The organism is Pseudoxanthomonas yeongjuensis (genome assembly GCF_010093345.1).
GTDB classification, from domain to species: domain Bacteria; phylum Pseudomonadota; class Gammaproteobacteria; order Xanthomonadales; family Xanthomonadaceae; genus Pseudoxanthomonas_A; species Pseudoxanthomonas_A yeongjuensis.
On the sequence record NZ_PDWT01000002.1, the window covers coordinates 286,663 to 516,692 of the forward strand.

Annotated in this window: 199 protein-coding genes, 1 pseudogene and 1 riboswitch (2 of these 201 only partly in view); of the genes and pseudogenes, 108 read left to right on the forward strand and 92 right to left on the reverse strand. The window is 65.1% G+C overall.

All coding sequences use genetic code 11. The annotated features are described in order from the left end of the window. Nucleotides 1–302, reverse strand: the 5' end (the start) of a protein-coding gene (locus tag CSC74_RS08360; protein ID WP_162313987.1) for an MATE family efflux transporter. The gene continues 1,141 nt to the left of window position 1, outside the view; 302 of the gene's 1,443 nt are visible here — the first part of the coding sequence; its start codon is at nt 300–302; its stop codon lies off the left edge, out of view. A gap of 517 nt (nt 303–819) precedes the next feature. Between CSC74_RS08360 and CSC74_RS08365 the strand changes: the two genes are divergently transcribed. Continuing rightward, the gene (locus CSC74_RS08365) at nt 820–2,544 is read left to right on the forward strand and encodes an amidohydrolase (protein WP_211369590.1); all 1,725 of its coding nucleotides are present in this window, start codon (nt 820–822) and stop codon (nt 2,542–2,544) included. A gap of 130 nt (nt 2,545–2,674) precedes the next feature. Here the strand turns inward: CSC74_RS08365 and CSC74_RS08370 are convergent, their stop codons facing one another. The 5 genes from CSC74_RS08370 to CSC74_RS08390 all read right to left on the reverse strand — a co-directional run bounded on the left by CSC74_RS08370 (nt 2,675) and on the right by CSC74_RS08390 (nt 7,088). Then, nucleotides 2,675–3,052 carry a hypothetical protein gene (locus tag CSC74_RS08370; protein WP_162313988.1) on the reverse strand — a complete coding sequence of 126 codons (378 nt, stop codon included), beginning with the start codon at nt 3,050–3,052 and terminating at the stop codon, nt 2,675–2,677. Nucleotides 3,053–3,205: 153 nt separating this feature from the next. Then, a complete protein-coding gene (locus CSC74_RS08375) occupies nt 3,206–5,032 on the reverse strand; it encodes a sensor domain-containing diguanylate cyclase (protein ID WP_246193122.1) in 1,827 nt (608 codons plus the stop codon). Nucleotides 5,033–5,165: 133 nt separating this feature from the next. Then, nucleotides 5,166–6,260 carry a hypothetical protein gene (locus tag CSC74_RS08380; protein WP_162313990.1) on the reverse strand — a complete coding sequence of 365 codons (1,095 nt, stop codon included), beginning with the start codon at nt 6,258–6,260 and terminating at the stop codon, nt 5,166–5,168. Between the two features lie 126 nt (nt 6,261–6,386). Next, nucleotides 6,387–6,713 (reverse strand): ASCH domain-containing protein, encoded by a 327-nt coding sequence (locus tag CSC74_RS08385; protein ID WP_162313991.1) that lies wholly within the window; start codon nt 6,711–6,713, stop codon nt 6,387–6,389. A gap of 21 nt (nt 6,714–6,734) precedes the next feature. Then, a complete protein-coding gene (locus CSC74_RS08390) occupies nt 6,735–7,088 on the reverse strand; it encodes a YkgJ family cysteine cluster protein (RefSeq protein ID WP_211369591.1) in 354 nt (117 codons plus the stop codon). A gap of 280 nt (nt 7,089–7,368) precedes the next feature. Here CSC74_RS08390 and CSC74_RS08395 point away from each other — a divergent pair, with 280 nt between their 5' ends. Beyond that, on the forward strand, nt 7,369–9,456 hold the full coding sequence (locus CSC74_RS08395; RefSeq protein WP_162313993.1) for a gluconolaconase: 2,088 nt from the start codon (nt 7,369–7,371) through the stop codon (nt 9,454–9,456). A 32-nt stretch (nt 9,457–9,488) separates the two neighbouring features. Here the strand turns inward: CSC74_RS08395 and CSC74_RS08400 are convergent, their stop codons facing one another. Beyond that, entirely contained in the window at nt 9,489–10,601 is a 1,113-nt protein-coding gene (locus tag CSC74_RS08400; RefSeq protein ID WP_162313994.1) for an alpha/beta fold hydrolase, read from the reverse strand. Nucleotides 10,602–10,736: 135 nt separating this feature from the next. Here CSC74_RS08400 and CSC74_RS08405 point away from each other — a divergent pair, with 135 nt between their 5' ends. After that, nucleotides 10,737–11,828: a DNA glycosylase AlkZ-like family protein gene (locus CSC74_RS08405; protein WP_211369592.1), complete on the forward strand. Its 1,092-nt coding sequence runs from the start codon at nt 10,737–10,739 to the stop codon at nt 11,826–11,828. Between the two features lie 92 nt (nt 11,829–11,920). Here CSC74_RS08405 and CSC74_RS08410 read toward each other — a convergent pair whose 3' ends face one another. After that, nucleotides 11,921–12,676: a nuclear transport factor 2 family protein gene (locus CSC74_RS08410; protein ID WP_246193070.1), complete on the reverse strand. Its 756-nt coding sequence runs from the start codon at nt 12,674–12,676 to the stop codon at nt 11,921–11,923. Nucleotides 12,677–12,876: 200 nt separating this feature from the next. Between CSC74_RS08410 and CSC74_RS08415 the strand changes: the two genes are divergently transcribed. After that, nucleotides 12,877–13,218 carry a zinc ribbon domain-containing protein YjdM gene (locus tag CSC74_RS08415; protein ID WP_162313996.1) on the forward strand — a complete coding sequence of 114 codons (342 nt, stop codon included), beginning with the start codon at nt 12,877–12,879 and terminating at the stop codon, nt 13,216–13,218. 206 nt (nt 13,219–13,424) lie between these two features. Here the strand turns inward: CSC74_RS08415 and CSC74_RS08420 are convergent, their stop codons facing one another. The 3 genes from CSC74_RS08420 to CSC74_RS08430 all read right to left on the reverse strand — a co-directional run bounded on the left by CSC74_RS08420 (nt 13,425) and on the right by CSC74_RS08430 (nt 15,519). Then, nucleotides 13,425–13,634: a hypothetical protein gene (locus CSC74_RS08420; RefSeq protein ID WP_162313997.1), complete on the reverse strand. Its 210-nt coding sequence runs from the start codon at nt 13,632–13,634 to the stop codon at nt 13,425–13,427. A gap of 49 nt (nt 13,635–13,683) precedes the next feature. Next, nucleotides 13,684–14,154, reverse strand: coding sequence for a hypothetical protein (locus tag CSC74_RS08425; RefSeq protein WP_162313998.1), 471 nt, complete (start codon nt 14,152–14,154; stop codon nt 13,684–13,686). 231 nt (nt 14,155–14,385) lie between these two features. Then, nucleotides 14,386–15,519 (reverse strand): GGDEF domain-containing protein, encoded by a 1,134-nt coding sequence (locus CSC74_RS08430; RefSeq protein ID WP_162313999.1) that lies wholly within the window; start codon nt 15,517–15,519, stop codon nt 14,386–14,388. A gap of 292 nt (nt 15,520–15,811) precedes the next feature. On the opposite strand from CSC74_RS08430, the gene CSC74_RS08435 reads away from it, so the two are divergent. The 3 genes from CSC74_RS08435 (at nt 15,812) to CSC74_RS08445 (ending at nt 17,685) form a co-directional block, all read left to right on the forward strand. After that, nucleotides 15,812–16,081: a hypothetical protein gene (locus tag CSC74_RS08435; RefSeq protein ID WP_162314000.1), complete on the forward strand. Its 270-nt coding sequence runs from the start codon at nt 15,812–15,814 to the stop codon at nt 16,079–16,081. A 101-nt stretch (nt 16,082–16,182) separates the two neighbouring features. Beyond that, entirely contained in the window at nt 16,183–16,362 is a 180-nt protein-coding gene (locus CSC74_RS08440) for a hypothetical protein (RefSeq protein ID WP_162314001.1), read from the forward strand. A gap of 180 nt (nt 16,363–16,542) precedes the next feature. Beyond that, nucleotides 16,543–17,685, forward strand: coding sequence for a DUF3667 domain-containing protein (locus CSC74_RS08445; RefSeq protein WP_162314002.1), 1,143 nt, complete (start codon nt 16,543–16,545; stop codon nt 17,683–17,685). 87 nt (nt 17,686–17,772) lie between these two features. On the opposite strand, the gene CSC74_RS08450 is transcribed toward CSC74_RS08445, so the two are convergent. The 9 genes from CSC74_RS08450 to CSC74_RS08485 form a co-directional block, all read right to left on the reverse strand. Further along, nucleotides 17,773–18,150 carry a response regulator gene (locus CSC74_RS08450; protein ID WP_162314003.1) on the reverse strand — a complete coding sequence of 126 codons (378 nt, stop codon included), beginning with the start codon at nt 18,148–18,150 and terminating at the stop codon, nt 17,773–17,775. After that, nucleotides 18,147–19,286 carry a PAS domain-containing sensor histidine kinase gene (locus CSC74_RS08455; protein ID WP_162314004.1) on the reverse strand — a complete coding sequence of 380 codons (1,140 nt, stop codon included), beginning with the start codon at nt 19,284–19,286 and terminating at the stop codon, nt 18,147–18,149. The genes CSC74_RS08450 and CSC74_RS08455 overlap by 4 nt, the downstream gene beginning before the upstream one ends. A gap of 155 nt (nt 19,287–19,441) precedes the next feature. Then, nucleotides 19,442–20,440: a DUF2272 domain-containing protein gene (locus CSC74_RS08460; protein WP_162314005.1), complete on the reverse strand. Its 999-nt coding sequence runs from the start codon at nt 20,438–20,440 to the stop codon at nt 19,442–19,444. A 72-nt stretch (nt 20,441–20,512) separates the two neighbouring features. After that, nucleotides 20,513–21,550, reverse strand: a complete 1,038-nt coding sequence (locus CSC74_RS08465; protein WP_162314006.1) for a saccharopine dehydrogenase family protein — start codon at nt 21,548–21,550, stop codon at nt 20,513–20,515. Further along, nucleotides 21,538–22,548 carry an alpha/beta fold hydrolase gene (locus CSC74_RS08470; protein ID WP_246193072.1) on the reverse strand — a complete coding sequence of 337 codons (1,011 nt, stop codon included), beginning with the start codon at nt 22,546–22,548 and terminating at the stop codon, nt 21,538–21,540. The genes CSC74_RS08465 and CSC74_RS08470 overlap by 13 nt, the downstream gene beginning before the upstream one ends. A gap of 5 nt (nt 22,549–22,553) precedes the next feature. Continuing rightward, nucleotides 22,554–23,411: an alpha/beta fold hydrolase gene (locus tag CSC74_RS08475; protein WP_162314007.1), complete on the reverse strand. Its 858-nt coding sequence runs from the start codon at nt 23,409–23,411 to the stop codon at nt 22,554–22,556. Nucleotides 23,412–23,414: 3 nt separating this feature from the next. Further along, complete coding sequence (locus CSC74_RS17415; protein ID WP_170865784.1) at nt 23,415–23,576, reverse strand: hypothetical protein; 162 nt, start codon at nt 23,574–23,576, stop codon at nt 23,415–23,417. Between the two features lie 411 nt (nt 23,577–23,987). After that, a complete protein-coding gene (locus CSC74_RS08480) occupies nt 23,988–24,818 on the reverse strand; it encodes a helix-turn-helix domain-containing protein (RefSeq protein ID WP_162314008.1) in 831 nt (276 codons plus the stop codon). A gap of 224 nt (nt 24,819–25,042) precedes the next feature. Further along, on the reverse strand, nt 25,043–25,237 hold the full coding sequence (locus CSC74_RS08485; protein WP_162314009.1) for a DUF3606 domain-containing protein: 195 nt from the start codon (nt 25,235–25,237) through the stop codon (nt 25,043–25,045). A gap of 485 nt (nt 25,238–25,722) precedes the next feature. Here CSC74_RS08485 and CSC74_RS08490 point away from each other — a divergent pair, with 485 nt between their 5' ends. After that, nucleotides 25,723–26,034 (forward strand): hypothetical protein, encoded by a 312-nt coding sequence (locus tag CSC74_RS08490; RefSeq protein ID WP_162314010.1) that lies wholly within the window; start codon nt 25,723–25,725, stop codon nt 26,032–26,034. A gap of 198 nt (nt 26,035–26,232) precedes the next feature. Here CSC74_RS08490 and CSC74_RS08495 read toward each other — a convergent pair whose 3' ends face one another. Then, nucleotides 26,233–27,084, reverse strand: a complete 852-nt coding sequence (locus CSC74_RS08495; protein WP_162314011.1) for a dimethylarginine dimethylaminohydrolase family protein — start codon at nt 27,082–27,084, stop codon at nt 26,233–26,235. Nucleotides 27,085–27,411: 327 nt separating this feature from the next. Between CSC74_RS08495 and CSC74_RS08500 the strand changes: the two genes are divergently transcribed. Next, nucleotides 27,412–27,801, forward strand: coding sequence for a BlaI/MecI/CopY family transcriptional regulator (locus tag CSC74_RS08500; RefSeq protein ID WP_162314012.1), 390 nt, complete (start codon nt 27,412–27,414; stop codon nt 27,799–27,801). 3 nt (nt 27,802–27,804) lie between these two features. After that, a complete protein-coding gene (locus CSC74_RS08505; protein ID WP_162314013.1) occupies nt 27,805–29,718 on the forward strand; it encodes a M56 family metallopeptidase in 1,914 nt (637 codons plus the stop codon). A gap of 299 nt (nt 29,719–30,017) precedes the next feature. Here CSC74_RS08505 and CSC74_RS08510 read toward each other — a convergent pair whose 3' ends face one another. Further along, nucleotides 30,018–30,344 (reverse strand): hypothetical protein, encoded by a 327-nt coding sequence (locus CSC74_RS08510; RefSeq protein ID WP_162314014.1) that lies wholly within the window; start codon nt 30,342–30,344, stop codon nt 30,018–30,020. A 139-nt stretch (nt 30,345–30,483) separates the two neighbouring features. On the opposite strand from CSC74_RS08510, the gene CSC74_RS08515 reads away from it, so the two are divergent. After that, on the forward strand, nt 30,484–31,788 hold the full coding sequence (locus tag CSC74_RS08515; protein ID WP_162314015.1) for a metal-dependent hydrolase family protein: 1,305 nt from the start codon (nt 30,484–30,486) through the stop codon (nt 31,786–31,788). A 192-nt stretch (nt 31,789–31,980) separates the two neighbouring features. On the opposite strand, the gene CSC74_RS08520 is transcribed toward CSC74_RS08515, so the two are convergent. Both CSC74_RS08520 and CSC74_RS08525 read right to left on the reverse strand, forming a co-directional pair. Then, nucleotides 31,981–32,937, reverse strand: coding sequence for a helix-turn-helix transcriptional regulator (locus CSC74_RS08520; RefSeq protein ID WP_162314016.1), 957 nt, complete (start codon nt 32,935–32,937; stop codon nt 31,981–31,983). Between the two features lie 144 nt (nt 32,938–33,081). After that, nucleotides 33,082–33,609, reverse strand: coding sequence for a helix-turn-helix domain-containing protein (locus CSC74_RS08525; RefSeq protein WP_162314017.1), 528 nt, complete (start codon nt 33,607–33,609; stop codon nt 33,082–33,084). Between the two features lie 222 nt (nt 33,610–33,831). Between CSC74_RS08525 and CSC74_RS08530 the strand changes: the two genes are divergently transcribed. The 9 genes from CSC74_RS08530 to CSC74_RS08570 all read left to right on the forward strand — a co-directional run bounded on the left by CSC74_RS08530 (nt 33,832) and on the right by CSC74_RS08570 (nt 39,487). Further along, nucleotides 33,832–34,542 (forward strand): alpha/beta fold hydrolase, encoded by a 711-nt coding sequence (locus CSC74_RS08530; RefSeq protein WP_162314018.1) that lies wholly within the window; start codon nt 33,832–33,834, stop codon nt 34,540–34,542. A gap of 132 nt (nt 34,543–34,674) precedes the next feature. Further along, entirely contained in the window at nt 34,675–35,595 is a 921-nt protein-coding gene (locus CSC74_RS08535; protein WP_162314019.1) for an alpha/beta fold hydrolase, read from the forward strand. A gap of 15 nt (nt 35,596–35,610) precedes the next feature. After that, entirely contained in the window at nt 35,611–36,093 is a 483-nt protein-coding gene (locus tag CSC74_RS08540; protein ID WP_211369593.1) for a cupin domain-containing protein, read from the forward strand. 3 nt (nt 36,094–36,096) lie between these two features. Continuing rightward, nucleotides 36,097–36,708, forward strand: coding sequence for a hydrolase (locus tag CSC74_RS08545; RefSeq protein WP_162314020.1), 612 nt, complete (start codon nt 36,097–36,099; stop codon nt 36,706–36,708). A gap of 196 nt (nt 36,709–36,904) precedes the next feature. After that, nucleotides 36,905–37,555, forward strand: coding sequence for a glutathione S-transferase family protein (locus CSC74_RS08550; RefSeq protein ID WP_162314021.1), 651 nt, complete (start codon nt 36,905–36,907; stop codon nt 37,553–37,555). Nucleotides 37,556–37,765: 210 nt separating this feature from the next. Continuing rightward, entirely contained in the window at nt 37,766–38,221 is a 456-nt protein-coding gene (locus tag CSC74_RS08555) for an SRPBCC family protein (protein ID WP_162314022.1), read from the forward strand. Nucleotides 38,222–38,229: 8 nt separating this feature from the next. Continuing rightward, entirely contained in the window at nt 38,230–38,559 is a 330-nt protein-coding gene (locus CSC74_RS08560) for an ArsR/SmtB family transcription factor (protein WP_162314023.1), read from the forward strand. Continuing rightward, complete coding sequence (locus tag CSC74_RS08565) at nt 38,546–38,968, forward strand: GFA family protein (protein WP_162314024.1); 423 nt, start codon at nt 38,546–38,548, stop codon at nt 38,966–38,968. Before CSC74_RS08560 ends, CSC74_RS08565 begins: the two co-directional genes overlap by 14 nt. A 51-nt stretch (nt 38,969–39,019) precedes the next feature. Continuing rightward, nucleotides 39,020–39,487, forward strand: a complete 468-nt coding sequence (locus CSC74_RS08570) for an SRPBCC family protein (protein WP_162314025.1) — start codon at nt 39,020–39,022, stop codon at nt 39,485–39,487. 101 nt (nt 39,488–39,588) lie between these two features. Here CSC74_RS08570 and CSC74_RS08575 read toward each other — a convergent pair whose 3' ends face one another. From CSC74_RS08575 to CSC74_RS17655, 3 genes are all read right to left on the reverse strand, one after another. Then, nucleotides 39,589–39,930, reverse strand: a complete 342-nt coding sequence (locus CSC74_RS08575; RefSeq protein WP_162314026.1) for a hypothetical protein — start codon at nt 39,928–39,930, stop codon at nt 39,589–39,591. 248 nt (nt 39,931–40,178) lie between these two features. Further along, entirely contained in the window at nt 40,179–40,967 is a 789-nt protein-coding gene (gene mddA, locus CSC74_RS08580) for a methanethiol S-methyltransferase (protein ID WP_162314027.1), read from the reverse strand. A 378-nt stretch (nt 40,968–41,345) separates the two neighbouring features. Beyond that, nucleotides 41,346–42,395: an alpha/beta fold hydrolase gene (locus CSC74_RS17655; protein ID WP_211369595.1), complete on the reverse strand. Its 1,050-nt coding sequence runs from the start codon at nt 42,393–42,395 to the stop codon at nt 41,346–41,348. A 165-nt stretch (nt 42,396–42,560) separates the two neighbouring features. Here CSC74_RS17655 and CSC74_RS08590 point away from each other — a divergent pair, with 165 nt between their 5' ends. Together CSC74_RS08590 and CSC74_RS08595 are read left to right on the forward strand one after the other, a co-directional pair. After that, nucleotides 42,561–43,127: a hypothetical protein gene (locus tag CSC74_RS08590; protein ID WP_162314028.1), complete on the forward strand. Its 567-nt coding sequence runs from the start codon at nt 42,561–42,563 to the stop codon at nt 43,125–43,127. 111 nt (nt 43,128–43,238) lie between these two features. Then, nucleotides 43,239–44,444, forward strand: coding sequence for a GAF domain-containing sensor histidine kinase (locus CSC74_RS08595; protein WP_162314029.1), 1,206 nt, complete (start codon nt 43,239–43,241; stop codon nt 44,442–44,444). 192 nt (nt 44,445–44,636) lie between these two features. Here the strand turns inward: CSC74_RS08595 and CSC74_RS08600 are convergent, their stop codons facing one another. Continuing rightward, entirely contained in the window at nt 44,637–45,713 is a 1,077-nt protein-coding gene (locus tag CSC74_RS08600; RefSeq protein ID WP_162314030.1) for an MBL fold metallo-hydrolase, read from the reverse strand. A gap of 103 nt (nt 45,714–45,816) precedes the next feature. Here CSC74_RS08600 and CSC74_RS08605 point away from each other — a divergent pair, with 103 nt between their 5' ends. Then, entirely contained in the window at nt 45,817–46,425 is a 609-nt protein-coding gene (locus CSC74_RS08605) for a TetR/AcrR family transcriptional regulator (protein WP_162314031.1), read from the forward strand. Nucleotides 46,426–46,563: 138 nt separating this feature from the next. Here CSC74_RS08605 and CSC74_RS08610 read toward each other — a convergent pair whose 3' ends face one another. The 5 genes from CSC74_RS08610 to CSC74_RS08630 form a co-directional block, all read right to left on the reverse strand. Next, nucleotides 46,564–48,675 carry a M13 family metallopeptidase gene (locus CSC74_RS08610; RefSeq protein ID WP_162314032.1) on the reverse strand — a complete coding sequence of 704 codons (2,112 nt, stop codon included), beginning with the start codon at nt 48,673–48,675 and terminating at the stop codon, nt 46,564–46,566. A 293-nt stretch (nt 48,676–48,968) separates the two neighbouring features. Then, nucleotides 48,969–49,334, reverse strand: coding sequence for an RcnB family protein (locus tag CSC74_RS08615; protein WP_162314033.1), 366 nt, complete (start codon nt 49,332–49,334; stop codon nt 48,969–48,971). A gap of 242 nt (nt 49,335–49,576) precedes the next feature. Then, a complete protein-coding gene (locus CSC74_RS08620; RefSeq protein WP_425501445.1) occupies nt 49,577–50,080 on the reverse strand; it encodes an REP-associated tyrosine transposase in 504 nt (167 codons plus the stop codon). 163 nt (nt 50,081–50,243) lie between these two features. Next, nucleotides 50,244–51,902 (reverse strand): M28 family metallopeptidase, encoded by a 1,659-nt coding sequence (locus tag CSC74_RS08625; RefSeq protein WP_162314035.1) that lies wholly within the window; start codon nt 51,900–51,902, stop codon nt 50,244–50,246. A gap of 88 nt (nt 51,903–51,990) precedes the next feature. Then, nucleotides 51,991–52,581, reverse strand: a complete 591-nt coding sequence (locus CSC74_RS08630; RefSeq protein ID WP_162314036.1) for a hypothetical protein — start codon at nt 52,579–52,581, stop codon at nt 51,991–51,993. A 134-nt stretch (nt 52,582–52,715) separates the two neighbouring features. Between CSC74_RS08630 and CSC74_RS08635 the strand changes: the two genes are divergently transcribed. Next, complete coding sequence (locus CSC74_RS08635) at nt 52,716–53,192, forward strand: hypothetical protein (RefSeq protein WP_162314037.1); 477 nt, start codon at nt 52,716–52,718, stop codon at nt 53,190–53,192. Nucleotides 53,193–53,198: 6 nt separating this feature from the next. Here the strand turns inward: CSC74_RS08635 and CSC74_RS08640 are convergent, their stop codons facing one another. Continuing rightward, nucleotides 53,199–53,438, reverse strand: a complete 240-nt coding sequence (locus tag CSC74_RS08640; RefSeq protein ID WP_162314038.1) for a hypothetical protein — start codon at nt 53,436–53,438, stop codon at nt 53,199–53,201. A 409-nt stretch (nt 53,439–53,847) separates the two neighbouring features. Between CSC74_RS08640 and CSC74_RS08645 the strand changes: the two genes are divergently transcribed. After that, nucleotides 53,848–54,573: a hypothetical protein gene (locus CSC74_RS08645; protein ID WP_162314039.1), complete on the forward strand. Its 726-nt coding sequence runs from the start codon at nt 53,848–53,850 to the stop codon at nt 54,571–54,573. Nucleotides 54,574–54,747: 174 nt separating this feature from the next. On the opposite strand, the gene CSC74_RS08650 is transcribed toward CSC74_RS08645, so the two are convergent. Next, nucleotides 54,748–55,122, reverse strand: coding sequence for a YciI family protein (locus CSC74_RS08650; protein ID WP_162314040.1), 375 nt, complete (start codon nt 55,120–55,122; stop codon nt 54,748–54,750). 161 nt (nt 55,123–55,283) lie between these two features. Between CSC74_RS08650 and CSC74_RS08655 the strand changes: the two genes are divergently transcribed. The 4 genes from CSC74_RS08655 to CSC74_RS08670 all read left to right on the forward strand — a co-directional run bounded on the left by CSC74_RS08655 (nt 55,284) and on the right by CSC74_RS08670 (nt 60,651). After that, complete coding sequence (locus CSC74_RS08655) at nt 55,284–56,225, forward strand: ABC transporter ATP-binding protein (protein ID WP_162314041.1); 942 nt, start codon at nt 55,284–55,286, stop codon at nt 56,223–56,225. A 157-nt stretch (nt 56,226–56,382) separates the two neighbouring features. Next, a complete protein-coding gene (locus CSC74_RS08660) occupies nt 56,383–57,144 on the forward strand; it encodes an ABC transporter permease (protein ID WP_162314042.1) in 762 nt (253 codons plus the stop codon). 164 nt (nt 57,145–57,308) lie between these two features. After that, a complete protein-coding gene (locus tag CSC74_RS08665; RefSeq protein ID WP_246193126.1) occupies nt 57,309–58,412 on the forward strand; it encodes a GGDEF domain-containing protein in 1,104 nt (367 codons plus the stop codon). Between the two features lie 292 nt (nt 58,413–58,704). Continuing rightward, the gene (locus CSC74_RS08670; RefSeq protein ID WP_162314044.1) at nt 58,705–60,651 is read left to right on the forward strand and encodes an alpha/beta hydrolase family protein; all 1,947 of its coding nucleotides are present in this window, start codon (nt 58,705–58,707) and stop codon (nt 60,649–60,651) included. 22 nt (nt 60,652–60,673) lie between these two features. On the opposite strand, the gene CSC74_RS08675 is transcribed toward CSC74_RS08670, so the two are convergent. Further along, on the reverse strand, nt 60,674–60,916 hold the full coding sequence (locus CSC74_RS08675; protein ID WP_162314045.1) for a DUF3297 family protein: 243 nt from the start codon (nt 60,914–60,916) through the stop codon (nt 60,674–60,676). 66 nt (nt 60,917–60,982) lie between these two features. Between CSC74_RS08675 and CSC74_RS08680 the strand changes: the two genes are divergently transcribed. Next, on the forward strand, nt 60,983–62,215 hold the full coding sequence (locus CSC74_RS08680) for a DUF418 domain-containing protein (RefSeq protein ID WP_162314046.1): 1,233 nt from the start codon (nt 60,983–60,985) through the stop codon (nt 62,213–62,215). Nucleotides 62,216–62,223: 8 nt separating this feature from the next. Here the strand turns inward: CSC74_RS08680 and CSC74_RS08685 are convergent, their stop codons facing one another. After that, entirely contained in the window at nt 62,224–62,508 is a 285-nt protein-coding gene (locus CSC74_RS08685) for a DUF4031 domain-containing protein (RefSeq protein ID WP_162314047.1), read from the reverse strand. A gap of 140 nt (nt 62,509–62,648) precedes the next feature. Here CSC74_RS08685 and CSC74_RS08690 point away from each other — a divergent pair, with 140 nt between their 5' ends. Further along, nucleotides 62,649–63,200, forward strand: coding sequence for a DUF6630 family protein (locus CSC74_RS08690; RefSeq protein WP_162314048.1), 552 nt, complete (start codon nt 62,649–62,651; stop codon nt 63,198–63,200). A gap of 208 nt (nt 63,201–63,408) precedes the next feature. On the opposite strand, the gene CSC74_RS08695 is transcribed toward CSC74_RS08690, so the two are convergent. The 5 genes from CSC74_RS08695 to msrB all read right to left on the reverse strand — a co-directional run bounded on the left by CSC74_RS08695 (nt 63,409) and on the right by msrB (nt 66,488). Next, nucleotides 63,409–63,879 (reverse strand): hypothetical protein, encoded by a 471-nt coding sequence (locus CSC74_RS08695; RefSeq protein WP_162314049.1) that lies wholly within the window; start codon nt 63,877–63,879, stop codon nt 63,409–63,411. A gap of 158 nt (nt 63,880–64,037) precedes the next feature. After that, a complete protein-coding gene (locus CSC74_RS08700) occupies nt 64,038–64,457 on the reverse strand; it encodes a DUF3037 domain-containing protein (RefSeq protein ID WP_162314050.1) in 420 nt (139 codons plus the stop codon). Further along, complete coding sequence (locus CSC74_RS08705) at nt 64,444–65,211, reverse strand: HipA family kinase (RefSeq protein ID WP_162314272.1); 768 nt, start codon at nt 65,209–65,211, stop codon at nt 64,444–64,446. Before CSC74_RS08705 ends, CSC74_RS08700 begins: the two co-directional genes overlap by 14 nt. Nucleotides 65,212–65,299: 88 nt before the next feature. Next, nucleotides 65,300–65,884, reverse strand: coding sequence for a DUF3016 domain-containing protein (locus CSC74_RS08710; protein WP_162314051.1), 585 nt, complete (start codon nt 65,882–65,884; stop codon nt 65,300–65,302). A gap of 136 nt (nt 65,885–66,020) precedes the next feature. Beyond that, nucleotides 66,021–66,488: a peptide-methionine (R)-S-oxide reductase MsrB gene (gene msrB, locus CSC74_RS08715; protein ID WP_162314052.1), complete on the reverse strand. Its 468-nt coding sequence runs from the start codon at nt 66,486–66,488 to the stop codon at nt 66,021–66,023. 156 nt (nt 66,489–66,644) lie between these two features. Here msrB and CSC74_RS08720 point away from each other — a divergent pair, with 156 nt between their 5' ends. Then, nucleotides 66,645–67,046: a DUF3224 domain-containing protein gene (locus CSC74_RS08720; RefSeq protein ID WP_162314053.1), complete on the forward strand. Its 402-nt coding sequence runs from the start codon at nt 66,645–66,647 to the stop codon at nt 67,044–67,046. A 44-nt stretch (nt 67,047–67,090) separates the two neighbouring features. Here CSC74_RS08720 and CSC74_RS08725 read toward each other — a convergent pair whose 3' ends face one another. Then, the gene (locus CSC74_RS08725; RefSeq protein WP_162314054.1) at nt 67,091–68,140 is read right to left on the reverse strand and encodes a transporter; all 1,050 of its coding nucleotides are present in this window, start codon (nt 68,138–68,140) and stop codon (nt 67,091–67,093) included. A gap of 372 nt (nt 68,141–68,512) precedes the next feature. Between CSC74_RS08725 and CSC74_RS08730 the strand changes: the two genes are divergently transcribed. Beyond that, on the forward strand, nt 68,513–69,181 hold the full coding sequence (locus tag CSC74_RS08730) for a DsbA family oxidoreductase (RefSeq protein WP_162314055.1): 669 nt from the start codon (nt 68,513–68,515) through the stop codon (nt 69,179–69,181). Between the two features lie 50 nt (nt 69,182–69,231). Here CSC74_RS08730 and CSC74_RS08735 read toward each other — a convergent pair whose 3' ends face one another. The 4 genes from CSC74_RS08735 to CSC74_RS08750 all read right to left on the reverse strand — a co-directional run bounded on the left by CSC74_RS08735 (nt 69,232) and on the right by CSC74_RS08750 (nt 71,022). Further along, nucleotides 69,232–69,444 (reverse strand): hypothetical protein, encoded by a 213-nt coding sequence (locus CSC74_RS08735; protein ID WP_162314056.1) that lies wholly within the window; start codon nt 69,442–69,444, stop codon nt 69,232–69,234. Between the two features lie 134 nt (nt 69,445–69,578). Then, nucleotides 69,579–69,872, reverse strand: coding sequence for a putative quinol monooxygenase (locus CSC74_RS08740; RefSeq protein WP_162314057.1), 294 nt, complete (start codon nt 69,870–69,872; stop codon nt 69,579–69,581). Between the two features lie 128 nt (nt 69,873–70,000). Next, nucleotides 70,001–70,270: a hypothetical protein gene (locus CSC74_RS08745; protein WP_162314058.1), complete on the reverse strand. Its 270-nt coding sequence runs from the start codon at nt 70,268–70,270 to the stop codon at nt 70,001–70,003. A 131-nt stretch (nt 70,271–70,401) separates the two neighbouring features. Next, nucleotides 70,402–71,022 carry an arylesterase gene (locus CSC74_RS08750; RefSeq protein WP_162314059.1) on the reverse strand — a complete coding sequence of 207 codons (621 nt, stop codon included), beginning with the start codon at nt 71,020–71,022 and terminating at the stop codon, nt 70,402–70,404. Between the two features lie 91 nt (nt 71,023–71,113). On the opposite strand from CSC74_RS08750, the gene CSC74_RS08755 reads away from it, so the two are divergent. From CSC74_RS08755 to CSC74_RS08785, 7 genes are all read left to right on the forward strand, one after another. Continuing rightward, nucleotides 71,114–71,854, forward strand: coding sequence for an ABC transporter ATP-binding protein (locus CSC74_RS08755; protein WP_162314060.1), 741 nt, complete (start codon nt 71,114–71,116; stop codon nt 71,852–71,854). Further along, nucleotides 71,851–74,349, forward strand: a complete 2,499-nt coding sequence (locus CSC74_RS08760; protein WP_162314061.1) for an ABC transporter permease — start codon at nt 71,851–71,853, stop codon at nt 74,347–74,349. The genes CSC74_RS08755 and CSC74_RS08760 overlap by 4 nt, the downstream gene beginning before the upstream one ends. Nucleotides 74,350–74,563: 214 nt before the next feature. Further along, nucleotides 74,564–74,914, forward strand: a complete 351-nt coding sequence (locus CSC74_RS08765; RefSeq protein ID WP_162314062.1) for an endonuclease domain-containing protein — start codon at nt 74,564–74,566, stop codon at nt 74,912–74,914. Nucleotides 74,915–74,973: 59 nt separating this feature from the next. Next, a complete protein-coding gene (locus tag CSC74_RS08770; protein WP_246193077.1) occupies nt 74,974–76,068 on the forward strand; it encodes a class I SAM-dependent methyltransferase in 1,095 nt (364 codons plus the stop codon). Further along, nucleotides 76,065–76,766 carry a pseudouridine synthase gene (locus CSC74_RS08775; RefSeq protein ID WP_162314063.1) on the forward strand — a complete coding sequence of 234 codons (702 nt, stop codon included), beginning with the start codon at nt 76,065–76,067 and terminating at the stop codon, nt 76,764–76,766. Before CSC74_RS08770 ends, CSC74_RS08775 begins: the two co-directional genes overlap by 4 nt. Next, nucleotides 76,763–77,413, forward strand: coding sequence for an HAD family hydrolase (locus tag CSC74_RS08780; RefSeq protein WP_162314064.1), 651 nt, complete (start codon nt 76,763–76,765; stop codon nt 77,411–77,413). Before CSC74_RS08775 ends, CSC74_RS08780 begins: the two co-directional genes overlap by 4 nt. A 92-nt stretch (nt 77,414–77,505) precedes the next feature. Then, nucleotides 77,506–77,985 carry an REP-associated tyrosine transposase gene (locus CSC74_RS08785; protein WP_162314065.1) on the forward strand — a complete coding sequence of 160 codons (480 nt, stop codon included), beginning with the start codon at nt 77,506–77,508 and terminating at the stop codon, nt 77,983–77,985. A gap of 24 nt (nt 77,986–78,009) precedes the next feature. Here CSC74_RS08785 and CSC74_RS08790 read toward each other — a convergent pair whose 3' ends face one another. Genes CSC74_RS08790 through CSC74_RS08800 form a run of 3 tightly spaced genes read right to left on the reverse strand, consistent with a single transcriptional unit; the run spans nt 78,010 to nt 80,265 of the window. Beyond that, nucleotides 78,010–78,561, reverse strand: coding sequence for a DUF1415 domain-containing protein (locus CSC74_RS08790; RefSeq protein WP_211369611.1), 552 nt, complete (start codon nt 78,559–78,561; stop codon nt 78,010–78,012). A 7-nt stretch (nt 78,562–78,568) separates the two neighbouring features. Beyond that, nucleotides 78,569–79,051 (reverse strand): YajQ family cyclic di-GMP-binding protein, encoded by a 483-nt coding sequence (locus tag CSC74_RS08795; protein ID WP_162314066.1) that lies wholly within the window; start codon nt 79,049–79,051, stop codon nt 78,569–78,571. A 59-nt stretch (nt 79,052–79,110) separates the two neighbouring features. After that, nucleotides 79,111–80,265: a phage tail sheath family protein gene (locus tag CSC74_RS08800; protein WP_162314067.1), complete on the reverse strand. Its 1,155-nt coding sequence runs from the start codon at nt 80,263–80,265 to the stop codon at nt 79,111–79,113. A 109-nt stretch (nt 80,266–80,374) separates the two neighbouring features. Between CSC74_RS08800 and CSC74_RS08805 the strand changes: the two genes are divergently transcribed. Together CSC74_RS08805 and CSC74_RS08810 are read left to right on the forward strand one after the other, a co-directional pair. Beyond that, the gene (locus CSC74_RS08805) at nt 80,375–81,256 is read left to right on the forward strand and encodes a DMT family transporter (RefSeq protein ID WP_162314068.1); all 882 of its coding nucleotides are present in this window, start codon (nt 80,375–80,377) and stop codon (nt 81,254–81,256) included. Further along, the gene (locus CSC74_RS08810; RefSeq protein WP_162314069.1) at nt 81,256–81,789 is read left to right on the forward strand and encodes a DUF1453 domain-containing protein; all 534 of its coding nucleotides are present in this window, start codon (nt 81,256–81,258) and stop codon (nt 81,787–81,789) included. Before CSC74_RS08805 ends, CSC74_RS08810 begins: the two co-directional genes overlap by 1 nt. A gap of 147 nt (nt 81,790–81,936) precedes the next feature. Here the strand turns inward: CSC74_RS08810 and CSC74_RS08815 are convergent, their stop codons facing one another. The 5 genes from CSC74_RS08815 to otsB form a co-directional block, all read right to left on the reverse strand. Next, a complete protein-coding gene (locus CSC74_RS08815; protein ID WP_162314070.1) occupies nt 81,937–82,227 on the reverse strand; it encodes a hypothetical protein in 291 nt (96 codons plus the stop codon). Nucleotides 82,228–82,390: 163 nt separating this feature from the next. Beyond that, complete coding sequence (locus CSC74_RS08820; protein ID WP_162314071.1) at nt 82,391–83,065, reverse strand: OmpW/AlkL family protein; 675 nt, start codon at nt 83,063–83,065, stop codon at nt 82,391–82,393. Between the two features lie 398 nt (nt 83,066–83,463). Beyond that, the gene (otsA, locus tag CSC74_RS08825) at nt 83,464–84,831 is read right to left on the reverse strand and encodes an alpha,alpha-trehalose-phosphate synthase (UDP-forming) (protein WP_162314072.1); all 1,368 of its coding nucleotides are present in this window, start codon (nt 84,829–84,831) and stop codon (nt 83,464–83,466) included. Then, nucleotides 84,828–86,624 (reverse strand): glycoside hydrolase family 15 protein, encoded by a 1,797-nt coding sequence (locus tag CSC74_RS08830; protein WP_162314275.1) that lies wholly within the window; start codon nt 86,622–86,624, stop codon nt 84,828–84,830. Before CSC74_RS08830 ends, otsA begins: the two co-directional genes overlap by 4 nt. A gap of 26 nt (nt 86,625–86,650) precedes the next feature. After that, nucleotides 86,651–87,424: a trehalose-phosphatase gene (gene otsB / locus CSC74_RS08835; RefSeq protein ID WP_162314073.1), complete on the reverse strand. Its 774-nt coding sequence runs from the start codon at nt 87,422–87,424 to the stop codon at nt 86,651–86,653. A gap of 195 nt (nt 87,425–87,619) precedes the next feature. Here otsB and CSC74_RS08840 point away from each other — a divergent pair, with 195 nt between their 5' ends. The 3 genes from CSC74_RS08840 to lpdA all read left to right on the forward strand — a co-directional run bounded on the left by CSC74_RS08840 (nt 87,620) and on the right by lpdA (nt 91,846). Beyond that, the gene (locus tag CSC74_RS08840) at nt 87,620–88,369 is read left to right on the forward strand and encodes a DUF2884 family protein (protein WP_211369599.1); all 750 of its coding nucleotides are present in this window, start codon (nt 87,620–87,622) and stop codon (nt 88,367–88,369) included. 131 nt (nt 88,370–88,500) lie between these two features. Further along, complete coding sequence (locus CSC74_RS08845; protein WP_162314075.1) at nt 88,501–89,946, forward strand: dihydrolipoyllysine-residue acetyltransferase; 1,446 nt, start codon at nt 88,501–88,503, stop codon at nt 89,944–89,946. An 85-nt stretch (nt 89,947–90,031) separates the two neighbouring features. Then, entirely contained in the window at nt 90,032–91,846 is a 1,815-nt protein-coding gene (lpdA, locus tag CSC74_RS08850) for a dihydrolipoyl dehydrogenase (protein WP_162314076.1), read from the forward strand. A 139-nt stretch (nt 91,847–91,985) separates the two neighbouring features. Here lpdA and CSC74_RS08855 read toward each other — a convergent pair whose 3' ends face one another. Beyond that, nucleotides 91,986–92,174 carry a DUF2061 domain-containing protein gene (locus CSC74_RS08855; RefSeq protein WP_162314077.1) on the reverse strand — a complete coding sequence of 63 codons (189 nt, stop codon included), beginning with the start codon at nt 92,172–92,174 and terminating at the stop codon, nt 91,986–91,988. 486 nt (nt 92,175–92,660) lie between these two features. Here CSC74_RS08855 and CSC74_RS08860 point away from each other — a divergent pair, with 486 nt between their 5' ends. The 9 genes from CSC74_RS08860 (at nt 92,661) to CSC74_RS08900 (ending at nt 99,876) form a co-directional block, all read left to right on the forward strand. Beyond that, the gene (locus tag CSC74_RS08860) at nt 92,661–93,002 is read left to right on the forward strand and encodes an ATP synthase subunit I (protein WP_281349740.1); all 342 of its coding nucleotides are present in this window, start codon (nt 92,661–92,663) and stop codon (nt 93,000–93,002) included. Continuing rightward, the gene (gene atpB, locus CSC74_RS08865; protein ID WP_162314079.1) at nt 92,992–93,861 is read left to right on the forward strand and encodes a F0F1 ATP synthase subunit A; all 870 of its coding nucleotides are present in this window, start codon (nt 92,992–92,994) and stop codon (nt 93,859–93,861) included. The genes CSC74_RS08860 and atpB overlap by 11 nt, the downstream gene beginning before the upstream one ends. A 61-nt stretch (nt 93,862–93,922) precedes the next feature. Next, nucleotides 93,923–94,198, forward strand: a complete 276-nt coding sequence (gene atpE, locus CSC74_RS08870; protein ID WP_093285301.1) for a F0F1 ATP synthase subunit C — start codon at nt 93,923–93,925, stop codon at nt 94,196–94,198. A gap of 58 nt (nt 94,199–94,256) precedes the next feature. After that, nucleotides 94,257–94,727, forward strand: coding sequence for a F0F1 ATP synthase subunit B (locus CSC74_RS08875; RefSeq protein ID WP_162314080.1), 471 nt, complete (start codon nt 94,257–94,259; stop codon nt 94,725–94,727). A gap of 4 nt (nt 94,728–94,731) precedes the next feature. After that, on the forward strand, nt 94,732–95,259 hold the full coding sequence (locus tag CSC74_RS08880) for a F0F1 ATP synthase subunit delta (RefSeq protein ID WP_162314081.1): 528 nt from the start codon (nt 94,732–94,734) through the stop codon (nt 95,257–95,259). Between the two features lie 57 nt (nt 95,260–95,316). Then, nucleotides 95,317–96,864 (forward strand): F0F1 ATP synthase subunit alpha, encoded by a 1,548-nt coding sequence (gene atpA / locus CSC74_RS08885; RefSeq protein ID WP_162314082.1) that lies wholly within the window; start codon nt 95,317–95,319, stop codon nt 96,862–96,864. A 77-nt stretch (nt 96,865–96,941) separates the two neighbouring features. After that, complete coding sequence (atpG, locus tag CSC74_RS08890; protein WP_162314083.1) at nt 96,942–97,805, forward strand: F0F1 ATP synthase subunit gamma; 864 nt, start codon at nt 96,942–96,944, stop codon at nt 97,803–97,805. Between the two features lie 103 nt (nt 97,806–97,908). Beyond that, a complete protein-coding gene (atpD, locus tag CSC74_RS08895) occupies nt 97,909–99,339 on the forward strand; it encodes a F0F1 ATP synthase subunit beta (protein WP_162314084.1) in 1,431 nt (476 codons plus the stop codon). Nucleotides 99,340–99,450: 111 nt separating this feature from the next. Beyond that, entirely contained in the window at nt 99,451–99,876 is a 426-nt protein-coding gene (locus CSC74_RS08900; protein WP_162314085.1) for a F0F1 ATP synthase subunit epsilon, read from the forward strand. 160 nt (nt 99,877–100,036) lie between these two features. On the opposite strand, the gene CSC74_RS08905 is transcribed toward CSC74_RS08900, so the two are convergent. Together CSC74_RS08905 and CSC74_RS08910 are read right to left on the reverse strand one after the other, a co-directional pair. Continuing rightward, nucleotides 100,037–100,420 (reverse strand): GtrA family protein, encoded by a 384-nt coding sequence (locus tag CSC74_RS08905; protein WP_162314086.1) that lies wholly within the window; start codon nt 100,418–100,420, stop codon nt 100,037–100,039. Further along, complete coding sequence (locus CSC74_RS08910) at nt 100,417–102,486, reverse strand: hypothetical protein (RefSeq protein WP_162314087.1); 2,070 nt, start codon at nt 102,484–102,486, stop codon at nt 100,417–100,419. The genes CSC74_RS08905 and CSC74_RS08910 overlap by 4 nt, the downstream gene beginning before the upstream one ends. Nucleotides 102,487–102,561: 75 nt before the next feature. On the opposite strand from CSC74_RS08910, the gene glmU reads away from it, so the two are divergent. The 3 genes from glmU to CSC74_RS08925 are packed head-to-tail and all read left to right on the forward strand — an operon-like array spanning nt 102,562 to nt 104,972. Further along, a complete protein-coding gene (gene glmU / locus CSC74_RS08915) occupies nt 102,562–103,938 on the forward strand; it encodes a bifunctional UDP-N-acetylglucosamine diphosphorylase/glucosamine-1-phosphate N-acetyltransferase GlmU (RefSeq protein WP_162314088.1) in 1,377 nt (458 codons plus the stop codon). Continuing rightward, complete coding sequence (locus CSC74_RS08920) at nt 103,935–104,429, forward strand: DinB family protein (RefSeq protein WP_162314089.1); 495 nt, start codon at nt 103,935–103,937, stop codon at nt 104,427–104,429. The genes glmU and CSC74_RS08920 overlap by 4 nt, the downstream gene beginning before the upstream one ends. A gap of 6 nt (nt 104,430–104,435) precedes the next feature. Then, complete coding sequence (locus CSC74_RS08925) at nt 104,436–104,972, forward strand: GNAT family N-acetyltransferase (protein ID WP_246193079.1); 537 nt, start codon at nt 104,436–104,438, stop codon at nt 104,970–104,972. Between the two features lie 196 nt (nt 104,973–105,168). On the opposite strand, the gene CSC74_RS08930 is transcribed toward CSC74_RS08925, so the two are convergent. The 8 genes from CSC74_RS08930 to CSC74_RS08965 form a co-directional block, all read right to left on the reverse strand. After that, nucleotides 105,169–106,512 carry a sensor histidine kinase gene (locus CSC74_RS08930; RefSeq protein WP_162314090.1) on the reverse strand — a complete coding sequence of 448 codons (1,344 nt, stop codon included), beginning with the start codon at nt 106,510–106,512 and terminating at the stop codon, nt 105,169–105,171. Between the two features lie 10 nt (nt 106,513–106,522). Next, on the reverse strand, nt 106,523–107,863 hold the full coding sequence (locus CSC74_RS08935) for a sigma-54-dependent transcriptional regulator (protein ID WP_162314091.1): 1,341 nt from the start codon (nt 107,861–107,863) through the stop codon (nt 106,523–106,525). Between the two features lie 54 nt (nt 107,864–107,917). Beyond that, on the reverse strand, nt 107,918–108,412 hold the full coding sequence (locus CSC74_RS08940) for a nuclear transport factor 2 family protein (protein ID WP_162314092.1): 495 nt from the start codon (nt 108,410–108,412) through the stop codon (nt 107,918–107,920). 31 nt (nt 108,413–108,443) lie between these two features. Continuing rightward, a complete protein-coding gene (locus CSC74_RS08945; protein ID WP_162314093.1) occupies nt 108,444–108,818 on the reverse strand; it encodes a DUF3471 domain-containing protein in 375 nt (124 codons plus the stop codon). Nucleotides 108,819–108,972: 154 nt separating this feature from the next. Beyond that, nucleotides 108,973–110,205 (reverse strand): ABC transporter permease, encoded by a 1,233-nt coding sequence (locus CSC74_RS08950; protein WP_162314094.1) that lies wholly within the window; start codon nt 110,203–110,205, stop codon nt 108,973–108,975. Nucleotides 110,206–110,271: 66 nt separating this feature from the next. Continuing rightward, nucleotides 110,272–111,588 carry an ABC transporter permease gene (locus CSC74_RS08955; RefSeq protein WP_162314277.1) on the reverse strand — a complete coding sequence of 439 codons (1,317 nt, stop codon included), beginning with the start codon at nt 111,586–111,588 and terminating at the stop codon, nt 110,272–110,274. A 25-nt stretch (nt 111,589–111,613) separates the two neighbouring features. Further along, the gene (locus tag CSC74_RS08960) at nt 111,614–112,342 is read right to left on the reverse strand and encodes an ABC transporter ATP-binding protein (protein WP_162314095.1); all 729 of its coding nucleotides are present in this window, start codon (nt 112,340–112,342) and stop codon (nt 111,614–111,616) included. Nucleotides 112,343–112,562: 220 nt separating this feature from the next. Then, complete coding sequence (locus CSC74_RS08965) at nt 112,563–113,870, reverse strand: efflux RND transporter periplasmic adaptor subunit (RefSeq protein WP_162314096.1); 1,308 nt, start codon at nt 113,868–113,870, stop codon at nt 112,563–112,565. Nucleotides 113,871–114,095: 225 nt separating this feature from the next. Between CSC74_RS08965 and glmS the strand changes: the two genes are divergently transcribed. Next, a complete protein-coding gene (gene glmS / locus CSC74_RS08970; RefSeq protein WP_162314097.1) occupies nt 114,096–115,922 on the forward strand; it encodes a glutamine--fructose-6-phosphate transaminase (isomerizing) in 1,827 nt (608 codons plus the stop codon). Between the two features lie 211 nt (nt 115,923–116,133). Here glmS and CSC74_RS08975 read toward each other — a convergent pair whose 3' ends face one another. Beyond that, on the reverse strand, nt 116,134–116,721 hold the full coding sequence (locus CSC74_RS08975; RefSeq protein ID WP_162314098.1) for a cytochrome b: 588 nt from the start codon (nt 116,719–116,721) through the stop codon (nt 116,134–116,136). After that, the gene (locus CSC74_RS08980) at nt 116,718–117,821 is read right to left on the reverse strand and encodes a catalase family peroxidase (RefSeq protein WP_246193081.1); all 1,104 of its coding nucleotides are present in this window, start codon (nt 117,819–117,821) and stop codon (nt 116,718–116,720) included. Before CSC74_RS08980 ends, CSC74_RS08975 begins: the two co-directional genes overlap by 4 nt. Nucleotides 117,822–118,065: 244 nt before the next feature. On the opposite strand from CSC74_RS08980, the gene CSC74_RS08985 reads away from it, so the two are divergent. Further along, nucleotides 118,066–118,575, forward strand: a complete 510-nt coding sequence (locus CSC74_RS08985; RefSeq protein WP_162314100.1) for a sigma-70 family RNA polymerase sigma factor — start codon at nt 118,066–118,068, stop codon at nt 118,573–118,575. Beyond that, nucleotides 118,572–119,327 carry an anti-sigma factor family protein gene (locus CSC74_RS08990; RefSeq protein ID WP_162314101.1) on the forward strand — a complete coding sequence of 252 codons (756 nt, stop codon included), beginning with the start codon at nt 118,572–118,574 and terminating at the stop codon, nt 119,325–119,327. The genes CSC74_RS08985 and CSC74_RS08990 overlap by 4 nt, the downstream gene beginning before the upstream one ends. Nucleotides 119,328–119,368: 41 nt before the next feature. Here CSC74_RS08990 and CSC74_RS08995 read toward each other — a convergent pair whose 3' ends face one another. The 5 genes from CSC74_RS08995 to CSC74_RS09015 are packed head-to-tail and all read right to left on the reverse strand — an operon-like array spanning nt 119,369 to nt 125,810. Continuing rightward, nucleotides 119,369–120,322: an N-acetylglucosamine kinase gene (locus CSC74_RS08995; protein WP_162314102.1), complete on the reverse strand. Its 954-nt coding sequence runs from the start codon at nt 120,320–120,322 to the stop codon at nt 119,369–119,371. Further along, nucleotides 120,319–121,485 carry an SIS domain-containing protein gene (locus CSC74_RS09000; protein WP_246193083.1) on the reverse strand — a complete coding sequence of 389 codons (1,167 nt, stop codon included), beginning with the start codon at nt 121,483–121,485 and terminating at the stop codon, nt 120,319–120,321. The genes CSC74_RS08995 and CSC74_RS09000 overlap by 4 nt, the downstream gene beginning before the upstream one ends. Continuing rightward, nucleotides 121,466–122,758 carry a D-tagatose-bisphosphate aldolase, class II, non-catalytic subunit gene (locus CSC74_RS09005; protein ID WP_162314103.1) on the reverse strand — a complete coding sequence of 431 codons (1,293 nt, stop codon included), beginning with the start codon at nt 122,756–122,758 and terminating at the stop codon, nt 121,466–121,468. The genes CSC74_RS09000 and CSC74_RS09005 overlap by 20 nt, the downstream gene beginning before the upstream one ends. A gap of 14 nt (nt 122,759–122,772) precedes the next feature. Beyond that, nucleotides 122,773–123,714: a DMT family transporter gene (locus tag CSC74_RS09010; RefSeq protein ID WP_162314104.1), complete on the reverse strand. Its 942-nt coding sequence runs from the start codon at nt 123,712–123,714 to the stop codon at nt 122,773–122,775. Beyond that, the gene (locus tag CSC74_RS09015; protein WP_162314105.1) at nt 123,711–125,810 is read right to left on the reverse strand and encodes a glycoside hydrolase family 36 protein; all 2,100 of its coding nucleotides are present in this window, start codon (nt 125,808–125,810) and stop codon (nt 123,711–123,713) included. The genes CSC74_RS09010 and CSC74_RS09015 overlap by 4 nt, the downstream gene beginning before the upstream one ends. A gap of 113 nt (nt 125,811–125,923) precedes the next feature. On the opposite strand from CSC74_RS09015, the gene CSC74_RS09020 reads away from it, so the two are divergent. Beyond that, a complete protein-coding gene (locus tag CSC74_RS09020) occupies nt 125,924–127,057 on the forward strand; it encodes an amidohydrolase family protein (protein ID WP_162314106.1) in 1,134 nt (377 codons plus the stop codon). Between the two features lie 8 nt (nt 127,058–127,065). Here the strand turns inward: CSC74_RS09020 and CSC74_RS09025 are convergent, their stop codons facing one another. After that, on the reverse strand, nt 127,066–127,845 hold the full coding sequence (locus CSC74_RS09025) for a DeoR/GlpR family DNA-binding transcription regulator (RefSeq protein WP_162314107.1): 780 nt from the start codon (nt 127,843–127,845) through the stop codon (nt 127,066–127,068). Between the two features lie 134 nt (nt 127,846–127,979). On the opposite strand from CSC74_RS09025, the gene CSC74_RS09030 reads away from it, so the two are divergent. From CSC74_RS09030 to gph, 3 genes are all read left to right on the forward strand, one after another. Further along, nucleotides 127,980–130,883 carry a TonB-dependent receptor gene (locus CSC74_RS09030; protein ID WP_246193085.1) on the forward strand — a complete coding sequence of 968 codons (2,904 nt, stop codon included), beginning with the start codon at nt 127,980–127,982 and terminating at the stop codon, nt 130,881–130,883. Nucleotides 130,884–131,067: 184 nt separating this feature from the next. Then, nucleotides 131,068–132,168: a DNA polymerase IV gene (dinB, locus tag CSC74_RS09035; protein WP_162314108.1), complete on the forward strand. Its 1,101-nt coding sequence runs from the start codon at nt 131,068–131,070 to the stop codon at nt 132,166–132,168. 1 nt (nt 132,169) lies between these two features. Beyond that, on the forward strand, nt 132,170–132,850 hold the full coding sequence (gene gph, locus CSC74_RS09040; RefSeq protein ID WP_162314109.1) for a phosphoglycolate phosphatase: 681 nt from the start codon (nt 132,170–132,172) through the stop codon (nt 132,848–132,850). Nucleotides 132,851–132,901: 51 nt separating this feature from the next. Here the strand turns inward: gph and btuB are convergent, their stop codons facing one another. The 3 genes from btuB to CSC74_RS09055 all read right to left on the reverse strand — a co-directional run bounded on the left by btuB (nt 132,902) and on the right by CSC74_RS09055 (nt 136,157). Then, nucleotides 132,902–134,812: a TonB-dependent vitamin B12 receptor gene (gene btuB / locus CSC74_RS09045; protein WP_162314110.1), complete on the reverse strand. Its 1,911-nt coding sequence runs from the start codon at nt 134,810–134,812 to the stop codon at nt 132,902–132,904. 116 nt (nt 134,813–134,928) lie between these two features. After that, nucleotides 134,929–135,167, reverse strand: a riboswitch (cobalamin riboswitch). Between the two features lie 112 nt (nt 135,168–135,279). After that, on the reverse strand, nt 135,280–135,663 hold the full coding sequence (locus CSC74_RS09050; RefSeq protein WP_162314111.1) for a TfoX/Sxy family protein: 384 nt from the start codon (nt 135,661–135,663) through the stop codon (nt 135,280–135,282). Continuing rightward, nucleotides 135,660–136,157, reverse strand: coding sequence for a GAF domain-containing protein (locus CSC74_RS09055; RefSeq protein ID WP_162314112.1), 498 nt, complete (start codon nt 136,155–136,157; stop codon nt 135,660–135,662). Before CSC74_RS09055 ends, CSC74_RS09050 begins: the two co-directional genes overlap by 4 nt. A gap of 169 nt (nt 136,158–136,326) precedes the next feature. On the opposite strand from CSC74_RS09055, the gene bioD reads away from it, so the two are divergent. Next, nucleotides 136,327–136,998, forward strand: a complete 672-nt coding sequence (gene bioD / locus CSC74_RS09060; protein WP_162314113.1) for a dethiobiotin synthase — start codon at nt 136,327–136,329, stop codon at nt 136,996–136,998. A 190-nt stretch (nt 136,999–137,188) separates the two neighbouring features. On the opposite strand, the gene CSC74_RS09065 is transcribed toward bioD, so the two are convergent. The 5 genes from CSC74_RS09065 to cydD all read right to left on the reverse strand — a co-directional run bounded on the left by CSC74_RS09065 (nt 137,189) and on the right by cydD (nt 143,784). Next, the gene (locus CSC74_RS09065) at nt 137,189–137,581 is read right to left on the reverse strand and encodes a phasin family protein (RefSeq protein WP_162314114.1); all 393 of its coding nucleotides are present in this window, start codon (nt 137,579–137,581) and stop codon (nt 137,189–137,191) included. Nucleotides 137,582–137,835: 254 nt separating this feature from the next. Beyond that, nucleotides 137,836–138,189 (reverse strand): 6-carboxytetrahydropterin synthase QueD, encoded by a 354-nt coding sequence (queD, locus tag CSC74_RS09070; protein WP_162314115.1) that lies wholly within the window; start codon nt 138,187–138,189, stop codon nt 137,836–137,838. A gap of 153 nt (nt 138,190–138,342) precedes the next feature. After that, nucleotides 138,343–139,707, reverse strand: a complete 1,365-nt coding sequence (locus CSC74_RS09075) for a DEAD/DEAH box helicase (RefSeq protein WP_162314116.1) — start codon at nt 139,705–139,707, stop codon at nt 138,343–138,345. 583 nt (nt 139,708–140,290) lie between these two features. Next, nucleotides 140,291–141,949, reverse strand: a complete 1,659-nt coding sequence (gene cydC / locus CSC74_RS09080) for a thiol reductant ABC exporter subunit CydC (RefSeq protein WP_162314117.1) — start codon at nt 141,947–141,949, stop codon at nt 140,291–140,293. After that, nucleotides 141,946–143,784 carry a thiol reductant ABC exporter subunit CydD gene (gene cydD / locus CSC74_RS09085; protein ID WP_162314118.1) on the reverse strand — a complete coding sequence of 613 codons (1,839 nt, stop codon included), beginning with the start codon at nt 143,782–143,784 and terminating at the stop codon, nt 141,946–141,948. The genes cydC and cydD overlap by 4 nt, the downstream gene beginning before the upstream one ends. Nucleotides 143,785–143,904: 120 nt before the next feature. Here cydD and CSC74_RS09090 point away from each other — a divergent pair, with 120 nt between their 5' ends. From CSC74_RS09090 to cydX, 3 genes are read left to right on the forward strand one after another with little or no spacing between them, the layout of a single operon-like run. Beyond that, nucleotides 143,905–145,491, forward strand: a complete 1,587-nt coding sequence (locus tag CSC74_RS09090) for a cytochrome ubiquinol oxidase subunit I (RefSeq protein WP_162314119.1) — start codon at nt 143,905–143,907, stop codon at nt 145,489–145,491. 12 nt (nt 145,492–145,503) lie between these two features. Continuing rightward, nucleotides 145,504–146,652 carry a cytochrome d ubiquinol oxidase subunit II gene (cydB, locus tag CSC74_RS09095; RefSeq protein ID WP_162314120.1) on the forward strand — a complete coding sequence of 383 codons (1,149 nt, stop codon included), beginning with the start codon at nt 145,504–145,506 and terminating at the stop codon, nt 146,650–146,652. A 9-nt stretch (nt 146,653–146,661) separates the two neighbouring features. Further along, nucleotides 146,662–146,817 (forward strand): cytochrome bd-I oxidase subunit CydX, encoded by a 156-nt coding sequence (gene cydX, locus CSC74_RS09100; RefSeq protein ID WP_162314121.1) that lies wholly within the window; start codon nt 146,662–146,664, stop codon nt 146,815–146,817. Nucleotides 146,818–146,926: 109 nt separating this feature from the next. On the opposite strand, the gene CSC74_RS09105 is transcribed toward cydX, so the two are convergent. Both CSC74_RS09105 and CSC74_RS09110 read right to left on the reverse strand, forming a co-directional pair. Continuing rightward, the gene (locus CSC74_RS09105; RefSeq protein ID WP_162314122.1) at nt 146,927–148,189 is read right to left on the reverse strand and encodes a sensor histidine kinase; all 1,263 of its coding nucleotides are present in this window, start codon (nt 148,187–148,189) and stop codon (nt 146,927–146,929) included. Further along, complete coding sequence (locus tag CSC74_RS09110) at nt 148,179–148,874, reverse strand: response regulator transcription factor (protein WP_162314123.1); 696 nt, start codon at nt 148,872–148,874, stop codon at nt 148,179–148,181. The genes CSC74_RS09105 and CSC74_RS09110 overlap by 11 nt, the downstream gene beginning before the upstream one ends. Nucleotides 148,875–149,123: 249 nt before the next feature. Between CSC74_RS09110 and CSC74_RS09115 the strand changes: the two genes are divergently transcribed. The 5 genes from CSC74_RS09115 to CSC74_RS09135 all read left to right on the forward strand — a co-directional run bounded on the left by CSC74_RS09115 (nt 149,124) and on the right by CSC74_RS09135 (nt 154,556). Beyond that, on the forward strand, nt 149,124–149,864 hold the full coding sequence (locus CSC74_RS09115; RefSeq protein WP_162314124.1) for a glycosyltransferase family 2 protein: 741 nt from the start codon (nt 149,124–149,126) through the stop codon (nt 149,862–149,864). A gap of 16 nt (nt 149,865–149,880) precedes the next feature. Beyond that, nucleotides 149,881–150,207 carry a lipid-A-disaccharide synthase N-terminal domain-containing protein gene (locus CSC74_RS09120; RefSeq protein ID WP_425501446.1) on the forward strand — a complete coding sequence of 109 codons (327 nt, stop codon included), beginning with the start codon at nt 149,881–149,883 and terminating at the stop codon, nt 150,205–150,207. Nucleotides 150,208–150,276: 69 nt separating this feature from the next. Next, on the forward strand, nt 150,277–151,995 hold the full coding sequence (locus tag CSC74_RS09125) for an ArnT family glycosyltransferase (protein WP_162314126.1): 1,719 nt from the start codon (nt 150,277–150,279) through the stop codon (nt 151,993–151,995). A 219-nt stretch (nt 151,996–152,214) separates the two neighbouring features. Further along, on the forward strand, nt 152,215–152,886 hold the full coding sequence (locus tag CSC74_RS09130; protein ID WP_425501450.1) for a phosphatase PAP2 family protein: 672 nt from the start codon (nt 152,215–152,217) through the stop codon (nt 152,884–152,886). A gap of 23 nt (nt 152,887–152,909) precedes the next feature. Continuing rightward, on the forward strand, nt 152,910–154,556 hold the full coding sequence (locus CSC74_RS09135) for a phosphoethanolamine transferase (RefSeq protein WP_246193087.1): 1,647 nt from the start codon (nt 152,910–152,912) through the stop codon (nt 154,554–154,556). A gap of 62 nt (nt 154,557–154,618) precedes the next feature. On the opposite strand, the gene CSC74_RS09140 is transcribed toward CSC74_RS09135, so the two are convergent. The 6 genes from CSC74_RS09140 to CSC74_RS09165 form a co-directional block, all read right to left on the reverse strand. After that, entirely contained in the window at nt 154,619–155,860 is a 1,242-nt protein-coding gene (locus CSC74_RS09140; RefSeq protein ID WP_162314127.1) for a cation:proton antiporter, read from the reverse strand. 5 nt (nt 155,861–155,865) lie between these two features. After that, nucleotides 155,866–157,383: a tryptophan halogenase family protein gene (locus CSC74_RS09145; protein WP_162314128.1), complete on the reverse strand. Its 1,518-nt coding sequence runs from the start codon at nt 157,381–157,383 to the stop codon at nt 155,866–155,868. A gap of 12 nt (nt 157,384–157,395) precedes the next feature. After that, a complete protein-coding gene (locus CSC74_RS09150; RefSeq protein WP_162314129.1) occupies nt 157,396–158,412 on the reverse strand; it encodes a cupin-like domain-containing protein in 1,017 nt (338 codons plus the stop codon). After that, nucleotides 158,396–159,103, reverse strand: a complete 708-nt coding sequence (locus CSC74_RS09155; protein WP_162314130.1) for a SapC family protein — start codon at nt 159,101–159,103, stop codon at nt 158,396–158,398. The genes CSC74_RS09150 and CSC74_RS09155 overlap by 17 nt, the downstream gene beginning before the upstream one ends. A gap of 116 nt (nt 159,104–159,219) precedes the next feature. Continuing rightward, nucleotides 159,220–162,228, reverse strand: coding sequence for a TonB-dependent receptor (locus tag CSC74_RS09160; protein WP_162314131.1), 3,009 nt, complete (start codon nt 162,226–162,228; stop codon nt 159,220–159,222). A gap of 520 nt (nt 162,229–162,748) precedes the next feature. Further along, on the reverse strand, nt 162,749–163,756 hold the full coding sequence (locus CSC74_RS09165; RefSeq protein ID WP_162314132.1) for a LacI family DNA-binding transcriptional regulator: 1,008 nt from the start codon (nt 163,754–163,756) through the stop codon (nt 162,749–162,751). Nucleotides 163,757–164,463: 707 nt separating this feature from the next. On the opposite strand from CSC74_RS09165, the gene CSC74_RS09170 reads away from it, so the two are divergent. Both CSC74_RS09170 and CSC74_RS09175 read left to right on the forward strand, forming a co-directional pair. Beyond that, a complete protein-coding gene (locus CSC74_RS09170; RefSeq protein ID WP_246193089.1) occupies nt 164,464–166,869 on the forward strand; it encodes a glycoside hydrolase family 3 protein in 2,406 nt (801 codons plus the stop codon). A 35-nt stretch (nt 166,870–166,904) separates the two neighbouring features. Next, the gene (locus CSC74_RS09175; RefSeq protein WP_162314134.1) at nt 166,905–167,720 is read left to right on the forward strand and encodes a polysaccharide deacetylase family protein; all 816 of its coding nucleotides are present in this window, start codon (nt 166,905–166,907) and stop codon (nt 167,718–167,720) included. A gap of 198 nt (nt 167,721–167,918) precedes the next feature. Here the strand turns inward: CSC74_RS09175 and CSC74_RS09180 are convergent, their stop codons facing one another. Continuing rightward, nucleotides 167,919–170,045, reverse strand: coding sequence for a S9 family peptidase (locus CSC74_RS09180; protein ID WP_162314135.1), 2,127 nt, complete (start codon nt 170,043–170,045; stop codon nt 167,919–167,921). Nucleotides 170,046–170,342: 297 nt separating this feature from the next. Between CSC74_RS09180 and CSC74_RS09185 the strand changes: the two genes are divergently transcribed. From CSC74_RS09185 to CSC74_RS09240, 12 genes are all read left to right on the forward strand, one after another. Further along, nucleotides 170,343–173,474, forward strand: a complete 3,132-nt coding sequence (locus CSC74_RS09185) for a TonB-dependent receptor (protein ID WP_162314136.1) — start codon at nt 170,343–170,345, stop codon at nt 173,472–173,474. 257 nt (nt 173,475–173,731) lie between these two features. Continuing rightward, nucleotides 173,732–176,290 carry an alpha/beta hydrolase family protein gene (locus CSC74_RS09190; protein ID WP_162314137.1) on the forward strand — a complete coding sequence of 853 codons (2,559 nt, stop codon included), beginning with the start codon at nt 173,732–173,734 and terminating at the stop codon, nt 176,288–176,290. A gap of 199 nt (nt 176,291–176,489) precedes the next feature. Then, entirely contained in the window at nt 176,490–177,059 is a 570-nt protein-coding gene (locus CSC74_RS09195) for an RNA polymerase sigma factor (RefSeq protein ID WP_162314138.1), read from the forward strand. Then, on the forward strand, nt 177,056–178,123 hold the full coding sequence (locus CSC74_RS09200; RefSeq protein WP_162314139.1) for a FecR family protein: 1,068 nt from the start codon (nt 177,056–177,058) through the stop codon (nt 178,121–178,123). The genes CSC74_RS09195 and CSC74_RS09200 overlap by 4 nt, the downstream gene beginning before the upstream one ends. Before the next feature lie 206 nt (nt 178,124–178,329). Then, a complete protein-coding gene (locus CSC74_RS09205) occupies nt 178,330–178,908 on the forward strand; it encodes an RNA polymerase sigma factor (RefSeq protein ID WP_162314140.1) in 579 nt (192 codons plus the stop codon). Nucleotides 178,909–178,955: 47 nt separating this feature from the next. Further along, nucleotides 178,956–179,921: a FecR family protein gene (locus CSC74_RS09210; protein ID WP_162314141.1), complete on the forward strand. Its 966-nt coding sequence runs from the start codon at nt 178,956–178,958 to the stop codon at nt 179,919–179,921. Between the two features lie 274 nt (nt 179,922–180,195). Beyond that, nucleotides 180,196–183,264, forward strand: a complete 3,069-nt coding sequence (locus tag CSC74_RS09215) for a TonB-dependent receptor (protein WP_162314142.1) — start codon at nt 180,196–180,198, stop codon at nt 183,262–183,264. A 46-nt stretch (nt 183,265–183,310) separates the two neighbouring features. Next, on the forward strand, nt 183,311–186,574 hold the full coding sequence (locus CSC74_RS09220) for a S8 family serine peptidase (RefSeq protein WP_162314143.1): 3,264 nt from the start codon (nt 183,311–183,313) through the stop codon (nt 186,572–186,574). A 295-nt stretch (nt 186,575–186,869) separates the two neighbouring features. Next, nucleotides 186,870–187,367, forward strand: a complete 498-nt coding sequence (locus CSC74_RS09225; protein ID WP_162314144.1) for an RNA polymerase sigma factor — start codon at nt 186,870–186,872, stop codon at nt 187,365–187,367. 6 nt (nt 187,368–187,373) lie between these two features. Further along, nucleotides 187,374–188,429, forward strand: a complete 1,056-nt coding sequence (locus CSC74_RS09230; RefSeq protein WP_162314145.1) for a FecR family protein — start codon at nt 187,374–187,376, stop codon at nt 188,427–188,429. A gap of 196 nt (nt 188,430–188,625) precedes the next feature. Next, nucleotides 188,626–191,289 carry a TonB-dependent receptor gene (locus CSC74_RS09235; protein WP_246193091.1) on the forward strand — a complete coding sequence of 888 codons (2,664 nt, stop codon included), beginning with the start codon at nt 188,626–188,628 and terminating at the stop codon, nt 191,287–191,289. 243 nt (nt 191,290–191,532) lie between these two features. Then, nucleotides 191,533–193,713, forward strand: coding sequence for a prolyl oligopeptidase family serine peptidase (locus CSC74_RS09240; protein WP_162314146.1), 2,181 nt, complete (start codon nt 191,533–191,535; stop codon nt 193,711–193,713). 157 nt (nt 193,714–193,870) lie between these two features. Here the strand turns inward: CSC74_RS09240 and CSC74_RS17545 are convergent, their stop codons facing one another. Beyond that, nucleotides 193,871–194,236, reverse strand: a complete 366-nt coding sequence (locus CSC74_RS17545) for a hypothetical protein (RefSeq protein ID WP_246193093.1) — start codon at nt 194,234–194,236, stop codon at nt 193,871–193,873. 157 nt (nt 194,237–194,393) lie between these two features. Here CSC74_RS17545 and CSC74_RS09245 point away from each other — a divergent pair, with 157 nt between their 5' ends. From CSC74_RS09245 to CSC74_RS09335, 21 genes and pseudogenes are all read left to right on the forward strand, one after another. Next, the gene (locus CSC74_RS09245) at nt 194,394–196,316 is read left to right on the forward strand and encodes a S9 family peptidase (RefSeq protein WP_246193095.1); all 1,923 of its coding nucleotides are present in this window, start codon (nt 194,394–194,396) and stop codon (nt 196,314–196,316) included. Between the two features lie 227 nt (nt 196,317–196,543). Further along, nucleotides 196,544–197,053 (forward strand): GNAT family N-acetyltransferase, encoded by a 510-nt coding sequence (locus CSC74_RS09250; protein ID WP_162314148.1) that lies wholly within the window; start codon nt 196,544–196,546, stop codon nt 197,051–197,053. A 126-nt stretch (nt 197,054–197,179) separates the two neighbouring features. Continuing rightward, nucleotides 197,180–197,659 (forward strand): RNA polymerase sigma factor, encoded by a 480-nt coding sequence (locus tag CSC74_RS09255; RefSeq protein ID WP_162314149.1) that lies wholly within the window; start codon nt 197,180–197,182, stop codon nt 197,657–197,659. After that, on the forward strand, nt 197,659–198,606 hold the full coding sequence (locus CSC74_RS09260) for a FecR family protein (protein ID WP_162314150.1): 948 nt from the start codon (nt 197,659–197,661) through the stop codon (nt 198,604–198,606). The genes CSC74_RS09255 and CSC74_RS09260 overlap by 1 nt, the downstream gene beginning before the upstream one ends. Nucleotides 198,607–198,808: 202 nt before the next feature. Further along, nucleotides 198,809–201,442: a TonB-dependent receptor gene (locus CSC74_RS09265; protein WP_246193098.1), complete on the forward strand. Its 2,634-nt coding sequence runs from the start codon at nt 198,809–198,811 to the stop codon at nt 201,440–201,442. A gap of 165 nt (nt 201,443–201,607) precedes the next feature. Continuing rightward, nucleotides 201,608–203,677, forward strand: coding sequence for an alpha/beta hydrolase family protein (locus CSC74_RS09270; protein WP_162314152.1), 2,070 nt, complete (start codon nt 201,608–201,610; stop codon nt 203,675–203,677). A gap of 190 nt (nt 203,678–203,867) precedes the next feature. Then, on the forward strand, nt 203,868–206,252 hold the full coding sequence (locus CSC74_RS09275) for a S9 family peptidase (protein WP_162314153.1): 2,385 nt from the start codon (nt 203,868–203,870) through the stop codon (nt 206,250–206,252). A gap of 500 nt (nt 206,253–206,752) precedes the next feature. Continuing rightward, nucleotides 206,753–207,298, forward strand: a complete 546-nt coding sequence (locus CSC74_RS09280) for a sigma-70 family RNA polymerase sigma factor (protein ID WP_162314154.1) — start codon at nt 206,753–206,755, stop codon at nt 207,296–207,298. Beyond that, complete coding sequence (locus CSC74_RS09285; RefSeq protein ID WP_162314155.1) at nt 207,291–208,292, forward strand: FecR family protein; 1,002 nt, start codon at nt 207,291–207,293, stop codon at nt 208,290–208,292. Before CSC74_RS09280 ends, CSC74_RS09285 begins: the two co-directional genes overlap by 8 nt. Before the next feature lie 110 nt (nt 208,293–208,402). Continuing rightward, complete coding sequence (locus tag CSC74_RS09290) at nt 208,403–211,426, forward strand: TonB-dependent receptor (protein ID WP_162314156.1); 3,024 nt, start codon at nt 208,403–208,405, stop codon at nt 211,424–211,426. 134 nt (nt 211,427–211,560) lie between these two features. Then, nucleotides 211,561–214,335 (forward strand): S9 family peptidase, encoded by a 2,775-nt coding sequence (locus CSC74_RS09295; protein ID WP_162314157.1) that lies wholly within the window; start codon nt 211,561–211,563, stop codon nt 214,333–214,335. Nucleotides 214,336–214,659: 324 nt separating this feature from the next. Beyond that, entirely contained in the window at nt 214,660–215,256 is a 597-nt protein-coding gene (locus CSC74_RS09300; protein WP_162314158.1) for an RNA polymerase sigma factor, read from the forward strand. 6 nt (nt 215,257–215,262) lie between these two features. After that, a pseudogene (locus CSC74_RS17730) lies at nt 215,263–215,403 on the forward strand (FecR/PupR family sigma factor regulator); the annotation flags it as partial. 9 nt (nt 215,404–215,412) lie between these two features. Further along, entirely contained in the window at nt 215,413–216,297 is an 885-nt protein-coding gene (locus tag CSC74_RS09305; RefSeq protein ID WP_246193100.1) for a FecR family protein, read from the forward strand. An 88-nt stretch (nt 216,298–216,385) separates the two neighbouring features. Next, a complete protein-coding gene (locus CSC74_RS09310) occupies nt 216,386–219,316 on the forward strand; it encodes a TonB-dependent receptor (protein WP_162314160.1) in 2,931 nt (976 codons plus the stop codon). A gap of 119 nt (nt 219,317–219,435) precedes the next feature. After that, on the forward strand, nt 219,436–221,604 hold the full coding sequence (locus CSC74_RS09315; RefSeq protein WP_162314161.1) for a S9 family peptidase: 2,169 nt from the start codon (nt 219,436–219,438) through the stop codon (nt 221,602–221,604). A gap of 68 nt (nt 221,605–221,672) precedes the next feature. Then, a complete protein-coding gene (locus tag CSC74_RS09320) occupies nt 221,673–224,186 on the forward strand; it encodes a S9 family peptidase (protein ID WP_162314162.1) in 2,514 nt (837 codons plus the stop codon). 138 nt (nt 224,187–224,324) lie between these two features. Next, entirely contained in the window at nt 224,325–226,586 is a 2,262-nt protein-coding gene (locus CSC74_RS09325) for a hypothetical protein (RefSeq protein ID WP_246193103.1), read from the forward strand. A 35-nt stretch (nt 226,587–226,621) separates the two neighbouring features. Continuing rightward, nucleotides 226,622–229,009, forward strand: a complete 2,388-nt coding sequence (locus tag CSC74_RS09330; RefSeq protein ID WP_162314163.1) for a S9 family peptidase — start codon at nt 226,622–226,624, stop codon at nt 229,007–229,009. A gap of 199 nt (nt 229,010–229,208) precedes the next feature. Then, the gene (locus CSC74_RS17660) at nt 229,209–229,340 is read left to right on the forward strand and encodes a hypothetical protein (RefSeq protein WP_281349737.1); all 132 of its coding nucleotides are present in this window, start codon (nt 229,209–229,211) and stop codon (nt 229,338–229,340) included. 390 nt (nt 229,341–229,730) lie between these two features. Beyond that, nucleotides 229,731–230,030, forward strand: the 5' portion of a protein-coding gene (locus CSC74_RS09335; RefSeq protein ID WP_162314164.1) for a S8 family serine peptidase. It continues 2,895 nt past the right edge of the window; the window shows 300 of its 3,195 coding nt (coding positions 1–300); its start codon is at nt 229,731–229,733; the stop codon falls past the right edge of the window.

Below are 230,030 nucleotides of genomic sequence, written 5' to 3' on the forward strand. Positions count from 1 at the left end.
GCCAGGCCCATCGCGACCGCGTACAGCAGGAACAGGTAGCTCTCGGTCAGCCCCACCGTGGCCACGGCCGACGAGCCGAGCTTGGCGACGAAGAAGATGTCCACCACCGCGAACGTGGATTCCAGGACCAGCTCCAGCACCATGGGCACCGCAAGCAGGAACACCGCCTTGCGCAGCGGGATCCTGGTGTAGTCGGCGTTGGTGCCGCGAATCGCTTCGCGCAACCCGGCCCACAGCGAAGGGGGAGGCGGCAACACGGCCTCGGATCCGGGTTGCGGGTCGTTGTGCGGTTCGGTGTTCATCGGTGGGCATCCCTGGGGTGCGAGGGTTCGTCGCGAGATTCTAGGGGCAGTGGATCCTGGCCCGGTCATGCGCATTCAGGGGTGCGACGAAGCAGGATCCATGGAATCGACATCCCGACAGGCCAACGTCGTATCCGATCGAAGGCGTGCAATGCGATGGGGAGCGCCATGCCGGACCCGCGAGGCCACGAAAGCAGCCCGTCTCGGCAGGGAATGCCTGGCGTATGCTCCGGGGCAGGGGCGACAAGCCATGCGGAAGCGCAGGGAGTTCTTGATGGATGCAGCTGTCTTCCGGGTCGCTATGTTCCCGATGGGTTCGGTCGCAGCGCACGCCCTGCTCTCGCAGCGATTCCTCGATGGAAGCCGCCCGCGCGATGCTTGCGCGTGCGGCCTCGCGCCGACACCCTCCTATTGCCGAAGATCACGAGCCCGCATCGTGCATGTGCCGACCGGAAGGCATGCATCGCGACGACGCGCCATCACTTCCCCAAACCTTCCGGCCGCATGGAGAATCACCGTGAGAACCCTTGCCCTGGGAATCAGTTTCGCCTTCCTGGCGTTGGCGGGTTGCGCCAAGCCTGCTGAAAACGCAGCGATCGCATCGGCCAATGCCGCCGACGCGATCTACTTCGGCGGCGACATCGTGACCGTCAACGATGCGCAGCCGAGCGCGGAAGCTGTCGCGGTCAAGGACGGAAAGATCGTCGCCGTGGGCACGCTCGCCGAGCTTAGCGCCGCTTCCAGGGGAGCCGGCACCCGCATGATCGACCTGCAGGGCAAGACCCTGTTGCCCGGCTTCATCGATCCGCACAGCCATTTCATGAGCGGCATGGCGATGGAAGACCAGGCCAATGTCACCGCGCCGCCGGTCGGTCCGGCGAGCACCGCCGCCGAAATCGTCGCCGAGCTGCAGAAGTTCGCCAGGGCCAAGGCCAAGAAGCCCGGCGACCTCATCCTGGGCTATGGCTATGACGACAACATGCTGCCCGGCGACCATCCCCTGACCCGGGACGACCTGGATCCGGCTTTCCCAGACAACCCCGTGATCGTCCTGCACGTCTCGGCCCACGGCGCGGTGCTGAACTCGGCGGCGCTGAAGAAGTTCGGCATCTCGGCGGCCACCAAGACGCCGCCGGGCGGCGTGATCGCGCGCAAGCCGGGCAGCCAGGAGCCCACCGGACTGTTGATGGAAACCGCGTGGATCTCGCTGCACGAACAGATGCCGGCCTCCGCCCCGGAACTGGAAGCGGGGCAGATCAAGTTCGCCCAGGATCTTTATGCGGCCGCGGGCGTCACCACGGCGCAGGATGGCGCCTCGATGGCACCGCAGGTCGAGGTGCTGCAGCGTGCCGCCGATCGTGGTGAATTGTTCATCGACGTCATCTCCTATCCTTTCATCGGCGATCTCGACAAGATCCTGGCCGCGCACCCGGCTTCCTCGTTCGGCAAATACGACCATCGCCTGAAGCTGGGTGGCTGCAAGATCATGGCGGACGGTTCGCCGCAGGGCAGGACCGCCTTCTTCACCACGCCTTACCTCACTGGTGGCCCCGGGGGCGAGAAGGACTGGAAGGGCGAGCCGACTTTCCCGCAGGACGTGCTCAACGGCATGTTCAAGAAGTGCTACGACAACGGCCTGCAGGTCATCGCCCACGCCAACGGCGACGCCGCGATCGACGCGGTGCTGAAGGGCCACGAGACCGCGACCGCCGGCGCGGCCGACAAGGATCGTCGCACCGTGATCATCCATTCCCAGTTCGTGCGCAAGGACCAGCTGCAGAAATACGTCGATTACAGGATGATCCCGTCGTTCTACACCGAGCACACTTTCTTCTTCGGCGAGGCGCACATCAAGAACCGGGGTCTGGAGCAGGCGTCGTTCATCAGTCCGATGAGGACCGCCCTGGCGATGGGCCTGAAGCCCACCAACCACACCGACTTCAGCGTCGTGCCGATCGACCAGATGATGGTGGTCTGGTCCGCGGTGAACAGGAAGCTGCGCAGCGGAGAGGTGCTGGGACCGGATGAGCGGATCGGCCCGCTGGATGCGGTCAAGGCCATCACCATCAACGCCGCCTACCAGTACCACGAAGAGGGCAGCAAGGGTTCGATCGAACCGGGCAAGCTGGCCGACCTGGTGGTCCTGGACGGCAACCCGATGAAGGTCGAGCCGGATGCGATCAAGGACATCAAGGTGGTGGAGACGATCAAGGAAGGAAAAACCATCTATACCGCACCATGAAGCGGTGCCGGACACGCGACGGGAGCGACAAGGTCGAGTGCCCGGGTTCCGTAGAATGGATGAGCCTGCTTCGCCGTTGGAAACCTTTCGCCCCATCCAATCCGCGAATCAAGTCTCGCGTCCGCCGATTTCATTCCCTCTTGCGCAGCCGGTCCTCTGGCTGTCCGCACACCACCATTTCGTTCGGCGCAGTCGCCGTGCCGACGACCTGCACGCGGTCGCGTGGCTTCAGTGCCTGCACGTCGCCGAGGGGCTGGGCCTTGCACAGGTTCCAGCGCGCGGGCAGCTGCACGCTGACCGTGCCTGCTTCGATCGTGGAAAGCGTGACCACCGCGTTGCCGTCGTAGGCCCAGGGGTTGGTGTCCACGCTGACCACCTCGCCTTCGAGGGCGGCCTGTTGCCCGACGACCAATGCGCCCTGCTGCGTCGGCGCAGTGGCGCAAGCGGACAAGGCGAGCAGCGTCGCGAGCAGGAGGGGAAAGCGCAGGGCAGGGTTGTTCTGGATCATCGGTAGGGCTCCGGGCAAAGGGACGATGCTGGGGACGATGGGTGACGGCTCATCCTACTGATCCCGGATCCCGCAGGGTGGGCTCAAGCCCACCGCTGTCCGTCCTGGCGCCAATGCAATCGGGCGCATGGCGGTGGTGGGCCGGGGCCGGCCCTAGGCAGGGGGTGGATCGGGGCTCACCGGGTCGTCCGTCACCAGCAATTGCCAGGTGTTGCGGCCGGCTTTCTTGGCCGCGTACAGGGCCATGTCGGCGGCGGCGGCGAGGGTCTTGGACACGGCCGGGTGCATCGAGTAAGCGATGCCGATGCTGGTGGTGACGCGCAGCGTGGCTCCTTCCGCCGCGATGTCTTCGCCCATCGCCGCGATCAGCTTGCGGGCGATGCCTTCGGCGGTTTCCGGCGCGTCCAGGTCCTCGATCAACACCACGAACTCGTCGCCGCCCAGGCGCGCCACCAGGTCGCCGGAGCGCACGCACGCGCTGAGGCGCTGGCCGAAGACCCGCAGCACTTCGTCGCCCGCGGCATGGCCGAAGCTGTCGTTGACCTGCTTGAAATGATCGACGTCCATGTACATCAGCGCCACCGCCTGCCCGTGCCGCCGCGACCGGCCCAGGGCATGCGCCAGGCGTTCTTCGAACTGGCGGCGGTTGGCCAGGCCGGTGAGGGGATCCGCGCGCGCCAGCGCTTCCAGTTCATCGCGGCTCGCCTGCAACGCCTGTTCGGCGGCCACGCGCTTGGAGATGTCGCGGCCGGCGAAGATGAGGTCGGTCGCGTCGCCCTCGGTGCTGGGGATCGGCCGCGCCGCGGCTTCCATCCACACGTAATGCCCGTCCTTGTGGCGCAACCGGTAGATCGCGGTGACCGGCTGTCCCGACGCGAGCACGGCGGAGATCGCCTGCCGCTGTACCGCAAGGTCGTCGGGATGCACCAGGTGCTCGCTGGGTTGCAGCAGCTCCTCCGGTTCCCAGCCGAGGATGTCGCGCGCCGACGGCGACACATAGAGCCGGTGCCCATCCGCGCGCATCCGCACCACCACGTCGTGCGAGTAGTCGGCCAGCATCCGGTAGCGCAGCTCGCTCTCGCGCACGCGGGTCATCAGCCGGGTGCGTTCGGCCATGCCCAGCGCCACCGGGAAACCCATCAGGCAAGCGGTGCCGACGAACAGCTGCAACAGGATGGTGCGCTCGACATCGCTGCCGCCAACCGCCAGCGCCAGCGGGCCATGGCCCAGGGTGGTGGCGATGATGCCGATGATCCCGAGCAGGGAGATGCCGACGACCAGGCCGGCGAAGCGATGGCGGAACACCCCGAACAGCAACGGCGGATAGACCAGGAACAGCAAGGGATACGCGGACTGGTAGAACACCGCGCCGCCGACCACGGCGATCAGCAGCATGCAGCCGAGGAAATCCCAGCGCTGTCCGGGGATGTCGATCAGGCCGATGCCCTTGCGATGGGCGACCAGGGTCAGCGTGCCCACGGCCACCATGCCGACCACGTGCGCCGCGTACCAGGTCAGGAAATTGGCCGCGAAGCGGGCGTCGGAAACGACCTGCAACCAGGCGCTGGCGAGCAGCGCGGAGACTGCGCAGGCGACCAGGGTGCTGGCGGTGGCGATGCCGCCCAGCCCGAGCCAGTGCCTGGGGTTGCCCACGTCCGGCACCGAGCGACGGATGGCACCGGCGATGATCAGCACCTCGATCAGGTTGCACGCGCTGAGGGCGAGGGTGGTCGGCAGACCGTCGCCGGCCAGGTAGCGCGTGAGCAGCAGGCTGGCCAGGCCCGCGGCCAGGTAGCGCGGCCACGATGCGGTGCGCCGCGACAGCAGCCAGCCGGCCCAGATCCCGTTGCTTATCCAGACCGCCGCCACGCCGCCGGGGATGCGGGCGATGGCCAGCGAAACCCAGGCGGTGAGGCCGGTCAACGCCGCCATGACCAGCAGATCGAGCAGCAATCGGTTGCGGCGCGTTACCAGGGACATGTCGTTCAACTGAAGACAATCCTGTCTTGCGAGGTACCCCCGGAGCATACGAAACGCACAGGCGCAGGCCTGTGACGACCGTCAACCGGGGGTCGATTCATGGATCCGGGCTTGCCCGGATGCTCTTGCTGTTTCAGAGTTCCTGCAGGCAGGTCGCCGTAGCCGCCGACATCAAGGCGGGATCGTCCAGCGATGGCGCGAGGCCTGTCGATGGAAAAGCGGCCGCGATCGCCTTGGCGATGCGGTCGGGTATCGGCTTGAAATACCACTCGTCGCCGGTCGGCAACCTGCGTCCGCGTACGTCGTGCTCGAACCGGTACTGGCCCCAGTAGATCGCGAGCGGTTCCTCGAACGCATTGAGTGGATTGGACAATGCCGCAGCCTTCGCGCAACCCTGCAGGAACGCGGCCGACAGGCGCCGCCGCTGCGCCGGCGGCTGGCCGGCGGAGACGTAATGCGCGTACTCGTGCAACACGATCGGCGCCCAGTCCATCGGCGTGTCGCCGCCAGCGCCATCGGCCGGACCCTGCAGCAGAATGGTGCGGCCCCGCACCTTGGCCTGGGTGCGGTTGGAATCGGGCCACCATACGAAGCGCGCGGTGAACGCCGGTGCCGCGCCGACTCCATAGAACGCGCGGATTCTCTCCGCCAGCACCGGCACGCCTGGATGCGCGAGTTGCGAAGCCAGCGCTACGCGCTGGACATCGAAATGCGATTGCGCGGCGGCCAGGCGCACGGCGCGTGGGCCGAAGCGCGCGTAATAGGCGCGCAACATGGCGCGATCCTGAGGTGCCTGCACTGCGATGGCGATGGTCGCAGCGGTGCCGAAGTCGCTGGCTTCGAGGAAAGGTTGCGCAAAAGCATCGACATCGCGGGTGAGCGGCGGCGCGAACAGATCGGGCGCGGCGGCAGAATCGGGTGGCGCGGCCCTGGCGGCCGGCGCGGTACGCCGCCGGAACGCGGCATACGCGGCCAGCGCCGCGCGGTCCGCGTCGTCCAGGCCAAGGTGCGCTTCCCAATACTCGCCGTAGGCGGACGCGGTGTAACCCGGCAACCAATCGGAAAGATTGTCGAGGACGTTGAAGACATCGGTGGCCTGGTGGTACTCCACCCGCACCGGCAGGACGGCCTGCGGTTCCGCCGCTGGCGAAACCCCCGCGAACAGGCATGCCAACAGCAGCACTACCTGCAAGGCATCGCGGAAACCCGTTTCATTCTTCGAGCGCATTCCCGTATCCGATCGCAGGCGAGTCGCTGCATTCCAGCAAAGCCCGGCCACCAGGGCCAGATACTTTTGGCATGGGCGTGCTCCTGTTCGCGTGCATGGGCCTGGCCGGCAGGCTTCTGGCAGGAACTAGCGGCCGTCGCAATCGAAGTGGCAGAGGGTGACTTCTTCTTCGGCACTGAATCCCGGATACAGGCCTTGCAGCACCCGCAACAACCCGGCGACGGTCCGGCAGGCGGGGTCGTGCTCGAATCGGAGATCGGCGTCGGTGAGCGCGGAGAACCGCTTCAGTTCCGTGTGCAGCTCGATCGGCGGGGACAGGCTTCCGTCGCCCAGTTGCAGCCGGGCATGCGTCGCTACATGCCACTTGTGGCCGCGACGCACCGTCGTGTTGCGGCCGCGATCGAAGACGGGAGCGCGGAAGGAAAGCACCGGCGTATCCAGGGATCCAGGCACGTTCATTCCTGCGCCAACGCTTCAGACCAGCACTTGCCGCGTGCGCGCAAGGTACTGGTGGATCTCGTCTTCGGTGCGCCGGTCGATCATGTACACCGGGCGTTTGCCATTGGGGCACAGCAGGCTGGGCGTGGTCCCGAACAGGCGGCAGATCAGCGGGCGTTCGTCGTAGACCTCGCAACCGTGCGCGCCCAGGTGCGGGCAACTCAGCTCGGCCAGCGCGGCTTCGTGTTCGGCCTCGGTCTTTACCGGAAGCCTGGCCATTTCCTCCGACGACGCCGTCACCGGCCCGCAACAGTCGTGGCAGCCGACGATGCAGGTGAAGGTGGGAATGCGCTGGCGCAGCTCATCGAGTTTGCGGTTGTTGCGGTCCAAGATTCGCGGCCTTCCGGGGTCGGCTTTCGCCAATGGCATTGGGTGACAGGATATTCCAAGCCGATGCAAGAGAGGCCCTCCGTGAGTATCGGCTCGTCATCCCCGCGAAAGCGGCAACCCAGGGACTTTGCACTTCGCTGAAGGCAGCCTGGCTACTGCAGGGAAGACGCCGGGTTTCCGCCTTCGCGGGAATGACGAGCAAAAAGAGCAGGTGCTTTGCCCTTTCCCCATTCCCTGCGATTGACTATCTTGCGTGCTCGCATCCGATTTGCAGGACCGCATGAGCCGTAACGCCTGGTTGTGGGCCGCGGTGGCGCTGATCGCCACCGCGTTGGCCGCCACGTTCTTGTTCGCACCGAAAACCCACGATCCGCACGCAGGTCCCGCGCCCACGCCGTTCGGCTGGACCGCGCAGTTGTGGCTGGCCGCGGGCGACGGCGTGCGTGGGATGCGCAACGGGCCGGTCGCACGCACGCGCTTCGACGATCCTTATGGCCTGGCGATGGCCGCGGACGGCACCCTGTACGTGGCCGATGCCGGCGATAACAACCGCATCCGCAGGATCGGCAGCGACGGCACGGTCACCACCCTGGCCGGCTTCGACGAAGGATTCGCCGATGGCGATGGCACGGCGGCCAGATTCGATACGCCTTCCGGCCTGGCCGTGGACCGCGCCGGAAATCTGTATGTCGCCGATACCGGCAACCACGCCATCCGCAAGGTCACGCCGCTGGGCGTGGTCAGCACCGTGGCCGGCACCGGTGAAGCCGGGTTCCGCGATGGCATCGCGACGCAGGCGCAGTTCAACGGACCGATCGGGGTGGCGGTGGATGCGCATGGCAATGTCTATGTGGCCGACACCTACAACGACCGCATCCGCAGGATCGACACGCAGGGACAGGTCAGCACCTTGGCCGGCGGCGAACGTCCCGGCGATGCCGATGGCCTCGGCGCGCAGGCGCGTTTCGATACGCCGACCGCGCTGGCGGTGGATGCGGATGGAATCGTCTGGGTCGCCGACACCCGCAACAACGCCCTCCGCCGCATCGGGCCCGATGGCACGGTGACCACGCCTTACGCGGTGCAGGATGCGCTGCATCGGCCGATGAGCCTGGCCCTGACCCACGACGGTCTGCTCTACGTGGGCGAGATGTCGTGGGGGCGGGTGATCCAGATTTCCCGCGACGGCCAGCCGCTGGTATTGACCGGGGCCACGCAGGCGCAGCGCCTGTCGCGTCCCGCGGGCCTGGCCCTGGATGCGCGCGGCGGACTGTGGGTCAGCGATGCCGGCAGCCATCGCCTGCACCGCATCGTCCCCGTGGATGCGGCGATCGCTGCAGCCTCGCCAGTGAAGGGGGCGATCGGCCCTGCGCCGGACGATCCGTTGCCCGCCACCGCAGGGCGCTGGCCGCTGCGCCCGCAGGAGGGCTGGCACGAAGTGGTCGGCACGCTGGGCGAGGTGCGCGGCAACTTCAGCGGCGAAAGCCGCCACCATCTGCATGGCGGACTGGACATCCGCGGCGACGTGGGCGCGCAGGTGCTGGCGATCGCCGATGGCAAGGTCAGCAGCCCGTCCGCTGCCTGGGGACTGGACGAACAGGGCGAAGGCCTGGCGATCGACGGACTGAGCTACCTGCACATGCGGGTCGGACGCGATGCGCGCGATGGGGTGTCCGATCCGTCGCGCTTCCAGCTGCTGCGCGACGAAGCCGGGCAAACCGAACGCATGCGCGTTCGGCGCGGCACGCGCTTCCAGGCGGGCGACGTGCTGGGCACCATCAATCGCATGGCCCATGTGCATCTCAGCGTCGGCGCCAGCGGATTCGAACGCAACGCGGTGGCGCTGGGCTTCAATGGATACGCCGACCACTACCCTCCGCAGATCGATGGCATCGCACTGCTCGATGCCAGCGACACGCCATTGGCCCGGCGTGCGGATGGCCGCGTACCGGTGCCGCGCGGCATCGGCGTGCGGATCGTGGTCGATGCCTGGGACCAGGTCGACCACAACCTGCCGCGGCGGCGTCTGGGACTGCATGCGCTGGGTTATCAGATACTGCGTGCGGACGGCACGCCGCTGCCGGGTTTCGAGACGCCGCGCATGAGCATCGAATTCAACCGCATGCCCGCCGATGGCGATGCGGTGAAGGTGGCCTACGCGCCGGGCAGCGGCATCACCGTGCACGGCAGCGCGGCGACCCATTTCAAGTACCTGCTCACCAACACCGTGCGCGATGGCGAACTGGCCACCGGCACCTGGCAGGCGGACGGATTGCCCGCCGGCGATTACATCCTGCGCATCACCGCCCGCGACTACAGCGGCAACGTGGCCAGCAGCGGCCGCGACCTGGAGCTGTTGCTGGAATAGCGGGAGGATCCGGCGGACGCAGTGGAAGCCGGTCAGCGTCCGGCGTCGCCCTCCACCGCCAGCGGCCGCACCCGTTCCAGCAGACTGACCAGGGTCTTGCCGGGCTCTTCCCACGGCATCATGTGCGCGGAACGCTCGAACCACACGCCCTGCTTGTACGGCGCCTTCACCTGCCGCAGCCACTGCTCGGTAGGCGCGGACGGCGTGGTGTAGTCGTGGCGGCCCATGAACATCACCACCGGAATCGGGAACTCCTTCACCCCGGTGAAATCCACCTGCAGGAATTCATCGAGCAGCCGGCCCAGCGTGAACACGCTGCCGGCGTCGATGGCGCAACGGTCGCGATCGTCGTATTCGGGCGACAGGCGCGACGCGCGGAAGAAGTAGGCGGATTCCTCGCGGTAGGCGCTCAGGCCGCCGTAGAACTGCGGCCACTTGCGCGCGACGACGATGCGCTCGCGGGTGATGGGCACGTCCCCCGGATAGGGGGCGATGGCTTCCATCTCGCGGACGGCTTCGGTGTTGCCGTGCGCGCGGGCCTGCTCGAGCCCGTAATCGAAGCTGATGCGTTCGTTCTCGCGGGTATTGATCACCTGGCCGATCCCCACGTAGGCATGGAACAGGTCGGGCCGCTGCAACGCCGCGCGCATGCCCACCACGGTGCCCCAGCTGTGGCCCATCAGGACCAGCTTGCGCTTGCCGTAGCGCTTGCGCAGGTATTCCGCGATCTCGATCGCGTCGTCCACGTAGCGCTGGATGCGGATCGTGCCGGCGATGCTGTCCGGCGCCACGCTGTTGTAGGTCTTGCCCGCGCCGCGCTGGTCGTAGTTGACCATGGTGAAGTATTCCTCCAGCGGCCGCTGGAATTGCCATTGGCTGGGCGTGATGGGCGACGCCGGACCGCCATGCACGAACAGCACCATGGGATTGCCGCGATCCTGCCCGCGCACGTTGAGCCACTGGTCGATGCCGCCGATGCGCGTGGCATAGGACTCCTGCACGCCGTTGGGCGCGACGATCCTGCCCAGGTCGCGGATGATCTCGCGGGCCGGCTCGTAGGCGGAACGGTCCGGGCACTCTTGCTGGGCATGCGCGCGCGTCGATAGGACGGCGAGCAGGGCGAAAGCGAACAGTCGGAACTTCATGGGCGATTCCCGCAGGGCGTCGATCACGATTATCGCGCCCGCGCACCGCTTCGCATGTGCCTATCGTCGTATCTCCCTGTCGCGCGTGGTATCGGCGCAAGCAACGCGGCCCCGCGTGCTGGCATGATGGCCACCATGCCTCTCACCCTCGACCACCTGCGCCGTTACGCCATCGCCCGTTCGCTGTTCAAGCCGACCACGCTGATGCGGGCGATCGAAAAGCTCGGCTTCGTCCAGGCCGATCCGATCCGCGCGCCGGCGCGGGCCCAGGACCTGACCTTGCGCCATCGCGTCGTCGGCTATCGCGCCGGCGAGCTGGAGCGGCGCTATCCGCGGCTGGCGCTGGAGGAGGACTTCTTCGTCAACTACGGCTTCCTGCCGCGCGCGCGCCATGCCTTGATGCATCCGCGCGACGCGCGCCAGGCCTGGACGCCGGCGCGCTGGAAGCAGGCGCAGGCGGTGCGCGAATTCATCGCCGAACGCGGCACGGCGCATCCGCGCGAAGTCGACGCGCATTTCGCCCATGGCAAGACCACCAACTGGTTCGGCGGTTCGTCCAACGCCAGCACCCAGCTGCTCGACGGCATGCACTACCGCGGCCTGCTGCGGGTCGCGCGGCGCGACGGTGGCACCCGCGTCTATGCGGTGCGCGAAGACGCCGTGCCGGTGGACAAGACCGCCATCGATGCGCGCCTGGATGCCTTGATCGACCTGATCGTGGGCAAATACGCGCCGCTACCCGACGCCAGCCTCGGCCAGTTGGTGAGCTACCTGGGCAACGGCGTGCCGCAATGGAACGATGCGCGCAAGCCGGCGCTGCTGCGTGCGCGGCAACGCCTGCAGCGGGCGCGGGTGGAAGGCGTGGACTGGCTGTGGCCCGCGGACGAACGCGCGGACGGCCGTCGCTGGAAACCGGACGAACAGGCGCGCCTGCTGACGCCATTCGATCCGGTGGCCTGGGACCGCCGCCGCTTCGAACTGCTGTGGGGCTGGGCCTACCGCTTCGAGGCCTACACGCCGGCGCCCAAACGCAAACTCGGCTACTACGCGCTGCCCCTGCTGTGGCGCGACCGGGTGATCGGCTGGGGCAACCTGTCGGTCTCCACGGGTGCGCTGCACGCGCAATTGCATTACGTGGACGCAAAGCCGCCACGCGACGCGGCATTCAAATACGCCCTGGAAGCGGAACTGGCGCGGATGCGGGTGTTCCTGGGGTTGGACGAATAACGCATGGGGTGGGCTCAAGCCCACCGCCTTTCGTCCGGAGCATGCTGCAATCCGCAACATGGCGATGCTGGGCGGGGGCCCACTATGGATTCCTATTCGACCCTCATTGCCGTCTCCGCCACCGCGCCGTTTTCGTAGACGGTCAACGCCGGGACATCCTGCTTGCCGGCATCGGCGATGAACTCGAAGCGCAGGTCCTTCTCCAGGGCGAAGAACCGCGTCGGCGATTCGGCGTGCAGGTGGACGACCAACGTACCCGCAGTGAATTTCAGGCCGTCGCCATCGACGGCTACGGTGATGCCGCCGACATGGTCGCCACGATAACGGCCCGCGAAGGCCGCCAGTGCGGTGGCGGGCAGGGCCAGGTGCGAGGCCGGCGGGACGTAGGGCGCTGGGCCATGCGCATAACTGAAGACGCGGCGCATGCGCCACTGGCCATCGACGGATTGCCAGAGGTTGGTGAACTCCGCCTGCCCGTCCAGGTGCTCCGGCTTGCCCGCCTCGTTCACGTAGAAACGGTGCGTACCGGAAAGCAGGGCATAACCGCCCGCCAATGGATGGAAACGCAGGCTGCCTTCCACCGCTTCGCGCCGCAGCCGCATCCGCGGGTCCGCGCACGGACCCTTGCGCAGCGAATCGATCACCGCCGCCCTGGACGAAGTGAGGCCGGTCCTGTCGTGGTAGAACTCCACGTCGTCGGTGAACAGTCCATCCATCGCCGGAAAATCACAGGCATTGAATGCCTGCCAGTAGCGCGCATCGGCGTCGCGCACGGCTTGCTCGTCGCCGGCGAACGCGGGCGACGCGGCCAGCAGCAGGATAGTGGCGAGCATCATTCGTGGCGACATGACATGCATTTCCGTGGCGGAGGTTGCCATTACGACGGCCGGAAGCCTTCCTGTCGCGGCCCGTAAGTAACGCTTGCGATTGCGGGCCCGGGTGCGCGGAATGGAGGCATGGGCGCTCGCATCATTGCAACCTGCGGCGGATGACAGCACACGCGCCGCTTATAATCATCCACTTGTCCGATCACGAGTACGCAGAACCCATGAGCACCCTGGCGCCCTGCCCGAAATGCAGATCCGAATACACCTACCACGATGGCGTGCAACTGGTTTGCCCGGAATGCGGCCATGAGTGGCCCGCGGACGGCGAGGCAGAAGCTGCGGACGAACAACGGGTGATCAAGGATTCGGTCGGCAACCTGCTGCAGGACGGCGACACCGTCACCGTGATCAAGGACCTGAAGGTGAAAGGCTCGTCGCTGGTGGTGAAGGTCGGGACCAAGGTCAGGAACATCCGCCTGGTCGACGGCGATCACGACATCGACTGCAAGGTCGACGGCATCGGCGCGATGAAGCTGAAGTCGGAGTTTGTGCGCAAGGCCTGACGCGGGATCCGCGGCAGCCCAGTGGACGCGCGAAGGAATTATCCAGGGCTTTCTTGGACACGGATCAGGGCGGAAACCACGGATAAGGCAAACGCTTTATCTGTCTTTCGCTGTATCTGTCTTTTCCGCTCTGATCCGTGTCCAAAGGCCCCTGCCTTTCCTGCTTTGTGCGAGGGGCGCAAAAGAGGGAATCATTCAGAGGGCCCCTAGCGCGATTCGTCGTAGTAATCGCCGCCGATGATCGTGCAGATCTGCGCCTGGTTGAAACCATGGAAGCGGCGGCCGCCGGTGGTATGGCGCTGGGCGAACAGTTTGCCGCTGGCCGGGGTGCGCTCGCGCTGTTCCTGCAGCAGCCACTTGGCGTAGTCGTTGCTCAGGTTGCGCGCCCGGATCGGGTCGAGTCTGGGTTTGGGCATGGCCGGGGTCCTGGGTGGTGGCGGTGAAGGCGATGGAGCGGTGCGGGCTTCAGTAGCTTCTGCGGTAGTCGTTGCCGAATCCACCCAGTTCCACCAGCTCATCCAATACGATCTGGCCTTGTTGGAGCAACTGCACCGTGCGTTCCGGGTTATCCCAGTGGGTGTCGCCGTGCTTGCCGCCATGGAACAGGTTGTTGCGCACCAGCCGCAGCAGCAGCGTGACCTTCTGCAATTCGAATTCATTGGCCTCGAACTGCAATTCCTTCCAGGCCAGGCCCGCGTTCGCCGCGACCACCTGCTGCCGCGGTCTGGCCGCGATCAACGCGCGTGCGCCGGGACCGGGCGCATAACCGTTGCGATGCTTCTTCACGAACTTGTCCCAGTTCGGCTCGGCCTTCTTGCCCGCATCGGTCGACTTCAGGAATTGTTTTTCCTTCAGGCAGTACTCGAAGCGGGAGAACCCGAACAGGAAATCGAAGGCAGCGTCCTGCAGCGGCGGGGTGATCTCGGTTCGTTTCATGCGGTGCTGTCCTTGGATCGCTGCCGGGATCGTCGCGGGGGAAACTGGAGCGCCCGCAAAAAATGCGCGAACAGGATACCTGTTCCGTACTCATTGCAAGACGAACCGTGCAGGAGCGCCCATGGGCGCGAGCTCTTCCCTCACGTATCGACGATCCCAACAAAGGCTCGCGCCCATGGGCGCTGCCACGGGGGGATGCCGACGCCAACGCGGCGCCGACTATGCCTGCAATCAAACCCCGCTTTCCGCCAACTCCGCCACCGCTGCATCCCGGCAGACCCGGTTGCGGCCGGCGGCCTTGGCCCGGTACACGGCGCTGTCGGCGGCGTGGTACAGCGCGTCGTGGCCTTCATGGCGGGCGCGGGCGTACTCGGCGACGCCGACGCTGGCGGTCATGCACAAGCTGAGGCCGTCGATAGCGATGGGGTGTTCGACCAGATTGGCGCGGAAGCGCTCGGCGCGCTGCATGGCCGTCGCCAGGTCCTGGCCGTCCAGGATCACGGCGAATTCCTCGCCGCCGACCCGCGCCGCCAGGTCGCCTTCGCCATTGAAGGCGGTATGCAGCCTTCCGGCGATGGCCACCAGGCAGGCATCGCCGACCGCGTGGCCGTGGGTGTCGTTGATCTGCTTGAAGTGGTCGATGTCCAGCAGCAACAGGGTCAGCGGCTTGCCACCGATCCGCGCACGCACGCTGGCCTTGGCCAGCACGTCGGAGAACTGGCGGCGGTTGGCCAGTTCGGTCAGCGGGTCGATCCGGCTCTGGCGCGAAAACAGATCGCGCTGGGTGCGCAGTTCCTGGTCCAGGTCCAGGCGTTGTTGGTATTCGTTGTAGCTGCGCAGCAGCGAGATCACCACGTAGACCAGGTACACCGTGCACATCAGCGCGTTGGCGCGTTGCACGGGATCCAGCAACATCAGGGCCAGGCCGGGCAGGCACAGCAGGCCGGCGCCGGCGAAGGCGAAGCCGCGGCGCATGCTGAACGCGTGCGCGATCGCCGTGCACAGGCCCAGGGTGAACAACAGCGCGGTCACCCGCGCGTCGCCGAAGCGCGCGTCCAGGGTGACCCAGCAGAACAGCCCGCCCCACAGGGTCGTGGTCAGCAGCACGATGCCCCAGTGCAGCCGCAACCAGCGGACCAGGGCGGCCTCGTTGCCGTCGGCCAGCGGTTTGTGCACGAAACGTTGCGTGGCCAGGCCGAGGAAAGCCACCACCAGGCCTCCGCTCGCCAGCGGCGCGAAATCGAAGGCGCCACCGTACAGGCCGACCACCAACCAGGCGGCCGCATAGAAGAATCCACCGGTCAACGCGCGTTGATAGGTGTCTGCCATCTCCTGGGTCAGCCGGCGGGTGCGTACGAGGTTCATCTAAGGTCCAACAGGGAGGATTGCGCCCGGCGCAACCCTTCACGTGAGTATGGAAGCTGGGACACGCAAGTTAAGTGCCAACTTCGAAATCATTGAATCCGGACGTCACGAGCATCGATATTCAGGTTGCACAGGGCGATACGTCACTTTGTGACGCAGCCGCAGGCCCCGCAGGACAGGTTGAGGCGACTTTGTTGGCTCAAGGCGACCGCCAACACAGGCAAAGCGGACGGGCCCGCCTTCTGGTCTGATCCCTGGCCATTGCAAAGGAATAGTCCGGGAGAGGAGAGCGATGCGTCATGTCGACCAGGTCCTGTCGTTGGATTCCATGATTCAGAAGTACGGAATCCTGCTGGTGCCCATCGCGCTGTTGCTGGCCATGTTGTGTTTCGGATCCCTGAATTCCGAATGGCTGTTGTTCTACTGTGCCGGCTCCTTCGTCTTCTCGGCGGCCAGCTTCCGGGCGCTGAAGCGGGCCGATGGCATCGCCAGGCACTTCGCGCAGGTGATCCTGGGTGCGACCGCATGCCTGAGTGCCGGCGCGGCAATTCTTTTCGCTTGACCCGCCAGGCCCGATCGCCTGCACCGCCGCACTTCGCGTCACTGCGCCTGAACCCGCCTCGTGGAAAGCTGACCGCACAGCAGGATGCAGGAACCCTCGCCATGGTCGACCGCAAGCAGAAACAGAAGCCGGGTCCGGAAAGCGGATATCGGGAGCAGCACGATCCGCGGGGACAGCCCGGACAGGATCAAACCAGGGACGGCAAGCAGTTGCCCGAGGAGGCCGACAAGGCCAGGCCGAAACCGCGTGAGCCCGAGGAAAAGGGGCGCGGAGGCGACTGACCGGGCAAGAGGCCTGCGCCGTCCGCAGCGACGGTAGGCTTGCCTCGCCCCGGTTCTGGTTCAACCGCATTCGCGGGATTGTCGATCGTTGCAACCGATGGGGCAGTTACTGCGCCGCGCTGGCGCCGGGTTGCGTGGGTCCGTTATCTTGGCCGCCCCCGCGACCTCTCCGTCCATGACATGACTGCAGCCGAAAACGCAGCCGGCCACGATGCGCCGACCCATTGCGAGAACTGCCACGCAGCCCTGCAGGGCGAGTTCTGCCACCAGTGCGGCCAGTCCATCCATAACCCGGTGCGCCACGCCGGCCATGCGATCGAGGAAGTGTTCGAGTCGTTCTGGCACCTGGACGGACGCCTGTTCCGGACCCTGCGCGACCTGCTCGTGCCGGGCCGCACCGCCCTCGAATATCTCGCCGGCCACCGCCAGCGCTACCTGCCACCGTTGCGGCTGTTCGTGGTCATGAGCCTGCTGGCGTTCTTCGTCGGCAAGCTGACCATCCACGTGGACAGGGAACCGGTAGCGCTGGGCGTCGACACCAGCGCGATCACCGCCAGCCAGACCGTGGAAGAGGTGAAGCGCAACCGCGACCGGTTGCTGGCCGAAATAGAGAAAGCGCAAAACGCGGACAAGCGGGGCCTGCCCGGCGTGGCCCCGGCGCTGATCGCCGCGCAGGTACAGATCGAGGGCGAGGCGGCGAACCGGATCACCGAGCTGACCCCGGGAACCGCGCCGCCCACGCGCGCCAGGTCCAAGGGCGCGTTGTTCTCCAAGGACAATGAAGTCTGGGATCCGGCACGCAATCCGGTGAAGATCGACGGGTTGCCGGCGTTCGCCAACGAGTGGCTCACGGAGCAACTGGTCCATGGGAGGGAGAACATCGAACGCATGGACGGTCGGCCCGACCTTTTGTTCAAGGCGATCATGAGTTCATTGCCGTCCGCGCTGTTCCTGCTGGTGCCGGTATTCGCGCTGATGCTGAAGATCGCCTACGTGTTCAAGCGCCGGTTGTACCTGGAACACCTGGTGGTGGCGCTGTACAGCCATGTATTCCTGCTGATGGCGCTGACCGTGGCGTTCCTGTTGTTCCCCCTGGCCTGGCCGCCGCCGCCGCATGTCGGCTGGCTTGCCGTGTGCGCGAAGTTGGCCTTTGGCGCACTGCTGGCCTGGGTGCCGATCTACCTGCTGCTGACGCAGAAACGTGTGTACGGCCAGGGCTGGCCGATGACGCTGCTGAAATATTCGGTGATCGGCGTGGTCTATTTCTACCTGCTGGTATTCGCTGCCGTGGCGATGTTCTTCGTCACGTTGGTGAAGGGCTGAGGGCAGGGCGCGTCGGCAATGGCGCCGGAGTTGCGCGCGGGCAGGGCGCGCCCATCGGCGCCATGATCAATGCGCCGTTCGCGGCGCTTACCGTATCTCGGACAGACTGCTGCTCAGGTCCTTCAGCAGGCCCGTGAGCTGGGTGATGCGGTACGGCTTGGGCAGGAACGCCACGCCGGCGGGAAGCGGCGGCAACTGCGCCCTGGCGAAACCCGAAGTCAGGATGATCCGTGTCTCGGGCCGCAGCACCGCGGCGACGGCGGCCATGTCGATGCCCGACATCCCGTGTGGCATGGCAATATCGCTGAAGATGAAGTCGAACGGCCTGGTCCTCAGCGAGGCGATGGCCTCCTGTCCATCGCTGACGACGGTCACGTCGTAGCGCAAGTCCTGCAGGACACCGCCGACCAGATCGCGAAGGTCGTGTTCGTCCTCCACGAACAGGATCGAAGGCATGGCGCTCATCGGGCAAGCGCCGGCAGGCACAGGCTGACCACCGTGCCCGCGCCGACCTCGCTATCCAGGATCGCGAATCCCCCCGACTGCGCAGCGAAGCCGAAGACCTGGCTCAGGCCCAGGCCGCTGCCCTTGCCGATTTCCTTGGTGGTATAGAAGGGCTCGGACGCGCGCGCGCTGACGTCAGCGGACATGCCCTCCCCGTTGTCGGAGATGGAAATGCAGACGTAATCGCGCGATGGCGCTTCGGGCGCCTCGGGAGGCGCGCGGTGCACCAGCCGTGTGCCGAGGGCGATGGTGCCTCCCTTGGGCATCGCGTCGCGGCTGTTGGTCACCAGGTTGAGGATAGCGGCCTCGAATTGGCCAGTATCCACTTCGACCGCGGCAAGGCGCTCGTTCAAGGTTTCCTGGAACTCGATGGTCGGCCCGCAGGCGCGACGGTAGATCTCCATCGAGCGTCCCAGCAGGTCGTTGATGTCATGCCGTTCGGGGGCCAGGGTCTGGCCGCGGGCGAAGGCCAGCAACTGTCGCGTCAACAAGGCGCCGCGATCCGATGCCCGTGACGCCGCTTCGACCAGCTCCAGCGTGCGCAGGTCGGCGCAGGGTCGGACACTGATGAGATCCAGGCTGTTGATGATGACGGTCAGCAGGTTGTTGAAGTCGTGCGCCAGTCCGAAGGTCAGCTTTCCTATCGCTTCGATCTTCTGCGACTGGGCCAGCGCTTCCTGGGCCGCCTGCAAGCGCTGCTGCGTCTCATGGCGTTCGGTGATGTCGCGCGTGATCTTGGCGAAGCCCGTGAGCTTGCCTTCCTGCCGGATCGGATCGATGACCACGCTGGCCCAGAAGCGGGTGCCGTCCTTGCGCAGGCGCCAGCCCTCGGCCTCGTACCTGCCTTCGGCACGGGCCATGCGCAGACCACGGGCGGGTTCACCGCGGGCCACATCTTCGGGCGTGTAGAAACGGGAAAAATGCTGGCCGATGATCTGCTCGCTGGAGTAACCCTTGATGCGTTGGCCGCCTGGATTCCAACTCTGGATATACCCTTCGGCGTCCAGCATGTAGATCGCATAGTCGGTGACGCTCTGGATAAGCAGCGCCAACTGGCGTGTATCGTCTTCCAGTGCGCTTTGCGCTGTGCGGGACATCGACCCTTGATCAGCCAATGGTTTCATCGACACTCCGTGGATCGGATGATTCTAGGGGCGCCGTTGTTAATCGAGTGTGCCCTTGATCCGCGCCGCGGAGGTTTTCGCTCGCAGCTGCGCAATCGGAAGAAACAGCGGTGCGTCGGGTCGCTGCGCTAAGGAGTACCGGCTTGCGGACAGCGCGGCACGCCCGAGCCGACCACGCAGTTGATGCAGCAGGTCGGCGCTGAGGGCGCCTGGGGCATGACCGAAGTCGCGGGCGGCACGGCGCCGGGCAACTGCGCCAGTGCGGCCGGGGATTTCAGTTTCAACAACACCGCCCAGTCCTGGCGGTTGAAATTGCACGCCTCCGCGTTGTCCGGCGAACACGGCGCTCCGCTGTCCATGCGCTGCGGCAGGCTCCAGAATTCGCCGTTCCGGTTCAGCGGCAGCAGGCGCATGGCCACGCCCTGTTGCACATTGCCGCCGACCAGGTAGGCGGTGCTGTCGTTGCCCGGGTTGGCCGCGACCACGATTTCGCAGTGCATGTTGAGGCCGCCATCGCGCTGGACCACGCCCAGCAGGCCCGCATAGCCGAGCGCAGTCTGCGCTCCACGCACGTAACACAGCAGGTCGCCGGTCGCCGGCCGGGCATGGGTCGGATCGAGATACTGGTAGGCATTGGTCTCGGTGCGCTGGTAAGCCGCGCGTACGTAGTCGATGTGGCTGGCCGAGGCGCGGAACCCGGGCAGGCGGGCCCTGCCCATCACCCACGAGATGAAAGCCGCGGACCAGGCGTTGTCGATGATGAAGGCACGGCACCCGGCCGAGGGACGGAGGTCGCTGCCGGCGTAGGCGCATTCGCCCGCGCCGGCGGAGCCGCCCATCTGCCGCAGCAGGCCGCTTTCCTGCCAGTAGCCGGCGACGCGGCGCCAGGCCTGGCTGTAGCCGTCGCCGAGCAGGCTGGTTTCGGCTTCCATCACTCCGCCATTGGCGAGCCGCCCGTTGCGGTCGATGAAGGGCCGGTACCAGATCATGTATTCGTTGCAGGCGACGGCGGCCACGCGGGTGGCCGGATCGGCCGAGGACAGCTGGCTGCGCAGCGTGGGGCAGATGTCGGCGGCATGGGCCGTGCTTGTCGCCAGCAGCGCGAGCGCCAGGATCCAGATGCGCATCGGTGGACTCCATGAAGTGGCCGGACCGGCGCACGGGACCGATCATGCCATCCCGTGGGCGACATCGCGGCGTCAGTCGAGCTCGATGGCGATGTCTTCGGCCTTCAGCGACGCCAGGAAATCGCGCGCATCGAAGCCTTGGCCGGCGGAAGCGACTCCCGTCGTTTCGCACGACCCGGTCACCAGGCGCACCGCCGCTTCCACCACCAGCGGCGCGGTGACTGCGTAGATGTCGCGTCCATGGGCCACCGCGCGGCGCCGCTCGCCGCCCTTGCGCACCACCACATCGGCCAGGAATTTCTGCGAAGAGCGCCCGCTTGCGTCCACCGGTGTCGGCGGTGGTGTATCCGGATCGCGCAGGTCCTTGAGCGGTTCCAGGTTCATGTAGGCGTGGATCTCGGGCGAGCGCAGATGCCGCGATATCGTGATGATCTCGGACAGTGGCAGACCGACAACCTCCTGCGCTCCAAAGGGCGCCGGAAAATCCCAGCGGCGCATCGGCGGCGGATCGGCGATGGCTTGCAGGCGGTTGCCGGAAACCACCAGGCGCTTGGCGGTGTTGCGTGCGCCGGTCAGGCGCGTGCCCCGCGTAGGCAACCAGCTGTCCAGGGCGATGGCGATGCGTATTTCATCCGCTTCCGTCCAATCGCCCATCGCCGCGGTGGCCAGCAGGTCGCCGAGCCCGCCGTAGAAAGCCATCGCCGGGATCACCGCAATGCCGGCATCACGCGCGGCCGTGGAGAATCTTTCGAAAGTCGCGATCACGGCTCCCTGTTCCGCAGCCAGGTCCAGGTAGTGGATGCGCGCGCGCAACGCGGCTTCGATCAGCGCCGGCGCGGTGTCGAGGAACGGGCCCGCGCAATTGATCACCGCGGCCGCGCCGGCGAGCGCGCGGTCCAGCGCATCCGGGTCGTCGATCGAGGCAACCCGCAGCTGCAATCCCGGATGCGATGCGCCGAGAGTCGCGAGCTTCTCCGGATCGCGTCCGCACAGGATCGGCGTCGACCCGCGACGGCGCAATTCGGAAACCACGAACCGCCCGGTGTGGCCGTAGGCGCCGAAGACGGCGATGGGTTGGCCCGCAACGGAGTCCTGCTTCAGATGCGCCATAACTTCCGCGCCTCCTCGGCGATCAGGTCGGGGAATTCCTCGGGGAAGAACAATTTCGCGCCCTGCACACGCCGCACGCCGCGCGAATCGGCCAGGGTCCGCTCCAGGTAGATGGGACTTGCGGGAGAGAAAATCGTGTCGCCGGTGCCCCAGACGATGCGCGCCGGCACGTCGTTGCGGGCGAGCGCCGCTTCGACGCCGGCCAGGACGTTGCTGTCCAGCGCCACGGCGTAGGCGTGGGTCCGCACCGGATCGCGCACCAGCGGTCCCAGGTACATGTCGATGGTTTCGTCGGCGAGCTTCGCCGGGAAGGTGAAGGTCATTCCGCCGAGTCCCTGCGGCGAACGCGCCAGCGCCTTGTCGGCCAGCCAAGGGGCCAGCCACTGGGTCACGAACTGCCCGTCGCGGGCGAGCTCGATGACCGGCTTCAGCGCCGGGGGCGGGCAGTCGATCTCGGTGTCGCAGTTGGTCAGCAGCAGGCTGCGCACGCGCTGCGGATAACGCGCCAGGAACAACTGGGCGACCGCGCCGCCGCTGTCGTTGGCGACCAGGTCGGCGCGATCGATGGACAACTCATCCATCAGCGCCGCGAGCATCCCGACCTGTGCGGCCGGCGCCACGTCCTGGCCTGCGGCGACCTCGGTGTAGCCCAGTCCGAGGAAATCGGGAGCGATGCAGCGCCGGTGCGGCGACAGCCGCTCCAGCGCGCCGCGCCACTGGAAACCGTTCAATGGGAATCCATGCAGGAACAACGCGGCATCGCCCGTGCCGCGTTCGACCATCGCGATCCGGCCGAAAGGCGTCGCCACGAACTTGCGCGCAGCGTGGAAGGCGGCCGCATCCAGCGCTCCGCTTTCTGTCGTCGTAGTCGCCTCGATGGAGGCCCGCGCGATTCCCGGCAGGATGCCGGAAACCGCACCGAAGGCGGCCAGTCCGGCTGTCATGCGCATGAACTGCCGGCGATGCATCTTCGCTTCAGTACCAGAATGGAAGGTCATGCCGGTCATCCGCCGACCGCCAGCCAGTGCGTGCGAAGTTCCCGGTTGAATTCCGCGGCGCGTTCCTCGGGGAAGAAGATCCGCGCGCCCTCCAGTTCCACGCGCCGCCGCACGCCGGAGATCGCCTCGGCCAGCCAATGCGACCACTGCACGCCGAAGTAGATATCGTCCGTGCCCCAGACGATCAGCGTCGGCGCCTGCAATGCCCGAAGTTGCGGTTCGATCGCCAGAGTGTGGCTGCAGTCGAAGGCGCCGAGGAAACGCTGCAGGTCGCGTGTGCGCTGTTCGCTGCTCACGAGCGGGCGCAGGTAGGTCTCGATGGTCTCGTCCGCGAGCTGTTGCGGGTGTTCGTAAGCCGGTCCCAGCGCCTCGGCCGAGCGGTAGAAATCCTTGTCCGCCAGCATCGCCTCCAGCGCGCCGCGCAGGCCGCCGGCCGCGGCCATGGCGAGGAAGGGCTTGAACGCTTCCGGCGGCCAGTTGTCGTGGGTGTCGCAGTCGGTGAGGGTGAGGCTGCGCACGCGCCCGGGATTCGACGCCGCGAAGATCTGGGCGATGCCGCCGCCGCTGTCGTTGCCGACCAGGTCCACCTGGTCGATCCGCAATGCGTCGAGGAACTCCCGCAGCATCTGCGCATTCGCGGTCACCGATACATCCTGTCCGGGTGCGATTTCCGTATCGCCATGGGCGAGCAGATCCACGGCGATGCAGCGGCGCAGGTCGGAAAGTTCCGCCAACTGGTGCCGCCACAAATGTCCGTTGAGCAGCACGCCATGCACGAACAGGGCGGCCGGGCCGTCACCGGCCTCGGTATAGCTGATGCGGCCCGAGGGGGTGACGACGCTGTGTCGGGTGGTCGGACTCATCGCTCACGCCCTGCCGGGCTTGTCACCCGAAGTCGCGGCGTGGGCTTCACGCAGCGACTGCGCGCATTCCTCGCAGCACACTTCGACGGTCTTGCCGCCGATCTTCACCTGGATGGCATTGGCGTCCAGTTCGCAATCGCAAGCGGCGCAGGTTTTCTCGGTCATGATGGAATCTCCTGTGGGGCCCGACGTCCGGGCGAACACAGGAGAACATTCCGCAATCGCGGCCGCTGTCGGAATCTTTAGCGATCTGCAGGAAGCGGAAACCGGATCCGGAGTTGTTGCGATTGCCCCGGATCGCGTCCCTCTCCCCTTGCGGAGAGGGTGGCCGACAGGCCGGGAGAGGGGTCGCCGGAGCCAACTGGCGTTCCGATCTCATGACCGTGTCGAGTGCAGTTAACACAGGGGAAGCCGTACTCGATGCATTGCAGAATCCGGCAATTCATGGGCTCCGCCTTCCCCTCTCCCGCCCCCGACCAAAGCATTCGAGGGCAGGCTCTTCGGCACCCCCTCGCGCGAGGGGAGAGGGATGCGATCCGGAGCGTCCACACTGAAATCCGGATGACCTGAAAAACCTCAGCGTGGATTGACCGAGCGCCGGAATTCCGCCGGCGTGCGGCCATAGGCCTGGCGGAACGCGGAGCTGAAGTGGCTGTGGCTGGAAAAGCCCAGCTCCAGGCTCAATGCGGTGAGGTCGTCGTATTCGCCCAGCAGGTCCAGCGCATGCGCCAGGCGCAGGCGCAACTGATAGCGGTACAGCGGCATCGCTTCCACCTGCTGGAATACCTGGGTCAGGTACACCGGCGAGACCCCGACCTCCGCCGCGATCTCGGCCAGGGTCCAGCGCCGCGCCGGATCCGAAGACAGCACCAGCTTGGCCCGGTCCACCAGTTTCTGTCGCCCCGCGCTGGCGCCCGCCGCATGCGTGGTGCGCTCGCCGACCGCGCGCCGCACCAGGGTCAGCGCCAGGGTTTCCGCTTCCAGGGTTTCCGCGGTGCCGTTGTTGAGGCTGTGCCGCAGCATCGCCACCAGCGCCTGCGCGCGCGGGTCGATGCGCAGGCGTTGCCGGCGGAAGGCGAGCGCGCCGCCTTCGCGCACCTGCTCTTTCGGCGCCAGTTCGCGCAGCAGCGGCTCGCTGATCGCCAGCGACAGGCAGGCATCGCCGCCGCTCACCGGATGGCTGACGCTGTAGCTTTCCTCCGCGTTGAAGAACAGCACCTGGTTGGCTTCGGCCACCGCCTGTTCGCGGCCCAGGTGGCGCACGTAGACGCCGCGATAGGGGAATACCAGGTGGGTGGAACGCGAACATTCCTCGGCGCTCTTGTGCCGGCATGTGCCACGGCAGGCGACGTCGCGGAGGGCGATGGTCTGCGTTTCCAGGAGCAGTTGGACTGAGAGTTCCGACATGGGATTTTCGTGGTTCCCGAACCGGGCCTGCGACGTGGATTGGGAGGGTGGCGCTTGCGTCCGGAGCCTGCACGATACGCTATCGGAACATGCCATCGGAGCCGGGGACCGGGACGTCCAATATCAAGTTTTCGATCCATGCCGACCGGGCCCGTTCAAGCGATCCGCTTCGGCGGCACAGGCATGCACTGGCTGGGGAAACGCAGATCGCGCCTTTCGCTTCCTCAGGCAGTGACTTGCGCCTGGTATTTGACCCACGCCTCGACATGCACTGGAGAAGCGCCTACCGCGTCGATGGCCTGCCGCAGCTGGTTGAGGGAAATGCCCAGGTGCGTGGTCCAGTACTGCACTTCACGCGGTTCCCGCAATGAAATCCGACAGGCGTCCGGTGGAGGGGTGTCGTTGAAGCGGTCGTTCATGACGGCTCCGATGGTCGGCGGGGTGAAGGCCAGTCACGGAAAGGCTGGCAACCGGATCATCGGCAGGACTTCGTGAGGACAGTGTGCAGGAACGGGTCGGCGCGGGCCGCCGATGCGCTTCGGCCCTGGGTCGACTCCGCTGCCCGGTGGATTTCGTCACAGCGCCGTGCCTGCTCCGATGCGATCCTGCGCGCCTGCAGGCCCGTGTCCTGCCCGTTTCCAGGCCCGCGTTTGATAGGGCAAGACGGCCATGAACCGGGCCGTGCTGGCGGCAGGCGCGAAATGCGCAATTGCAGCGTGCCTTTCCGTGCTCGTGCAGGGAACGGTTCGGCATGGAATGAGGCAAGGGCCCCGGAAGGCGATCCACGAAGAATAGGAAATCGGTTGCGCAGGAAGCGCGTCGCCGGAACCGCCGGGAACAAGGGAACCTCGGCAAGCGCGGCTTGCGAGCCGCATCGCTGCCCCAAGGAAAAGCGGGTATCGCCATGAACATCGCCACGAACGACTTCAGCAGTTTCGCCGCCGGCGCGGAGCTCGCTCCGCTGACCGGCCTTTCGCTCCAGCACACCCGGCCGGGCGTGGCCCCGGCGGCGCCCAGCAACGAAGACCGCGCACGCGCCTTCCGCAATGCGCAGCCGGTGGCGCTGGCCAACCATTTCCACTGGCCGTTCCAACATTCCGCCGATGGACAAATCCCGGCGACCGGATCGGTTGCGATGGGCGACGAGGAGCCCGGTGCTTCGGTGCAGGAGAATAAGACAGGGAACCGCAGGCTCAGCCTGGTCCAGGCCGCCTAGGAAGGGTCTGTACAACCCGGGTTTTGTTGGTCATGACCCGACATTCGTCGGTTGAAAATCCCGCGCAAGCGGGAATCCAGCGCCTCTGGTTTTCAGAAAGGCGAAGTCACTGCGGTCGGCCTGCGACCGTTGAAGAACGATCCCTGCCCCCTCTACAGCATTCGAGGGCAGGCTCTTCGCGGGGATGACGGCGATTATTCAGGCCTTCCCTGGCGACCAGCTGGCCGCGTGCCGCCAGCGCAGCGACATGCACGACAGGCCGGCATCGATCCTGCCGATTTCCGTGGTTTCGACGGGGACGACCCGGTAACCAAGCCCGTCGAGCATCGCGATGGTTTTCGGGAAACCCGCGGCGACCAGGACCACGTCGTTGACCCGCAGCGCATTGGCGGCCGCTTCCTCGCCGTCGGGCACGAGGATCTGGCGGAAACCGTCGAACACGCCCGACCGCGCCAGGCGCCGGGTGCTGAGTACGCTGTCCTCGTCGAGCAGCGAACAATCGGTCTTGAAGTGCAGCACCCCGGCGGGCGTCTCGACGATCGTTCCCGTGCGTCCCAGTTGGCCGAGGCACGCGAGCAACGCTTCGGCACCGACGCGATCGGTGCGTGCGGACAGGCCGATCATCACGCCCTTCGGTGTCAGCAGCACGTCACCGCCTTCGGCGTGGGCGGCGGATGGCAGTTCGAGCACGGTGCCGAACATCTCGCGCAGGACCGGTGCGATTTCCGCCACTTCGCCGGCGCGCGGGGCGGCGCCGGGATGTAGCAGGATCGCGCCTTCGGCGAACACCAGCGCCGGGTCTTCCACGAACAGCGAATCGGGGAACGCCTCGAGCGGAGGCAACACCGTCACCTCGACCCCGGCGGCACGCAATGCGGCGACATAGGCGTCGTGTTCGCGAACCACTCCGTCGTAGGAAGGATCGCCGCGGTCATCGGCACGCAGGCCGTGGACCACCGAGCGGGCCGGGGTGCGGACCAGTGCCGAATCGAAGCGGAACACGCTTGATGGAAACGTACCCGGTGGCAGCGTGGCAGGAGGGACGGACATCCTTCACTTCCTTTGCGAGGAACAGATCCTGGAAGGCAGCTTAGGCAGGTTGGCGATCGCGCGCCATGGCCCGCAGCCAGGCTGCTGCGGGCATCTTCTCCACGGAGATGGTCATCGCCGTAGGAGCGTCCATGGGCGCGAGCCTTTCGTCACGCATCCAGGATCCCACCGAAGAGCTCGCGCCCATGGGCGCTCCTACGGGGAGCCCATTTGTTTCCAGCCTCCCGTCTCCTTGCCCCGGCCATGACTTCCGACCTGTTGACTACATCTGTAGTCATGTGCATGATGACTACAGGTGTAGTCACAGGCGATCACGAGGAGCGGGTTATGCGACGCAAGACCATAGGCGACCAGGAACTGGCCCTGCTGCAATACATCGCCGGGCAGGGCGACGCGTCGGTGGGCGAGGTCGCCGCCGCCTTCGGCGAAGCGCGCGGGCTGGCCCGTTCCACCGTGCTGACCATGATGGAGCGCCTGCGCGCCAAGGCCTACCTCAAGCGCAAGCAGGTCGATGGCGGCGTGTACCGCTACACCACCACCGCGCAGCAGGACGTCGTGGTCCGCAACGCGGTCGGCAGCTTCGTGGAAAAAACCCTGCAGGGCTCGGTGTCGCCGTTCGTGGCGTGGATGTCGCAGCGCACCGAGGTCAGCGACGGCGAACTGGCCGAACTCGAGGCCCTGGTCGCCACCCTGCAATCCAAGCGCAAGGAGAGTTGAGCCATGGCCTTCGAACTGGTTTCCGAAATCCTGCTGCCCCGGCTGCTCGCGGCCACGGTGCAATCGACGCTGTTCGTGGTCGTGGTCTGGGCGCTGTGCAAGTCGCTGCCGCGCCTGTCGGCGGCCGCGCGCGCCGGCCTGTGGTGGCTGGTGGCGTTGCAACTGGTGGTCGGCGTGGTCTGGTCCAGTCCGCTGGCGTTGCCGTTGCTTCCCGCCGAAGTAGTGCAACAGGTCCAGGCCGCGCCCGTGCACGTCACGGTGTTGGCTTCCACGACTACCGACACTTTCGCTTCGCCGCCGGCCGCGCTGGCGCAGCCGGCACTGCGATGGTCGTGGTCGACCGCGCTCGCGGTGCTGTGGCTGCTGGGCCTGGTCTTCATGATCGCGCGCACCTTGCGCGGCTACCTGGCCACGCGACGCCTGCTGGACGAATCGCAGCCGTGCAAGGATGCGGTGCTGCTGGGCGCGTTGCGGCTCGCCGCCGAAGCGCACGGCCTGCGCGAACCGCCGCGCTTGCGCCTGTCGTCGGCGATAGATTCGCCGCAGCTGATCGGCCCGTGGCATCCGGTATTGCTGTTGCCGGCGACGCCCTCGCATTCGATGCACGCCGACGAACTGGACATGGCCCTGACCCACGAACTGGTCCACCTGCAACGCCACGACCTGTGGTGGGGCCTGCTGCCGGCCGCGGCCCAGCACCTGTTCTTCTTCCATCCGCTCGCGCACCTGGCCGCGCACGAATACGCCCTGGCCCGCGAGGCCGCCTGCGACGCCGCGGTGATCGCCGGCAACCGCCATTGCGCGCACGACTACGGACGCCTGCTGGTCCGCCTGGGCGTCGCCCCCAGACCCAGCGCCGGCCTGGCCAGCGCTTCGCCCACCTTCCGCATCCTCAAGAGGAGACTGGTCATGTTGCAGAACACCGCTTCCACCCCACGCGTCGTCGCCGTGTTGCTCACCGTAGCCGTGGCCGCGCTGGGCGTCATGCCGTATCGCATCGTCGCCGCCACGCACGCGGGCACGGCCGCACCGGTGGCGCAACACGGCACGTCCACGCCCAAGGTCGGCGTGCCGGCCGAACTGGCGCCGCTGGCGGAAACCACCGAGCTGACCGCGCTTGCCGAACCGGGCGCGCCGGTAGCAGCGACGGCCCCGGTGGCCGCTGTTTCCCTTGGATCGTCCGCTTACGAAATGCCACCGCCGCCGCCGCCGCCGGCTCCCGCTGCGCCGAAGCCCGCACCCCCCGCAGCGCCCACGCGGAGCACCGTGCCCGCGCCGCCGGCACCCGCTGCGGCGCCCACGCCAAGCGCGGTGCCCGCCCCCCCGGCACCCCCCGCGCCAGTAGTCATGGGCATGACCACCCGCGGCACCCTCACTCTCGCTTCCAACAACGACCAGGCTTACGTGCTGTTGCAGAGAAACCACAGCCTGATGAACGGTTCGATGCTCGACATGGCCGAAGCGCGGCGCCAGCAGCGCAACGGCGAGGAGCTGTTGTGGTTCCGCAAGGGCAGGGCGAGTTACGTGGTCCGCGACCCGGCCGTGCTGGCACGCATGCACTCGGCCTTCGAGGAAACCAGCGCGCTCGCCGATGCCCAGGGCAAGCTCGGCGACCGCCAGGGCGAACTCGGCGAACAGCAGGGCAAGCTCGGCGAACGCCAGGGCGCCATCGGCATGCAGCAGGCCGAACTCGCCATCGGCAAGGCGCAGTCGGAACGCCAGGCCGCACTGGCCGCGCAACAACGCGGCATGGCCGAACAGGCGCAGTTCCTCGCCGAACGCCAGGCGGTGATGGCACGCGAACAGGCAAAGCTCGCCGCCAAGCAGGCCGCCGCCAGCGCCCGCACCGCCCGCGAAGTGAAGAAGCTGATCGAAGAAGCCCTGGCCAAGGGCATCGCCCAGCCCACCAAGAGCTAAGCGCAACGCAGGACCGACGTAGGAGCGACGTAAGTCGCGAAGGGTTTTGATCCAAAGCGTCAAGTCGCGACTCACGTCGCTCCTACGTGCAACTCACCTTCGCGCCTCACACCTGCTGCTTACCCCGCACGCCAATCGCCATCCGGATTCGTAGGAGCGACGCAAGTCGCGAAATCGAGGAGCCCTACCGCCCGCAATATCCGCTACTCCAGAATCCCCCGCGGATCCGTGCATCACGCGCCAGACGGCATGCGGCTTTCGCGACTTGCGTCGCTCCTGCAGCCCTTCCCCTACGCGCCTTACACCTGCTGCTTGCCGCCACACGCCATGCACTTCCGGTAGTCGCCTTTCGGACCATGATGCAACCGGCCCAGCGGGCCTTCGCAGCCGCGGCAACGCGCGGTCTTGCCGCTCTTCCAACGCCACAGGCGCAGGGTCGAGATCAGTCCGGCGACCAGCGCGGCCAGCAAGGCGAACGGCGGGATCCACTTGGCGTAGGGCACCAGCCCGTTGAGCGAGGCGCTGTGGTTGAACAGCGAGGTCCACAGCATCGCCAGCACCGCCAGCGCCAATGCGATCAGCGCGGGCAGGTAAGCGCGCACCACCATCCAGCCGTATCGATTCATCACACGTCGCCCTTGTGGATCCTGTTTCCCCGAGTGGTGCCAGCCTAGCGGTTCGCAAGGCCTACCGGATGGGCCACAGTTTCCCAGGCAAGCAATCGGCATACACTCCGCGCTCACGCCGAGCTTGGGGAAGACCTGCATGAACCTCCGTACCGCCGCGCTTGCGGCCGGCTTGTCGCTGGCCTTCCCCCCCCCCGCGCAGCCCCCCGCCGCCACGCCGGCACCCGCCACCACCGTGCTCAAGGCCGCGCACCTGTTCGACGGGCGCAGCGGCAACCTCAGCTCGCCGGGCCTGGTGGTGGTGCAGGGAAGCAAGATCATCGCGGTCGGCGCCAACGCCGCCATCCCCGCCGACGCCAGGGTCATCGACCTGGGCGACGCCACCCTGGTGCCGGGCTACATCGACGCGCACACGCATATCTCCTACGACCACGACGACGACTGGGCCCAGGGTTTCTACGAAGGCATGCTGCGTTTCCCGGTGGAGCAGTCGTTCCATGCCGGGCGCAACGCGGAGGTGACGTTGCTGTCCGGGGTGACCAGTGCGCGCGAAGTGGGCGCCGGCGATTTCGTCGACGTGGCCCTGCGCAACGCGATCAACGCCGGCCTCACCGAAGGCCCGCGCCTGCTGGTCGCCGGCCACGCGCTGGGTTCCACCGGCGGCCATTGCGACAGTTCACCGTTCCCGCCGGATCGGGTCGCCCCGTCCGGTCCGCTGCAAGGGGTGTGCAACGGACCGGAGGAATGCCGCCTGGCTGCGCGCCTGCAGATGAAGTACGGCGCCGACGTGATCAAGATCTGCGCCTCGGGCGGGGTGCTGTCGGAATCCGATCCGGTCGACGTGCCGCAGCTCACGCCGGCCGAACTCGCCGCGATCGTGTCCGAGGCGCACAACTGGAACCGCAAGGTCGCCGCGCACAGCCATGGCGACGTGGCGGCGAAGCAGGCGGTGGAAGCGGGGGTGGATTCGATCGAGCACGGCAGTTTCCTGACCACGTCGACGCTGCAGTTGATGAAGCAGAAGGGCGTGTACCTGGTACCGACGCGGCTGGCGCTGGTGTGGACGGTGGGCCACGCCGATGGCTATCCGCCGAAGATCGGGGCCAAGGCGCGCGCGGCCGGCGCTTCGCACGATGCGATGTTCAAGAACGCGTTGAAGATCGGGGTGCCGATCGCCTTCGGCACCGACGCGGCGGTGTCGCCGCACGGGATCAACGCGCAGGAATTCGGCGACATGGTCGACTTGGGCATGACGCCGTCGGCGGCCCTGCTGAGCAGCAGCCAGGGTTCGGCGAAGTTGCTGGGCATCGATGGCGAAACCGGGACGCTGGAAGCGGGCAAGTTCGCCGACATCGTGGCGGTGCCGGGGGATGTGCTGCAGGACATCCGGGCTACGGAGAAGCCGATGTTGGTGATGAAGCAAGGGGCGATCGTGAGACCCTGACTAGTTCTTCAGGATCGTAGGATGGGTCGAGCGCAGCGACACCCATCACGCGTGACACCCAACGTCGCCATGGACTTTGCGAAACAGGCGTATCGGCTTGAGGCTCTGTCGCTTCGAACAGGAAGAGCGATGGGTGTCGCTGCGCTCGACCCATCCTACGGGGCCCGATCAAAGGCGCCGGGGGTGGGGCGGCTAAACCGGCCTGCGTGCCTGGACCGGAGTGCGTCCACAAAGGCGTCGATAGACCCGGGCGAAATGGGAGGGGTCCGAGAAACCCGCGCGGCGGCCGATTTCACCGGTGGTCAGGCGACGGAACAACGGTGACTCCAGCATCCGCGTGGCCAGTTCCACCCGGGCCGTCATCAGCGAGGCACCGAAGGTCTGCTGGCAGGAGGCGAGTCCCCGATGCAGGGTCCGGGTGGAAATTCCCAATGCATCGGCCACGTCCTGTGCGCAGAGGGAAAACTCGGTACAGCGCTGGGTGATGACCTCCTCGATTCGATCACGAAGCGCCCGGCCCGCTGGCGTTGAGCTTCGGATGCCGGAAAATTCATTGGCATACAGGGCGAACAGGGCGCCCACGTGGTCGGCAATGACGCTGTGAGGCAAGGGCGCTGCGACCACGAAGTCGGGTGTCAGCTGGGAGACGAAGGCAGTCAGCGCCTTGCCCCACGCACCATCGAATGCAATGGGTCGTCCGACAACCACATCGGTATCGGGAATCCATCGCGTCAGCCATTCCTCCGGCAGCTTCAGGTGCACGTTCTCGAACGGATCGAGAAAATCGAGCCGATAGCCATATCTCGAGTCCAGCAGCACACCATCGCCCTTTCGCAGAGGCAGGCGTTCGCGGTGGTCGACGCGCCAGGCCGACCCGGTATTGATGATCAGGTGGAAATTGCGCCCCGTGCTCCGGGCGATGTCGCCCTTGTCGCGGATGCAATCGTGGGCCGCACCGCGCCCATGGATCAGCGAGATCGGGCCCAGCTCGGTCGATTCGATATCCGCCTCGAACGAACCCACGACCCGCTTGGTTATTCCCATCGGATCGACGGCCGAACTGAGCACGGACGCGTAGTAGTCCATCTGCTGCCTCTCGGGGACATCGCGCGTTGTCCAGTAGTGGATCTGCGGATGTTGGGCGTTCATGAGTCAGCACTCCTTCCCGCCCATCGCGGCATGCGAATGCGCGTGGACCATTTGCAGCCGGCAGCTTGGGGAGCAGACATGGGCACTCCGTTCGAAGTCGGAACTACGTACCAGGATCCCCCCTGCACTGTAGTCCTGCCGGTTTCAGGCCACAACGCCGGTTTGGGCTTTCCTGTCGTTTGGCTCGAAACTTTCCCGCCTCAGCTCGCGAGGGGTCTGTCCCGTGGCCCGCACGATCAGGCGACTGAAATGGCTCTGGTCGTGGAACCCGGCTTCCAGCGCGATTTGCGACAGCGACCGGTTTGTTCCCTGGATCAGCATCGTGGCCCGTTCGACCCGGCGATTCATCAGGTAGCGATGGGGCGGCATTCCGGTGCTTTGCTTGAAGGCCCGGGCGAAATGGCAGTCGGACAGGCCCGCCATCGAGGCCAGGTCGTGGAGCGAGATCGAATTCGAAAGCTCCCTTTCGATGTATTCGCTGATCCTGCGCAGCGTGCCTGCAGGAAGCCCCCCGCGGGTCCGGGGCACCCGCATTGCGGACGCCGCCGCCCACCACGGCCCTTGGCCGGAGACCAGATAGAGCCTGGCGCGGGTCCAGTCCGGAAGGAAATCAGGCAGCGCTTCGGCAAGCCGCTTCGTCACATCGGTCACGTTGCCGGAAGAGTTGTCCATTGCCGCTGTCCGTTGAACGCTCGCGAAGAGGATGGACAGCCCGGCGCAACGCGAATGGATCCGGCGCGCCATGGATATCGCGCGGTCCGGCCGCTGCGCGCCACGAGGCCTTGGCGGCGAAGATCCATGTCAAAGGCGGGCCAGTTGCCGCAAGCCCGTGCCATTTTTTCGCTGTCCGGTGCGGCAGGCTGATCGAACCCGCCTTGCTTCACCGGAGAACCCATGGCTACCCAGTCGCAAAAGGTACCGGTCGTCACCGTCATTCTGGTCCACGGCGCGTGGGCGGACGGGTCGTCCTGGAATGAGGTCATTGCGCGACTCCAGGCTGAAGGAATACCGGTGGTATCGGTACAGAATCCGTTGAGTTCGCTTGCCGACGATGTCGCCGCCGTGCAGCGCGCGATGGAACTGGTGGACGGGCCCGTGGTCCTGGTCGGCCACTCCTGGGGCGGCACGGTCATCACCCAGGCCGGCGCCTCCGGACGCGTTCGCGCCCTGGTCTACATAGCGGCGTTCGCGCCCGACCGGAACGAATCCACGAACTCGCTTCAGGCGCGCCATCCGGTTCCGGAATACGCCGCATTGCTGCGCGCGGACTCCGCGGGCTACCTGCATTTCCCCGCGGACGCGCTGCCGCATTACTTCGCGCAGGACCTGCCCGCGGCCAATGCCATGGTGCTGGCCGCTACCCAGGGGCCGATCCGTGCAAGCGCGTTCGACGATGCGGTGACGGAGGCCGCCTGGCACGAAATTCCCTCGTGGTACCTGGTGACCGACCATGACCGGATGATCTCGCCGCAGTTGCAGCGCGAGATGGCGCAACGGATCGGGGCACGCACCAGGGAAGTGCCGGCCAGCCATGTGCCATTCGCTTCGCGTCCCAAAGAGACCACGGCCATCATTCTCGAAGCAGTCGCCGAGGTCGCGCGATGAAGTCCATGGCTGCGTGCTGCGCGCAATGGACATCCGTTGCAACGTTGCCCGCTATTGCGTCCTTCCCTCCTTGACAGCGACGAAGCATTGCATCGCTGTGACAACACAGTCGTCCGACACCGGAGAAATCTCATGACCCGATTACTGATTGCCTGCCTGGCCCTGTTGCTGTCCGCTGCGCCGGCGGTTGCCCAGGTCCAGCCTTTCCCCAAGGATTTCCGCATCCAGGAAATCGACAGCAATGGAACCACGATCCACACGCGCATCGGCGGACATGGCCCGGCCGTGGTGCTGTTGCATGGCTACGGCGAGACCGGAGACATGTGGGCACCGCTTGCTGCGGCGCTGCAGAAGGATCACACGGTGATCGTTCCCGACCTGCGCGGCATGGGCCTGTCGGCGCGACCTGCGTCCGGTTATGAGAAGAAGGTGCAGGGCCAGGACATCGCCGGCGTGCTGGATGCGCTGAAGATCGATCGCACCGTGCTGGTCACCCACGACATCGGCAACATGGTGGGCTACGCCTTTGCCGCGCAGTACCCGCAACGGGTGACACGCTTCGTGCTTATGGATGCGCCACTGCCTGGCATCGGCCCCTGGGACGAGATCCTACGCAATCCGCTCCTCTGGCACTTCTCGTTCGGCGGCCCGGATGCCGAGCGCCTGGTCGCCGGTCGTGAACGCATCTACCTGGACCGGTTCTGGAACGAGTTTTCCGCCACCCCGAGCCGCTTCAGCGAAGCCTCGCGCCAGCACTATGCCGCGCTCTATGCCCAGCCTGGCGCCATGCATGCCGGGTTCGCCCAATTCGCCGCGTTCCGCCAGGACGCCGTGGACAACCAGGCGTTCCTGACGCAGGGCGGCAAACTGACGATGCCTGTGCTGGCTATCGGCGGCGAGAAGTCGTTCGGCTCGACCATGGCGACGGTCATGCGCTTCGCTGCGTCCGATGTGCACGAAGCGGTGATCGCGGACGCCGGGCATTGGCTGATGGAAGAACAGCCGGATGCCACCGTCGCCGTGGTGGTCGAGTTCATCGATCCACAATCCTGATCGCCGGAGGCAACCATGATTCGTTCGATTGCACTCCCGATTGTTGTGGTCCTGCTGTCGCTTGCCGCCGACTGCATGGCGGGCGATGCGTCGCAGCGCCGGCTGACTGCCGACGAAATATCGAAGCTTGAAGAAACCGGTGCCGGTCCAGGCACCTCCGGGATGACGGGAATACGCGCCACGGTCCTGTCCGGGGATCCAGCGAAGCCGGGTCTGTACACGATCCGCCTATTCGTGCCGGGCAACATGCGCATCGAAGCGCACGTCCACCGCGATGAACGCTCCGCCGTGGTCGTCTCCGGCCACTGGTCGATCGGCTACGGCGACCGCTTCGATGCCTCCGCATTGAAAGTCCTGCCGCCCGGGAGTTTTTACACCGAGCCCGGGGAAATGCCGCATTTCGCAAGCACAGGCGCCGAGCCCGTCGTGGTCTACATCAGCGGAGTCGGCCCGACCGACACCCGTTTCCAGCATCAATCGACAGGCAACCAGGAGTAAGCAATGGCGTCTTTCGCAACCGTTCGCGATCCACTTAACGATCACCTGCTCACGCCGCAGAATGCCGCGCTGGTGATCATCGACTTCCAGCCAGTGCAGGTTTCGTCGATTGCATCGCGACCGAAACGCGAGCTGGTCGCCAACATCATCGCGCTCGCCCGCATCGGCAAGCTCTACGGGTTGCCGGTCGTGCTCTCCACGGTCAACGTGGACACCGGCCGCAACCAGCCCACCATCCACCAGATCACAGAGGTGCTTGCCGGCGTCGAGCCGATCGATCGCACCTCGATCAATGCCTGGGAGGACGAGGATTTCGTGAGAGCCGTGAAAGCCACGGGCCGCGGGAAGCTGGTCATGGCCGCGCTGTGGACCGAGGTTTGCCTCGTGCATCCCGCGCTCGACGCGATCAGGGAGGGCTTCGAAGTGTATCCGGTGATCGATTGCGTCGGCGGCACCTCGCCCGAAGCGCATGAGCTTGGCGTGCAGCGTCTCGTCCAGGCGGGCGCCAAGCCGGTGGGCTGGGTGCAGCTCATCTGCGAATTGCAACGCGACTGGAACCGCGAGAAGACCACCGCTGGATTCGCGGACATCCTTTTCGCAGTCGAAGGCCACTGATCCGGCGTCGGCAAAACCCATGAGGCGGAATCCAGGGCGATTCCGCCTCATGTCCCATTGAGCTCAGGTTGGTTCCGCTGCGCGTAGTGTCGAATCGCGCCGCGGTCGTTCGTCGTTCGAGTGAAGGCAAGGCAACACGCCCTTGCGCAAACTCGGCGACGCGCGCTGGCGTCATCCCATCCCCTGGAGCCCTCCCATGATCCCCACCCTCACCGCCTTCGAAAGCTCGCCCGACAAGGGCAGGGGACTGGCGCGCGACATGCGCGTGCGCTGGGCGCTGGAGGAAACGGGCCAGGCTTACCACGTGCGCCTGCTGTCGTTCGCCGAAATGAAGCAACCCGCGCATCTTGCGCAGAATCCCTTCGGCCAGATCCCGACCTACCAGGAGGGCGACCTGGTCCTGTTCGAATCGGGCGCGATCCTCCTGCATCTCGCCGAGCGCCATGCGGGCCTGCTGCCGGACCAGGCCGATGCGCGGTCGCGCGCGATCGCCTGGATGTTCGCCGCGCTCAACACGGTGGAACCACCCATCGTCGAGCGTTCGATGATGACCCTGCTGGAGCGCGGCGAGACCTGGTACACGCAGCGCCTGGCTGCCGTCGACGAGCGCCTGCGCAAGCGGCTGGGCGAGCTTTCCAGGCGCCTCGGCGATGCCGACTGGCTCGACGGCGCATTCAGCGCGGGCGATCTGCTGATGGTGTCGGTACTGCTCAGGTCGAAGAGCTCGGGGATCCTCGACGAATATCCGAACCTCTGCGCCTATCTCGCCCGCGGCGAGGCGCGGCCCGCCTACCAACGTGCGTTCGCCGCCCAGCGGGCGGTTTTCACCGGTGCGGCGGCTGGCTGACAAGGCCGCCCTCGGCAGGCCTTGGTCGCGAGCGTTTTTGTAGGAGCGACGTAGGAGCGACGTAAGTCGCGAAGCAGAGTGGGCGTGCGGTTGAGTTGGGAAATCGCGACTTACGTCGCTCCTACGGGCAGGTGCCACTTGACATGCAAGTAAATGCTTGCATATCATTCGCCCCACGGTGATTCCGCTGCATCCGTGAGGAGAAGGGCAATGGCAGACATCCTGCATCGGGTCGGCATCAAGGCGTCCGCGGACGCGGTCTACCAGGCACTGGCCACCCGCGACGGCCTGGCCGGCTGGTGGACCGACGACACCCGCGGCGAAAGCAAGGTGGGCGGCACGCTCGTCTTCCGCTTCAGCAACGACGGCCAGGACATGGGCGGCTTCCAGATGAGGGTGCTGGAGCTGGATCCGGCCAGGCGCGTGCGCTGGCAGGTGGTCGATGGGCCCGAGGAATGGATCGACACCCGGGTCGGCTTCGAACTCAAGCAGGAAGACGACTATTGCATCGTCCTGTTCAAGCACCAGGACTGGAAGGAGCCGGTGGAATTCATGCACCACTGCAGCACCAAGTGGGCGATCTTCCTGATGAGCCTGAAGTCGCTGGTGGAAACCGGCAAGGGCGCGCCCAGCCCCGGCGACGTCAAGATCGACAACTGGAACTGAAGCCCGCCTTGGACGCCGACAAAGTCTTCAAGGCCCTGGCCGACCCGGGCCGCCGGCGCCTGCTCGACCTGCTGCACCAGGACAACGGACAAACGCTTTCCGCGCTGTGCCTGCACATGGACATGTCGCGCCAGGCCGTGACCCAGCACCTGCAACAACTCGAGGGAGCCGATCTGGTCGCCGTCGTCTGGCAAGGACGGGAAAAGCTCCACTACCTCAACCCGGTGCCGCTGCACGAGATCTACGCGCGCTGGATCGGAAAGTTCGAACGCGGCCGCCTCGATGCGCTGCACGACCTGAAGAAAAAACTGGAAGGTGACGACGATGGAAAAAAATAACGAGGCCTATACCGGCGGATGCGCCTGCGGCGCGATCCGTTATGAAATTCCTGCCGAACCGATCTTCATGAACCATTGCCAGTGCCGCGACTGCCAGCACAAGAGCGGCACCGGGCACGGCTCCTATCTGACCTTCCCGCGTGCAGGCATCAAGCTCACCGACCAAGCGGCGCACTGGGACCTGGTCGGCGACAGCGGCAACGTCAAGACCCGCGGCTTCTGCCCCACCTGCGGATCGCCGGTCACCCTGACCTTCGCGGCCATGCCCGAAGTTTTCACCGTGCACGCCGCGAGCCTGGACGATCCCGGCCGGTTCAAGCCGCAAGCGGTGACCTATGGCGTGCGTGGCCATGCCTGGGACCGCCTCGATCCCGCGTTGCCGAAATTCGAGACGATGCCGCCGGGTTGAGCCGCGGAAGCAACGAACGCAACCTCAAGAACAAACCGGAAGGAGATGGAGATGAAAAAGCCCGATTACGTCTATGTAACCTACATCGCGAGCACGCCGGAGAAAGTCTGGCAGGCGTTGCACGACGTGGACCTGATGCGCGAGTGGTGGGTCGATCCGAAGGCCGGCAGCGCCCGCGTCAACGTGTCGGACTGGAAGCCGGGTTCGCGCTGGGAGCACACCCGCGTCGACGGATCGAACATCGTCGACATCGTCGGCACGGTGGTCGAGAACACCCCGCCCAGCCGCCTGGTATTCACCTGGGCCCGGCCGACCGAGGCCGAGGACGAATCGAAACATTCGCGCGTCGCCTTCGACATAGAAGCGTATGCCGACGGACTCGTCCGCCTGACCGTCACCCATGACGATCTCGCCGGCGATCCGAAGATGCTCGAAGGCATTTCCGGCGGCTGGCCGACGGTGCTTTCGAACCTCAAGACCTTCCTCGAGACCGGCCGCCCGTTGCCGCACACGGCATGACGTAGGGTGGGCCTTGGCCCACCACGCCCTGGATTCGCGATCATTCCGGACAAAGGCCGGTGGGCCGGGGCCCACCCTACAAGTTCATCGGGGCGATGGGCTCAATGGTGAGTGGATCTGCGGTCGCCGGCGTCCGGATCGGGGCATTCCGCGCCGATCGGATCGCTGGCATGCCGGGTCAGCTGGTAGCGTTCTTCCAGGCCGGCGTCTTCCAGGGTCTTGTTGATGAAATCCTGGAAATAGAGCCTGTCCTGGTCATCGCGGGCGTGGCGGAACAGGCTTTCCGCCTCGCCGCAGAACCAGCGCCAGAATTCGCTGCGCTCCCGATTCTCCCGCAGCATCCGCGGAACGTGCAGCTGCATCTCGTGGACCATGCGTTCCATCCAGGCGTGGTCCGCTTCGATGGTCGCCTCGTCGTTGAATTCCCTGCCGAAGATCTTCATGCCTCGATCATCGGCGCGGCCGGGTTACAGCGGCGTGGCGGCGATGCGCGATTCGATGCACGTCGCGGCAATGAATCCTTCACATCGCCATCAGGTGGTCAGATGGTCAGATGGCGATCGTAGGAGCGACGTCAGTCACGAAACCGGGCCTGTGGGATCGCGGCTGACGTCGCTCGCACAACTCCATTTCCTGGCATCTCCACCGACTCATTCTCTGTTTCGCGACCGACGTCGCTCCTGCGACGGAATCAACCGGGTTTGATCGCGTCCACCCGCTTCCTCGTAACCGTTTCCGATTCCACCGCCCGGCGCTTAGTCCATGGCAGCAGCATCGGCACCCGGCGCTGGTAGTCGCGATAGGTGTCGCCGTACAGCGCGACGAGGTCGCGTTCCTCCAGGAACTTCACCGCGACCACGATGTAGCCGGTGGTCATCAGCGCGAACAGCAGGTGGCCCAGGCTCATCGTCGGCGTGGCCCAGAACGCGATCAGGAAACCCAGCATCAGCGGATGGCGCACGATCCGGTAGAAGGCGCGGGTGACGAAGGGCTCGTCCATGGCCTGGCGCCGGCGCGCATGGAACCAGACCTGGCGCAGGCCGAACAGGTCGAAATGGTTGATCAGGAAGGTGCTCGACAACAGCAGCAACCAGCCCAGCGCCGACAGGCCATGCAACGCGGCGCGCGCGATTCCGTTTTCCACATTCCAGACCAGCGGCGATAACGGACGCCATTGCCAGAGCAGCAGGGCCAGAGCGAGGCTGCTGACCAGCACGTAGGTGCTGCGCTCGATCGGTTGCGGCACGAACTTCGTCCACCAGCGCTTGAACGCGGGGCGGGCCATGCCGCTGTGCTGGATCGCGAACAGGCCCAGCAATGCGAGATCGATGCCGAGCGCAACGGGGAAAGGCGCGGTCGCGCCATTGTCGATGTGCTTGGGTACGCCGGTGCCGGCGACGAAGGCGATGGCGTACAGGAACGTCGCCAGGAAAATCGAATAGCAGGCGACGCCGTAAAGCAGGGCAAGAATGCGGGACATGGTGCGGACCTCGAATGGCGGGGGCTACGGAGGAATCTCGACGAGCCGATTCTGCGCAGCCGGTCACGCCCAAGCCATGGGAACCTTGTCCCGGTTGCATCCGTTGCACGGCTTGCTGTGGGACAAATGTCCCGGGTCGGCTGGTTGTCGCTAATGCCCGCCGCTTTAAGGAATCTCCGAACAATTCGCTCTTGCTCGTCATGACCAGCCATTCGGCTGTTGAAAACCCCGCGAAGGCGGAAGTGCTTTTCAACGGCGCAAGCCGGTCAATCCAGTGATTTTGCTTGCAATGGCTTGAAGTCACTGGGTCCCCGCCCCCGACTACCGCATTCGAGGGCAGGCTCTTCGCGGGGATGACGATAGTTGTCCAGACCTTCCCTAACGCTGTCGCTGCGCCAGGACGATGGCTTCGGCGCGGCTGCGCACGCCCAGCTTGCGGTAAAGGTTGGAGAAATGGTTGCGCACGGTCTTCTCGGCGATGCCCAGGCGCCAGGCGATCCGCGCGTTATTGTGTCCTTCGCACAGCAGGCCCAGCAGCAGGCGTTCGCGCGCGGTCAGCGTGTCGGCGATCGCGCCTTCGACCGGTGCCTGTTGCCCGGTGAACTCCAGCACCGCCTGCTGGAACTGCTGCCAGGCCGGTTCGTGTTCCAGCAACACGTGGTTGTGCGAATCGAGTTCGACGAACGCCGCGCCCGGGATCCGCGCCGCCAGCAGCTTGCCCTGCGACAACGGCGCGACCTGGTCGTGGCTGGCATGCAGCACCAGCGTCGGCGTGCGTACCCGCGGCAGGTACTCGCGCACGTCGATGTCGCCGCGCGCGGCGAGCAGCGCGCTCGCGTTCTCGACCGAAGTCGTGCGCCGGCACAGTTCGTTGAACCAGTCCAATTGCGCCTGGGTGCCCTGCGGGGCGAAGCGCGAAGTGAACAGCTGGCGGAAGGCCGGGTTGTCGCTGCCCCAACCCAGGCGCACCACTTCCATCACCGCCTGGTACATCTCGCGCCGCGCCGGGTTGTCGCTCTTGTTGCCGCCGACCGCATAGCCGCCATAGAGGATCAGGTGCGACACGCGTTCGGGATGGCGCACGGCGTACATGATCGCGGTGGCCGCGCCCTGGCTGATGCCGAGCAGGGCGAAGGGCCGGTCGATGCCCGCGGCTTCGACCACGCATTCCAGGTCGTCGACCCATTGCGGCAGCGCCAGGCCTTCGACCTTCCAGCCGGACATGCCGCAGCCGCGTTCGTCATGGCGGACGTAGTGGAAATGTTCGCCGAAGAAACGGATCCAGTGCGCCCAGATCGGGCTCTCCAGGTCGTATTGCAGGTGGGTCAGCCAGGTCGCCGCCTTGACCAGCGGCATGCCGCGGCCGATCCCGGTCCAGGCCAGGTTGACCTGGTCGGAGGTGGCGACGTAGCGGATGCTTTGCTTCATCACGCGCTCTGCGGGGGATGCGCTCGAGGGGCGGCGGCTCGGCGGCAGGATAACGCGTCCGCCGGAGGGCTGAACGGAGGATCGCAGGCATCCCTGTTGCGCTTGCTTGCGTTGCAACGGGCTGCGCTTCTAGAGTCGGCCAATCCGCAACGGCAGGGGATGCCCGTGAAGATTCCAGTCGCCTTGATCGCCGCGCTGCTGTCCGGCGCGACGCCCGCTTTCGCCCAGGGATGGCACGACCGCCAGGGCAATCCCATCCCCGATACCTCATCCACCAAGTCCGTGGAAGGTTTCGCCGGCATGCTGATGGTGACGCCGGATGCGGACTGGCAGGAAAAGTGGAACACGCCGAGGGAGGTCATCCCGCACTTCAACGAAGCCAGCGAGGTCCGGGTGGGAGGGAAACTGCAGATCCTGATCTTCTTTTCCAATCCGCAGCTGGATGCCGGCCGGCTCGCCGACGTCACCTGCGACCTGGAAGTCATCCGCCCCGATGGCAGCAAGGGGGTGAACGAGCAGGACGTCGAGTGCTACCAGGGTCCGATATCCGGTGAAGCAGCAAGCCTCTACATGGCCAGGCCGTCGCTGCAGTTCGTCGCCGAGGTGGGCGACCTGCCGGGGGTGTGGACCATGCGCGTGACCTTGCGCGACAACCACCGGGGCGTCGGCATGATCCTGGAGAAAAAGGTCGCCCTGGTGGCCGGTGAAATCACCCCGGAAACCACCGGATAAAGATCCGGCGGATATCGCGCGTGACCTGCTGGCACGCTTGATGCTTGGCGCTTCACCCGGCTCAATCCGCCCTCGGCGAATCCAAGTATGCTGCCTCGGTAGGAGGGAACAATGGGAGACGGGGACGTGCAGGCGGTCAGCGAGGAATCGATTGTGCGCGACATCGCGGCGATCAACCGCATCGAAGCCGTGCCCACCATCCTGAAGGCGGTGACCCACACCACCGGCATGCGCTTCGCTGCAGTGGCCCGGGTCACCGACTCGCACTGGATCGCCTGCGCGGTCCATGACGGTATCGATTTCGGCCTGCGGCCCGGTGGCGAACTGGATCTGCAGACAACGATCTGCAACGAGATCCGCCAGACCGGAAAACCGGTCGTGTTCAGCCAGGCCAGCGCCCACCCGGTATTCGCCGGCCATCCCACGCCCGCGCGTTACGGCTTCGAAAGCTATGTCTCGGTGCCGATCGTGTATCGCGACGGCCGCTTCTTCGGCACCTTGTGCGCACTCGATCCGCTGCCGGCGAAGCTGGACGATCCGCATGTGCTGCAGACCCTCGAACTGTTCGCGCAACTGATCGCCACGCAACTGGATGCCGACGACCGGCTGGTCCGCAGCGATGCGGAACTGAGTGCATCGCACGACCTCGCGAAGTTGCGCGAACAATTCATCGCCGTGCTCGGCCACGACCTGCGCAATCCGCTGCAGGCGATCAGCATGGCCGCCGAGATGCTGCTGCTGGAACCGCTGCCGCCGACCGCGCAGCGCAACGTGCGGCGCATCCAGGGCAGCGTCGATCGCATGTCCGACCTGGTCCACGACATCCTCGATTTCGCCCGTGGCCGGCTTGGCGGCGGGATCCCGGTCGCCCTGCATCCGCACGACGACCTGGCCGCGGAACTGCAGGAAGTGGTGACCGAGAACCGCAGCGCCCACCCGGATCGCATGATCCAGGCGCAGTTCGATTTCGACACCGCGGTGGTCTGCGATTGCAGCCGCCTGGCGCAGTTGCTGGACAACCTCCTGGCCAACGCGCTGCGCCATGGTGCGACGGACCAGCCGGTGCGGGTGGTCGCGCGCTGCGTAGGCGGCGGCTTCGAACTGTCGGTGCACAACGGCGGCCCGGCGATTACCGTGGACAAGCTGGGGCGTCTGTTCCAGCCGTTCTCGCACACTCTGTCCGACGAACCCGCCCCCGGCTTGGGCCTGGGCCTGTTCATCGCCGCGGAGATCGCCAAGGCCCACCTCGGCACGCTGACGGTCACCTCCAGCGAAGCCGAAGGCACGCGCTTCACCTTCCTCATGCCGGTGGCCTGAAGGCCGCCGTTGTAGGAGCGGCGCAAGTCGCGAGGTCCTGGAAAATCGCCGCTCCTGGCGTCCTGCACGCCGATGGCTGTTCACGGGATCGATCGGTATCGATCCGACGGCTCCGTAACTTCGCGACTTGCGTCGCTCCTACAGGCAGGCTCGGGCGATCAGCTCACCCAGACTTGAACCGTACGCCGGCGCTCATTCGTCTTTTTCGAGCCACCACGCCGATCCGGCGTGCGGCGCGGCGATGGCCACTGCTTCGCCCATGCGTGGCGTGGTGATCGCGACATTCTTTTCGGCCGCCAGCGCGGTGATGCGGTCGAACGGCTGGTGCCAGCTGTGCAGGGCCAGGTCGAAGGTGCCGTTGTGGATCGGCAGCAACCACTTGCCGCGCAGGTCGAGGTGCGCCTGCAGGGTCTGTTCCGGTTGCATGTGCACGTCCGGCCATTGCCGATCGTAGGCGCCGGTTTCCATCAGGGTCAGGTCGAACGGGCCGTACTTGTCGCCGATGGTCTTGAAGCCGTCGAAGTAGCCGGAGTCGCCGCTGAAGAACACACGCAGGTCGTCGTCCAGGATCGTCCACGACGCCCACAAAGTCTTGTTGCCGTCGCCGAGGCCGCGCCCGGAGAAATGCTGCGACGGCGTGGCCACGAAACGGATGCCATCGACGGTCGTCGATTGCCACCAGTCCAGCTGCTGCACCTTGTCCGCCTCCACGCCCCAGGCGATCAGCTGGTCGCCGACGCCCAGCGGGGCGAGGAAGTGTGCGGTCTTGCCGGTCAGCTGCAGGATCGCGGCGTGGTCCAGGTGGTCGTAATGGTTGTGCGACAGGATCACGCCCTTGATCGGCGGCAGTTCGTCGATGCCGATCGGCGGGGCGTGGAAGCGCTTCGGCCCGGCCCACTGCACGGGCGAGGCGCGTTCGGAAAACACCGGATCGGTCAGCCAGAACTCGCCACGCAGTTTCAGCAGCACGGTCGAATGGCCCAGCCGAAACACGCTGCGGTCCGGCGCCGCCAGCAACTGGGCGCGGCTCAGCGCCAGCACCGGCACCGGCCGGTCGGGCACGGTGTCGGCGGGCTTGTCGAAGAAGAACACCCAGGCCAGCTTCAGGGTCTTCCACAGGCCCGGCTGCGGGGTCGGCGCCGGGTTGCGGAACTTGCCGCCGCGCTGCTGCGGCGAGTCGGGGAAGGTGGGGGCGGTAGCGGAGATGCAGGCGGTATGGGCCGTCACGGCGAGGATTCCAAGCAGGAGGACAAGGAGAAGGCGTTTCATGGGAGGCGCCCGATTGATTACACTGCACAGTGTAGTTCCATAGTTTCTAGAAAGTAAACCCATGAGTGTAAAATGTGACGTCCCTCCGCAAACCGCCCTGTCCATGACCCAGCCGCAACGCCTCACCGACCGCAAGCGCGAGGACATCCTCCGCGCCGCCATCGAGGAATTCCGCGGCAGCGGCTACGAGGCGACCAGCATGGATCGCATCGCCGCCAGCGCGGGCGTGTCCAAGCGCACGGTCTACAACCACTTCCCCAGCAAGGAAGTGCTGTTCGCCGAGATCATGCTGCAGCTGTGGGAGCGATCCATGGCCCAGGTCGACCTGGCCTATCGCGCCGACAAACCACTGCGCGATCAGTTGCGGCAGTTGCTGCAGCAGAAGCTGACGATGCTCGCCGACGCCAGCTTCATCGACCTGGCCCGGGTGGCCATCGCCGAAACCATCCACTCGCCGGAACGCGCGCGCGACATGGTCGCCAAGCTCGGCGACAAGGAAGAAGGCGTGACCGTGTGGCTGCGCGCGGCGCTCGCCGACGGCAAGCTCAAGGACGTGGATCCGGTGTTCGCCGCGCACCAGCTGCAGGGACTGGTGAAGAGCTTCGCCTTCTGGCCGCAGGTCACCCTGGGCGCGCCGCCGTTGACCCAGGCGATGCAGCAGCAGGTGCTGGAGTCGGCGGTGGAGATGTTCCTGGGCGTTTACGCGCGGTAAGCGTTCGCGAGAGCAACTTGCAGGAGCGACCTGTAGGAGCGACGCAAGTCGCGAAGCCTTTTCTCCAGGCCATCGCGACTTGCGTCGCTCCTACATCGCCTCACAAGGCTCCCTCGCGCCTTCTAGAAAAAACCTTCCTCACCACACCTTGACCCGCTTCTCCGGCGCCAGATACAGCTTCTGTCCGTCCTTCACCTCGAATGCGGGATACCACGCCTCGAGGTTGCGCACGGTCAGCGTGCGGTACTGGCCGGGGGCGTGCACATTGGTCAGCACGCTGTTGCGCAGCGCCTGTTCGCGGGCCTTGCTGCGCCAGGCCTGCGCCCAACCGAGGAAGAAACGCTGATCCGGAGTGAAGCCTTCCAGGGTCTGCTCCGGCTTGCCCTGGCGCGACAGCGTGTAGGCGTCGTAGGCGGTGGCCAGTCCGGCGACGTCGGCGATGTTCTCGCCCAGGGTCAGCTCGCCGTTGACGTGCAGGTCGGGGAACGGGAAGTAGCTGTCGTACTGCGCGGCCAGCGCGGCGCCGGCGGCCTGGAAATTCTTCAGGTCCTGCGGCGTCCACCAGTTGCGCAGCTTGCCGCTGGCGTCGAACAGCGCGCCGCTGTTGTCGAAGCTGTGGCTGATCTCGTGGCCGATCACCCCGCCGATGGCGCCGTAGTTCATCGCATCGTCGGCGGCGCCGTCGAAGAACGGTGGCTGCAGGATCGCGGCGGGGAAGATCAGCCGGTTCTCCAGCGGCACGTTCAGCGCGTTGACTTGCTGCGGCAGCAGGAACCATTCGTCGTAGTCGACCGGCTTGCCCAGCTTGGCCAGGTTGCGCTGGTATTCGAACAGGCTCGCGCGCTGCGCATTGCCCAGCGCGTCATCGCGCTTGATCTCCAGCGCGGAGTAATCGCGCCACTTGGCCGGGTAACCCATGCTCACCTTCAGACCGGCGAGCTTGGCCTTGGCCTGGGTCTTGGTTTCCGGCGACATCCACTCCACCGCGTCGATGCGCTTGCCGAAGGCGGTGACGATGTCGGCCACCATCCTGTCGGCGCGGGCCTTGGTCGCGGGGCTGAAGTGTTTGTCTACATAAACCTTGCCGACCGCCTCGCCGAGGTCGTGGTCGGCGGCGTCGACCGCGCGCTTCCAGCGTTCCTTCTGCTGCGGCGTGCCGGACAGCGCGGTGCCGTGGAAGGCGAAGTGTTCGTCGGCGAAGGCCTTGGGCAGGTAGTCCGAGGCGCGATCCAGTGCGTGGAAGGCCAGGTAGTCCTTCCAGGTTTCCAGCGGCTGCGATTTCACCAGCGCGGACAGGCCGCTGATCGCCTTGGGTTGCCAGACCACGAAATCCTGTTGCGCGCTCAAACCGGCGCCGTCGAGGAAGGCATTCCAGTCCAGGCCCGGTGCGCGGGTGGCGAAGTCGGCCTGCTTCCAGGCGTTGGCGCCTTTCTCCACGTCGTTGGTTTCCAGCTGGGTGGCGTGGACGCGGGCGATGGACGTTTCCAGGGCGAGGATGCGCGCGGCCTTGCTGTCGGCATCGGCGATCCCAGCGAGAGTCAGTACCTTGGCGATGTGCGCCTGGTACTGCTTGCGCAGCTCGGCCATGCGCCCGCCTTCCAGGTAGAAGTCGCGGTCGGGCATGCCCAGGCCGCCTTGCACCAGGTAGGGCGCGGTGCGGTCGGGCTGGTTGATGTCCTGCGAGACCCACAGGCCGAACAGACGGTCGGTGTAGTAGTTGGTGGCGTTGAGCAGGTCGACGTCGGCACGCAGTTGCTGGCCGAAGGTGCGCGACAGGCTGGCGGTGTCGGTCAGCGCGGCGATGCTTTCCAGTTCGGCCTTGACCGGGGTGAGGCCGCGCGACTCGATGCCGGCCTCGTCCATGAACGCGGCGTAGTAAGCACCGATCTTCTGCCGGTCGCCGCTGGCAGCGGTGTCGCCGGCGGCGTCCTCGAGGATGGCCCGGGTATCGGCCTGCGCCTTCTCGGTGATCATGCTGAAGCTGCTGTAGCTGGAACGGTCGGCGGGGATCTCGGTGTTCTTCACCCAGTTGCCGTTGGCGAAGTCGAAGAAGTTGTCGCCAGCGGCAACACCCTTGTCCATGCCCGCGGCATCGAAACCGAAACTGCCGAGCGCGGGTTTGGCCGGCGCAGGCGCGGTCGCGGCCGCCGGGGTTTGCGCAGTTTGTTCGGAAGCCGGGCGATCGCAGCCTGCCAGCGTGGTGGCGAGGATGCCGGCGATCAGCAAGGGAAGTACGGCGGGCTTGTTCATGAGGCGGCTCGGCGATTGGTGATCCGCCGAGGGTAGGCGTTGCGGGGCCGCCACGCAAAGCGCGGAAGTCATGGTGGGCCGGCACGCTAGCGCAGTTTCGTGCGCAGCCCCAGTCAGGCGATGTGCGGAGTTTGGCGTGTCGTAGGAGCGACGTGAGTCGCGACTACTCGATGCTCGGATCAAAACCCTTCGCGACTCACGTCGCTCCTACGACATTGGGTGCAATTCCATGCAACCCAAAAGAAAAGCCCCGCATGAGCGGGGCTTCCCTGATCCTTCCGGCATCGCTGGGCTCAGTAACCGAGCGCCTGCGAGATCACCCCGGTCGCGATCTCGACCAGCAGATAACGGTCGTCCTGCGGCCGGACCCAACGGTAGCCGCGCGGCGGCGGAGCCAGGCGATAGCTGCGGTAGTCGTTCACGTAGTAACGCGGTTCCCAGTACACCACCGGCACGTAGTCGCCGCGGCGATAAGCCTTCTTGACCTGGCCGTAGTGGTGGCCGTTGTCGTGCTTGTCCTTGTGCTTGTGGCCATCGTAGTAACCATGGCGATCACGGTCGTGCTTGCCCTTGTCATCGTGGCCATCGCGGGCGAAGGCCGCAGCCGAAGACAGCAGCAGGGTGGCGGCGAGCGAAGTGGTCAGCAGCAATCGTTTCATGGCGAGGCTCCTTTGCCTTGGTACGGGCCGATGCTAGAGGTCCCTGTCTGAACGCAATACCGGCCGTGCGGCATCTTCATCGGCTCCATTCAGGTTTCATGGAACCATGCGACGCCTGTGTGGGAGCGGTGTAAGCCGCGAAGCTTTTGATTTGAATGCTGCCTGTGCCATGTCAAAAGCTTCGCGGCTTACGCCGCTCCCACAACTCCCGCATTGATCATGTCCCTCAAGCTCGCATTTCTTCAGATCCAGTCGGCGTTCCAGTAGGGATAATCGCCGACTCTTCTGGCCAGGCCAGCGCGGATCGGGTTGAGGACGAGGTAACGGGCGGCGGCGTACATGGCCTCTTCTTTCCTCAGCGCATGGTCCTGGAATCCTTTTTCCCAGATGGTTGCCAGCCCGGGATGCACCAGACGGATGCGGCGCGCGGTGTTTGATTTCAAGTTCCGCACCACGGCGGACAAGTCATGCATCGCGCCCAGTTCGATCAGACCGTGCCAGTGGTCGGGCATCAACACCCAGGCGTGCAGGCGCGCGTCCTGCCACAGGCGTGGATCGCTGAGGGTGCGTGAGGCAATGCGGGCGGATTCGTGGTCAGCGAACAGGGGGTGCCGATTGCAGGTGATGAAGGTCACCAGGTAGATCTGACCGGCAAGAGAACATCGCCCTTTGCGCAGGGCGGCATAGCCTGGTTTCGATGTGCCGGAGGCGTGTCGCATGCCAGCAGTTTTATGCGGAGGCCGCATCGGCACTATCAGCGAAGGTAGTGCCGCTTTGTGGGGATTATCCGAGTTGCGGTTGTGGAAGCGGCGTAAGCCGCGATGCTTTTGAAGGATCAGGTTTCATTCGGTCCAAAAGCATCGCGGCTTACGCCGCTCCCACAACTCCCATAACCCCCGCAATTTTTGTTTACTTGCGGTCGGCTGCGGTTGCGTCGCGGGCGGCGCGGAATTCGGAATCCTGGCTCCAGTTCGGCCAGCGGTCGGAGTTGGCCAGATCGCTGCCGACGGTGTAGAGCAGCTGCAGGTCGCGGGCCATGCCGGTGAAGGTCCAGTCCGCTTCCCACTGGTCGGCGGGCTGGTGGTAGCGGTCCTTCACGTAGGCTTCCTCGATCGCCTTGCCCGCGGCCACGCCGCCGTCGACCAGGTCGTCGCCGGAACCGAACGACACGGCAGGCACGCCGCGCTTGGCGAAGGGGAAATGATCGGAGCGGAAGAAATGGCCGGCTTCGGGCTTGGGATCGGTGCTGTAGGCCAAGTCGAATTTCTTCGCCGTGTCGATCAACTCATCCAGCAGCTCGACCTTAGCGCTGCCCGAGGTGGTGAAATTCCTGGCCGGACCATGCGGATCCAGCGCATCCATGTTCAATACCGCCACGGTCTTGCCCAGCGGATACAGCGGCGCGGAGGAGTAGTACTCCGAGCCGAGCAGGCCTTTTTCCTCGGCGGTGACGTTGAGGAACAGGATCGAGCGCTCCGGTTTGGTTTTCGCGAACGCTTCGGCGAGTTCGATCAGCGCCGCGGTGCCGGTGCCGTTGTCGACCGCGCCGTTGTAGATGCGGTCGCCCTGGGCGTCGGGTTCGCCCACGCCCAGGTGGTCCCAATGCGCGCTGTAGACCACGGTTTCACCGGGACGCTTGCTGCCCTCGATGCGGCCGGCGATGTTCTGCGAGGTGATGACCTTGGAATCGACCGCGTATTTGGCCGAGAAGGTTTCGCCCTCCAGCTCCACCGGCTTGAAGTCGCGGGTCTGCGCCTGTTTCTTCAACGCATCGAAATCCAGACCGGCGTTCTTGAGCAACGCGACCGCTTCGTCGCGCTGGATCCAGCCTTCCAGTTGCGGATGGGTGTCCTTGGGTTTTTCGCGGACGATGTCGAACATGGTGTTGGTGTTGGAATTCTTCACCGTGGCCCAGCCGTACGACGCCGGATCGGTTTCGTGCACCACCAGCACGCCGGCCGCGCCCTGGCGCGCGCCTTCTTCGTACTTGTAGGTCCAGCGGCCGTAATAGGTCATCGCCTTGCCGCCGAAATCGCCCTGGCCGGTTTCGAAATCCGGATCGTTGATCAGCACGACCATGATCTTGCCCTTCAGGTCGACGCCCTTGAAGTCGTCCCAGTCGCGCTCCGGCGCCTTGACTCCGTAGCCGACGAACACGAGCGGCGCGTTGGCGATGTCCACCGAAGTGGAACCGTCCATCGCCGCGCGCACCGCGATCTGCTCGCCCTGGGTCAGCGCCTGCGACTTGCCGCCGGAGGCAATGGAGAGCTCCGGCGTGCCGGTGATTTCGGTGCGCAGCAGCGGCACCGCCTGGGTCCAGGCGCGCTTGCCGTCCTTCAGGTCGCCGCCAGGCTGCAGGCCCGCGGCCTTCATCTGTTCGACCACGTAGGCGACGGTTTTGGTCTCGCCTGCGGTGGCGGGGCCACGGCCTTCGAATTCGTCCGAGGACAAGGTCTTGACGATGGCGGACAGGCGTTGCGGATCGAACGTGGGCGCATCGGCCGCATGCGTGGCGGGCAAGGCCATCGCGATAGCGACGGAAAGCAGAGAGGCGGTGAGCAGTTTCATGCGGTACCTGTCGGAAAGCCGGGTGGAACACCCATGTTAGCAGCGCTCCTCATTCCAGCCATGTGACCACCGGCTACCGCGGGTGGCGCTAGTACTCCAGCGCCACCGACATCATCCGCAGGCCGCCAGCGAAGGTGCCGGCACGGACCAGGTCGAAATACCACCAGGTCCCGTTCGCGCTGAAGCCGTTGCCCGGAGTGATCACCACCGACTGCTGCAGCAATGTGCCGAGGTTTTCCGGCGCCGCGATCAGGTTGGTGCTGACCGCGCCATAGGTCTCGTAGTTGTTGCCGCTGTTGAAGGTCATCGGGGTGACGTTGAACTTCAGGTCGCCGGCACTGTCGTCCAGGATCTGGTGGAAGAAGGTGAGCCTGATCCTGCCGCCGGTGTAGTCGGCGGGCCGATGCACGGTGAAGCTCATCATGCCGTTCTTCTCCACCCAGTTGACCCCGCGCTGATGGAGCACGAAGGACGCGGTGTTGCTGTAGGACAACGCATGCGCCGGATAGGTCAGCAGGTGCCTGTACTTGACCAGGCAGCCGCGCGTGCCGGGGTGGCAGGGCGCCGCTTGTCTGGCCAGGCTTTCAGAAGCGCCTCCAGGGGCAGCTGTCTGCTGGGCGAAGGCGGCCGGGACCAGGGCCAGGAACAGGACAGGCATCCACACGACACGCAGGTTCATCGCAATTCTCCAGGTAGCAAGGCACGGCGATCCTGTCCGCCGTCGCCTATCAATACGCAGAAAACGTCGTCCGACCGGACAGGCCGTCGCCAGAAGAATTACCCGATGCATTCTTCATCGGCGGTGGCGCCGGATTGACGCTGCTGGCCTCGACGCTGGCCAACCAGCCGCTGGATCCATTCAGCATCGCGATCATGTTCTGTTTCGCATGCGTGTATGCGCTGGGAATCGCCGCGGGGTTGTGGATGCTGGAAGGGCATCGCCATGCCGTCGCGCTGAATCTGGTGTTCTGGGCGCTGCAGGTTCCGCAGTTGCATTCGCCGGTGGCCAGTTACCTGTTCTGGGCGCCGGCCAAACTCGGGATCTGGTGGAACGTGACCGCGTCCAAAGTCGGCCTTTCCTGCCAGGTCGGCAGCTCTTTCCAGTTCAGCATGTTCAGCGCGGGCATGGATTTCATCCTGGCGCTCAACTTGTTCGCGCTGGCCTGCAGCCTTTACCTGTACGTGCTGTATCGCCGGCAGTATCCGGCCACGCGGATAGCTGCAGAGGAAAGTCGGAGGGAAACGGAGACCGGGCGCGATCCGGCGGAGACCACGGATCGCGTCTGGTAACGCTCGCTAGCGCGAGCGCGGACGCACCGAAGGTGCGGACTTGGGTACTTCGCCGCTCTGGGCGGGGGCCACGGTCTGCAGGACGCGGGTCACGCCCAGCTTCTCGACCTTGCCGCCGGATTTCTCGTAATCGGCGATATCGTTGGCGATGCGCTCGCTTTCCAGGCGCTTGTGCGGATTGCCGTCGCTACCGGCGGGTGGTCCCTTCGGGGCCGGGCTCTTGCCGCTGGTCTTCTTCGCTTTCATCAATTCCCTCCTGCAGGGCGGCGGATGCACTGCGCATCCGGTAGGGAGGGCGCAAAACGCGACATCCGCCGCCACTATGCGCCAATACGGAGCAGAAGGGCGTGATTGCGACGGAAACGCCGCAAAACGCAGTGTTTCGACCCGGAAAACAGGATTTCCAAGCTGGAAACCTCCGACCGGCGATCCTGCCGCAAGCCGCGACCGTTGTCGCCGCTGCGATCCGGCCGCGAGCGAATCGCGGACTCGCCACGCCCTGCGGCCGACCGCGCGGGTACGGTCGGATGCGACCTTGCAGTGTTTGGCGGAATCGTACGGATGGCTTCGTAAAGGGTCCGCACGCGCGCGGCAAGTGCGTTAATCCAGGTTCGACAGGCGTTCCCTTGTCCGATCCCTTCTTCTGGAGCAATCGATGTCGCGTATCTCCGTTTCCATGTTTGCCATGGCCGTGATGCTGGTATTCGCCGGTGCATGCCGCGCCCAGTCCGCGGACATCGATCCGGCGGCCATGGCGCAGATGTATTCCTCCATGGGCGACCCGGGCAGCGCGGCGCGGATGTCCGATTCCGATGCGAGCTGCGAACAGTTGTACGCGGAATCCAATTACCTGGATGCGCGTGTGGCCGCGATGCCCAAGGCAATGGATCCGATGGAAGTGAGTGCGAAGATGCAGGAAGACATGATGGCCGCGCAGAAGAAGGCGATGGGTGGCATGCGCGCCAAGGGCATGGCCAGCAGTTTGCTGAGCATGATTCCCGGAGTCGGCGGCATCGCCGGAGGCCTGGCTTCCAGCGCCTTGTCGCGCAGTAGTGGCGGCATGGAAGCGGCGGGCGAGGCGACCCGCAAGGCGATGAAGGAGATGCAGGACAACAACCAGGCGATGATGGCCGGCGCACAGTTGCAGATGCGCAAGGGCCACGTCACCCGGTTGTTCCTGGCGCGCGATTGCAAGGTTTCCACGCTGGATCGGTCGTTGGTGGCCAGCGCGCGCGGCAGCCTCGAGGCGAGCAAGGGCGAGAGTGCGGCGATGGCGATTCCGCAAGCCGCGGTCCCGCCAATGCAAGCGCAGGCAGTGGAGGCGTCATCGGTGGGGCAACCGTCGACCGAAGCGCAGGCGCCGGTCGGTGCAAGCGAATGAGCCTGACCAGGCTCGGGCGCGAGATCGAAGCCGCGCTCAGGCGCCTGTTCTTCGGCGGATCGGATCGTTTGCGAGCGAAGCCACGGCGCCGCGATCACGATTGAATCGCGGGACCGGACCGGCGTGGCGACGGGTTATCGCTTCATCCCCGACCGTTCCGGCATGACCGGCGCATCAAGCACCCACGCGCCTGCGCACGGCTTCGAAGTCGCGTATGGGCCTGACTTCCACGCTGCCGGTTTTCGTCCACGGAAATTCGCCGGCGATGCGCACCGCTTCGTCCATGTCCGCGGCTTCGATCAGGTTGAAACCGCCAAGCATTTCCTTGGTTTCGGCGAACGGTCCGTCGACGACCGTGGTGCGGCCGTTGCGGATGCGCACGGTTTTCGCGGTGGCGGGCGCTTCGAGCTGCTGCGATTCCAGCAGCTTGCCATCGGCGCGCAGTTCGTCGGCGTGGACGATGCAATCCTTCATGGTGCGGTCGAACTCGCCGGCCGGCATCGCTTCCAGCAGCGAGCCATCGTTGTAGATCAGCAGCAGGAATTGCATCGCGGGCGTCCAGGCAGGGGCAAGGTGGCAACAAGTACCGGCGAATGCGGGCGGGGTCAAGGACCGGGCCGACAGGGATTCATATTCCCGGGGACGGGACACTGGCGCGACGGGAGTTCCGGTACGATCCGTCGTCAACATCCGCCAGTCCCGGGATCCGCGTGTCCTCGATCGTCTCCATCAGCAAGCTCAGCAAGACCTACGCCTCCGGGTTCCAGGCGTTGAAGTCCGTGGACCTGGAGATCCGCAAGGGCGAGATCCTGGCCCTGCTCGGGCCCAATGGCGCGGGCAAGACCACCCTGATCAGCATCGTCTGCGGCATCGTCAACCCCAGCAGCGGCACGGTGCTCGCCGACGGCCACGACATCGTGCGCGACTACCGCGCCGCGCGCGGCAAGATCGGACTGGTGCCGCAGGAACTGTCCACCGACGCGTTCGAGACGGTGTGGGCGACGGTCAAGTTCAGCCGCGGCCTGTTCGGCAAGCCGCCGGACGCGAAGTACCTGGAAAAGATCCTGCGCGACCTGTCGCTGTGGGACAAGAAGGACAGCAAGATCATGACCCTGTCCGGCGGCATGAAACGCCGCGTGCTGATCGCCAAGGCGCTCTCGCACGAGCCGAGCATCCTGTTCCTGGACGAACCCACCGCGGGCGTCGACGTCGAGCTGCGCCGCGACATGTGGCAGATGGTCCGCAACCTGCGCGCGAGCGGCGTCACCATCATCCTGACCACGCACTACATCGAGGAGGCCGAGGAAATGGCCGACCGCATCGGCGTGATCAGCAAGGGCGAGCTGATCCTGGTCGAGGACAAGCAGGTGCTGATGCGCAAGCTGGGCAAGAAGCAGTTGACCCTGCAGTTGCAGAATCCGCTGGGCGCGATTCCGGCGGAACTGTCCTCGCTGCCGCTGGAGTTGGCCGATGAAGGCCACGCCCTGGTCTATACCTTCGACGCGCAGAAGGAGGAAACCGGCATCGCCGCGCTGCTCAAGCGTCTGGGCGAGCTGGGCATCGACTTCAAGGACCTGCATTCCAGCGAGAGCTCGCTGGAGGAGATTTTCGTGAGCCTGGTGCATGGTGGAAAAAATGGGGCAGGAGCATGAGCCGTTTTGCATTTGCTCGTCATCCCCGCGCAGGCGGGGACCCAGCGACTTTGCTCTTAGAAAGCGACAAGACACTGGATGACCAGCGCTGCGCGCCGTTGTGGAGCGATCCCCGCCTGCGCGGGGATGACGATCTAATTTTCCTTGCGAGGTCCGCATGAACTGGCACGCGATCCGCGCGATCTACCGCTTCGAGATGGCGCGTACGTTCCGCACCATCACCCAGTCCATCGCCTCACCGGTGCTGTCCACGTCGCTGTATTTCGTGGTCTTCGGCGCGGCGATAGGCTCGCGCATGGGCGCCATCGACGGGATCAGCTACGGCGCCTTCATCATCCCCGGGCTGATCATGCTGTCGCTGTTGAACGAGAGCATCTCCAACGCCTCGTTCGGCATCTACATGCCGAAGTGGGCGGGCACCATCTACGAGTTGCTGTCGGCGCCGGTGTCGTACATCGAAGTGGTGCTCGGCTATGTCGGCGCGGCGGCGACCAAGTCGCTGATCCTGGGCGTGCTGATCCTGGCCACCGCGCGCCTCTTCGTGCCTTACGAGATCGCGCACCCGTTGTGGATGCTGTGCTTCCTGCTGCTGACCGCGGTCACCTTCAGCCTGTTCGGTTTCATCATCGGCCTGTGGGCCGACGACTTCCAGAAACTGCAGGTGATCCCGCTGATGATCGTGACCCCGCTGACCTTCCTGGGCGGCGCGTTCTATTCGATCAACATGCTGTCGCCGGTGTGGCAGAAGATCACCCTGTTCAATCCGGTGGTGTACCTGATCAGCGGTTTTCGCTGGAGTTTCTACGGCGTGGCCGACGTCAACGTCGGCATCAGCCTGGCCGCGATCCTCGGCTTCCTGGTGCTGTGCCTGGGGGTGGTCTGGTGGATCTTCCGCACCGGCTGGAAGCTCAAGGTCTGAGCCTGGCCGTGGCCGCCAGGGTCGGCTGGCCATCCGTTTTCGCCCCGTTTGGGTTGTAATAGGCGCTGGCCAGGCGGGTGCAGGGCCGTCGATACGGGGTCCGGCCAGGCATGAAACCAAGCGATCCAAAGCACAGGCGAGCGTCCTCGAGCTTCCTGGTGCAGATGCTGCCGCGCGCCTGGGTCGGGCGTTCCCTGCAGGGAATGAGCCCGGTCGAACGCCGCCAGTTGGTCGAACTGCAGGTCGTGGTGACCCGGCCGATCATCGGCGGCGTGGTTTTCAGCGGCGCCGTGATCCTGATGATGGCCGGCCTGTTCGAGTGGTCCGGACTTGCCCCGGGGATCGGCTACCCGTGGTGGATGACCTTGCTGGCCGCACTCGGCACCGGTGTCTGCGCCTTCGCCATCGGCCAGGCCGAAGACTGGCGCATGCAATTGGCCCTGAGCCTGGTGGGCACGCTGCTGGTGGGGGTGTTCCTGTCCCTGCCGACGCCGGGGGAGACCGGCCAGCTGGCGATCCGCAACAGCCTGTTCCAGTTGCTGCCGATCGCGCTGCTGGCGCTGTTGGCGCGACGGCCGGGGGCGTTGTGCGTGATCGCGGTCATGGTGGGACTGGCCGCGGCGCGGGTGTTGATGCACGGCGCGCCAGCGACCGGTTCGGCGCTGTACTGGCTGTACACAGCCACCACGATCTGTTTCGGCCTGATGTTGAAGGGCTATCGCATGGATTTCGCCATCGCCGCGTTCCAGATGCGCAACCGGTTGCGCCTGCAGGCGGTCACCGACGGGCTGACCGGGTTGATCAACCGCGAAGGCTGGAACCGGGAGGCCGCCGCGACCTACATGTCGGCCCACGAATCCGCGCGGGCGTTGAGCTTCGCGTTCTTCGACATCGATCATTTCAAGGTGGTCAACGACACCCACGGCCACGACGCCGGCGACCAAGTGCTGCAGGCGCTGGGCAGGATCCTGCGCGCGCGCACGGACCGCGAATGCATCAGCGCGCGTCTGGGCGGCGAGGAATTCGTGGTCCTGTTCGCCGGACGCACGCCGGTGCAGGTCGAAGAGCTGGTGCGGGAGGTGCGCGGTGAATTCGAACGGGAAGTGGCCGCGTTCAAGGTCACGGTCAGCGCCGGCGTCGCCCACCGGCAGCCCGCCGAGCCCATGGACCAGCACCTGCGCCGCACCGATATCGCACTGTACGAAGCCAAGCGCGCCGGCCGCGACCGGCTGGTGGTCAGCGACCTGCCGGCGCCCGCAACGGCCTAGGGCGGTGTCCCACAGCTTTTCTTGGACACGGATCAGAGCGGAACCCACGGATAAAGCAAATGCCGTATCGGTCTTTTCCGCTCTGATCCGTGCCTAAAGGCCTCTGCTTTTCCTGCTTTGTGCAATGAGCGAAAAGGGAGGATTATCCAGAGGCTCCCTGGCGAGCCGGGGAAGAAATCGAACTGGGGAAGAAATGCTGCCCTGTGAGGCGGTGGATTTCCAGCGTCGGCATGAAATTCAGAAGCTGATGGTTTCCCGTACTCTGTAGCGCAGCAATCCTGGGGAGGAAGGCATGCGGATATCGAAAGCAATGATCCTGTTGCTGGCCTGCGGCGTTTGTGCGCCGGCGCTCGCCCAGGTGGACCTGGACGCCTACCTGAAGCGCGATACCTACGAGCGGATCAAGATCTCGCCGACCGGCGAATACCTGGCGGTGACCATCCCGCTCGAGGACCGCACCGTGCTGGCGATCATGCGCCGCGCGGACAAGACCGTCACCGCCAAGGCCATGGGCGGCGAGCATTCGCTGGTGGACGATTTCTGGTGGGCCAACGACGAACGCGTGGTGGTGTCGATGGCGCAGCGCCTGGGCACGCAGGACGCGCCGTTCGCCACCGGCGAACTGCACGCGGTCAACGTCGACGGCAGCAAGGGAATGCTGCTGGCCAGCCCCAACGGCGTCAATGACACGGTCAATGTCGGCACCATCCGCATGGTCGCGGACCCGGCGGTGTTCATGATCGATCCGCTGGCCGGCGACGAACGCAACATCCTGGTGTCGGCGATGCGCCTGACGACCGACCCGCAGACCTACGTCGACAAGATGGATATCTACAACCGGCGCCGGACCACGGTGGCCACCGCGCCGGTGCGCAATGCTTCCTTCGCCGTCGACAGCGCGGGAGAAGTGCGATTCGCCCGCGGCTCCGGTTACGACAATGTCAGCAAGCTGTATTACCGCGAAGCCCGCGGACAGGACTGGCGCCTGGTAAATGACCAGGCCAAGACCGACGTGGTGGTCAACGCATTGGGCTTTTCCCAGGATGGCAGGACGGCTTACCTGTTGGCTGAAATGCCCGGTGGGCCGGATGCGATCTTCGCCTACGACCCCGCGACCGATACGCGCACCCAGCTCATCCGCGATCCCATCGCCGACCCGTGGGCGGTGATCGAACGCCTGGATTCGCACGAACCGGCGGGTGCGTGGTTCATGAGCGACGGGGTCCGCAGCCGCTTCTTCGATGAAGCTTCGCCGACCGCGCGCCTGTACCGCAGCCTGGAGAAAGCCTTTCCCGGCCAGGCGGTGGCGGTGACCTCGACCACCCGCGACGGACGCCTTGCCTTGCTGCAGGTCTGGAGCGATCGCAACAACGGCGACTTCTACCTGTTCGATACGGTCAGGAACAGCGCGGACCTGCTGTACAGCCGCCGCGAGTGGTTCGACCCGGCCAAGGTGCCGGCATCGCGCGCGATCGAGGTGACCGCGCGCGACGGCATGAAGCTGCATGGTTACCTGACCCTGCCGATGGGCAAGGAGAAACAGTTGCCGCTGGTGGTCCTGGCGCATGGCGGCCCATTCGGGGTCTTCGACGAATGGGGATTCGACGACGACAGCCAGATGCTCGCCGATGCCGGCTATGCCGTGCTGCGGCTGAACTTCCGCGGCTCGGGCAACTACGGCCGCGATTACATGAACGCCGGCGCGCGGCAATGGGGCAGGACCATGCAGGACGACCTGACCGACGCCACCCGCTGGGCGATCAAGGAGCAGATCGCCGACCCGGCGCGGATCTGCATCTACGGCGCCAGCTATGGGGGCTATGCCGCGGTGATGGGCGTTGCGAAAGAATCTTCCCTGTATGCCTGCGCAGTCGGCTACGTGGGCGTGTACGACCTGGAGAAGATGCACAAGGACGACGCCTCGCACAGCCGTTCCTGGAGAACCTGGACCAGTGAGTGGCTGGGCGATCGCGCTGCCCTGGCCGACGTCTCACCAGTGAACCTGGCCGGCCGCATCGAAGCGCCGGTGTTCCTCGCCGCCGGTGGCCAGGACGAGCGGGCGCCGGTGGAGCACACCCGCAGGATGGAGAAGGCGCTGAAGGAAGCTGGCGTTCCGGTCGAATCGCTGTACTTCAAGAGCGAAGGCCACGGCTTCTTCACCGAACCGCATCGGCGCGAGTACTACACGCGCCTGCTGGCCTTCCTTTCCGTGCACCTCGGCGGCGCCAGGGCGAAATGAGGCGCGCGCGTGGCGCCCGGTTTCAGGTGGGATCGCGGTAATAGGCCACCACTTCGCCCTTGACCTTGATCGTCATCGGGTTGCCGCGGCGATCCTTGGATTTGCCGACCTGCACCCGGATCCAGCCTTCGCTGACGCTGTATTCCTCGACGTTGTCGCGCTCCACGCCGTTGAAGCGCACGCCCACGCCGCGGTCGATGGCGGAGGCGTCATGGAACGGGCTGGCGGGATTGATGGCGAGATGGTCGGGAGGAGTGTCGGACATGGCGGTTCTGCGGAAGGAGGGACAGGGACGGGAGGATAAACGCCCTCGCTGGTTTAGTCTTGCCGGATGATCGATTCCGCCCGCGCTCCCAACCCCGCCGCCCCCGTCCACGAACGCCACGACCTGATCGACGCCCTGCGCGGTTTTGCGTTGGGCGGCGTGCTCATGGTCAACCTGGCCTCGTTCACCCTGTATGAATTCCTGCCCGATCCGGCACGCGCTGCGCTGCCTTCCGCGCGCTTCGATGCGCTGGCGCTGCAGGCCATGGAGCTGTTGGTGAACATCAAGTTCATCACCCTGTTCTCGCTGCTGTTCGGACTGGGTTTTTCGCTGCAGATGGAGCGTGCCCAGGCCAGTGGCGGGCTGGCGCGATTCGTTCGGCGCCTGTTGATCCTGCTGCTGATCGGGCTGCTGCACAGCTGGTTCGTGTGGTGGGGCGACATCCTGCTGACTTACGCGGTGGTCGGACTGCTGTTGGCATGCTTCCGCCACGTCCCGGACCGGATGCTGCTGGCCTGCGGTCTGGCGTTCGCATTGGTAGTGCCGCCCCTGCTTTCGCCGTACATGCGGGAAGTGCTGTCGGATTGGCCGAAGCAGGCTGAAGCCTATGCCGGCGCCCTGCAGGCCTTTTCGTCGCCATCGCCATCGACCGCCTTGCGCGGCAACCTGAACATGGCCAGCTGGGCGCGGGTCTCCAACTGGGCGCTGCTGTGCTTCGTGCTCGGTCGCTTCCTGCTTGGCTACTGGGCCGGGCGGCGCGGCTTGTTGCAGCAACCACTGCAGCACCGGGCATTGATCGCGCGGCTGTTCTGGGGAGGCCTGACGGTGGGCGTTGCGATGACGGTATTGCAGTTCACCCAGGCGGGCCTGCGCGAACAGATCGCGTGGCTCGACAGCGAACCGAGCAAGCTCGTGATCCGCATGCTGCTGCGCGCCGGGCCGCTTGCGCTGGGCATCGCCTATGCGGCCGGATTCGCCTTGCTGTTCCTGCAACCCGCCTGGCAAGCGCGGATGCGCGTGCTCGTGCCGATGGGGCGCATGGCGCTCACCCATTACCTGATGCAGAGCGTGCTGGGCATTGTTCTCTTCTATGGGCTGGGGCTGGGCATCGGGCCGCGCTGGGGCGTGGCGGGTTGGCTACTGGCGTGGCTCGCGATCTACGGACTGCAGATACTGGCCAGCCACTGGTGGCTGGCGCGTTTCCGCTTCGGGCCTATGGAGTGGGTGTGGCGCTGCCTGACCTATGGCCAGCGGCAACCACTGCGCCGGCTGATCCCCAGCCAGGCGCTTGGCGCCTAGGACGCCGCTCAGTCTTCGCGAGGGGTAGCCTGCGCGCGCGCGTTGCGGATCACCGCGCGCATCCGTTCGCGATCGGCATGGCGCGAGATGGCGGTGGCGCCCAGCTGCAACGCCTGTTCGCGCAATTCGATAGTGACATCGTAGTGCGCGCCGCTGGGCTTGTCCTGGAACGCGCGCCGCGGCATTCCCAGTTGCGCGGCCATCGCATGCAATTCTTCGAGCGTGTCGGCCATCAGGTGCGCCCAGCGCTGGCCGCGCCACCAGGTCACCGCATCATCGACGTAAACGGTCATGCGCCGAGTTTTCCACAATTGCCGGAGATCCGCGACCGGAGCCGCCGGGATTCACGAGCGACCGGATGAGGAAACGCTTTCCAAGCCGCCCGCAAGGCGCCACTATCGGCACCCGGACCATTCCCGCATACCGCACGACCATGCCCGACAACGAAGCCGACTACGGCGACCACGAAGCCGATCCCGAGGATATCGAGGATATCGAGGATGCCGACGAACTGACCACCGAGGCGCTGGCCTGGCAACTCCTGCTGCTGGTCAATCCCGGCGACGAGGAAACCGCGTTGCGCCAGTTCTCGCACTACCGCGAGGCCATGGCCGAAGCGGGCGGGGACGTCGAACCGGTGTGGCTGCTGAAGGACGCGATCGACTGGACCTCCGGCTTCTTCGTCGACTGGAAGGATGCCGAATCCTTCATCGACAGCGTGGCCGAACTGGTGCGGCGCTGGAACCTGGACATCGACTGGGGCGGCGATCCTTCCGACGAGGAGTTCCACGACAACACCGACATCCCGGCATTGATGGCCACCGCCTACGACCGCCTGCGCGAACGCGGTTACACCCTGTGGACCTGGGATACCGGCAGCGACAACTTCGGCGGCTGGATCACCTCGAGCCGCGACGACGAGGCGATGCGCCTGGTGGCGCTGGCGCTGAACATCGAACTGCGCCCGGGCAGCGATTCGTTCTGAGCCGTAGGAGCGGGCCTTGCCCGCGATGCTCTTCGTCGGGATCGTGGATGCGAGCCGAAGGGCATCGCGCCCAAGGGGCGCTCCTACAACATCCCGCCCGAGCTTGCTTGGATGCTTTTCCCGAAGATCAAGAGCATCCGGGCAAGCTCGGACCTGCAGGCCATCGCGGGCAAGGCCCGCTCCTACGGAATTCTGCGTAATGGCGCGGTCAGCTCCTGCGCAGGCGCGGCTTGAATTTGCCCGCACAGCGGATGTGCGATTCGATATGCATGCGCGCCAGTTCGATGTAGTTGGCCCTGGGGCCGCTGCCGTTGCCATGCACTTCGCCCAGGTATTCGCCGTCGGCCCACACCTTGCCCACCCATTCGGCTTCCTTCTCGCCGATGGTCAGGGCGATGGTGTAGCGCATGTCCTTGTCCTCCAGGTTCCTGCAGGCGTAGACCATCGGGAACTGCGCGGTGAACACCGTGTCCTCGGACAGGCGGAGCAGGTGCTGACGGGTGTGCTCGGCGATCTTCCTGCGGCCATGTTCCACCACCGTACCGATGGCGTTGAGCACGTATTCGGATTTCTCCATGAAATGGTCGATCGCCTCGCCGGGGTTGTAGGCGTTCTTCCTTATCCAGTCGATAAAAGCGGCTTCCAGCTCCGCCGAGCCGGACTTGAGCTTCTGGTTCATGCTGCGGCTCCCTCGTGCTTGCGCGCCGAAACCCCAGAAGCGTGGTTCCGGCTGACGCATTGAAGTGAGCGGCGATTGTGTGAAAGGAATCGTTAAAGACATGCGAGTGCGTGGCTGAACCGATTGAGCGCCACGCGGGCAGCGTCTTGGGCGTGCGATCAGCGCGCGATCCGCACCATCCGCTGCAACAGATGCTCCATGGTCGCGGGCATGTCGCCGCACTTGCCGGTATGCACGGGCGAGGTCTGGATGATGGAGCTGCGCTTGGCGGTGAGCCAGTGGAACCGCGCGCGCTGCGGCAGCAGGCCGATGGGGCCGGCATCGGCGCCACCGCGGCAGATGGCAGGAAGGGTCTGCAGGTGCCGACGCAGCGATTCCATGTCCAGGTCGGGGGCCAGCGCCAGCACGCGACCCTCATCCAGCTCGATCCGGGCTTCGAGGTAGCGCGACGCTTCGCACGACAGGATGACGCCGACGTTGACGAATTCCTCGCGCTCCACCCGCGGCACCACCCGGATCACCGCGTAGTCGTAGTGGTTCGCATGCGGGACGAGGGAGGCGGAGTCATTGGCGTGCATCGATCGCCTCCTGCACGAAGGCCTGGCGCTGTTCGAGGCGTCGCACCAGGTAGTCGGTGTAGGCCGCGCGCATCGTCGCCGGATCGGCGAAGGCATCGGCGGCCTGCAGCCAGCTGTCCGGGACCTGGGCCACGATGCCCTCCAGGAGGCTGCGATCGAGCTTCTCCGACAGCGCCCGGTCGGCCTCGGGCAGCGCATCGGCCCAAGGCAGCAGCACGTGGTCCTTGATTCGGGCGAACGGATTGCCCGCGTTGGCGTTGCCGCCGTCCCAGCCATGCTGGAAATACAGCGCCGCGCCATGGTCGATCAGATACAGACGGCGATGCCACATCAGCAGGTTGGTGTTGCGGGCAGTGCGATCGACATTGCTGACGTAGGCGTCGAACCAGACGATGCGGGAGGCGAGTTCCCCGTCCGGCCGTTCGGCGACCGGATCGAAATTGACCGCGCCCGGCAGATAGTCCAGGGCCAGGTTGAGGCCTTCGCTGGCGCGTATCAGGTGCTGGATTTCCGGGTCGGGCTCGGTGCGCGCCAGCTCCGGATCCAGTTCCATCAGCACGATCTCGGGAATCGGCAATCCCAGCGCCTGTGCGATCCCGCCCGCGACCAGTTCGGCGACCAGCGCCTTGGCGCCCTGGCCGGCGCCGCGGAACTTGAGCACGTACATGCCGTCATCGTCGGCTTCGACCACCGCGGGCATCGAGCCGCCTTCGCGCAGCGGGGTGACGTAGCGGGTGGCGGAAACGGTGCGCAGGGACATCTATGAAGGATAGCCGCTCCGCTCCCGGATCGCAGCGGGAATGCGATGGCGGACTACTGCCGCCCCCTGCCCGCAACGATCCTCAACGCGCGCTCAGCGAGGCGTCCGGCTTGAATTCGCGCTTGAGCCAGTCGTCGAGCATGCTCTTCTCGTAACGCAGCGGATCGCTGTCGCCGAAGCGGGTCGAGCCGGTGAGGAAGGCGGTGTCGCTGAGCTTGCGCTCGCCCTGTTCGATCACCTCGCCCCGCGCATCGAGCCGCTTGAAGGTCAGGGTCATGCGCGGCGGATACAGGTCGCGGATGATGCGGGTGTCGCGCAGGTTGGCTCCGTGCCAGGGCTCGTAGCTGCCCGCACGCTTGATGTCGGTGATGGTCACCTGCAGGCTTTCGCCCTGCGGCAGTTGCTTCAGCGCGCTTTTCTGCAGGTATTGGGCCAGCTGCTCGACCCAGTTGCCGCGCTCGGCTTCCCAGCGGTTGCCGCTGTAGCGGATGTCGGTGAACTGCGCCGGGTCGGTCCAGTCGACGCTGACCGGGCCTTCGGCGGGAAGGCTGCGCGGCGCATCGGCATCGGTGACATTGCGCGGCTTGGCGGCGACCGGGCCAGCGACCAGCAGGGCCAGCACGATGCCTGCGAACACGGTGCCTGAGAGCGGGGGAGCGAGTTTCATGACGGGTCTCCGGTGGGGGCGGGAACATGTGAGGGCGGGAGCCTGATTCTGCTCCCGCGAACCTGCATTACGCGGCAAGCGGCGGGATCGTCGCATTCCCGGTTGCTGGGTATTCATGAGGCCGGCACTGCGATCTTCAATCGGCTACGCCCGCTTCCGCGCCGCCCCGCTGCAGCGGATCCGGCAGCGGTTGGCCCTGCTCCACGAAACCCAGCGACACCGAGTTGAGGCAATGGCGTTCGCCGGTCGGGGGCGGGCCGTCCGGGAACACATGGCCCAGGTGGCTGTCGCAACGCGCGCATACGATCTCGGTGCGGATCATGCCGTAGCTGGTGTCGCGGATCGTCTTCACGTGCGAGTCGTCGTAAGGCTGGAAGAAGCTCGGCCAGCCGGTGCCGGAATCGAACTTGGCGCTGGAACGGAACAACGGCAACCCGCATAGGCGGCAGGTGTAGACGCCCTCCAGCTTGTTGTCGAGGAATACGCCGCAGAACGCGGCTTCGGTGCCGTGTTCCAGCAGCACGCGGCGCTCATCGTCGCCGAGGCCGTCGATCAGCGGCTGGCGTTGGGCGGGGCTGGGCGGGGTCAGGTCGAAAGCGCTCATGGCGGGGCTCCGGTGGCGGAAGGTCGATAGTGTGTGCGACGGCGCATTCGCCGGGTGCGAACACGGGCGCCTGTCCGTTGACCTCAGATGGGGGCGCGAGGACCATGTTTCCATGCCTTCATTCCCATGCCCATTTCCATGCCGTCGAGAACTGCCATGACCCGACACGCCACCGGTACCTTCGAAGTGACAATGCAGCCGCAGGGCGAGGGCGACGTTGCCGAAGGCTCCAGCCTGGGCCGGATGTCGCTGGACAAGCGTTTCAGCGGCGACCTGGAAGCCAGCGGCAGGGGCGAGATGCTGGCCGCGCGCAGCGATGTGCCGACATCCGCAGCCTATGTCGCCATCGAGCGCGTCAGCGGAAGCCTGCATGGGCGCGGAGGCAGTTTCGCGCTGGTGCACAAGGGCGTGATGACGAAGGAGGCGCAAAGCCTGGTGATCGAGGTGGTGCCCGATACTGGCACCGGCCAGCTCAAGGGCCTCGCCGGTACGCTCGGCATCCGCATCGAGGATGGCCGGCACTATTACGACTTCGAGTACAGCCTGCCCGGAGAATGAATACGCAAGCCGGGTAAGCATGCTGGGTAAAGCGCTTCATCCGTTTACTCGCGACCGACGCCGAACCTGCGCAGCAACAGGTACACGATGACGCTCGAGGCCAGGCATAGCCCGACAGCGATGCCGAAGCCGTGCGGGCTGTGCATCAACGGCAGGTTGCCCATGTTCATGCCGAATGCGCCGACGATCAGGGTGGGCGGCAACAGCAACGCGGTGACTACCGACAGCACGAACAGGTGGCGGTTGGTCTGTTCGGCCAGTTTGGCCGCCACTTCGTCCTGCAACAGGCGCGCGCGTTCGTGCAGGGTGGCCACGTCGCTGTCCAGTTCATCGAAGCGTTGCGAAAGCCGCGACGCGGCGGGCAGCAAGGCATGGTTGGCTTGCATGGCGTAGCGCTGCTCGAACTGCCTCAACACCCGCCGCAACGCGCTTAATGGCCGGTGCATGTGCACGGCCTGGCGCCGTAGCAGGGCCAGGTCGCGGCGTTCCTCGCCGATCCGGTCGGCGAGCACGCGGTCCTCGATATGGTCCAGTTCCTCGCCCAGTTCCAGGGTGGCATGGGCCACCGAGGCGGCGAACTGCTCGACGATCGCCTCAAGGACTTCGGCAGCCGAATCGAAACGCACGCCGGCGCACAGGTGCTGGCGGACCTGTTCCACCGAGCGCAGGGCCTGGCGCCGGGAAGTGACGACCAGGCCGTCGTCCAGGGCGAAATGCAGCCAGCCCACCTGCTTGTCGCTGCGCGCGAACGATTGCCGGCTATGGTCGCTGCCGCGCTCGTGGCGCCAGTCCACGAACACGCCGAAAGCCGTCTCGCCTTCCAGTTGCAGGCTGACGTGGGTGTCGTGCGACAACAATGCTTCGCCCGCGGCTTCGGGCAGGCCGAGCTGGGCGATGGCCTGGGTGGTGCGCGCATCGCTGCTGTTGAAATGCAGCCATAGCCAGGCATGGTCACGGCGCGCTTCGGCCAGTTCCCCGGCATCGAGCTTTTCCACGTCCAGGCCGTGGGCGCTGCCGTCCGCCGAAAAGGCAAAGGCCCAGACCAGACATTGCAGGGAGTTGAAGGAAGGGGTCTCGGTGACGGGAAACAGCATGCGGAACCGGGATCCGGCCTTCAAGTCGGTCTGGTGACAATGAAGTTACGCAGGCGGCATGCCAGTTTCATGACAGCGATCGTCTCGCGTATGGCCCACGGGACACGGGCGCATATGAAAAAGGAGGGGCGGCCTGGACCGCCCCTCCCGGTGTGATGCGCAAGCGACGACGAGGACGCTTGTGGCATCGGGGCATCGCCTGCCAGGCAGGACACGCCATCGTCCTGATAAACGCAGGCCGTGGCGGCAGCGGCCACCAGGTCCTTGACCGTATTCAGCCGAGCCCGCAGTCGGGCCGCGATTGATCCGTGCGTTTCGGCCCCAATGTAGAGGCTGTCGCGGCAATGCCGCCAGATTCCGGGTGCTGTTTCCATGTCCGTTCCGATCAAGATCGATTTCGTTTCCGATGTCGCCTGCCCCTGGTGCGCGGTGGGATTGAAGTCACTGGAAGAGGCGATGTCGCGTGTCGGCGAAGAGCTGCAGGTCGAATTGCATTTCCAACCGTTCGAGCTGAACCCGCAGATGCCGGCCGAAGGCGAGGACGCGGTCGAGCACCTGACCCGCAAATACGGGATCAGCGCCGAACAGGCGGCGCAGAACGGCGAAGCGATCCGCGCACGCGGCGCGGCCCTGGGCTTCGAGTTCCGCATGGACCGGCGCCGCCACGTCTACAACACCTTCGACGCGCACCGCCTGCTGCACTGGGCCGGTCTGGAAGGGCAGGAACGCCAGCTCGCGCTCAAGCATGCGTTGCTGCGCGCTTATTTCACCGAAGGCGAGGATGTTTCTTCCGCGGACACACTGGCGCAGCTGGCCGCCGAAGCGGGCCTGGATGGCACGCGTGCGCGGCAGATACTCGCAACCGACGAATTTGCCGAAGCGGTACGCCAGCAGGAAAGTTTCTACGCCAGCCAGGGCATCACCGCGGTGCCCTCGGTGATCTTCAACGATCGCCACCTGATCCAGGGTGGGCAACCGGTGGAGCTGTTCGAACAGGCGTTGCGGCAGCTCGCGGGCATTCCCTTGCCGGACCGGGCCTGATCGACTGCGCGGATAACGCGTCCCCGCCTCACTATCGCGGTGCGCGACGCTTACCCGCAGGACAGCACCATCACCGGATCGCTTCCCGGTACCTCGAGGATGACGGCGGTGGGAATGCCGTGGTGCGCGTGCAGGGTCGAGGCCATGATTCCGGCGGCTTCCAGGGCCTCGTCGTGGCGGGCGAACCGGAAGCGCTCGTGACCGCCTTCATGCAGCAGCCATCCGCTGGTGGTGGATACGAGAGTGAGCAGGTGACGCTGCATGGCACGCTCCGCCAGGCAGGTCGAGCCCGGGATGGAAGTAGCGTGACTGTTGGAGTCCGCGAGCGCACTCGGCGGAAACCGCGTTGCCGGGTAAGGAAAATCCTACCCCGGGAGGAATGCTCCAGCGGACCGGCTCAATTGTTCAACGGGCGCAGCTCGGTCTGCTCGAAACCCGCGGCCAGCGCCTGACACTGGTTCATCAGTTCGAACAGGCCGGGCAGGGCGAACACGGTGCGATGCGCGTCATGGCTGAGCCAGTACTCGGTGATGAAGATCGCGTCGTCATCGTCGGGAACGATGCTGACCACATGGCTCAGGCAGCCATCGCCGTGGAGCACCAGGCGCGATATCTCCAGCAGCACTTCGACCAGGTTTTCGCGTTGCCCGGGAAGGGCATTGACCTTGCTGGCCAGGCCGTATGGATTCATGGATGCTGTCCGCGTCGGTGCGAATGCCTATGGTAGTGCGCATGCCGTCGATTGCGGGTCGATCAGGGTCCTGACTCCCGCCACTTGCGCAAGACGGAACGATATGCGGTGGGGACGCGATCCGCGCGTCAGTGCATGCGCATTGCAGGCGTCGGCGCGGCTTCGAAGCGTCTTGCGTAACCACGTTCATCGGCCACGCGTTGCACTTCCTGGTCGGCCAGGTCGGGCGCGCCGTAGACCGCATAGGCGATGCTGCCGTCGTCGCGTTGCCCGACCAGGTGCAGGCGATAGCGAGGCCGGCCACTGCCGCTGTTTTCCGGGTAATGCACCGGCGGCTGGTTGCCGTCCAGGTCCATTTCACTGTTGTCGACCACGCCGCCGATGAACAAGGCACGCATTTTTTTCTCCTGGGGGGAAGAGGCATCAAACGCTGTGGAGCATGGCAAACACGTTGTTGTGGTTGTATGAAACTAGCGTTGCGATGACAGCAAGCATGCGTGAAGATCGCGGATCGTTGCCGATGGAATCCTCATTCCAGCAACGGGGCCAGCGACTTCCACACATGGTCGCGCAACTTCGGCTGCGCGCTGGCAACGGGGTGCAGGTTGTCCGCCTGGAAATTGGCGCGGTCCAGTGCGATGGGTTCCAGCAGGAACGGCAGGAACGTGGTCCTGTTCGACTTCGCCAGTTCGCTGAAATTCCGCTCGAACCCTTGCGTATAGTCGCGGCCCAGGTTCGGCGGCATGCGCATGCCGATCAGCATTACCTTCGCCCCGGAGGCCTGCGACAGCTTGACCATGCGTTCCAGGTTGGCGCGGGTCTGGGCCAGCGGCAGCCCGCGCAGCCCGTCGTTGGCGCCCAGTTCGATCACCACCACGGCAGGATGCGTGCGCTTCAATTCGGCCGCGATCCGCGACACGCCGCCCGCGGTGGTTTCCCCGCTGATGCTGGCATTGACCACGCGCCAGCCCGGCCGGGTCCTGGCGATGCGGTCCGCGGTCAGCGCGACCCAGCCCTGCGATGCGCTGAGGCCATAGGCGGCGGAGAGCGAATCGCCCATCACCAGGATGGTGCGTTGGGGCTCCGTGGCCGTGGCTTTCGCCGCCGCGGTCTGGGCCGATACCGACGGCGCCAGCAGCGCCAAGGCCATGAGCACAAGACCAATGGCACATTGAACCCGGCCCCGCCAGCCCGCATAAGCTAATGACATCCCACGTCTCCGATGCAATCCAAGGACCATCATGGCCGATACCACCGAACTGCGCGCTGAAGTCGCGCAGCCGAAACTGCGACCCGCATTGCAGGTCGACACGCTGGGCAAGCGGGTGTCGCTGCCTTCCGGCGAGCTGACCATCCTCGAGGGGGTCGGCTTCGAAATCGGCCATGGCGACACGGTCGCCATCGTCGGCGCGTCCGGTTCCGGCAAGAGCACGTTGCTGTCGCTGCTCGCCGGCCTGGACACGCCCAGCGACGGCAGCGTGGTGCTGGATGGCGAAACTCTGTCCGCACTGGACGAGGACGGACGCGCCCGCGTGCGCGGCGAGAAGGTCGGCTTCGTGTTCCAGAGTTTCCAGTTGCTGCCTTCGCTGACCGCGTTGGAGAACGTGATGCTGCCGCTGGAATTGCGCGGCGATGCCGATGCGGAAACACCGGCGCGGCAGATTCTTGAAAAAGTCGGCCTGGCCGAACGCCTCGGCCACTATCCGCGACAGCTTTCCGGCGGCGAGCAGCAGCGCGTGGCCCTGGCGCGCGCATTCGTGACCCGGCCATCGCTGCTGTTCGCCGATGAACCCACCGGCAACCTCGACACGCACACCGGCCAGGCGATCATCGAACTGCTGTTCGCCTTGAATGCGGAAGCCGGCACCACGCTGGTGCTGGTCACCCACGACGAACACCTGGCCGAACGCTGCGGCCGCCTGCTGCGCCTGGACAGCGGCAGGCTGGTTGGGGAAGGCCGCGGCGAAGGCGCGGTTGCATGAAGACGCTGCGCATGGCGTGGCGGCAACTGCTGCGCGACGTGGCCGCGGGCGACATCCGCATCCTGTTCGCCGCGTTGGTGCTGGCGGTGGTCGCGGTCACCGCGGTCGGCTTCGTCACCGACCGCGCCGAGCGCGCACTGGCCATCGAGGCCAACCGCCTGCTCGGCGGCGACGTGGTGGTGCGCGGCGATGCGCCGATCACCGGCGCCATCCGCGAGGCGGCTAATGCCGAGGGACTGCGCCGCGCGGAGACCCTGAGCCTGGACAGCATGATCCGCGCCGGCGAGCAGCTTCGCCTCGGCGACCTGCGCGCGCTGGGTGAAGGCTTTCCGTTGCGCGGCGCTTTCCGCCTCATCGACCGGCCGGGTAGCGTTGAACATGACGCCCGGGGCATTCCCGCGCCCGGCACGTTATGGATGACCCAGGCTGGTGCCGAAACCCTGGATGCCAAGGTCGGCGACATGATCGGCATCGGCGATTCGAAGCTGCGCCTGGTCGCCCTGGTGGTGCAGGAGCCGGATGCGTCACTGGACTATTTCAACGTCGCGCCCAAGGCGTTCCTCAATCTCGGCGACCTGCCTGCGACCGGACTGGTGCAGGAAGGCAGCCGCCTCGGCTATCGCCTGATCGTGGCCGGCGATGCCGCCGCGGTGGAGCGTTTCACCGCCGCCGCACGCCCCGCGCTCGCACGCGGACAAAGGCTGGAGACGATCCAGGACGCGCGCCCGGAGATACGTTCTTCGCTGGACCGTGCCGGTCGCTTCCTCGGCCTCGCCGCGCTGGTCTCGGTCGTGCTCGCCGCGGTGGCGGTGGCCATGGCCGCGCGCCGCCACAGCGAGCGGCACCTTTCCGGCACCGCAGTGATGCGTTGCCTCGGCGCCAGCCAGCGCACGCTGGTCGGCATCCATGTCGGTGAACTGGTGTTGCTGGGCCTGATCGCGTGCACGGTCGGCGTATCGATCGCTTTCGGCCTGCAGTGGGCGATCGGCAGCTGGTTGCAGGCGGAAATGAAGATCTCCATTCCACCGGCGGGTTGGTTGCCGGCGTTGCAGGGCTATGGCGTCGGCATGATCGTACTGCTCGCCTTCGGCGCGCCGCCGGTGCTGGCGTTGCGTCGCGTGCCCGCCTTGCGCGTGCTGCGCCGCGACCTGGATCCCACCGAGCCCAGCGCGTGGCTGGTCGCGTTGACCGGATTCGTCGGGCTTGGCGCCTTGCTGTGGTGGAAGGCGGGCTCTGCGGCTTTGGGCACGGCCATGCTGCTCGGAATCCTGGCCACGCTGGGCGTGCTGGCGTTGCTGGCGTGGCTGATGATCCTGCTGGTGCGCCGCCTGCGTTCGCGCCTGCGCGGCAGCCTGCGCTACGGACTGGCCAACGTCAGTCGTCGCGCCGGTACCAGCGTGGCCCAGGTGTCGGCGCTGGGCCTTGGGCTGATGGCGCTGCTGTTGCTCACCTTCGTGCGCACCGACCTGCTCGATCGCTGGCAGTTGTCGTTGGCCGAGAACGCGCCCAACCGTTTCATCATCAACGTGCAGGAAGACCAGCAGGCCGATGTCAACGCGTTCATGGCCGAACAGAAGATCGCTGCGCCCACGCTGTTCCCGATGATTCGTGGGCGGCTGGTGTCGCTCAACGGCAAGCCGACCAGCGGCGCCGATTATGCGAACGACGAACAAGCCAAACGCCGCGCCGAGCGCGAGTTCAACCTGTCCACTGCAGCGACATTGCGGGACGACAACAAGGTCACCGCCGGCAAGTTCTGGAACGGGCGCACGCCGGCCACGCCGGAACTGTCGGTCGAAGAACGCTTCGCCGAGCAACTGGGCTGGAAGATCGGCGACCGCGTCGCCTTCGATATCGCCGGTCAACCCTTCGAGGGAAAAATAACCAGCTTGCGCAGCGTCGATTGGGAAAGCTTCCGCCCGAACTTCTTCGTCATCGCCTCGCCTGGCTCGATGGACGGCTATCCGGCCAGCTACATCACTGCGGTCAGCGTGCCGCCGGAGCAGCGGCGTTTCACTGCGCAGCTGGTCGAACGTTTCCCCAACCTGTCGGTGATCGATGTCGATGCGGTGCTCAAGCAGGTGCGCAGCACCGCCGACCAGGTCTCGACGGTGGTGCAGGTGGTTTTCTGGTTCTCGCTCGCCGCCGGCGTGCTGGTCCTGCTCGCAGCGGTCAGCGCCAGCCAGGACGAACGCCTGCTGGAAGGCGGGGTGATGCGCGTGCTCGGCGGCAGCCGCCGTCAATTGCGCCTGGCGCAGGCATCGGAATTCGCGGCCATCGGCCTGCTGTCCGGCCTGGTCGCGGCGATCGCCGCTTCGGTGTTGTCCGGGGTGATCGCCGAGCAGGTGTTCGACCTGCCATGGAAGCCGAACTGGTCGCTGGCCGCCATCGGCGGCGGACTCGGCATGCTGGCCGCGCTGGTAGCGGGACTGTACGCCACGCGGCGGGTGCTGGATGCGCCGCCGTCGGTGACGCTGCGCGAGTTGCAAGGCTGACCTGCCCGTAGGAGCGACGTCAGTCGCGAAACAAAAGAAATGCCTTCGCGACTTGCGTCGCTCCTACGGACAAACGATGCAGCCCCACTGCGGGGGGGTAGGTGGCCAGCAGACTGGGTGAGGGGTATGCACCTACAGTCGCGCGCGAGTTTTCCCGATAGCCGACCTTAATCCGGTGGCCTAGCCTTGCCAACATCGGCCAAGGAGAGCAGTCATGCGCGGAAAACAGGACCACAGCACGGAAAGGGCGTTGCATCGCCAGCAGACGGATGCGGAATTATTGATCTGGCAGTGCCTCAGGGGCCGCCGGCTGCACGAATGCAAGTTCCGTCGGCAGCACAGGGTCGGACCGTTCTATCTGGATTTCGTGTGTCTCGAAATCGGTCTGATCATCGAGCTGGACGGCAGCCAACGCCTTGAACCACAACAACAGCATGCCGACGAGTTGCGCACCTTGTATCTGGAGAAATTGGGGTATCGGGTTCTCCGATTCTGGGACGATGAGGTGTTGCGCGACACCGATGCGGTTCTGGAGGAGATCGCAAGAGAGGTACGGGCCGGGTGAGGGGCCGGAAGCGCGGCGACAGGTAGAATCCCTCTCTGCCCCCTTATTCGTGACATCTCTTGGCCGCCAGCAACTCCGATCCCGCGCTCGACTCCCTGTTCCTTCCGCTTTCCAGCCATGCCTTGCGATGGCCCGAAGGATCGGTGCTGTTCCTGCGCGCGCGCGAAGGTGCGGCGATGCGCCAATTCCCGGTGGCGCAACTGGTGTGCGAACAGAGCTACAAGCCATTCGCCGACGAGCTGGAGCGCGGCGGTTTGCAGGTGATCGCGGACGCATCGGCGTCCGGCGCCCGCTATCCGCTGGTGCTGGTCCTGCCGCCGCGGCAGCGCGAAGAAGCGCGCGCCTTGTTCGCGCGGGCCCTGTCGCTGTGCGCCCCCGGCGGCGTGATCGTGGCCAGCATCACCAACAACGAAGGCGCGAAATCCGGCGAAGCCGACCTCAAGCAGCTCGCCGGCCTGGGCGGCAGCCTGGCCAAGAACCACTGCCGCGTGTTCTGGAGCAGGCCGTTCGATGGCGCGCACGATGCCGCGCTGCTGGCGCAATGGTCGAAGCTGGATGCGCCGCGACCGATCCTCGATGGACGCTTCACCAGCCGTCCCGGCGTGTTCGCCTGGGACCGGATCGATCCGGCTTCCGCACTGCTGGTCGAGCACCTGCCAATGGATCTCGCCGGGAAGGGTGCCGACCTGGGCGCGGGTTACGGCTATCTTTCGGCCGAAATCCTTTCGCACAGCGACAAGGTCGTATCGCTCGACCTGTATGAAGCCGAAGCGCGCGCGCTGGACCTGGCGAAGCGCAACCTGGTTGCATTCGAAGGAAAAGCCACGCTCGGCTACCGCTGGCACGATGTCACCACCGGCCTGCCGGAACAGTACGATTTCATCGTCAGCAATCCGCCCTTCCACACTCAGAGCCGCGCCGATCGTCCCGATGTCGGTCGCCGTTTCATCGCCGTCGCCGCCGAATCGTTGAAGCCTGGGGGAAGGCTGTTCCTGGTCGCGAACCGTCATCTGCCTTACGAAGCGGTGTTGAACGCCAGTTTCGGCCAGGTGCGCGTGGCGGGCGAGGGCGATGGCTTCAAGGTGATCGAGGCGATCAAGGCGATGCCGTCGGCCCGGTCGGGGTCGACAAGATCGGGCAAGTCGCCGCGATGAAACTGGTCAAGTACCTCGCCAATCTCGGCTACGGCAGCCGCAAGCAGGTCGCGCTGATGTTCCGCGAAGGCCGCATCACCGATGCTCAGGGCGAAGTGCTGTACGCCGACGATCCGCTCGACCACGACGACCTCCGCGTCGATGGCGAGCCACTGGATCCGGCGCCCGGCCTGCTGGTCATGCTGCACAAGCCGGCCGGTTACACCTGCTCGACCAAGGACCGCGGCCGCCTCGTCTACGACCTGTTGCCGCCGCGTTTCCGCCTGCGCTCGCCGCTGCTGTCCACGGTGGGGCGGCTGGATCGCGATACCAGCGGCCTGTTGCTGCTGACCGACGACGGCGTGCTGCTGCACCGGATCGTGTCGCCGAAATCGAAATTGTCCAAGGTCTATGAAGCGACCCTCGCCAACGACCTGCGCGGCGACGAGGCGGAAATATTCGCCAGCGGCGAACTGATGCTGGAATCGGAGAAGATGCCGTTGCTGCCTGCAGGCCTGGAGGCCATCGACCCGCGTCATGCGCGCCTGACCCTGCACGAGGGCCGCTACCACCAGGTGCGACGCATGTTCGCGGCGGTCGGCAATCATGTCGAGGCGCTGCATCGCAGCCGGATCGGCGGCCTTGGTCTGGCCGGGTTGCCGTCGGGCGAGTGGTGGATTCTCGGCGATGGCGACCGGGCGGAACTGTTCAAGGCATGAGTGTCCGTGCGGTGATTTTCGACATGGACGGCCTGCTGATCGACAGCGAGCGCGTCATCCTCGACTGCTGGCGCAGCGTCGCCGCAGAGCACGCACTGCCGCTGGACGACGGACTCTGGCTATCGATGGTGGGCATGCACGACGCGGCCTGCACCGAATTGCTGGTCCGATTATTGGGTTCCGGGAAGGCGGAACGCCTGAGCGTCGACTGCAAGGACCGCTACGACCTGCTGGTGGAACAGGGCTTGCCGCTGAAGGACGGGGCGATCGAATTGCTGCGGGACCTGTCCGCGCGCGGCGTGCCGCTCGCCGTCGCCACCTCGACCCGGCGCGAGCGCGCCCTGGTCAAGCTGGCGCGTAGCGGGATCGATCATTACTTCAGCGCGTTGGCGACCAGCAGCGATGTGGAGCATCCCAAGCCCGCGGCGGATATCTACCTGCTTGCCGCGAAGCGGTTGGGCGTGCCGCCGGAAAATTGCGTGGCTCTCGAGGACTCGGAAATGGGCGTGCGTGCGGCCAGCGCGGCCGGGATGGCGGTGATCCAGGTGCCTGACCTGGTGCCCGCGTCGGAGCTGACCCGGTCGTTGGCGCAAATAGTGACTTCCCTGGGGGAGGTGCGCCCGCTGTTGCGACCTCACCTGTGGTAGGAGCGACGTAAGTCGCGAATACCAGAGAATCCGGACAGCTATCCAGGAGATTCCCGATACCGTCCGGATTATCGGCAACAAATACTCCAGCCATGGGCACCAACTTCCATGGCGAACGTGCTTCAGGACATCGCGCCTTGCGATGCGCCCGGGTGTCGATTCCCGGGCAAACTTACCTGGTGGCCTTCACCACTCATCAACGCGTGGATATTTTCAGCGATGCGGGGAATGCGACTTGCATGGCCAAGTCGCTGCATGGTCTGCGCCTCTGGAAAGACGCTCAATTGCTGGCTTGGGTGGTGATGCCCGATCATCTGCATCTATTGATCGCGCTTGGTACGGAAGAAAGCCTGTCGGGCGTCGTGCAAAAGACGAAATCCAATGCCGCCCGCGAGTTGAAAGCCTGCAACCCACGGGTCGGACAGGTCTGGGCGCCGGCCTTCCATGATCGGGCGTTGCGAAGGGACGAAGATCTTCGTGGCGTCGCCCGGTACCTGGTGCTGAATCCGGTGCGTGCGGGGTTGGTGAGGCGGGTTGGCGACTATCCGTTCTGGGATGCGGTGTGGATTTGATTTCGGTCGCGACTCACGTCGCTCCTACGCCGATTCGGGAGCACTGTCTGCGAACAGCTTGCGCCATCCCTCCACGCCCAGCCGGTCCAGGGTTTCCACATTGCGGTCGACGATGGAATCCGCGTCCGGGAATGCCTCGACCGCGCGGCCGACGCTGTCTTCGCGCAACAGGTGCAGGGTCGGGTAGGGCGAGCGGTTGCTGTAGTTGCCGATGTCGTCCGGCGCGGTGCCGGCGAACTGGTAGGCCGGATGGAAGCTGGCGACCTGCAGCACGCCTTCCAGGTCCAGCGCCTCGACCGCGGCGTCGGCGTTGTCGAGGAAGTCGTTGTAGTCGAGGAAATCCTGCAGCACGTCGGGATGCACGATCAGGGTGGTGTCGATTTCCTCGGCGGGCGTGTCGCGCAACAGCAGCAGCTCTTCGGCCAACTGTTCCAGCAAGGCCTCGGGCGTGCTCGCATCGCTGAGCACGAAGCGCACCTGCTGCTTCGCGTAGACCGCTTTGGCGAACGGACACAGGTTCAGGCCGATCACCGCGCGCTCCAGCCAGCGACGGGTAGCGGCGATCGGGTCGTCCATGGGAACTTCAATCACGGAAATTATCGAACTGCAGCGGCAATTCGAAGTCGCCCTTGCGCAGCAGCGCCATCGTGTCCTGCAGGTCGTCGCGCTTCTTGCCGTTGACCCGCAGCTTGTCGCCGTTGATCTGGGTGTCGACCTTGAGCTTGGCTTCCTTGATCGCTGCGGCGATCTTCTTGGCCAGTTTCTGCTCGATGCCCTGCTTGACCGTGACTTTCTGGCGAGCGCCGGCCAGGTTGGTTTCCACCTCGCCTTCCTCCAGGCAGCGCACGTCGATGCCGCGCGCGACCAGGCGCGCGCGCAGGATGTCGGACATCTGCTTGAGCTGGAAATCGCTGGGCGCGGACTGGCTGATGACGTTGTCGTCGAGCACGAACTTGGCATCCACGCCCTTGAAGTCGAAGCGGGTGGTGAGTTCGCGATTGGCCTGGTCGACCGCGTTGGTGAGTTCGTGGCTGTTGACTTCGGAAATGACGTCGAAAGAGGGCATGTCGGCGGGAAAGTGGCGATGGGGTGCGCTAGGTTAACGCAAGCCGGGACGCAGCTGCCTCATCCGGCGGTGTCGGCCGTCGGTTGCGAGAGGCGGAAGATCGCGAATTCGGCCGGCTTCAGGAGCGCGACCCCGACCAGGCAGACCAGCCGGCCCTGGTCGATATCTTCCTGGGTCATGGTGCTGCGGTCGCAGCTGACGAACCACGCCTGCTCCGGCTTGCTGCCCAGCAGGGCACCGTTCCTCCACTCGTCGTGAAGGAAGTCCTGGATGACCGCGCGCAAGTTGCTCCAAAGGGTTTCGTCGTTCCGCTCGAACGCCGCCCAACGCGTACCGCGCTCCAGCGATCGCTGCAGGTAGTCGGAATAGCGCCGGATGTTGATGTACTTCCATTCCGGATCGGAACCCATCGTGCGTGCGCCCCACACCCGCAGGCCGCGTCCGTCGAACGCACGCAGGCAATTGATGCCTTCCGGGTTGAGCACGTCCTGTTGCAACTCGCTCAATCGGGTCTCGAAATCCAGCGCGCCACGGATCGCGCTGTTCGCGGGGGGCTTGTGGATGCCTTGCTCGATGGCGGTGCGAACATGGATCCCGCACAGGAAGCCACCGGGCGGCAGCGTGATCGAAGCGGCTCCGGTCGTCGCCAGGACGTCATTCGCGACGATCCATGGGTAATACAGCGCGGCATGCGAGGTATCGAGGCGCGCACGTTGGGCACGCACCTGCGCAAGATCCTGCGCGGCCGGCGGGTCCAGGACCAGGAATCTTCCGGGCTCGTGCCCGGCGTGCGCCACCAGCACATCCTCGATGGGCTCGCGCTGCGCCCACGTCGACGCGCCCGGCGCATGCACCAGGGAGATGTCGGCCAACCCCAGGCTCGATGCCAATGCCGCCGCGTAGTCGCTTGCCTGTGGCTCTCCACCCATGCCGCCGACCGGCACCACGCACAACTTCCTGCCGCCATTCTGGAAGTAGGCGTGGGCGGCGTAGGCCAGGTAATTGGGTGATGTGACGCCTGCAAGGTCGATACGCGATGAGCTGCCCCAGGCATCGACGAACTCCTGCCATCCGGTCACCACGCGGGGTGCAGGGTCGGGATCGCCCGGCAGCGCACCCACGAACAGGGTCAGGTCGGTGGATGACGCCTCGATGCTGCGTGCGCGGTAGGCGATTTCCTCCGCATATACGCCAGGACTCGGGTATTCAGGCATGGGGACTCCGGATTCGGCCGGTTCGGCAGACAGATTCGACAGGAACAACGCGACAAGCGGCCCACTCAGGCCCCGCTGTCGAAAGCATGCCGGAAAGGGATAATGCGGCATGGACTCCCGCCCTTCCCACCTGCCTGCGATCACCCTGATGCTGGTTGCCGTCGCGCTGTTCGCGCTGATGGACGCCGGCTTGAAGCTGCTTTCGCCGCATTACCCGCCGTTGCAGGTGGCGACCCTGCGCGGGCTGTCGTCGCTGCCGCTGGTGCTGGTGTGGGTGCTGTGCACGGTCAGGCCGCAGGCGCTGCTGCGCGTGCACTGGCCGTTGCACCTGCTGCGCGGGGCATTGGGCATCGGCATGATGTTCGGTTTCGTCTACGGTTTGCGGACCATGCCGCTTTCCACCGCTTACGCGATCACCTTCATCGCGCCGATGCTGGTCACCGCCATGGCCGTGCCGTTCCTCGGCGAAAAAGTGGGCCCGCGGCGCTGGACCGCGATCGTGATCGGACTGGTCGGCGTGCTGGTGGTGCTGCGCCCGACCGGACAGGGCATGGCGACCCTGGGCGGCCTGGCCATCCTCATTGCCGCGGTCTGCTATGCGGCCAGCGCGATCACCGTGCGCCTGCTGGCGCAGCGCGACAGCAGCCAGTCGATGGTGTTCTGGTTCCTGATCCTGCTGTCGCTGGGCGCCGGAGCGATGGCCGCACCGGATTGGCGGCCGTTGCAGTCCGGCGACCTGTGGGTGATCGCCGGGGTCGGCGTGTCCGGCTCGCTGGCCCAGGTGGCGCTGACCGAAGCTTTCCGTCGTGGCGAGGCCTCGCTGATCGCGCCGCTCGAATACAGCGCGCTGGTCTGGGGCGTATGCCTGGACCTGGCGCTGTGGCATGTCTTGCCCGATGGCGTGACCTGGATCGGCGCGGGCATCATCGTCGCCAGCGGCCTGTACCTGCTGCGTCGCGAAAAGGTACACGCGGAAGCCGAACACCCCTGATGCCGCTGCTCATTGTCCCGCTGGTGATCCTGGTCCTGCTGGTCTTGTGGCTGCTGTTGCTGCCGCTGTCGCTATGGCAGCGCTACCGCCTGGGCAAGGCGCGGCGCAGGGCGTGGCCGTGGATGGTGAATTTGAATTCGTGGCTGCTGCTGCTTTCTGCGGGCGTGTTCCTGGCCAGCATGGCCCTGACCGATCTCTGGTGGCCCGGGGCGCTGGGCTACGCGTCGGCGGGGCTGGGCATCGGCCTGGTTACCGGCGTCCTAGGTCTGTGGCTGAGCCGTTTCGAGAGCACTGCGCAGGGCCTGTTCTACACCCCGAATCCCTGGCTCGCATTGGGCCTGACGCTGCTGGTCGCGGCACGGATCGCGATGGGCTTCGTGGAGATGTGGCGCTACTGGCAAGGCCGCGAAGCGCTGTCGATCATCCCGGTACTGGACCACGCCAGCCTTTTCGCCGTGGCCGGCCTGCTGATCGGCCATTACCTCGGCTACACGTGGGGTCTGCGGCGCAGGTTGCGGCGAACTGCAGTTTAGGGAATCGGTGAATGATTCCAGCGCGTGGCTCGACGCTCAGGTTGTGGGAGGGGCGTCAGCCCCGATGCTCTCGGATGGAAAGCTTCGGGGCTGACGCCCCTCCCACGCCCCGAAGGAAGTCCCCTGGGGGGGCAGGCCCACCATTCCTTAAAAATCCTCGACGATCTCGATCGCGCTTTCGGTGCGCTCGGCCAGCGCTTCCACCACTGCATGGATGCGGCGCACGGCTTCGTCGTTGGGCGCCTCGATCTCGATTTCGTGCAGGCCGGGAGACTCGTCGTCGGGCAAGCCGGCGGAACTGGAGTCTTCGTCGTCCATGTGCGGCATCAGGTCGGCCACTTCCTCGACACGCTCAATGCCCTCGATCGCTTCCAGCGCGTGCATCAGTTCGGAGGCGGCGTATTCGTTGCCGGTGACGCGAAGTCTGACGGTGGGCATGGCGGTTCCTCTCGCCGGATCATCCGGCGCTGGGTCCAACGCTAACTTTCCTTCCGCTAAAAGCGGGTGAGCAGATGAGTCTCGGCGGGCATGCATGAAAACGGCAGGCCCGTTGCCGAGCCTGCCGCGTTGTCGTTACGTGATACGTGATGCGTAGTTCCGATCAGAAGCGCGCGCCGATACCGATACCCAGCGTCAACGGATTCAGCTTCAGGTTCTCGCCTGTCGACTCGCCCGCAACCTTCACATCGGAATCGCCCTTCATGTAACGCAGGTCGGTGCGCGCGAACCAGCGGCTGTTGATGTTGAAGTCCATGCCGGCGGTGGCGATGGCGCCCTTGGCGGTATCCAGGCCGACATGCAGGCCGTCACCGGAGATGTCCTCGTTGCTGAAGTTGGACTCGTAGTAGCCCAGGCCCACGAACGGGCGCATGACCGCGTCCGCGGCGCGGAAATGGTACTGGCCGCTCAGCGCGATCGGCTGCTGTTCCACCGTGCCGATCTTGCCTTCGGGGCCGCGCACGCGGTGGTTGAACTTGTCGGCGGCGCCCCACAGCTCGATCGCCATGTTGTCGTTGAAGTACCAGCTGGCGCTCAACGTCGGCGCGCTGCCGCCGTCGATGTCCAGGCCGGTGGCCGGGTCGGAGTCGGGTTTCAGGATAGCGCCGCCACCGACGATCGCGATGCGCTTGCCGGAAACGGTGCCATTGCTGTCGGTGGTGGTGACGGCAGCGGTATCGGTCGTCGTATCGGTGCTTGCGGCGTCCTGCGCGAACGCGGAGGGCGCGATGGCGATGGCGGAAAGCAGGGCGATGCTCAGGGGTTTAAGTGAAGACATTTGGTTCTCCTCATGTTCTTGTGGATGCGCCCGGGGAGAGGGCAGCGCACACCGTAGCCAGTCGCGCATGAATGCATGCCGGCATGAGGGGTTTATTCGTCATGTATTTTCATCGGCGCTTCATCGTGTTGACGGATGGGTCGCGATATCGATATTCAGCGTCGTGATATCCGATTCATGTTCCATGCGCGAATGGATTCATGAAGGAACGAACTCGCGTGACATTAGCAAGCGCACGGGATTGCATCGGCGGAGACCGGTGACTTCAAGCCATTGATCGAAAGCCAGGGCGCTTGGTTGACCGGCTTGCGCCGTTGAAAAGCACTTCCGCCTTCGCCGGGGGTTCAGCAGCCGGATGGCTGGTCATGACGAGCAAGAGAGGATTGTTCGGAGATTGGCTACGCCGCTTCCAGCGCCTGCAGGTAACGCCTGCGCCACGCGCCTATGTCGTTCTCCTGCAACTGGTCCATCAGCGCGCGCCATCTTTCCACGCGCTCGGAAAGGGGCATGCCGGATGCGGTGGCGATGGCGTCGGCCACGCCGTCCAGGTCGTGCGGGTTGACGATCAATGCTTCCTTCATTTCGTCCGCGGCACCGGCCAGGATCGACAACACCAGCACACCGGGGTCGGATCCGTCCTGTGCGGCGACGAATTCCTTGGCCACCAGGTTCATGCCGTCGCGCAGCGGCGTGACCAGACCGAGGCGGGCCATGCGATAGAAGCCGGTCAGCGTAGCGTGGGCGAAATTCTTGTTGACGTAGCGCAGCGGCGTCCAGTCGGGCTGGGCATGGTTGCCGTTGATGTGCCCGGCGATCTGTTCCAGCTCGTTGCGCAGCAACTTGTATTCCGACACTTCGCCCCGCGACACCGGCGCGATCTGCAGGTAGGTCAACAGTCCTTTCTGCTTGGGGTGCCGCTGCAGGTAACGCTCGAAGCCGTGGAAGCGTTCCGGCAATCCCTTCGAGTAGTCCAGCCGGTCCACGCCGATGGCCAGTTGCCTTGGCTCCAGGCTCTTGCGCAGGTCGCGCACGGCAGGCTTGTTCACCGCCTCCCTGGCCTGCTGCGCGATCAGTCCGGTGTCGATGCCGATCGGAAAGGCGCCGGCACGGAAGCGATGGCCGTCCGGCGCCTGCAGCTCTCCGTCGCCGATCACCTTGCCCTCGCCGAACAGGCGCACATAGGCCTGGAAGCGTTCGACGTCGCGCTGGGTCTGGAAACCCACCAGGTCGTAGGCATACAGGCTGGACATCAGGCGCAGATGCTCGGGCAACGCCTGCACCAGGTCGGCGGAAGGCATCGGCACGTGCAGGAAGAAGCCGATCTTGCAGCCGATCCCGCGCTCGCGCAGCATCGAGGCCAGTGGGATCAGGTGGTAGTCGTGGATCCACACGGTGTCGCTGTCGCGCAACAGCGGCGCAAGCTTCTCGGCGAACAGCGCATTGACCCGGCGATAGCCCTCGCGCTTGCCGCGATCGTAGTCGACCAGGTCCAGGCGGAAATGCAGCAGCGGCCACAGCGTGCGATTGGCGAAGCCGTTGTAGTAATCGTCGTGGTCCTTGCGGTCCAGATCCATGGTCACGAAGCGGATGTCGCCATCGGTCTGTTCGTACAGGCTGCCGCTGGGCTCGCGGGTGACTTTCCCGCTCCAGCCGAACCACAGGCCGCCACGCTCCTTCAGCGCCGCCAGCAAGCCCACGGCAAGTCCGCCAGCACGGCTTTCGCCCGGCACCGCGACGCGATTGGAGACGACCACCAGCCGGCTCACGAGGCTTCCTGCCACGAACGCGACAGGCGCATCGCGGCGATGATCAGGCCGACATGGGAATAGGTCTGCGGAAAATTCCCCCAGGCCTCGCCGCCGTCGAAGGCCAGGTCCTCGGATAGCAAACCAAGCGGATTGCGCCGCGCCAGGATCCGCTCGAACAATTCGCGCGCCTCGTCCTTGCGCCCGATCGCCGCCAGCGCGTCGATGTACCAGAAGGTGCAGATGGTGAAGCTGGTTTCCGGCGAACCGAAATCGTCCGGCGCCACGTAGCGGAACAGCGCGTCGCCGCGCTTGAGGTCGCGACCGATCGCCTCGACCGTGCCGATGAAGCGCGGGTCGTCGGGCTGCACGAAGCCCAGGTCGGCCAGCAGCAGCAGCGAAGCATCCAGGCGCTCGCCGCCGAAGGTATCGGTGAAATGGCCGAGCGTTCCGCTCCACGACTGCTCGATCACGCGCGCATGGATCGCTTCGGCCCGGTCGCGCCAGTAGGTTTGGCGGGATTCCAGTTCCAGTTTGCCCGCGATCTTCGCCAGCCGGTCGCAGGCGGCCCAGCACATCACGCTGGTGTAGGTGTGGACTTCGGCGCGGCCGCGGAACTCCCACAACCCGGCGTCGGGAACATCGTGCAGGGCGAAGGCGCGTTCGCCCAGCGGTTCGAGCCGGGCGAAGGCATCGATGTCGCCCGGATCGGCCAGCCGCTGGTCGAAGAACAGCTGGGTGGATGCCAGGACCACGCTGCCGTACACGTCGTGCTGTTTCTGCACCCAGGCCAGGTTGCCGCGCCGCACCGGCCCCATGCCGCGGTAGCCGGCCAGGCTTTCCACTTCGTATTCGTGCAGCTGTTCCTCGAAATTGATCCCGTATAGCGGTTGCAGGCTGCCGTCGCTGGTGGCGATGTTGAAGATGTAGCGCAGGAACTCCTCCATGCTGCGGGTCGCGCCCAGCCGGTTCAGCGCACGCACCACGAACGCGGCGTCGCGCAGCCAGCAATAGCGATAGTCCCAGTTGCGCGGTGTGTCCGGCGCTTCGGGAATGGAGGTGGTCATCGCCGCGATGATCGCGCCGCTGTCTTCGTACTGGCACAGCTTCAAGGTGATCGCGCTGCGGATCACCGCCTCCTGCCAGTCCAGCGGGATGGACAGGTAACGCACCCATTCGCACCAGTAGCTGGTGGTGCGTTGCTGCGCCTCGTGCACGAATCCGGCCACGCCACGCGCCAGCGATTCGTCCGCGCCCAGAACAAGATGCACCGGATGCGCGAGCACGAACGGAGTTTCCTCGCGCACGAAACGCACCGGCACGTCGGTAGTCAGGCGCAGGGTGAAATCGGGAAGCAGCCAGCGCACGTGGTTGCTGCCCCAAGTGGATTCCGGCAACCGCGCGCCCCAATCCGCCAGCGGGCGCGCACGCACGCGGATCCGCGGGTTGCCGCTGAGCGGCGTGACCCGGCGCACCAGCATCACCGGCCGGTAGAAGCGCTCGTGCTCGCGCCAGCGCGGGGCGAAATCGATGATTTCCACCGCGCCGCCCTGGCGGTCGTGCAGGACCGTGCGCAGGATCGCGGTGTTGTGCAGGTAGGCCTGCTCGCTGTGCGAGAAATCCTCCAGTTCGATGGCGTAGTCGCCGCCGTCGTGCTCGCGCGGCGAGAGCAGCGCGCAGAACGCCGGATCGCCATCGAAGGCAGGCAGGCAACTCCACACCACCCGTGCCCGAGCATCGACCAGCGCGCCGAAGCTGCCGTTGCCGATCACGCCGAGATCGAGGTTTGCGGCTGTCGTGTGGGCAGCTGCCATACGGGTAGCGGTCGTGCGGGCAGTTGTCATCGTGGTTTCTCTGCGGCGCCCACAGGCACGGCATTGCGGCGAAGCCAGGCATGCACGGCGGTCGGATCGGCGAGCCTGTATCGCGCCTGGGTGGGCTCGCGCGCGCCGACCTGCACGCTCCAGCCCCCAGCCGCATGGGCGGCGGCGAAACCGAACTCGTCGGTCAGGTCGTCGCCGACGAACACCGGCGTGCGCCCCGCGAAAGGCGCCTCGGCCATCAGCGTGTGCAGCGCGCGGCCCTTGTCGACATCGGCGGGAACCAGTTCGATCACGTGATCGCCTGGCTGCAGGCGATAGCCGGGCAGCCGCGACAGGTGCGATTCGGCCAGTTGCGTCACCGCGGCGGCGGCGTGCGGCGCGGTGCGCCAGTGCAAGGCCAGGTTCGCGCCCTTGTCCTCGACCAGTACGCCGGGATGGCGTTCGGCGAACAGTCCCGCTTCCAGGCGCAGGGCCGACAGCGCATCGCCGCTGCGCACGGGTTGCGGGGCGACCACGCCGCGGAACTGCTGGCCGTGCAGGCCCGCCGCGGGAAACCGCTGCGGCGAGAACAGGCGGTCCAGTTCGGAAAGCGGCCTGCCGCTGACCAGCGCCAGCGCGCCACCGAGGCGATCGCTGACGCGGCCGATGATGTCCAGTGCGCCTAGCGGCAAGCCGACGAGGTCCGGATGGATCTCGAATTCGAGCAGGGTGCCGTCCACGTCGAGGAACAATGCGCAGGCATCGTCCAGCACGGGAGGTGGCGGGCGGCGAAGTGGAGTCGCGTCGGCCATGCAGGCATTGTTGCAGTGCGGGGGTGAACAGTTCGTTCAAGCCTGCGCATGGTGGTGTTCGGCCCAATGGCTGCCGGTTGTCGCGGGACCGTTCCGGTGCGACAGGCACCCGCAACGTCATCCATGCCGAAAGGCACGTTGGCAACGGTCGCCGGACTGGCATGCTGGCGGCGTCCAAGCACCCGGGAGATGCACATGCGCCGCGCCCTCTGTTTCCTGGCCCTGCTCGCGCTGGCCGCCGGCGCCCGCGCCGGCGATGTCGAATGCAACATCGAAAGCGACTACGACCTCAGCATCAACCCGCAGAGCGTGATCCTGACCCGCGACAGCGGCACCCCCAAGTGGATCGTGATCCGCGGCGACAAGCTGTTCGTGGATGATCGTTGGGTCGCGCTCGGCCACGAAGACCGCAAGCGCATCGCCGATTTCGACCGCGGCACCCGCGAAATCATGCCGCTGGCCGCGCAGATAGGACGCGACGCCGCCGACATCGCCTTTACCGCATTGGGCGAGGTCGCCGCCGGTTTCAGCAACGACCCGGCCACGACCCGGGCCAAGCTGGAGCAGGCGCGCGGCAAGATCGATGCGCGCCTGGCGCGTTCGATCAGCGCCAACCGCTTCGATTCCAGCGACCTGGGCAAGGGCATCGGCGACGCCGTTTCCGAAGTCGTGCCGCTGGTCATCGGCGACATCGTCGGCGGCGCGGTGCGCGCCGCGCTGAGTGGCGACACCAGGCGCCTGGAAGCCATGGACGGCCTGGACAAGCAGATCGAGGCGCGGGTGCAGCCGCGGGCCAAGGCGCTGGAAAAGCGCGCGCAACAGCTGTGCACGAAGATGGAAGAGTTGGATCGACTGGACAGTGCGCTGGCGTATCGATTGCCGGGCGGCGCCAGCCTCGACCTGCTGCGGATCAAGCCCGACCGGGACGCGGAGGCTTCGGAATAGGGCGTTACCGCTCCTGTCCGGGAGGACAAACGCGCCGTAAGCCGCCATTGATTCCGTCCAGAGGTTGGCGCATCGCACGCAGATGGCCACAATAGGGGTCCCCACTCGAACCGGATCACTGGAGTCTTCATATGGCCGAACTCAAGGAAGCACGCGTTCCCGATATCGGCGACTACAGCGATGTGCCGGTGATCGAGGTGCTGGTCGCGGTCGGCGACACGGTGGTCAAGGACCAGAGCCTGATCACGCTTGAATCGGACAAGGCCACGCTGGAAGTGCCGGCGCCGTTCGCCGGCGTGATCAAGGAACTCAAGGTCAAGCTGGGCGACACGCTGTCGGAAGGCTCGGTCGTGGCCATGATCGAAGCGGCCGAGGGCGCCGCTGAAAAACCTGCGCCGACGCCCGCGCCTGCTCCTGCCGCCCCGAAGGCGGAGGTGCCCGCTTCCGAAACCGGCGCAAAAGTCGAACCGGTGGCCGTGGCCGCGCAACCCGACAAGCTGGCCCAGCGCGAGATCGCGCAGGAGCAGTCCGCATCGACCCCGGCAGCCGTGGCGCAGGTGCTCGACAATAAGCCCGGGGTCGATCCCGAAGCTTCGCCGCCGCACAGCCCGCCGGTCGAATTCAACGCCGACGCGGTATTGCCGCAGAAAGTCGCCCACGCCAGCCCGTCGGTGCGCCTGTTCGCGCGCGAACTCGGCGTCGACCTGCTCCAGGTCAAGGGCAGCGAGCGCGCCGGCCGCATCAGCAAGGAAGACGTGCAGCGCTACGTCAAGTCGGCCTTGGCGGGTGGAGCGTCTGTGGGAGGGGCGTCAGCCCCGACGGTTGCCGGTGGCAACGGCCTCAATCTCCTCCCCTGGCCCAAGGTCGACTTCGCCAAGTTCGGCGAGATCGAAGTCAAGCCGCTGTCGCGGATCAAGAAGATCTCCGGCGCCAACCTGGCGCGCAACTGGGCGATGATCCCGCATGTCACCCAGCACGACCAGGCCGACATCACCGGCCTGGAAGAACTGCGCGTGCAGTTGAACAAGGAAAATGAAAAGGCCGGCATCAAGCTGACCATGCTCGTCTTCATCATGAAGGCGGTGGTCGCGGGCCTGAAGAAGTATCCCGACTTCAACGCCTCGCTCGACGCCAGCGGCGAGAACCTCACCCTGAAGAAGTATTTCCACATCGGTTTCGCCGCCGACACGCCCAATGGCCTGGTCGTGCCGGTGATCCGCGACGTGGACAAGAAGGGCCTGGCCGAACTGGCGAAGGAAATGGGCGAACTCGCCGGCAAGGCGCGCGAAGGCAAGCTGGGTCCGGCGGAAATGTCCGGCGGCTGCTTTTCCATCAGCTCGCTCGGCGGCATCGGCGGCACCGCGTTCACGCCGATCGTCAACGCGCCGGAAGTCGCCATCCTCGGCGTCTCCAAGTCTTCGATCCAGCCGGTCTGGGACGGCAAGGCCTTCCAGCCGCGCCTGCAGTTGCCGTTGTCGCTGAGCTACGACCATCGCGTCATCGACGGCGCCTCGGCCGCGCGCTTCACCGCCTATCTGGCGCAACTGCTCGGCGACATGCGCCGCGTGCTGCTGTAGGGCGGGCCCCGGCCCGCCATCCGCATCCCATATCGCGCAAGCAGGCGGGCCAAGACCCGCTGCACGTATTAAGGAATCAGTCCGCATGGCAAACATCGAAATCAAGGTTCCCGACATCGGCGATTACACCGACGTCCCGGTCATCGAGATCCTGGTCGCCGTAGGCGACACGGTGGTCAAGGACCAGGGCCTGGTCACGCTGGAATCGGACAAGGCCACGCTGGAAGTGCCTTCGAGCGCCGCCGGCGTGGTCAAGGAACTGAAAGTGAAACTCGGCGACACGCTTTCCGAAGGCAGCGTGGTGGCGGTCCTCGAAACCGCGGACGCGGCCGCAACGCCGGCCGCACCCAAGGAAGAGGCGCCCAAGGCCGCCGAAGTCCCGGCTTCGAAGCCGCCGGTCGCGCCCTCGCATCGCGCCCCCGCCGAACCGCCCGCGCCGAAGCCGGCGCTGGGCACCGGCAAGCCGGCCGACATCGAATGCCGCATGGTCGTGCTCGGCTCCGGCCCGGGCGGCTACACCGCCGCGTTCCGCGCTGCCGATCTCGGCCTGGATACGGTGATGATCGAGCGTTATTCCAGCCTGGGCGGGGTCTGCCTCAACGTCGGCTGCATTCCGTCCAAGGCGCTGTTGCACGCCGCCGCGCTGATCGAGGAAGCCGCGCATTCGGCCGATATCGGCGTCGAGTTCGGCAAACCGAAGATCGACCTGGACAAGCTGCGCGGCTTCAAGCAGGACAAGGTCGTCGGCCAGTTCACCAAGGGCCTGGCCGGGATGGCCAAGCAGCGCAAGGTGCGCACCGTGCAGGGCGTGGCCAGTTTCGTATCGCCCAATGAGCTCGAGATCGTCGCCGACGACGGCAAGAAGCAGCTGCTGCGTTTCGAGCAGTGCATCATCGCCGCCGGTTCGCAGGCGGTGAAGTTGCCCACGTTCCCGTGGGACGACGAACGGGTCATGGATTCCACCGATGCGTTGCAGATCGCCGACGTGCCGAAGCAGCTGCTGGTGGTCGGCGGCGGCATCATCGGCCTGGAAATGGCGACGGTGTACCGCGCGCTGGGCAGCCAGGTGACGGTGGTGGAATTCATGGACCAGCTGATGCCGGGCGCCGACAAGGATCTGGTCAAACCGCTGGCCGACCGCCTGAAGAAGCAGGGCGTGGCGATCCATCTCAAGACCAAGGCGACCAAGGTCGAAGCCTCGAAGAAAGGCATCAGCGTCGCCTTCGAAAGCGCCACCGAAGGCCAGCCAGCGGAACTGCAGACCACGATTTACGACCGGGTACTGGTCGCCGTGGGCCGCTCGCCCAACGGCAACAAGATCGGTGCGGACAAGGCCGGCGTAACGGTCACCGACCGCGGTTTCATTCCCGTGGATCGGCAGATGCGCAGCAACGTGCCGCACATCTTCGCCATCGGCGACATCGTCGGTAACCCGATGCTGGCGCACAAGGCCACCCACGAAGGCAAGCTCGCCGCCGAAGTCGCGGCCGGCGAAAAGAAGGAATGGGTCGCGCGGGTGATTCCGTCGGTGGCCTATACCGACCCGGAAATCGCCTGGGTCGGGGTCACCGAAACCGAAGCGAAAGCCAAGGGCCTCAAGGTCGGCGTGGGCAAGTTCCCCTGGGTCGCTTCCGCGCGCGCGGTCGGCATCGGCCGCGGCGAAGGTTTCACCAAGCTGGTCTTCGACGAGGAAACCCATCGCATCATCGGCGGCGCCATCGTCGGTGTGCATGCGGGCGACCTGATCACCGAGATCTCGCTGGCCATCGAAATGGGCGCCGACGCGGCCGACATCGGCCACACCATCCATCCGCATCCCACCCTGAGCGAATCGGTGGGCATGGCGGCGGAAGTGTTCGACGGCACCATCACCGACCTCTATATCCCCAAGAAGAAATAGCGGCGGCGTTTCTGCGTAGAGCCGAGCTTGCTCGGCCGCTTTTGATTCTGCGCCAGGAGCATCCTTCCTTCGGTGCGTAGAGCCGAGCTTGCTCGGCTGCTCTTCGCTCAAGATCGAAAGCAGCCGAGCAAGCTCGGCTCTACGTCCGCAACACACGACGCTGCTCGATCCGCCTCCAGACCTTTTCGTGGAAATGGAACACGACCGTGTTGCAGGCTGGCTCTATCAGGGCCAGCGCTCCGCCCACCAGCACACTGCCGGTGAGCAGCCAGCCCAGCAGGAAGGCGACGGTGAAATGCAGGCCGGCGAAGCTCAGGGTCTTGCCCATGACGGGCTCCAAATGAGAATTGATCTCATTATGGAGGTGGATGGCCACTAGTCCAATGCGTCTTTTAGCTAGGTTCGATAGTCGAGAGCTATCAAAAATGCCTTCCCGTCATGCGTCCCTCCAGAAAAAGAAGAAGCCCCGGCAGCGGCCGGGGCTTCGTGGAGGGTCTGCGGCGGAGCATCGACGAGGAAGTGAGCGCAGACCGTGCAAGGACTGACCGGTCCGTCTGGGGAAAGTTCCAGAATTTAAAACTGAACAGGCAAATCGGCTGAAATCGTTTAACGCTCCACCTGAGGGCTGCTTTTTGTGGCAGCGGTCCGGGTTGCAAGTCATCGAACCGGCTTCCGGCGGTTGCCGCTGAAATTAGCCGCCTGCTATACTTTTGCGGCTTGGCGGGGCGCCTCAGTGGCCCCGCTCTTTCCATCCCACCGGGTTTCGCTTGTGCTGAATTCCGCCGCAGCGGGCCGGCGACTGGCATTGCGGGCGGTGGCATACCAAATGGCCGCCGTAGTGCTGGTGGCGCTGGTCTTCCTGATCCAGGGCTTGTCCGCGATGTTCGCGGCGCTTCTGGGCGGGGCCAGCGTGGTGTCGGGAAGTGCCCTGGCCGCGAATATCGCGCTGGGCGGCGGGGTGGTCACGGCACGGTCCGCGTTCCTGCGGTTGGTGCTGGGAACCGGCCTGAAATGGGCGGTGGTGATAACGGTATTCGCAATGGCATCGGGTGTTGGGCGCATGGCGCCGCTCCCGTTGCTGGCAGGGCTCGCGGTCGCTTTGATCGCGTACCCACTGGTTTTGAACTTTAGTGTCAGGGTAGAACGTGAGCGCTGAATCGGCTTCCGGTGGCGGGTCCACCGAATACATCCAGCACCACTTGCACCATCTCCAGTGGCAGGTCGGAGAGGGCAAGTTCATGGCCATCAACATCGACAGCGTGCTGTACGGGTTGGCCTTGTCGGGGCTGTTCCTGTTCTTCTTCCTGCGCAGCGCGCGCAGGGCGACGGCGGGCGTGCCGGGCAAGTTCCAGACCGTGGTCGAGATGGTCGTCGGTTTCGTCGACAGCCAGGTCCGCGAGACCTTCCACGGCCGCAGCAAGCTGATCGCGCCGCTGTCGCTGACCATCTTCTGCCTGGTGTTCCTGATGAACTTCATGGACATGCTGCCGGTGGACTGGTTGCCGGCGCTGTGGGGCAAGGCCAATGAAGTGGCCGGCCACGACCCCGCGCACGCCTACATGCGCGTCGTGCCCACCGCCGACCTCAACGTCACCTTCGGCCTGTCGCTGATGGTGTTCCTGCTGATCCAGGTGTTCGGCATCAGCCACAAGGGCATCGGCAAGTTCACCGCCGAGGCCTTCACCGCGCCGTTCCACGCCGAAGGCACGGTCATGAAGATCCTGCTGGCCCCCGCCAACCTGCTGCTGCGGGTGATCGAGGAGCTGGTGCGCCCGCTGTCGCTGACCCTGCGGTTGTTCGGCAACATGTACGCCGGCGAGCTGATCTTCATCCTGATCGCACTGATGACCTGGAACGCCGCGGCTTCCAGCGGCATGACCTACGTGATGGCGCCGCTGCAGTTCATTTCCGGCTTCGTCTGGACCGCGTTCCACATCCTCATCATCACCCTGCAGGCCTTCATCTTCATGATGCTGACCATCGTGTACCTGAGCATGGCGGCGGAAAGCCACTGATTTCGCTTCACCCTTTCGATCCATTCCTTTTTCAAACCTGACGAGCAGTACGGAGAACACCATGGAAAATGTCGCCCTCTACGCAGAAATCGCGAAGTTCACGGTCATCGCGGCCGGCCTGTTGATCGGTCTCGGCGCCCTCGGCACCGCGATCGGTTTCGCCATCCTTGGCGGCAAGTTCCTGGAAGGTTCGGCCCGCCAGCCGGAACTGACCCCGATGCTGCAGACCAAGATGTTCATCGTCGCCGGCTTGCTGGACGCGGTGCCGATCATCGGCGTCGCCATCGCCCTGCTGCTGATCTTCGCCAACCCGTTCCTGTCCGCGATCGCGGGCTGATCAGGCAACCGGTCTTGGCTAGCGTCGGCGCTTCGCGCGCCGGCGTCAGGAGTACGTCATGGATATCAACCTAACTTTCATCGTCCAGGGCATCGTGTTCTTCGCGGTGGCGTGGATGGTGATGAAGTTCGGCTGGCCGCACATCAATGCGGCCATCGAAGAACGCCAGCAGAAGATCGCCGAAGGACTGGCCGCGGCCGACCGCAGCCAGAAGGATCTCGCGCAGGCGCAGGAAAAGGTCAACGACGCGTTGAAAGAAGCGCGCACGAAGGCCAACGAAATCATCGACCAGGCGCACCAGCGTGCCAACCAGATCGTTGAAGCCGCCAAGAACGACGCGATCGCCGAAGCCAACCGGCAGAAGGCGCTGGGCCTGGCCGAGATCGACGCCGCCAGCACCCGCGCCAAGGAAGAGCTGCGCAAGCAGGTCTCGGTCCTGGCCGTGAGCGGCGCCGAGAAGCTGCTCAAGCGCGAGATCGACGCCAACGCCCACAAGGCGCTGCTCGACGAGCTGGCGGCAGAGATCTGATCCGATGAGCCAGGCCCTCACCCTCGCCCGTCCGTACGCCCGCGCCGCGTTTTCCATGGCGCAGGACGAAAACGGCCTCGCCGGCTGGTCCAGCGCGCTCGGTTTCGCCGCGCAGGTGGCCGCCGACCCGCGCGCCGCATCGTTGCTGCTCAATCCACAGCTGAGCCATGCCGAAGCGGTGTCGCTGCTGTCGATCGATGGCGCTGGCGAATCGTTCTCGCGCTTCCTGGCTCTGCTGGCGGAAAACCGCCGGCTGGCGCAGCTGCCGGAAATCGCCGGTTTGTACGAAGAGCTGAAGGCCGAGGCCGAACGCGTGGTCAAGGCCACCGTCACTTCCGCCACGGAACTGCCGGCCGGCGAACTCGACACGATCCGGGCGGCGTTGAAGAAGCGCTTCGGCCGCGAAGTCGAACTCGGCACCGCGATCGACGCGTCGCTGATCGGCGGCGCGGTGATCGACGCGGGCGACGTGGTGATCGATGGCTCGCTGAAAGGCAAGCTGTCGCGGCTGCAGGCCGCACTCGCCCAATAACACCTACGCGAAATTCTTTTGAACCGCCGGCTTCACTCCGGCACATAGGACTTACCCATGGCAACCACGCTCAACCCGTCCGAAATCAGCGAACTGATCAAGACCCGCATCGAGAAGGTCAAGCTGGCCGCCGAGGCCCGCAACGAAGGCACCGTGACCAGCGTGTCCGACGGCATCGTGCGCATCTTCGGCCTGGCCGACGTGATGCAGGGCGAAATGATCGAACTGCCGAACGACACCTTCGCCCTCGCCCTGAACCTGGAACGCGACTCGGTCGGCGCCGTGGTCCTGGGCGACTACGAGAACCTGCGCGAAGGCGATGTGGCCAAGACCACCGGCCGCATCCTCGAAGTGCCGGTCGGCACCGAGTTGCTGGGCCGCGTGGTCAACGCGCTGGGCGAGCCGATCGACGGCAAGGGCCCGATCGACGCCAAGATGACCGCACCGGTGGAGCGCGTGGCCCCGGGCGTGATCTGGCGCAAGTCGGTGTCGCAGCCGGTGCAGACCGGTTACAAGACCGTCGATGCGATGATCCCGATCGGCCGTGGCCAGCGCGAACTGGTGATCGGCGACCGCCAGACCGGCAAGACCGCGCTGGCCATCGACGCGATCATCAACCAGAAGGGCACCGGCATTAAATGCGTGTATGTGGCGATCGGCCAGAAGGCCTCGTCCATCGCCAACGTCGTGCGCAAGCTGGAAGAGAACGGCGCCCTGGCCCACACCATCATCGTGGCCGCCACCGCGTCCGAATCGGCCGCGATGCAGTACATCAGCGCCTACTCCGGCTGCACCATGGGCGAATACTTCATGGATCGCGGCGAAGACGCCCTGATCGTGTACGACGACCTGTCCAAGCAGGCCGTGGCCTACCGCCAGATCTCGCTGCTGCTGAAGCGTCCGCCGGGCCGCGAAGCCTACCCGGGCGACGTGTTCTACCTGCACAGCCGCCTGCTGGAGCGCGCCGCGCGCGTGTCCGAGGACTACGTGGAGAAGTTCACCAACGGCGCGGTCAAGGGCAAGACCGGTTCGCTGACCGCATTGCCGGTCATCGAGACCCAGGCCGGCGACGTGTCCGCGTTCGTGCCGACCAACGTGATCTCGATCACCGACGGCCAGATCTTCCTGGAAACCGACCTGTTCAACGCCGGCATCCGCCCGGCGGTGAACGCGGGCATCTCGGTGTCGCGCGTCGGCGGCGCCGCCCAGACCAAGATCATCAAGAAGCTGTCCGGCGGCATCCGCATCTCGCTGGCCCAGTACCGCGAGCTGGCTGCGTTCGCGCAGTTCGCCTCGGACCTGGACGAAGCCACCCGCAAGCAGCTCGAGCGCGGCCAGCGCGTCACCGAACTGATGAAGCAGAAGCAGTACCAGCCGATGTCCATCGCCAACCAGGCGCTGTCGATCTACGCGGTCAACGAGGGCTACCTGGACGACGTGCCGGTGAACAAGCTGCTGGCGCTGGAAGAAGGCCTGCACGCCCATTTCGCCAACACCAAGGGCGACCTGATCGACAAGATCAACGCCAGCGGCGACTGGAACGACGAGATCGAAGCCGCGTTCAAGGCCGGCATCTCCGAATTCAAGACGACGGGTAGCTGGTAACAAAGGCTGTGTAGAGCGGAGCTTGCTCCGCTGGGCTGGAAGGCAGCGGAGCAAGCTCCGCTCTACGGGAAGAAGAAATGGCAAGCGGTCGTGAAATCAAAACCAAGATCAAGAGCGTGCAGAACACCCGCAAGGTGACGCGCGCGCTGGAAATGGTCTCGGCCTCGAAAATCCGCAAGGCGCAGGAACGCATGAAGGCGTCGCGTCCCTACGCGCGCGCCATGAAGCAGGTCATCGGCCACCTGGCACAGGCCAATTCCGAGTACCAGCATCCGTTCCTGGTCGAGCGCAAGGAAATCAAGCGCGTCGGCTACATCATCGTCTCGTCCGACCGCGGCCTGGCCGGCGGCCTCAACAACAACCTGTTCCGCAAGACCCTGGGCGAAGTGCGCCAGTGGCAGGACAAGGGCGCCGGGATCGATGTGGTCACCATCGGCCAGAAGGCTTCGGCTTTCTTCCGCCGGATCAAGGTCGACATGCTGGCCAGCGTCACCCACCTCGGCGACCGTCCGCAGCTGGAACAGCTGGTGGGCGTGGTCAAGGTGATGCTGGATGCGTATTCGTCCGGCAAGGTCGACCGCGTGTACCTGGTGTACAACGACTTCGTCAACACCATGACCCAGCGCGCGGCCTTCGACCAGCTGCTGCCGTTGCCGGCTTCGGACACTCCGATCACCCAGCACGACTGGGACTATATCTACGAACCCGATGCCGCGACCGTGCTCGAGCACGTGCTGACGCGCTATGTGGAATCGCTGGTGTACCAGGCGGTGTTGGAGAACGTGGCCTCGGAACACGCCGCGCGCATGGTCGCGATGAAGTCGGCCAGCGACAACGCGACCAAGCTGATCGGCGATTTGCAACTGGTCTACAACAAGGCCCGCCAGGCGGCGATCACGCAAGAGATCTCGGAAATCGTGGGCGGCGCCGCAGCCGTTTGACGAATTCCCGTAGGAGCGGCGCAAGCCGCGAACCTGCAACCGAACAAGACGGTCGCGGCTTACGCCGCTCCTACAACAACTTGAAAGTTACGGAGTCAGCACCATGAGCAACCAAGGCAAGATCGTCCAGATCATCGGCGCCGTCGTCGACGTCGAATTCGCACGCACCGACGTGCCGAAGATTTACGACGCATTGAAGGTCGATGGCACCGCCATCACCCTGGAAGTGCAGCAGCAGCTGGGCGACGGCATCGTGCGCACCATCGCGCTCGGTTCCACCGACGGCCTGAAGCGCAACCTGGTCGCCACCAACACCGGCAAGGCCGTGTCGGTGCCGGTCGGCGTGGGCACCCTGGGCCGGATCATGAACGTGCTCGGTGAGCCGATCGACGAGGCCGGTCCGGTCGAAGCCAGCGAGCATTGGGAAATCCACCGCGCGGCACCGGCCTACGCCGACCAGTCCTCGGGCAACGACCTACTGGAAACCGGGATCAAGGTCATCGACCTGATGTGCCCGTTCGCCAAGGGCGGCAAGGTCGGCCTGTTCGGCGGCGCCGGCGTCGGCAAGACCGTGAACATGCTCGAGCTGATCAACAACATCGCCACCGAGCACGCGGGTCTTTCCGTGTTCGCCGGCGTGGGCGAGCGCACCCGCGAAGGCAACGACTTCTACCACGAGATGGCCGAAGCCGGCGTCATCAAGCTGGAGAACATGAAAGAGTCGAAGGTCGCGATGGTCTACGGCCAGATGAACGAGCCGCCGGGCAACCGCCTGCGCGTCGCCCTGACCGGCCTGACCATGGCCGAATACTTCCGCGACGAGAAGGACGCCGACGGCAAGGGCCGCGACGTGCTGTTCTTCGTCGACAACATCTACCGCTACACCCTGGCCGGCACCGAAGTGTCCGCGCTGCTCGGCCGCATGCCGTCGGCGGTGGGTTACCAGCCGACCCTGGCCGAGGAAATGGGCGTGCTGCAGGAGCGCATCACCTCGACCAAGACCGGTTCGATCACCTCGATCCAGGCCGTGTACGTACCCGCGGACGACCTGACCGATCCGTCGCCGGCGACCACCTTCGCCCACCTGGACGCCACCGTGGTGTTGTCGCGAAACATCGCTTCGCTGGGCATCTACCCGGCGGTCGATCCGCTCGACTCCACCAGCCGCCAGCTCGACCCGAACGTGATCGGGCACGAGCACTACGATACCGCCCGCCGCGTGCAGTCCACCTTGCAGAAGTACAAGGAACTGAAGGACATCATCGCCATCCTGGGCATGGACGAGCTGTCGGAAGAAGACAAGCAGGCCGTCGGCCGCGCGCGCAAGATCGAGCGCTTCTTCAGCCAGCCGTTCCACGTGGCCGAAGTGTTCACCGGCTCGCCCGGCAAGTACGTGTCGCTGAAGGACACCATCCGCGGCTTCAAGGCGATCTGCGATGGCGAGTACGACCACCTGCCGGAGCAGGCGTTCTACATGGTCGGCGGCATCGAGGAAGCGGTCGAGAAGGCCAAGAAGCTGGCCGAGAAGGCGTAAGGGCAGTGGTGAGGGGAGAGGAGTGAGGAGTCAGTAAAAGCTGCTCCCTCGTTTCTCACTTCTCACCTCTCACTTCTCACCTTCCCAAGCCGAACAAAGCGAGACAAACCCATGGCATCCACCATCCGTTGCGACATCGTCAGCGCCGAGCAGGAAATCTTCCACGGTGAAGCCACCCTGGTCGTGGCCACCGGCGAGCAGGGCGAGCTGGGCATCGCTCCGCGCCATGCTCCGCTGATCACCCGCCTGAAACCCGGCAAGGTCGTGGTGACCCTGCCCGGCGGCGAGCAGCTGGATTTCGCCATCGGCGGCGGCATCCTCGAGGTGCAGCCGCAGGTCGTGACCGTGCTGGCCGACACCGCGATCCGCGCGACCGACATCGATGAAGCGGCGGTGCGCGCGGCCAAGGAAGAAGCCGAACGGATACTGGCCAATCGTGGCGAAGCGATGGACGTGGCCGAAGCCCAGCAGAAGCTGGTCGAAGCCACCGTGCAGCTTCAAGCGCTGGAGCGTCTACGCAAGAACCTCAAGCACTGAGGTTTCGCCCCGCACGCATGTCGAAGCGCCGGCCTCGTGCCGGCGTTTTTTTGATCAAGGGTTTGCGGGCGGAGCGGTTGTAGGAGCGCCCCTTGGGCGCGATGCTCTTCGATCAGATCGTGCAAGAGCATCGCGGGCAAGGCCCGCTCCTACGAGGCGATTAGTGCCGGTACACCCAATGCCGCGACAACAGGAAGCCGACTACTCCCAGCGCCACTTCCAGTGCCGGCTTGGCGATCCAGGCCCAACGCAGGCCGAATACGTCATCGATGGCCCCCAGCGACCAGGTGCTGATCGCGGTGGTCGCCAGCCACATCGCCAGGAAACGTGCGAACTGCCTGCGGCCCATGCGGTGTTCGTCGCCGGAAAAAGTGATGCGCCCGTTCAACCAGAAGCCGAGCATCGCCCCGCTGATCCGCCCCACCACGTTCGCGGGCTCGACCGGCAGGCCGCCGTGGCTCAGCGCGACCATCACTCCCCAGTCCAGCAGCCATTGCAGGATGCCGATCAGCAGGTAATAGCGGCTTTGCCGCAGGACGCTCATGGCCGGGCCTCCTGCGGCTCGACGCTCCACCATTGCGCCTCTCCGAGTTCGGCACGCAAGGTCGCGTTCGCCCGGCGCAAGCCGTTGCGCTGGGCTTCGGTCAAGGTCTTTTTCCTCAGCAGAACTTCAGTGATGTTCTCTTTTTGAAACAGCGATCGCCAGGCGTCGCCGCTGGCATCGGGATCGGCGGCAGTCGCCGCCGCGGCCAACGACGGATCGTAGCGGGAAGTGGTGCGGGCCCGCGCGCCCATCTCCGCCACCCAGGCGCTGTCCGGATCCATGGCGAGCACATTGCCGGCGCTGGCGGGTGAGCCACGCAGTTGGGCAAGCAGGATGCGTTCCGGCGCGTAGTGCCGGAACGAGGCGTGGTCGTCGCCCAGCGCCAGGATGGTTTCCTTCACCGCGCCGGTCCGCAGCATCCAGTGGCCATTGGCCTGGAAGGCGAAATTGAGCAGGCATACGCTGCCCAGCAACCAGGCGGCATGCCGCGGATCGGCGCGCAAGGCGGTCGTCGCCAGCAATGGCAGCAACAGCACGCATGCGGGAAACGCGTAGCGCAGGTATTGCATCGGGATCAGCGGAAGGGCGATCGAAACAGCCATCATCATCGCGATCAGAGAAGTGCGACGCTGCATCAGCGCCAGCACCCAGCCACCCGACAGGGCGACTAGCACGAAGCCGCCGCCGCCGGCGAAGGCTTCCAGGTAGCGGCTCGTATCGAAGGTCAGGCGCCACGGCAGCAGTGCGTTGAAGCCCGCATGCCAGCGCACGTCGTCGAAGTCGGCGGCCTGGAAATAAGGCGAGTGGAAGTAAGTGTTGAACAACGGCAGGAATGGATTGCCGGCGATGATCCAGGCATAGGCATAGCTGCTGGCGCCAAGGGCCAAAGCCATCGCCGCAGCGGCAAGGGCCGGCAGCAGGCGCAGTGAATTCCGGTGCCGCCACATCGCCCAGGGCAGCAGTACGAGCGCGGCCGCAGCGGCGGCCAATTTCAGAGCCAGCAGGCCACCCACCAGCACGGCGCCGCAAAGGAGTCCGCGCCCCCGCACTTCGGTCGCTTGCACGATCAGCACGACCAGCCAGACCAGCAGCGCGGCCGTCGGCGTTTCCGTCTGCATGCTGCCCGCGAGCGATGCCGTCAACGGCAGGCTCGCATACAAGGCCATGGCGGCCCAGTTGGCGCGCGCATCGCCGCCCAGCGCCTTGCCCAGCCGCCAGACGCCGGAAGCGGTGAGCAGCATCCACAGCGCATTGACCGGACCGCGCGCTTCTTCGCCGGCGATGACCTGCGGGAACGCCTGCAGCACGTCGCCCAGCCACGGGGCCAGGGCCCAGACGTGGGTTTCCGGATCCATCGCATAGCGGCCCTGTTCCAGCAATTCCCAGGGCAGCCGCAGGTGATAACCCAGATCGTCCACCTGCAGGGTCGGCAGCCAGCTTCCGGTGCTGGCCAGGCCCAGGGCGAGCACGGCGATGCCGGCGATGCGCGGCGCCGCGGCCACCGACTGCATCCAGTCCTCGCGCAGGCTGCGCGCGCATTCCAGCAGTTGTTTTCGCCGGAGTCCCGCAAGCAGCAGGCCCAGGCCCAGATAGCTCCAGCGGAAATGCACGGGCAGCGGCAACAGCCATCCCAGCAGCGCTCCCAGCAGCGCCAGGCCGCATGTGATCTGCAGGGCGGGCGGCATGCGAGGCGAGCTGCGTGCGTCGAGCAAGCCGCCCAGGGCCAGCGCGGTAGTCGCCAGTGCCAATGTCGCCATTACCGGCACTACTCCCGCGAACAACAGCAGCGCGAGGCACCACGGCAATGCCAGTGCCGTGGCCCAGGACCAGCGTGCGAATTTACGCAGTGGCCAGGCCAGGCCCCAGGCCAGCAGGGAAAGGAGCAGCAATTCGCCGAAGCGGCCCGAATGCCATTGCTCCCACAGCCTGTAGTGGAAGATCCCGAACGCGCACAACGGCAAGCCCAGCCAAAGCAGGGCAACCTGCCGGCGCTCGGCGGGAGCGGCGGCGGGCAGCGGAGGCGCAAGCGCAGGCGGGATCGAAGTCGAAGCAGGAGGCGGAATCATCGCGCGCATGCTAACAGCGGAGCGATTTAGAATGGATCATTAGAATAGTTCGCGACACCCATCACTGGAGCGCACATGGCCGCACCCCTGCACGTCATCATCCTCGCCGCCGGCGAAGGCAAGCGCATGCGTTCGGCCAGGCCCAAGGTGCTGCAGCCGATCGCCGGGCAACCGATGCTGGCCCAGGTCATCGCCGCGGCGCGCGCGCTGGATCCGTCGGGCATCCATGTGGTGTACGGACATGGTGGGGAACAGGTGCGACAAGCCTTCGCCGACCAGCCCGACCTGCACTGGGCCGAACAGGCAAAACAACTGGGCACCGGCCATGCGGTCGAACAGGCGATGCCGCAGGTGCCGGATGCGGCCACCGTGCTGGTCCTCTATGGCGACGTGCCGCTGATCCGCAGCGAGACCCTGCAGCGCCTGCTTGCCGCACCGGGCCGGCTCGCCGTGCTGGTCGCCGAAGTCGCCGACCCGACCGGATATGGCCGCATCGTGCGCGATGCCGAGGGCCGCGTCGCCGCGATCGTCGAGCAGAAGGACGCGGACGAGGAACAACGCCGCATCCGTGTGATCAACACCGGCATCATCGCTGCAGAATCGACTGCGCTGAAGCGCTGGCTGGCTCACCTGTCCAACGACAATGCGCAGGGCGAGTACTACCTGACCGATGTGTTCGCCGCCGCCGCCGGCGAATTCAGTGCCGCGGAAATGGTCCTGGTCGGTGAGGCCATCGAAGCCGAAGGCGCCAATGATCCCTGGCAACTGGCGCAACTCGAGCGCGCCTTCCAGCTGCGACAGGCGCGCGCGCTGTGCGCGCAGGGAGCGCGCCTGCTGGATCCGGCACGCTACGACCAGCGCGGTACGGTCAGCGTGGGCCGCGACGTGGAGATCGACGTGGACGTGGTCCTGGAAGGCACGGTCGAGCTCGGCGATGGCGTGACCATCGGTCCGTTCACGCGGCTGAAGGACGTGAAACTGGGCGCCGGCACCCTGGTGCGCGCGCATTGCGATCTCGATGGCGTGGTCAGCGAAGGCGCGGCGCAGATCGGCCCGTATTCGCGCCTGCGCCCGGGCACGGTGCTCGCCGATGGCGTGCATGTCGGCAATTTCGTCGAAACCAAGAAAGCCGTGCTCGGCACGGGCAGCAAGGCCAACCACCTGACCTATCTCGGCGATGCGGTGATCGGCAGCGGCGTCAACGTCGGCGCCGGCACCATCACCTGCAACTACGACGGCATCAACAAGTTCGTCACCACCATCGAGGATGGCGCCTTCATCGGCTCCAATTCGGCGCTGGTGGCGCCGGTCACGATCGGAAAGAACGCGACCATCGGCGCCGGCTCGGTGATCAGCAAGGACGCGCCGGCCGACATGCTGACCGTGTCGCGGGTGCGGCAGCAGGCGATCGAAGGCTGGCAGCGGCCGAAGAAATCGAGTCAGAGCGAATGAATCGGGTCACCCTGGACGCGCTGGAAAGCTTCCCGCAGCAGTTGCAGGAATTTTTTTCTGCGGTACCCACCGGCTTCGAAAACTGGAAGCCAGATAGCTGGGAAGGCATCCCCAGCGAGCCTTTCAGTGCGATCGAGCAGATCTGCCACGTGCGCGACATCGAAATCGATGGCTACCACGCGCGCTTCCGGCGCGGCTTGTGCGAAACCGATCCCGTGCTCGACAACGTCGATGGCGAAACGCTGGCCGTGGAACGCGACTACGCCTCGGCTGACGCCGCTGGCGTCTTCGCCGCATTCCGCGCCGCCCGCGCGAAGACGCTTGAAACCATTTCCAGCCTGACCGAAGCGCAGTTCGAGCGCACTGCCGTGTTCGATGGCGCACCGATCAGCGTCCGTGGACTGGTGCACATGCTGTGCAGCCACGACCAGCAGCACCTGGCAGGGTTGCAGTGGTTGCTGGCCCGGATCGATGCCTCGCGTCGGCGCTGAATCGCCGTGACCCGGCCGCTGATACGTCCGGGCCACGAATCGGATATCGCCGCATTGCTGGAAGTCGAGCGTCGCGCTGCTGCGCTGCTGCTGGGCCATGGCGCCCATGACCTGTTCGCCATGCACAGCTTGTCGCCGGCCGATCTGCAGCAAGGCATCCGCAGCGGAATCCTGCGGGTCGCCGAAGTGGAGGGACAAGCCGTGGGCTTCGCCCTGTGCGGGGAGGTTGACGGACACGCGCATCTGTTCGAGATGGACGTGGTGCCGGAACACGGACGATGCGGCATCGGCAGCGCGTTGCTGGAAGCGGTTTGCGGTGAAGCCGCCACGCGCGGGTATGCAGCGATGACATTGACGACGCTGCGCGATGTGCCATGGAATGCGCCGTTCTACGCGAAGCGCGGATTCTCGGAGTTGGCTGGAACAGAGTGGGGCCAGGGACTCCGCGAGATCGTGGCCCGGGAGCGGATGCTGGGTTTCCCGATGCGGTTGCGCGTGGTGATGCGGCGTGAGTTGGCGGTACAGGGGCTCGAAATGCCTTGAGTTCTCCCCTCTCCCCTTGTGGGAGAGGATGCCCGAAGGGCAGGAGAGGGGGCGCGAGCGTAGCGACGCGTGCTTTGGCTCTTCTGCACTCGACGCACTATCGCCATTCACTGCCATTAGCTCCGGCACCCCTCTCCCGGCCTCCGGCCACCCTCTCCCGCAAGGGGAGAGGGAGAGCAGGTATCCAAGATACTTCTCAGGTGTTATCCGGCAACTGTATCGCCACGCACAACCCACCACCCTCGCGGTTGTGCATGGACAATCTGCCGCCATGCGCTTCCACGATCTCGCGGGTCAGGGCCAGGCCCAGGCCGGTGCCGTTGCGCTTGGTCGAATAGAAGGGCACCAGCGCGTTCTGCAGGACCGAATCGTTCATGCCGGCGCCGCGATCCAACACTTCGATGCGCAGCCATTCCGGCAGCCGCACCAGGCGCACGCTGACCCCGGTTTCTTCGCCGCCGGCTTCGTGCGCGTTCTTCAGCAGGTTCAGCAGCGCCTGCTCCATCTGCGCCTGGTCGATGCGGCTGCTGATCCCGTCGGCCGGCGTTTCCAGATCGAAGCCGATCTGTCGCTGCAGCCCAGCCAGGAAATGGGTCCAGTCCACCGTGTTCAACAAGGGTTGCGGCAGCTTGGCGAAGCGTGCGTAGCCGCGGATGAAACCTTCCAGATGACGCGCGCGCTCTTCGATGGTGGCGAAGATTTCCTCCAGCCGTTCGTGGCGCCCGCGCCGCACCAGTTCGGCGCCGGAATGCGCCAGCGACGCGACCGGCGCCAGCGAGTTGTTCAATTCGTGGCTGATCACGCGGATGACCTTTTTCCAGGTCTGCACTTCCTGGCGGCGCAGTTCATTGGTCAGCAGGCGCAGCAGCAGCAGTTCATGCTTGCGGCCGTTGAGGCGGAAGTTGCGCCGGGCCAGGTGGTAGACCTGCTCTTCCTGGAACCCCTCGTCGCCTTCTTCCTCGCTGCCGATCGCGAACAGGCCGTCGCCGCCGCGCTGCATCGCCTCGCGCATTTCCACCGGCGCAGCAGCAAGCAGGTCGTCGAAGCGCTGGCCTTCCAGTTTCCAGCCGCTGTGCAGCAGTTTGCGCGCGGCCAGGTTGGCGAACACCACCCGGCGTTCGCCATCGCCGCCGGCGGCGACCAGCAGCATCGCCACCGGTGTGTTCTGGACCATCGTGTCCAGCAACAGCTCGCGTTCCACCAGGCCCTGGCGCTGGGTGCGCAGCACGTCGCCCAGTTCCGCATGCGCGTGCACCAGGTCGCCGAGGTCGTCGCGCCCGCGCCAGTGGATGCCGAAGTTGTACTCGCCATCGCGATAGGTGCTGACGCTGCCCGCCAGCGCGCGGAACAACGAGTTGAGGGGCGCCAGCGCGCGCCGTACAACCCACACCGCCAGCGGCACGATCACCAGCGCGGAGAGCATGCCGACCAGCTTCGGATCATCCAGCCATCGCAGCAGCAACAGCGGCAAGGCGATCGCTACGCCGAACAGCGGCAGCAACCAGAACAGCAGGCGGCCGGCGACGGAACGACGAATCATTCGTGCCTGCTCACGGAAGCTTGATGCCGAAGCGGTCCATGCGCCGGTACAGCGCCTGCCGGCTCAGGCCGAGGTCCGCCGCCGCCTGCGCGATCACCCCGCCGGCGCGGGCGAGCGCGGCCTCGATGCCGGCGCGGTCGGGTTCGGCCGACACGCTCTGTTTCGGCGCGCCGCTGGGCTTGGGCAGGTTGAGGTCCGCGGCCTGGATCCGGTCGCCGGTCGCCAGCAAGCCGGCGCGCTGGACCACGTTGCGCAGTTCGCGCACGTTGCCTGGCCACGGATGACGCAGCAGCGCGGCGCGCGCGCTGTCGCCGATGGGTTTGTCGGCCGGGCGGAAGCTCTCGGCCAGCGGCAGGATGTCGCCGGGGCGTTCGGACAGCGGCGGCAACGCCAGTTCGATGGCGTTGAGCCGGTAGTACAGGTCCTCGCGGAAACTTCCCTCGCGGATCAACGCGGGCAGGTCGGCATTGGTCGCGCTGATCACGCGCACGCTGACCTGGCGTTCGCGATTGGAGCCGAGACGCTCGAAGCGCCCGGTTTCCAGCACGCGCAGCAGCTTCATTTGTCCGGCCAGCGGCAGGTTGCCGATTTCATCCAGGAACAGGGTGCCGCCATCGGCCGCCTCGAACTTGCCTTCGCGCGCCTTGTTGGCGCCGGTGTAGGCGCCGGCGTCGGCGCCGAACAGTTCGGCCTCGATCAGTTCCGACGGCAACGCGCCGCAGTTCAAGGTCACGAATGCGCCGTTGCGGACCGAGGAATTGGCCTGCACGATCTCGGCGATCTTTTCCTTGCCGCTGCCGTTGGGCCCGGTGATCAGCACCGGCAGCTCCGAACGCGCGACCTGGCAGGCCAGCGCGATCACCCGTTCGCTGGCCGGATCGTCGAAGACCACGTCGCGCAGGTCGTACTTGTCCGCCAGTTGCGCCTGGCGGGCGCGCTCGCGGCTGCGGCGCCGGTCCAGTTCGCTGCGCGCTTCGGCCAGTTCCAGCAGGTTGTTGACCGTGGCCAGCAGCTTGCGGTCGTCCCACGGCTTGGCCACGTAGTCGGCGGCGCCGGCCTTGATCAGTTCCACCGCGCTGCTCAGGTGGGTCCATGCGGTCAGCAGGATCACTGGTAGATCGGGGTGCTGTGCGCGGATTTGCGCGAACAGCGCCACGCCTTCGTCTCCCGAGGTGGTGTCTTCGGTGAAATTCATGTCCTGGATCACTAGGTCCACCGATTCGCCCTGCAGCATCGCCAGTCCGGCTTCGGGCGTCTGCGCGTGCAGGGTGGCGATGTCGTGCAGCGAGAACAGCACTTCCAGCGCGGTGGCCACCGCGGGGTTGTCGTCGATGATCAGCAGGTTGGGCATGCTTGAATTATCAGTCTGGTCGATGTGGTCGGTCCGTGGCGCGCATCGTAGCGTCTATTGCGCATCGGCCGCCGCCCGGTGGCCGTAGCTGAGCACGCGGGTGATCCGCCACTCGCCGTCCTGCTTGCGCCAGACGATGGTGAAGTCGGCGAGGCCTTCGCACTTGCCACCGTCGATCTGGCAGAAGCGGTGCGCGCCTTGCGATACGGCGCCGAAATCCTTGATCGGATAGACCTTCATGCTGCCCGGAACCAGTTCGCGGGTGAAGTGGCCGCACACGTACTTGCCGGTGTTGGCGATCATCGCATCGCGGGTCCAGGTGACGCCGCCGGTGTCGTGGTAGAACTCGACATCCGTGGCGAAGTAGCCGGCGTGTTCCTGCAGCCGCGCCGGATCGCTGCAATGGTTGAACGCATCGAACACGGCGCTATCGAGTGCGGAGATCTCGCGGGTGAGCTGATCCTGCGCCTCCGGCGATGCGGAGGCGGCGCTCGCCGCCGGTGCCACGAGCGCGAACAGGAGACTGCACAGGAAATTCGTTTTCTTCATGATCACCGCGGCTCCGTTGCACTGAGGGGGCTTATCTTCGTATTGCCTTGGTCTCGCGACCGTCCATGAGCAGGACCAGTTGATCCACGTCGCCTGCCGCATTGGTGCCGAAGGTGACCTTGGCGTCCATCGCCTGCACCCGGAACACGGTTTCCGAGAGACCCTGCAATGGCCATGCGGCCTGCCCGGTCGCCTGCAGCATCAGCTGTTCGCCTTCCCGCCATACCCTTAGTTCGAAGCCGGGCGAAATGACGTAAGTCCCGACATAAGTGTCTAGCGTTCCTTCGGAAACGAACACTCCGCTGTCGGGCGCCGCCGGCTTTTCCTGCGCCTGCGAGGCGGCGCACGGCAGCAGGACGGCGAGGGCGAGGGCGAGCGCCAGCGGCAGAAGGCGGAACCTGTTCATGGCATGGCTGCTCCGGATCGGGGAGGGGTGACTATAAGCAGCGAAGCATGAACCCCGAAAAATCCAAGAATAGAGAATGCGGGAGGGACTTTGCCCCCAAGGCCTTGAGTCCTTGGGTGGTCGGGCGCAGTTCCTCCCGCGATGAAGTTTCGGCTCAGGCGCTGCGCGTAGCCACCGCCGGTGGCACCGACGCGGCCTTTCGCGCCGGTCCGTACACCGCGACCTGGCCCAGCAGCCACAGCAGCGCCGCGCCGACCGGCAGGTAGAACAACGGCAGACGCGGCAATTCGTACTTGCCCATCAGCAACTGGTTGATGGCGTAGGCGAGCAGCATGCCCAGCACGATGCCGATCGTGGCCAGCAGGAAGTTCTCGGTCTGGAAGTAGCGCAGGATCTGGCCGCGGGTGGCGCCCAGCGCGCGACGCACGCCGATCTGCTTGGTCCGCTGCTGCACCCAGAAGCTGGCCAGGCCGACGATGCCCAGCGCGGTCACCACCAGCAGGGCGACGATCACCGCGACCAGCATCCAGACCATGGCCCGGTCCTGGCGGTAGTACTGCGCGCGCAGGTCCTCCACGGACTTGGTGTTTTCCTCCAGGATGATGCGGTTGGGGCTGTTCTTTTCCAGTACGGCCACTGCAGCTTTCAGCACTTCGTCGCGGCGTGCCGGATCGGTGCGCAGCAGGTAGTTGCCGCCCATCGAAAAGGGAACGTGGATCGGGAAGATCATCGAATATTCGTGCGCCACCGCGCCGCCTTGCTCGCTGGGGCGTACCAGGTGATCGACTACGCCGACCACGCGGATGGCGTTTTCACCCCAACTGTAGAAGCTCTTGCCGATGGCGCTTTGCCCGGGGAACAGCTTGTCGGCCAGGCTCTGGGTAATGATCACTGCAGGAATCGAAAGCTTGCTGCCGGGAGCATCCAGCGCCGACCATTCGATGAACTCGTCGGAGGCGAAGTCGCGGCCCGCGACCAGCTTCGGGCCGAGCGCCGCGAGGAACTGCTCGTCGCCCATGTAGGTGGTGGCGTTAAGGGTCGGCTGCTTCTGGTCCTTGACCATGGTGACGCCGGTATTCCAGGAAGAATTGACGAACGGGACCTGGTTGGTCACGGTCGCAGCCGTGACCCCCGGCAACCCGCGCAACAGGGCCAGGTCGCTCCTGGTCAGGGCTTCGGCGTTGTCGTCCTCGCCGATGCCGGTCAGTTGCACGCGCACGACTTCTTTCTCGGCGACCCCACTGACCAGGTTGAGCCGCTCGACGCGGTTGCCGATCAGGAACAGGGCGTTGCAGATGATCGCGCAGCTCAGCGCGATCTCAAGCACGATCAGCGCAGCGGCGGTCTTGTGCCGCAGCAGGGTGGACAGGATGGGACGCAGTTCCATGGAAGTTCTCCGTTAGTTCGGGCGTTGTCCTTCCTTTCGCCGCAGGCGAAGGGGAGGGGAGAAGCGTTATTGGGACTTGAGCTGCATGGCCGGAGTGACCTGCATCGCCTGCCAGGCCGGGATCAGTCCCGCCACCAGGCTGGCGACCAAGGCGAGCACCACCGTCGTGAGCAGCATCATCGGGTCGAGATGGGCCAGTTCAGCGTAGCTGGCCGGCTGTTGCCGGACTGCCCACAATCCAAGCCACGCGAGCACCAAGCCGGCGGCGCCGCCAGCCAGGCCGATCGTTCCGGCTTCCACCAGGCATTGCACGAAGATCTGCCGACGCGAAGCGCCCAGGGCCCGACGCACGCCGACCTCGCTGCTGCGGCGCAGGAACTTGGCCAGCAACAGGCCAACGGTATTGAGCAGGCAGACCAGCAGGAAGCCGAACGCCAACCAGACCTGCAGGCGCACGTCGCCGGGGACGACCTTGTTGAAGTCCAGCCACTCCATCACGTTGCGCAGGCGAACATTGGTCGGCCGTTCGAAACGGCCCGCGCTGCGTTGCTGGTCCGAATAGTTGATCAGGTACTGCTTGTAGGCCGAGGCCTTGGCCGCGCTGTCCAGTTGCACCCAGTACTGGATCCAGACGCAGGGCGCGTTGACGCCGGTGGAGCCTTCCGGATCGCTGCTTTCGTTGCTGTCGTCCCAGCAGTCCATGCTGCCGTTGCGGCCCATCTTCAGGTCGCGCGAAGTGGAGAACGGCAGGAATACCTGTTCCAGCTCGCCGAACCGGTCGCTGTTCATGTCGTAGAAGCGCGGCGTCGGCCGCCATTCGTCGAGTACGCCGACGATGGTGAAATCGACCTTGTCCATGCGTACGGTCTTGCCCACGCTGTTGGCGCCGCCGAACAACTTGTCGTTCAGGGCCTTGGCGATCACCGCCACGCGGCCACGGCGTTCGTCTTCGCTCGCGCTCCAGCCGGCGCCGAACAGGAACGGCATGTCGAACATCGGGAAAATGTCGGAAGAGGCGTAGCGCGCGTCCACCTGGAACGGCATCAGGCCCTGCTTGTCGGGAGTGATCGCGGCGCCGCCACCGGTCATCATCGACTGGCGATCGCCACGCTTCTCGCGCAAGAGTTTTTCCGCATCGAAACGGGTGACCTGCTCGGCCGGTTCTTCGCCCGGGGTGAAACCGTTCATGCTTTCCGGCGCCATCTGCACGTAGTACAGACTGTCGCTGCGCGTGGGCACCGGATCGCCCGACAGCACGTAGAACACGGTCAGCGTGGTCATGCTGGCGCCGATGCCCAGGGCGATGGCGAGCACCATCAGCGCGGTCAGGACCTTGTTGCGCCTGAAGCTGCGCAGGGCCAGGTTGAAGTAATAGGCGAACATGCTGTTGCCGAGCATGGCGTTCTCCTTAGACCGAAGTGCTGGCGGAGGCGCCGGCCGCCTGGGCGGCGCGGATCAGCGCCGGTTCCACCGACAGGTCGGTGGCCATGCCATCGACGATGTGCACGTTGCGCTGCGCGCGTGCGGCCAGTTCCGGGTCGTGGGTGACCATGATGATGGTCGTGCCCTGCGAGTTGATGTCTTCCAGCAATTCCAGCACCCCGCGCGCCATCTGCGAGTCCAGGTTGCCGGTGGGTTCGTCGGCCAGCAGCAGGCGCGGGCTGCCGGCCAGCGCGCGGGCGATGGCCACGCGTTGTTGCTGGCCGCCGGAAAGCTCCGCCGGGAAATGCTTCATCCGCGAACCCAGTCCGACCAGGCCCAGCGAATCCTCGATGCGCAGCTTGCGGTCCTTGGCCGACATGCCGCGGTAGCGCAACGGCACGTCGACGTTGTCGAACAGGTTGAGGTCGGGGATCAGGTTGAAGCCCTGGAAGATGAAGCCGATCTTCTGGTTGCGCAGGCGGCTGCGCGCGTCATCGGAAAGGCCCTTCACGTTCTCGCCATCCAGGGTGAATTCGCCGCCGGTGAAATCCTCGAGCAGGCCGGCGATGTTGAGGAAGGTGGTCTTGCCGGAACCCGAAGGCCCGGTGACGGCGACGAATTCGCCTTCCTTCACGTGCAGGTCGAGCGCGCGCAGCGCGTGCGTTTCGACCATGGCGGTGCGGTAGACCTTGGTGACCTGGCGCATGTCGAGCATTGGGGCGTTCCTTTGGGTCGGGTACTGGTGGGGAATTCGTGGTTAGTGGTTTGCAGCTGGTGGTTCGTTGCAATGCGACGTCGGGTTCTTGCTCGTCATCCCAGCGTTCGCTGGGATCCATCTTGCTTTTGCGGTTGCTTCCGGGGAGGGTCGAAGACAACGTCGAAATGGGTCCCAGCGTTCGCTGGGATGACGACGAAAAGGATGGCAGCGAAAGGATTCATCGATTGATCCGCACGTTTTCCGCATCGCCGAACTGGTCGCTGCCGGAGACCACGATCTTTTCGCCGGGCTGCAGGCCGGAAATTATTTCCACCGCGCCCAGGCTGCTGGCGCCGGTCTGGATCGGGCGGCGCTGCGCGCGGCTGCCATCGACGACATAGGCGAAGCGGCCGCCGTCCTGTTCCAGGAACGCGCCGCGCTCGACCATCAGCACGTTGCGCCGCGTGTCCAGGACGATGCGCGCGGACAGGCGCTGGTTCTGGCGCAGGCCGGGCGGCTGCTTGCCTTCGGCGAAGCGCAGGCGCGCGTTGACCTCGCCGTTGACCACTTCCGGCGACACCGCCGAGACCTGCGCGGGGTACTGCGCGTTGTTGCTGCTGATCTGCGCCGGGATGCCGATGGCCAGGTCGCGGGCGAAACTTTCCGGGACCTTGATCTCCACTTCGAACACGCTCAGGTCGACCACGCTCAGGATCGGCGCGTTGGTGGCGACATTGGTGCCTTGCGGGATCTGTACCTGGCCGATCTGGCCGTCGAAGGGCGCGCGCAGGGTCAGCGCATCGACCTGGCGTTGCAGTTCGACCACCACCGCGCGCTGGCGATCGGCGAGCAGGCGCTTGTTGCGCGAATCCAGGCCGGCACCCTGGCCCTGCAGGCCGGCATCCTTCTGCGCCGCGGCCAGGCCGATGTCGGCCTTCTTCAGTTCGTCCTGGGCCTTGGCGTATTCGTTCTGCGAGACCGCACCGCCTTCGTAGGCGCGCTGGTAGCGCTCCAGGTCGCGCTGCGCCGCGGTGCGCTCGATCTGCGCCTGGTCCACGGTCTTGCCGGCGGCTGCGCGCGCGATCTGCGCGTCCAGGATCGCGCGGCTGGCCTCGGCTTCCATGCTGGCCAGGGTGGAACCTTCCTGGGCCAGCTTGCTGCGCAGCTCGGGGCTGTCGATCTCGGCCAGCGCCTGACCTTTCTTGACCACGTCGCCGGCCACCACCTTGAGCGCGACCGTGCCGCCGGCGATGGCGTACAGGGTCGGGCTGTTGGCCGCGATCACCCGGCCGTCGGCGGAGAGATCGCGGACGAGGTCGCCGCGGGTGACCTCGGCGATGCGCAGCCGCGAAGCGTCGAACGACCTGCCGCCGCCCAGCCAGCCCATCACCACCCATGCGGTCAGTGCCAGTACCGCAGCACCGGCGATGCCGCCGATCAGCCACGGCTTCGGAATGCGTCGTCGCGCCGCGCTCGCGGGGGCAGGTGCGATCACCTGGTCCTGGGCGGAGGTGTCGCGGATACGGAAGCGGTCGCGGGTTTCCATGGGGCGGTCGGGTGTCCGTTGGCTGTGCGGGGATTGGATGCGGAAATCCAACCTGGGGTTGGACACCAGGTTCATAGCAATCGGCGTGCCAACTGCAAGCTACTGAATGGAAAGGGAATCGATGCTTGTAAAAGTGTCCGCGCGGACACTCGCGGCGTCCGCGCGGACGGTCCGGCACGGTTTCGGCGTTTACACTGGACACCCGGCTTTCTGGAGCATTCCTACATGTGCGGCATTGTTGGTGCGATCGCGGATCGCGATGTGGTTCCGGTACTCATCGAAGGACTGAAGCGGCTGGAATACCGCGGTTACGATTCGGCCGGCATCGCCGTGGTCGACGGCAACGAGGTCAACCGCGTGCGCCGCACCGGCCGGGTCGTGGAAATGGAAGGGGCGGCGCTGGCCGAAGGCTTCCACGCGCACCTGGGCATCGGCCACACCCGCTGGGCCACCCATGGCGGCGTGACCGAGGCCAATGCGCACCCGCACATCAGCCACGGCGTGGCCCTGGTCCACAACGGCATCATCGAGAACCACGAGGAGCAGCGCGCGCGCCTGCAGGCGCTGGGCTACGCGTTCGAATCGCAGACCGATACCGAAGTCATCGCCCATCTGATCCATCATTACCTGAGCCAGGGCGACGATCTGCTTGCGGCGGTCCAACGCACGGTCAAGGAACTCCACGGCGCCTATGCGCTGGCCGTGGTCAGCCGCAAGGAACCCGAGCGCATGATCTGCGCGCGCATGGGCTGTCCGTTGCTGGTCGGCCTGGGCGAAGGCGAGAACTTCATCGCCTCCGACGTCTCGGCGATCATCCAGGCCACGCGCCGGGTGATCTTCCTGGAGGAAGGCGACACCGCCGAAGTCAGCCGCGAAGGCGTGCGCGTGTTCGATGGCGACAACAATGAAATCCAACGCGAAGTGCATGTCTCCGACGTGTCGCTGGCCTCGCTGGAGCTGGGTCCGTACCGGCACTTCATGCAGAAGGAAATCCACGAGCAGCCGCGCGCCATCGCCGACACCATCGAGGCGGTGATCGACGGCGGCTTTTCGCCGGAGCTGTTCGGCAAGGACGCCGAAGCCGTGCTGCGCGACGTCGAAGGCGTTCAGATCCTGGCCTGCGGCACCAGCTATTACGCCGGCATGACCGCGCGCTACTGGATCGAGGCGATTTCCGGCCTGCCGTGTTCGGTGGAGATCGCCAGCGAATACCGCTACCGCGCCGCCCATGCCAATCCGAAACACCTGATCGTCACCATTTCCCAGTCCGGCGAAACCCTGGACACCATGGAGGCGCTGAAATACGCCAAGTCGCTGGGCCACCTGCACACGCTGTCGATCTGCAACGTGCCCGAGAGCGCGATCCCGCGCGCCAGCGAACTGGTCTGCTACACCCGCGCCGGCGCCGAGATCGGCGTGGCCTCGACCAAGGCCTTCACCACCCAGCTCGCCGCGCTGTTCCAGCTGTGCGTGGTGCTGGGCAAGCTGCACGGCAAGGTCAGTGCCGCCGACGAAGCCGATTACCTCGAGCAACTGCGCTTCCTGCCCGGCAGCGTGCAGCATGCGCTCAATCTGGAGCCGCAGATCGCGGTCTGGGCCGAGCGTTTCGCGCAGAAGGAAAACGCGCTGTTCCTCGGTCGCGGCCTGCACTATCCGATCGCCCTGGAAGGCGCGTTGAAGCTCAAGGAGATTTCCTACATCCACGCCGAGGCCTATCCGGCCGGCGAACTCAAGCACGGCCCGCTGGCGCTGGTCGATGCGGAAATGCCGGTGGTGGTGATCGCCCCCAACGACAAGCTGCTGGAGAAGGTGAAGTCGAACATGCAGGAAGTGCGCGCGCGCGGCGGCGAGCTGTTCGTGTTCGCCGACCAGGACAGCAACTTCAGCGAATCCGAAGGCGTGCACGTGATCCGCACCCCGCGCCACGCCGGCGTGCTCAGCCCCATCGTCCACACCATTCCCGTGCAATTGCTGGCCTATCACACGGCACTGGCACGCGGTACCGACGTGGACAAGCCGCGCAACCTGGCCAAGAGCGTCACGGTGGAATAAACATGCTGCGCCCCCTCCCTTTCGCATAGCGAAGGGGAGCTCGAAGCCGCGTCAAGCGGCTGAGGAGGGAGGGCCGCTCTTGAGCTTGCTGTCGCCGGTATGCGAAGTGAAGAGACTAGGTCAGCCAGAGGTCCCGTTTCCGGCCCCGTCAATCCTGTAGTCATGCTTCTGCATGACACACGGAAATGCAACACATCTGGATTCGGCCGGTTTATTCCGGCGGCATGCCGGCATCCCGCTGGGAATCGATGGATGCTCCACGCGACGACCACGGCAGCATGCTTGGCAGCACGTTGTCGCGACGGATCAATGCATGGAACAGCGCCGCCGCCAGGTGCAGCAGGAACGTGGCGAACAGCAGCAACGCAAGGTAGCGGTGCGCGCCACGCAGGAACGCGAACAGCTGCGGATCGAGTGGAACCAGTGCCGGCAGCAGCAGCCCGTCGAGCAGGGCGACCGGATAGCCGCCCGCCGACAGCATCGCCCAGCCGATCAGCGGCATCAGCAGCATCAATGCGTACAACAACCAGTGCGACAGCATGGCGGCGTGCCGCTGCCAGGCCGGCAGGTCGCTCGGCAGCGGCGGTGGCTTGTGGGTGAACCGCACGCCCAGCCGGATCAGCACCAGGACCAGGATCGCCGCGCCCAGTGGCTTGTGGATCGCGACCAGCTGCGCATAGGCCTGCGTGGTCGTCGACACCATGCCGACACCGATGAACAGCATGGCGATGATCATCACTGCCATCAGCCAATGCAGCAGGCGCGCATAAGGGTTGAACCGGGCGACTGGTGCGCTCATCGACGTGGCTCCATTGGCGTAGGGACGGCACCATCGCGGGCCAGCGCACTGGGTTGCGGCGGCTCGCCGGAGCGGCGTCGCAGGGAGACGGCATAGGCCGCCGAACGCGCGCTCAGCAGCGGATCGTCCGAGGCCGCGATGCCGGCGGGCAGAACCAGGGGATCGAAGGTGACGTCACGACAGGGGCCGTTTTCCTCCAGCGCCGCCCGGTCGATCACCAGCGTGCCGACATCGACCTGCGTGCGCGTGGCCGGCCATTGCACGGTGGCGTTGTCGCTGCGGTCGCCGGGCTCGGCCAGGGTGATCAGCAGGTGCCAGCGTTGTGGGCCCGCTTGCAGGCGCGTGAGCAGATCGTTGAACAGGAAGTCCGGATCCTGCGCGTTCAATGCGCCGAAGCGGCTCCGGTCGAGCGCGGCGAACGCGGCCTCCGGCGCCAGCGACCAGCGCACTACTTGCGACCTTCCCCCGGCATCGACGAAGCGGAAGGCATTGATGCTGTAGTAGCTGCCATTGGCGAAACTGGAAGGCGTCGGCGTGCTCTTCATCAACGCACCGAACGCGCGCGCTTCCGGATGCGCCGCCATGAAGGCGGCGAGCCTGGCCGGATCGGGCTTGCCGGTGTCCGGTATCGGCGCCGTCGCCTGTTGCAGGGCCACGAAGTCCCGCACCGTGCCCACCGGGAACAGCGGCACGTGGTTCATCGCCATGCGCCACACGTCGCCATCGGCCTGGGTTAAGTTCAATGCCAGGCTGCGCGGGGCGGGTACGCCATCGGGCGAGTACGGCGTGCCCACGGCCAGCGCGAAACGGCCGAAGACCGGCGTCCGGCCGGGCACGAACACGCCCGCCTTCGACAAGGCCTGCCCCTGGCCATTGCTGTCGAAGTGGCCGACCACGCACACCCCTTTCTGGTGCGCACGGCGGAAGCCGGGGTGCGCGCCGTTGTGCTGTTCCAGGGCGTCGACCACGTCGGCGCCGGAAAGGCGCGAAGGCGTCAACCAGCCGGCGGTGGCGGCGAAGGCGACGACGACGCCAGCGATGATCACGCCGATCAAGGCGAAACCCGCTGGCTGGCGGTAGCGCCCGAATCGATCCCGCAACGAGGGTCCGGAAGGGGGTAAGGGATGCATCATGACTCCTGTGCCGGCCGCGGCCGTGGGGACTGGATGCAGCTGTGACGCCCGCAGGCCCTGGTTTATTCCCTAGCTGCCGACGCCTGTTGCGATGGCCCTGGATGCGCGGAAATGAACGCAAGCAGAGAGGCGGGGGAATAAATGCGACGGCCACGCGTCACACTGCATCCGGGCCGACCAGCCCCTCTCTTTGATGAGGACACCACTGACCATGGGCGCGATCGATGACGACGAGCTGCGGGCTTTACTGCCCTCGCTGCGGCGCTTTGCGTTGTGGCTCGCGCGCGATCCCAGCGACGCCGACGACCTGGTGCAGGCCTGTCTGGAGCGCGCGCTGTCGCGCTGGTCGACGCGGCGCGCGGACGCCAGCCTGAAGGCATGGCTGTTCGCGATCCTGCATCGGCAGTTCATCGACAGCCGGCGCAGCGCCGGCCGCTTGCGCCGCTTGTTGACCACGTTCACCGACGAACGCGAGGCTGCGCCATCGGCCGAGGACACGTTCGTGGCGCGCACCTCGCTGGAGGCATTCGCCAGGCTCGGCGCCGACCAACGCGCGGTGCTGCTGCTGGTGGTGGTCGAAGGATTGAGTTACCAGGACACCGCGCAAGCGCTCGATCTCCCGATCGGCACGGTGATGTCGCGGTTGTCGCGCGCGCGCATCGCGTATCGGAAACTGATCGGCGGCGATGTCCCGGTGACGGCATTGAGGAGCGTGAAATGAATTCTGGCCTGCCCGGTGATGACGAACTGCACGCCTATGTCGACGACCAGCTGGCGCCGCAACGCCGTCGCGAAATCGAAACCTGGCTGGCGACGCAACCGGAGGTGGCCGCGCGCGTGGCGCAATGGCAGCGCGATGCCGGACAACTGCGCGCCGCGCTTGCCGGCACCCTGGCGGAAGCGCCGGCACCACGGCTCGATCCGGTCGCCGTCCGCCATGCGCGTCGCCAGCGCGTGCGGCGTCGCCTGGCGTTGTGCGCATCGTTGCTGCTGGCGTTGGGTGTCGGCGGCATCGGTGGATGGCAGGCCAGCACGTGGCGCGTGGCCGCCGCCAATCCACCGATGAAGGACGCCGTCGAGGCTTATCGAATCTTCGCCACCGATCGCCTGCATCCGGTCGAGATGGATGCCGATGAATCGGTGCGCCTGCAATCGTGGATGTCTTCGCGGCTGGGGCGTCCGCTGGCGCTGCCCGACCTGCAAGCCTACGGCTTCGCCTTGCTCGGTGGACGCATGTTGTCGACGGCCGATGGCCCGGCGGCGATGTTGATGTACCAGGATCCGCACGGCCAGCGCCTCACCTTCTACGTGCGCCCCAGTTCGCGCTTCGCCGGTGGACTCAGCGGCACCCGCGGCGATGATGGCCTGACCCTGAAATACTGGTACCGCAACGGCTATGGCTTCGCCGTGGTCGGCCGCAGCGGCGACCCGCGCACGCAGGAAGTGCAGCAGGCGATCCCCCTGGCGTCGTGATCGCTGTCGATGTGCTTTCTGTGGCCGGCTCCGGCTCACGACTATCGGCTCTTCCCGGACCTTCGGAACAGCTTGGCGGCGTACATCGCCGCGCCGTAATGGGGTTCGTGCAGCGGCGCGCGCAGTTCGAAGTCCGGCGATGCGCTGCGCAGCGATTCCTTGAAGGGGATCAACAGCAGGTCGCCGGCGCTGAATGCCCCGCCCGAATAGGAGAGCGGAACGATCTCCCCGTCGGTGAATCCCAGTGATCGGCGCAGCGCATCGGCGATCAGGGCGAGCTCGTTTCCCGCTTGCGAGTAGATGCGCCCGGCAACGGCGTCTCCGAGCCGGGCCGCTTTGGCGACCAGCAACGAAAGCTTTGCGAAATCGCCGCGGCTGTAGGCCTGCTCTCCATAGACCCGTGCGCAGATATCCAGGTCCTGCTCCAGCGCGAGCTCTGCGTTGAACACCGCATGCAGCGTACCCCTGGGCAGTCGTCCGTCGCTCATGCGCGAGTAGGCGTTCAGGCCCTGCGCGGCGATCCAGTACGCGGATCCTTCATCCGAGAACGCCTCGCCCCATCCACCCGCACGTGCCGCGGCTCCCTGGCGCTGGCCGTAGCCCATGGATCCCGTGCCCGCGATGATGTTGATGCCATCCGAGCAGGCCAGCGATCCCGCCCATCCGCAAACCATGTCGTTGTCGCAGGCATAGCGGTCATGGCCAAGAACGGCGTGCGGAATGGCCTGCAACAGCGACGTGGCATGGCGATCCTCGCCGTATGCGGGAAGACCGAAGAACGCATAACGGATCGTGGCACCGGGCAAGCCGGCTTCCTGCAATACCTGGCGCACGCCCGCGGTCAGGATTTCACGTACGGCCTCGAATCCCACCTGCGGGTGATAGGTGGTTCCGTGTTGTGCCTGGGCAAGAACGCGGCCTTCCGCATCGATCAGCGCGAAGCGCGTCTTGGTTCCGCCGCCGTCCACGCCAAGGAAGCAATCGGATGCGGTCATGGCGCGGCCGAATGGATCCTGACGCCCTGCACGACACGATTCACCGTGCCCTGCTTGTTGGGGTTGTCGGGCGACAGTCCCAGCGCGCGCGAGGCGTTGAATGCGTAGATCTGCGCGATGGCGACATAAGGCCACAACAGGTCGATGTCGGCCGCTTCGGCCATGCCCGGCACCAGCAGCGTGTCGGGATCCTGCTGCTGACGTTGCTGTGCGGCGACCTCGATGATCCGTGCCGCGCAGCCATCCTGCCGCAACTCGTCGATCAGGTCGTGGTCGTAGCGGCGCGTCAGTGGATCGTTGGAGACGAAGACCATCACCAGGGTCCGGTCGGTGATGAAGGTCTTGGGGCCATGGCGGAATCCCAGCGGCGAGTCGAAGCAGGTCGCGACCGAGCCGTTGGTCAGCTCGCCGAGCTTCAACGCCGCTTCGCGGGCCAGGCCCTGGAACAGGCCGCTTCCCAGGTAGACGACGCGATCGAAGCCATGCAGCGCGAGTTCCTGCAGCGAAAGGCGCGCTCCGTCGATCACGCGCGCCGTCGCATGCGCGATCGGTCCGATCCTGGCGTCCATGGCCTGCGTATCGCCGAGCGCCAGCAGCGTTGCGTACAACATGCAGCTGAAGCTGGAAGTCATGGCGAAACTGGTGTCGTGGGTTTCCTCCGGCAGCAGCAGGGCCATCATCCGCCGCGCGGGGACCGTGTTGAGCGCGCCTTCGGCATTGCAGGTCACCACCAGGTGGCGCACGTCCTTCACCAGCGATTCGGCCAGCGCCACCGCCGCCAGGCTTTCCGGGCTGTTGCCCGAGCGGCCGAACGACACCAGCAACAGCGGCTGGGCGGGATCCAGGTAGAGATATGGCGCGCTGACCAGGTCGGTGGTCGGCACCGAATCGACGCGCGCAGCCAGGTTTCGGTCCAGCAGCGGCGCAAGGCATTGGCCGATGTAGGACGAGCTGCCCGCGCCGGTGAGGATGATGCGGGCGTTGGCGTCCCCCGCGACGGGCGCGACGAAGGCTTCGACCTGTTCGCGCAAGCCCGAGAGCAGGGCATGGGTCTGTTCCAGCATGCGCGGCTGCTGCTCTATCTCGCGCGCGGTCCAGATCGCCCCGGAGGCGAGCAGGTCCGGCTCCGGGATACCCAGGTGTTCAACGGTCTTGTTGGTCATGGCATGCATGGTAGTAGTCATCGAGGACGGCACTGATGTGGGCCATGGCCAGGGACAGCGGCTCGTGGGTCGCGGTCCCGTTGCGCAGCGCGTGCAGTGCGTGGGGAAGGTATTGGCTGATCAGCGGGATCGGCGGCGGGTCGGCCTGCAGGTTGTCGAACAACCGTTGGCGCGCCTGTTCGATGGCCGGGTCGGGCCAGTAGTAGCGGATGCGGTCGCTGAGGCTGTACTGCAGGTCGACGGACAGCGCTTCGCCTTCGCTGTGGTAGTACTTGCGCCAGTGGCCGGGATGTTCGCGCATGCGTCCGATCGCCACTTCGCGCAAACGCGCGCGCTGCGGCGCATCGATCCATTCGCGTTCGATCGCATCCAGCGCCCACAGCGCCTCGCGCAGGGCGAAGGTCAGGCCGGGGCCGACCTTGAGGATGGCGAAATGATCGCGCACCAGCGCGCGCAGCGCGTCGCGGGTCTGGTAATCGGTGGAATGCGCTTCGAAGACCATGCCGGGTACTGCCTCGATGGCCTGGCTAAGGCTGCGCGCGGCGTCTGGGTCATAGTCGATCACGCTGTGATGGTCGAACTCCACGCCCGGTTGCACTACCGAAGCGATCACACGCTGCCATGCCGCCTCCAGTCCGGCCGCGGCGAATGCCTTGCGATGCGCATCGATGGTGGCCAGCGCCGCTTGTGGCGTAGTGACGGCCAAACCTTCTATCGATTCAGTCGCCCCGCCCGGCACCGGCACCTCGGTGCCGATGACATAGACCGGTGCTTCGCCGCCGGCCTGCGCATAAGCGGTTTCGGCGGCCTGGCACAGGCGTACCGCGCGGCGCACGATTTCAGCTTCGGGCAAAGGTTCCGGATCGCCGCTGCAGGCCATCGAGCAATCCAGGTGGATCTTGCGGAAGCCGGCGGCGACATACGCGGCCACCATCGTTTCGGCCTTGTCCATCGCGGTGGCGGCGTCGAGTCCGGTCCAGGGATTGGGACCCAGGTGATCGCCGCCCAAGGCGATGCGCGTGCGATCGAAACCGACGCGGTCGGCGATACCGTGCACGAAGCGCACGAAGTCGGCGGGAGTCATGCCGGTATAGCCGCCGTCCTGGTTGACCTGGTTGCAGGTCGCTTCGAACAGCACCAGGTCCTGGCCGGTGCGCTGGGCGTGGCGCAGGCTCGCTTCGATGACGATGGGATGCGCCGAGCACAACGAAGTCACGCCATTGGCGTGTCCTTGTTGTTTATGGCGGGCGATGAGGTCGAGCAGCACTTGCATGGGGGAAGGTCCGATCAGGAAAGAGGTGTGGCCGGATCGCGCTCCGGCTCCACGCGCTCGGGCTCCAGCACCAGCAGCAACGAGGCGATCAGGGCCAGGACCAGGCCGACGATCTTCAGCGGGCCCGGCACGACGCTGGCGAAGATCAGCGACAGCACCGCGGTCACCAGCGGTGCGCCGGCGTTGGTCAGCGGCGCTACTACTATCGCCTTGCCATGGCGGAAGGCGTAGACCAGGGTCAGCGCGCCGATGGCGTTGAGCAACTGGATCGCGGCCGTCATCCACGGGCCGTCGATTCCCAGGTTGATCGGCTGGGTGAAGTCGGTCATCGCCCACGCCACCGGCGCCAGCAGCAACGCGCCCACGGCCATGTAGAAGAAGATGCTTTCGGCGCTCACCGTGTGGTTGGCCAGGCGCATGAAATAGGCCTGCACGCCCCACGCCAGCATGATCAGCAGCGACTGCAGGAACCAGCCGAGTCCTTCGGTCGCGCCGCGTCCGAACGACAGGTCCAGCAGCGGCAATGCCACCAGCGCCAGCACGATGCCCAGCGTGCCGATCCATCCGGTGCGCTCGCGCAGCAACAGGAACGAGAGCGCGATGGTCACCACCGGCGACAGCGAGATGATCGGGAACACGAAGTACGCCGGTCCTATCGTCAGCGTGTGGAACAGCAGCATCTGCCCGCCCGCGCCGAGCAGGCCGATGGTCATTCCGTAAGCCACCGCGCGCGGCGAACGCTCCAGTTTCCAGCCATTGCGCCACAGGATGTACAACGCGGGCGGAATCATGGTCAGCGCCCAGACGCAGTAGACCAGCGTGTCGGGGAAGCCATGCTCGGCCGACAATCCGGCCAGCGCGCCCCACACGCCCCACAAGGCGACGGTGGCCAGTGCGAAGGCCAGCCACGGGCGCCGACGCGGTGCGATCGCGTTGCCGATCGGGGAAGCGCTCACGCGCCCGCCTCCAGCGGTGTCGCCTGCAGCAGCACGAACCGCTTGAACGCCAACTTGAGCGAGTTGCTGTCTGCGTCCACTTCGCCCAGGTCGACTTCGTTGAACAGGTCGCGCACGCGATAGCGGCCTCCGCCCAGTCCGCGCAGTTGCACGGGACCGTTCCAGTCGGCGGCGTAGAAGCTGTAGTACATCGCGCCCTCCTTGCGGATGGCATGCGCCTCGGGTTTGTCGAAACCGATGTCGTACAGCGCGCCCAGGTACTCGCCCTTGGGCAGCATGTGCCGCTTGTACAGCCCCACCCACTTGCGCCACAGCGCTTCCTTCTCCGGGTTCAGCACGAAACCGCCGGGTGGAAGCTTGTCGACCGGATGCTCGGTATCGCGCGGCCAGGTGAACTTCGACGAGATCACCGCGCCGATGCCGACGCTGGAGGCGAAATCGTCGCCGCCGTCGGACAGTTCGACATGATCGCCCGCATAGCTGCTGCGCGCGCCCATCAGCGCCTTGATCGACTTGCCCTTGCTGCGCACCTGCCATGACGACAGCGGATCGGACGCCGGGTACTGGTCGGTGGCCGGCAGGTTGTGGAAGGCGAATGCGGTGCCGCAGGGGCATAGTTCGACCACCGCTTCCGGGTTGGCTTCGTGCGCCGCCTTGTGGATCGCATTCCAGAACGTGGCCAGGCCCTCGACCGAATCGGTCGGATGCGCGTGCTTGTGCGCCGGGTTGTAGCAGGGCGCCACTGCATTCAGATGCTGGCCGTCGAGCTTGAGGCCTTCGAAGCCCCAGTCGCCGATGATCTTCTTCACCAGCGCCACGTAGAAATCGATGGTCGGCTGGTATGCCGGGCACTGGGTCAGCGCATTCCACCAGGTCACGGTCTGGAAGGCGCCGTACTGGTCCAACAGCAACATGTCCACGTGCTCGTGCAGCACGTCGCTACCCGGGTCGGCCGCCAGCGGCGCCAGCCACAAACGCGGACGCATGCCTTGCGCACGGATCTTTTGCACGAAGTCGCGCATGTCGGCGTCGCCGCGCGGGAACTTGCGCTTGTCGAGGCGCCAGTCGCCCTCGTTGGTCTGCCAGCCATCGTCCAGCACCGCCCATTCGAAGCCCAGTTCGCGGACCTTGGGCAGGGTGGCGAGGACCTGCTCGACGGTGAAGTCGCGTTCGTAACCCCAGGCGCACCAGATCGGCGCGAAGGCCGATTCGGGCGCCTGCGGTCCCTCGATGCCTTCGGCCTGCATGAACTGCCGGTATTGCTGCAGCGGGGCGAAATGGTCGCCGCTGTGCACGGCGAGCACGGTGCGCTCGGTGACCAGGGTCTGGCCCGGCGCCAGCACGGAGGCTTGCGCCGATTCGACCGCGATGCTGGCGCCGCCGCCGGTCTTGCGCACCGGCAGGTCCAGCAGGCGCGCCACCGGTTCGACATGGCCCACGGCCAGGCCGACATCGCGACGCCACAGGTTGGCCATCGGCGTGCCGCCGCCGTAGTCGGAGGAATCCATGGACAAGGTGTTGCGCTGGTCGAAATCCGCGGTCAGCGGCTGCACCCAGTCGCGGCGGTCGGTGTGGGTGGCGCCGGAGAAACTCCAGAACCCGCCCGGCGCGTCGGCCAATTCGTGGGCGACGTTGCGCCAGCCGGTGACCTCCAGCGCGGCGCTCCCGTCATTGCGGTAGCGCGTCTGCAGCACGGCCAGGCCGGGCAGGGCGTCGAAGAAGGTCACCGCGACCTGCTTCTCGATGCCGCGATCCGAGCGACCGGTGACGATGAGCTGGTGCCCGGCGCCGTGGCGCGCGTCATCGACCGCCAGTTCCTGCTGCCCGGAGAAGGCGAAGTCCCCGAGCTCGCTGTCGGCCAGGAGCAGGCTTTCGCTGGGTTGGTAGGAGGCAAGGACCTTGCCTTTGGAGGCGATCGCGGTATGCAGGCGAGAGTCGAAGGTGATCGTGAGGGCCGAATCCTGGACCACCGCCATGGCCTCCTTGCTTCCGCGTCGGGTCGCAGACAGTGCCCATGGCAGGGTGGCGAGGGCAGCGGTGCCGGCCACGCTGCCGGCGACGAGCTTCAAGACGGTGCGGCGTCCAATGGGGGGCATGGCGGCAGTCCGGTTGGGATGGCCTGATTCTCCGTCATCCGTTCCGGTTGATGCAAGCGTTTTGTTGCGATATGGTATTAGTAAGTTTCGTTATATTACCTGAGGCGATAGCAATGGCCCTGTTCCTTCGCACTGTGGCGGCGTCCCTGGCGGCCGGTTTTCTCTCCCTCACGATCGCGGTCGCGGCTCCACCTGCAATGCCTCCCGTGGATCAGGCGAACGGATCGGACGCCTATTCGATGGACGACTTCGCCCGCGTACGCAAATACGATGCGCACGTCCACGCCAACACCCGGGACGACGCGTTCCTCGAGCAGGCGCGTGCGGATGGTTTCGAACTGCTGTCGATCAACGTCGACTATCCGGCCTTCCCCAGCGTGGCCCTGCAGCACGAAGCCGCCGTGGCCCTGGCGAAGCAGGATCCGGCGCGCTTCCACTGGGCGACCACTTTCACGATGAAAGGCTTCGGCACCGCGGGCTGGACCGAACGGGTCGATGCCGGCCTGGCGCAGGACGTGGCGCAGGGCGCGCGCGCGGTGAAGGTCTGGAAGAACGTCGGCATGGTCGAGAAGGACGCCGACGGCAAGCTGATCATGCTCGACAACCCCGGCCTGGCGGCGGTGGCCGAGCAGGTGCGTGCGCTGGGCGTGCCCCTGATCGCGCACCAGGGCGAGCCGTACAACTGCTGGTTGCCGCTGGACCAGATGACCACCGACAACGATCGCGAGTACTTCCAGCACCATCCCGAATACCACATGTACCTGCATCCGGAGATGCCCGGGTACGAGGACCTGATGGGCGCACGCGATCGTTTCGTGGCCGCGCACCCGCAGCTGCGTGTCGTCGGCGCGCACCTGGCCAGTCTGGAATACGACGTGGACCGCATCGCCGCGTTCCTCGATCGTTTCCCCAACGCCAGCGTCGACCTGGCCGCACGCATGAGCCAGGTGCAATACCAGTCGGTGCGGGACCGCGAGAAGGTGCGGAACTTCTTCATCCGCTACCAGGACCGGCTGCTGTACGGCACCGACCTGACCTACGGCCCGGACGCCGAACCCGAGGACTTCAAGCGCGAGGCGCACGCGGTGTGGAGCGCGGACTGGCGTTACCTGGCGACCGGCCAGTCGCAGCGCGTGGACGTGCTCCACGTCGACGTACCCGGCCTGGCCCTGCCGCGCGCGGTGATCGACAAGATCTATTACGCCAACGCGGTGCGCGAGTTCGTGCCCGCGAAACCGGGCAGCTGACCGGTGGCTCAGGCCAGCAGCAGTTCGAAGCCGAGCTGATGGCTGGCCTGGCGCACGTCTTCCGGCGCATTGATGTCGGTGATCAGCGTGTTGAGATCGCTGACGGGGATGATCCGGTGCAGGCAGACCTTGCCGAACTTGGAACTGTCGGAGATGGCGACCACCATGCGCGCGGCTTCGACCATCTTCCGGTTGAGCATGGCTTCGGGTTCGTAATGAGTGGTGATGCCGCGCTCCAGGTCGAACCCGTCGACGCCGAGGAACAGCATGTCCACGTGCAGCGCGCCCAGCGCTTCCTCGGCCAGGCCGCCGTAGAAGGCCATGTTCTTGCGCCGCAACTCGCCGCCGAGCATGACGATGTTGATGTTGCTCTTGGCCGTCAATACGGTAAGCACGCCGAAGTCGTTGCTGACCACGGTCACCTCGATGTTGGGCAGCGCCTCCGCGAGCTGGATGGCGGTGGTGCCCGAATCGATGGCGATGGTGTCGCCGGCCTTGACCATGGCCGCCGCGCGCTGGCCGATGCGGCGCTTCTCATCCAGGAAAGCCGTCCGCTTGGCCTCGTAGGGAGGCTCCGACAGCGCCCCGCCGACCACGCCGCTGTCGATGGCGCCGCCGTAGGCGCGCGCCATGACCCCGCGCTCGGTCAGATAGCGCAAGTCCTTGCGCACGGTCTGCATGCTGACGCCGAAACGCTGGGCCAGCGCAGTCACCTGCACGCTGCCATGCTGGCGCACGAGTTCGCTGATCTGCAGGCGTCGTTGACTGGTGTCGCGGGTGGCGACCATGGGTACTCCTTGTGATGGGACCAAAGTATCGGTCATTTCGTTAAATTTCGCTATTGATACGAAACGAAATGTGTTATAGCCTTGGTTTCGTTTTGTTGCGTATGCTTGTCACCGCTAATCCTGAGGAGATCCCAGTGAAGTCCATCCAGCCGCATCGGAACACGCTCTTTCATGGCATCGCGCTCGCGCTGCTGATCCCTCAATTGGGTCTTGCCCAGGAGACCGGCGCCGCTGCCACGGATCCGGCCCCGGAAGCGCGCGCGAGTACGTCATCGACCCAGGAGCCTGCCGTCGGCGAACAAGCTGTCGACCTGGAGACCGTGGTGGTCACCGGTGTGCGCGGCAGCCTGGCGCGCTCGGTCGAGCTCAAGCGCGAAGCCGGCACCGTCCAGGATTCGATCACCGCGCTGGAACTGGGCAAGTTTCCCGACGACAACGTGGCCGATTCGCTCAGCCACATCACTGGCGTGGCCATTTCGCGCACCGCCGGTGGCGAGGGCCAGAAGGTCAGCGTCCGCGGCCTGGGACCGGAATACACCTTGACCACGTTCAACGGACGCATCCTCGCCACCGATGGCGCAGGCCGTGATTTTGCCTACGACGTGTTGCCGGCGGATGTCATCAGCGGCGCCGATGTGATCAAGGGCGCGCAGGCCTCGCTCACCGAAGGCGGTGTCGGCGGCCTGGTCAACCTGCGCTCGGCCAGCCCCTTCGACGATCCCGGACAGCACGCGATCGTGCGCCTGGAAGGCGACCGCAACCAGATGTCCGAACTCGACGGCCAGAAGTTCTCGGCCGCCTACAGCAACACCTTCGCCGACAACACCTTCGGGGTGCTGCTGGGCGTGGTCTACGGCGAACGCAAGGACCGCACCGATGTCGCCGGCAACGACGGCGGCTGGACCCGCAACCCGGATCCGAACGACGAGAGCTGGCTGTGGGGCAACGCCTGGGGCGGCAATATCGACCTCAACGGCAACGGCGACCTGGATCCCGAGGAATACGGCCTGATCGCGCCGGGCCAGTTCCGGGTCGGCTCGATCCTCGAAGAGAAGAAGCGCAAGGCCTTCTCCGGCAAGATCGAATGGCGCCCCAGCGACAGCGTCAGGATCGTGGTGGACGGATTGAAGACCCGCCTGGATTCGCCGCAGGTGTCCTACCAGCAGTCCTACTATCCGCTGTTCGCGCCGGGCCGCTGGTCCGACATCGAAGTGCAGAACGGCATCGTCACCGGCTTCACCATGGACAATGCCGATCCGGAACTGCGGCTCAACCCGGAGCTGCTCAACCAGACCGAACATCGCGTGGTCGATACCGACCTGTACGGCGTCAACGGCGAATGGAAGGCGACCGACGATTTCACCCTTACCGCCGATCTTTATCGCTCCACCTCCAAGCGCTATTCCGGCGGCCAGGACACCTACGTGGTCCTGCGCATGAACCAGCCCAACATCGCCCGCATCACCCTGGGCCCGAGCGCGGTGCCCAATGTCGCGGTCACGTTCGACGATGGCCGCGACCTGATCACCGGCCTGGCCAATGGCGAGTTCACCGGTTCGGATTTCAACACGCACTACATGGAACTGCGTGGCGACAACATCGTCGACAAGATCACCGGCGGCACCGTGGCCGGCAAGCTGTTCGTGGGCAAGTGGGGTCTGGACGACCTGCACTTCGGCGTGACCCGCACCGAACGGACCAAGTCGCGCGACCTGATCAACAACACCCTCAACGGCGGCGCCGACTACTACTCGGGCGACAACGCCATCAACGTGGGCGACCTGGAGGGTTCGGTGATCTCCAGCGTGCTGAACTTCCCGCACTTCATGGATGGCGTCGGCAGCAGCTTCCCGCGCAGCTTCCTGGGCTTCGACGTGCCCAACTACCTGGCCATGCTCGAGGCCTACAACGGCAACCTGCGTCCCGACGGCACGCCCTACGATTTCTCGATGGCCGCGCCGGCATGGAACCCGCTGCAGAGCTATCGCGTCAGCGAGAAGACCAATGCCTTCTACGTGCAGGCCGACTTCTCCGGCGAACGCTGGAACGGCGATGTGGGCGTGCGCCTGGTCAAGACCAGCACCCGCGCCCAGGCCTGGGACGCGGAGATCCTCAGCATCACCGAGAACGGCGCGTTCAACTACACCGCCGATTACGCGGAACCGACGCCGATTCTGCAGGACGCCGACTACCCCTTCGCCTTGCCTTCGGCCAACTTCCCCTGGCGTTTCACCGACGAGTTGCAGCTGCGCCTCGGCGCCGCCAAGACCATGGCCCGCCCGCCGGTGGACAAGCTGGCCCCGACCAACACCACCGAGAGCGTGTCGTGGGGGGAATTCACCCAGGTCTATGGCGGCAATGCGAACCTGAAGCCCTACAGCGCACGCCAGGGCGATGTGTCGCTGGAGTGGTATTTCTCCGAGCAGTCCATCATCAATATCGCCGCGTTCTACAAGCGCATCGAGAACCAGATCACCACCAGCTGGGAGCCGGGTCAGGACATCGGCGTCGGCCCGATCCTCGATACCGACGGCAATCCCATCACCTCCGGCCCGACCCTGTTCAACGTGATGCGCCCGATCAACGGCGACTACGCCAAGGTGCATGGCCTGGAGTTCGGCCTGCAGCACTTCTGGGAAAACGGCTTCGGCGTGCGCGCCCAATACACCCGCAACTGGTCCAACAGCTGGGTGGGCGACGAAAAGCGCCCGCTGGAAGGCATCGCTCCGGCCACTTATTCGCTGGGCCTGATGTACGAGAAGGGCAAGTGGTCCATGGGCGCGAATGCCGACCACACCGACGGCTTCGTCACTGCGATCAACGTGCTGGGCGCCGGCTACAACGAGGAAGCCGACGACATCACCTGGCTCACCGCGCACGTGTCCTACAAGTTCAACGACATGTTCAGCATCAGCCTGGAAGGGCAGAACCTGCTGGACGACGAGCAGACCTACAGCATCAACGGCAACCCGCTGCTTTCGCAGGGTTATTACCGCTATGGCCGTTCGGTCAACCTCGGCCTGAGCTTCAGGTTCTAGTACAAAATCCCCGAGCTCGCGGGGACAGCAAAGAGAGCTTCTTGAACGACGTGGAACCTGCAAGCCGCCTCCGGGCGGCTTGTTTCATGGGGTTGCGAACCCTTCGGGAATCCTTTTCGACCCTCGGGGATTCGCTCCCACACGCTCCCACGCTGGTCGTGCCTGCACGGGCGATAATGCCGGCATGCGCAAGATCCTCCACATCGACATGGATGCGTTCTACGCCTCGGTCGAGCAACGCGACGATCCGGGGTTGCGCGGCAAGCCGGTGGTGGTGGCCTGGCGCGGCGCGCGGTCGGTGGTGTGCGCGGCCTCGTACGAGGCGCGGGTATTCGGCGTGCGCTCGGCGATGCCGGCGGTGCGCGCCGAACGCCTGTGCCCGCAGGCGATTTTCGTGCCGCCGGATTTCGTCCGCTACAAGGCGGCATCGAAGGCGATCCGGGACATCTTCCTGCGCCACACCGACCTGGTCGAACCGCTGTCGCTGGACGAGGCCTACCTCGACGTCACCGAGCCGAAGACCGATTTCCCCAGCGCCACCGCCATCGCCGAGGAGATCCGCCGGCAGATCCGCGAGGAGACCTCGCTGACCGCGTCGGCCGGGATCGCGCCGAACAAGTTCCTGGCCAAGATCGCCTCGGACTGGCGCAAGCCCGATGGCCAGTTCGTGATCCGCCCGCAGCAGGTGGAAGCCTTCCTCGCGCCGTTGCCGGTCGCCAAGATCCCGGGCGTGGGCAAGGTGATGCAGGGCAAGCTTTCCGCATTGGGAATAGAACTGGTCGGCGACCTGCGCGAATATCCGATGGACGAACTGCAGCGCCACTTCGGCAGCTTCGGCGCCGCGTTGTACCGGCGCGCGCGCGGCATCGACGAACGACCGGTGCAGCCCGACCAGCCGGTGCAGTCGATCTCGGCCGAGGACACCTTCGAACACGATGTGCCCTTGTCCGAAATCGCACCGACGGTCCGGCGACTTGCGATGAAGACCTGGGAAGCTTCGCGCAAGACCGAGCGCGTGGGCCGCACCGTGGTGCTGAAGCTGAAGACCTCGCAGTTCCGCATCCTGACCCGCAGCTTCACTCCGGAAAGCCCGCCGCATTCGCTGGAAGTGCTCACCGACATCGCCCTGTCGCTGTGCGACCGCGTCGAACAGCCGGCCGGAACGCTGTACCGGCTGGTCGGCGTGGGACTGGGCGGGTTCCGCGAACGCGAGGAGACGGTTTCGCAAGGCACGCTTTTCGACGGCTACGAACAAGCCGCAACCCCACCCCCCATGGAGCATTGATTTGAACTTTTCCTATTCGCTGGTTGTGTTCGACCTGGACGGCACGCTGGTCGACAGTGCCTCCGACATCGCCGAAGCCGTCAACCGCACGTTGGTGGACTGGTCATTGCCGCGGCAGGAGGAAACCGTGATCCGCGGCTGGATCGGTGATGGTGCACGCGCGTTGGTGGCCAGCGCGTTCGCCCATGCCGGAAAGGCCATCGACCTGGACAAGGTGATGCCCGGTTTCATGGTCCATTACGCCGACTGCCTACTGCTGTATCCGACCGTGTATCCGGGCGTGGTCGAGACCCTGCAGGCGTTGCGCGAAAGGAAAGTTGCCGTGGCAATCTGCACCAACAAGCCGCAACGCTTCGTGCGTCCGTTGCTGGATGCGTTGCGGCTGGGTGAATACTTCGAGTGCATTGTCGGTGGCGATACCTTGCCAGAACGCAAGCCGAGTGCGGCGCCCCTGCTGCACTTGGTCGATCACTTCGGCCTGCAGCCTTCGCAATGCCTGATGGTAGGCGACTCGGCCACCGACCTGCTGACTGCGCAGGCGGCGGACGTGCCGATGGCATTGGTCACTTACGGTTACCTGCGCGGTTTCGATCCGCATTCGGTGCCGGGCGTTGCCGTGATCGACGATATGCGCGAACTGCTCGGCCCCCAGGTAGAGCCGAGCTTGCTCGGCTGTTCCTGATTCCGGGAAGAGCAGCCGAGCGAGCTCGGCTCTACGGTGGGGTTGTCCGGCTCAGCGTGCCGGCTGGTAGCGCAAACTCAATCCGTACTCGCGGCCGGGCTGGTTGTACCAGGCGATGGTTTCGTAATCGCGGTCGAACACGTTGGTCGCGCGCGCCTGCAGGCTCCAGTCGGCGTTGACCGCGTACTCCACGCGCAGGTCGACGGTGCCGTAGCCGCCCAGGCGCATGTTGTTGGCGGCGTCGTCGTAGCGCGCGCTGGCGCCGCTGACCGTGGTGCCGAAGCGGAATGCGCCGAAGCTGCGGTCGATGTCGATGCGGCCGCTGCGCGGCGAACGGCGCGGCAGCAGGTTGCCGTAGTTCGGATTGTCGGCGCCTTCCGCGGTCAGGCGCGCGTCGGCGCGCGGGTCGACATAGCTCAGTTGCGTGGACAGATCCCAGCCGGCGATCGAGGTCGCGAAAGTCAACTCGGCGCCGCGGATACGCGCTTCGTCCACCTGCACCAGGTTGAAGAAGCTGTCGTAACCGGTCAGCGCATCGATGCGGGTCTCGTACACGTTGAAGGTCCAGTTCCACGCGCTGGCGTACTGGCCGATGCCCACGTTGAGGCTCTTCGATTCCTCGGGCTCCAGGTCCGGATTGCCGCCGAACGGGTAATACAGGTCGTTGAAGGTCGGCGCCTTGAAGCCGGTTCCGTAAGTGGCGTTGAGCTTGAAATCATTGCCCAGGCTCATGCCCCAGCCGATGCTGCCGGTGCTGTGGTTGCCGAACTGTTCGTTGTCGTCGTTGCGCACGCTGGCCTGCAGCTGGTGCGCGCCGAACTTGCCCTGGTATTCGACGAAGGCGGCGGTATTGTCGCGGCTGGTCACGGTGAACCCGGTGTGGCTGGTCACTTCATCGCGTTGCCAGTCGCCGCCCGCGCTGAGCAACTGGCCGTCGGCGATGGCGATGTCCGCCTGTACCGAGGCGGTATCGCGCCGGGTGTCGAAATTGTCCACGAAACGGCGCGTTCCGGCCTCGCGGAAATACGCATGGTACTTGTCGATGGCGCGGCCCGCCTGCGCGGTGACCTTGACCCGCGTGCCCGGCGACCATGCCAGCTTGCCGCCGAGCACGCGCTGCGTGTTCGAGGTTTCGTTGCCGCCGAAGCGGCTGCCGTCGAACTCGTTGTCGTTATCGGCATTGAGGAAGTGGCCTTCCACGGCCAGCGTATCGCCGATCTCGACGCCGCCGCGCAACGACAAGGAGAGATTGCGGTAGCCATCGAGGTCGGGTTCGTCGGCGAAGCAGCCCTGGAACAAGGCCTCCGAACCGCGACAGGCATTGATGCCGTCGGTTTCCTGATAGGCGCCTTCGGCGCTGATCCAGCCTCGTTCGCCGCGGTTGCTGAAGCCGGCGCTGGCTTCGCGCAGGTTGTGGCTGCCGGCGCCGATGCGCAAATGCGGCTCGAAACCCGTGCCGCCCCTGCGGGTGAAGATCTGGATCACGCCGCCAATGGCTTCCGAACCGTACAGGCTGGAGCGCGGACCGCGGATGATCTCGATGCGCTCGATCTGGTCGACCGGCAAGTCCTGGAACATGGACAGTCCGGAAGTGGCCGAGCCGACGCGGATGCCGTCGACGAGGACCAGCACGTGATCGGATTCGGCGCCGCGCAGGAACAAGGTCGTGAGCTTGCCCGCGCCGCCCTGGTTGGTGAAATTCACGCCGGCGCGGCCCTTCAGCAGGTCCTGCAGCGAACGCGCCTGGCTGCGTTCTATTTCCTCGCGATCGATCACCTGCGCGGGTACCAGGCTGTCCTCGAGGGCGACCTCGGTGCGGGTGCCGGTGACCACGATTTCATCGAAGTCGGTGGCGTCGGCGGCGACTTCCGCCATGGCCACGGAAGGAAGCGCCAGGGCGATGCCCAGGGCGAGTGCGTGGAGCGGGATGGCGCGCGAGTACGAGGAAATGTTTTTTTGCATGACGGCTCTCCACCGCGCACGACCCGTACGCGGAATGGTTCGAGGGAGTCGCAAGCACGGGGGAGAACGCACGGAAGGCCGCAGAGCGGACCGCCGCCGCAATGCCCGCCGCATCGCAACCAGTGAGCTCCAGGGCCGGTCTCCGGGCTTGCGAATGAACGTCGGGGACGTTCGACCGTGGCGCCTTCCCATGCTGAGCACAGTGGCGGATGCCGCGGTTGTCTTCGCTTACCGTTGCGGGGGCAGCGCCGGACTCGTCATGCACGACCTGGGTCGGATGGACTCACCGGCTTCCCGTTTCAACCCGAAGGCGGCATGTCGCCGCCGTCGGGTCACCTTGAAGCGCGCGCAGTGTACCCGATCGGCGAAGCTCCCACGCCTTGCGGATCCGAGCTTGCTCGGATGCCTTTGACCTCGTATGAAGAGCATCCGGGCAAGCTCGGATCCACAAACACGGTTGCAGCGACTCACTCGCGCTCGTCGTCGCCCACAGGTTCATCGAGGAAATCGGAAGCGGGCGCTTCGTCTTCCTGCATCTGCGTGGTGGTCACCGGACCCGCCGCCGGACGACCGCGCGGCGCCGGCAACAACGCCACCGCCGCTTCGTATTCGGCAATCAGGACCTGGCGCCTGGCCTCGGGGACTTCCTGCCAGTGGCAGTCGGCGAGTGCGCCTTCCAGCGCATACAGCAGGTTGAGACTGGGCCGGAAACCGGCGCGCTTGACCCGCATGAAGGCATCCACGGGGCCGGCCGCGGCGATGTCCTCGTGGGTGCGCAGACCGACCTGACGCAACCAGGCCGAGGACTTGGGGCCGATGTTGCGCATCTTGATGGTGCTTGCTTGGGTCATGGCAGCGACTCCAGGAGCGACTCCAGAAATATACGGGCGATGGCCTCCAGGCCTTGCTGATCCTCCTCGTCGAAACGGCCGGGGTTGGGGCTGTCGAGATCGAATACCCCCACCAATGCATCGCCGTGCACCAGCGGCACCACCAATTCGGAACGCGATGCCGAATCGCAGGCGATATGCCCGGGGAATGCATCCACGTCGGCCACGCGCTGGGTCTGGCGGGTGCGCGCCGCGGCGCCGCACACGCCCTTGTCCAGGGCGATGCGCACGCAGGCGGGCAGGCCCTGGAACGGACCGACCACCAGTTCGTTGCCGTCGTAGAAATAGAAACCGACCCAGTTGAGGCCGGGCAGGGCGTGATAGACCAGTGCCGCGAGGTTGGCGGCGTTGGCGATACGGTCGGGTTCGCCGTGCACCAGGGCGCGCGCCTGCGCGGCGAGCTGCGCGTATTGTTCCGGCTTGCTGCCAGAAAGGGTGGAAGCGGTGAAGGACATCGCTCGATTCTATCCGTTTGGCGTGAGCGGCGTTCCAGGTGGATTCCGCGGGTTGTCTTGCGTTGGGGTGCGGCATGCTGCACCTTGGTCCGGGCGCGGCATTCGCGATAATTGTCCCCATGCGATTGAAACGGAATGTAGCGGTCGATAACGGCCACTAGCCCCTGAAATGAACCATTACTACGTCACCGGTACCGATACCGGCATCGGCAAGACCCTGGCGTCCACCGCGCTGCTGCATGCATTGCGTCATCGCGGGCTGCGCGCGGTCGGCATGAAGCCGGTGGCCAGCGGCTGCGTGGACAGCGGCGATGGCCCGCGCAACGAGGATGCGTTGGCGTTGCTGGCGGCCAGCGATCCACGCCCGGATTATGCCGACCTCAATCCGTATGCGCTGCCGCAGCCGTTGGCGCCGGAGATCGCGGCGCACGAAGCCGGTGTCGAGGTCGGGCTGGAAAAAATCGTCGCCGCCTTCCGGCGCCTGCAGGCCTCGGCCGATGCGGTGGTGGTGGAAGGCGTGGGCGGCTGGGCCGCGCCGCTGGCGACCACGCTGGACCAGGCGGATCTGGTGCGCGCCTTGCGCCTGCCGGTGATCCTGGTGGTCGGCATGCGCCTGGGCTGCCTCAACCATGCGCGACTGACGGCGCGGGCGATCCTCGACGATGGCTGCGAACTGGCGGGATGGATCGCCAACCATGTGGATGCGGGCATGGAGCGGCAGGACGAGAACTTCGAACTGTTGACGGCGCGCATGCAGGCGCCGTGCTGGGGAAGGATTCCCTTCAGTCCCGGATCGGCTCCCGAAGTGCTGTCGAAGCGGTTGCAGATGGAAGACCGTTAGCGCGTAGGAGCGACGCAAGTCGCGACTTGACGCTCACACCAAAACCCTTCGCGACTTACGTCGCTCCTACGCGCTCTTTTGTTCCCCGTTGCCGTCCGGGCAATAAAAAACCCGGCAGCGTGGGGCTGCCGGGTCGGTTGCGCGGAGGGAGGGGAGCCGCGCAATAAACGACGAGGTGTTGCGGTATTGCTTACTTGCCCTTGGCGGCCTTGGTCGCCTTGGCCACGGTCGCCTGCGCGGTTTCGCTGGCGGCTTCGAACTGGTTCTTGGCCAGCTGGCCGAGGGCTTCGTTGGTCTTCAGGGTCAGGCCGATCACTTCCTGGCCGGCAGCGGCGACGCGCTCGGCATTTTCCTTGGCGATCTGCAGGCCCTTCGGCCACACGGTCTTGTAGGCTTCGACGTCGCGGATTTCGGACAGCTCGCCGAAGAACGCGGTGGTGGCTTCGATGTTCTTCTCGAAGGTCTTCAGCTGCACGCCGAAGATGGTTTCGGCATTTTCCAGGGCCAGGCGATTGGCGCGCGCAGCGGCAGCGGCGAACTGGTGGGTGAAGGTGGTGAACTGCTCGTTGATCTGTGCGGACATGGTGTGTCTCCGGAGTTGAGAGGGTCTTGCGACCTTGTTGCAGTGCAATATACAGATCGATATGTTGCAACGCAACAACAGGCGTATGGAATCCGACGAACGGTCAGGACCTGTTTAGAATCAAGCGCTTGTATGAGGCCGTGTAGGAGCGGGCCTTGCCCGCGATGCTCTTCGATCCGTGTCCAGAAGCACAAAGCATCGCGGGCAAGGCCCGCTCCTACAGGAAAGCATCAGGCATCGGGCAAGGCCCGCTCCTACCCGCGGTAGCGGCAGCCGGAGGTGCAGGTCTCGTGGATCACGATCTCGCTCAGCGCCGGTAATGCCGGCTTGAGCCGCTCCCAGACCCAGATCGCCAGCCGTTCGCTGGTCGGGTTGTCCAGGCCTTCGATGTCGTTGAGGTAGTGGTGGTCCAACTGGTCGTAGATCGGCTGGAATGCCGCCTTGATATCGCCGAAGTCCATGATCCAGCCGGTCTCGGCGCCGGGCTCGCCGCCCACCCTTATTTCGATGCGGAACGAATGCCCATGCAGGCGCGCGCATTTGTGCCCCGGCGGCACGTTGGGAAGCCGGTGCGCGGCTTCCAGGGTGAAGATCTTGAAGATGTCCATGGGCGGCATTGTAGAGGAGGGGGTGGATCACTGATTTTGTGGGAGGGGCTTCAGCCCCGACGCTCTTTGCGGCAAGCCTCGGGGCTGAAGCCCCTCCCACAAAAGCAAAAGGCCGACCCGAAGATCGGCCTTTCATTCTTTCGCTACCGGCAATCAACGTGCCGGACGCGCACCCTGGCGATACGGGTTCGGGCTACGCGCACCATCGCGCTGGCCGCCAGCGGGGGCTCCGCCGCCACCGGTACGCTGCTTCGGACCCGCATGCGCGTGACGCGGCGCATCGGAATGCGGGCGACGCGCGGTGTTGGCGCGGCGCGGGGCGTTGTTGCCGCCCGGACGCTCGTTGGGCGGGTTGTCGTTGCCCCAGCGGATCGGACGCATCGGCTCGAAGCCGGGCACGTCGCGGATTTCCACGTCGCGCTTCAGCATGCGGGTGATCGCACGCAGCAGCTTGGCTTCGTCCTGCGCCACCAGCGAGATAGCCTCGCCCTGCGAACCGTTGCGACCGGTGCGGCCGATGCGGTGCACGTAGTCCTCGGCGACCATCGGCAGGTCGAAGTTGATCACCGTCGGCAGCTGGTCGATATCGATGCCGCGCGCGGCGATGTCGGTGGCGACCAGCACGTTGATGCGGCCGGCCTTGAAGTCCTTCAGCGCACGCAGGCGCGCGCCCTGGCTCTTGTTGCCGTGGATCGCGGCGACTTTGATCCCGGACTGCTCCAGGAACTTGGCCAGCTTGTCGCAGCCGTGCTTGGTGCGGCCGAATACGAGGGCCTGCTTGCGCGAATCGGCGGCCAGGATATGCAGCAGTAGGTCGCGCTTGCGGGGGCCATCGACCGGGTGCACGCGGTGGCTGATGGTGTCGGCCACGGTGTTGCTGGGGGTGACCTGGATCTGCTTCGGATCGTGCATGAACTGCATCGCCAGCTGCCGGATGCTGTCGACGAAAGTCGCCGAGAACAGCAGGGTCTGCCGGTTCTGCTTGGGCAGCTTGGTCAGGATGCGCTGGATCGCCGGCAGGAAGCCCATGTCGAGCATGCGGTCGGCTTCGTCCAGGACCAGGATTTCGATGCCCGACAGGTCGACGTTGCGGCGGTCCATGTGGTCGATCAAACGACCGGGGGTCGCCACGATCAGATCCACGCCACGACGCAGCGCATCCTGCTGCGGGCCCATGCCGGCGCCGCCATAGATGGTCGTGCTGGGGATGCGCAGGTACTTGCTGTAGTCGCGCAGGCTGTCGTGCACCTGTACCGCCAGTTCGCGGGTCGGTGCCAGGATCAGCGCACGCGGCTTGCGCACGCCGTTCACTGCCTGCGGCGAAGTGCCCAGGTGCTGCAGCAGCGGCAGGCCGAACGCGGCGGTCTTGCCGGTACCGGTCTGCGCACCGGCCATCAGGTCGTGGCCGGCCAGGGCCAGCGGAATGGCCTGGGTCTGGATCGGGGTGGGGGTGTCGTAACCCTGTTCTTTCAGGGCGCGCAGCAGGAAGGGCGAAAGCCCGAGGTTTTCAAAAGACATTCGGTGGAACTCCAGTATTTCGATCAAGACGGCCACAAGCGCCCACGCAAGGCGCGGACGGCGAAAGACCAGCAGTGGATCGAGGTATTGCCCGAAGCGTTCCCGATGAACCGCGCTGCGAGAAATGAATGCGGCCGACGCCAAAGCGGCGGGGCCGTATCTGCAAGGCGAATGGCGTCGGAGTGGGGGCGGGCGCATCGGTCCGCTTGAGGGACCTGAGGCGCCGGCGATCCCGAAGGGAAACGGACGGCCGCTTGCAAACGGGGCGCACTGTAACCGATCCGGGGCGGAAAAGCCCGTGTTGCCGGGGTTTCTTGTTCAGGAAGGAGCGGAAAGCAGGGTCCGCGCGGATATTGCGGGCAGGCGTCGAGTCAATGGCGCTGTTGTCGCAGTGGCACCCATCGGCCGTCATTTGCCGACAGTCATGACCCGGCATTCGTCGATTGAAAACCCCGCGAAGGCGGGAATCGCTCTTGGCACGGATCGCGTCGGGCTATCCGAAGAGCAGGAGCGATTCCCGCCTTCGCGGGAATGACGATCTGCTTTTCCGAGGTTTTCCGAGGTTTATCGAGGTCCCCACAGATCATGGGAGGTTGCCGGGATCCGGCAGCAACCTGCCTTCACTCAAGCGATAACGCGCATGCACCGCACCCACCGGCAGCTCGTCGTGGCTGATCATCAACACGCTGCGCGAACCGCTGGCGGCGGCCAGGTCGCGCAGCAATTCGTGGGCCGTGTCGACATCCAGTCCTTCGGTCGGCTCATCCAGGAGCAATAGCGGCGTTCTCCGCAGCAATGCGCGTGCCAGGGCGATGCGTCGCGACTGGCCCACCGACAAGGTCGCACCGTGCTCGCCGATCCACGCGTCCAGGCCTTCCGGCAGCGCGTGGATCGCGGTTTCCATCTTCACCTGCGACAACGCTTCCCACAGCTGCGCATCGCCGGCATCCGGCGCGCCCATGCGCAGGTTGTCGCGCACGCTGCCGGCGAAGACCGGCGCGTCCTGCGGCAGCCATGCGATGCGATCGTGCCAGTCGGCTTGCCCGAACTCGCGGAGGTCGATGCCGCCATAACGCACCGTGCCGGCTTGCGGATCGCACAGGCGCAAGGCCAGCGCCAGCAACGAACTCTTGCCCGCGCCGCTATCGCCGTACAGGGCGATGCGCTGGCCGGGCTCGATCCGCAGATCCACATGTTGCAGGACGCGGCGCGTTTCTCCGGGCCAGCGGAAAGCGACGCCGCGGAATTCCAGTTCCGCAGTGGCGGGAACCGGTTGCGGAGCGACGGGTTCGCGCACCAGCGGCGTTTGCGTCGTCACCTGACGCAAGCGGCGCTGCGAGGCCAATGCGGCCTGCAACGATTGCCAGGCCAGGCCCACGCCGGCGGCGGCTTCGTAAACCGCCACGGTCATGAAGAACAAGCCTCCCGCCACCGCAGGCGACAGGCGGCCATCGTGCGCGGCGTCCAGCAGCAGCCACAACATGGCCGGCAGCGACACCGCCACGACGGTCGCATGCAGGGCAATGGCGAGCGCGAGGCGGTCCTTGCGTTCGCGTTCGCAGCATGCGGCTTCGCCGCTCGCGCCATCGATGCGCGCGATCCAGTCGGTGGTGGCTTCGAGTGCGGCCAGGTCCGTTGCGCCTTCCAGCCCTTCCAGCACCCTGGTGCGCAACTCCGCGCGCGCCTGCGCCCGGCGTTGTTCGATCCGGTCCGTGCTGGCGCTGATGGCGACGGGAATAACCAGCGACAACAGCAGCAGGACCGCGGCCAGCAACGCGCCCGCGGCCGGCAAGGCCATCGCCGCCACCAGCACAGCGACCAGACCCAGGCCGGCGAAGGCCAGCAGCGGTCCGATCGCCCGCACCAGCAGGCCGTCGACGTTTTCGATATCGGCCAGCAGTCGCGCCAGCAGGTCGCCCACCCGATGCCTTCCCAATCCCAGCGGCGCCAATGGCAAGGTACTGCGGAAGAAGTCCACGCGCAGGTCGCGGGCCAGGCGCAGGGTCACGTCATGGCCGACGAGTTTCTCCGCATAGCGCGAGAGGATGCGGACGAAGGTCAGTCCGCGGATCCCGGCCGAGGGCGCGAAGAAATTGAATCCCAATGCGCCGACGCCGGCCAGTGCGGCCGCGGTCAGGAAATGCCCGGCCACGCCGAGCAGGGCGGTGCCCGCGAGCAAGGTCAGCAGCAACAGCCCGATCGCCAGGGCGATGGATCGGGCATGCGGGCGGAAGACGTTCACGCCGCGTCCCCCGTTTCCACGACGACGCCTGCGGGCAGCCGCAGCGCTTTTCCGGCCATGCGCATCGCAGCGGGACTGTGGGTCGCCAGCACCAGCGTGCGTCCACGTGCGAATCCGGCCAGTGCGGCCAGCAGCGACGCTTCGGTTTCCGGGTCGAGGAAAGCGGTGGGTTCGTCCAGCAACAAGAGTTGCGGATCGCGCAGGAACACGCGGGCCAGGGCGATGCGCCGTGCTTCGCCGCCGGACAGGCCGAAGCCGCGTTCGCCGATCGTCGTTTCGAGTCCTTGCGGCAGGCGCTGCGCGAAACGCATCACTTGCGCGGCTTCGGCGGCGGCGTGAAGTTGTTCGTCGCTGGCCTGCGGATCGGCCAAGCGCAGGTTGTCGGCGATGCTGCCGTGGAACAGGTAGGGGCGCTGCGGGGCGTAGCCGATGCGGATTCCTCGCGGAACGATCAACTGTCCCGCCGCAGCCGGAAGCCAGCCCGCCAGGGCATCGAGCAGGGTGCTCTTGCCGCAACCGCTGGGACCGGCGAGTGCGAGGTGTTCGCCGGCGTGGAGCTCGAAAGAGAGGTTGGTCAGAACGTCGCGATGCGCGTCGAGTGGCCGCAGGGAGACTCCGTCCGCACGAATCAAATCCTCACCCGTCCCCCGAGGAGACTTCCTTCGGGGCGTAGGAGCGGGCCTTGCCCGCGATGCTCTTGCCTCATCGTCGCAAAAAGCATCGCGGGCAAGGGCCGCTCCTACAAAGGCGGCGTCGATCTCGTCCAGCGCGGCCAGCGCATTGGCGCGGTCGTGATAGTGGGTGGCCAGGCGGCGCAGGGGCGCGTAGTACTCCGGCGCCAGCAGCAGGCAGAACACGCCCGCGCCCAGGCTCAACGGGGTGCTGCGCAGATCCAGCATGCCCAGATAGGTCAGGCCCAGGTAGACCGCCACCATGGCCACGCTCAACGAAGCGAAGAATTCCAGCACCGCCGACGACAGGAAGGCGATCCGCAGCACCTTGAGGCTGCGCACGCGCACGTCTTCGGCCGCGGCGCCGATGTTCGCCAGTTCGGCTTCGCCGCGCCCGTACAGGCGGATCACGCCGAGGCCGCGCAGGCGATCGGCGAAATACCCGCCCATCCGCGCCAGCGCCCGCAACTGCCGCCGGCTGGCCGCTTCGGCGCCCCAGCCGACCAGCATCATGAACATCGGAACCAGCGGCAGCGTCAGCAGCAGGATCGTGCCGACCACGCGATCCACGCAGAACGCCGCGACCAGCAGCGCCAGCGGCACCGCGGCCACTTCCGCGCGCGCCAGCAGGTAGCCGCCGAAATAACCCTCCATCGCCTCGGCATGGGTGCCCATCAATTCGGCCAGTTCGCCACTGCGGCGCTGGCGCAGCCACAACGGGCCGCGTTCCAACAGCCGGCGGATCAGCTGCGCGCGCAGCCCCAGGCGGATGGTTTCCACCGCCGTGTCGGCCAAGTGGCGCGACAGCCAGGTCAACGCCGCGCGCAGCAAACCGCATGTCAACAGCAACGCCAGCGCGATGAAGGTGGAACGCGCGTGCGCGTGCGCGTGCGCCACCAGCACCTGTTGCACGGCCCAGGCGATGGCGGCGGCCTGCGCGACCAGCAGCCAACCGGACAGCGCCACGCAAGCGCTGGCCGCGCGCAGGCGTTTGCGCGCGGCATGGCCCAACGCATCCAGGCGCCGGACCCGTTCGCGGCGCAGCGCCGGCGTCTGCGCCGCGGCCGCGGTCACGGCGCCTCTGCGCGTTGCATGGGGGGGAGAAGCGGTGCGCTCAAGGAGAATCCAGATGTTCGCGGAGGGTGAAGCCGCGGGCGCGGGCATTGTAACTATGCGATGCAACGATGCCTGTTCGCGCTGCCCGTGGATGCGGTTCGCACGGCGCCGTGCAATGCGCGGTGGACAGGCGCAAAATACGCGCTATCCCCCCAAGCGATCGACGCCATGCCGGACATGACCGTAGTCGAGTTGTCGCGCTTCCAGTTCGCGCTGACCGCGATGTACCACTTCCTGTTCGTGCCGCTCACCCTGGGCCTGTCCTTCATGATCGCGATCATGGAGAGCGTCTACGTGATGACCGGGCGCGACATCTGGCGGCGCATGACCGTGTTCTGGGGCACGCTGTTCGGGATCAACTTCGCCATGGGCGTGGCCACCGGCATCGTCATGGAATTCCAGTTCGGCATGAACTGGTCGTACTACAGCCACTATGTCGGCGACATCTTCGGCGCGCCGCTGGCCATCGAAGGGCTGATGGCGTTCTTCCTGGAAGCGACGTTCGTCGGCCTGTTCTTCTTCGGCTGGGACAAGCTGTCCCGGGTCAAACACCTGATGGTGACCTGGCTGGTCGCGCTGGGCACCAATTTCTCGGCCTTGTGGATCCTGATCGCCAATGGCTGGATGCAGTATCCGGTCGGCGCGGAATTCAATCCGGCCACCATGCGCATGGAAGTCACCGACTTCATGGCGGTGCTGTTCAATCCGGTCGCCCAGGCCAAGTTCGTGCATACGGTCAGCGCCGGCTACGTGCTGGGCGCGGTGTTCGTGATGTCGATCAGTGCGTTCTACCTGCTGCGCGGCAGGCATGCGGACCTGGCCAAGCGCTCCATGGCGGTGGCCGCGAGCTTCGGCCTGGCCGCGGCGCTGTCGGTGGTGGTGCTGGGCGACGAGAGCGGCTATGTCGCTGGCGAGAACCAGAAGATGAAACTGGCCGCGATCGAGGCGATGTGGGAAACCGAAGCCGCGCCGGCGGGCTTCAACGTCTTCGCCATCCCCGACCAGGCAACCCGCACCAATGGCTACGTCGTGCACGTGCCGTGGGTGATGGGGCTGATCGGCACGCGTTCGTTCAATACGCAGATCCCGGGCATCAACGAGCTGGTCGAGCGTGCCAAGGAACGGATCCGCAACGGCCAGTTCGCCTACGCGGCCCTGCAGCAGTTGCGCGCCGACCGCAGCGACCTGCATGCCAAGGCGATGTTCGACCTGCACTGGCGCGACATGGGTTACGCACTGCTGCTCAAGCGCTACCGCGAGGACATAGGCAACGCGACCGAGCAGGAAATCGCCAAGGCCGCCGCCGATACCATCCCGCGCGTGGCGCCGCTGTTCTGGAGTTTCCGGCTGATGGCCGGGGTGGGCTTCTATTTCATCGCTTTCTTCGCCCTGGCGTTCTGGTTGGCGACGGTGCAGAAGCTGGACAAGTACCGCTGGTTCCTCAAGACCGCGTTGTGGAGCCTGCCGCTGCCGTGGCTGGCGATCGAGGCGGGCTGGCTGATCGCCGAGTACGGACGACAGCCGTGGAGCATCGACGGCGTGCTGCCGACTTTCCTCGCGGCATCGGGCTTGCAGTTGCACCAGGTGATCATTTCGCTGGCCGGGTTCGTGGTGGTCTACACCACGCTGGCGGTGGTGGATGCGTACCTGCTGCGCAAGGTGATCCTGAAGGGGCCCGATGACGTGCCCGGCGGCGAGCGACACCCCGACCAGCAAGGCGCGCCGCTCGCGGCTGCTTCCACGACCATCGCCTGACCGGAGAGCGACATGGATACGATTCCCCTCGACTACGCGACCCTGCGCCTGATCTGGTGGCTGCTGCTGGGCCTGCTGCTGATCGGCTTCGCGGTGATGGACGGCTTCGACCTGGGCGTGGGCACGTTGCTGCCGGCGGTGGCGCGCACCGATTCCGAACGCCGTCTGGTGCTGAACGTGATCGGTCCGGTGTGGGAAGGCAACCAGGTCTGGCTGATCGTGGGTGGGGGTGTGATCTTCGCCGCGTTCCCGGCCTTGTATGCGGTGAGCTTTTCCGGCTTCTACCTGGCGATGTGCCTGATCCTGCTGGCGCTGATCCTGCGTCCGGTGGGTTTCAAGTTCCGCAGCAAGGTCGAGGACAAGCGCTGGCGCGCGGTCTGGGACTGGGCGCTGTTCGTCGGTGGTTTCGTACCGGCGCTGGTGTTCGGCGTGGCCATGGGCAACGTGCTGCTGGGCGCGCCCTTCCACTTCGACGAAACCCTGCGGATCTTCTACACGGGCGGTTTCTTCGCGCTGTTGTCGCCGTTCGCGGTGTTGTGCGGACTGGTCAGCGTGAGCATGCTGGTGATGCATGGCGCGGCCATGCTGGCGATGAAGACCGAAGGCGATGTCGCCACGCGCGCGCGGCGCTACGGTTCGCTGGCGGCGCTGGCCACGGCGGTGTTGTTCGTGCTCGCGGGCGTTTGGGTGGCCAATGGCCTCGCCGGCTACAGCATCGTCGGCGCGATCGATGCGGCGAGCGCCTCCAATCCGCTGGCCAAGCAGGTGATCGCCGCGCCCGGCGCATGGATGGCGAACTATCGCGCCATGCCGTGGACCTGGGTCTTCCCGCTGCTGGGCGTGATCGGCGCGTTGCTCAGTGCGGCGATGCTGCGGATCCGGCGCCCGGGTTCGGCGTTCCTGTGTTCGGCCCTGGCCATCGCCTGCATCATCCTCACCGAAGGCGTGGCGATGTTCCCGTTCCTGCTGCCGTCGTCCACCGATCCCGGTTCCAGCCTGACGGTCTGGGATTCGACTTCCAGCCATCTCACCCTGTTCGTCATGTTGCTGGTCACCTGCCTGTTCCTGCCCCTGGTCATGCTCTACACCAGCTGGGTGTACCGCGTGCTGCGCGGCAAGGTGAGCGCGGAAAGCATCGAACAGAACCATCACTCCTACTGAGGCAAGAGCATGTGGTATTTCTCCTGGATACTCGGCGCCTGCCTGGCCGCGAGCTTCGCGATCCTCAACGGCATGTGGTACGAAATGCGCGAGAACGACCGCACCGCGCGTGAGGCGCGGGAGCAGGAAGCGGAGCGTCTTGCGGAAGCGGGGCGCGGCGATTGACTTGTAGGAGCGGCATCAGCCGCGAGCTTTTGCCCTTATTGCCCTCGCGATTCGAGCAAGAGCTCGCGGCTTACGCCGCTCCCACAATCCCATATTGCCCGCAGCGCCTTCAGCCCAGGCGCAAGGTGGTGCGCGTACCGCGCCCGGGCACCGAGGAAAATTCCAGGCGCCAGCCCAGGTGCTCGCATAGCCGTGAAATAAGATCCAGGCCGATGCCACCGCCATCGCGCCCGCCGCGTGCGACCCGCGCATACAGTTCGCTGATCTCTTCCGGCGACATGCCGTGGCCGGGATCCTCGATCACCAAGGTGGCATCGGCCTGCAGGCGGATGCGGATTTCGCCGCGGTCGCTGTTCTCGATGGCGTTGCGCAGCAGGTTGCCGATCGCCGCCTGGACGATGGCTTCCGGCGCCACGATCTCGCAGGACGGCATCGGCTCCAGGACCAGGGTCAGGCCCTTGTCCTGGGTCAGGTGGCGATGGTCCTCGACGATGCCGGGCAGCAGCTGGTCCAGGGCGACGCGTTCGCTGGCCGCGCCCAGTCGCGATGGATCCTTGACCAGGACCAGCAGCAGCGAGATCAGTTGTTCGACGTTGCGCGCGGTGCGGTGGATGCGCAGCACCTGGTTGCGGGTGGCGGTCGGCATGTCCGGCTGCCCGAGCGCCAGCTCGGCCGCACCGGCGATCACCGCGATGGGGGTGCGCAATTCATGGCTCGAGGTCGCGATGAAGGCGTGCTCGCGCTCCACGAAATTCTCGTTGCGCTTCAAATAGTCGTTGAAGGCGTCGGCGATGACCAACATTTCCGAACTCGCCCTGGCGTCGACGAAGACGCTTTGGCCCGCCTTGTCCGGCTGCAAGCCGGCGATCTGCCGGGCCATCAGGGCCAACGGCTCGATCACCCGTCCCAATCCCCACATCACCAGCAAGGCAAGCACCACGATCACACCGACGATGATGACGACCGCGCTTCCGGTGATCTTTTCTTCCACGCCTTCGAATTCGGTCAGGTCCAGCGCAAGCGCCACCTGCTTGCCGTCTATCTGGTCCACCAGCACGGCGCTCTGCTTGCCGTCGATGAGCACGTCGTCGTGCAGACCGGGTTTGCGCCTGGCGATGAAGGCGGGCACCGGCGGCGCGCCGCCGGCACCGAACAGGCGCAGGGTATCGGTGTCGTTCCAGAGGGAGTCCGGTTGGGATTCGTTGCGCTGACGGAAATAATCCAGTTCCGAATGCAGCAACGACTTCCAGGCCAGGTGCTCCACGTGTTCGTGGATCGATGCGCCGGCGATGGTGACCACGGCCGACAGCAGCACCGCATAGAGCATCAGCCAGTAGAGGATGCGGCGCTTGAGTCCGGTGTTACGGCGCATGGTCCCCGTCCTTGATCGCAGCCAGCCGATAGCCGACGCGCGGCAGGGTGTGGATGAGTTTGACCGGGAACGGGCCGTCGACGCTGCGCCGCAACTCGTAGACGTGCGAACGCAGCATGTCGCCATCCGGCGGGTCGTCGCCCCAGAGGACGTGTTCGAGCCGTTGCCGGGGCACGGCCGCGGGGCTGGCCTGCATCAGGGTTTCCAGCAGTTTGCGGCAGGCCGGATACAGGTGCAGGAGTTGTCCGCCGCGGCTGGCCTCCAGCGTGGACAGGTCCAGGCGCAGGTCCTCGACTTCCAGGACCCGGCTGCGGCTCCTGCCGCCCGCGCGGGCCAGCAACGCCTCGATGCGGACTTCCAGTTCCGGCAGGGCGAACGGCTTGGTCAGGTAGTCGTCGGCGCCGGCGCGGAAGCCGGCGATCTTGTCGGGCAGTTCGTCGCGGGCGGTCAGCATGATCACCGGCACGCCGGAGTCCTGTTTCTCGCGCAGTCGGCGCAGCACTTCCTGGCCATCCATCCGCGGCAGCATCCAGTCCAGCACGACCACGTCGTAGGACTGGGTGGCGGCCAGGTGCAGGCCGGTGATTCCATCGGGCGCGGCGTCCAGGGTGTGGCCACGCGCCTCGAAATATTCGAAGAGGTTGGCGACCAGGTTCTGGTTGTCTTCGATCACTAAAAGCCGCATGGGGGATGTTTTCCGGTGGGTGTGAGGGTGCCGACGGTGCCTTTGGACCGGGGTGGATCGTCGCATGATTGGAGGTGCCCGGCAGTACTGGATTCCGGTCTTCATCCAGTGGTAACTTCGTTTCGACATTCTTGCGACGTCCTCGCCACGAGGATCGACCACGACCCGTCGGATGCAGGAAACCGGAGTTGCATCCGCGGTCGAAGATCTCCACGACAGGCCGTTCGCGACCCAGACTTCCTGATCCCCATGACCGAAGCCCAGAGACCCCTGTCGCCGGAAATTTCCGTCGTCGTCCCGGTGTTCAACGAAGAAGGCAACATCGCTCCGATGGTTCGGGAAATCGCCGCCGTCCTGCGCGGACGGATCGCCTTCGAGATCGTGTACGTCGACGACGCTTCCGTGGACGGAAGCCTGCGCGCGCTGACTGCGCTCAAGGCCGGGTTCCCCGAGCTGCGCGTGTTGCGGCACTCCCGGCGCAGCGGCCAGAGCACGGCCATCCATAGCGGGGTCGAAGCGGCGCGCGCGGGCTGGATCGCGACCCTGGATGGAGACGGGCAGAACGACCCGGCCGATATCCCCGGATTGCTGGAGGCGCGGTCCGTGGCGGCACCGGATACGAAACTGTTCGCCGGTTGGCGCGTGGATCGCAAGGACGACGCGGGCAAGCGCTGGGCCTCGCGCGCGGCCAATGCGATCCGGTCGCGGCTGTTGCGCGACGATACCCCCGACACCGGCTGCGGGATCAAGCTGTTCGAGCGCAAGGCGTTCCTGGCCTTGCCTTATTTCGACCACATGCATCGCTACCTGCCCGCGTTGATGCAGCGTGCCGGCTGGAGGACGGTCAGCATCCCGGTCCACCACCGCGCGCGTTCGTCCGGCGTTTCGAAGTACAACAACCTGCACCGCGCCTGGGTCGGGTTGCGCGACCTGCGCGGCGTCGCCTGGCTGATCAGCCGGAGCAAGCTCACCGGCGTGGAAGAACTGTGAGGCCCACATGCATCCGATGAACCAGGAAATTCTGTGGCTGGGCTGGACCGGCGTGCACATGACCCCGTGGAAGCTGATCGGCTTGCTGGGCGCGTTGATGTTCGGGGCCCGGTGGTTCGTGCAGTTCTTCGCTTCGCGCCGCGCGCGCAAGCCGGTGATCCCGCGGATGTTCTGGTACATGAGCATCGTCGGCAGCCTGATGACCCTCAGCTACTTCATGTTCTCGGCCAAGCAGGATTCCGTCGGCGTGGTGCAGAACCTGTTCCCCGCGTTCACCGCGCTCTACAGCCTTTACCTGGACATCCAGCATCGGGGCTGGCGCCGCGACCGTGGAGCGGACTGAAGCCATGCGTGCGCCATCGCTCGCGCTCCATGTCTGCCCGCATTGCGGATCGAAGGACTGCACGCGACCATGACCCCGTCTCCACGTTTCCGCGCCGATTCCACCCTGTGCGCCTTGCTGGCCGCGCTGATCGTCTTCAGCCTGCTCGCCGGCCTGGGGATGCGCGAACCCTCGCCGCCGGACGAGCCGCGGTTCGCACTGGCGGCCAGGGACATGGTCGCCACCGGCCAGTGGATGTTCCCGCATCGTGGCGTGGAGTTCTATGCCGAGAAACCCGCGGTCTTCATGTGGATGCAGGCGGCGGCCTACGAAGCGGCCGGCAACTGGCGGGTCGCCTTCCTGTTGCCCTCGCTGCTGGCCGGACTGGCGACGCTGTGGCTGACCTGGGACCTGGCGCGGCGGTTGTGGAACCGGCGCATCGCCGGTTACGCGGTGCTGGCGCTGTTCGTCTGCCTGCAGTTCGGGCTGCAGGCCAAGCGTGGGCAGATCGACATGGTCCTGGTGGCCATGACCACGCTGTCGTTGTGGGGAATGTTGCGGCACCTGCTGCTGGGGCCGGACCGGAAGATGCTGTGGCTGGGCATGTTCGCCGCGGGCCTGGGGACGGTTACCAAGGGCGTGGGTTTCCTGCCGCTGCTGATACTGCTGCCATGGGCCGCGTGGCGATGGAAGACCGGATCGCGCACCGGCGACGGTTCCGCGACCGGCGTCGGGAACTGGTTGCTCGGCGTGCTGTGCTTCATCGCCGGCGCCGGCGTCTGGTTGTTGCCGATGCTGCTGGCGGTCTACGCGCGCCACGATCCTGCGGCGCAGGCCTATGCCGACGAAATCCTTTTCCGGCAGACCGGCACCCGTTACGCCAATGCCTGGCATCACGTGCAGCCGGCCTGGTATTACCTGCAGGTCATGTTCACGCTGTGGCTGCCGGGGTCGCTGTTGTTGCCCTGGCTGTTGCCTGCGTGGTGGCGCCGGATTCGCCGCGGCGATCCGCGTTTCTGGCTGCTGCTCGGCTGGGTCGCGCTGGTTTTGATTTTCTTCACCGCAAGTCCGGGCAAGCGCGAGGTCTACATCTTCCCGGCCCTGCCTGCCTTGTGCATCGCCGCGGCGCCGATGTTGCGGGGACTGCTGCGGCGCAGTGGCGTGCGCTGGACCTTGTTCGCCTATCTGGCCGGTCTGGCGCTGCTGGCCTGCGGCGCCTCGCTGTCGGGCTTGCTGGGCGCGAGCCCTTGGGCCGAGCACCAGGCGGCGCGGCGCGGCATGGAAGCGCAGACCGTGCAGGCCCTGTTGTCGTGGACGCTGGCCTTCGGCGCGGCCGTCCTTGGTTTGCTGTTCTGGTTGCGGCCGCGCCGCATCGGCCTGGCGCTGGTGCTCGCCACCGCCAGCCTGTGGCTGGTCTATGGCATCGGCCTGGCGCCCGCGCTCGACGCCGACAGTTCGTCGAGCAGGCTGATGCGGGCCGTGGGCAAGCGCATAGGGCCCGATGCGCAACTCGGTATGGTGGCCTGGCGCGAACAGAATCTGTTGCAGAGCGATCGTCCGACGATCGATTTCGGATTCAAGCAGCCCTGGGATGCGCAGTGGAACGAGGCGGGAAAGTGGCTGTCCCGTGATCCGGGACGCAGGTGGATATTCGTCCTCGACCAGGCCTTGAGTCCGTGCGTGGAAGCCTCCGGCGTCATCGATATCGGTCAGTCCAACCGCAACCGATGGCTGCTGGTGCCGGGCACGGCGTGGAAACCCGGGTGCACGACGCCTGTGTTCAGCAAGCAGGACGACAATCCGGATTGAACCGCTCGTGACCGGCCGAGTGCCGGCAGGCCGCTTTAACGGGCAGCGAACGGCGCTCCGACGTGTCTCCGACAGCGCGGCAACAATCATCGCGGCACCGGATTCCAGTGCGTGCGAATGCAATTCATCCCCGACCCTCCAGGCCCGTCCTTGCCGAACGACGGCCTCTCCTCCTGGGTTTCCCGGCTGGAATCGCGCTTCTATCGCTGGCATCTGTGGATGCCGCTGGGCGCTTTCGTAGTCGCGTCCCTGGTGCTGATGGTCTTGCATGGCGACCAGTGGCTGGCCGACCGCCTGTATGCGATGGAAGGGCACCAGTGGGCCTTGCAGAACGCCTATGTCGCCCAGGACCTTCTGCATGCCGCGGGGCGCCAGGCCAGCAAGGACGCATGGTTCGCGCTGGTGCCGGTGCTGGCGATTTCCCTGTGCGTGCCGAGGATGCGCCAATGGCGGCGACCGCTGGTCTATCTGTTGCTGGCATCGCTGCTTTCCACCGCGGTGGTCGCCCTGCTGAAGCGCTGGACCGACATGGACTGCCCGTGGGACCTGCTGCGCTACGGTGGCGACAAGGTCTACCACGGCCTGCTCATGCATCGTCCTTCGGGAATGGCGCACGGCACCTGTTTTCCCGCCGGCCATGCCAGCGCCGGCTATGGCTGGATCGCGTTGTATTTCTTCTTCCTCGCCACGCGTCCTGCGTGGCGCTGGTGGGGCCTGGGTTTCGCGCTGGGCGTTGGCCTGGTCTTCGGCATCACCCAGCAATTGCGCGGCGCGCATTTCCTTTCCCATGACGTGTGGGCGTTGATGATCTGCTGGTCGACCGCCTTGCTGCTTTACCGGCTGATGCTTGCGCGGCATGCCAACGATCAAACCCGGGGTGCGCTGGCATGAGTGCTCCGGCGATGGCGGGCGCAATGCCTGCGAAAGCGGCCGCCGCCACCACGACTTGGTGGCAGTGGCGTCCGCAGATCAGCGGCGAAAGCCTGGTGCTGTTGTCCGCCCTGTATTTCTCCTTGTTCAGCAATGGCGCGTTCTGGCATGCGGCCATCGCCCATCCGTTGGCGCAATGGCGATTCGTGCTGTCGCTGTTCCTGGTGGTGACCGCGCTGCATGCCCTGTTGCTGGGACTGGTGACCAATCGCTGGATCGCCAAGCCACTGCTGACGGCGCTGCTGCTGGCGACCGCGGTCGCCAGCCATTACATGAGCGCGTACGGGGTGTACCTGGATGCGGACATGCTGCGCAACGTGCTGCACACCGACAGCAAGGAGTCGGGCGAACTGCTGTCCCCGAGGCTGCTGATCCCGCTGGCCTGGAGCCTGCTGCCGATCGTGCTGCTCTGGCGGGTCCGCCTGCGCCGCCGCCGCTGGCCGCGTGCCCTGGCCGCGCGCGCGGGTTTCCTGCTGGCGATGGCCCTGGTCGCGGCTTGCGGGGTGATGCTGTCTTCGCAGGACTTCTCCACCCTGTTCCGCAGCCAGCGCGAAGTGCGTTACCTGGTCGCCCCGGCCAACTACGTGGTCTCGCTGTCCAATGTGTTGCTGTCCTCGCCGCCGGGTCCGAAAAAAGCGCTGTTGCCGATAGGGCTGGATGCGCGGCAGGCGCATGAAACCGGCAAGCCGCGCCTGCTGCTGCTGGTGGTGGGTGAAACCGCGCGCGCCCGGAATTGGGGCCTGAACGGTTACGCCCGCCAGACCACGCCGGAACTCGCGCGGATCCCGGGACTGATCAACTTCCCGCAGGTGACCGCCTGCGGCAGCAGCACCGAAGTGTCGCTGCCGTGCATGTTCTCGCCGTATGGCCGCCGCGACTACGATGAAGGTAGGATCCGCGACCATCAATCGCTGCTGCACGTGCTGGACCATGCCGGCATCGCCACCCTGTGGCGCGACAACCAGTCCGGTTGCAAGGGCGTATGCGACAAGCTTCCGATCGAGCGCCTGGACGACGCCAGGGATACGGAGCTGTGCAACGGCAAGCGCTGCCTGGATGGGATCCTGCTCAAGGGCCTGCAGGCGCAGCTGTCGCCGGTGAAAGGCGATCGTGTGGTGGTGCTGCATCAACTGGGCAACCACGGCCCCAATTATTTCGAACGCTATCCACCGGCGTTCAAGCGCTTCACGCCCACCTGCGACAATCCGGAACTGGGCCGGTGCGAGCGCGAGCACATCGTCAACGCCTATGACAACGCGCTGCTGTACACCGACCACGTGCTGGCCCAGGCCATCGGCTTCCTGCGGCAGCAGACCGCATACGACACCGCGTTGATCTATGTTTCCGACCATGGCGAGTCGCTGGGCGAGAAAGGCCTGTTCCTGCACGGAGTGCCTTACGCCATCGCACCCCAGGAACAGACCCGCGTGCCGATGGTGATGTGGTTCTCGCCGGGTTTCATCGGCGATTCGGGATTGGATCTGGACTGCCTGCGTCGACGGGCCGCGCAGCCCGCGAGCCACGACAACCTGTTCCCCTCGGTGCTGGGTCTGTTGCAGGTGCGCACCGAGGTTTATCGACCTGCCGACGACCTGTTCGCGGCCTGTCGGGCGCCAGCCTGGACCGGGTGATGCCGCAAGCATGAAAGCCCCCGCATGTGGGGGCTTTCATGCGCGTTGCGAAGCATCGCCGGTTACACCGGCTGGCTTTCCGACTGCGGCTGGTCGAGCGGGCGCCTGAGCAGGAAACGGAAGAACGGCCCGGTGAGCAGCGTGGATAGCACGGCAAGCGTGACCAGGGCGGCGAAAGCGTGTTCGGACAGCAGCCCCTTGTCGCGCAGGATGGCGGCGGCCACGATTTCCATCAGTCCCTTGCATTGCAGCAGCGCGCCTATCGACAGGGCTTCGCGCCTGGACAAGTTGGACGTCGGCGGACAGATCAGCACCGCCGCGAGCTTGGCGACGACCGATACCGCCAGCAATGCAAGCGACGCCTGCAGCGATGCCCAGCCGAGTACGTCGCCATCGATCTTCAGGCCGCTGTGGCCGAAGAACAGCGGGGCCAGGCCGAGCAAGGCGAAGCGGCCGATGCGTTCGACCGGCAACTGCCGGGTCCATGTCGGCGGCAGCATCGCCCCGGCGAAATAGGCGCCGAGCAGGGCATGCAGCCCGAGTCGCGAGCTGGCCCAGGAACCGGCGACCAGATAGACCGGCAGCGCCAACCAGATCGCCCAGCGTGGCGGCACCAGGTTCCTGCGACGGCTTGTCGCGCCCACTGCGACCAGCGCCACCGGCACGGCCAGGGCCAGCATTTGCAGCGGCGATCCGCTGGACAGAGTGGCATCGCCGCTGGCGAACAGCAGCAAGGCCAACCCGATCCACAGCACCGCATCGTCGAACACGGCGATGCGCACGGCCATCTGGGTCAGCGGACGATGCAAGGGACCCAGCTCGCGCACGATGCCGATCAATACCGGCAAGGCGCTGACCGCGATGCACAGGCCGAGGGCGATCGCGCCCAGCGCACGGTCGCCGTTCGGCGCGGTCCAGTCCGGCAGCATCGAAAAATAATGATAGGCCGCCAGGGCGCCAACGACGAACGGCAGCAATAGCGCAAGCGCCGCGCTGGCGACGAACTGGAATACCGCGCCACGCGATGCGACCGGCAAGCCGGAGGACGAGCGGATGTGCGCGGACTGGCGCGTTTCCAGGCCGGCGGCGAAAGCCAGCAGCAGCACGCCGGCCCAGCCGATGCCATCGCCGATGACCGAAGGCACGCCCAGCGAGGCCGGCAACCAACCGGTGGCCGCCAGCACCAGGCCGATGATGATCGGTATCACCGCGATGGGGATGGAACGGCCCAGCAGGCGCCACAGGCCCCAGGCCAGCAGGAGGAAGATCAGCGCGTCGGCGGTGGTGGCGAGGAGCGTATGCATGCGGGTCAGCGCGAGGGCGCTGGGGCAGGGCAATAGCTTCGCAGGTAATCCATGTGCGCCGGCAACTGGCGCACGGTGCTGTCGACGTTGCTGCGGATATCAGCGAGGAATCGGGCAAGTTCCGTCTCGCTCATCACGTCGGCGACCGGATGGTGCCGCTGGGGCATGATTCCCTGCCCCAGCAGGACTTCGATCCAGGAATTCTCGGCGAACAGTTCCAGCGGCACATGGAACACGCTGCCGGTCTCGCGGAACAGCTCGATGCGATGCCGCAGCGAGGGCGGGATGTCCATGCCGCCGACGGTGCGCCAGTAGGGCGTATCCCTGCGGTTGGTCAGGTGGTAGTGCATGACCACGAAATCCCGCACGTGCTGGATCTCGGAGTCCAGCCTGGCGTTGTATTCGTCGATGCCGGACTGGGTGATGACTTCCGGGAAGGTTTGCAGCAGGCGGGTGATGCCGCGTTGGATCAAGTGGATGGTGGTCGATTCCAGCGGCTCGATGAAACTGCCGGCGAGGCCCAGGGCGATGCAGTTCTTGCTCCAGCACTGGAGCCTCTGTCCCGGACGGAAACGGACCGGCCACGGATCCTTGATCACCTCGCCTTCGAGGCTGGACAGGAATTCCTGCTTGGCCTCGTCGTCGCTGGTGTAGCGGCTCGAATAGACGATGCCGTTGCCGACCCGATGCTGCAGCGGGATGCGCCATTGCCAGCCGGCCTTGCCCGCGATCGCGCGAGTGTAGGGCACCGCGTCGCGGACCGCGGTGGTCTGGGCGGCGATGGCGCTGTCGTTGAGCAGCCAGTGCGACCAGTCGGCGAAACCGACGTTGAGGGTCTTGCCGATCAGCAATGCGCGGAAGCCGGTGCAGTCGATGAACAGGTCGCCTTCGATCACGTCGCCACTTTCGAGCTTCAGCGAGGTGATGTAACCGGATTCGTGGTCGGTGACTACTTCGGCGATCTTGCCCTCGATGCGCTGCGCGCCATAGCCCTCGCTGAATCTGCGCAGGAACTTCGCATACAGGCTGGCGTCCATGTGGTACGCGTAGTTCATGCCGCTGCGTGGCAGGTGCGCGAACTTGTGCTCGTGCGCGGCCCGGTGTTCGACGCAATAGTCGCCGTAGTCGCCCTCGATGCCGAGTGCGCGCCCCCTGAGCCAGAAATGCTGGAACCCCGCCATCCAGTGGTCCTTGCCGCTGGCTCCGAACGGATGGATGTAACGATGGCCGATATCGAGCCAGTTCTCGAAGGAGATGCCGAGCTTGATCGTGGCCTGCGCTGCGGCCATGAATTCCTGCTCGTTGATTTCCAGCAGACGATGGAAGGTCACCAGTGTCGGGATGGTCGCCTCGCCGACACCGACCGTGCCGATCTCTTCGGATTCGACCAGCTTGATGTCGAGCACCTTGCCGAGCATCCGCGACAGCGCGGCCGCGGCCATCCAGCCCGCGGTGCCGCCGCCGGCGATGACCACGCGCTTGATGGGCCTTTGCTTGATGTCGGGCGGATCGTTGTTCGGCACGGAATCTCTCCTTCAGCGGTTCAATCGTTGCAGCAATCGTGCGCGCAACTCCCGCGCCCTGGTTTCTTCGAGTGGCGAGAGCACGCGGCGTGCGCTTTCGGGGATGTGGCCGGCGGTGGCCTCGTCGGCTTCGAAGACGTAATGGCGGAATACGTCCTGCCAGATCGCGCGTTGGTCCGGTGGCAGGTCGCGCACGGTCATGATCGCGAGCATCAGCGCATTCATCGGCGTATCCATCCACGCCGGGCTCTGCCGCCACCAGTAATTGACCAGCACGTTGAAACCTTCCAGCGCCTCGATGTGGTGCCACCACATGCTCGGGATGAATACCGCATCGCCGGGCTCGAGTTCCGCGACCTGCGCATACCGCATCGCCTCGGCGAAGTCCGGGAACCTGTCGGGATCGGGCGCGGAGAAATCGACCAGGCTGATGGCCTGGCCGGCGGGGGTGAAATCGAGCGGACCGATGTAGAGATTGGCCAGTTGGTCGGGCGGGAACAGGGTGACGCGGCGACGGCCGGCGACTACGCAGGCGAGGTTGTCGGGGACATCCTGGTGCGCGGCGATGCGCGTGCGGTTGCCGATCCAGATACTGGCCAGCGGATTCTTCCCGTCGAGGGCGAGATCGTTCTCCGCACGGAAGCCGGGCAGCCAGGTGTCGAGGGTGGTGGAGCCGATATAGATCGCCGGCGGCGCCTCGTCGGACAGGTATTTCAACAGCGTGTCCAGCGCCACGCCGAGCGGGATCTGTTCCTGGCGGAAATTGAATCCGCTCAGGTCGTCGTTGTAGAAGAAGCGGCCGTCGATCTCGGGAGGGCCGACCGTGGCGATCACCGGCGCGCGCTGCGCGTCGAAGCGTCGCAGGTAGGCGACGGCATCGGTTGCCGTCGCCCGTCCGGCCTGTACGGCGGGCCAGTGCCCGACCAGGTCCCGGAGTACCACGGGTTGCGTCGACCGCAGCAACTCGTCGGGCAGGGCCTGCGGATGCAGGCCGGCGATTTCCTTGATTGGCCTAGCGACCGGCGGCATGGGCCCGGTTCATCCGCTCGATCAGGTCGCGGAAATGCGACAGCGAGGCGATCGCCATGTAGATCGGCTCCAGGTATCCGGCGCGATGCAGTTGCTCGAGTGTGGTGCCGTCGAGCGCGCGCAGGCGATCCTCATGGATGGTGTGGAACCCGGCCAGTCGGTTCTGCGAACCATCGTCGAGCTGGATGTCAAGCACGAACGATTCCAGCAGTTCGTGCCGCCGCAGCGCATCGATGAACGCAGGCGTGTCCTCCAGCCCCTGATGGAGCGCGAGCAGGACCGAGTTGATGCGCTCGAGATAATCCGTGGTGCCGCCATGCTCGCGGAATACCGGCTCGCCGGTATCCGTGCGGGCCCTGGGGTCGTCGAGGTCGACATGGACCAGCAACTCGTCGCCGGAAACACCGATCAGGAAGGGACGCCGCTCGATAGCCAGCGGCAGGTAGGCCGCATCCCAACGCCCGTTCTCCAGGAACAGGTTGGATCCTTCGCGAAGACCGAACAACACGACCGGCTGGAACCCGCCTTCGGCCGTTTTGCGGAAGACGATGGGGTAGTGCGCCTGCGCATTGCGGAACTCTGCCGGGAACGTCGGCGCGAACATCACGGCGTCGCCCAGCGCGGCGTTGCGGCCGGTATCTATCCGCAGGTCCTTGTGGTCGATGTTGTTCAGCAGGACGTGGTTTGGCATGCAGCGGTGGGCCTTGAGCTCCGGATACGGACATGGTGCCAAAAAGAAGAAGCCGCTGTCGCCAGCGGCCTTTGCTGCCGCGCGACCCGTGGGTCGCGCGGCCATGCTGCCGTCGATCAGAACTTGTAGCGGAGTCCGAACATGTAGCGCGGCCCGTTCTGGGTCGCGAACAGCACCTGGTTCTGGTGTCGCCCGTGGACGCGCTGGGTCTCGTCGGTCAGATTGATGCCTTCCACCTGCAGCGTCAGCCGTTCGGTGACCTCGTAGCTGACATTCATGTCCAACTGGCCATAGGCCTCGACGTAGTTCGGGTTTGGCCCCTGTCCATCGAACCGGCTCGAGAGGAACTCGTCGCGCCAGTTGTACGCGGCGCGGACCTGCCAGCGGCCCTTGTCGTAGAACGCCACCAGGTTCGCCGAGTCGCTCAGGCCCTCAAGCGCGAACTGTTCGCCCAGGTTGTAATTGTCGTAGCCCAGGCTCGAGTCGACGATGGTGTAGTTGGCGGCCAGACCGAAGCCGCTTTCGCCGAACACGTGCTGGACGTTGAACTCCCAGCCATCCAGCGACGCCGACTGCTGGTTGGCGGGCACGGTGATGGCGAACGACGCGATCGGATCGCCGGGCAGGCCTTCGATCGTGCCGGTCTGCTCGCCGTTCGCGTTGGTGCCCGTCGAGGTGACCCCGGGATCGCCGGCATGGTTGATGAGGATGAAGTTGCGGATGCAGACCATGTCGGAGACCGCGCAGCCGCTCCCCAATGCCTCGTTCCAGTAGGCGCCGCCCACCGGGGTGTGCAGGTCGAACGGGGTGTCCTCGATCTGCGTCACGCCGATGTAGTTGTCGATGTTCTTGCGGAAGTAGCCGACCGACAGGTAGCTCGATTCGCCGTAGTACCACTCGAACGACAGGTCGAAGTTGTGCGACAGCAGCGGCTCCAGGGCCGGGTTGCCCTGGTTGCCGTCGCCGCCATCGACGCGCAGCAGCTGGGCTATGGTTTGCCCGCCCTGGATGTCCTGCCAGCCGGGACGGCCGATGGTTTCGCCGTAGGAGCCGCGCAGCTTGATCGTGTCGGTGAGGTCGAGGGCCAGGTCGAGGTTCGGCAGCAGGTAGTCGTACTTTCCTTTCAGCGTGGTGAAGCCGGCTTCGCCGAAGATCACGTTCAACTCGTTGGCCGAGCCCCATGAGATCCCGGTACCGATCGGCACCAGTGCCGACGAGGTGACTTCGGTCTCCTCGTAGCGCACGCCCGCGGCCACGTGCAGCGGCATCGACCAATCGAACGTCGTGGTCCACTGCAGGTAGGCGCTCTTCGATTTCTCGGTAGTGCGCAGGTCGCGGGTGAATTCCGTCGGCGCGCGATAGAACGAATCGTCGCCGGCGACCAGCGCCGCCTGGTCGCGCAACCGGTTGAAGTCGAACACCAGGAACTGGCTGCTGAAGTTCGGGTCGTTGGAACCGGAGAAGCTGTCGAAGTAGCGCGACATGTCGTCGACGTACCAGATGCCATCCTCGTAATCGGCCGGCGTCCCCACGCCGCCCCAGGTGTCGCGCTGCATGTAACCGTAGGCGGTGCGGTTGTTCACTTCGGTCGAGGCGACCCCGAAGTCCAGCCCGGAATAGTCGCCGAACTTGAAGGTGCCGCTCAGTTGGCCCTGCTCGACTTCGGAGCGGCTGTAGGCGTTCTGGAACACCGAGCCCGTTACCAGCGCCTGCGAGGGATCGACGCCGGCGACGCCGGGCGGCAGCTGGATGTTGACGATCGGGAAATCGCCGCTGAAGTCGGCCGTGGTGGTGCCGCGGATGAACGCCGCGGCACCGAGCACGCCCGCCGAGCCATACGGGCTGTCAGGCCTCGTCTCGGCGCTGGAGTCGTGGTAATCGAACTCCAGGTTCAGCGAGTCGTTTACTTCCCACTCGACATTGAAACCTAGTGATTCGTTCGTGTTCTTGTTCGCGAGCTGCATGCCGCCCATGGCGATGTCGGCGTTGGCGGCGGTGATCGTTTCCGAATAGATGATCGGCGCGGAAACCGGGCCGTCGGTCCATGAGCTCGCGCCCGGACCGTAGTTGAACCATACCGACAGCTCGTTGCGCTGTTGCTGGATCTTGTTTTCCGAATAGGTGTAGTCGAGGGTCGTCGTCACCCGGTCGGTTGGCGCGTACTGCAAGGTCAGCTGGCCGTTGGTGCGCTGGCGTTGCACGCCGTTGACGCTATAGCCCAGGTTCTGGGGACGCGAATAGATGTCGTCCGGACCCGGACGGTTGGTGATAAGGTCGTAGCCTGGGTCTCCGGGTTGCGGGAGCCTGTTCCAACTGGTTGTGTCGTCGCCGCGGAATCTGGCCCAACCATTGGCGACAGCCGCCTGGCTGAAACCGAAATCCCGTTCCTGATAGCTGGCGGTCAAGGCGATGCCGAATTTTCCGTCGGCGGAAGTATTGCTGAAGATGCCGGACACTTCCGGCGTGACCGAATCCCCTTCGAACGAGCGCGGCAGGTTGTTCACGGAAGTATCGTGGACGCCCTTGATGCCCACATTGGCGAGGAAACCGGGATTGTCGAGCGGACGTGCGGTCTTGATGTTGATCGTGGCGCCGATGCCGCCGGCAGGCGTGCTTGCACGGCTGGTCTTGTAGACCTCGACCGCGGAGATGGCCTCCGATGCGAGATTGGCGAAATCGAATGCTCTCGAATTGGATACGCCGGCGCCTCCCGCATTGCTGGATGCCGGCATCTGCCGACCGTTCAACAGCACCAGATTGAAATCGGGTCCGACGCCGCGCACGGTGACCTTGGAGCCTTCGCCGAGCGAACGGTCGATGGACACGCCGCTGATGCGCTGCAGCGATTCCGCCAGGTTGGTGTCGGGGAATTTGCCGATGTCCTCGGCGACGATGCCGTCGATGATGCCCTGCGCATCGCGCTTGAGGTTCATCGAGGAGGTCAGACTGCCGCGGATGCCGGTGACTACGACCGTGTCGAGCGTGGTGGCGTCGGTTTCGGTCGTACTGGCGGCAGGACTGTCCACTTTCTCTGCGGCTTCCTGCGCCCAGGCGGTGTTGGCCAGTGCGAGCAGCAATGCGGACGTAAGGATTCTCTTCTTCGGAACGACATGCAGCTCTTTCATGGATTTCCTCCCCGGAATGTCACGAAAAATTTTGTGTGTCTCTGTGCGGCAAATACCAGGCCCCTATGAGCGCCGCTGCATTGGACGCCCAATTGACAGCGTTGTCAACCGGGGCATCCGTGACCGCGGAAAGGCCTGAAAAGCAGGGTTTTCCGCATGAATTCATGCTGCACCGCAACGAACTTGACTGTCATTGCCCGGCGCCCTGTTCGCGCTCGCAAGATCGTTCGTAGGTCGCGTCGGGAATGGTGGTTAGGGATGCCGGGGAAGGCTGTCGCGCGAGAAAGTGCAGCATGAATCCTGCGACTTGGACTTCAGCGCAGCCGATGCCTCGCGTCATCCGCGCGTGCGGGTGGGCGGATCAGCGATCTTCTACTGTGCGGCCCCGGGTTTCCATCGGCGATGTGCCGATCAATTCCCACTCACCGATTTCCACTCGATGCCACGCATCGCCAGGAAGCCGCGGAACGGCAGGCATCGCATTACGCATCACTGCGTCGAATGGCGTGCTGCCCGGAGCTCAGCGTTTCTTCGGCGGACGCGTCGATTCGCGGAACAGCAGCGTGTGTTCTACATGGACCATGCGTCCGGCGTCCGGGGTGCGGATGCGGTCGAACAGCTCCAGCGTCGCCAGGCGACCCATCTCCGAAGTCGGCTGGCGTACCGTGGTCAGGGCGGGATAGATGTGCCGCGCGATGGGCGTGTCGTCGAAGCCGCAGACCGAGAGATCCCGCGGCACGGCCAGGCCGCGCTCGCCCGCGGCGCGTATCACGCCCGCCGCCATGTCGTCGTTGGCCGCGAAAATCGCCGTCGGCGGTTGAGTCAGATCGAGCAGCACGTTGGCGCCGCTCATGCCCGATTCGAACGAGAATTCGCCCTGTGTCACCAGGTCCGCGTCATAGGCGATTCCGGCCTTGCGCAGCGCCTCGCGATAGCCCGCATAACGCCATTGGCAGGCGCCGTGCGCGCGGGGTCCCTTGATGTGGCCGATGCGCCTGTGGCCGAGTTCGATCAGTCCGGCCATCAATTCCAGGACCGCGGCGGTTTCTTCCATCATCACGCCGATGCGGTCGCGCGGGTTGCGCGGCGCGATGCAGGCGAATGGCACCTCATGTTCTTCCAGGTAGGACAACACGACGTTGTCGTCGGTCAGCGGCGGGATCAGCACCACGCCATCGGGACCGAAGTTCTCGAAGAGTCCCTTGATGTCGTCCGCCGTGCGCTTGCCGGATCCCACCGGCGCCAGGATCAGGTTGTAGTGATGGGCACGGCAGGCCTCGAGCATGCCGCCCTGGATTTCCATCAGATAGTTGCGCGAGGGATTGTTGTAGACCAGGGCCACTATGTAGGAGCGCTGGCCCGCGAGGCTGCGTGCGGACAGGTTGGGCTTGTACTTCAGCTGCTCGACGGTGCGCATCACCCGGTTGCGGGTTTCCTCGCGCACGTTGGGCTCGTTGTTGAGCACACGCGACACGGTTTTCATGGACACGCCTGCAGCGGTCGCCACATCCTCGATACGACTACGCATAGCCACGTTCCCGCTCCAGATTGGGCCCGCCTTGCGGCAGCCGGCCAGGTAATGAGGATTTTGACAGTGCCGCACCGGATTGTGTATCCACGCGCGCCGCCGCCGGGCGATCGCCAGTCAGCCGTCCTTTCGCCTCGGCGCCCCTGCGCATGGGTGCGAATGGAGCCAAGCATCGACTGCGGGTGCATGGGCTGGCATTCGCCGTTCCGCGATCTCGTCCGCGATCTTGCGCCATTGCTTCATCACTGCCGGGCCGCATGTGCGCTGGCGCGTGCTGCAAGGCAACAAGATGCGTTGTCGCCAAATGGGTGGATGGGTGTTGTGTTCGACTTTGCATGGCAAATCCGCACGTCACGCGAGTTATTAATTGACTTCGCTTCGGGTTGATTATATGACAGCGCTGTCAGATGTGTGCGGCCGACAGGCAATCCGCTCCGGTTCGCGCCTCGCCTGCGGGTCCGTGGTTGCTGGATTTCTCGGCGGCGGCGGTCGCCATCGTTCACGTTTGACAGGAGGGACCACAAGGCCCTCGACGAACGCTTCCAAACTTGTTGGAGAGACATGTGAAAGCTCTGTGCGTGACTTTTCTTTGCACCTGCCTTGGCGCAGGCCTGGCCCTGGCAGCCGACGCCAGCGCAAGCGACGCGAGCCCGAAGCCGTTGCAGGATTGGCCGCGCATCGAAAGCGCGATCGGGAAGGATGCGGCTGTGGAAGCACGCGTCCGCAAGATAGTGGCCGAGATGACGCTCGCCCAGAAGATCGGACAGATGACCCAGCCGGAAATCTCGTCGGTCACTCCCGCGGAGGTGCGCCAGTACTACCTCGGTTCGGTCTTGAACGGTGGTGGTTCGTGGCCCGGGAAGGACAAGCACGCCTCGGTGGGCGACTGGCTGCGCCTGGCGGAGCAGTACCACCAGGCATCGATCAGCACCGACGCGACCACGCCCATCCCGGTCATCTGGGGCACCGATGCCGTGCACGGCCACAACAATGTTTACGGGGCGACGCTGTTCCCGCACAACATCGGCCTGGGCGCGGCGCATGACCCGGAGTTGATCGAACGCATAGGCGAAGCGACCGGACAGTCCACGCGCGCGACGGGCATCGGCTGGGTATTCGGGCCGACCCTGGCGGTGGCGCAGGACGCCCGCTGGGGACGCACCTATGAAAGTTTCTCGGCCGATGGTGCGCTGGTCCGGGAATACGCCGCCGCTTACATCAAGGGTATCCAGGGCGACCTGGGTGGCGACGGCAACGTGGTGGCCACGGCCAAGCACTACATCGGCGATGGCGCCACCGATCACGGCAAGGATCAGGGCAATGCCGTGATCGGCAAGGCCGAGATGATCAACGTACACGGTCAGGGTTATTACGGCGCGCTCGCCGCGGGCGTGCAGACGGTGATGGCTTCGTTCAACAGCTGGAACGATGCGGCAGCGGGCGTGGACTACGGGAAGATGCACGGCAACCATGCGCTGCTGACCGAAACGTTGAAGGACAAGATGGGCTTCGACGGATTCGTGGTCACCGACTGGAACGGCATTTCCCAGGTGAAGGGCTGCAGCAACTCCAGTTGCGCACAGGCGATCAACGCCGGTATCGACATGGTCATGGTGCCCGAGGACTGGAAGGCCTTCATCGCCAGCACCATGGCCCAGGTGCGGGCCGGTGAAATCCCCATGGCGCGTATCGACGATGCGGTGACGCGCATCCTGCGGGTCAAGCTGCGCGCCGGATTGTTCGAGCGCAAGCCTTCGGACGGCCGCTACGCCAGCGACGAAAAAGCGTTGCAGCATCGTGAACTCGCGCGCCGTGCGGTGCGCGAGTCGCTGGTCCTGCTGAAGAACGAAGACAAGCTGCTTCCATTGCGGCGAGACCAGCGCGTGCTGGTGGTCGGCAAGAGCGCCGACAGCCTGTCCAACCAGGTCGGAGGCTGGTCGCTGACCTGGCAGGGCACCGGGAACACCAACCAGGATTATCCGAACGCCGACACGTTGCTGGCCGCGATCCGCGCCATCGTGGGCCAGGACAAAGTGGTGTTCAGTGAAACCGGCAAGGACGTGGATCCTTCGCGCTTCGATGTGGTCGTGGCCGCGATCGGCGAAACGCCGTATGCGGAAACCAATGGAGACATCGTGGCTTCCGACACGCTGGCCCATAGCCGTCGCCACCCCGAGGACCTGGCCGTGTTGCAGACCGCGTCGGCCATGGGCAAGCCGGTGGTCACGGTGTTTTTCTCCGGGCGCCCGCTCTATGCCAACGACCTGATCAACCTGTCGCGGGCCTTCGTCGCCGCCTGGTTGCCGGGTACGGAAGGCAAGGGCGTGACCGATGTGCTGTTCGCAAGCGAAGGCGATGAACCGGCGCCGGATTTCCGCGGCCGGCTGACGTTCCCCTGGCCCGGCGATCCATGCCCAGCGCCTGCGGATCGCGCGGACGCGGCACATCCCGCGTTGTTCGAGCCTGGCTATGGCTTGAGCTATGCGCGGCCGGTTTCCACGGCAGCGTTGCCGGTCGCGACCACGACCAGCTGCGGTGAGGCCGTCGCGCTGCCGATCTTCAATCTGGGCGACGCGCCGAACTTCGCCTTGCACGTGGCTACCGATGCCGTGGAGCGCGCACTCGGTGCCGACCTCAACGCGACTTTGCGTTGGCCGGATTCCGCGCCGGCATTGCAGGTGCGGACCGTGCAGGTCAACACGCAGCAGGACGCCAAGGAAGTCATCTGGCTGGCGCCTGCGCGCTTCTTCTCGCGCAATCCTGCACGCGACAATCTCAATGCCCTGGCCAATGCCAAGGCCGCGTTGCAGTTCGACCTGCTGCTGGTGCATGCGCCAGCGTCGGCAGTGATGCTGTCGATGGGTTGTGGTGGCGATTGCGGCGGTGGTATCGACATCGCGCCTGCGCTCGCCACCCTGCCGACGGGTCGGAAGCACACCTTCAAGATCCCGCTGCCCTGTTTCGCGCAGCGCGGCGTGGACCTCGGCGCAGTCGAAGTACCCTTCAGTGTCGCGGCCGACGCGCCGTTCGCCGCGGCCTTCACCAATATCCGCGTGGTCGCGGGGGCGGGCGCCGACGCGGATGCTTTCGATTGCGCGACGATCAAGCCTTGATCGTTACAGGGCGCAGGAAAGGACGGAAACGCACCATGAAGTCCCTTTCGGTCACGTTGGCGCTCATTGCATTCGCCTGGCCGCACTCGGTGCTGGCCGTGGAGACCGGTGTTTTCGCCTGGCCGGATGGCAGGAAGGCCGCGGTCAGCCTGGCTTACGACGATGCGCTGGATTCCCAGCTCGACAACGCGATCCCCGCACTGGATCGATATGGTTTGAAGGGGAGTTTCTACCTGCAGCTGTCGCGCGATCCCGTGCGCTTGCGGCTAGAGGAGTGGCGCGCCGCCGCCAGGAACGGACACGAGCTGGGCAACCACACCTTGTTCCACCAGTGCTCCGGTTCGCTGCAGGATCGCGACTGGGTCGAGCCGCAACGGGACCTGGACAGGACTTCGGCGGCGGCGATGAAGGATCAGGTGCTGCTGGCCAATGTCATGCTCACCGCGATCGACGGCCGCACGGAGCGCACCATGACCGTGCCGTGCGGCGACGTGATGGCCACGGGCGTCAACTACATCGACGCGGTGCGGCAGGAGTTCGTTGCGATCAAGCTCGGCGACGGCGCGGTCACGCCCGGCATGTGGAAACTCGACCCCTACGCGGTCACCGTCGAGACGCCAATTGGTATCACCGGCGAACAGCTCATCGCCCGGGTCGAGGAGGCGGCGCGCAAGGGCACCATGGTCAACTTCACCTTCCACGGCGTCGGCGGTGACTACCTGTCGGTCTCGAAGCAGGCCCATGAAGAACTGCTGCAGCACCTCTCGACCCACCGGGACATCTATTGGGTGGACACCTTCATCAACCTGATGGCGTACGTCAGGCAGCAACAATCCCTGGCAGGGCAGTAACGCCGCCAGGCTGCGGATGCGCCTTGCCGGAGACCGTCCGCTGTTCAGCGGCTTCGCGTCCAATGGGCATTCAAGCCTCTATTGCGAGGCGAATTGTCCGGCTCTCATTCCGAGGAGCGCGGTCGTCGGCCCGCGGCGCATGAGCCGCGAGGCATGCCATTTCCTCGAGATCGATGTCCAGCACCAACTCGCCCGGACTCAAGGGTGGCAAGTGTGCGGCTTGTACGGAAGCCCGCCCTTTCCTAGCAGCCAGTAGTCAAACCACGCCAGGTCGCGATCGACATAATCCCGCAGTGTCTCGCCGTCGCCTATGCCGTGCCCTTCCTCAGGATGCATGATCATTTCCACCGGCTTGCAATGCGCGTGCAGGTAGGTGAAGTACTCCAGGCCAGAGACGAAAAACATGCTGGGCATCGGCGGCTGTTCCTTCAAGCCGAATCGCAACAGGATGGGCGTATTGACCTTGCGTGGATCCGAGGTGGGGAACGGCGCATCGAGCAGGTGGTTGTCGACGAAGCCGGCATGCAACCAGTAGTTGCCCAGCAGATTGCCGCGATAGGCCACCGCACTGGAGATTCCGGTGTCGATGACCGGGTCATGCGCCGACGCCGCCTTGAACATGTCGGTCTGGGTCACCGCGAACGCCGTCACCCAGCCACCATAGCTGGCCCCTGCAATGCCGAGGCGCTCCGGATCGGCATAGCCTCGGCGGACCATTTCCTGCACGCCGGGAATAAGATCGTAATTGGTCGGGAACTCCCACCCTTCCAGAATGGCCTCCTGGTGTTGCCGGCCGTAGCCCGGATCGCCACGCGGGTTGGCCATCAGCACCATGTAACCGCGCGCGAGATAAAGTTCGGGGGGCACCTGGTGGGCGCCTTCGAAGTGCATCGCGTCGAAACTGTTGCGGAAAGCGACGCCCGGGCCGCCGTGGACCAGCAGAATCAGCGGATAGCGCTTGCCCGGCTGGTAGTCCGCCGGCTTGAGCAACCAGCCGTCGATGTCGAAGCGATCGTCCTTGCTGCGCCAACGTACGGTTTCCACGTCGGACACCTGGAACAGGTCGCGCACGGCATCGCCAAACCGCGTCAATCGCGACGGAGACGTGGAGGGCTGTTTCAGGTCGAGCAGGTAGACGTCGTTGGGCGTGTTGGCATCGCCCGTCACCAGCGCCATGGTGCGGCCGTCGGCACTCAGGCTGAACGCAATGACGTTCTTGCCCGCCGGCGTCAGGTCCTGCCAGCGTTCCTGGCCGGTCCGATCCGCGTGGAAAGCCTTGATCCGGTTCGAACCCCGGTCGAACCACTGGAAGTAAAGCGTTCCGTTCCCCGCGCCATCGCCACCGGCGCGCGACCAGAGGAAAGGGGCGGATCGACCGACATAGATTTCCAGCGATGCAAGAGGGTCTTGCCCTTGTTTTCCGTTACTGAACTCGAAGAGTTGCAGCGGCTCCAATTCCCACGTCTTTCGGAATTGGCTGGGGTCGGGAGAGGCCACGGTGCCTGCAACGGGAACGATAAAGCCAGCATCGGGACCGGTCAGCAAGGGCATGCGTTCGGTATCGACGGTTCCCGCCAGCGTGTCGAGCCGACGCTGGCGCACGTCGTAGCGATGCAAGGTGCGGCCCGACACGAACGCCATGCCACCGAACGGATTTGCCGGCGTACCGACGATCCACAGGGTTTCCGCCTCCCGCCATTGCAGGGCGCCAGGCTCGTCCAGCAGGTATTGGCTGTTGAACGCTTCCACGCGCTTCTTGCCCGTCAGGTCCATCACCACGGCCCTGCGCTCGGGCGACCAGCGCTTGGCCAGAGAGTCGTCGTACAAGCGCGAACGCGTCGCCACGATGGCCTTCGACTCGAGTCCTCCTTTCTCTTCCTTCTTTTCCTCGACGGATGCCGTCAGGGGATTCGCGCCGTTGCAGATGGCCGCGATCCGGCTGGCGTCCGGCGACCAGATCGCGACACCCACCGTTTCCTTGGTGCCGCAAGGTTGCAGGACTCGCGACTGGTTGCTGCCAAGATCCCGCACGACGAGTTCATTGACCTTGTCGCGCGCGACCCGGTACAGGATTTTCCGGCTGTCCGGAGACCAGACCGGGTTGTCGAGCGACGAGCCGGCGTCCGCGGCAGGTACGCGCTCGGGTTTGCCGCCGGCACGGGGCACCAGCCAAATCGTCCGCTGGCGCGAATAGTAGGTTTCCGGTTTGGGTCGCTCCGTGACCACGGCCACCCGGGAGCCGTCGGGAGAAATCTGGGCCTCCACGACCTGGTCGATCCGGAAAAGGTGTTCGTAGCGAAATGCATCCGTCGGCGCCGCCTGCAATCCGCCGGAAGCCAGTGCCGCCCACGCGCAGATCCAGCCGCAATGCGGGAAGGCGCGAACACTCGGGAGTTTCCACTGCATCGTTTGATTCCTTGTTCAGCATCGTTTGCTGGGTCAGGAAAGTGCAGACGTCGCAGTGGGGCCGCACCCTACCGGAAGCGCGGAGCGAAAAGGGTCGGCACCAATCGGGTGCGAAGACGGAGTGGCTAGCATATCCGTGTTGCAGGTAGGGTATTCGTGTGCCGCATCGCCATCCACAGCAAGCAGCGCCGCTGTGACTCCTGGGGATACACGAGAATGAAATTCCATCGATCTTTTGCCGGCCGTCGTACGCTGCTCGCGTTGGCGGTCGGTTGTTGCATGCAATGGGCGGTCGCCCAAAGCCTGGATACGCAACGTCAATACGATCTGCCCGCCGGAAGGCTGGTCGATGCGCTCAACGTGCTGAGCGAGCAGAGCGGCCTGCAGATCGTGTACGACGACAAGATCCTTTCGGGAAAGACCGCCGAGCCGGTGCGGGGGGTGATGACCGCGGAGCAGGCGCTGAAATCGTTATTGCAGAAGAAAGGGTTGGAGTTCCAGCACGTCAGCGAGCGCACGGTGCGGGTGAGGGTGGCCGCGCCGCCGTCACGCGGTGAATCCACGGCCGAGCCGCAAGCAAAGAAGATGTCAGCCCCGGGAGCAGAACCGGTCAACATGGCGGAAGTGCTGGTGAAGGGGAGCCGGTCGCTCAACGCAGACATCCAACGCAGCATCAATGACCCGCAGCCCTATGTGGTATTCAACCGGACGGATATCGAACGGGCGGGGGCGATCAACCTCAACGACTTTCTGCTGAAGCGATTGAGCGCCAATACCAACGCGACCACGACGAGCCAATCGGGCGAAATACTGGGTGACCGCAGTTCGATCAACCTGCGCGGGCTTGGGGAGGGTCAAACCCTTATTCTGGTCGACGGTCGCAGGTTGTCGAACGTCAGCGCAGGATTTAGCCCGGGACAACCGAATCTCAACGGGATTCCGCTTTCCGCGGTGGAGCGAATCGAAATTCTGCCCACGACCGCCTCTGCCATCTACGGTGGGTCGGCGACCGGTGGCGTCATCAACATCATATTGCGCCGGGGTTATGAAGGCGGCGAAGTGGCAATCAGCTACGACAACAGTTTCGACACGGATTCCTCCATCAAACGTATCGACTTCTCCTATGGCTTCTCGCTGGGACAGGGCCGAACCAGTGTGATGCTCAACGGCAGTTTGACTGAGGCCAACACGGTGTTGAATCGCGATCGCGACTTCATCGCTCGGGGGCTGGAACACGTCCTCGCCAACAATCCCGATTTCTCGGGATTGGCTTACCGACGCAGCATGACCCCGAATATCCGGAGCGTTACCGGCGTGGACCTCGTCTTGGATGACGGCACTCCATTGGAATCGCCCATCACTTTTTTGCCTACGGGTTATCTGGGTCCCGGGTCCGATGGTGGCGCCGCGCTGCTTGCCAACGCCGGGCGTCTGAATACCGAACCAAGCCCCGATGCCTACATAACAGGTGGTGCCGGGGCGTTTGGAGCCGCGCCGCGGACCAAGAGTTTCAGTGCCTCGATCCGACAGAGTTTCACCGACCGACTTGATGGTTTTTTGGATATCTCGCAAAACGAAACCCACTCGCGCGATCCTCGCGGTGCAGCCGCCTTTTTCACTCTGTCCGCTGATGATCCACGGAATCCATTCCAGCAGGCCATCCAGACTGGCGTCGTGACAGACGCGTACAACACTTACTCGGATAGTTCGAATCGTACAGATCGAGCCAGCGCCGGCTTGATCGCGCGTCTGCCCAAAGATTGGGCTGCATCCATGGATTTCACATGGTCGAAGTCGACGATCGGATACACGCTGCGACCTGGCCTGGTGGATTCTGCAGGATTGCTCGCGTCCGGCTTCGATCCCCTGATCGACCACTACAACCTCGGCACGCTGGACTTCGGAGCATACGCGCCAGCGGAGATCAGCAGTATTGGCGTCCCCGTGGTTACCTACAGCTACAACCCGACCCTGCGATTGGCCGGCCCTATTTGGCAACTCCCGGGCGGAGCCGTGACGGCGTCGTTCCTGATCGAGCAGCAGAAGAGCAACTTCGGAAGTGGCGCGCAGTGGAATGATCCCGGCGGTCCGACCGAACTCATGGCGGTATTCCCACCGCGTTCGCAGGACGTGCGAAGTGCATACATGGAGTTCGGCATCCCATTGTTCAGCAAAGCCAATGCGCGGCCCGGCCTGCAGGGCCTGGACCTGCAGTTGGCAGTGCGATATGACGATTACCGCAGCGTCAGCGGAAACTATTCCCTCTGGTTTCCCAGCCAGACGCCGGAACCGCCGCCTTTCGAACTCGTGAAAAATTCATCCGCGGAGACCACGGGCCTGTTCGGTCTGAAGTACACGCCTGTCCAGGGATTGAGCATTCGCGCCAGCCACGGCACCGGATTCGTGCCGCCGGACGTGACCCAACTCGGAGCGCCCTCGCGGCAGGAAGAGTATTTCTCGAGCACGCCGGACCCGCGCCGAGGAAACACGACCTCGCCTCTACCGATGGTCTACGTCTCCGGCAGCAACCCGAACCTGGAGCCGGAGAAATCCGAGACGACGTCGGTCGGCGTCATCTTCGAACCCACCTTCCTGCCCGGGTTCCGCGCTTCGCTGGACTACACCAAGCTGAAGAAGACCAACAACATCACCTCGATCAGCGAAGCCCAGCTTCTCCAATATGAGGCGATATTTCCGGAGCGGATCCAGCGCGGCGCGGCGCTGCCCGATGACCAGCCCGGCTGGGCCGGTCCCATCACCTACATCGACACGAGCCGGATCAATGCCGCCACTGCGCGCCTGGACAACATCGATATGCAGTTGAAGTACGGATTCGATCTGGACAACGGAGCGCACGTGGAATTCTGGGGTAACGGCACCTGGACATTGAAGGCGGAGCGCCAGATTCTGCCCGGCCTTGAGCCGATCCAGCTGAGGGGGATATCCGCATCGTACGGGCAATCGATTCCGCTCAATTTCCGCGGTTTTTATGGGGTCGATCTGGAGAAGGATGGCTGGGGTTTTGGATGGACGGTGCGCCACTACAGCTCATACCTGGTGGCGGACCCGGGCCTGGCGAACAGCGCACCGATACTGGCGGCGCAGGGAAATGGCGGGCGGGTGCCGCGACAGATGCTGCATGATCTTTCGTTGCGCTGGCGGTCGCTTTCGTCTTCGGACGACAGCGTGTGGCGCAGCATCCTGAGCAACGTGGAGGTCAATGCGGGCATTCGCAATGTCTTCAACAAGGAACCGGAAGTCGATGTGTCCAGCGATTACACGTTCTACAGCTACCTGGTGGATGCGCGGCTGCGCACTTACTACCTGCAGCTGAAGTACATGTTCTAAGCTGGCAAGGCGTAGCGAGCCCGAGCTTCAATCGTTCGTTCTGCCAGACGAGTTCCACGCACACAGCCGGCCCCGACCTTGTCGTGGGCCGGTTTTTCTTCGCGGGGCGCATCACCGCGATTTTCCGCCCAGGCAGAGTCCTCTTGCGCAGTAGATATCGGCGCGAGGGCCGTTGCCCCCTGTCGTAAGTCATGGTGGGGGCCGGGTGCCGCCGGACGCCTTAGTCATTACTTCGATTCCCATAAGGGCTGTCCGGCATGAAAGCGAGTTCCGTCATCCGCTTGTTCGTTCCACTGATACTGGTCGCCGGCTCGTTGCATGCGGCGGAATCGAAGCCGTTCACGCCCGAACTCATGCTGCAGAACGAAGACGTCGGCGAAGTCCGGTTCTCCGCGGACGGCAGCCAGGTCTACCTGGATAAATACCTGCCTTATCGCGACAAACAGCATTTCGACCGCGAGCGCGACTGGGGGCGCGGCCTCTCCGTCCTCTCCATCGTCGATGCCGCGACGGGAAAGGACAGCGCGCTGCGCAAGTCCCCGCAGGATCGCACTTGGTACATCGGAAGTTCGCCCGGCGGCGATCACGTGGCGTTCGGCTGGTTCGACGGCGATACCCAACGCATCGGCCTGCTGGACCCGAAGAGCGGCAAGGAACAGAGACTCGCGCTGGCTGCGACGACTTCGCCGCTTCCGCTCCTCTGGCTGTCGGCGCATGAGCTCGTGATCGCCTCCATGGACGCGGGCCAGCAGGACAAGATGATGGCGTCCGACAGTTACTCGCTGCGCAAGATCGGGGAGATGTCGCGCAAGAGTTGGCAAGGCCTGGCTTCGGTAAAGGTCGCGGGCAGTGGCCGCTATCGTTCCAAGCCCAACGACCAGCCGGTATCGCTGGCGCTGGTCGACGCGCGCAGCGGACAGGTTCGGCAGATCGATGCCGGCACCCTGGCCATGGTCCAGGTGCCGTCGCCCGCAGGCGGTAGCCTGGCCTATCTGCGCAAGTCCGGTTCCTTCGACATGGCCGGGATCAAAGTCGAGGCCATCATCGGCGTGGAAACGATCAACGAGTTGAACATCTACGATCTTTCCAAGGGCAAGACCACGGTGCGGATGTGCGATGGATGTTCGGTGGACGACGGATCGTTGCGCTGGTCGCCGAGCGGTCGCCAGCTGTACTACAGCGTCCGCTTCCGCGAAGGAGGAAAATTCACCCATCAGCACTTCATCTACGATGTGCAGGCGGGCGAATCGAGCCGGTTCCAGACGCCCGGCCTGGCCTGGGATACGGAAGTCGAACAGGCCCGGTTCCTGGCGCCCGTGCTTTGGCTGGACGAAAGCCACCTGGCCGTGCGCACGCGCAACAAGGAGGCGGGCGAGTTCGGAAACCAGGAGTTCCGCTGGAATCTGGTTACTCGTGGCGGCGAGGTAGTGAAGGAACTGAGCGCCGGCTTGCCGCGCGGCGAGGACAAACAGGCGTTGAAGTTGCCCGCCGCCGTGCACCAGGGTGCGCTGTTGCTGATCGCCGACGGTCGGCTCTGGCGTGTTCCGGTGGAAGGCAAAGCCGTCAACCTGACCGAGAAGCTGGGTGCGGACGTGGACACCTGGTGCGCCCCCTATGCGCCCTGGAGGATGGCCAATCCGCGCTGCGACGCGATGGGCAGCGATTCCATTTTCCCGCCGATCGAGCCTTTGGCGCTGCAGCGCGGCCGGGTAGCGTTGCGCATCATGCGCGACGGCGCCTTCACCGGCGAGTTCGCGTTCGTCGACCTGGCGAGCGGCCAGATCGCCCGGCTCAAGCGGCCTACGGAAGACAGCGCGCCGTTGGAAGTGTCCGCCTTCGCCCAGGCGGCCGTGTTCCAGCGCAAGGGCAACGATGGCGACGAGGTGCTGCTGGTCCGAAACGGCGCCGCGCCTGTGTCGCTGTATCGCTTCAATACGCATCTCGCGGGCGTCGAAGCCGCCAAGCCGGTACTGCTGACCCGCCGCGAAGCCGGCGAAGACGAGGATCGCAACGACTGGCTGTTGCTCCCACCGGACCACAAGCCCGGCGACCGGCATCCCCTGCTGGTGTACTTCTACCCCGACACGCGCTATCGCAAGGAGTTGAAAGGCGACGACCTTCGCGACATCTCGTTCTTGAACAAGAACATTCCCGCGGCGCGTGGATACGCGGTGCTCATGGCCAGCATGAAGATCTCCGACTACGGCACCGCAGGCGGAAACCCGATGCGGGAGATGCACGAGCAGCTCATCCGCGCGGCGGAAAACGCGGTGGCCAAGGGCTACGTGGACCCGGACCGCTGGGCGATCATGGGCCACTCCTACGGCGGCTACGGCACCAATAGCGTCATCACCCAGACCGGACGATTCAAGGCGGCGATCTCGATGGACGGCCCATCCAACCTCACCAGTGGGTACGGCATCGGCATGAACCAGGACAAGGCCTATGCGGTTCCCGAAGGACTGAACTTCGGTGCGTTGTGGTCGGAAGGAGGACAAGGCCGGATGGGCGTGCCGCCGTGGCGCGATCCGCAACGTTACATCGACAACAGCCCGGTGTTCTGGGCGCATCAGATCACGACCCCGCTGATGCTGATCCACGGCGACCTGGATTTCGTCAACGTGAACGAAGCCGAGCAGCTGTTCGCGGCCCTGCATCGCGAGGGCAAGGACGTGCAACTGGTCCGCTACTGGGGCGAGGGCCATGTCTACAATTCACCAGGCAACATCACCGACATGTGGAACCGGATCTTCGAGTTCCTCGACCAGAACCTGCAGTCCGCGCCGGGGGCGCAGAAAAAGGTTTCGGGCCTGTAAGCGGCTGAAGTCGGCGCCCCGCCCGGCCAATGGGGCAACGGCTGGAGCCGGCAAGAACCCCGGTCACGGAGAAGTACCGGTTGCCGGGTACCGGCAGGGCCTGGCCCTGCTGCTGACTGTCCGGCCGAGTGGAGGTAGGGTGCAGGCACACTGGGTCGCCTTCATGGATTGGGGGGCCAAAAGTCGGGAGCTGGCGGACATGGCGGATGGGCACGTGAACCAGGGCGCGGTCGTCGATGGATTGGGTGGCGACGACTCCGTTGGCGGGCAGCGGGGCATGGAAGCGTGGTTGCAGCAACTGCGTCCCGCGCTCATCGCATTCCTGCGCCGCAAGCTGCAGGATCCGGTCGACCTTCACGATGCCCTCCAGGAAACCAGCCTTCGGGCATGGAGCTACGCCGCGAGGTCGGAGGTCAGGGCGCCGGTCTCCATCTGCTTCCGCATCGCCGAGAACGTGGCCATCGATTTCGCCCGGGCGCAGAAACGCGCGCCCTTCACCGGCCAGGCCAGCGAGATCGAGCATTTCGCCGCCGAAGATCCAGGACCGGAGCGCTCCGCTTCGGCAACGCAAAAGCTGGAGCTGGTGAAGAAGGTGATCGGCGGGTTGCCGCCGGGATGCAGGCATGTATTCCTGCTCAGCCGCAGCAATGGCCTGAGCAATCCGGAGATCGCGAAGCGCTGCGGCGTGTCGATCAAGCTGGTCGAAAAGCAGATAAGCCGCGCGCTGCGGGAACTGCGCGAGCAGTCGCGGGAGTGGGAAGGAGAATGATCATGATAGGGATGGGCACGAGCGAACGACAACGCATCCAGATCGATTCGCAGGCAAGGGAATGGCAGCGGAAGCTTCAGCGCGGCAGCTTGCAGCAGGACGAGATGGAGGAGTTCGGTCACTGGATGGCGGTCCCCGCGCACGCCGCGGCCTATGCCGATTGCGAGTGGAGCACCGCTTGCGTCGAAGCGCTGGACCAGCGGCTCGATCCGCAGTGGTCGGGTTGGAAGGACGAGGCCATGCAGCGCGCGCGCAACGGAGCTCCCAAAGTGGAGCCGCTGGCCAACTGGAGCGATCTGGTGTTCTCCCCGACTTCGCGCTCGCGGAACCGGGAGGGTTCCGGTTTCATGAAGGCGGCATTCGCGATGGCCGCCTGCCTGGCGATCCTTGCGTTCGGTTTCTCATGGAAGCGGATGACGACAACCAACGTGCTGCATTACCAGGCGGGCGACGCAACGCGCGAAGTGCTTCTCCCCGACGGAACGCGCCTGACTTTGGACGCAGGCACGGCGGTGGACTACATGAAAGTGGGCGAGACGCGCCGCTTGCTGCTTCCCTCGGGGCGGGTGTACCTGAGCGTCTCCAAGGATCCGCATCACGCACGCTTCGTGGTGCAGAGCGGTCAGGTCGAGACGGTCGTACTGGGTACGCGCTTCCAGGTCAGCCAGACCGCCGATCGCACGGAGGTCGTGCTCGAAGAAGGCAAGGTGCGGATGCAACGTCCGGGTACCGCGCTGTTCGCCACGCTGGCGCCTGGCGAGCGCGGCTGGTGGACCGCCGATGCCTCCGGCTTCCAAACGGCGGCCGCCACGCCGTCTTCCGCGCTGGCATGGACGCGCGGACGGTTGCTGTTCGAGGACGCATCGCTGGCCGACGCCATCGTGGAAGTGAACCGCTATTCCAGGCACGTCCAGATCGAGCTGGCCGATCCCGAAGTAGGACAGCTGAAGGTCAACGGCAGCTATCTGGCCGGCGATGCCGAACTGGTCGTCGCCGCATGGGAAGCGACCCTGCCGGTGCATGCGCTGCATCAAGGCGACCGGATAAAGCTGGTACATAAGTAAGCGCCCGGCGCGGCTCGCCTTCACGGGGACAGCGGGAATTCCTCCCGGCCGGGGTAGGGTGACTTCGCCACGCTCCGTATAAGACCCGTTGGCCCTCCCTGCGCATGCCGCGCAACGGGTCCTCGGGAGCAGCCCATGCAAGGTCGGACGCGGAAGATATCGGCGCTAGACTGCGGAGTAACCACTTTCACGAGGGCTGTGCCGACGTGGATGAACCCGAAGCGCCGCCTGCCCGGCCCGCCTCGCCGGGATCCCCGGTGAGCGTGGAGGCCACCAGGCTGGACGACCTGGTAGAGCGGGCCATCCACCGCTACGACGCGGCATTGCGCGGCTTCCTGCGCTGGAAGATGGGTGTCGAGGAAGATGAAGTCCAGGACGCGCTGCAGGAAACCTATGAGCACCTGCTGCGCTACCGCCAGTCCGAATGGGACGAACTGCCGCGCGCGCTGGTGATGCGCATCGCCGCCAATGTCGTCATAGATCGGGCCCGTCATCGCGCATCGCGGCACACGCACCATCATGTTTCGGTCGACGACTTCGACTTCGAATCCGGCGAGGCCACGCCCGAGCGACGCTTGCTCGCCCAGGAAGACATCGCGTTGGTGAAGGACGCGATCCGCGACATGCCGGAGCGCTGCCAGGAAGTCTTCGTGCTGAGTCGGATCAAGGGAATGAACTACCAGCAGATCGCCGGGCACCTGTCCATTTCGGTGAAGGCCGTCGAGAAACACATTTCGCGCGCGCTGGCCTTGTGCCGGCAGCGGGTGGGGGAGTCGCGACAATGAACGTAGAAGACCAGGATATGCGCCGGTACCCTTCCGAATCCGTGGCCATGCAAGCCGATCGCTGGCTGGCGCGCCTGCGTTCCCCGGATTGCGGCATCGCCGATCGTCGATGCTTCCAGGAATGGCTGGCCCAGGCTCCCATGCACTGGCAGGCCTATAACCATGCCGAGCATCTGTGGTCGGCGGCCGCAGCGCAAGCGCAGGATCCGGAGATGGCCGCGATGGCCGACGCGATCCTGTCGCGCGCCCGGCAACGCCGCCATGCCGCGCCGCGTCGTGCTCGCCTGCTGGGCTGGGCAGCCGCTGTCGTGGTGCTGGTCGGCACGGTCGCGGGAGCGATGAGAAGCGGTTGGCTGTCCCCGACGCCGGCGGCCGTGATGTACAGCACCGCCATTGGCGAGATCCGTTCCTTCACCCTGTCCGACGGAAGCGTGATCACGCTCAATACCGACACCATGCTGCAGGTAAGCATGGGGACGCACGCGAGGACGATTACCTTGCAGCGTGGGGAAGCGCAGTTCAAGGTCGCTCCCGACCCGCAGAAACCTTTTACCGTGGGTACGCCGCAGGCCGCGGTGACCGCGGTCGGCACGGTGTTCCAGGTGCGCAATATCGATGCGGCCACCCAGGTATCGCTATTGGAAGGTCGCGTGCGGGTGGTGCCTGCGGGCACGGAGAGGAATGTCGCCGTGCGCCAGGACCTGGTGCCCGGAGACAAGCTGCTGGCCAAAGCGGGCACGCCCTGGCTGCGCACCCGAACCGATACCGAGGCCGCCAACGGCTGGCTGTCGGGTCGGCTTGTCTTCGATTCCATTCCCCTCAGCCAGGCGGTATCGGAATTCAATCGCTATTCCCAGCGCAAGTTGCGCATCGACGACCCGGCCGTGGGCGAGATCCGTATCGAAGGGGTATTCAATGCCGGAGATACGGACTCCATCTTGCTTGCCCTGCGATACGCATACGCGTTGCGTGTGGATGATCGCGGTACCGAAGTGGTGCTAAGCCGCAAGTAGGCGCGCGTAAACGCGCACGGTCCGGCGCAATGCCGATCCGCCGCCTCATTCCCGAGTCATCGCCGAAGGGAATCCGCATCCCGGGAATGCAGCTTCCGGGAAATATCATCATGCTGAAACGAATCGAGGGTAGGGGAACGGGTTGCGCTTGCGTAATAGACCCTGATGCCACCTCGCACCGGGGCGGCCACTTCGATTGATGGGGATTTCGATGCGCGCAAGGGGTTCCGGGAATTTGAACGCCATAACGATCGCAGTGGCATTGGCCATGGGCATGGTTTGCATTAGCCAGGACGTCCAGGCCCAGACGCAGGCCGTGGAGGCGCGGCGTTACGAAATTCCAGCAGGCAAGCTGTCCGATGCCCTGAAGCAGTTAAGCATGCAAAGCAAGCTGCAATTGCTTGCTCCACCGGAATTGACCCGGGGCCTGCGCGCGGAATCGGTCAGCGGCAACTACACGGCAAGACAGGCGCTGGAGCAGTTGCTCGCGGGCAGCGGCTTGTCGTACGAGTTCGTGAACGCGACCACGGTGGTCATCAAGCGATCGGTGCCACCACCCGCTCCGGCAAAGACAGTAAAGAAGCCCTTGGGGGCAGCGGCATCCGGAGATGACCAGAACATCGTGGGCATGCCGGCGATCATGGTCAAGGGCGAGCGGACCTTGAACATGGACATCCAGCGGAGCGTGGACGACCCGCAGCCTTACGTGGTGTTCACCCGCGAAGTCATCGAGAGTTCCGGCGCGGTCAACATCAACGATTTCCTGCGCACGCGATTGACCATGGGCACCAACGCGAGCAGCAATTCCCAGGCGGGCAACGTGGGCGGCGACACCAGTTCGGTCAGTCTTCGCGGCATGGGCGAAGGACAGACGCTCATCCTCGTAGACGGACGACGGGTCGCCCGAAGCTCCCTCGGGTACAGCTCCGGCCAGGCCGACTTGAACGGCATCCCGCTCGCGGCCATCGAGCGCATCGAGGTGCTGCCGACGACCGCTTCGGCGATCTACGGAGGTTCGGCGACCGGTGGCGTCATCAATGTCATCCTGCGCCGCGATTTCGTCGGGTCGCAGGTGGGCGTGACCTACGACAACACTTTCGATACGGATTCCGCGGTCAGGCGGATCGACATGTCGACCGGCTTCAGCCTGTTGGACGGCAGGACCAGCGTGTGGTTGTCGGGCAGCTTTTCCGAAGCCAATTCGCTCCGGGTCAAGGACCGCGATTTCATGCGCGATGCGCGGCGGGCCATCCTGGCCAACCACCCGGCAGGGCTGCGCATCGGTTCCTTCCCGCCGATCAGCTCCACCGCGAACATCGTCTCCGCGGACGGGTCCGATCTCCGGCTGCGCGACGGTACCGATCTCGGATCGTCCATGACCTATGCGCCGGCCGGCTACCTGGGCGCGCTCTCCGACAATGGGGCCGGCCTGGTCGCCAACGCCGGCGGCTTCAATCTGGATCTGGCGGACTCGGCGGTCCAGTACCCCTCCGCGGGCGGCGCGGACCTGCTGGCCACTCCCAAAGTGACTTCCTTCTCGGGATCGGTCAAACACGAGTTCAACGACCGTATCAATGCCTATATCGACTATTCCTACTCCTCCAACGAAAGCGTGACCAGAACCGGCAAGCTCATCGGCAGCCTGGTGCCCGCGAGTTCCGCGGCCAATCCCTTCCAGCAGGCGGTCTGGATCTCCACCTACGCGCCGCAACTCGACGGCGTGGTCAAGAGCGACAGTTCGTATCGGCGGATCGGCGTGGGCACCGTATTCAAGCTGGGCAAGGAATGGACCGGCGCATTCGATTACACCCGCACGGAAGCGGAAATCTCCAGCGTGAACGACTCGCCGTACTTCCCGCCCAGTTTCAATGCCGATGTCCAAAGCGGCGCGATCGACCTGCTCAAGGATCCCTACCTGCTGGGCAACGACCTGTTGCCGTACTTCGCGGGCGATGCCATTACATGGTTCCCGATCGATTCCGTGGCGAAGAATCCGTCCCTGCGGATAAGCGGTCCCTTGGGAAACATGCCCGGAGGGAAGCCGACGGTATCCCTGCTGCTGGAGCGCCAGGATCTGGAGTACGGAATGGGGATGCAGGCGACCCCGGTGGTGGCCACCTTCTTCCCGCCGCGGACGCAGACCGTCGACAGCGCCTATTTCGAGCTCAGCCTTCCGATCTTCTCGGATCTCAACCGCGTCAAGTGGATCGAATCGCTCGATGTGCAACTGGCGGGGCGTTGGGATTTCTACAAGAGCTGGAATGCGAGCCACGTGAGCGGAACGATGGGAGGGCCACCACCGGTATTCACCTACGTCGAACAGGAGGCCAACGAATTCAGTCCGCTGATCGCTTTCAAATACCGGCCTGGCGAGTCGCTGATGTTCCGCGCCAGCTACGGCACAGGCTTCATACCGCCGGACGTGAACCAGCTGGGCGTGCCGACGCAGTACGAAAACTTCGCCTCGTTCATGGATCCCAAGCGCGGTTTCACCGGGCCGGTCGCGCCCTACCTGCGCAGCCAGGGCGGAAGCCCCGATCTCGTGCCGGAGGAATCCAAGAGCTGGTCGATCGGCATGGTGCTGACGCCGGCTGCGATCGACTCGCTACGCCTGTCCCTGGATTTCACCCGCACCGAGAAGACCAATGTCATCTCGACACTGAGCGACCAGGTGATCCTGGACAACGAGGAAAGTTTCCCGGGAAGAATCACCCGCGGCCCCAAGTTGCCCACCGATCCGGAGGATTGGGCGGGTCCGATCATCGCCCTGGACGGCTCGATGGTGAACGTGGGCAAGTTCAACATCGATACCGTCGACATGCAGTTGGACTATACGTGGCAGACGGAGAGGTTCGGCCAGTTCGACTGGTTCGCCGTCGGGACGTGGATCGGAAAGTACGAGCGCCAACTCGCGCCGACGCTGCCTTTCACCGACCAGCTGGGAATCGGCGGGTCCACGGCGAACGTCGCCCTGAAATACAAGGTCAATACCGGCGTCCGTTGGCATCTGGATAACTGGAGCGGCGGCTGGACCTTGCGTTACCTGGACTCCTATCTGGTCGCCGATCCTTCGCTGGCGAGCAGCGCCAACGCCATCGCCAGCCAGGGCAAGGGCGGGAGGATTCCGAGCCAGACGTACCAGGACGTATACCTCGGATATGCGTTCGGGCTGTCGGACCGCCATGGCATGGGGAACATCGTGGAGGGGCTCGACCTCAAGGTCGGCGTGAGGAACCTGTTCAACCGGACGCCGCCTTTCGACTACTCGACGCTCAACTACTACAGCTACCTGGGCGATCCCAGGCTGGCCAGCTACTACATCACGGTCACCAAGTCGTTCTGATTCCAGCCACTGCGCGTAGTCGAACCGAAACCCCCGGGGCCCATACATGAATTCGAATATCGCTTCCAGCGTAGCGGCGATGCTGCTCGCCTTCTGTTCCACTGCCCATGCCTATCGCCTCGATGAGCACGATGCGACCAAGCTGGCGCTTTACCGCGCGAACAACGAGAAGACGGTCATCCTGGTCGTGGCCGCCGCCAAGGGCGCCTCGGCCGGAGTGGCGGAGCTCACGACAAAGCTGGGCGGCCGCGTGGATTTCCTCCACGCCGCGTCGGACTATCTGACGGTGGTTCTGCCGCAGGCGCAGGTGGAACCCTTCCTGGCGCAGGCGCAAGTCGAAGCCGTGGAAGTCGACAACCTTCCCGGCCCGTACCTGGGCCAGCTCTACGGCTGGCAGTATCCCGAAACATCCCCGGAAAAGCCGGAAGAAAAGCGTCCTCCGGTCCCGCCGGTAGTGCATGCCGACGAAAACTGGCCGCCAAGGCCCGGTGCGCACAACCTGGACAAGGCGCATTCGATACTCGAGGACCTCGACGGCGTCGCATTCCGGAAGAGGAACCCGGCCAACGATGGTCGCGGCGTGGTGGTCGCGCATGTGGAGTGGTTCCCGGACTTCCTGCTTCCAGAACTGCAGGTGGCTTACGACGCACAGGGCAGGCAAGTGCCGAAGTTCGCGGATGTGATCAATATCCAGGGCACGTCGGCCTCGCTGGATCCGGATCCACCACGCGCCGGCGAGATGTGGAGCAGCAGGTTGAGCGCAAGGTCGGATGCGCGGAACGGGTCGCTGGATTTCCAGGGCCGTCGTTACCGCGTGCCGGCCGCGGGAAGTTACAGGATGGCGGAATTCACCGTCCGCCGGTCCGATTCATGGGCCACCAGCGTCTATCCCCTGCTGCGCGGAACGATGCCCGCGGAGGCCAGGGGTCGCGCCCGCGAAGGCGCAATCACGTATCAGATCCTGTGGTCGGACGAAAAGCGCACGGCATGGCTGGACACCGACTTCGATGGCGATTTCGCCGACGAAGAAGGAGTGCGGGAGTACCGGTCCGGCCAACGATTCGGCGTACTCGGAGTGGACGATCCCGCCACGCCATTGCGCGAGACGATCGGCTACGGCATCCAGAAGGATGGCGACTATATCGCGGTGAACATCGGTTTCGGCGGCCATGCCAGCATGGTCGCGGGAGCGGCTGTGGCCAACAAGTCGTCGGGTGGAAGGGTGGACGGCGTCGCCCCCGGCGCACAGGTGATCGCGGTCGGCTCCTCCAGCTCCAATGGCACGGCCGAGTACGCGCGCGCATTGGTCCGGGTATTCGAGAATCCGGACGTGGACGTCGTCCTGCTGGAAGGAAACCTGTACACCACGGGTGCGATCTATCGGTTGAAGGACGGCCGCAGTGCGCTGTCGATAATCGCTGACAGATTGGCGGCGCTGCATCCGAAGCCCACTTTCATGACCGCATTCAACGCGCAGGGAATGTCGACCATGCTCGACACCGCGGTGCCGGAATCGATCATTGCGGTCGGCGCCTACCAGAGCGCGCAGAGCGTCTACTCCAACCATGGGATCCTCACGCGCCATGCCGACGATCTGCATTGGGTCGGTTCCGAAGGGCCTACCGGAATCGGGTCGCTCAAGCCGGATTTCCTGTCGCCCGCCAATCCCATGAGCCTGGAGCCGAGGTTCCGCCCCGGCAGCGGCGCCCGCACCGATGGAATATTCGAGCTTCCCCCCGGTTACGGGATCTGCAGCGGAACTTCCTGCGCGACGCCCGTTGCCGCTGGCGCGGCCGCCTTACTGGTAGGTGCGGCCAAGCGCGAAGGTTTGCCGCACGACGCACCAGCGGTGCATCGTGCGTTCCGCGATGGCGCACGCTTCATGGATCGTCTCCCGGCCTACAAACAAGGCCGCGGCGTAATGCAGCTCGATGCGGCCTGGCGGGCGCTGCAGGCGTCGGCGGCGGGGCCGGTCGTGGATCGGATCGAAGTGATCGCGCCCGTCCGCACGGCGACCAGCCGGTATCTCGGAACGCCCAATGAAGGCGTGGGGATCTTCGAACGCGAAGGTTGGCGGGCGGGCACGAGCGAAAAACGCACCGTCACGTTGATCCGCAAGAGCGGTGCGGAGGGGCCCGTTCCTTACAGGATTTCCTGGCAAGGCGAGCACTCGGCCTTCACGGCACCCGACAGCATCGTGCTTCCCCTGGATAAACCGGTGGAGCTGGCGATCGGCATTTCGGTGGCGAAGACGGGCGTCTACAGCGCAGCGCTGCATCTCGAACGGGAAAGCGGCGGCGGCCCGGTAGCCAGCGTGCCCGTGAGCATCGTCGTGCCGCAACGCTTCACGGACGAGAATGGATACAGCGTGGTCGAGTCCTTCGATCTGGAACGCCCCGACCGTCGCAATCTCTTCTTCGAAGTTCCGGAGGGCGCCGAGGTACTGGACTTCTCCGTGCAGGCGGCAAGGCAGGAGGTAAGAGTGGATGTGATCGCGCCCGACAACAGTTTCGCCGGCTACCTGTTGCCGAAAGACGCGTCGCGGGCCGCTGCATTCGACAAGCCGATGGCCGGTACCTGGCAACTGGTGGTCACCGATACCGCCGATTCCAGGGCTTTCGACTGGTCCGTGCCCAGGGGCGAGGTGCTGCCGGCGACCCCGGTCAAGCTGACCGCTTCGATTCGCGCGGTTTCGGTGGCTATCGAGGGTCGGCGTGTGGAGTTGACCAATGAAATGGCGGCGACGGAAACCGCCGTGGCGAAATCCTCCGTGGCTGGAATCCGTTCGATGGAACACACTCTGAAGGCGGGGCAAACGCTCGTCCATGAGATCGAAGTGGAGGCGGGGACCGAGCTGCTGGTGGTCGAACTGGAAATAGTGGAGTCCAAGGGCCAGGAGGTTGCGCTCTTCCTCTACGATTGCTCCAAGTCCGATTGCACGACCTCGCGCCGCCTGGAGTGGAATGGGCAAAGCAAACGGATCCTCGTCGAAAATCCAAGCGCGGGAAAATGGAAGGCGCAACTGGTCGCATCGGGTTCCGGAGAGGCGAAGGTCCGGTATTCCGACTACTACACCCACCCCGGACTGGGCGCGCTGGCCACCACCGACTCGATCCGGAAACGAAGCCCCGGCGCGCAATGGGCGGTGGACTGGAACGTCTGGCGGGCGCAGGAGCCGAAGCCCGGCTATCGGGCCGCCGGCCTCATCTGGTTGCAGGAACGGGAAGGTCGTGTCCAGCACTACATCCACGAGACGGCCAAGCGCTCCCACTCCATACCGCTTGCATTGAAGCCTTTTCCGCTGGACTGACCGATCGGGAACAGACTCGGGAGCGTGGGGTTCGAATCCCCGATCGAACCTCTCTCGCGGCGTGAAGTAGGGTGCCGTTCCTATGCCTGCGACTTGGTTCCTGATCGGATGCTTGCATGCAAGCAGAAGCGCGGATTTATTTCGATGGACGTTCCTTGACGATGTAATCCGGGTTGCGTATTACTGTGCTAACCCCCCCCACTCGGACAGGTTCGCCTGCGCTGCCAGGATGAATGCTTCGGCTCCTGCGATGATGGAATTGTGCGCATGCGACGACCCGCGTGCAGACGATCTCATGCACGTGCTGGAAGAGCATCGCCCCTCCCTGCGCGTCTTCCTGCGCAAGCGCTTGCGCAACGAAGAAGACGTCAACGACGCGCTGCAGGAAACCTCGCTGCGGCTGTTCCATTTCCAGTCGCACAGCACGGTTGAGTCGCCGGCGGCGCTGATCTACCGGGTGGCCGACCGTGTCGCGGTGGACTTCTTGCGCCGCGCGCAGTCGCACCGGGCCAGTGCGCATTGCCCATTGGAGGATGTCCCGCTCTTTTCGCAGGAGCCTTCCCCCGAACAGCTGGCATCGGCGGAACAGGATCTTGGACAGTTGATCGAGGCGCTGGAACGGCTGTCGCCGAAATGCCAGGACGTCTTCCTGCTGAGCCGGATGGAGGGCCTCAGCTATCCCCAGATCGCCGCCCGCTGCGGAATTTCAGTGAAGATGGTCGAGAAGTACATGAGCCGTGCCCTGGCCGAGTTGCGCGGGCGGGTAGGTGATCGGCCCGGGGCTGCGACGTAGATGGACATGGACGAAAACAACACCGTGGGCGTGCAGGAGCAGGCCGACCGCTGGTTCGCCCGTTTGCTGGCGCCCGATTGCAGCGCGCGCGAACGCGAAACCTTCGAGCAGTGGCGGCGCGTGCCCGAACATGCTTCCGCCTACGGACAGCGCGAGCGATTGTGGCGGCGTTTCGCGGAGCCGGAAGTCGCCGGCGATCCGCGCCTTGCGGCCCTGCGGGAACGTGTCCTTGCGCGTACCGCTGCAGGCGGAGCGGCTGGCGCTTCCGACTGGCAACAGACACTGGCGGCGCTTCCACCGAGAGCCAGGCCGGAGCGCATCGTCCGCAAACGTCGGACATGGCCCTTGGCGATAGCCGCCAGCATCTGCGCCCTGGCGATAGCGCTTGGCGTGCGTTTCATGGGGACGGGGTCCGCGGAAGCGATGTATGTCTCCATGGGCGCGCTTCGCGAAGTCGCATTGGAAGACGGTACGCGCGTACAGTTGGACGTGGGCACGGAACTGGCGGTGCGTTTCGATGGCGACGCGCGTGCGGTGACGCTGCGTCGCGGTCGCGCGTTGTTCGATGTGGCGCACGATGCGCAGCGGCCTTTCACCGTGGATCTGGGCGACAGCCAGGTAACCGTGCTGGGCACGCGTTTCCAGATATTGCGAAGCCCCGACGATGTCAGCGTCACTCTGGACAGGGGTTCGCTTCGCCTGGATGGAGGAACCGGGGCCGTCGCCCGCAGCGAGCGGCTCGTGCCCGGGGACCAGGTCGGTTACTCACGGCAGGATCCGTCGACGTGGCACAAGCGCAGAGTGGACAGCGCCGCCGAGACCGCCTGGTCGCGTGGTCGCCTGGTGTTCCGTGCCACGCCCCTGGCTGAAGCGGTCCGGGAGGTCAATCGCTACGCGAATCCCAAGCTGCACCTGGCGGATCCGTCGTTGTCCGATCTGCGGGTCAGCGGAAATTTCATCGCGGGCGACGGCGACCTTGTGGCATCCACCTGGGCGGCTACGTTGCCGCTGCGGGTCGAGAAGCGGAGCGACGAGATCGTACTTCGATCCATCCGCAAGTAAGTGGGCCCTCCAGGAAAGTGCGGATTGTCGATCTGCGCCTGGAAGATGGGCTCCGCAATGGAGCGGAAGGCGATGGCGATTGCCGTTGAATCGAAGCCGGAAGGAGCTGCGATTGGCGGTAGGGTGTTGTCATTGGGATTGCGACTCTAGTTCTCGAAGCCGGGCCGACACGGTCCGCCACCTGGGGAAATCGCATATGACCAATACCGCTGCAGCAGGACGCCTCGGACGTTCCTGTCGAACATCACTGCGCCATGCGGTCGCAGTCGGGTTGCTGATGATGGTCGCCGGACTGTCGCATGCGCAAACGGCGCCGCCGCAAGCCTTCGATATTCCGGCAGGCACCCTGATCGAGGCGCTGGATCGTTTCGGCGAACAAAGCGGCTTGCAGGTGACCTACGACGCCGAGTTGCTCAAGGGAAAGCGCGCGTCCGCGGTGAATGGCAAGTTGAGCGCCAATGCCGCCTTGGCGCAGTTGCTCAAGGGTTCGGGCCTTCGCTCGGGCTTCATCAACGAACGGACCGTCGTCATCAAGAAAGCGGAGGCCGCACCGCCCGAGAAGCCGGCAGCGCCCGCTCGCCCGGCGGGTTCCGAAAAGCAGGGGGGCGCTGCGGCGCCCGAACCGACGATGCTGGATACGATGACGGTTACCGGAACGCGCATCCGTGGCGGCGCTGCCGCATCGCCGACGATCACGATCGACGCCGAAAACATCCGCGAACAAGGCTTCTCGGATCTCGGCGAGGTCATCCGCAGCTTGCCGCAGAATTTCAACGGCGGCCAGAATCCGGGCGCCGTCGCCACTTCGGCTTCGCTGGGCAATATCGCCAACGGAAACTTGACCGGAGGTTCGGGCCTGAACCTGCGCGGCCTGGGGCCGGACGCCAGCCTGACCCTGCTCAACGGCCGACGCATGGCTTACGGCGGCAATGCGCAATCGGTCGATATCAGCGCGATTCCCGTGGAAGCGGTGGAGCGCATCGAAATCGTTCCCGACGGCGCTTCGGCCGTCTACGGTTCCGATGCGGTGGCCGGTGTCGGCAATGTGATCCTCAAGCGCGACTTCGAGGGCGTGACCGTGGGCGCGCGCTACGGCGACGCCGCCAACGGTGGGATGACATCGCGCGACTACACCATCACTGCGGGCACGACCTGGTCCAGCGGCGGCGTCATCGCGACCTACAAGGACACGTCGGTCGATCCCATCTACGCCGATCAGCGCGACTATGCCGCGAACCTGCCCAACCCGTATTCGATCTATCCGGGCAGCGACGCGCGCAGCGGACTGGTCAGTGCGCATCAATCGCTGGGCGATGCCTTCGAATTCAGGCTGGACGCGCTGCGTACCGAGCGCGACCAGGTCTACGACACCGGCTACGGCAGCATCTACTATCACTACGCGCCCAGGACCACGACCACCCTGGTATCGCCGGCCCTCGAATTGCTGATGGCCAGCGACTGGCTGCTGTCGTTCGGCGCAACCTGGGGCAAGGACGACACCCAGAACGATGCCGACATCGTCACCCTCGCGACCGGTGCCTCCACGCCCGCGATCAGGACGTCCTACGGCAACGAGAGCCGCACCTACGAGTTCGGTGCCGAAGGCCCGTTGTTCGCGTTGAAAGGCGGCGATGCACGGTTGGCCGTGGGCGCAGGCTACCGGACCAACAGCCTGCTGGTTGAAAGCCAGGCCACCGGCAGGACTGCCGCCGATGGCGACGAAAGCAGCCGCTTCGCCTATGCCGAACTCAGCCTGCCGCTGATCAGCCCGGACCCGGCGACCTCGACGGGGCAGCGCCTGATGTTGACGGCCGCCGTGCGCGGCGAGGACTACGACAGTTTCGGCAACGTGAACACTCCCAAGCTCGGCCTGGTCTACGACCCTAGTGCGGATGTCACGCTGAAAGCCTCCTGGGGACGCTCGTTCAAGGCGCCGACCCTGAGCCAGCGTTACTCGCCGCAGTACGCCTATCTGAGCCCGGCGCGCAATTACGGCGTCGCCACGCCCGCCGATGCGACGGTGATCGGGACCAACGGCGGCAATGCCGATCTCGGTCCGGAACGTGCACGGACCTGGACCGCGTCGCTCGCGTTCCATCCCCGGGCCTTGCCTGGACTGGAAGCCGAGCTGACCTGGTTCGACATCGACTACACCGATCGCGTGGTGATGCCCATCGCCAACAGTGCCGAGTCCTTGACCAATCCGATCTACGCGCAGTTCGTGGTGCTGGCCCCGACGCCGGAGCAACAGGCGGCGGTCATCGCCGATTCCATCTTCACCAACCAGACCGGGGCACCCTACGATCCCGGCAAGGTCGTGGCCATGTCCTTCAATACCTACGTCAATGCGACGCGGCAGCGGGTGCGCGGCATCGACCTGTCCGCCTCCTACGGACAGGATATCGGCGACGGCCACCTGATGCTGAGCGGTTCGGCCAGCTGGCTGGACAGCTCGCAGCAGACCACCTCCGGGCAGAGCAGCCACGACCTGTCGGGCTCGATCTACAACCCGGCCAAGCTCAACGCGCGTCTCGGTGCGGTCTGGAGCCAGGGCAGGTTCACCGCATCCACGTTCGCCAACTACACCGGCGGCGTGGAAGAGAATTTCTGGGCCAGCGGAGGCACGTTCAAGACAGCCTCGTTCACCACGTTCGACGCGACCTTGCTGTATCGGACCGATGGGCAGTCGGGCCTGTGGTCGGGCCTGGAATTCTCGCTGTCGGCGCAGAATCTGTTCAACCGCGATCCGTCCTTGTTCTCGGTTGTCCCGATGTATTCGCCCTATGTGCCGCGCTACGACGCGACCAATACCTCGGTGATCGGCCGCTACGTGAGCGTGTCGGTGTCCAAGCACTGGTGACCGATTCCGGAAATGCATTCGGGTGAGACCGCGCGACGTCCGGGGACTATCGGAGTTTGTGACACGGGATCGCTGCGGCCGCGATCAAGCGCATTCCCGTAGGGCGCCCGCGTTCCATCGAGATGGGTGGCTCTATTCCGCAAGTACGCATGGAGTCGATCCGGCATCGGAACGATGATTGAACGGTGTGCGATGCCGATGAGTCCGGAGGCGTCCGCCAACATAGACAGAGGAATAAAAATCATGCATCGCCGCACATCATTCTCACGGCCCGGTCCGATCCGGATTCGTTTCATCACAGGCATGAGGGCGCTGCTGACCCTCATTGCCGCACTGCCCGGAACGACGTTGGCGGCGCAGGCCGCATCGGCATTTGCAGAGCCGGGGCGTGTCTGGACGCTGCAGGACATCGCCGCGGCGCCGGAGATCGTCGATCTTTCCGTCTCGGAGGACGGGCGGCAGGCGATGTACATCATCCGCCACGGCGACCTGGACAAGAATGCGAAGATTTCGAGCCTTCACCGGGTCGATCTTGCAACGGGCGTCGATCGGGAGCTGAAGTCTTCGACCTGGCTCAGCAAGCTCCAGATCATTCCAGGGTCGACGGATTGGAGTGTGCTGGCCGATACAGGCGACGGGGTGCAGCTCTATCGCGTCGACGGCACGGGACGGTTCAAGGCCATGCTCATCAACCGCGATCTCGATCAGGTGGGTGGAGCGGCGGAGGGTCGGCAGGCATTCGGGATTTCCGATTACGGCTGGTCGCCGGACGGGAAAAGTTGCTGGTACGAGAAGAGGACCTCGCAATCGCCCGACACGCCGACAGTGAATCCCCTGTTCCTGCCGCTGATTACCACATACGGCGCCAATCCTGTCGAGCTTTGGGTCAGAAGCGGCGATGGCGAGGATGCGCTTCTGGACCGCATCGATGCTATCGCGGGGGGCTATTTCACCGTCGAGTGGGACGATACGTCTTCTTCCTTGACCTACTGGGTGCGTTCCCAGGACCGGAAATCGTTGGAGCAACGCCGATGGTCGCGGCATGGGCGGAAAGCCGAGGCCCTCTCGAGCGAATCGTCATTCCATGTGCCGGTCCACGATGCCCGCGGCCCTCGAGGGGGTTCGCTTGCGACGACCGGCTTTGGCGGCGATCGCAAGCTCATCGAGACGTTGAAGGATGGTTCGGTGGTCGAGTATGGCCGCGCAGGATTCAGGCTCGGCGATCCGCGGGCATCAGGAACCTGGATTTCGCCTGCGGGCGACGTCGCTCTGTTAGGCACCCGGTACTACGACGACACCAGATACGGACTGGTAAGGGTCATGAAATCCGGTGCCGTAGAGGAAGTGCCCGTTGCCGGCAGCCTGACCAACTGTTCCGTCAATCGCGCGTTCACGGCCGGCGTATGTGTCCGCCAGTCGATGATTTCGCCCCCGGAACTCGTTCGTCTGGATCCTCGCAAGGGCGGTGCGACCTCGATAGTCGGTCTTGCGCCTTCGTACGCCACCATACGGCCCTTGCGCGTCGCGCCGAGGACATGGACGAACCGGAACGGTTACAAAGCCAACGGCTACCTCGTGTACCCGAGGGACTACGAGAAGGGTCGGAAGTATCCGGCGATCCTGGTCACTCATGGCAGCGACGCCGACCAGAGATTCGTGGATGCCGGGTTCCAATGGGACTATCCGGTCCAGGTCTGGGCCGAACGCGGCTACGTCGTCATCGCCATGAACGAATCCGCCGTTTCGGATTCGGCCGAACTCGGTGCCGCCTATGCGCAGTGGGGCGGCGCGCCAGGTCCGCTTCCAATGGAACGGGTCCAGGATCTGATCTGGATCAATACCGTGTCGAGCTTCGAGGATGCGGTGAAGGATCTCGACAAGGAAGGATTGGTGGATGCAAGCCGTGTGGGAATCGCCGGTTACAGCGCGGGATCGCAAATGGTCAATGTCGCCATGACCCGATCGAAGGCGTTCCGTGCCGCATCGAGCGGAGACGGCGGTTATCTCGAGCCGTCCGGATACTTCTCCAACAGCGCGTCGTACCGCCCTGTTTTCGGTGGGTCGCCGTACGATCCCGCGGCGGTACCGCTCTATCGGCGTCTGTCGCCCACTTTCCGAGCCGCCCAGGCGGCCGGTCCCGTTCTTCAGCAGGTCGCCAGCGGCCACGCCTCCCAGCTTGGATTCCACGTCTCGCTCCGCGATGCGGGCGTGCCGAGCGAATTGGTCTACTACCCCAACGAGTCGCATCTGTTCCACCAGCCCAGGAATCGGCTGACCGCCATGCAGGAAAACATCGAATGGTTCGACTACTGGTTGCTGGGAAAGGAAGATCCGGATCCCGCAAAAATCGCCCAGTACGAAAGGTGGCGGGAAATGCGCGAGAAGTGGGAAAACGGAGCGAAAAAAGCGCAAGTATCGAAATAGCCGGAACGATCGCCTCGCCTTCGATCGTTCCGGCCGGTAGGGCCCGCCTCCATTCGCGCGTCCTATCAAGGCATGGGTTCTCCGCCTTGCTTGTATCCGATTGATCCACGAAAGCGTTATGCCGGCCGATCGGAAGCGGGCCGGGACGGAGACCCGCCTAGAAGGCTTTTTGGCTGACGCGCCCATCTAGATAAATGCGCGGTGGAATCCGATCGCGCCCATACGAACCTGCCCGGAGTCGAATGATCATGATCTCTTTCCGCAGCGGCCTGCTTACGGCCTTGATGGCGGCTACGACCGCCTTGTCTTCCCACGCCTCGGAACCCGCGCGGATCGCGGACCTGATCGGCGCCAACGCGTTCCAGGTCCAGGCGGCCAGTGCGACGGTTTTCGCGCCGGATGGGAAGAACCTGGCGAGCGTGTCGTGCGATCCGAAGCGGATCGGAGTGGTCGATGATCCCAACATCGCCGACCAGAGCAGATCCGGCGCCAACGCACCGTATGGAAGCATCGGATGCGACATCTGGATCTATCCGCTGTCCGGTGGCAAGAAGAGGAACCTGACCGAATCGAAGGGAAGCAACTGGTCCCCTTCATGGTCGCCGGACGGATCGCTGCTGGCGTTCCAGTCGGATCGCGATGGGGTGCCGAAGATCTGGTTATGGAACAGGAAAACGGACGTGGTCAGCAAGGTTTCGGATCTTGCCACGCGCCAATCGCGAGGTTACGAGTTTCCACTCTGGTTGAACGACAGGCAGGTGCTGGTCAAGAGTGTTCCAGCGGACGAGAAGCCGGGCACGGAACCGCTGACGAGTGCCTTGTTCGCCGCTCCCCCGAGTGAGAAGGTCGAAGGCTCGACCGTTTCCGTATTCGTCTCGCCTGCGGTCGATAAGCCCCCACAGGAAAGAAAGCCCGAAGGCGCCGATTCCAGGAAGACCGATTTCGCGGTTCTGGATGTACTTTCCGGTGCGACCGCCAGGATCTATCGGGGTGGAGAGTCTTACGCCTATCGTTTGTCTCCTGACAAGCGTTTCCTCGCCTTCCTGGACAGGGAATACGGCGCACGTGCGACCGACAGCGTGCATGCGTTGAAGCTCCTGTCACTGGACTCGGGAACCACCGAAGTCGTCGCGACCGGTATCAGGCAGACCTTCGCGGGGACGATCAGCTGGTCGCCGGACAGCCGGCGATTGGCCTATGCGTCGATCGACAAACAAGTCCAGGACCAGACCCAGGCCTCCGGGAAGGAAACCACGTTGATCAGCGAAGGCGCCGACATGTTCATCATGAACATCGACGGCGACAGGGTGCCACGTCGTGTCGCAGGCGCGCCGAACCTCTTCCTGTCGGACTATTCGGCGCCGTTGTGGGCCGCTGACAGCGTTCTTCTTTATGCCATCGGCCAGGACAACCAGGTTTGGAAGATCGACACCGGAGATATGACGTCGAGCCGTCTGACCTCGGATACGGAGCGCAAGAAGTTGATCCTGGTAAGCGAAGCATCGAGCAATGCCATTGGAAGCCAGGACGGAGGAAAAACACTGCTGGTGACGACGCGGCACAGGAAGACCCATCGCAACGGCTTCCTTCGCGTGGATACGACAACTGGAGAAGGCAGCCTATTGCGCGAGGAGGACAAGAGCTACGGCAACATATTCAATCCGCCTTATCTTTCCCCGGACCGGCGTGCCATCGCCTTCACCGCAGAGAGCAGCGAGCATGGCGAAGAGGCGTGGATAGCGGATGGGAAGTTCGAGCGCGCCAGGATGCTCAGCGAGCTCAATCCGCAGCTGGAAAAGTACAGGTTCGGCAAGAGCCGCGTTGTGGATTTCCAGACCGCCGATGGAAAGCCGCTGCAGGCCGCCCTCGTGCTGCCGGCGGACTATGAGCCGGGCAAGCGCTACCCGCTGGTGCTGTGGGTCTACGCCAGCAACGCGGATGCGGCAAGGAACGTTCACAAGTTCGGGCTGGTGGGTTTCCAGTCCTTCAACATGCACATGCTGACGACCAGGGGCTATGCGGTCATGTGGCCGGATATCCCGACCAGCGAAGGCACGCCGGTCGACGACCTGATGAAAGCGGTGATGCCGGCCATCGACAAGGTCGTCGATCTGGGAATCGTGGATCCGGACCGGCTCGCGGTGATGGGTAACAGCAACGGAGGCTATTCCACGCTGGCGCTGATCACCCGCACCGATCGATTCAAGGCGGCGGTGATGAATGCCGGCTTCGGTGACCTGACCGCATTCCACGGCACCATGGGAGGCGCATGGATACCCTGGCTGGAACAGCGCGGGGGAAGCATGAAGGTGCCACCGTGGGAGGCGCCACAGCGATATGTCGAAAACTCGCCCATCTACTATCTTGATCGCATCAAGACACCGCTGATCATCCAGGCCGGCACCGCGGATCTGTCCATAGTCCAGCATTCGGACCAGGTATGGGTCGAGATGCAGCGACTGTCGAAGCCGGCCACCTACCTGCGCTATGGAGGCGAGGGGCATCTGCTGGTGGGGGCCGCGAATCTGCAGGATTACTGGGGCCGCGTGTTGAAGTTCTACGAGAAGGAATTGGCGCCGGCAGCGAGCCGAACGGCGAATTGACCGAGCGGCCTTCCTGCATGGGGCAGCGCGCCCGGACCCCATGCTTTTCCAGGCGACAAAAAATAATTCCCGATGAGAAGTAGGGTTTCCTCTTGGCCATGCGTCTTATAGGTGGCGCTATGGCAGCCAAGTCGCATTCTCTCTCTATCCCCATTGCCCGGGCTCGCCCGGGTCTTTTTTTTTTGCTGCCGATCTCCCGATGGATATCCAAGCGAAGGGCGTGAAGCATGGAAGTGAGGCTGTTGGGGGAAAGAGATGAGGCCAGCTATCTGGCGCTGCGCTCCAGATCAATCGAGGAACATGCCGAACTGGCGACGCCGGAAATCCTTCGGGAGCTCTATGCCGCGCGGGCCGGAACCGGTGGTCTGCTGGTCGCCTACGGCCAGGAGCGGAAAAGCGTAGTCGGGGCGTTCTATGGCGGCAGCCTGGTCGGGGCGATTGGACTCGATGCGGACCGGGGGAATCGGAATCCGGAGGATATCCGTCTCTGGGGCCTCTACGTCGTTCCGCACCTTCGGGGATCCCTGATTTCGCAATTGCTTCTGGAGGAGGCGATAGCATGGAGCCGCCGCCAGCGGGGAAAGATGACTGTTTCGGTGCAGTTCTCCAGGAACAATCAGCATGCGTTCCGCTTCTTCAACCGGAACTACTTCTCCATGAAGGCTGCGGATACGGGGCTGGATGCGCAAGCTTCGACGCCGGGCGTCGTGTTCATGGACTATTTCCTTGGGGAATGAGGCGCGGGCCATCATTAGCCCATTAGAACTGCGACCCGATCGCCCACCGACCGACAATCCAGATGTCCGGATCGGCCTGCAGTATCGTCTAGGGGGTATGGGACCCGTGGGTGAGCCAGTTTTGGCATGAGCACGATCGCGCAGATGCTGGGCAAGGCCAGGGCGGTGGTGCTGCGCCATGGGGTTGCGCCGCAGGACGCCGACGACATCCTGCAGGAAGCTTTCGCTCGCCTCGAGGCCTACACGCGGACCCACGAATTGCGCTCGCAAGAAGCATTCCTGGTCACCGCTGCGGTCAATATCAGCCGCGACCAGGCGCGCCGTCGCAAACATGGCCTGATGGATTCCGGCGGCCTCGACCTGGAGGCGATCGCCGACAGTGCTCCCCAGCCCGAGGAGCAGGCGCGGGCCCAGGAAAGGTTGCGCCGGGCCAGCACCGGTCTTGCCCGGTTGGATCCCAAGGCGCGGCGTTGCCTGTTGATGCAACGGTTGGACGGAATGACCTTCGTCCAGATAGCCGAACGCGAGGGCGTTTCGGTCGCGGCGGTGGAAAAACGCGTGGCGCGCGCAGTGATGTTCCTGACGGGATGGATGGACGGATGGTGATGGAAGGGAAGTCGGAAATGGTCGAGAACGTGGTCCTGGCCGAGGCATCGGCCTGGTTGGCTAGGTTGCAGGGACCCTCGCGCACGCCCGCGGCGGAGGCGGCGTTCAAGGCCTGGCTGTCGGCCGATCCTTCGCATGCCCGCGCGTTCGCGCGCGTCACCGACACCTGGGACATCATTCCGGGCGCGGCGATGTTGGCGGCAACGCCGCGGCATCGCGCTCGGCGGCCCGTCCCGATGGCGCTGGCAGCGGGCGTCGCATTGCTGGCGGTCGCTGCCGTCTTCTGGCAACTGATGTTGCGCGACCCGGTCTACCGGACCGCCGTGGGCGAGCAGCAGACTTTCACCCTTCCGGACGGTACCCGTATCGCCCTCAACACGGACAGCAAGCTCGTCGTGAGTTACGGTCGATCGGAGCGGCATGTGCGCCTGGACCGTGGTGAAGCGTTGTTCGAAGTGGCCAAGCAGCCCGCGCGACCGTTCATCGTGCAGGCGGGCGATGAAAGGGTGAGGGCGGTAGGCACCAAATTCGTCGTACGCCGCGACCCGGATCGCTTCGCGGTGGCGTTGCTCGAGGGCAAGGTGGAAGTGACGGCGCGGCCATCGGGCGGCTCAGACCGGCCCGCGGAGGCGACCTTGCTCCTGCCCGGCGACCGCATGACCGTGCGTGCCGGAACCCATTCGCAACTGGATCGTCCCAGGACGGAAGCGGTCACCGCCTGGCAACGCGGCGAAGTCATGTTCGACAACGCAACGTTGGCCGATGCGGTCGCCGAGCTCAACCGCTATGGCGCGATCAGCGTGCGTCTGGTCGATCCGGAACTCAAGGCATTGCGTGTATCGGGCGTTTTCAGCACCCGGGATCCAAAAGAGTTCGCGCAAGCCGTTGCGCAGTTGCATCGTTTGAAAATGGACGACAGCGGAAACAACATCGTCCTCAAGCGTTGACCTCTGCCTCAAGATGCGGCATCCGCGTCGACCATCGGCGAAAAATAGTCGATGCATGGAAACAGTGGAAGCGCATCTTCCGCATGTCCGGATCCGGTCCGTCGAACGTCTATCCCGGTAAGGCGCATCGCCCGGTACGCCGAACGCATCCCTGGGGGTTTTCATGTCGTTGTTCGCAAGCCGTTCCACGCTCGCCGCCGCCTTGTCGTTGGCGCTCTGTTCCGCGCCGATCGCTGTTTACGCGCAGGTCACGCATGTCTTCAACTTGCCGACGCAACCCTTGGCCGATTCGCTGCGGGCCGTGGGCAGCAAGGCAGGCGTCAATGTCGCATTCGACCCGGCGGTAGTGAAGGGCAGGAAAGCGAAGGCGTTGAAAGGAAGCTTCACGGTGAAGCAGGCGTTGCAGCAGTTGATAGAGGGCACCGGACTGACCGTACGCGCCACGGACGGCGGAACTTTCCTGATCGAGACGGTTCACCTGCAGGCGAGTATCGGCAATGCTTTCCAGGGGGAAATCCCGGCCGCTCCGCAGTCCGGTTCGACTGCGGCGGAATCGCCGGCGGCCGATGCGGCAGGAAGCCTGCGGCAAGAGTCCCAGGTCCGTTCCGGGGCAGCCGCCTCCAAAGCGAGCGGAAGCATCAGCGAAATGGATGCCATGGTCGTTACCGGCACGCGCATCCGTGGCGGCACGACCGCTTCTCCGCTTATCACCATCGATGCCAAGCAGATCAGGGAGGAGGGTTTCACCGATCTCGGTGAGGTGATACGCAGCGTGCCGCAGAATTTCAGGGGTGGACAGAACCCCGGGGTCGTGAACGGCGGCAACGTGATCGACCAGAACATGACCGGTGGTTCCGGGCTCAATCTGCGTGGCCTGGGTCCCGATGCATCGCTCACGCTGCTCAACGGCCGGCGGATGGCTTACGGCGGCTTCGCCCAGGCGGTGGACATAAGCGCGATTCCATTGGAGGCGGTGGAGCGCATCGAGATCGTTACCGATGGCGCATCGGCGATCTATGGTTCCGATGCCGTCGGCGGCGTGGGCAACGTGATTCTCAAGCGCGAATTCGAAGGCGTGACGCTAGGGGCCCGCTATGGGACCGCGACCGATGGTGGGCTGACTACGCGGGAATACACCGCCACCGCGGGGGCAGTCTGGTCCAGCGGCGGCCTGATCGCGACCTACAAGGATTCCTCCTCCGATCCCATCTATGCGGACCAGCGCGAATACACCGAGCATCTCATCAGCCCGAGAGCCATCTATCCGGGACTCGAGTTGCAGAGTGGACTGGTCAGCGCCCATCAATCGCTCGGCGAAGTGGCAGAACTGAGGCTGGATGCCCTGCGCACCGAGCGCGAGCAGATCCAGTACCTGGGGTTGGCCACTTACTACAATTTCTACAAGACAAACAACACGACCTCGTTGGTGTCACCCAGCGTCGAATTCTGGCTGGGCAAGGACTGGACATTGTCGCTCGCGGGGACGCGGGCGAAGGACGAAGCATTGTCAGACGTAACCCAGGTGATCGTCGCGACTGGCGCCTCCGCGCCACTAGCGACGATCTGCCATTGCAACGAAAGCCGCTCCTACGAGGCCAGCGCCGAAGGGCCATTGTTTCCGATGGGGGGCGGTGATGCGCGTCTTGCCGTCGGATTGGGATATCGCACCAACGAATACCTGTACCGCTCGAATACGGTATATGGAGACTCGGAAAGCAGCCGCTTCGCCTATGCCGAGTTGAATCTTCCGTTCATCAGTCCGGAGTCGAACCTCGTTGGAGCGAACCGGCTTGCGATGACCCTTGCGGTTCGCGGCGAGGACTACGATGAATTCGGACGGGTCACGACGCCGAAGGTAGGCCTGCTCTACGATCCGAACAAAGACTTCACGTTGAAAGCATCCTGGGGAAAATCGTTCAAGGGTCCGACCCTCGAGCAGCGCAGCGTGGGCCAGTATGGCGTCCTTTATGACGCGGGCACGGTTGGCGGCACCGGATACGCGCCGAATGCGACGGCCCTGATGGCGTTCGGAGGAAACCCCGATCTCGGCCCGGAGCGTGCGCGCACCTGGACCGCATCGATGGCCTTCCATCCGGAAGCCGTGCCGGGCCTGGAAGCCGAGTTGACCTGGTTCGACATCGATTACACGGACCGCGTGCTCCGGCCGATGCTCATCAACTTCGCGTTGAGTACGCCGGCCTATGCCGATTTCATCACCTACTCTCCGACCCCGGCGCAGCAGGCCGAGATTCTCGCCATGCCGATCTTCGTCAATGCATCGAGTGCGCCTTACGACGCCGACACCGTTGTCGCGATCCTGCACAATCAATACACCAACATGGCCAGACAACGCCTCAAGGGCCTGGATCTATCGGGATCCTATCGGCTCGATCTCGGCAGCGGCAGGGTGACGATTCGCGGTTCCGCCAGTTGGCTGGACAGTTCGCAGCAGAACAGTGCGGGGCAAAGCAGTTACCAGCTGTCGGGAACCATCTTCAATCCGGCCAAGTTGAACGGCCGTCTCGGCCTGGTCTGGAGCAGGGGCGGCTTCACTGCCTCGGCTTTCGCCAGCTACACCGATGGCCTGACCTATGACGTTGCGGGGATTCCGCGGGAAACGGCGTCGTTCACGACGTTCGACGCCACAATGAACTATGCGACCAGCAAGGAGGATGCTCTTTGGTCGGGGTTCGAATTTTCGTTGTCGGCGCAGAACCTGTTCGACCGGCCGCCGCCGTATTACCTGCCCGCGTCGCCCACGATACCGCCCTACGACTCGCTCAATCATTCGGCCATCGGGCGTTATCTGAGCGTCTCGGTGTCCAAACACTGGTAGTCGCGTGAAGGCGGTACGGACCTTGCGCGGTCCGCGGCTGCAATGCGGCGAATCGTTTCGCGCCCGGCTCTTGAAGCCCATTTTCAAAAGCGGCCACGAATGCCCTGCCTGTCCGATGGGCGGGATTCGATCGGGGCCTGTCCAGAACACAACAGGAGAGAGTGCATGCAACCCGACCGGTCGCTCGGATTGTCGAGGAAGTGGATTTACGTCGGGGCAAAAGCGGCGGTGTTCCTGACGACATTGCCGTGCATGCAGTTTGCCGGTGCGGCCGATACCGCCACAACGACCGGCGAACCGGCGACTGCGGAAGAGGTCACTCTCGAAAAACTTCTGGAAGTTACGTCGGAGGACGGGAAACTGTTGGTGAGCCAAGGGCCGCGCGAGTTGCTCTGGTACAGCGATTCGGTCGCGTACGCCCGGATACCCGGAGAAAAGCTCGGCGGCAGCGGAGAGTCGTTGCTGAGGATAGATGCGGGCAACGGAGGGACCGAGAGGTCGGGAAGCTACAGCTACGTCGGGTTCTCGCCAGATGGAAAGTTCGCGCTGAGATTCGATGAAGGACGGTTGGCCCTCGGGCGGATCGTCGATGGCGCCTTCACCGAGTCGAGGCAGATCAAGGGATGGAAGAAGCTGGAGGGCCGCACGGGCCCGTCCACGAAGACATTTGCATGGTCTTCCGATTCCGGATCTCTGGCCTATGTCGCTGCCGCGCGCGCCGAAGAAAGCGATCGGGAGGCGAAGAGCCATGGCGCGTCCGGAGATGTGCTGATGCTGGTGGACCTGAAGTCTTTGAGCGAGGAAGTGCTGTTCGCGCCTGGCAGGCCGATACCCGCGATAAGTTGGCCGGGCCATCGCGATTCGATCTTCCTGGCGGCAGGACGGAGCGGGAAGGATGCGGCCGGGCCGGAATCCAGCCTGATCGAGGTTTCGTTGGATGGCCGCAAGAAGAGCGGGATCGACTATCCCGATCTTCCGGCGCACATGATCCGGCCCATCGCCTCCCCGGACGGCACGCGACTGATCCACTCCCTGGGAGACTATTTCCACCGACCTGTGGCCGCTGCCCTGCCTGTCCGCTCGCTCGATGTCGAAAGCGGAGCGTTGCAGTCGATGGTCCAGGCGCCGGGACTCGATACGTACACCCTGCAATGGGATGCCGTCGGCGACCTGTGGGCGGCCTGTCGATCCGGTCCCCTGCTGGACAGTTTTTGCCGGCTCGGGAAGGACGGAAGCATCGGTCTCAAGATCGCCGGTCCGTTCAACGAAGAAGTCAAGTCGTTCGGAATATCGCCTGACGCCCGGAAAATCGCCTGGACCTCGCTCGATGTGCTGGGGACTTTCCGTATCCGCATGCTGGATATCGGCGGCAATGAGAGCAGGGAGGTCTACCGGTCGGCGCCAATCGTGGACCAGGATAGGCTGGCCAGGGTGAAAGCCTTCAGCTGGAACACCAGAGATGGCATGGAGCTGCAGGGGCTTCTGATCACCCCCAAGGATTTCGTGGCGGGCCGGAAGTATCCCCTGATAGTCGACGTGCACGGAGGTCCGGCCCCCGTGGCACTGAGGGGAGCGCTATTCAGTTCCTCTCCGCTGGAATGGCAGATGTGGTCGGACCGCGGTTATCTGGTTTTCGTTTCCGATTATCGTGAAAGCGGCGCGTACGGCATTTCGGAAGAGCTCATCCGGAGTGGTCCGGGCAAGTTCGTCATCGACCGCAATGTGGACGACGTGATCGACGGGATCGGAAAACTCAAGGACGACGGATTCGCGGATCCGGAACGGATCGCCATAATCGGCCACAGCATGGGGTCGGTAGCGGCCAATCACATGCTGATGCGCGGAGAACGATTCCGTGCCGTCGTGTCGAAAGAAGGCATTCCCTCCTGGAACCTGCCCGGCTATTACGAGCGGATGAAGGACGCTTGGATGTGGTGGTTCAATGCGAGCAGTGAAGCGGATCTGAAGCGGATGCTGACCCGATACTCCCTCGAGTCGAACACCGGGAAGGTGAATTCACCCGTCCTCTTCATAAATGCCATATCCGAGCATCCGGATGCCGCAACCTTGGTCAAGAAGGAGGCGCTGGATAGGGTGGTCGCCGACTTGCGAGGGAAAGGCCTGGAGGCCGAAGTGGTTCAGCTGGCCGACGAGAAGCATGTGCCCCTGAACATGGAGAACGTTCGCGAATACGGGAGAATCACGGTCGATTGGATAGATCGTAAGCTGAAGTGACCGATGCCGCATGACAGGGCGTGGAATGGCGCAAGGCTACGCATCTTGATTTCAATGGTGGGGTGTTCGCCTTCCGGTTCGTCTTGATAGGTAGCAAGACGTACTTTGGAACCAACCCACGGGCGCAGGTTTAGGCGCTCCTTTGCGCAGCGGACCAGACTCAATGACGCCAAGAAGCGGATTCGCCCTGTTGACGAAAGCGTTCCAACTGATCGTGCTCGCCGCCTTGATCGATGCCGTCCCGGCCCATGCGGCATCCGCCGCTGGAAAGCCGGGCAATCCCATGCCGTTCGACCTGGCGTTCAACCGGACCGACCTCCCCTGGACTGCGAGGCCTTCGATTTCGCCGAGCGGCGGTTTGCTGGCTTATACCGTTCGCAATCCACCGGTCCAGGGATCGGCCGATGCGCGTTATCTGCCCAACGGCCTGCCGGGTTCCGCGATGGGCAACCGTGTCTTCATCAGCGATACCGTTACCGGCAAGCGCACCGCGATCGGTCCGGAGGGATCCGATTGCTGGGCGCCTTCGATTTCGCCGGATGGCGCGCGGATCGCGTTCTACTGCGGCGCCGAACACGGCCTGCAGTTGTGGATCCATGAAATAAAACAGCAAAAGGATCGCCAACTGGGCGAAGCCCCGGTCAAGGCGATGCTGTGGAGCGGAGGCGAGCCCGCGTGGGCGCCGGATGGAACGGAGGTGTTCGTGCCTTTGGCGACGGACAATTCGCCGGTCATGCCCAACAACCTGAAACCGGAGGCGGTTGCGGGCCGTGCGCAGGTCGCCGAGCACCTTGCGGGCAACGAAGTTCCGCCCGCGCAGGCCGCCGGCGACGATATGGGCGACATGCAGGCGCACTACATGCGCGAAAACAACGCCACCCTGGCGGCGGTCGATGTCGCCACGGGCGCGGTGCGCGTCGTTGTCCCCGCGGATTCCACGCCTGCGCCGAGCGTGTTGCAGGTATCGCCCTCGGGCAAGTGGTTGGCTTACCTATCGGTGTTCCACAAGCCTGCATCGTTGCAGACGGTGACGCTGCACGATATCGCTCTTGTTTCCGCACAAGGCGGTCCGCCGCGCATGGTGGCGCCGGGACATCGCGTGACCGAAGGCGACTACTTCCTCAACGCCTACGCCTGGCATTCCTCGAAGGACCAGCTGTTCTGGACCGAGGAAGGAAAGCTTTGGACCTACGATGCGTCCGACGTTGCGGCGGCACCCCGACAACTGGCGCCCGGGCTGGCCGACGTCACTCGCCAACCGATCACCGTGACGCGCGACGGCAAAGCGGTGATCGTGGGCGTGAAACCGCTGGATCTGCACGACTACCGCGATCCCTATCCGCAGGCGCTGGCTCTGGTGCCGCTGGATGGCGGCGCCGCACGGATAGTCGATCTGCCGAAGGACCTGGTATTCCTCAAGTTGCTTACCCAGCAGGGTTCTACCGCCTGGCAACCGCAAGCGGACTCGGTGACGGTCCAGGCCCGCGACCCGGCCACGGCGCAGACCGTGATCGTGCGCATCGACTTGCGCTCCGGGGCGTACGCCACGCTATGGAAGGGGCTCGGGAGGATCCAGCTGGCAGGCGCATCGGGGGATCACGGTTCGTTCTTCGCAGCGTATGAGGACCTCAATACGCCGGTGGACTACTACCGCTTCAATGCCGCCTTCTCGAACAAGCGACGGGTATCCGAGCTCGAGCCGCGCCTGGCGGGTATGCGTTTTGGTCCGGTCGAAACCTTCGAGACCGCAGTACCGCAGTACGACGGCTCGGTGACCAACGTCACTACCGCGGTGCTGCTGCCGCCTGGCAGCAAGCGCGGCGATCGACTGCCGGGCCTGGTTTTCCTGTATCCGGGAGGAAAAGTCTCCAGATCGGCGGCGGAATTCGGTGGCGGGAGTCCGTCGACCGTACCCGTGTCCCTTTTCACCACGCGCGGCTACGCGGTACTGCTCGCGGAATTGCCGATCGGCCCGGACGGCAAGCCAGGCAATCCGATTCCCGAAATGGTCGATACCCTCATGCCCCAGATCTACCGTGCGGCCGAGCTCGGTTATATCGATATCAAGCGCATGGCCGTCAGCGGACAGTCTTACGGCGGCTACGGCACCGCATCGGTGATCAGCGGCACCAACATCTTCCGGGCCGCCGTGGCGATTTCCGGCTTGTACGACCTGCCGGGAGGCTATGCGTGGATGGGGCGCGACGGCGGCGATCCTTCGGCACGATGGGCTGAGACCGGTCAGGGACGCATGGGCACCCATCCCTGGGCCGATCTGCGGCGCTATATCGACAACTCGCCCTACTACCGCGCGGACCGTATCCAGACCCCGCTACTGATGCTGCATGGCCAAAGCGACAGCGCCTGTCCCGTGGAGGATGCGCGCAAGATGTTCAATGCGCTGAAGCGCCTGGGCCGTACCGCCCAGCTTGCGGAATATGTCGGCGATGGCCACGTCGTCTCCGAGTGGGCGCATGCCAATGCCGCCGACGCGGCGCAACGCATGGTGACTTTCCTCGACCGATACGTGCGCGACGTCCCCCCGGAACTTGCGCGACAAGATAATCGGAAATGACTGGGAGGGGCAGGGCGGTTCGCGATTCGCCTCGCTCCGCCCCTCATCGATTCCCGTTGCATGTCGGCGAACAGCGTTCCTGCACGAGGGAGAGGGACTAGCCGGTAGAGCGCAAGTACGGCCGTGGGCTCTCGCATCGCCATTGACCATCAGCGCCGATGGCACCGATGCCTCCCAGGACCAGGTCCCAGTCGAAGGCAATGGACACAGGCTCCAGGTTCGCATCCGGGCGGCAATGCCGCCGGGAGCACGACCCCATTGTCCGGTCGCGGCGCAACATCGATCAGCCAGGCAAAGGCCCGCTTGGGTGCCGATACCCCGCCTCTTCCGAGTCTGGCCTGTTGGCGTGCGGCGGACAGAAGCCCGGGTGATAACCCGGGTGGGGGTAATTCCGGCGACAAGTGTCTTATTCCAATGGCCTCTGTTCGCATGCCTTTCGGGTCGGGCGGAAACCAGGAAAAACGGTTGCTTTCGAGCAATTCCTAGGCGTAGTTTTAAGCATGGTCGAAACCGCTCATGAGCGTTTCTCGCATTTCTTCGCCGAGACCCGGCAGGGATTGCTGCGCTATGTGCGACGTCTGACCCGGTCCAAAGAGGCCGCGGAAGATATCGTGCAGGAGGCCTACGCAAGAACTCTCGAACAAGGGCAGCGGGTGCAGGCCCCCAAGGCGTTTCTTTTCATTACCGCACGCAACCTGGCCTGGAACGCGCAACGCCATCAACGCATCGCCGCGACCGACTCGGTAGGGGACGTGGACGAGACGGACATGCTGGAGAACGAAGGCGTCTCTCCCGAAGAGGCGGTTCTCTGCGACGAGGCGAACCTGCTGTTGAAGCAGGCGATAGAGAGGTTGCCTTCCCAATGCAGGGCGGCGTTCACATTGAAGGTATTCCACGCTTGTTCTTACAAGGAAATCGCGGATCGGCTGGGCATCTCCGTCAAGACGGTGGAGAAGCATATTTCGCGCGGCTTGCGCGATACGCACGCCTTTCTGCGTCGTCGCTACCAGATACCGGACAAGGAAGCGGGTCGGCCCCATGAGTGACATCCACTATCTTCCGAGCGTCGAAGACGCCGAACGCCAGGCCAGCGACTGGATCGCGCGGTTGCAGGCGGACGACGTCAGCGCCGAAGACCGCGCCGCGTTCGAAGCCTGGCACGATGCGCATCCGCGCCATGCACGTGCCTATGGGGAATTGACCGCGACCTGGAAGCAGTTCGTCGCGGCCGGCCGCACCGTGCGCACGGTCGCCTTCGGCAATGCGATGGAATCGGCCACTCGAACGCTGCGCCGGCGGTACGGGGTCATCGCCACTGCCGCTGCCGTCGTGTTGGCCGTAGTGGCCGCAAGCTGGCTGCAGTTGCGGACTCCGTCCACTTTCGAGACGGGTATCGGCGAGCATGCTTCGGTGGCGCTCCCCGACGGATCGCGTCTGGAACTCAACAGCAATAGCGCCGTGCAAGTGTCCTACAGCGACGCCGCGCGCGTGATCCGCCTGGACCGGGGCGAGGCGTTCTTCACCGTGGCGCACGACACCGAACGTCCGTTCTGGGTCCAGGCGGATAGAACATGGGTGCGCGCCGTGGGTACGGCGTTCAATGTGTACCGGCGGGAGCGCGACACCCAAGTCACCGTCAGCGAAGGACGCGTGAAGGTGGCCATCGCCAATATCCGCGAGGCGCCGTCCGACACGGCGCTGGCGCTGTTGCCGGTTTCGCTCCTGGGCGCCGGCCAGCAGGCCGAGCTGCGCGGCGCCAATACCAAGGTGCGTACCCTGGCCTTGCCTGACATCGGCCGTGAAATATCGTGGCGCGGGGGCACGGTCCACTTCGACAATCGTCCGCTGCATGAAGTGGTGAAGGAGCTAAGGCGTTACACGCCATTGCAGATCGAACTGGGGGCGGGCGCTCGGGATTTGCCGGTTGGCGGTACCTTTCAAACGAATCCGCAGGGTGCGGAAGCATTGCTCAGCATGCTGCACGATGGACTCGGCTTGCGGGTCAGGCGCGAGAATGGTGGGCGGGTTCATGTAGAGTGATCGCGTCGCACGATCGAGGTGGGGGAAATCGACTGTTCGCGGTTCGTTGTCCATGAAGGACGGTTTGCTATCGCAGCCGTATGGACATCACATAACCCGGGATCAGGCCGATGAAGCAAGCGCAAGTCCGCAGAGCCGTGTTGCACAAGGGCATCGCCAAGGCGTTGCATGCGGGAGTGTTCGCTACCGCGCTCTGCTTTTCCGTGCCCGGCGTCGCTTGGGCGCAATCCAGCGCGCCCGCCCAGTTCGACATTCCGGCACAACCGCTGTCGGCAGCGCTGAAGACCTTTGCGGATCAGGCGGGCATGCAGTTGCTGTATCGCGCCGAGGCCGTCGACCGGGTCATGGCGCGACCGGTGCAGGGCAGGCTGGACAAGCGCCAGGCTTTGCAGCAATTGCTGCAAGGGACGAATCTGGAAGTGATCTACAGCGCGGACGATGCGGCCACCATCCGGCCGAGATCGTCGGGGCCTTCCGGACGCGGCGAAAAGAAGACGATCGATGGGGCTGCCGATGCCGTGGCCGAGCCGGACGCGGCCGGCGCGGACCGGCCGGCCCGTGCGCAGCAAGCGGCAACCGATTTCGATGCGGTGCAGGTAACGGGATCGCGCCTGAGCCGAACCGAAGTCGAAGGACCGCAGCCTCTGCTGGTATTCAAGCGCGAGCAGATCGAACGCAGCGGCCAGAGTTCCGTGGTCGATTTCCTGCGTACTTTGCCGGAAGCGTCGGGCAGCGGCATCAACGTGGAATCCTCGTTCGGCGGTAACCCGCACGCGCAAACGGTCCAGCTGCGCGGTCTGCCCACCGGTCGGACCCTGGTGTTGTTGAACGGGCGGCGCATGCCGAACAGCGCGAGCGTCGACGGCGGGTTCGCGAATCTGAACAATATTCCGATCGGCGCCGTGGAGCGGATCGATGTGTTGCCCCAGGGCGCGTCCGCCATCTATGGCAGCGATGCGCTGGCGGGCGTCATCAACATCATCCTCAAGCGCGATGTCGATGGCGCGCATGTGAGCACAAGATTCGGGTCCGCCGATGGAACCAGCGACCGCAGGGCGTCGATCGTGTGGGGACACGCTTCCGATCGGGGCTCGATCACGCTCAACGCGGACTATTACGACCGCACCGCCTTGATGGCCGACGAACGCGAGCGACTGGACGATGTGGATTTCACCCGCGAGGGCTGGCGCAATCTGACCGGTACCGCCTGCGGCCCGGGCAATGTGTATTCCACCAACGGCGGCACCCTGCCCGGATTGAACGCGCCGTCGGGGGGAGTCCCCGGGGGGTTGACAGGAACCGCCACGATCGCGGACTTCGCCGGAACAGAGGGTCGGTTGAACCGGTGCTACGTGGGAGGCAGCACGCTTTTGTTTCCGGCCAGCCGCTTAGGACTGATGGGTGCGGCCGACTGGCGACTGGGCGAGCGCACGACCCTGTTCGCGGAAGCGTCCTACAACAAGGCGCATCACGAATATTTCTACCCCTTCACCCTGTCCAAGGTGCTGGTTCCGGCCGCCAATCCTTTCAATCCTTTCGGACAGGACGTTCTGGTCGATTACCGGTTCTCGGACGAATCGCTGGGATATGCGACCTCCGCGATCGATTCCAGAATGACGCGCGTGCTGCTCGGCGCGCGCGGCGACCTGGGCGGCGACTGGCAGTGGGAAGTGACCGGCTGGAACAGCCGCGAGCATATGTGGTCGATCTACCGGATTCCTAACCCCGGCTTTGCATCGCAATGGTTGTCCTCGATCGATCCGCAGACCGCATTGAATCTGTTCACGTCGGGGATGCCGGCGTCGCAGGACATTCTGGATGCCTATGCGGCTTCGCCCGGCGCCTACGCGCTCAGCCAGAACGATGCGGAGCGGGACGCCGTTACCTCGACCAAAGGAGCGAACTTCCTATTCAGAGGCAGCCTGGCCACTTTGCCGGCAGGCCCTCTTTCCCTGGCCATCGGCGGGGAGCGTCTGCGCGAATCTTTCGAGAATACCGGATCCAACCGTGGCGATTTCGGCGTCAGCCGCGATTCGGACGCAATCTATGCGGAACTGCGCGCCCCGGTGCTCTCGCGCGGGAACGGGGACGATGAAAAAAGCGAGTTGCTGACCCTCAGCGGCGCGCTGCGTCGGGACGACTACAGCGATTTCGGGTCGGCGACGGCGCCGCAGTTCGGGATCGAGTGGAGGCCGAGCAAGGGGTTTCTGGTGAGAGCCGCTTACGCCGAAGCGTTCCGGGCCCCGGATCTCTATTCCGTCTACGGGCCATCGAGTCGTGGCGTGTGGAGCGGCAGCGTGCTGGATCCGCGCCGCAACAACGAGAGGGCGGGTGACACCTACCTGTCGGGAGGGAACCCCGATCTGAAGCCGGAAACGGGAAAATCCCTGTCCGCGGGTCTGGTATGGAGCAGCACGCGCTGGGAGGGATTGAACGCATCGATCAACTGGTGGCGCATCGAAATGACCGATCGCATATCGAATTTCCCCAGCCTGCAATTGATCGTCGACAACGAGGATCTGTTCCCCGACCGGGTTATCCGCGAGGCGCCGCAGGGAGACGGGCTGCCCGGCCGCATCACCGAAATCGACTACAGCGCGCTCAACCTGGGCGACATCTGGGTGGAGGGCGTCGATCTGGGGATCGACTACCGTTTCCGCACGGCCCAGGGAAACTGGTTCGCCAGTCTGCGTACCACCAGGTACACGCGCTACGACGCATTGCTCAATCCGCAGGTCGGCACCAACGATTACCTGGCCAAGGCCAATACGGATATCTGGGTGCCCCGCTGGCGCGGGACGCTTGCGCTCAACTGGAGCCTCGATTCGTGGTCGGCGAGCATGACCGGGCGCTACGTCGGCCGCTATCGCGATTACAACCCGCTCACCAACGGCGTTTATCGGCAGCTCGGTAATTTCTGGACCATGGATGCGGACGTGCGCTGGGCGGTAGGCCAGGACCTCGCTGCGGGTAGCCGATGGTTCTCGAAAACGTTCGTCTCATTGGGTGCGGTAAACCTGCTCGACCGCGAGCCCGAGTTCTCGGCCACGACGACATCGGGATATGGATGGGACGGATCGCAGAACGATATCCGCGGGCGCTACGCCTACCTGGAGATCGGACTGAATTTCTGAGTCCGGTCCCGCCTTTTCGAATCAATCCTGGAAACGACGATGCTTCGACAGGCCGGCCGGCCGTCGGAGGCAAGTCCGCGCCGGCCTGAACGATTGCCGGTGGTCCTCCGAACTTCGATGGAGAAAGATCGCAAATGATTGACCGGCACAGTATCCCCTCAACCGCATCGGACGATCCGAAGCAGGATCGCCCGATGGATCTCCCGCGTCGCCGCTTCCGCTTTTTCGGAGCCGCCTTTGCCTGTCTCCTGTCGATGATCATGTCGATGATCAGTCCGGCTTCGCATGCGTCGACCAGGCACGGTCTCACGATAGACGACCTGCTCGGATTGAGCACACTCAACGGCGTCGACATATCGCCGGATGGCGAATGGATCGCCGCCAACGTGATTCGACCGGCGGGTCCGAACGAGGTGTACGGGCGGGCCTTCTACGAGATGGATCCGACCCGGGCCGACATCTGGCTGATCTCCAGCAAGACCGGCGAACGGCGCAATCTCACTCAGGGCGCGGCTGAGTCCAGCGGGTTCTGGTGCGCGACCTGGTCACCGGATGGCAGGCGACTGGCGATGCTTTCGACCAAACCGGAAGGGAATGAGCCGAAGGGCGGCGACAATGTCCGGCTTTATGTCTGGGACCGGGAAAAGGGAAGCATCACGAGATTGACGTCGAACGCGATGATGGCCCAGACGCTTGGCGGATCGGCGCTTTACCGCGTGGACATGCGTGGTCTGCATGGAGATGCGAGCGGCGGCGCGCGTTGCAGCGCCATGGAGAACGCTCCCTATCTGTGGCGGGACTCCACATCCATTCTCGCCCTCACCCTGCCCCAGGGCGAAGTGTCGGGAATCATCGATGCTTATTCGAGAGGCCTGAAGCATGCGGCCGGCACGCTGGGCGCACTGCACGACGGCACGACACCCACGGCGACGGCGGTCGAGAGCGGAAGCGGCATGCCCAAGCCGACGACCGCATCGCTTCAGCTGATCGACGTGATGACGGCCGGCACGCAGGAGATCGCGTCGCTGCCGATATATCCGTTCGACGGCGGCCTGCAGCTGACGATCGCGCCCGATGACCGGTCCGCAGCGGTTCTGGCGTCCATCGGTGCGATTCCCCACGCGGCCGGGCAGCATTTCGCGTATCCGTACGCATCCTGGGCAGTGGACAAGCAACTCGGCTTTGTCGATCTGATCCCCGGTTCGTCCGTCCGCTGGGTGCAGGAAATGCCCAAGGAAGGCAGGTATATCCTGGACCTGTTGTCCTGGGCGCCGGACAGCAGCAAGGTCGCGATCCGGGCGCGTCCCACTCCTTCGACGCTGGCGCAGAACCTGTTCGTGGTATCGGCGCGCGGCCTGTCGGCGGATCGCCTCAGCCCGCCCGGGATTTCGGTGATGGCCTCGGCGGCGGGTGCGGATATCCCCAACGCAAGCGCTGCGCTGTGGACGGAAGATGGACGCGTGCTCATGCGCGCCATTCGTGTCGAGAACGAGCTGTCTCCCTGGGAATGGTATTCGAGGCTGAACAAGGACGAATCGACGCCTCGAGTCGACTGGTGGGCATTCGCCCACGATTCGGAGCCCGTGAACATCACCAAGGAGATGCCCAAAACGCCGGTCAGCCTTCGGCCCGCAGCCGTGTCGAACGAGTACGTGGGAATCGCAGGAGAGGATTTGTGGTCTCTCGATATCGAAAGCGGCAAGGCCAGAAAGCTGAATGAGGCGGCTCTCCCCGCGGGCGCCGAGATCGTTTGGCCGCTTGCGCAGGGCACGACTTCGGAACTGCTCATCGCCGGGAAGAGGAAGGAGCGGGGGCGGCCGGTGGTACGCGCGGTATTGCATGTAGGCAGCGCGTCCCTCACGCCCCTGGCTGTTCCCGGTCCCGCAGCCGAGCTTGAAACGTATGCTCCAGCGCGATCGATGGCGCTGTTCCGCGATCCCACGCCTGCCGGCGCTTTCCTGTGGTCGACGGACACGGGTGGAAAAAGCAAGAAGCTGCTGTCGCTCAACGAGCAGATGGCGAACGTGGCGTGGGGCGAGAAGATGCTGTTCGACTACCGCGGGAACGAGGGGGATGCGTTGAAGGCGGCGGTGATCCTGCCCCCCGACTACAAACCCGGGCGCAAGTACCCGGTGCTGGTGTGGGTATATGCGGGATCGGTGGTGCGCGATCTGAACAATTACTTCCTGGCCACTTATCAACCCGGCCAGTACAACCTGCAGCTTTATGCCGCCAAAGGCTACGTCGTGCTTGTTCCGAGCATGCCGCTCAAGCCCGACGGCGCGAAGAACGACGACTACATCGATCTGCCCAAGGGCGTCATGCCGGCGGTCGATCGCTTGATAGACCTTGGTATCGCCGATCCCGATCGCCTGGCGGTGATGGGCCAGAGCTACGGCGGATACAGCACCTACTCGCTGGTGACGTACACCAACCGTTTCAAAGCCGCGATCGCGATGGCCGGATTGACCGACCTGGTCAGCGCATACGGACAGTTCGATACCACAGCCCGTTCCTATCCGGGCATCGAGCACCAGAAGTCGGCGAACTGGGGCCTTTCGGAAGGCGGGCAGATCAGCATGGGCGGACCGCCATCGGAAGACCTGTGGCGCTACCTGCGCAATTCTCCGCTGTACTTCGCGGATCGAGTGCAGACGCCGCTGCTGCTGATCCACGGCGAGCAGGATATCCGCGGCCCGATGACGCAGGCGGAAGAATTCTTTTTCGCGCTGTACCGCAAAGGCAGCCGCGCGAAACTGCTGCGCTACTGGGGCGAAGATCATGGCCTGCGCCAGTCGCCCGCCAATGTGCGCGACATCGTCGACGAGATCTTCGCCTGGCTGGAAACCAATATGCCGGAAAAGGCAGCGCCGACGCCGGCTGCGGCCGAGACGGGGAGACCCAACTAGGTCGAGGCGCGAGCATCGTTCCGCATAAGGCGCCGGTCCTGGAACAACCGGTCGGGAAGCCGTGCACAGGCTTGGCACGGCATCGCGCATCCGCTGTGGCTGTCGCCGGATGGACAGGCGACGGCCGGTGCTAGACGCCGTCGAAGGCAAGCACCCTACCGAACCGATCGAAAATATTCGCACGTTGCCGGAGACGACATTACATTCATTATTTTCTGGCGATTCCTGCGGACATTCCTCCTGAAACAGCCTTGTCATTGTTTGGTGGAAGTGAGAAATTTACGTTAACAGTGCTCTCCCCCGCCGGAGCTGCGAATCAGGTCCATGACGCACGGCCCCTACATCGCCGGTCAGGAACTATTGCTCGATTCCACGGATTCGATCGACGAGTCCGGCATGGGCTCGGAGCTGAGCTTCGATGCATTCTTCATGGAGCACCGGCGCGCGCTTTCCGCGTTCCTGCGGCGCCGTACCGCCACCGAAGACGATGTGCAGGAGATTGTGCAGGAGAGCTACATGCGCATCCTCCATTACGGCTACGGCGATTCCAGGCCTGCCGTGGTCTGGAAATCGCTGCTGTACCGGATCGCGGCGAATCTGGCGGTGAGCCGCCTGCGTTCCGACCGCGCGCACAACGTGGCCGGGCAACAGTCGCTGGAGGATGTGGAGCTGGTGTCGGACGCGCCCTCCCAAGAGAGGACGGTGCTGGCGCAGCAGGAGCTGGAATTGATCCGCGAGGTGATAGGCGGGCTCTCGCCCAAGTGCAGGAAGGTCTTTCTGCTCAGCCGCACCCATCACAAGACCTACCCGGAAATCGCCGAGTTGTGCGGCATCTCGGTGAAAATGGTCGAAAAGTACGTATCGCAGGCCTTGGCCGCCCTGCGGGTCGCGGTAGGGGGATGCGGGGGAGGGGCGTCTTAGATGGTCATGTCTACTAGTAATCCAGCCAGGGAACAGGCCGAGGCCTGGTTCGCGCGCCTACTGGCACCCGATTTCTCGGACGTCGAGCGCGCCGCGTTCGAGCGATGGTGCAATGACGCGCCCCAGAACGCCCAGGCCTTCGCCGCGACCGAATCGTTGTGGCAGCGGCTCGAAGGCCTCGAAGACGATGAGGTCATAGGACCATACGCACAGACGGCACTGGAGCCCGAGCCGGACCCGATGGCGGACTGGACGGCCGCCGTCCAGCAACGGCGCGGGCAAGCGTCTCGCGGCTCGACTCGCCGCCGCAGGAGGATGCCGATCGCATTGTTCGCGAGCCTTTTCCTGTGCGCGCTGAGCCTGGGCCTGGCGATCCGGTTCTGGCCGGACCCGCAGCAGCTCTACCAGAGCGGGGACCGTCCTTACACCATCGTCCTGGCCGATGGCTCGCGCATTCAGATGGATCTGGCCACGCAGTTGGAAGTCGATCTGAAGCCCGGCAAGCGGGACTTGCGGCTGCTGCGGGGGCGCGCGATCTTCGAAGTGGCGCATGACGCGAAGCGGCCATTCGTGGTCGATGCCGGAGGAGGACGGATCACCGCACTCGGAACCCGCTTCCAGGTGGACCGGCAGGACCAGGGGAGCGTACTGGTGACCCTGGTGGAAGGTTCCATCGCACTGCAAAGCAGCGAGCAGGAAAAATCGGACGGATCGGATCGGATCCGACTGGTCGCGGGAGAGCAGGCCCGGTATTCGCGGATGCGTTCCGCGTGGACGCGGCAGGATGCGAATGTCATGTCCGCGATCAGTTGGTCGGAAGGATTCCATGTCTTCAGCGCTACGCCGCTTTCGGCGGCGGTGAAGGAGATCAACAAGTATTCGGCGGTGAAACTGCGATTGGCCGACCACTCGCTGGATGGCCTGGTGTTGAGCGGAAACTTCAAGATCGGCGATGCGCGGAACATCTCGGTTGCGCTGCCGGCCGTGCTTCCCGTGCAGGTAACGAATGCGCCGGGAGAAATTATCGTTACGAAACGGTAGGGGGTATCCCGACCAGGGCGTCTCAGGTTGATGGCGGTTCGATGGCAATGGCGCCACGGATCCACAACAGCCACAAGGAAAAACGCCAATGACGGGGATTCCGCGGTGCAACAAGGCATTGCATGTTTTCAAGCGTGTGTGCCTGGCTTCAATGATCACGCTGGCGCTCGCCGGCAATGTGCTTGCGCAAACTGAAACGGATCTGCAGGAATACGACATTCCGTCCGGCAACCTGATCCAGACCGTCAACGGAATAAGCCAGAAGAGCGGCGTACAGATCGTCTACGACATCGAACTCTTGCGCGGCAAGAGCATCGGCACGATCAAGGGCCGCCTGTCGACCACGCAGGCCCTCGACAAGGCGCTGGCGGGCACGGGACTGACCTACGAGTTCATCAATTCCAGCACCGTGGTGCTGAAGAAGGGCGCGCCCACCCCCGCGCCGCGCACCCGCGCTGCCCCCGTGCCTGCGCGCGATCCGGCCAGCGGCGCGCGCACGTCCGATCCGGCCACCAACCTGGATACGGTGCGTGTCACCGGTTCGCGACTCAAGCGCAGCGAATTCGAAGGCGCCTCTCCCGTGATCCGCATCGATCGCCAGGAGATCGAGCGCACGGGCGTTTCCACCGTGCGCGAGCTGATAAATTCGATACCGCAGGCCGCGGTGGCGATGGACGAATCGGGTAACAACAGCTGGCTGGGGTCGGCGACCGTACAGCTGCGCGGCCTGAGCTACGGCTCGACGCTGATCCTGATCAACGGGCGTCGCGTCAACGCTTCAGGTGCGCAGGCTTCGCGCAATTTCTTCGACCTCAATACCATTCCGCTGGAGGCGATCGAGCGCGTGGAGATCCTGACCGATACCGCGTCCGCGATCTACGGCGGCGATGCCATCGGCGGCGCCATCAACTTCATCCTGCGCAGCAATTACGATGGCGCGGTGGCCAGGGCGCGCTACGGAACCTCCTACGAGGGCGATGCGACCGAAGAATCCACGTCCTTTCTGCTGGGTGGATCCGGCGACCGGTTCGAAGGCACCCTGGTATTCGAGCATTTCACGCGCGACGCCTTGCGCGCGCTGGATCGCGATGCTACCTCGACCTGGGACTTTCGCGACCGCGGCGGATCGGACGGTCGTTCGGTCAACAGCTTTCCCGCCAATATTTTCGCCTTGCCCGGTACCGGCAATCTGCCGGGACTCAACAACACCTTCGCGGGCGTACCGGCGGGCACCAACGGCATCGGCCTCACCCCCGCCGATTTCGCCGGGACCGACGGCGTGCTCAACTACTCCGACGTTTCGCCGTGGAATGTGATCGCACCCAGCACCACGCGCATCGGCGTCATGGGCAATGGGCGCTATCGCCTGGACAACGGCATCTCGTTCTATGGCGAGCTGATGCATACTCGTGCCGAGCAATTGGTCGAAATCGCGTCTGATTCCGTCTATAGCGGCGATTTCGGTTTCGTCACCGTGCCTGCCACGAATCCCTTCAACCCCTTCGGCGTGGACGTCGGCGTGAACTATCGCTTCGTCGATCTGGGGCCGCGCCAGGACGACGCAGTTACCAACTTCACCCGCCTGGTGGTGGGAGCGGAGGGCAGTTTCGCCGGATTGGACTGGGACGTGAGCCTGCTCTCGGACAAGGACGAGAACACCACCGTCGAGCGCAATTACATCGACATCGATCGGGTCCGTGAATATCTGAACATGACCGATCCCAACGTCGCGCTCAACGTGTTCTCCAGCGTTTCCGGGAGCAACAATCCCGCGACCCTGGATGCGATCCGCCTGAAGGATACGTACTGGCAAAGTACCGGCGCGACCATGCTGGAGGGGTCGCTTTCCGGCGGTTGGGACATGTTCGGCACCCGACTGCTCTACTCGTTCGGCGCAGCAGGGCGCCGCGAATCGCTCAAGTGGGATACCGCAACCACCACTATCGATGAACGTCGCGATATCAATTCGGTGTATTTCGAAGCGTCGCTTCCGTTCGCCCGGGAGGCGGGCAAGCGACTGGAGTTCAATGTCGCCGGTCGCTACGACGATTACAGCGACATGGGATCCTCGTTCAACCCGCAGTTCGGTGCGGTCTGGAAGCCGGCCGACTGGCTGTTGTTGCGCGCTTCGGCGGGTACCGCATTCAAGGCGCCTTCGTTGTACGACATGCACGCGCCATTGAGAATTACTCCCTCGTCTTTCCTAAACGATCCCTTGCGGAACGACGAAGCGGTCGAGATCGAGACGCGTTACGGCGGCAACCCCAACGTCAAGCCGGAGGAAGGCGAGTCGGTCACCGCCGGATTCATCATCGAGCCGCAATCGGTCCCGGGCCTGTCGTTCGGCGCCAGCCTCTTCCGGGTCAAGCAGACCGACTTCATCACCCGCTTCTACGACTACAACGTGATCCTCTCCAATCCCGATCTGTTCGGCGATCTGATCTATCGTGCCGATCCGACCGCCGCGGACATCGCTGCCGGGCTTCCGGGCCGATTGCTGCGTCTGGATCTGACCACGCTCAATTTCGGTCAGGTGGTGGTGGAAGGCATCGACTTCGAAGCGGCGTACGCGTTCGAAACTCAGGGCTGGGGAAACTTCGTCTGGACCTTGAAGGGTAGCTATGTGGACAGCTATGAAGTGCTGCTCAGCCCGGGCGCCTCGCCGACCGAGGAAGTGGGCCATGCCAACCGCGCCGGTTATCCGGTGAAGCTCAAGGGTAATACCGGACTGCAGTGGAGCAAGGGAGGGTGGAGCGCCAGTCTGCTGGCCCGCTATCTGCACGGCTACCTGGACTACGACGCCATCCGGCACATGCCTTCGCAATGGTGGTATGACGTGCAGGCCGGATACGATTTCGGCAGGGCGCGCGACAGCGACAATGGCTTCAGCGTCAATGTCGGCGTCATCAATGCGTCGAACAACCAGGGCAGGTTTTCCAACAACTTTTCCGGGTACGACTTCCAGCAAGCGGATCTGCGTGGCCGGTATTTCTACGCGAACGTGAAGTACAAGTTCTAAGTTCCGGTCCGCGGCGCGGTTTCCAGCGCCGGCAGACGATCCCAACGATCCGAGGTTGCTCCGCTTTCCATGAGCGGGTCGCCATCGGCTTGACCGAAACAAGCTATTGCGAGGTAGGAATGTCGATTTCCATGCGTTCGGCGGTGCTTTCTTTGCTTCTTGGCCTGGCCTCGCCGCTTGTCTCCGCCGGGCCGGCGGTTGCAGAAGGAGCGGATCAGGACGTTCTCGCGTTGGTGCGGGCGCCGGGATTCTTCAGTCCGGTGCTTTCGGAAGACGGGCGTTGGCTGGCTTATCTGCGGCGCACCACCTCGCTCGAAGAAAACGGCTATCGGTACGCCGCTGTCGTCCGATCCGCGGACGGCAGCGGCACCGAGCGGGTGCTCGTCGAGGGCAAGATCATCACCAGTCCCTACGGGGGAGGCTTCCTGGCGTGGTCGCCTGTGGGCGAAGAACTTGCCTTCAGCGTTCCGGGCGGCGGCGGGATCGAACTGTATTCGCCGGCCACGCAGGCGCGCCGGAAACTGGCGATTCCCGCCTCGGCAAAAAGATTGTTCACGGTGGGTACCAGCGGCTTCAAGTGGTCGCCGGACGGCAAGAGGATCGCTTTCACCGCGCCCGATCCGGAAGCTGCGGATTCCAACGGCGGCACGCCCGATCCGAACGTCGGCTCGGAGCTGGACGAAAACTGGGATCCGGTGCGAGCGGCCGGCACCCCCGACGCGCTGCGCTCGTTTCCGCACCAACCGGCGCTGCTGTGGGTGATGGGCCTGCAGGATGGAAAGACGAAGCGCCTGACCGGCAAGACCCTGGATGTGATGGCCTACTCATGGGCTCCCGACGGGCGCCGATTGGCGGTGTCTGCGGGCATCGATTTCCGTTTGACGCGGTCCGGTCTGGGCGCGGACCTGTATGTGGTGGACAGTGTGGACGGCAGCAGCCGGCCATTGCCCACGCAGCGCGGCGGCGGAATGGATCCGGCCTGGTCTCCGGATGGGAAGTGGATCGCCTTCACTTCGCAGATGCCGTTCACGACCGATGCCGCGCCCTACAATCTGCGCCATAACAGGAGCCTGTACCGGATAAAAGCGGACGGCAGCGAAGCGGCTGCCGATCTTCTGGCCGATGCGCGTCGGCACCCGTGGTTGCCGGTCCACGTGAGCAACCTGGTGTGGTCGGCCGATAGCCGGGATCTTTACTTCGAAGGCGGAGCCGAATTGCGGTCCGGCGCTTTCCGCGCGCGGCCGGATGACATGGCCGTTTCCGCGGACACGCCGCGCGATGCGCTTGCCCAATACGGTTCGTGCGGCCGCAATGCGCGGGGTGCGGTCGCCTGCGTCCGCCAGGCGCCCACGAAGGCGCCTGAAATCGTGGTCCGCGATGTGCCAGCGGGCGACTGGCGCGTGCTCGAACGCTGGAACGGGGACCGGATCTTCGACGGATTGTCCAGCGAGATCGTCCAATGGCGCAGTGCGGACGGCAAATGGGACGTGCACGGCATCCTGATCAAGCCGCCGGGTTTCGATCCCCGACGCAAGTACCCGCTGATGGTTTATGTCGAGGGTGGACCGAGCATGGTGCGAGCGGAGTTCGGTGTCGCCAGCCAGTATCCGTTGCTGGCCTGGGCCCGGCGTGGTTACCTGGTGCTGGCGCCGAATACGCGGGGCAGGTCGGGCTACGGGCCCGCGTTCAGTGCCGCGATCGCCGACGAGCGCAGCGAGCACATCGGCCCGCATGGCGATGTCGTGTCCGGCGTGGATGCATTGGTGAAGCAAGGCATCGTCGATCCGCAACGCATGGGCATCACCGGCTTCAGTTATGGCTTCGGTCTGGGGTTGGAGACGATCGCGCAAACGCAGCGTTTCCGCGCCGCTTCGCTGGGCGACGGCGTCGTGGAGATGCTGAGCGTGGCCTACAGCCAGGCGGCGATGCCGTGGTACCAGGACCTGCTGCGCGACCTGGCCGGCATAGAAAACATGACCACGCCCGCCGGCGTCGAAGGACTGTTGCGCGAGTCGCCCTTGATGCGGATCGGAAACGTCAAAACGCCGGTGCTGGCGGAGTTCGGCAGCATCCATGGCATGGCCGCCACGCAAGGCCGGATCCTGCTGCATGCGCTGCGCCTGCAAGGCGTGCCGGTGGAGCTCATTGCATATCCACGCACCGGACATGGTGTGGTCGAGCCCCTGCTGCGCATCGACAGCATGCGCAGGAACCTGGAGTGGTTCGACTACTGGATACAGGGGAAAGGCACGCCACGCATGACCGAGCGCTACGGAGCGAAACAATGATTCGAATGAAGACGATGATGCGGCGTCGCGACGCCGCGTCCCGGGGCAGGACAACGTGCGGTCTCTGGATGGGAATTCTACTGCTGTGCGCCTCGCTGCTGGCACAGGATCTCGCGGCGGCGACCAAGAGCAATTCGGGAAGGCCGTTCCGCATCGACGACATCTTCGAGATAGAAAGCCTCGGTCGCTACTACGGCGGACCGTATTCGTTCTCCGAGAACGGCACGCTCGCCTTTACCCGCGTACGTCCGAAACGCGAGCTCACCAATCACAAATGGGAATACCTGTGGGGCAACGCCGGCAGCGATGTGTGGTTGCAGTCGGGCGACGATGCGCCGGTCAACCTGACCAAAGGAATCGAAGACGGATCGGGCTGGTGGGCTCCAGAATGGTCGCCGGATGGACGTTACCTGGCGATGCTGTCCACGCGCGGGGGCAATGTGCACGCCTGGGTGTGGGACGCGCGGGCGCGCCAGTTGAAATTACTCTCCGAACTGGGCGTGGATACGGCCAAGATCCATGCGCGGCCCTATACCTGGGTCGATGGCGGACACCTTTTGCTGCCGGTACTACCCGAGGGCGAACAACCCTTGGGCATGCGCATCGAGCTGGCGACGCCGCAGATCGCCAGCCGCGAATGGCCGAAGGTCGTTGCTGGCAAGGAAACCACCGCCAGTGTGCTGGACAGCGGCGTTCCCGTGGATCTTTCGACCCGACCGCAGGGCCAGTTGCTGCTGGTGGACATCGCAGCCGGCACATCGTCGCGAGTGGTCGAAGGCAGCACGCTCAACCTGCAGTTGTCGCCACGCGGCGACGCGGTCGCTTTCGTGCGCACGGTCGGGATGTATCGTCCCAGGAAAGGCGAGCCGCTTCCGTTCGCGGCCTCGGATACCTATGAAATCGGCCTGGCCACGCTCGCGGGCGAGCGCATCCACATCGACGGCCCGAGCAGCCCCAACGTGCTCGCCGATTCGGTACGCTGGTCGCCGGATGGCGCGACCCTGGTTTTCCTGGGTTATCCGGAGGCGGGACGCAGCGGTTCGCCTTCGCTCTACTACGTGGATCTGCAGAGCCGGAAATCGACCGTGCGCGCGCTGGACGAACTGGACGCCTCCGCCATCGTGCGCGAGAACGAACGGATCGAATGGACCGACCGGGGAGCGCTGCTGCTGTACGCCGCGCGCCGCGAAGGCAGCCGTGCGCCGGACGTGACTGCGCGCCGGGACTGGTGGTTGCTGGATCGCGAAGGCGACCCGCGCAATCTGACGGCTTCGATGGCCAAGGTGCCTTCGGAGCTCTGGGTGGAGCCGGGCCATGGGAGTTTCGTCGGACTGGCGGACGGCGAGATATGGCGCATCCGCGCCGATGCGCCCGCGCAGAATCTCACCGAAGCGTTCTCGCCCTCCATCGCGTCGCTGCAATGGCCCGTCTACGGCAACAACGGACAGGAACAGTGGCCGCGCCAGAGCGAGGTCTATCGCAAGTTGGTCCTGGAGGCCGGCGAAGGCGACAACGCCCGGCCCTTCTCGCTGGACCTGGCCACTGGTCGCGTGGAATCGATCAGGACGCCGGCCGCGCGCGCCGAGCTCAAGGCGTTCGATCCGCGCAGTGGCGATGCCCTGTTCCTGCGCAACGACGGCGAAGGATTCCGCCTGTGGCGCACTGCTGCCGGCAGCGCCCGCGCGCTGTCTTTGATCGACGCCAACGGCTTCCTCAACGAGATCAGGCCCGCCTCCGCACAACGTTTCAGTTACACCAGCCTGAGCGGCCAGAAACTGGAAGCCTGGTTGCTGTTGCCGCCGGAACACCGCAAGGGCGAACGACTGCCGCTGCTGACCTGGGTCTACGCTGGATCGATGGCACGCGCCACGCCGCCGTCGATCGCCGACCTCGCCTCGGCCAGTTCGTTGAACATGCAGATCCCCGTTGCGCATGGCTACGCGGTGCTGGTTCCCAGCATGCCACTGGGCCCGGAAGGCGCTGCGGACGACCCGATGTTGCGCCTGCCCGAAGGCGTGCTACCGGCGGTCGACAAAGTCGTGGAGATGGGAATCGCCGATCCCAAGCGCCTGTACCTGATGGGGCAGAGTTTTGGCGGCTACTCGACGTATGGACTGGTGACGCAGACCGATCGCTTCGCCGCTGCCGTCTCGCTGGCGGGACTTTCCAACCTGGTCAGCCTCTACGGCCAGTTCGATGCGCGCCAGCGTTACGGCGACCATCCGCAGGAGAACCTGTTCCAGATGGCGCTCAGCGAATCGGCGCAGATCCGCATGGGCGGACCGCCCTGGGAGGAACTGAACCGCTACCTGCGCAACAGCCCGATCTTCCAGGTGGACAGGGTCAACACGCCTCTGATGATCGTGCAGGGCGATGTCGATTATGTCGCCATCCAGCAGGGCGAGGAGTTCTTCAATGGCCTGTATCGCCAGGGCAAGCGCGCGCGCTTCGTACGCTACTGGGGCGAAGGCCACGTGCTGGAAAGCCCGGCCAACATCCGCGACATGTGGCAGCGGATCTTCGAATGGTTCGACGCATTCCCGGCCGAAGGCAAGGGCGCGTCCGGGGGGGAAGGCAGTTGAGGTGGCATCGCATCGAGGATGCGCACCAACCGACGTAGGGAGTTTGCTTCCCGGCGCGCCTTTATCGAAGGACGGCATGCATCGCCCGACTTCGCCACTTTTTCCAACGCACAACGCACGAGGCAGGAAATGAGTTTGATGGACAGAATGCGGGCGAAAAGCCTGCACGCAGCGGCATTGCTGCTGCTATTCACCGCATCGATGTCGCCTGCCTCGGCCGCCCAGGTGCGTGGGGCGACGGTCGAGGATGCCATCGCGATGGTGCGCATCCAGCATGGCGTCACGCCCGAGGACGACGTCGCGGCTTTCTCGCCGGATGGCTCGCAGGCGGCATTCGTGACCTGGCGCGGCGATCTGGCCCGCAACACCAATGTTTACGAGCTGCGTCTTGTCGACCTGCGGTCACCGCTTGGCGTAAGACCGCCGCACATCGTGCTGACGCGGGAATTCCCGGGCGAGCGGCGCGACCAGCAGGCCTCGCCGATCAAGCAGCTGCGTTTCGTGCAGGGCGGGAAAGCGATCAGCTACCTCGGCCTTGACAGCGCTGGCCTGGCACAAGCCTATCTGCTTGATCTCGCGACCGGCACCGAAACCCAGCTTACCCGGCATCCCAGCGCGATCCGGACCTTCACCGTCGGGCCGGATGGCAAGTTGCTCGCGTTTTCGGCCGTTCTGAATCCGGAAGACGGCAGCGCGCAGCGCATGGAAGACGACGGCGTCTTCATGTGGGATACCGACGTCTTCCCGACGCCTTCCAAGTTCACCCTGATCTCGCCGGTCCTGTCGCGCATGAATGGATGGAATGCGATCCGCCAGTATTTCCTGGTCGAAGGCGGGCGGAATCGCCTCATCTTCGATACGCGGCAGAGCCGTCCTGCACTGCCGCTGGACCTGAAGGACGAGAAAGTGGCCGCGGCGCCGACCCAATCGCTGGTCGACGACAGCAGCCTGCCTTTCGCCGTGCTTCCCGCGTCGCCGGACGGCAAGCATCTGTTGTTGTATCCGTATCAATTGACCGAACATCCGATGCATCCGGAGAAGTACGCCTACTACGGCGCTCCGCACATGAACGCCTACACGCACCGCACCGCACCGCTGGTGGGCGTGGTCGACGTGGCCACCGGCAGGATCGAGCCGCTGGTCGATGCCCCGAGCCCGCAATTCGAACGCTACGAGAGCGGTGCGCCGTTGTGGTCGCCCGACGGCAAGTCCGTCATCGTCTACACCTTGTCGCCCGAACGCCCCGCCGATCCGCCGTCGTGGGTCGAAGTCGATCTCGACACGCATCGCGTGTCGCCGCTGGGACTGGAAAAGGATTCCCGGCCACTGGCATGGGCCGGGGATGGCCGTACCCTGGTGCTCAGCCGCAAGGGCGAACAGTTCGGCAGGCTGGCGCGCGGAAGCGGCCGTGCCTGGGGAAAGGCCGTCTACACCGGCGCGGTGAAGGGCTTCAATCCGGACTGGTCCGTGGCCAGCGACGGCAGGCTCGTGCTGGGCGTACGCGACGGGCTGCGAGCGGCGCCGGAACTGGTCGCATTCGATCCGGCGACGCAGCAGAGCACGCCGCTGACCGATCTCAATCCGCAACTGGCGGCCTTGCGTCTGGGTGAGATCGCGCCTTATCACTGGCAAAGCAAGGCGGATGCGCCGGCGGACGGTTTCCTGGTCAAACCCGTGGATTACCAGCCTGGCAAGCGCTATCCGCTGGTGATACTGCTGGACGACGGCACGCTGCACAAGGAAGGCGAGCCCTACTTGCTGGACGGTGCCTGGCAACTGAGCGGGCATGCCACGCAGATGCTGGCGGCGCAGGGTTTCATGGTGCTTTATACGCGCGAGCCGCCGATGCGCGACGTGGTCGAAACGCCCGCCGAAGGCGAACGCATACGCACGTACACCGAGGCCGCCGTGGCCAAACTGGACAGCGAAGGGTTGATAGACCCGTTGCGGATCGGAATCGCGGGCTGGAGCCGCGCCGGCTATTACACGTCGTACCTGCTGATCCATTCCTCGATCAAGTTCGCCGCTGCCAGCAATATCGATGGCGGCGCCTCCGAGTACACCGACCGCCTGCGGCCCTTCACCGACGAAGAGCTCAAGCGGGTGAGCGCGCCGATCCTGTTCAATTCGCATGGACTGTGGAGCCTGGTCTACCACGGCGCGATGGCGGACCGGCTGCTGGCGCTGAATCGTCCGGCGGACATCCTGTATTTCCAGAGCGCATCGCATTCCACCACGCGGCCGCAGCATCGTCTGCGCTCGCTGGGAAGCAATATCGATTGGTGGCGCTTCTGGCTGATGGACCAGGAGGATCCGGATCCGGCCAAGGTCGCGCAGTACGCGCACTGGCGCGGCTTGCGCGACATGCGGGCGAAGCCGGCCAGCGGGGTCGGGAAATGAGGACCGCGCATCGGATTTCCGCTTGGCGCGTCGCGATGTGCCTGCTCGCGTCGTTGGCTTGCATGGCCTCGGCGTCGGGAGCGAAGGCGGGCGGTGCCGGACAGGGCGAAACCCCGGACGCGTTTCCTTACGAACTCGCGTTCACCGCCAACGAGTTTCCCTACAACGAGAACCCGGTGGCTTCGCCATCGGGCGACCGCGTGGCCTATGTCGTCATCGCGCCTCCGGCCACGCAGCCGCAGGATGACCGCTTCCTGCCTTCGGGAACGCCGACGACCGCGATAGGCGCCAGCCTGCATATCGCATCGGCCGATGCGCGGTCGGCCAGCGCATCGATCGCCGTGTGCGCCGGAAAAGGCAACCAGTGGGCGCCGGCCTGGTCGCGCGACGGCAGGCAACTCGCGTTCTATTCCGATGCCGATGGCCGCGTGCAACCATGGGTCTATGGGTTGGATTCCGGCGCATGCCGCCGCGTGTCGGATGCAGTGGTGCGGGGCAGCGTCTTTTCCGGTTCCGAACCGCGCTGGTCGCCGGACGGCGGCACGCTTTATGTGCCGCTGGACCCGAATCCGCCGACGGCGGAGTCCGGGATCGCCAATAGCAATGCGGCGGTCACCGCGGCTGACGACGGCAAGTCGAAGGCCATCGTCCATTTCGGCGGTGGAGAAGCGGGCGAGGTGGCGGGCGAAACGACCAGGTCGGGTTCCAGCCAGGCGTTCATGCTGCGCCACTACAACACTACGCTGGCTGCGATTTCGCTGCAGGACGGGCGATCGCGAGTCCTGGTGCCCGCGGAGAACGAGACCCGGCCGAACCGGCTGGAACTGTCGCCTTCCGGGCGCTGGGTCAGCTACATGTCGGTAATCCATCCGAAGGAGGAAATCTCCACCGAGTACGTGACCGATCTGCAGGTAGTGCCGTCGGCGGGCGGCACGCCACGGGTGCTGGCCAAAGGGCTGCAGTCCTCCGAGCACAACGTCAACTACACACGCCTGGACTACCGCTGGCATCCCACCCGGGACCGATTGTTCTATTTGAAGGAAGGCGGCCTATGGTCGGTGGACTTCACGGACGATGGTGCCGGGACGCCGCGGCGGCTGGCGGAAGAGCTGGGTGAGCTTGCGCCTGCCGTTCTTTACTTCACCGCAGATGGGAAAGACCTGCTGGTCGGACTGGATCCGAAGGGCCTGGGGCGCGACCGCGCGCCGCAAGGATTGGCGCTGGTGTCGCTATCCGCGGGCACGGTCAAGCGCCTGGGATTGCCCAGCGAGAAGGAATGGCAGTTCCTGGATCTGGTTCGCGCCAACGAAAACGTGTTGTGGCAACCGGACCCGGGTTCGCTCTCGGTGGTGCTGCGCGAACGCGGTACCGGCGAGCAGGCCGTCATGCGTCTCGATATCGGTTCGGACAAGCGCAGTACCCTTGCCAAGGGCATGCACCGGACCAGCGGGTTCGTTTCGGGCGGCGATCACGGCAACCTGTTCGCGATCTACGAAGACATCGCGACCCCGCCGAACCTCTATCGCTTTTCGGCCAGCGTCGCGCGCGGGCAAAAGCTGTCGATCATCGATCCGCGGCTGGAAGGTCGTCGTTACGGATCGGCGGAAGTAATCGAAACACGCACGCCGCAGCACGATGGTTCCATGGCCAGCGTACGCACCACGCTGCTTTTGCCGCCCGGGGCGAAGAAAGGCGACCGCCTGCCCGGCATCGTCATGATCTACTCGGGTTCGGACCTGTCCACGCGCGCCAGCTATTTCGGTGGCGGCATGGGCAACACGGTTCCCAGCCAGGTGTTCACCAGTCGCGGTTATGCCGTGATCATGGCCAATATCGTACTGGCGCCGGAAGGCGTGCCAAGCCATCCGGCCGAGCGGATGACCGATGAAGTGCTGGCCCAGGCCTACGCCGTAGCCGATGCCGGTTACGTGGATATCAACCGGCTGGCGGTCAGCGGCCAATCCTATGGCGGCTACAGCACCGCTTCCATCGTCAGCCATACGAATCTGTTCCGCGCGGGAATTCCCGTCAACGGCACGTTCGATCTGGCCAGCTTCTACGGTGGAATGGACGATGCCGGCGACAGCCATTGGATACGCTGGGCCGAAAAAGGCCAGGGACGCATGGGCGAAACGCCTTGGGCGAATCCGCAACGCTTCATCGACAACTCGCCGTTCTATCGCATCGACCGCATCCATACGCCGTTGCTGATCGTCGCGGGAGAGAAAGACGGCACCGTGCCGTACGAGGAGTCGAAGAAGCTGTTCGTGGGCCTGCGCCGCCTGGAGCGTCCCGTGCAACTGGCGATCTATCCGGGAGAGGGGCACGTCATCTCGACCTGGTCGACGAAGAACGCAGTCGACGCCAGCCGGCGCATGGTGGAATTCCTCGACAAGCATTTGAGGGCGCCCGGAATCCGATGAGAAGGCGCCTTCGCTGATCACCAAGGTAGGGTCCGGCGCCCCGACAGCGTCTTAATAGACAGGCAGGCGCATCTGCAACTTGTCTTGGGGGGAGGAGTTGATCAGCAAGCGAGCGACTTGTCTCCTGGCCGCGATACTCGTCTGTACCGGATCGGGCTGCGACCGGAAGCAGCCCGGCGCACTCCGGCAGTTGACGGACATGCCGGAGCTTTACTGGGAGCGCGTACGCGTATGCAAAGAAAAGCAGATGCAGAACGGCGATCAGGAGTGCCGGGTCACTCTTGAAGAAATCCAGGAAAAGAAGCAGGCGGAAGCGGAACCGAAAAAGTAGCGGGCGGGACAAGAGTGCAAGCCGATTCCTTATCGGGCCATTGACCGTTCCACCGCGGCTGCGAGCGAGCGTTTGCAGTGCCCGGCCATGATGGCCGGCGCCACGATTGGAAGCGCGTGCATCGGTTGTAAAAAAGTCCTGGATAGAACCGTTACTGGAAGCGGGGGATGTCGCATCGGCTAAGGAACCCGGCAATTACCAACTCCGCTTTGCCATGGAGACAAGGATGGGATTGCGTTCAATTTGATCGGGTAGGGGACGGCAGGGCTCACCCGTCTTTGCAATAAGACGTCGCTTTTCTTGCAGGGGATGACAATGGCGATAAACAACGGGCGCAATTCTTTGGCGGCGAACAAGGCGCGATCATGGCGATGGTCGCTTGGTGCGCTGATGCTGTTCATCGGTGCCGGACTGGGCTTCGGACTTCAAGCCAACCCCGGCTACCGGCACCAGCTGGACAGCCGCGAAGCATGGTCGGTCGATGCCAGGCCCGCGGTGGGGCTGGCGGTGGCGGCACGACCCGGCAAAAGCGCAGAAGTGGAGCGGCTGACGCGCCAGCTGGGCGGACGCGTGGACTATGCGCACGAACCCACGGATTATCTGTCGATCGTACTGCCCACTTCACAGGTGGACCGCTTCCTGGCCGAAGCTCCGCTGGCCGCTTTCGCGGTGGAGAAGGTCGCCATCAGC

Excerpts from the sequence above, each read along its gene's own strand:
- CSC74_RS17660 (WP_281349737.1), top strand. The coding sequence starts at position 229,209 with ATGCCGGAGCTTTACTGGGAGCGCGTACGCGTATGCAAAGAAAAGCAG.
- CSC74_RS08400 (WP_162313994.1), bottom strand. The coding sequence starts at position 10,601 with ATGAAGTTCCGACTGTTCGCTTTCGCCCTGCTCGCCGTCCTATCGACG.
- CSC74_RS08440 (WP_162314001.1), top strand. The coding sequence starts at position 16,183 with ATGGTCGACCGCAAGCAGAAACAGAAGCCGGGTCCGGAAAGCGGATAT.
- CSC74_RS09075 (WP_162314116.1), bottom strand. The coding sequence starts at position 139,707 with ATGTCTTTTGAAAACCTCGGGCTTTCGCCCTTCCTGCTGCGCGCCCTG.
- CSC74_RS09135 (WP_246193087.1), top strand. The coding sequence starts at position 152,910 with ATGCCTGCGAAAGCGGCCGCCGCCACCACGACTTGGTGGCAGTGGCGT.
- atpA (WP_162314082.1), top strand. The coding sequence starts at position 95,317 with ATGGCAACCACGCTCAACCCGTCCGAAATCAGCGAACTGATCAAGACC.
- CSC74_RS08935 (WP_162314091.1), bottom strand. The coding sequence starts at position 107,863 with ATGCCCAACCTGCTGATCATCGACGACAACCCCGCGGTGGCCACCGCG.
- CSC74_RS08450 (WP_162314003.1), bottom strand. The coding sequence starts at position 18,150 with ATGAGCGCCATGCCTTCGATCCTGTTCGTGGAGGACGAACACGACCTT.
- CSC74_RS09110 (WP_162314123.1), bottom strand. The coding sequence starts at position 148,874 with ATGCGGCTTTTAGTGATCGAAGACAACCAGAACCTGGTCGCCAACCTC.
- CSC74_RS08625 (WP_162314035.1), bottom strand. The coding sequence starts at position 51,902 with ATGAAACTGCTCACCGCCTCTCTGCTTTCCGTCGCTATCGCGATGGCC.
- CSC74_RS08545 (WP_162314020.1), top strand. The coding sequence starts at position 36,097 with ATGGCGTCTTTCGCAACCGTTCGCGATCCACTTAACGATCACCTGCTC.
- CSC74_RS08455 (WP_162314004.1), bottom strand. The coding sequence starts at position 19,286 with ATGTCCCGCACAGCGCAAAGCGCACTGGAAGACGATACACGCCAGTTG.
- dinB (WP_162314108.1), top strand. The coding sequence starts at position 131,068 with ATGCGCAAGATCCTCCACATCGACATGGATGCGTTCTACGCCTCGGTC.
- CSC74_RS08495 (WP_162314011.1), bottom strand. The coding sequence starts at position 27,084 with ATGTCCGTCCCTCCTGCCACGCTGCCACCGGGTACGTTTCCATCAAGC.
- CSC74_RS08710 (WP_162314051.1), bottom strand. The coding sequence starts at position 65,884 with ATGAAACTCGCTCCCCCGCTCTCAGGCACCGTGTTCGCAGGCATCGTG.
- CSC74_RS09315 (WP_162314161.1), top strand. The coding sequence starts at position 219,436 with ATGTCGATTTCCATGCGTTCGGCGGTGCTTTCTTTGCTTCTTGGCCTG.
- CSC74_RS08700 (WP_162314050.1), bottom strand. The coding sequence starts at position 64,457 with ATGCACGCCAATGACTCCGCCTCCCTCGTCCCGCATGCGAACCACTAC.
- CSC74_RS08845 (WP_162314075.1), top strand. The coding sequence starts at position 88,501 with ATGGCCGAACTCAAGGAAGCACGCGTTCCCGATATCGGCGACTACAGC.
- CSC74_RS09310 (WP_162314160.1), top strand. The coding sequence starts at position 216,386 with ATGACGGGGATTCCGCGGTGCAACAAGGCATTGCATGTTTTCAAGCGT.
- CSC74_RS08515 (WP_162314015.1), top strand. The coding sequence starts at position 30,484 with ATGAACCTCCGTACCGCCGCGCTTGCGGCCGGCTTGTCGCTGGCCTTC.
- CSC74_RS08675 (WP_162314045.1), bottom strand. The coding sequence starts at position 60,916 with ATGTCCGACACTCCTCCCGACCATCTCGCCATCAATCCCGCCAGCCCG.
- CSC74_RS08820 (WP_162314071.1), bottom strand. The coding sequence starts at position 83,065 with ATGTCTTCACTTAAACCCCTGAGCATCGCCCTGCTTTCCGCCATCGCC.
- CSC74_RS08375 (WP_246193122.1), bottom strand. The coding sequence starts at position 5,032 with ATGTCCCTGGTAACGCGCCGCAACCGATTGCTGCTCGATCTGCTGGTC.
- CSC74_RS08930 (WP_162314090.1), bottom strand. The coding sequence starts at position 106,512 with ATGATTCGTCGTTCCGTCGCCGGCCGCCTGCTGTTCTGGTTGCTGCCG.
- CSC74_RS08765 (WP_162314062.1), top strand. The coding sequence starts at position 74,564 with ATGCGCGGAAAACAGGACCACAGCACGGAAAGGGCGTTGCATCGCCAG.
- CSC74_RS09150 (WP_162314129.1), bottom strand. The coding sequence starts at position 158,412 with ATGCCGCCGGTCGCTAGGCCAATCAAGGAAATCGCCGGCCTGCATCCG.
- CSC74_RS08745 (WP_162314058.1), bottom strand. The coding sequence starts at position 70,270 with ATGCGTGCCTTGTTCATCGGCGGCGTGGTCGACAACAGTGAAATGGAC.
- CSC74_RS08620 (WP_425501445.1), bottom strand. The coding sequence starts at position 50,080 with ATGCGGCCTCCGCATAAAACTGCTGGCATGCGACACGCCTCCGGCACA.
- CSC74_RS08480 (WP_162314008.1), bottom strand. The coding sequence starts at position 24,818 with ATGTCGGAACTCTCAGTCCAACTGCTCCTGGAAACGCAGACCATCGCC.
- CSC74_RS09280 (WP_162314154.1), top strand. The coding sequence starts at position 206,753 with ATGGTCGAAACCGCTCATGAGCGTTTCTCGCATTTCTTCGCCGAGACC.
- CSC74_RS09290 (WP_162314156.1), top strand. The coding sequence starts at position 208,403 with ATGAAGCAAGCGCAAGTCCGCAGAGCCGTGTTGCACAAGGGCATCGCC.
- CSC74_RS08505 (WP_162314013.1), top strand. The coding sequence starts at position 27,805 with ATGGCCTTCGAACTGGTTTCCGAAATCCTGCTGCCCCGGCTGCTCGCG.
- CSC74_RS09015 (WP_162314105.1), bottom strand. The coding sequence starts at position 125,810 with ATGCCCCCCATTGGACGCCGCACCGTCTTGAAGCTCGTCGCCGGCAGC.
- glmU (WP_162314088.1), top strand. The coding sequence starts at position 102,562 with ATGGCCGCACCCCTGCACGTCATCATCCTCGCCGCCGGCGAAGGCAAG.
- CSC74_RS08805 (WP_162314068.1), top strand. The coding sequence starts at position 80,375 with ATGGACTCCCGCCCTTCCCACCTGCCTGCGATCACCCTGATGCTGGTT.
- CSC74_RS17545 (WP_246193093.1), bottom strand. The coding sequence starts at position 194,236 with ATGTCGCATCCGATGCTTCCATACGGTGCGTTGGCGCCGGATCTGCTC.
- CSC74_RS09270 (WP_162314152.1), top strand. The coding sequence starts at position 201,608 with ATGCAACCCGACCGGTCGCTCGGATTGTCGAGGAAGTGGATTTACGTC.
- CSC74_RS08490 (WP_162314010.1), top strand. The coding sequence starts at position 25,723 with ATGAACATCGCCACGAACGACTTCAGCAGTTTCGCCGCCGGCGCGGAG.
- CSC74_RS08995 (WP_162314102.1), bottom strand. The coding sequence starts at position 120,322 with ATGACCGCATCCGATTGCTTCCTTGGCGTGGACGGCGGCGGAACCAAG.
- CSC74_RS08800 (WP_162314067.1), bottom strand. The coding sequence starts at position 80,265 with ATGCCTGAATACCCGAGTCCTGGCGTATATGCGGAGGAAATCGCCTAC.
- CSC74_RS08530 (WP_162314018.1), top strand. The coding sequence starts at position 33,832 with ATGGCTACCCAGTCGCAAAAGGTACCGGTCGTCACCGTCATTCTGGTC.
- CSC74_RS09115 (WP_162314124.1), top strand. The coding sequence starts at position 149,124 with ATGACCGAAGCCCAGAGACCCCTGTCGCCGGAAATTTCCGTCGTCGTC.
- CSC74_RS08395 (WP_162313993.1), top strand. The coding sequence starts at position 7,369 with ATGAGCCGTAACGCCTGGTTGTGGGCCGCGGTGGCGCTGATCGCCACC.
- atpE (WP_093285301.1), top strand. The coding sequence starts at position 93,923 with ATGGAAAATGTCGCCCTCTACGCAGAAATCGCGAAGTTCACGGTCATC.
- CSC74_RS09160 (WP_162314131.1), bottom strand. The coding sequence starts at position 162,228 with ATGAAAGAGCTGCATGTCGTTCCGAAGAAGAGAATCCTTACGTCCGCA.
- CSC74_RS09260 (WP_162314150.1), top strand. The coding sequence starts at position 197,659 with ATGGAAGGGAAGTCGGAAATGGTCGAGAACGTGGTCCTGGCCGAGGCA.
- CSC74_RS08810 (WP_162314069.1), top strand. The coding sequence starts at position 81,256 with ATGCCGCTGCTCATTGTCCCGCTGGTGATCCTGGTCCTGCTGGTCTTG.
- CSC74_RS08485 (WP_162314009.1), bottom strand. The coding sequence starts at position 25,237 with ATGAACGACCGCTTCAACGACACCCCTCCACCGGACGCCTGTCGGATT.
- CSC74_RS09155 (WP_162314130.1), bottom strand. The coding sequence starts at position 159,103 with ATGCCAAACCACGTCCTGCTGAACAACATCGACCACAAGGACCTGCGG.
- CSC74_RS09230 (WP_162314145.1), top strand. The coding sequence starts at position 187,374 with ATGGACGAAAACAACACCGTGGGCGTGCAGGAGCAGGCCGACCGCTGG.
- CSC74_RS08880 (WP_162314081.1), top strand. The coding sequence starts at position 94,732 with ATGAGCCAGGCCCTCACCCTCGCCCGTCCGTACGCCCGCGCCGCGTTT.
- CSC74_RS09240 (WP_162314146.1), top strand. The coding sequence starts at position 191,533 with ATGCATCGCCGCACATCATTCTCACGGCCCGGTCCGATCCGGATTCGT.
- CSC74_RS09090 (WP_162314119.1), top strand. The coding sequence starts at position 143,905 with ATGCCGGACATGACCGTAGTCGAGTTGTCGCGCTTCCAGTTCGCGCTG.
- CSC74_RS08690 (WP_162314048.1), top strand. The coding sequence starts at position 62,649 with ATGCCCGACAACGAAGCCGACTACGGCGACCACGAAGCCGATCCCGAG.
- CSC74_RS09215 (WP_162314142.1), top strand. The coding sequence starts at position 180,196 with ATGGTTTGCATTAGCCAGGACGTCCAGGCCCAGACGCAGGCCGTGGAG.
- CSC74_RS09325 (WP_246193103.1), top strand. The coding sequence starts at position 224,325 with ATGGACAGAATGCGGGCGAAAAGCCTGCACGCAGCGGCATTGCTGCTG.
- CSC74_RS08660 (WP_162314042.1), top strand. The coding sequence starts at position 56,383 with ATGAACTGGCACGCGATCCGCGCGATCTACCGCTTCGAGATGGCGCGT.
- CSC74_RS09020 (WP_162314106.1), top strand. The coding sequence starts at position 125,924 with ATGGCCCTGTTCCTTCGCACTGTGGCGGCGTCCCTGGCGGCCGGTTTT.
- CSC74_RS08840 (WP_211369599.1), top strand. The coding sequence starts at position 87,620 with ATGCGCCGCGCCCTCTGTTTCCTGGCCCTGCTCGCGCTGGCCGCCGGC.
- CSC74_RS08405 (WP_211369592.1), top strand. The coding sequence starts at position 10,737 with ATGCCTCTCACCCTCGACCACCTGCGCCGTTACGCCATCGCCCGTTCG.
- CSC74_RS09120 (WP_425501446.1), top strand. The coding sequence starts at position 149,881 with ATGAACCAGGAAATTCTGTGGCTGGGCTGGACCGGCGTGCACATGACC.
- CSC74_RS08550 (WP_162314021.1), top strand. The coding sequence starts at position 36,905 with ATGATCCCCACCCTCACCGCCTTCGAAAGCTCGCCCGACAAGGGCAGG.
- CSC74_RS08430 (WP_162313999.1), bottom strand. The coding sequence starts at position 15,519 with ATGAACCTCGTACGCACCCGCCGGCTGACCCAGGAGATGGCAGACACC.
- CSC74_RS08830 (WP_162314275.1), bottom strand. The coding sequence starts at position 86,624 with ATGGCAGCTGCCCACACGACAGCCGCAAACCTCGATCTCGGCGTGATC.
- atpD (WP_162314084.1), top strand. The coding sequence starts at position 97,909 with ATGAGCAACCAAGGCAAGATCGTCCAGATCATCGGCGCCGTCGTCGAC.
- CSC74_RS08955 (WP_162314277.1), bottom strand. The coding sequence starts at position 111,588 with ATGTTCGCCTATTACTTCAACCTGGCCCTGCGCAGCTTCAGGCGCAAC.
- CSC74_RS08465 (WP_162314006.1), bottom strand. The coding sequence starts at position 21,550 with ATGGCGCATCTGAAGCAGGACTCCGTTGCGGGCCAACCCATCGCCGTC.
- CSC74_RS08640 (WP_162314038.1), bottom strand. The coding sequence starts at position 53,438 with ATGAAAGCGAAGAAGACCAGCGGCAAGAGCCCGGCCCCGAAGGGACCA.
- CSC74_RS08565 (WP_162314024.1), top strand. The coding sequence starts at position 38,546 with ATGGAAAAAAATAACGAGGCCTATACCGGCGGATGCGCCTGCGGCGCG.
- CSC74_RS08680 (WP_162314046.1), top strand. The coding sequence starts at position 60,983 with ATGATCGATTCCGCCCGCGCTCCCAACCCCGCCGCCCCCGTCCACGAA.
- CSC74_RS08645 (WP_162314039.1), top strand. The coding sequence starts at position 53,848 with ATGTCGCGTATCTCCGTTTCCATGTTTGCCATGGCCGTGATGCTGGTA.
- CSC74_RS08940 (WP_162314092.1), bottom strand. The coding sequence starts at position 108,412 with ATGAAGAAAACGAATTTCCTGTGCAGTCTCCTGTTCGCGCTCGTGGCA.
- CSC74_RS08670 (WP_162314044.1), top strand. The coding sequence starts at position 58,705 with ATGCGGATATCGAAAGCAATGATCCTGTTGCTGGCCTGCGGCGTTTGT.
- CSC74_RS09175 (WP_162314134.1), top strand. The coding sequence starts at position 166,905 with ATGAAGTCCCTTTCGGTCACGTTGGCGCTCATTGCATTCGCCTGGCCG.
- lpdA (WP_162314076.1), top strand. The coding sequence starts at position 90,032 with ATGGCAAACATCGAAATCAAGGTTCCCGACATCGGCGATTACACCGAC.
- CSC74_RS09300 (WP_162314158.1), top strand. The coding sequence starts at position 214,660 with ATGACGCACGGCCCCTACATCGCCGGTCAGGAACTATTGCTCGATTCC.
- CSC74_RS17655 (WP_211369595.1), bottom strand. The coding sequence starts at position 42,395 with ATGAAGCAAAGCATCCGCTACGTCGCCACCTCCGACCAGGTCAACCTG.
- CSC74_RS08755 (WP_162314060.1), top strand. The coding sequence starts at position 71,114 with ATGGCCGATACCACCGAACTGCGCGCTGAAGTCGCGCAGCCGAAACTG.
- CSC74_RS08520 (WP_162314016.1), bottom strand. The coding sequence starts at position 32,937 with ATGAACGCCCAACATCCGCAGATCCACTACTGGACAACGCGCGATGTC.
- CSC74_RS09025 (WP_162314107.1), bottom strand. The coding sequence starts at position 127,845 with ATGGTCGCCACCCGCGACACCAGTCAACGACGCCTGCAGATCAGCGAA.
- msrB (WP_162314052.1), bottom strand. The coding sequence starts at position 66,488 with ATGAGCGCTTTCGACCTGACCCCGCCCAGCCCCGCCCAACGCCAGCCG.
- CSC74_RS09190 (WP_162314137.1), top strand. The coding sequence starts at position 173,732 with ATGAAAGCGAGTTCCGTCATCCGCTTGTTCGTTCCACTGATACTGGTC.
- CSC74_RS08600 (WP_162314030.1), bottom strand. The coding sequence starts at position 45,713 with ATGAAACGCCTTCTCCTTGTCCTCCTGCTTGGAATCCTCGCCGTGACG.
- CSC74_RS08630 (WP_162314036.1), bottom strand. The coding sequence starts at position 52,581 with ATGAACCTGCGTGTCGTGTGGATGCCTGTCCTGTTCCTGGCCCTGGTC.
- CSC74_RS08795 (WP_162314066.1), bottom strand. The coding sequence starts at position 79,051 with ATGCCCTCTTTCGACGTCATTTCCGAAGTCAACAGCCACGAACTCACC.
- CSC74_RS09225 (WP_162314144.1), top strand. The coding sequence starts at position 186,870 with ATGCACGTGCTGGAAGAGCATCGCCCCTCCCTGCGCGTCTTCCTGCGC.
- CSC74_RS08500 (WP_162314012.1), top strand. The coding sequence starts at position 27,412 with ATGCGACGCAAGACCATAGGCGACCAGGAACTGGCCCTGCTGCAATAC.
- CSC74_RS09330 (WP_162314163.1), top strand. The coding sequence starts at position 226,622 with ATGTGCCTGCTCGCGTCGTTGGCTTGCATGGCCTCGGCGTCGGGAGCG.
- cydD (WP_162314118.1), bottom strand. The coding sequence starts at position 143,784 with ATGCCCGCGCCCGCGGCTTCACCCTCCGCGAACATCTGGATTCTCCTT.
- CSC74_RS08785 (WP_162314065.1), top strand. The coding sequence starts at position 77,506 with ATGGGCACCAACTTCCATGGCGAACGTGCTTCAGGACATCGCGCCTTG.
- CSC74_RS08615 (WP_162314033.1), bottom strand. The coding sequence starts at position 49,334 with ATGAAACGATTGCTGCTGACCACTTCGCTCGCCGCCACCCTGCTGCTG.
- CSC74_RS09165 (WP_162314132.1), bottom strand. The coding sequence starts at position 163,756 with ATGCGTAGTCGTATCGAGGATGTGGCGACCGCTGCAGGCGTGTCCATG.
- CSC74_RS09195 (WP_162314138.1), top strand. The coding sequence starts at position 176,490 with ATGGCGGATGGGCACGTGAACCAGGGCGCGGTCGTCGATGGATTGGGT.
- glmS (WP_162314097.1), top strand. The coding sequence starts at position 114,096 with ATGTGCGGCATTGTTGGTGCGATCGCGGATCGCGATGTGGTTCCGGTA.
- atpG (WP_162314083.1), top strand. The coding sequence starts at position 96,942 with ATGGCAAGCGGTCGTGAAATCAAAACCAAGATCAAGAGCGTGCAGAAC.
- CSC74_RS08945 (WP_162314093.1), bottom strand. The coding sequence starts at position 108,818 with ATGAACAGGTTCCGCCTTCTGCCGCTGGCGCTCGCCCTCGCCCTCGCC.
- CSC74_RS08960 (WP_162314095.1), bottom strand. The coding sequence starts at position 112,342 with ATGCTCGACATGCGCCAGGTCACCAAGGTCTACCGCACCGCCATGGTC.
- CSC74_RS09065 (WP_162314114.1), bottom strand. The coding sequence starts at position 137,581 with ATGTCCGCACAGATCAACGAGCAGTTCACCACCTTCACCCACCAGTTC.
- CSC74_RS09105 (WP_162314122.1), bottom strand. The coding sequence starts at position 148,189 with ATGCGCCGTAACACCGGACTCAAGCGCCGCATCCTCTACTGGCTGATG.
- bioD (WP_162314113.1), top strand. The coding sequence starts at position 136,327 with ATGAACCATTACTACGTCACCGGTACCGATACCGGCATCGGCAAGACC.
- CSC74_RS08950 (WP_162314094.1), bottom strand. The coding sequence starts at position 110,205 with ATGGAACTGCGTCCCATCCTGTCCACCCTGCTGCGGCACAAGACCGCC.
- CSC74_RS08760 (WP_162314061.1), top strand. The coding sequence starts at position 71,851 with ATGAAGACGCTGCGCATGGCGTGGCGGCAACTGCTGCGCGACGTGGCC.
- CSC74_RS08725 (WP_162314054.1), bottom strand. The coding sequence starts at position 68,140 with ATGCTGTTTCCCGTCACCGAGACCCCTTCCTTCAACTCCCTGCAATGT.
- CSC74_RS08445 (WP_162314002.1), top strand. The coding sequence starts at position 16,543 with ATGACTGCAGCCGAAAACGCAGCCGGCCACGATGCGCCGACCCATTGC.
- CSC74_RS08790 (WP_211369611.1), bottom strand. The coding sequence starts at position 78,561 with ATGGACGACCCGATCGCCGCTACCCGTCGCTGGCTGGAGCGCGCGGTG.
- CSC74_RS08975 (WP_162314098.1), bottom strand. The coding sequence starts at position 116,721 with ATGAGCGCACCAGTCGCCCGGTTCAACCCTTATGCGCGCCTGCTGCAT.
- CSC74_RS08650 (WP_162314040.1), bottom strand. The coding sequence starts at position 55,122 with ATGCAATTCCTGCTGCTGATCTACAACGATGGCTCGCTGCTGGAAGCG.
- CSC74_RS09295 (WP_162314157.1), top strand. The coding sequence starts at position 211,561 with ATGATTGACCGGCACAGTATCCCCTCAACCGCATCGGACGATCCGAAG.
- CSC74_RS09125 (WP_162314126.1), top strand. The coding sequence starts at position 150,277 with ATGACCCCGTCTCCACGTTTCCGCGCCGATTCCACCCTGTGCGCCTTG.
- CSC74_RS09130 (WP_425501450.1), top strand. The coding sequence starts at position 152,215 with ATGCCGCTGGGCGCTTTCGTAGTCGCGTCCCTGGTGCTGATGGTCTTG.
- CSC74_RS09050 (WP_162314111.1), bottom strand. The coding sequence starts at position 135,663 with ATGACCCAAGCAAGCACCATCAAGATGCGCAACATCGGCCCCAAGTCC.
- CSC74_RS17415 (WP_170865784.1), bottom strand. The coding sequence starts at position 23,576 with ATGACCGAGAAAACCTGCGCCGCTTGCGATTGCGAACTGGACGCCAAT.
- CSC74_RS08460 (WP_162314005.1), bottom strand. The coding sequence starts at position 20,440 with ATGCGCATCTGGATCCTGGCGCTCGCGCTGCTGGCGACAAGCACGGCC.
- CSC74_RS08920 (WP_162314089.1), top strand. The coding sequence starts at position 103,935 with ATGAATCGGGTCACCCTGGACGCGCTGGAAAGCTTCCCGCAGCAGTTG.
- CSC74_RS08740 (WP_162314057.1), bottom strand. The coding sequence starts at position 69,872 with ATGAATCCATACGGCCTGGCCAGCAAGGTCAATGCCCTTCCCGGGCAA.
- CSC74_RS08555 (WP_162314022.1), top strand. The coding sequence starts at position 37,766 with ATGGCAGACATCCTGCATCGGGTCGGCATCAAGGCGTCCGCGGACGCG.
- CSC74_RS09005 (WP_162314103.1), bottom strand. The coding sequence starts at position 122,758 with ATGCAAGTGCTGCTCGACCTCATCGCCCGCCATAAACAACAAGGACAC.
- CSC74_RS08730 (WP_162314055.1), top strand. The coding sequence starts at position 68,513 with ATGTCCGTTCCGATCAAGATCGATTTCGTTTCCGATGTCGCCTGCCCC.
- CSC74_RS08815 (WP_162314070.1), bottom strand. The coding sequence starts at position 82,227 with ATGCCCACCGTCAGACTTCGCGTCACCGGCAACGAATACGCCGCCTCC.
- CSC74_RS08720 (WP_162314053.1), top strand. The coding sequence starts at position 66,645 with ATGACCCGACACGCCACCGGTACCTTCGAAGTGACAATGCAGCCGCAG.
- CSC74_RS09055 (WP_162314112.1), bottom strand. The coding sequence starts at position 136,157 with ATGTCCTTCACCGCTTCCACCCTTTCTGGCAGCAAGCCGGAACAATAC.
- CSC74_RS09250 (WP_162314148.1), top strand. The coding sequence starts at position 196,544 with ATGGAAGTGAGGCTGTTGGGGGAAAGAGATGAGGCCAGCTATCTGGCG.
- CSC74_RS08420 (WP_162313997.1), bottom strand. The coding sequence starts at position 13,634 with ATGCCCAAACCCAGACTCGACCCGATCCGGGCGCGCAACCTGAGCAAC.
- CSC74_RS09200 (WP_162314139.1), top strand. The coding sequence starts at position 177,056 with ATGATCATGATAGGGATGGGCACGAGCGAACGACAACGCATCCAGATC.
- CSC74_RS08525 (WP_162314017.1), bottom strand. The coding sequence starts at position 33,609 with ATGGACAACTCTTCCGGCAACGTGACCGATGTGACGAAGCGGCTTGCC.
- CSC74_RS08415 (WP_162313996.1), top strand. The coding sequence starts at position 12,877 with ATGAGCACCCTGGCGCCCTGCCCGAAATGCAGATCCGAATACACCTAC.
- CSC74_RS08605 (WP_162314031.1), top strand. The coding sequence starts at position 45,817 with ATGACCCAGCCGCAACGCCTCACCGACCGCAAGCGCGAGGACATCCTC.
- CSC74_RS08665 (WP_246193126.1), top strand. The coding sequence starts at position 57,309 with ATGCTGCCGCGCGCCTGGGTCGGGCGTTCCCTGCAGGGAATGAGCCCG.
- mddA (WP_162314027.1), bottom strand. The coding sequence starts at position 40,967 with ATGTCCCGCATTCTTGCCCTGCTTTACGGCGTCGCCTGCTATTCGATT.
- CSC74_RS08985 (WP_162314100.1), top strand. The coding sequence starts at position 118,066 with ATGGGCGCGATCGATGACGACGAGCTGCGGGCTTTACTGCCCTCGCTG.
- CSC74_RS08695 (WP_162314049.1), bottom strand. The coding sequence starts at position 63,879 with ATGAACCAGAAGCTCAAGTCCGGCTCGGCGGAGCTGGAAGCCGCTTTT.
- cydB (WP_162314120.1), top strand. The coding sequence starts at position 145,504 with ATGGATACGATTCCCCTCGACTACGCGACCCTGCGCCTGATCTGGTGG.
- CSC74_RS08780 (WP_162314064.1), top strand. The coding sequence starts at position 76,763 with ATGAGTGTCCGTGCGGTGATTTTCGACATGGACGGCCTGCTGATCGAC.
- CSC74_RS09320 (WP_162314162.1), top strand. The coding sequence starts at position 221,673 with ATGGGAATTCTACTGCTGTGCGCCTCGCTGCTGGCACAGGATCTCGCG.
- CSC74_RS08475 (WP_162314007.1), bottom strand. The coding sequence starts at position 23,411 with ATGAGTCCGACCACCCGACACAGCGTCGTCACCCCCTCGGGCCGCATC.
- CSC74_RS09000 (WP_246193083.1), bottom strand. The coding sequence starts at position 121,485 with ATGACCAACAAGACCGTTGAACACCTGGGTATCCCGGAGCCGGACCTG.
- CSC74_RS08910 (WP_162314087.1), bottom strand. The coding sequence starts at position 102,486 with ATGATTCCGCCTCCTGCTTCGACTTCGATCCCGCCTGCGCTTGCGCCT.
- CSC74_RS08735 (WP_162314056.1), bottom strand. The coding sequence starts at position 69,444 with ATGCAGCGTCACCTGCTCACTCTCGTATCCACCACCAGCGGATGGCTG.
- CSC74_RS08535 (WP_162314019.1), top strand. The coding sequence starts at position 34,675 with ATGACCCGATTACTGATTGCCTGCCTGGCCCTGTTGCTGTCCGCTGCG.
- CSC74_RS08685 (WP_162314047.1), bottom strand. The coding sequence starts at position 62,508 with ATGACCGTTTACGTCGATGATGCGGTGACCTGGTGGCGCGGCCAGCGC.
- CSC74_RS09210 (WP_162314141.1), top strand. The coding sequence starts at position 178,956 with ATGCAAGCCGATCGCTGGCTGGCGCGCCTGCGTTCCCCGGATTGCGGC.
- otsB (WP_162314073.1), bottom strand. The coding sequence starts at position 87,424 with ATGGCCGACGCGACTCCACTTCGCCGCCCGCCACCTCCCGTGCTGGAC.
- CSC74_RS08540 (WP_211369593.1), top strand. The coding sequence starts at position 35,611 with ATGATTCGTTCGATTGCACTCCCGATTGTTGTGGTCCTGCTGTCGCTT.
- CSC74_RS09255 (WP_162314149.1), top strand. The coding sequence starts at position 197,180 with ATGAGCACGATCGCGCAGATGCTGGGCAAGGCCAGGGCGGTGGTGCTG.
- CSC74_RS08875 (WP_162314080.1), top strand. The coding sequence starts at position 94,257 with ATGGATATCAACCTAACTTTCATCGTCCAGGGCATCGTGTTCTTCGCG.
- CSC74_RS09140 (WP_162314127.1), bottom strand. The coding sequence starts at position 155,860 with ATGCATACGCTCCTCGCCACCACCGCCGACGCGCTGATCTTCCTCCTG.
- CSC74_RS08410 (WP_246193070.1), bottom strand. The coding sequence starts at position 12,676 with ATGTCGCCACGAATGATGCTCGCCACTATCCTGCTGCTGGCCGCGTCG.
- CSC74_RS08425 (WP_162313998.1), bottom strand. The coding sequence starts at position 14,154 with ATGAAACGAACCGAGATCACCCCGCCGCTGCAGGACGCTGCCTTCGAT.
- CSC74_RS09235 (WP_246193091.1), top strand. The coding sequence starts at position 188,626 with ATGACCAATACCGCTGCAGCAGGACGCCTCGGACGTTCCTGTCGAACA.
- CSC74_RS08435 (WP_162314000.1), top strand. The coding sequence starts at position 15,812 with ATGCGTCATGTCGACCAGGTCCTGTCGTTGGATTCCATGATTCAGAAG.
- CSC74_RS08570 (WP_162314025.1), top strand. The coding sequence starts at position 39,020 with ATGAAAAAGCCCGATTACGTCTATGTAACCTACATCGCGAGCACGCCG.
- CSC74_RS08775 (WP_162314063.1), top strand. The coding sequence starts at position 76,065 with ATGAAACTGGTCAAGTACCTCGCCAATCTCGGCTACGGCAGCCGCAAG.
- CSC74_RS08900 (WP_162314085.1), top strand. The coding sequence starts at position 99,451 with ATGGCATCCACCATCCGTTGCGACATCGTCAGCGCCGAGCAGGAAATC.
- CSC74_RS09285 (WP_162314155.1), top strand. The coding sequence starts at position 207,291 with ATGAGTGACATCCACTATCTTCCGAGCGTCGAAGACGCCGAACGCCAG.
- CSC74_RS08595 (WP_162314029.1), top strand. The coding sequence starts at position 43,239 with ATGGGAGACGGGGACGTGCAGGCGGTCAGCGAGGAATCGATTGTGCGC.
- CSC74_RS08990 (WP_162314101.1), top strand. The coding sequence starts at position 118,572 with ATGAATTCTGGCCTGCCCGGTGATGACGAACTGCACGCCTATGTCGAC.
- CSC74_RS08750 (WP_162314059.1), bottom strand. The coding sequence starts at position 71,022 with ATGGCCTTGGCGCTGCTGGCGCCGTCGGTATCGGCCCAGACCGCGGCG.
- CSC74_RS08965 (WP_162314096.1), bottom strand. The coding sequence starts at position 113,870 with ATGGAAACCCGCGACCGCTTCCGTATCCGCGACACCTCCGCCCAGGAC.
- CSC74_RS09185 (WP_162314136.1), top strand. The coding sequence starts at position 170,343 with ATGAAATTCCATCGATCTTTTGCCGGCCGTCGTACGCTGCTCGCGTTG.
- CSC74_RS08470 (WP_246193072.1), bottom strand. The coding sequence starts at position 22,548 with ATGACCTTCCATTCTGGTACTGAAGCGAAGATGCATCGCCGGCAGTTC.
- cydX (WP_162314121.1), top strand. The coding sequence starts at position 146,662 with ATGTGGTATTTCTCCTGGATACTCGGCGCCTGCCTGGCCGCGAGCTTC.
- CSC74_RS09220 (WP_162314143.1), top strand. The coding sequence starts at position 183,311 with ATGAATTCGAATATCGCTTCCAGCGTAGCGGCGATGCTGCTCGCCTTC.
- CSC74_RS08380 (WP_162313990.1), bottom strand. The coding sequence starts at position 6,260 with ATGCGCTCGAAGAATGAAACGGGTTTCCGCGATGCCTTGCAGGTAGTG.
- queD (WP_162314115.1), bottom strand. The coding sequence starts at position 138,189 with ATGGACATCTTCAAGATCTTCACCCTGGAAGCCGCGCACCGGCTTCCC.
- btuB (WP_162314110.1), bottom strand. The coding sequence starts at position 134,812 with ATGCAAAAAAACATTTCCTCGTACTCGCGCGCCATCCCGCTCCACGCA.
- CSC74_RS08370 (WP_162313988.1), bottom strand. The coding sequence starts at position 3,052 with ATGATCCAGAACAACCCTGCCCTGCGCTTTCCCCTCCTGCTCGCGACG.
- CSC74_RS08855 (WP_162314077.1), bottom strand. The coding sequence starts at position 92,174 with ATGGGCAAGACCCTGAGCTTCGCCGGCCTGCATTTCACCGTCGCCTTC.
- CSC74_RS08610 (WP_162314032.1), bottom strand. The coding sequence starts at position 48,675 with ATGAACAAGCCCGCCGTACTTCCCTTGCTGATCGCCGGCATCCTCGCC.
- CSC74_RS08510 (WP_162314014.1), bottom strand. The coding sequence starts at position 30,344 with ATGAATCGATACGGCTGGATGGTGGTGCGCGCTTACCTGCCCGCGCTG.
- CSC74_RS08905 (WP_162314086.1), bottom strand. The coding sequence starts at position 100,420 with ATGAGCGTCCTGCGGCAAAGCCGCTATTACCTGCTGATCGGCATCCTG.
- CSC74_RS08575 (WP_162314026.1), bottom strand. The coding sequence starts at position 39,930 with ATGAAGATCTTCGGCAGGGAATTCAACGACGAGGCGACCATCGAAGCG.